Genomic DNA, 217,401 nt, shown 5'->3' with positions numbered 1-217,401 from the left:
GGCGAGATCTACAGCGCAGTGGTGGTCCGCACCGCCAAGGGCATCCGTCGCGCCGACGGTTCGCTCGTGAAGTTCGACGGCAACGCTGCAGTGTTGCTCAACGCCAAGCTGGAGCCCATCGGCACCCGCATCTTCGGACCGGTCACGCGCGAACTGCGCACCGAGAAGTTCATGAAGATCGTGTCGCTGGCACCCGAAGTTCTCTAAGGACACAACGCCATGAACAAGATTCGCAAGGGCGACCAGGTCATCGTGTTGGCCGGCCGCGACAAGGGCAAGCGGGGCACTGTCTCGCTGCGCAAGGATGACTCGCACGTGGTCATCGAAGGCATCAATCTCGTCAAGAAGCACACCAAGCCGAACCCCCTGAAGGGTACGACCGGTGGCATCGTCGAGAAGGCCATGCCGATTCACCAATCCAACGTGGCGATCTTCAACGCCGCGACCGGCAAGGCCGATCGCGTGGGCGTCAAGGTCACCCAGGATGCTGACGGCAAGCGCGTGGCTGTTCGCGTGTTCAAGTCGAGCGGCGAAGAAATCAAGTTCGCCTAAGAGGTACTCACATGGCACGTCTCCAACAACACTATCGCGAAAAGATCGCGAAAGACCTGACGGAAAAGTTCGGCTACACGTCGCCGATGCAGGTCCCGCGCCTCACCAAGATCACGCTCAACATGGGTGTGGGTGAAGCTGTCGCCGACAAGAAGGTCCTCGACAACGCCGTTGCCGACCTGACCAAGATCGCCGGCCAGAAGCCCGTGGTCACCAAGTCCAAGAAGGCTATCGCCGGCTTCAAGATCCGCGAAAACCAGCCGATCGGCTGCATGGTCACGCTGCGTGGCGTGCACATGTACGAATTCCTGGATCGCTTCGTGACCATCGCGCTGCCGCGCGTCCGCGACTTCCGTGGTATCTCCGGCCGTGCTTTCGATGGCCGTGGCAACTACAACATCGGCGTCAAGGAACAGATCATTTTCCCCGAGATCGAGTACGACAAGGTCGATGCCCTGCGCGGTCTCAATATCAGCATCACGACGACGGCCAAGACCGACGAAGAAGCCAAGGCGCTTCTCGCTGGCTTCCGTTTCCCGTTCAAGAACTGAGGTGACCTGTGGCTAAAGCATCTTTGATCCAGCGCGAACTCAAGCGCGACAAGCTGGTTGCCAAGTTCGCCGCGAAGCACGCGGAACTGAAGGCAGCTTCCAACGACCTGAAGAAGAGCGAAGAAGAGCGCGCCGCTGCACGCCTGGCGCTGCAAAAGCTGCCGCGTAACGCGAACCCCACGCGTCAGCGCAACCGTTGCGAAATCACCGGTCGCCCGCGCGGCACCTTCCGTCAATTCGGTCTGGCCCGCGCCAAGATCCGCGAACTGGCTTTCAACGGCGACATCCCCGGTGTCACCAAGGCCAGCTGGTAAGCCAGGCAGGAGCAAACAACATGAGCATGAGTGATCCCATTGCCGACCTGCTGACGCGTATCCGCAACGCGCAGATGGTGGCGAAGCCCACCGTGTCGGTCCCGTCTTCCAAGGTGAAGATCGCGATCGCACAAGTCCTGAAGGACGAGGGCTACATCGACGGTTTCCAGGTCAAGACCGAAGCCGGCAAGAGCGAACTTGAAATCTCGCTGAAGTACTACGCTGGTCGTCCGGTCATCGAGCGCATCGAGCGCGTGAGCCGCCCCGGCCTGCGCGTCTACAAGGCCAGCGCTTCGATTCCGCAAGTCCAGAACGGCCTCGGCGTTGCGATCGTCACGACCCCCAAGGGCGTGATGACCGACCGCAAGGCCCGCGCCTCCGGTGTCGGCGGCGAAGTCCTGTGCTACGTCGCCTAACCGAGACATCGAGGAGTAACTGAAATGTCCCGAGTAGGAAAAATGCCGATCACCATCCCCGCAGGCGTGGATGTGTCGATCAAGGAAGACCAGATCAGCGTCAAGGGCACGGGCGGCACGCTCGCCCTCGCGCGCAATGCACTGGTCAACGTCGTCAGCAAGGACGGCAAGCTGAGCTTCGAGCCCGCCAACGATTCGCGTGAAGCCAACGCGATGAGCGGCACGGTTCGCCAGCTCGTGAACAACATGGTGGTCGGTGTGACCAAGGGCTTCGAGAAGAAGCTCAGCCTGATCGGCGTCGGCTACAAGGCCGCAGCCCAGGGAACGAAGCTGAACCTCCAGGTCGGCTATTCGCACCCGGTCAACATCGACATGCCGCAAGGCATCACGGTGGCTACCGCGACCCCGACTGAAATCGTGATCAAGGGTGCTGACCGTCAGCGCGTTGGTCAAATCGCCGCTGAGATCCGCGCCGTTCGTCCGCCAGAGCCCTACAAGGGCAAGGGCATCCGCTATGCGGACGAGAAGATCGTGATCAAAGAGACCAAGAAGAAGTAAGGGGCAGCAAAATGATGTTGACCAAAAAAGCACAGCGTCTTCGCCGCTCGCGCCAGACCCGCATCCGCATCGCGACGCAGGGTGTGGCTCGTCTGACGGTGAACCGCACCAACCTGCACATCTACGCCACCGTCATCTCCGGCGACGGCGCCAAGGTGATTGCAACCGCATCGACGGCAGAAGCCGAAGTGCGTACCTCGCTCGGCGGTTCGGGCAAGGGCGGCAATGCTGCCGCCGCCACCGCCGTCGGCAAGCGCATCGCTGAAAAGGCGAAGGCTGCCGGCGTCGAGAAGGTCGCCTTCGACCGCGCAGGTTTCGCATACCACGGCCGCGTCAAGGCGCTGGCCGAGGCTGCCCGCGAAGCCGGCCTGCAGTTCTAACCGGACACGAGATTCAAAATGGCAAAGATTCAGGCAAGAACGCAGAACGAAGGCCCCGAGGACGGTTTGCGCGAGAAGATGATCGCGATCAACCGCGTCACCAAGGTGGTGAAGGGTGGTCGTATCCTCGGTTTCGCAGCACTCACCGTGGTCGGTGACGGCGATGGCCGCGTCGGCATGGGCAAGGGCAAGTCGAAGGAAGTGCCCGCTGCAGTGCAGAAGGCAATGGAAGAAGCGCGTCGCAACCTGCTGAAGGTTTCGATCAAGAACGGCACGCTGCACCACCAGGTGCAAGGCCACCATGGCGCTTCGACGGTCGTGATGTACCCGGCCCCCAAGGGTACCGGCATCATCGCCGGCGGCCCGATGCGCGCCGTGTTCGAAGTGATGGGTATCACCGACATCGTGGCCAAGAGCCATGGTTCGTCGAACCCCTACAACATGGTTCGCGCCACGCTCGACGGGTTGAAGAACTCGACGACCGCCAGCGAAGTGGCTGCCAAGCGCGGCCTGACCGTCGAAGAAATCTTCGCCTGAGCGCAGGCCGTCGCAAGCCTCAAGGAAGCATTCAAATGACGCAACAACAAACCCTCAAGGTGCAGCTGGTCAAGAGCCCGATCGGCACCAAGGAATCGCATCGCGCGACCGTGCGCGGCCTCGGCCTGCGCAAGCTCAACAGCGTGAGCGAGCTGCAAGACACGCCCGCTGTGCGCGGCATGATCAACAAGATCAGTTATCTGGTCAAAGTCCTGTAAGAGAGACTGATATGGAACTCAATGGCATCAAGCCGGCGGATGGCGCCAAGCACGCCAAGCGTCGTGTCGGCCGCGGTATCGGTTCCGGCCTGGGCAAGACCTCGGGTCGCGGCCACAAGGGCCAGAAGTCGCGCGCAGGTGGTTTCCACAAGGTCGGCTTCGAAGGCGGTCAAATGCCGCTGCAGCGTCGCCTGCCGAAGCGTGGCTTCAAGTCGCATCTGCTGAAGTTCAACGCCGAAGTCACGCTGACCGCTCTCGAGCAGCTCGGCCTGGCCGAAGTGGACATCCTGGCGCTGAAGCAAGCCGGCCTCGTCGGTCAGCTGGCCAAGGTCGTCAAGGTCGTGAAGACCGGTGAGCTCACCAAGGCCGTCAAGCTGACGGGCGTGGGCGCAACGGCTGGCGCCAAGGCTGCGATCGAAGCGGCCGGCGGCAGCATCGCCTGATCATCATCGGACTGAAAGAAGTTCTTCGTGGCAACTAACGCGGCAACGATCGCAAAAACAGGCAAGTTCGGCGACCTCCGTCGTCGGCTCGTCTTTTTGCTGCTCGCGCTCGTGGTCTACCGGATTGGCGCGCATATCCCTGTGCCGGGCATCAACCCGGACCAGCTGGCTGCGCTGTTCCAGGGCCAGCAGGGCGGCATTCTGAGCCTGTTCAACATGTTCTCGGGCGGTGCGCTGTCGCGCTTCACCGTGTTCGCGTTGGGGATCATGCCGTACATCTCGGCGTCGATCATCATGCAGCTGATGACCTACGTGCTTCCTACCTTCGAGCAATTGAAGAAGGAAGGCGAGGCCGGCCGCCGCAAGATCACGCAGTACACGCGCTATGGCGCGCTGGGTCTGGCACTGTTCCAGTCGTTCAGCATCGCGGTGGCTCTCGAGTCGTCGGCCGGCCTGGTGATCTCGCCCGGCTTCGGCTTCCGCATCACCGCCATGGTGAGCCTGACGGCAGGTTCGATGTTCCTGATGTGGCTCGGCGAGCAGATCACCGAGCGCGGCCTGGGCAACGGCATCTCGATCCTGATCTTCGCGGGTATCGCGGCCGGTCTGCCCAACGCCATCGGCGGCCTGCTGGAGCTGGTTCGTACCGGCGCCATGAACGTGATCGTCGCGCTCTTCATCGTCGCCGTGGTGGTGCTGGTCACCTACTTCGTGGTGTTCGTGGAACGCGGCCAGCGCAAGATCCTCGTGAACTATGCGCGGCGCCAGGTCGGCAACAAGGTGTACGGCGGCCAGTCGTCGCACCTGCCGCTGAAGCTGAACATGGCCGGCGTGATCCCGCCGATCTTCGCCTCGTCGATCATCCTGCTGCCGGCAACGGTGGTCGGCTGGTTCAGCACCGGCGAAGGCGGTTTCCGCTGGATCAAGGACGTTGCCAGCGCACTGCGCCCCGGAGAGCCGATCTACGTGCTGCTGTATGCCGCTGCGATCGTTTTCTTCTGCTTCTTCTACACGGCGCTCGTGTTCAACAGCAAGGAAACGGCCGACAACCTGAAGAAGAGTGGTGCATTCATTCCTGGCATTCGTCCGGGTGACCAGACCGCTCGCTACATCGACAAGATTCTGGTTCGCCTGACGCTGGCTGGCGCGGTGTACATCACCTTCGTCTGCCTGCTGCCAGAGTTCCTGATCCTGAAGTACAACGTGCCGTTCTACTTCGGTGGTACCTCCCTGCTGATCATCGTGGTCGTCACGATGGACTTCATGGCCCAGGTGCAAAACTACATGATGTCCCAGCAGTACGAATCGCTGCTGAAGAAGGCTAACTTCAAGACATCGTAGGGCTGTGTTTCAGTATTGAGTCCGGGCGGTAGACCGCCACGTTAAACAGTTTTAGGAGAGTGAAATGAGAGTTTCGGCTTCGGTCAAAACCATCTGCCGTAATTGCAAGGTCATCCGCCGCAAGGGTGTGGTGCGTGTGATCTGCACCGACCCGCGCCACAAGCAGCGCCAGGGTTGATTGAAGAGTATTAGAGGACGCACATGGCACGTATTGCTGGCATCAACATCCCGCCGCACAAGCACGCTGAAATCGGCCTGACCGCCATCTTCGGCATCGGTCGCACCCGCGCCCGTCAGATCTGCGAAGCGAGCGGCATCGAGTATTCGAAGAAGATCAAGGATCTGACCGACGCCGATCTCGAGAAGATCCGCGACCAGATCGCGCTGTTCACGATCGAAGGCGACCTGCGTCGCGAGACGACGATGAACATTAAGCGCCTGATGGACATTGGCTGCTACCGCGGCTTCCGTCACCGTCGCGGCCTGCCGATGCGCGGCCAGCGCACGCGCACCAACGCCCGCACCCGCAAGGGTCCGCGCAAGGCTGCGCAGTCCCTGAAGAAATAAGGATAGAACAGCATGGCTAAAGCACCTGCAAACAACGCCGCACAGCGCGTTCGCAAGAAGGTTCGCAAGAACGTCGCGGACGGTATCGCTCACGTGCACGCTTCGTTCAACAACACCATCATCACGATCACCGATCGCCAGGGCAACGCCCTGTCGTGGGCTTCGTCGGGTGGCCAGGGCTTCAAGGGCTCGCGCAAGTCGACCCCGTTCGCTGCGCAGGTCGCTTCGGAAGTTGCCGGCCGTGCTGCTGTCGAACAAGGCATCAAGAACCTCGACGTCGAGATCAAGGGCCCCGGCCCCGGTCGCGAATCGTCGGTGCGCGCACTGGCTGCGCTCGGCATCCGGATCAACTCGATCGCCGACGTGACGCCCGTTCCGCACAACGGCTGCCGTCCCCAGAAGCGTCGCCGCATCTGATCGTCAGTCCGCAAGGCGCAGCCGGCTTTGAATAGCGGCTGCGCATTTGTTTTTTAACTAAGCCCACCGCCATCAGCATCTTGCCGATGGCTCCCGCAGGCAACTGCGGCAGATGACACAAAGGAAAAATCGTGGCACGTTACCTCGGCCCCAAGGCCAAACTTTCCCGCCGTGAAGGCACCGACCTGTTCCTGAAGAGCGCCCGCCGCTCGATCCAGGACAAGGCCAAGTTCGACTCCAAGCCCGGCCAGCACGGCCGCACCTCGGGTCAGCGCACCTCCGACTACGGCCTGCAGCTGCGCGAGAAGCAGAAGGTCAAGCGCATGTACGGCGTGCTCGAGAAGCAATTCCGCCGCTACTTCGAAGAAGCCGACCGCCGCCGTGGCAACACCGGCGCCAACCTGCTGTTCATTCTCGAATCGCGTCTGGACAACGTCGTCTACCGCATGGGCTTCGGCTCGACCCGCGCCGAAGCGCGCCAGCTCGTGTCGCACAAGGCGATCACGGTGAACGGTCAGTCGGTCAACATCCCGTCGTACCTGGTCAAGACCGGCGACGTGATCGCCGTGCGCGACAAGTCGAAGAAGCAGACCCGCGTTGTCGAAGCGCTGCAACTCGCCCAGCAAGTCGGTATTCCGGCATGGGTCGACGTGAATGCCGACAAGGCCGAAGGCACGTTCAAGAAGGTGCCCGATCGCGACGAATTCGCAGCCGACATCAACGAATCGCTGATCGTCGAACTGTATTCGCGTTGATTTCTTCTACCCGCACCCGCCATTCGGCGCGTGCGGGAGATTGTTTTTGTTGTTCACGTTCCTGTTCCGCGCTTCGTCGCGGCTCAGGTGCTTCACCAGCCTTACCGGTGTAACGAGCCGGGGGTATTGAGAGGAAGTCTGCATGCAAACCACCCTGCTGAAACCCAAGACCATCCAGGTCGAGCAACTTGCCGCCAACAAGGCCAAGGTGACGCTCGAGCCTTTCGAGCGCGGCTACGGCCACACGCTCGGCAACGCGCTGCGTCGCGTTCTGCTGTCGTCCATGGTGGGCTACTCGGCCACCGAAGTCACGATCGCTGGCGTTCTGCATGAGTACTCGTCGATCGACGGCGTGCAGGAAGATGTCGTCAACATCCTGCTGAATCTCAAGGGCGTGGTGTTCAAGCTCCACAACCGCGACGAAGTCACGCTGAGCCTGCGCAAGGACGGCGAAGGCCCGGTGCTGGCCTCGGACATCCAGACCCCGCACGACGTCGAGATCATCAATCCCGACCACGTGATCGCCCACCTGTCGCAAGGCGGCAAGCTCGACATGCAGATCAAGGTCGAGAAAGGCCGCGGCTACGTGCCCGGCACGATGCGCCGCTATGCGGACGAGCCGACCAAGTCGATCGGCCGCATCGTCCTCGACGCCTCGTTCTCGCCCGTCAAGCGCGTGAGCTACACCGTCGAAAGCGCCCGCGTGGAGCAGCGCACCGACCTCGACAAGCTGCTGGTCGAAATCGAGACCAACGGTGCGATCACCGCCGAGGACGCAGTGCGCGCATCGGCTAAAATCCTGGTCGAGCAGCTCGCCGTGTTCGCGCAGCTCGAAGGCGGCGAACTCGCTGCGTTCGATGCTCCGGCTCCGCGCAGCGCACAGCAGTTCGATCCGATCCTGCTGCGCCCTGTCGACGAACTCGAACTGACGGTGCGTTCGGCCAACTGCCTGAAGGCCGAAAACATCTACTACATCGGTGACCTGATCCAGCGCACCGAGAACGAGCTGCTCAAGACCCCGAATCTGGGTCGCAAGTCGCTCAACGAAATCAAGGAAGTGCTCGCCTCCCGCGGCCTGACCTTGGGCATGAAGCTCGAAAGCTGGCCGCCGGCCGGCCTCGACAAGCGTTGATTATTTGAATTTTTGAAATAGGCCCCCTGAAAAGGGCCAGTGCACCGGGCAGTACCTGACACGGCTGCCTGTTTTATAAAGTAAAGGAAAGCACCATGCGTCACGGACACGGACTCCGCAAACTCAACCGCACCAGCTCGCACCGCCTCGCGATGCTGCAGAACATGATGAATTCGCTCATCGAGCACGAAGTCATCAAGACCACGGTCCCCAAGGCCAAGGAACTGCGCCGCGTCATCGAGCCGATGATCACGCTTGCCAAGAAGCCCACCGTCGCCAACAAGCGCCTGGCCTTCGACCGCCTGCGCAACCGCGACAGCGTCGTGAAGCTCTTCGGTGACCTCGGCCCGCGTTTCGCAGCGCGTCCGGGCGGCTACACCCGCATCCTGAAGATGGGTTTCCGCGTGGGTGACAACGCCCCGATGGCGCTCGTCGAACTGGTTGATCGTCCTGAAATTAAAGAAGACGCAGCCGAGCAAAACGCTGCTGAATAAGCTATAATCTAAGTCTGCCGCGCGATGGAGCAGCCTGGTAGCTCGTTGGGCTCATAACCCAAAGGTCGCAAGTTCAAATCTTGCTCGCGCAACCAAATTGAAAAGGCCCTTTGAGAAATCAAAGGGCCTTTTTCTTTTTCGATCTTTTACCCATCAATTGCCGGTGAATGGCAAAAAGAAATGCCCTCGCAATGAGGGCATTCTTTATTTTTGGCCAGCGTGGCAACTCAGTCAGGAATGACTGCCGTCACCTCGATCTCGACCTTCGCCCGATGCTCCACCAGCGCAGCCACCTGCACGCAGGTCATGGCCGGGAAGTTGCGGCCCATCGCGTCGCGATAGACGGGGCCGAGCTCGGCGAGCCGGCGGCTGTATTCGTCGCGGTCCGTCACGTACCAGGTCATGCGCACCATGTGCTCCGGGCCCGCGCCGCCCGCGCGCAGCACCTCGACGATGTTGCGCAGCGCCAGGCCGCATTGGTCGATGAAGTCGTCCGATTCGAATTGCTGCTGGGCATTCCAGCCGATCTGGCCGCCGACGAACAGCATCGTTCCACGAGCGGCGACGCCGTTCGCATAGCCCTTGGGAGGCAGCCAGCCTTCGGGTTGCAGGAGTTTGTTGATCATGATGTCGTGTTGAGTTGTCTCAGTTTGAATCGTTGGAGCTTGCCGGTTTCCGTGCGCGGCAGCGCCGGTACGAACTCGATCTCCCGTGGGTATTTGAACGGCGCGATGGTCGCCTTCACGTGGTCCTGCAGTGTCTTCACGAGGGCGGCGTTGCCCTCGTTCCCCGGCTTGAGGACGCAGAACGCTTTCACGATCATGCCCCGCTCGGCATCCGGCTTGCCGATCACGCCGCACTCGGCCACGGCCGGGTGCTTGAGCAGCGCATCCTCCACCTCCGGGCCGCCGACGTTGTAGCCGGCCGTGATGATCATGTCGTCGGCGCGCGCCTGGTAGAAGAAGTAGCCGTCGTCGTCCTGCACGAACGAATCGCCGGGGTAGTTCCAGCCGTTCTTCACGTAGTCTGCCTGGCGCGGGTCGTCGAGGTATCTGCAGCCCACCGGCCCCTGCAGCGCGAGCTTGCCGACCGTGCCGCGCGGCACTTCCTTGCCCTGGTTGTCCACCACCTTCGCGGTGAAGCCCGGCACGGCCTTGCCGACGGCACCACGGCGTACGTCGGAGCCCGCGGCCGAGATGTAGATATGGAACACCTCGGTGCCGCCGATGCCGTCGAGCATCTCGATGCCGGAAGCCTCCTTCCACAGCTGCCGCGTGGCGTCAGGCAGGGCCTCGCCCGCGCTCACGCTGATGCGCAGGCTGGGCATGCCGTGCTGCTTCACGAACGGCGCCATCTGGCGGTAGAACGTGGGCGCCGTGTAGCAGATGGTCGCGCCGACCTCGTTGATGAGCTTCACCAGCCCCTCGGGCGTGAACGGCGCATCGGGAAAGTAGACCGAAGCCCCGGCCCACATCGGAAACACCAGCAGCCCGCCGAGCCCGAAAGTGAAGGCCAGCGGGGGCGATCCCACCACGATGTCGTCGCTGCGCGCGCGCAGCACGTGGCGCGGCCATGTCTCGCACATCGCGAGCACGTCGCGGTGCGTGGTGACGGGCGCCTTCGGCTTGCCGGTGGTGCCCGAGGTGAAAGCCAGTAGCGCGATGTCGTCGGAAGCCGTGGGGCAGGCCGTGAATACGCCGCTCTTCTTCGCCGCGCGCGCGGAGAGCGAGTCTTCCGCGTCGGGCTTGTTGAATGCGATCACCGCGGCAAGCACCGGATGTTCCCGCTGCGCGATCGCCAGCTCGTCGAGCAGCCGTCCGTCGCACAGAGCGGCCACGGGCTGCGCCTTCTCGATGATGTCGCCCAGTTCCTTCGCGCGCAGCAGCGGCATCGTCGCCACTGCAATGAGCCCGGCCTTCACCACCGCGAGCCAGGCCAGCGCCATCGCCACGGAATTGCCGCCGCGCAGCAGCACGCGATTGCCCGGCACCAGACCGAGATCTTCGACCAGCACCTGGGCGATGCGATTGACCTCGACGGCCGCCTGCGCATAGGTCAGCGTGCCCTGCGGCGAACGCAGCATCGGCTTGTCGCCGAACCCCTTCGCCGCAGCCTTGTCGAGCAGTTCCTCGACCAGGTTGAGCTGGTCGGGCAGCCGTAGCTCGGGCAGGTCGTAGCGAAAGACGGGCAGCTGTGCCGCGGGCGGCAAGCGGTCGTGAACGAAGCGGTCGACTTGGGCAGACACGGTGTTTATCCCCGCAGAACGGATTTGCCGATGATCAGTTGTTGAACTTCCGTCGCGCCTTCGTAGATGCGCAGCGAGCGGATGTCGCGATAGAGGCTTTCAACCTTCGTGCCAACCTTCACGCCGAGGCCGCCGTGCATCTGCAGCGCCATGTCGATCACGCGGCTCGCGTTCTCGGTGGCGCACATCTTGGCCATGGCCGCTGCGGCCGACACGTCGCCCACCGCCGGCGCGCCGCGTCGTTCGGCGTCGTCACGCATCCATGCCGCGCGATAGGTGAGCAGGGCAGCGCTGTCGATCAGCGCTGCCATTTCGCCGAGCTTGGCCTGCGTGAGCTGGAAGTCCGCCAGCGTCTGGCCGAACATGCGGCGTTTCTTCGAATGCGAAATCGCCTCCGCCAGTGCGCGGCGTCCCATGCCGAGGGCGGCCGCGGCCACCGAGGCGCGGAAGATGTCGAGCGTGCGCATCGCGAGCTTGAAGCCGCCGTTGAGCTCGCCGAGCTGCGCGGTGCGCGGCACCACGCAGTTCTCGAAGCGCAGCGTGGCCAGCGGATGCGGCGCCATCACGTCGATGTGCGCGGAGGTGTCGAGACCGGGCGTCTTCGCATCGACGATGAAGGCCGTGATGCCGCGCGTGCCGCCCGCCGGGTCGGTCTTCGCGAACACGCAGTAGAAGTCGGCGATGCCGCCGTTGCTGATCCAGGTCTTCTCGCCGTTGAGCTTCCAGCCGTCGGAGGTCTCCTCCGCGCGCATCGCCATCGCGCCCACGTCGGAGCCGGCTTCGGGCTCGCTGAGTGCGAAGGCCGCGATCTTGCTGCCCTTGGCAACGGCGGTCAGGTAGTCGGCGTGTTGCTGCGGCGTGCCAGCCAGCGTGATCGAGCCGCTGCCCAGACCCTGCATCGCGAACGCGAAGTCGGCGAGCGGCGAATGGTAGGCGAGCGTCTCGCGCAGCAGCACGAGCGCGCGCGAGTCGAGCCGCTCCAGCGCGCCGCCGGAACTGCCCGGCACGCAGTAGCGCAGCCAGCCGCCGGCGCCGAGCCGCTGGACCCAGTCGCGGCAGGCGGCACGGTCGTCGTCTTCGTCGACCTGCTGCGCATCGGCCCAGGGCAGCAGGCCGTCGGCGAGCGCACGGTGCGCGTCGTCGAAGAAGGGCAGCGCGAGATGCGCTGTCGATGGAGGTGCGGGGGCCTTGGTCATCATCGTTTCAGTCTCCGCCGAACACCGGCTTGCGCTTGGCCGCGAAGGCCTCGTAGGCGCGCCTGAAGTCTTCGGTCTGCATGCAGATGGCCTGCGCCTGCGCTTCGGCCTCGATGGCCTGGTCGATGGTCATCGACCATTCCTGAGACAGCATCGTCTTCGTCATCCCGTGCGCGAAGGTCGGACCTTCGGCCAGGTCGCGCGCAACCTTCGTCGCGGCCTCGAGCAATGCATCGCTTTCGTGCAGCGCGTTGAAGAAGCCCCAGGCATGGCCTTCCTGCGCCGTCATTGCGCGGCCGGTGAACAGTAGCTCCGACGCACGGCCCTGGCCGATCACGCGCGGCAGCAGCGCGCAGGCGCCCATGTCCGCACCGGCGAGGCCCACGCGCGTGAAGAGGAAAGCGGTGCGCGTGGCCGGCGAGCCGTAGCGCAGGTCGCAGGCCAGCGCGATCATCGCGCCGGCGCCGGCGCACACGCCGTCGATCGCGCCGACGATGGGCTGCGGGCACGCACGCATCGCCTTCACGAGGTCGCCCGTCATGCGCGTGAACTCCAGCAGCTCGGGCATGCGCATGCCGGTCAGCGGGCCGATGATCTCGTGCACGTCGCCGCCCGAGCAGAAGTTGCCGCCCGCGCCGGTCACGACGATCGTCTTCACGTCGGTGGCGTAGACCAGCGCGCGGAACAGGTCGCGCAGCTCGCCGTACGAGTCGAAGGTCAGCGGGTTCTTGCGGTCCGGCCGGTTCAGCGTGATGGTGCCCACGCCCGCTTCGTAGCTCCATGCGAAGTGCTCGGCCTTGTAGGCTGCCTTGGGTTCGAATTGCGCGCGCATGGGATTGCCCGCGCCGACGTAGTGCTTCATTCGGTCTCCGCCATCAGTAGTTGGTTGTGCGAGTGCTGCTTGACCTTGCCGAGCAGCTTGTGCAGTTGCGCGATCTCCTTGGCGCTGAGGCCGGAGAAGGCCTCGACGATCCAGTCTTCGTGCTGCTGCGCCATTTCGTTGAAGAGCTTGCGCCCGCGCGGCGTGAGGCGCACGCGCCATGCGCGGCGGTCGCCCTCGACGTTGATGCGCTCCACCAGCCCTTCGGACACGAGCTGGTCGGTGATGCCCGTCACGTTGCCGCCCGTCACCATCATCCGGCGCGAGAGCTCGTTCATCTTGAGCCCCTCGGGCGAACGCTCGAGCTGCGACATCAGGTCGAAGCGCGGCAGCGTGGTGGCGAACTGCGAGCGCAGCTCGTTGCGCACCTGCTTCTCGATCAGCTGGGTGCAGGTGAGAAGCCGCAGCCAGAGCCGCAAGGCTTCGGGATGTTCGCTGTGCGCGCGCGCTTCGAGGTCCATGTCAGTGCGTCTCCTCGCTGTTCTGCGCGGCCATCGCGGCATTGGCGGCGGCCGCGAGCTGCTGTTGCTTGGCTATCTCGCGGTACATCTGGTCGCGCCCGCTCAGGTACTGCACGGGCCATTCGACGTCGCGGCTCTGCAGCTTGGCCGCCTCGTGCAGCGTCCATGCCGGATCGGCGAGATGCGGGCGCGCGATCGCGCACAGGTCGGCGCGGCCGGCCGCGATGATGCTGTTGGCCTGGTCGGCGTCGGTGATGGCGCCCACCGCGATGGTCGAGATGCCGACCTCGTTGCGGATGCGGTCGGAGAACGGCGTCTGGTACATGCGCCCGTACACCGGCTTTGCGGCGCGCGTGGTCTGGCCGGAGGACACGTCGATGAAGTCGGCGCCGGCTTCCTTGAAGAGGCGGGCCACCACGATGGCGTCGGCATCCGTGTTACCGCCGGGCGCCCAGTCGTGGGCAGAGATGCGCACGCTCATCGGCTTGTCGGCGGGCCACACGGCGCGCATGGCGCGGAAAACTTCGAGCGGATAGCGGCAGCGCGCCTCGATGTCGCCGCCGTACTCGTCGGTGCGCAGGTTGGTGAGCGGGCTGATGAAAGCCGACAGCAGGTAGCCGTGCGCGCAGTGCAGTTCGAGCCAGTCGAAGCCGCATTCGGCCGCGCGGCGGGTCGAGTCGACGAACTGGTCGCGCAGCGTGTCCATCTCGGCGCGGGTGATGGCCGCGGGCAGCTGGTTCTGTTCGCCATACGGCAGCGCACTCGCGCCCAGCAGGGGCCAGTTGCCGCTCTCGAGCGGCTCGTCGGTGCCTTCCCAGCCCACGCGGGTCGATCCCTTGGGGCCGCTGTGGCCGAGCTGCATCGCGATCTTCGCGCTCGACTGCGTGTGCACGAAATCGACGATGCGCTTGAAGGCCGCCTGCTGCGCGTCGTTGTAGAGGCCCGTGCAGCCGGGGGTGATGCGGCCTTCGGGCGTCGGGCTCGTCATCTCGACGAACACCATCGCGGCACCACCGAGTGCGCGTGCGCCCAGGTGCACCAGCAGGAAGTCTTGCGGAACGCCGTCGACCGCGCTGTAGGTGGCCATCGGCGAAACGAGGATGCGGTTCTTCAGCGTGAGCCCACGCACCTTGTAGGGCATGAGCATCGGCGGCAGCGCCTTGCCGCCGGCCAGCCACTGTTCATAGCCGCTCAGCCATTGCGTGTCGCGCAGGCGCAGGTTCTCGTGGCTGATGCGCTGCGAGCGCGTGAGCAGCGAGTACGCGAACTGCTCGATCTGCATGCCCGTGTAGCGCGGCACGTTCTCGAACCATTCGGTGGAATTGCGTGCGGCGTTCTGGATCTTCAGCACTTCGACGCTGCGGCGTGCCTCGTAGCCTTCGAGCACGTGGTCGACGGTGCCGCCCTGGGCGAACTCGTTGGCCAGGTCGATCGCGTCTTCCAGTGCCAGCTTGGTACCCGAGCCGATCGAGAAGTGCGCCGTGTGCGCCGCGTCGCCCATCAGCACCACGGGCACGGAGCGGCCTTCGACGTCGATGCGGTGCGTCCAGCGTTCGCACACCACGCGCGGAAAGCGGATCCAGTTGGCGGAGCCGCGCAGGTGCGTGGCATTGCTGATCAGCGAGTGGCCGCCGAGGTACTTGGCGAAGAGCTTCTCGCAGAAGGCGATGGCCTCTGGCTGCTCCATCTGGTCGAGGCCGTGAGCCTTCCACACTGCCTCGGGCGTCTCGACGATGAAGGTCGAGGTCTTGTCGTCGAACTGGTAGGCGTGCGCCTGAAACCAGCCGTGCTCGGTCTGCTCGAAGGCGAAGGTGAAGGCGTCGAAGGTCTGGTGCGTGCCCAGCCAGACGAAGCGGCAGTTGCGCAGGTCGATGTCGGGCCTGAAGACGTCGGCGTAGCGCTGGCGAATGCGGCTGTTGAGGCCGTCGCTGGCGATCACCAGATCGGCCTCGTACTTGGCGGCAATCGCCTGGTCGTCGGCGACGTCGGTCTCGAACACCAGCTCGACGCCCAGCTCGAGACAGCGCTCCTGCAGGATGTTCAGCAGCCGCTTGCGGCCGATGCCGCAGAAGCCGTGGCCGCCCGAGCGCACCTGGCGGCCCTTGAAGAAGACCTGGATGTCGTCCCAGTGATGGAACTCGTTGCCGATGAGCGCCGCGGTCGGCGCATCGGCAGCGCGCAAGTTGGCGAGCGTCTGGTCGCTCAGCACCACGCCCCAGCCGAAGGTGTCGAAGGGGCGGTTGCGTTCCACCACGGTGATCTGCAGCGCGGGGTTGCGCGCCTTCATCAGCAGGGCGAAGTACAGGCCTGCCGGCCCGCCGCCGATGCAAAGGATGCGTTGGAGGTCCGAGGCGGGAGCGGACTTGGACGGGTCGAGGCTGTTCATGGCTAAATAGTTTAGACATAAACAATCTGTTGTCAATCGGGATTCCTGCAGGCCCGCCCCGGAGCGCATCTCGCGGCCTGCGCCGACACGGGAAGTCATGCAAAAGCTTGGAAAAATCAATACCATGCGCCCATGCAACACTTGATACCAAAAATCGAGTCGCAGCTGGCTTCGCTGCCTGTCCCCATCGCGCTGGAGCTGCCGGATGGCCGGCGCGTAGCCCAGGCGGGAGCCCGCGTCACCCTGGCCTTCAAGGAATGGGCGGTGCTCGCCAAGCTGGCGGCACGACAGGTGGGAGCCATCGGCGAGGCATACGTCGAAGGCAAGGTGCAGATCGAAGGCGCCATGCGCGACCTGATCGACGCCACGGTCGGCATGCTCCCGGGCAACCCGGCGCAGACCGACACCGGCTGGTGGAGCCGCCTGCAGCGCCGGGCCAAGTCGCACGGCTCGCATTCGCTGCGCAAGGACGCGGCCCAGATCGAGTTCCACTACGACGTTTCCGACGACTTCTACGCGCTGTGGCTCGACCCGCGCCGCGTGTATTCATGCGCCTACTTCCGCACGCCCGACCTCACGCTGGCGCAGGCGCAGGAAGCCAAGCTCGACCACATCTGCCGCAAGCTCATGCTGCAGCCCGGCGAGCGCTACCTCGACATCGGCTCCGGCTGGGGCGCGCTGCTGCTGTGGGCGGCCGAGCACTACGGCGTGGACGCCACCGGCATCACGCTGTCGAAGAACCAGCACGCGCACGTGCAGCGGCTCATCGAAGAGAAAGGCCTGCAGGGCCGCGTGCGAGTCGAGCTGCGCGACTACCGCGAAGTGCCCACCGACAAGCCCTTCGACAAGATCTCCTCCGTCGGCATGTTCGAGCACGTGGGCGCGGCCAACATGCCGACCTACTTCCGCAAGATCCATTCGCTGCTGAGGCCCGGCGGCCTGGTGCTGAACCACGGCATCACCTCGGGCGAGCTCAACTATCGCCAGCTCGGCGCCGGCATGGGCGACTTCATCGAGAAATACATCTTCCCCGGCGGCGAGCTGCTGCACGTGACGCACGTGCTGCGCGAGACTGCCGCAGCCGGCCTGGAGATGGTCGACACCGAGAGCCTGCGCCCGCACTACGCACGCACGCTGTGGGCCTGGTCGGACGCGCTCGAGGCGCAGCTCGACACCGCGCGCGAAGTCTTGCAACGAAGCGGCGGCCGCCAGGGCGACAACGCCGAGCGCATCCTGCGGGCCTATCGCCTGTACCTCGCCGGTTCCGCCATGAGCTTCGAGCAGGGCTGGATCTCTCTGCACCAGATGCTTTCCACCAAGCCCGACGGCAAGGTCGAACACGGTGTCCTGCGCGGCGCGCAATCGGTGTACCCTTTTGCACGTGACTACATCTACAAGTGAGTGAGAACACCATGCTCTATCGATTCCAGTCCCGTGCCTCTCCCGATTTCGTGATGCTCGAAGTGCATGCCCGCCAGCTGCTCGAGATCGTCGGCAAGTCGGCCGCCCCGCAGGGCATCATCACCGTCGAGCAGATCCCGGGTGCCATCGCGGCCATCGAGGCAGCGCTGGCGCGCGAGGCCTCCAACGCCCACAACAACGACGACTACGCCGTCGAAGGCCACGCCAACGAGGCCGAGAAGCAGCACGTAGGCCTGCACCAGCGCGCGATCCCCCTGCTGCACATGCTCAAGGACTCGCTGGCCGAAAAGAAAGACGTGACCTGGAAGACCTGATCAATCTGGATCAGCCTTCCCTGGATCTTTTCGAGGAACACCACGGATCCGGCTTTGCCGGTCCGTCGGTGTTGCCCCCTGCAAGGGGGTTGGCGAAGCGCACGAAGTGCGCGCAGCCTGGGGGTTAGTCGACTTTCGCGCCGGAGTCCTTGACCACCTTCGCCCATTTCACGTGTTCGCTCGCAATGAGCTTCGTGAAGTCCGCTGGCGAATTCCCGCTCGGGATCGCGCCCTGAGCCAGCATCTTCTCCTTCATGGCCGGCATGCCCAGCGCCTTGGCCACTTCCTGCTGGATGCGGTTCACGATCTCCGGCGACGTGCCCGCCGGCGCCAGCAGTCCGAACCACGAACTCGCCTCGAAACCCTTGAGCGAAGGTCCGCCCACTTCCTCCACCGTCGGAATGTCCGGCAGCGCGGGCGAACGCTGCGCGCTCGTCACCGCCAGCGCCGTGAGCTTGCCGGCCTTGATCTGCGCCATCGACGACGGCAGGTTGTCGAACATCACGTCGGCGTTGCCGCCCACCATGTCCAGCAGCGCCGGGCCGGAGCCCTTGTACGGGATGTGGGCCATGAAGGTGCCCGTCATGCTCTTGAACAGTTCGCCCGCCAGGTGGATCGAGGTGCCGCTGCCGCTGGAGGCCATGTTCAGCTTGCCCGGGTTGGCCTTGGCGTACTTGATGAAGTCCTGCACGTTGTGGATGTTCAGCGACTTCGCTTTCTCGGCGTTCATCTCCATCACGTTAGGCACGGCGGCCACCAGCGTGATCGGCGCGAAGTCCTTGATCGGGTCGAAGGGCAGCTTGGGGTACAGCGCGCGGTTGATGCCGTGCGTGCCCACCGTGCCCATCAGCAGCGTATAGCCGTCGTTCGGCGCGCGCGCCACGATCTCGGCGCCCACGTTGCCGCCAGCGCCGGCGCGGTTGTCCACGATGAACTGCTGGCCGAAGGCCTTCGAAAGCTCGGGCGCCACGGCGCGCGCGAGGATGTCGGTGGTGCCGCCGGCCGCGAAGGGCACGACGATGCGCACGGGCTTGGTAGGCCAGGTGCCCTGGGCCCACGAGGGGGCGGTCATCAGGGTCAGCGCGGCAGCGACCGACGCGGCCAGCGCGGTGCGGCGGTTCGGGGAAGAGGAGGAGAAGGAGAAGAAAGTCGGATTGGTCATGCGCGCGTTTGTACAGGTGCGCGCTGCGACCGTCGCGGGTGAAAACCCCGTGAGCTCCTTGAACCCGTGAGGGAGTTCTCGGTCAGGCCACCTGCATCCGCTGCGCGAATCGCTCGCTGCGCAAGCGCTCCAGCACGAAATCGACGAACACCCGCGTCTTCGGCGGCAGCAGCTTCTTGCTCGGGTAATAGAGCCACACCGCGCCTGCGTCCTGGTACCAGTCGGGCAGCAGCCGCAGCAGCTCGCCGCTGCGCAGCCCGCGCTCCACGAAGGGCAGCGGCAGCATCGCCACGCCCAGCCCCATCAGCGCGGCATGCGCGATCGCCTCGGGGTCGTTGAAGATCGCGCGCGGCCGGGGCAGCTCGACGCTGATCTCCCCCTCGCCGGAGCCCGCACGCACGCGCCGCAGCGTCCAGCTGCGCACCCGGCCCGTGGGTGAGGAGCGGCGCATCAGCGTGTCGAGTGCCGCCAGCTCCGACGGGTGCCTTGGCAGCGTGCGCCCTTCCATGTACGCCGGCGATGCCACCGCCACCACGTGGATGCGCGCCAGCTCCCGCGCCACCAGCCCGGCCGGCAGCTCGATGCCGCCGCCGATGGCCGCGTCGAAGCCCTCGCCCACCAGGTCGACCTGCTGGTTGTCGAAGTGCCAGTCCGGCAGGATGGCCGGGTAGCGCACGAGAAAGTCGCCCAGCATCGGCAGCACGTGCTCGCGTCCGAAGGCCTGGCCCATGCTCACCTTCAGCGTGCCGGAGGGCTGGCCGTCGTCGGTGTCGACGCCGGCCACGGCCTCCTGCAGCGTGGCCAGCGCGGGGGCGACCTGCGCCAGGAAGCGTTCGCCGCCCTCGGTCAGCGTCAGCCGGCGCGTGCTGCGCTGGAACAGCCGCACGCCCAGCCGGGCCTCCAGCCGTGCCACGTTCTTGCTGACCGCGGCCGGCGTCAGGCCCAGGCGCCGGGCGGCCTCGGAAAAGCTGCCGCCCTCCGCGCTCTGCACGAAGGATTCCAGGTGATTGAGCGGTTCCATGGCCGCATTGTCTCGCTCATCTTCAACTTCTGGTTGAATTTGATTGGGTGGATTGATGGCTACCGGAGAAGGAATGAAACGCCCACACTGAGGCCTTCTTCCTCCACCTCAACGGAAAAAAATCATGGCCTCCAACACTGCTTCTTCCTCTTCCTCTTCTTCGTCTTCCCCCGTCCTGGCCGGCAAGGTCGCCTTCGTCACCGGCGGCTCGCGCGGCATCGGCGCGGCCATCGTGCGCCGGCTGGTGCGCGACGGTGCCGCCGTCGCCTTCAGCTACGCCAGCTCGGCCGCCCCGGCCGACGAGCTGGTGCGCAGCATCCAGTCCGAAGGCGGCCGCGCGCTCGCGCTGAAGATCGACAGCGCCGATGCCGCGGCCCTCACCGCCGGCATCGACGAAGCCGCCCGCACCTTCGGCAAGATCGACATCCTCGTGAACAACGCCGGCGTGTTCCTCGGCGGCACCCTCGACGAGTTCTCGCTGGAAGACTTCGACAAGACGCTGGACATCAACGTGCGCGCCGTGTTCGTCGCCGCCAAGGCGGCCTCGCGCCACATGGGCGAAGGCGGCCGCATCATCAACATCGGCAGCACGAATGCCGAACGCATGCCCTGGCCCGGCGGCAGCGCCTACGCCATGAGCAAGTCGGCGCTGGTCGGTCTGGTGCAGGGCCTGTCGCGCGACCTCGGCCCGCGCGGCATCACGGTCAACAACGTGCAGCCCGGCCCGGTCAACACCGACATGAACCCGGTGGACGGCCCGAACGCCGCCGCCATGCACGGACTGATGGCGCTGGCCCGCCACGCCCGTCCGGAGGAAATCGCCGGCATGGTCGGCTACCTGGCCAGCCCCGAAGCCGGGTTCGTGACGGGCGCGAGCCTCAACATCGACGGCGGCTTCGCGGCCTGAGCCCGGACGCCATGACGACGACGCACCTGGCTCCCCAGCCTGCCCTGGCCGGCAAGGCTGCCTTCGTCACCGGCGGCTCGCGCGGCATCGGCGCGGCCATCGTGCGCCGGCTGGCGCGCGACGGCGCCGCCGTGGCCTTCACCTTCGTGAGCGCGCAGGCCAAGGCCGACGCGCTGGCCGGCGAGATCCGTGCCGCCGGCGGCCGCGCTCTCGCCCTTCGCGCCGATGCGGGCGACGCCGCGACGCTCACCGCCGCCGTCGAGCAGGCCGCGCAGGCCTTCGGGCGGCTCGACATCCTGGTGAACAACGCCGGCGTCTACCTGCGCGGCGAGCTCGACAGCTTCACGCTCGAGGACTTCGACCGCACCGTGGGCGTCAACGTGCGCGCCGTCTTCGTCGCAGCCAAGGCGGCAGCGCGCCGCATGGGCGAGGGCGGGCGGATCGTCAACATCGGCAGCATCAACGCCGAGCGCGTGCCGGCCGCGGGCGCCAGCGTCTATGCGATGAGCAAGGCCGCGATCGTCGGCCTCACGCGCGGCCTGGCGCGCGACCTCGGCCCGCGAGGCATCACGGTCAACAACGTGCAGCCGGGCCCGACCGACACCGAGATGAACCCCGCCGCCGGACCGCGCGCCGGCTTCATGCACGGCCTCATGGCGCTGCCGCGCCACGGCCGCGCCGACGAGATCGCCGGCATGGTCGCGTACCTCGCCGGGCCCGAGGGCGGCTTCGTCACCGGCGCCAGCCTGAGCGTGGACGGCGGCTACACGGCCTGAGCGTCCGGCGCGGACGCACCGTCAATGCCGCCCGACACGGCAAGGATCAGCTTGTCGAGCGTGGCTTCCAGGCGCGCCAGTTCGCCGGCCTCGACGCCGGCGAAGAGCTCGGCCTCGCGCTGCCGGCCGAGCGCGCCCACCGTTTCATGCAGTGCCTTGCCGGCGGCGGTGAGGTAGAGCCGGCTGCTGCGCCGGTCGGTCGGATCGTCGTGGCGCTGCAGGCGCTTGTGGCGGCGCAGGCCGGCTAGCGCGCGGCTCACCGCCATCTTGTCGAGGCCGGTCTGGTCGGCCACCTGCGTGGCGTTGAGCCCCGGCTGCGCGGCGAGCACGGCCATCGTGCGCCATTCGTTCAGCGTGAGCCGGTGCTCGCTGCCCACGCGCTCGTGAAAGGGCCGCGCCGTGAGATTCACGACCCGCACCAGCTTGAAGAAGAGCGGGTCCATCGCCGGTCGTGCGTCAGTCGGCGAGCCTTTTCGCCGCGGCCACGATGGCTTGCGTGCCGACGCGCGATTGCGCTTCCAGCACCGGCGCATAGCCCACCGGAATGCGCGGCGCGCCCAGCCGCGCCACGCGGCAGCCCGTGGCCTCCGCCGCGCTGGCCGCGATCTCCGCGCCGAAGCCCGCCGCCTGCACCGCCTCGTGCACCACCAGCAGCCGGCCGGTGCGCGCGCACGACGAAAGCACCGTCTCGCGGTCCCAGGGCCACAGCGTGCGCAGGTCGATCAGGTCCACCGCGATGCCATCGGCCGCCAGGGCATCGCAGGCTGCCGCGCAGGCCTGCATCTGCCGGCTCCAGCTCACCAGCGTGAGCGCATTGCCTTCGCGCACGCGCGCCGCCTTGCCCAGCGGCACGGCGACGCTCTCGTCGACCTCGCCGGTCGTGCCCCAGAGCGTCTTGTGCTCGATATAGACCACGGGGTCGCCGCATTGCAGCGCGGCACGCAGCAGGCCGTGGTTGTCCTGCGGCGTGGAGGGGCACACCACCACCACGCCCGGCAAATGCGCGAACCAGGCTTCGAGCGATTGCGAATGCTGCGCCGCCGAGGCGTCCCAGATGCCGCCCGGCATGCGCGCCACCAGCGGCACGCGGCCCTGGCCGCCGAACATGAAGCGGTTCTTGGCGGCCTGGTTCACCAGCTCGTCCATGCCGCACAGCGCGAAGTCGACCACCCGCATCTCGACCACAGGCCTCAGGCCCGCGAGCGCCATGCCCACGCCGGCGCCCATGATCGCGGCCTCGCTGATCGGCGTGTCGATCACGCGCCCGTCGCCGAAGTGCTGCTGCAGCCCCTTGTACTGCCCGAAGATGCCGCCGCGGCCCACGTCCTCGCCGAGCACCACCACGCGCGGGTCGGCTTCCATCTCGCGCCGCAGGGCCAGCAGGGCGGCTTCCGAATAGCTCAGTTGCTGCTTCATCGCCACTGGCCCTCCCCGACGGTCTGCACATCGGTGAAGGCGGCGCCTGGCTCGGGCCAGGGCGCCGCGTCGGCCACCGCGAGTGCGGTGTCGACCTCGTCGCGCGCGGCGTTCTCGATGGCGTCGAGCGCCGCTGCGGCAACGCCGTTCGAAAGAAGATGGCCGCGCGCCCGCGCGATCGGATCGGTCTCCAGCGCCGCCGCCAGCTCGGCCGGATCGCGGTATGCCGCGACGTCCACCGACACGTGCCCCTTCACGCGGTAGGTCAGCGCATGCAGCAGGCGCGGCCCGCTGCCGGCGCGCACTTCGGCCACCAGCTTCGCGGCCGCCGCGTGCACAGCGAACACGTCGTTGCCGTCGACCTGCGTGGCCGCGATGCCGAGCGCCTCGGCGCGCGCCGAGGCGCCTTCGCCCGCCGTCATCGGCCCGCTCGCGGTGGTCGCGCTCCAGCGGTTGTCCTCGCAGACGAAGAGCACCGGCAGGTCGTACACGCGCGCCCAGTTCAGCGCTTCGAGAAAGGGCCCGCGGTTGATCGCGCCGTCGCCGAAGAAGCAGACCGTGATGTCGTCGGCCTTCTTCAACAGCTTCTGCGCGTGCGCCGCGCCCACCGCGATAGGCAGCCCCGCCGCCACCACGCCGTTGGCGCCCAGCATGCCGACCGAGAAGTCAGCGATGTGCATCGAGCCGCCCTTGCCGCCGTTGAAGCCGGTGGCCTTGCCGAACAGCTCGCACATCATCCGGGTGAGGTCCGCGCCCTTGGCCAGCGTGTGGCCGTGGCCGCGGTGGGTGGAGGTGAGGTAGTCGCTGGCGCGCAGGTGGGCGCAGACGCCGGCCGGCACCGCCTCCTGCCCGGTCGACAGGTGCAGCGGGCCGCGCACCTTCGCGGCGCCCGCTGCCTGCTGGCCGTATGCGCTCACGCCGCCCTGGCTGGCGGTTTCCGCCGCGTTCTCGAAGGCCCTTGTCCGCACCATGGTGCGGTACAGAGCTTCGCCGACGGCATGGCTGCCGCCGCTGGAAATGCTCGAGTCCATCTTGTCTCCGGCGCCCTCGGGATGGGCGTTCCGGAAAAAATCGTATCAAGCGAGACGGAATCGCGGCACCGGGCTTACCCGCCGCCGAGCTGCGCATCGCGCATCAGCGTCAGGCCTTTCCCGGTGGCGCCGGTACGCATCGTTTGCCGCAGCTCTTCATACGAGCACGAGCAGAGCAGCGTGTCGTTGTTCAGCATTCAAAGGCCGATTTGCGATCGACGGCAGAAGCCTGCGCGACCGAGTCCGCGATCAACAGCCTCATGGGAAAGTGAACCGGCATCACCCTGTTCCAGCTCCTCGAGAGAATGAGGCGTTTCAACGAGTTATCGTGTCGGCTCGAGGGAGTCACGCCAGTTCAAGAGCTTGAAGTAACCCGGCATCCAGCAGATGGGAAAGGCAGCATGGACCGTATCGAGGCAATGCAGATATTTGTGCAGGTCGTGGAGAAGGGAAGCTTCACGGCCGCGGCCGAGCAACTGCAGCTTCACCGGCCGGTTGCTACCCGGGCGATCCAGGCGCTGGAGCAGGAGCTCGGGGTTCGATTGCTCAATCGCACGACCCGCAAACTGAGCGTGACCGATGAAGGGGAGGACTTCTACCAGCGCACCGTGCAGCTGCTCTCTGGCATCGAGGACACCTTCGCGAGTTACTCGGATCGCAGGCGCAGTGCCAAAGGACGGCTGAAGGTGAATCTGGCCGCCACCATAGCCAAGGCCATCGTGATTCCTGCGCTGCCGGATTTCCAGCGTGCCCACGCTCAAATCGAGATTCACCTGGGCGTTACCGACCAGCCGGTCGACATAGTCGACGAAGGGATCGATTGCGTGGTCCGATTGGGTGACTTGCACGATTCGAGTGCTGTCGCGAAGCGCATTGGCGAGGTTCGAATGACCACGTGCGCTTCGCGAACCTATATCGAGCGCCACGGGATGCCTTCGTCCATCGAAGAGTTGCGAGCACATAAGGCAATCAACTTTGCCAGTGGCCGGAACCGTCGATTGGTCGACTGGACATTCAATGAAAACAACGAAGAAGTCAGGCTGAAGCTCTCCAGTTCAATCGTTACGGACAACTCAGACGCTCTGCTGACCTGCGCGCTGTCTGGAATGGGGGTGATCCAGGGCGTCCGTCCGGCCCTGTTGCCGTATCTGGAGTCGGGACGGCTGGTTGAAGTCTTGCCGGATCTGCCTGCCTCCCCCAAAGCCATCTCCGTCCTTTATCCCCATCGCGCCCATCTTCCCAGCAAGACCAAGGTGTTCGTGGATTGGCTTGCAGGGGTAGTGAAAGAGTCGTGCAGCCGGTGATTGTTATTTTGGGGATAACAGTTAGTTGTTGCCAACCGGCTTCTTGAAGGCTGCATCACCTCCTAGAGTTCAGTTGTCGCTTCGATGCGATTTCCAACTTTTCCGAGGTGTTCATGTCGAGAGTTATTCATTTCAACCGCGTTGGTGGCGCGGAGGTGCTGGAGTTCGTGGACGTCGAAGTAGCGGCGCCCTTGGCAGATGAGGTCCAAATCAGCGTGAAGGCCCTGGGCATCAATCGCGCTGAAATCATGTACCGCAACGGGCAGTACGTCATCGATCCCGTGTTCCCCGCGAAGATGGGCTACGAAGCAGCTGGCGATGTGACGGCGGTGGGTTCCAACGTCACTGATTTCAAGGTCGGCGACCGGGTGAGCGTTATCCCCGCATTCTCGTTTGCGAACTACGGTATGTATGGCGAGCTGGTCAACGCACCTGTCCATGCGGTGGTCAAAATCCCCGATGGCATCTCCTACGAAGAATCCGCTGCGACCTGGATGAAGTTCGTCACGGTGTTCGGCGCTCTCGTGCTGATGGGGGGCATGAAGGCTGGTGGCACTGTGGTGTTGGGCGCTTCGTCCAGCAGCCTGGGCTTGGCAGCCATCCAGATGGCGAATATGGTTGGTGCAACCCCTGTCGCGTTGACCCGTTCACTGGACATCGAGAAGCAGCTCAAGGCTGCGGGAGCCGCTCATGTGTTCACCGGCGACGATCCGGAGCTGACCGACAAGATTCGCGCACTGACAGGCGGGAAGGGTGCCCGGCTGGTGTTCGACCCGGTCGGCGGTCCTGGTGCACGTGCGCTGTTCCGCGCGATGGCCTATGAAGGCATCTACTACCAGTACGGCGCCCTGAGCCCTGGGGACCTGCCCGTGCCCGTGATGGACGTACTGTCCCAGCATCTGACTTTGCGCGGCTACGAACTCTTCGAGATCACCGAAGTACCCGAGCGCCTCGCTGCCGCCAAGAAATTCATCACCGAAGGTCTCTCCTCCGGCGCTCTGAAGCCGGTCATCGACAAGGTCTTCGACTTCGCCGACATCGCGGACGCTCACCGCTACATGGAGGCTGGCAGCCAGATCGGCAAGATCGTGGTCAAGGTCTGACCCTGTCCCCAGCGCAAGCTCCCTCGAGGGCGTTTGCTTTCGGTACGGAAAACGGATTGATGATGCTCCATTCTTCTCCACGGATTGGCGCCCACCCCGGCTTTGCGCGGGCGTTTGCACCTGGCCGGCTCACCCTGGGGTTCATCCTCCCCTTGGAGGCGTACCCGAGTTCTCCTGCACCTTTGATGGAGCAACACGCCGAGTTGACCAGGATGGCCGACGAGCTTGGCTTTGCGACTCTGTGGGCGCGGGATGTCCCGGCCTACGATCCGTCGTTCGGGGACGTCGGGCAGATGTTCGACCCCTTCACCTACCTCGGCTTCCTGGCAGCCAACACGAGGCGGATCGGGCTGGCCACCGGTGCCGCCGTGATTACGCTGAGGCACCCCGTTCACGTGGCCAAGCAGGCCGCATCGATCGATGTGATGTCCGGAGGCCGGATGCTGCTTGGCGTGGCGTCTGGAGACCGACCTTCGGAATACCCGCTCTTCAACATCCCGCAGGATTACGAATCGCGGGGAGATCGCTTCCAGGAGGCACTCGCCAGCATTCGCATGGCCAGCGAAAACAGTTTTCCGGTTGGAGGCAGTCGGCGATTCGGCCAGTTCCTGGGCAACCTCGACGTCCTGCCCAAGCCGAGGGAGGGGCGCTTGCCGATTGTCGTCGTGGGCCGCAGTCGGCAAGACCTGGACTGGATTGCGCGAAACGCCGACGCCTGGCTCTACTACTTTGTAGATGCCCGTCGCACGGAGCTCATTGCCGCGACCTGGAGGCAGGCTGTGAGGGATGCGTGCGGAGAGGTTTTCAAGCCCTTCGCGCAAGGGCTGTTCTTCGACTTGCTGGCGGACCCCGATGCTCCGGTGCAGCCAATCCACTCCGGCATGGCGGCTGGCCGCCATGCACTGATTGCCTATCTGGAGCAGTTGCGCCACGTCGGTGTCAACCACGTCGCTTTCAACCTGAAGGCGTCGCGACGTCCCGCGCGCGAAGTCCTGCAAGAGCTCGGCGAGTTTGTGCTCCCGCTGTTCGCGTCGGGCCCGGTACAAGCGCAGTGATGCTGCTGGCTGACGGCAACCATGAACGGCTTCAGCTCCATCGCGTCAATGGCTCAAGGCCCTGGCAGTTCCAGTGGAGACATCAGGGTTCTCGTAGAACGCCTGTTGGAACTGGTGCGCAGCAGCCATCCGCTTCCATGCGATTGCCTGCGTGCCGTTGAAGCGCAACGCGTTCGCAACTATGAGCTGGAGAGTGGCCTTCTCGCGATACCGCTGCTGGGGAAGAGTCGTATCACGGATGGTCTGCGGACCATCGAGGTGGAGCCAGGACAGATACTGATAGTCCCCAACGCCCGGTCGATTGATTGGGAGCAGTTTCCCGACCGGGAGATCGGCGAGTATGTGGCCATTGGAATTCACCTCCAGCAGAGCCTTTTGGAATCGGCACAAAAGCTCCTGCCGGAGACGGTCGCCGCGGACCCTGGCCAGATCAGCGCCGAGCCGCTCGCGTTGCTTATCGATCCCTTCCTGCGATGGACCGAGGTGATGCAGGAAGGGCGGCGATCGCTTGCGCTGCATGCCATCGTCGAAGTGATCGTTCGACTGCATGAGATTGGACATCTGGGCCTCCTTCGCATCCCTCGCCCAAGCTTGGCGTCGCAGATTCGAAAACTGGTGGCGGGCGACCCATCTCGCGACTGGCATTCCGAAGAGTTCGAGGAGCGCCTGGGCATCAGCGGACCAACTCTGCGCCGGAAGTTGGCAGCAGAGGGAACAAGCTTCCGGTCGGTGCTTCTGGATGCCCGCGTCGGGCAGGCGCTTCACCTGCTGCTCACCTCTCGGTTGCCGGTCAAGACAATCGCCGCGAAGGTCGGCTACGACTCCGTCACGACCTTCTCGAAGCGGTTCACAGAGAGGTATGGCCTCGGGCCGGCGCAGGTCGGCCGCCGGTGAGCGATTGATCGGATGAGCGTTTCGCGCGGGTTGTTGAACGGACGCGAGCACGCTGAATTTCTACGATCGAGTCAGACAGTTTTCGGCTGTTGCTGCTCATCTTCCTGAGGAATTCAGATGTCAAAGTTGACTACTTATCAAGCCCCCGCCATCAATCGAAAGAAGGTCGGAGACATGACCGTCACGATGCTGAGTGACGGCTTCCTGGACGTGTCCTTCGAACTTCTTTCCGGCATCACCGGTGCGAAGGCAGAGGCGCTGCTGGAGAAGCGCGGTGCTCCTCCCATTCCGCGCATGAACATCAACGTCTACGTCATCGAAACCGGAGACCGCACGATTCTTGTCGACGGTGGTGCAGGTGGCATCAATGGGTGGGGAGGTCGCCTTCAGGTCGGCCTTGCGGCCGCGGGAATCGACCCGCTGCAAATCGACACGATCCTGCTGACGCATGCCCATCCGGACCATATCGGCGGCCTGGCTGCACCGCTGAAGACACCCGTTTTCCGCAATGTCGAGCGGCTCTTCGTGAACGAGAAGGAGCTCGCCTTCTGGCGTGACGAAACCATCTATTCCAACGCGCCCGATGGTTTCCGCCCCTTCTTCGAAGTCGCAAGGAACGCGTTCTCCGCGTACGACAGCAAGCTCGTGCCGTTCCGCGGCGAGTCGGTGCTTCCGGGAATCCAGGCAGTCGAGCTGTTCGGCCATACCCCCGGCCACACCGGCTACCTTGTTGGAGAAGGCAAGGAGTCGTTGCTGATCTGGGGCGATATCGTCCACTTCCCTCATGTGCAGATCGCCCAACCGGAGGTCACGATCGCCTTCGATAGCGACCCGACACAGGCCAGCAAGACGCGCAAGCGGCTGCTTGAACAAATCGTCAGCGACAAGTTGCTCGTGACCGGGATGCACTTCAATGCCCCGACGGCTGGAACCGTCTCGAAAGACGGTGACACCTTCGCGCTGAACTACGACCTCTGGTCGCCCGCTGTCTGAGGCGAGCGCTGAAGTCGTGGTCGCGCGTCACTTGCGCCGGAATCCGTGAACAAGCACCGTGAACGCTAAGACATCGCACAACAACGCATTGGTGTCGGCAGCGCCGTGGCTGTTCGTCGTCTTGTGGAGCACCGGCTTTGTCGCCGCCAAGTTCACCATACAGAACGCACCTCCTTTCAAGCTCCTGTTCTTGAGAGGCGTGTTTTCTTGCCTGGTGTTTTTCGCCATCAGCGTTGCGATGGGAGTGAAGTTCCCGTCATCGAGAGGAGCCTGGACGCAGGTCAAGGTCGGGCTGCTGCTGCAGGGGGCCTTCCTGGCGGGCTGCTTCTTTGCAATCAGTCACGGCATGCCCGCAGGGCTGGTTGCGCTCGTCACCGGTACCCAGCCGCTGCTGACTGCGGTGTACGCGTCCTTGCTCCAGAGAAAACCGCTCTCGGGAACCAAGTGGGCGGGCATCGGATTGGGATTTGCAGGCGTGTTCCTGGTGCTGTCTCCCACCAGCCATGAGTTGACTTTCGGCGCTGTTGCATTCTCCGGCGCATTGATTGCCTTGCTCGGAGTCACTGTCGGGACCATTGTCCAGAACCAGGTGAAATCGGACGGCCATCTTCTGACGTCGACACTCTTCCAGTATGTGGCACTGACCGTGTTTGCGGGCCTGGTCGCGATCACGACCGAAGAGCAAGAGGTCATGTGGAGCGTCAAGTTCGCTTTCGGCTTGCTGTGGCTCGTCGTTGGTGTCTCCACCGCGGCGATGCTTCTGTTGCTGTTCATGCTGCAGAAAGGAGAGGCAACCACGGTAGCCACATACTTCTATCTGGTTCCGGTTGCGACCTCGCTGGAGGCATGGGCGCTCTTCGGAGAACCGCTGACGCCGGCAATCCTTTCCGGAATGGCTGTGACGGTTGTGGGCATGTTGCTGGTGCTGAGGAAGGGATCGAGCTCCAGCTCCAGCTGAAGAGGCCGTAAGTGCCCCGGACTGCATCCGCCCGGCTCAGAGCCTGCGCGCGCTGAACACCTGCCGCAGCACCATCGGTGCGATCGCGATCGGCAGCGACATATGGTCTTCTCCCGGCTGGAGCTGGAAGGCAGTGCGCAGCCCGTATGCGGACAGCGGCGCGAGGCGCTGCGCGAGCGCCTGCGCGTCCTGGATCTCCTGCGGGGTCTCGCGGTCTCCGATCACCAGCAGCAGGCTCTGGTGTACGGGCGCGATCTCGCCCGCGGTCACGCGCGCGGCGAAGCGGCGCTCCTGCGGCAGCAGGTAGTCGTCGCGCCACCACAGCGAAGGGCTGGCCGATACGTAGTGGGTGAAGAGCATCGGACGCGTGAACAACGCGTGCACCGCGAACATGCCGCCGAACGAGTGGCCGAAGAGCGAGAGCCTGTCTCGGTCCAGCGGATAGTGGCGCGCGATTTCCGGAATCACCACCTGCTCGAGCGTGTCGAGGAATTCATCGTCGCCTCCCTGCGGTGGCTTCTCGCCGGCCGGCGCGGGCGGCGAATAGTCGTACGACCGGCGCAGGAAGTCGTGCGTGCCGTCGGTCGGGTAGCCGACGCTGACCACCATCGTCTCGGCGAAGGCCGAGCTGGCGCGCCGTGCGTCGTGGAAGGCGCCGAAGTGCGCGTTGCCGTCGAGCACGAACAGCGTGGGATGCCCGCCGCGGGGCACTGCCTTGCCGGCAGGCGGGCTGACGAGCAGCCTGTATTCGCGGTCGCGCGCGGGGCCGCCGCGCACGCTCAGGGCATGCGTGCCAGGCAGCACGGCCGGTTGTCGTGAAGGCATTGCGGTGCTTGGGGCCTGCGCGCGCACCTGCAGAGGCGCGGTGGAAAGAGCGGCCAGGGCGGTGAGGGGCAAGGATGCGAAGAGTCGGCGTTGCATGGCGGGCCGGTTCCTGTCAGAAGGTGTAGCGGGCGCTGGCCACGACGGTGCGCAGTGCGCCGCGGTAGCAATAGCCGCTGGCGCAGGTGGTGTAGTCGCGGTTGGCCAGGTTGTTGACCTTGAGCGACAGCAGCCACTTCGGCGTGGGCTCATAGTGCAGTGCCACGTCGAGCAGCGTGACGCTGCCGTTGCGCCGGACCGCGGTGTTCGCGGCGTCGCCGAAGCTCGATCCGATGTAGCGCACGCCCGCGCCGGCCCGCAGGCCCGAGGCGGCGCCCGAGAAGCGGTACTCGGCCCAGGTCGACACGCTGTGGCGCGGCTGGGCGGAGACCTGCTTTCCGACGTTGTCGCCGCGCGCGACCTTCGCATCGAGGAAGGTGTAGGCCGCGGTGAGCGAGAGCGCGCGCGACACGTCCGAGCGCGCCTCCAGTTCGAGCCCGCGCGAGCGCACCTGTCCGGTCTGCACCTGGTAGTTGAGATGCGCGGGGTCGGCGGTCGCCACGTTGTCCTGCGTGATCTGGAACACCGCGCCCGTGAGCAGCGTGCGGCTGCCCGCCGGCTGGTACTTCACGCCGGCTTCCCACTGCTTGCCCTGCGTGGGCTTGAAGAGTTCGCCCTCGAAGGTGCGGCCGGCCAGCGGCGCGAAAGAGGTGGCGTAGCTGAGGTAGGGCGCCACGCCGCTGTCGAAGAGATAGGTCAGGCCGACGCGGCCGCTGGTGTGCGAGACGCCGGTGTCCTGCGCCGTCGATGCGAGCAGGTCTTCGTCGGTTGTGCGCACGCGGTCGCGGCGCAGGCCCAGCGTCAGCAGCCACTGGTCCCAGCGCACCTGGTCCTGCGCATAGAGGCCCGTCTGGCGGATGCGCAGCCGCGTGTTGCCGGCGGTGAGCTCGGGCGAGACGATGGGCTGCAAGCCGTAGTTGAGCGTGAGCAGGTCCAGGTCGGGCGCTGAACCGAAGCCGCGCTGGTCGGCGGCGCGCGACTGGTTCCAGTCCAGCCCCACCAGCAGCGTGTGCCGCAACGGGCCCGTGGCGAATTCGCCCTGCAGCTGGTTGTCGATGGCGCGGCTGTCCAGCTGCTGCACGATGCGGCCCGCATAGCGGCTGGCGCGCAGGCCGTCGTCGGAAATCGCCGTGGTGGTCACGTAGCGCATGTCCGAGCGGATGCGGCCCGAGCGGAGGTTCTGCCGGACCGTCCAGCCGTTGGAGAAGCGGTGCTCGAAGAGATAGCCGATCTGGCTTTGCTCCTGGCCGTAGTTCTGGAACGCCGGGTCGCCGGAGAAATAGCGCCTGTCCATGCCCGTGCCTGTCTGGTGATACACGGCATTGCCGACCGTCAGATCCTTCTGGTAGTGGCCCAGCAGAGTGAAGGAGGTGTTGGCGTCGGGTTGCCAGCGCAGCGCGGGCGCCACGAAAGTGCGGTTGTCCGGCGCCCACGGGATCTGCGAATCGCTGTCGCGCTTCAGGCCCGTGAGGCGCCAGCTCAGCGTGCCTGCGTCGTCGAGTGGCCCGCCGAGATCGGTGCGCACCTCGCGGCGCCCGAAGCTGCCCGCCAGCAACTCCACCTGGCGCAGTGCATCGGGCGTGGGGCGCTTGGAAACCAGATTGACGATGCCACCGGGGCTCGACTGTCCGTAGAGTCCCGCGCTCGGGCCCTTGAGCACGTCGATGCGCTCCGCGCCGTAGGGCTCTTCGCGGAAGATCGAGAAGCTGCCGTTGAGCTGGCGCAGGCCGTCGCGGTACACGCCGGTGTAGGTCACGTCGTAGCCGCGCAGCGAGAAAGCGTCGAAGCGCGGGTCGTAGCCGGCCTCGCCCACACGCACGCCCGACGTGTAGCCGAGGCCGGAAGACAAGCTCTGCACGTCGCGCGCGTCGAGTGCGTCGCGGGTGATGACGGAGACGGATTGCGGCACCTCCAGCAGCGGCGTGTCGGTCTTGGTGCCGCTGGCGCTGCGGCGGGCCACGAAGCCGGCCACCGGGCCGAAGGCGTTCTCCTGCTCGGCGCTCGCGGCCACGTCGATGGTCGGCAGCGTCGAGACGCTCGAGGCCTGCCTTTGCACCGTGATGGCCGATGTGCCGGCGACGGCGGCGAGGTCGCTGCCCGCCAGCACGCGGTCGAGCGCCTGCCGCAACGTCAGCGTTCCTTGCAGCGCCGGCGCGGAACGTCCTTCCGTCAGGGCCGAGTCGACCGAGATGGCGACACCCCATTCACGCGCCAGGCTGTTGATGGCACGCCCCAGCGGCTGGGCCGGCAGGGAAACCGTGCGCTGAACCGCCAGCACCGAGCCGGCAGGCGTTTCGGCCATCGCCGGTGCGACGCCGGCAAGCGAAGCCAGCGCGAGCGCGCAGGCAAGTACCGTGCTGCGAAGGTGGCCGTTGCCGCGAGTGGCGGCGGGCCGGGGGAAGAAGGGGCCGGATGAAGAGGGAAGAAGAGAAGAAGGAAGAGGAAGGTCGGCCTGGCCGGTGTGGTGACGGGTCATGGATGCGTGTCCTTTGATGGGTTTCAAAGTGAAGACGCAGGACCTCGCCGGCACCGGACATTTATTTTTCGCAACCTGCTTTCCCCTCGCCTTTCCTCGCGGTTCCCGTCATTCAGCGCCGCGGCAGAATGCGCGCCCCGCCGTCCGGCAGGCGCACCACGCGCACGGGCAGCACGCCAGGCAGGCTGTCGAGGAAGGCGCCGGGGTCCCGAACGCGGAAGCTTCCCGTCAGGCGCAGCGACCGCAGTGCGGTTTCGTCGCTCGTCGTCAGCGGTTGGGGCAGGTAGTCGTTCCAGCGCGCGATCGCCTCGGGCAGCGGCGTGCGGTCGAAGACCAGCCAGCCCTGCCGCCATGCACCCACGTCGGCGGACTGGATGTCGCCGATGGCGCCCATGGCGTGGTGCTCGATGCGCACGGTCTGCCCCGACACCAGTTCGGCATCGGGCGGGCGCGCGACATCGCTGCTCTTGCCATCGCCGTCACGGGCCGACCAGACGGCGACACGGCCTTCCGCCACCGCCACGACCATGGACTGAGCACGCACGGCGACGGTGAAGACGGTGCCGAGCACGCGCACGCGCCCCCACTCGGTGATCACGGTGAAGGGGCGCGTCGCGTCCGGGCGCACCTCGACGTGGATCTCGCCCGCGGACAGGCGCACCTCGCGCCGGTCGCGGTAGATCGTCGCCCCGACATCGGTGCGCGGTCCCAGGGCGAGCAGGCTGCCGTCCTGCAGCCGGCGCGGCAGCATCTGGCCGCGGCCGGTGTGCAGGGCCAATTGCTCCAGCGGCTGCAGCCAGTACCAGCGGCCGGTCGCGCCCAGGGCTGCGGCAAGGCCGGCGAGGCCGAGCGCCGAAATGACGCGACGGCGCGAACCCGCTTCGCGGGCTCCCTGCATCGGCGGTAGCGGCACGGCATCGCGCAGCTCGCTGGCATCGGTGGACTCCCAGCCGCGCCGTGCGGCCTCGGCGGCGGCTTCGTGCATCGGCGATTCGCGTCGCCAGCGGGCCAGTTCCGCGCGCGCGGCCTGCGCCGTGGCGGCGTCGCCGCCGTGCTCGCGTGCGATCAGCAGCAGCGCATGCGAAAGCAGGCTGCCGGGGACTGCGTCGGCTCGGCCCCCTGCGGGCAACGAGGGTGTCGTGCGCGGCATTCAGCAGCGCCCCGCCGCAAGGCCCATGCAGTCGCAGACCGCGCGCACGACGTGCTTCTCGATGGCCGCGACCGTGACCTGCATGTGCGCGGCGGCCTCGGCGTGGCTGAAGCCATAGATCCGTACCAGCACGAAGGCCTCCCGGCGCTTGCGCGGCATCGCGTCCAGGCGTGCGGCGAGGCGCCGAAGCTGCTGGCGCGCCATCGCATCGCGCTCGGCCGAGGGGGCATCGTCGGCGCAGATCAGCGCCAGTGTGCCCAGCATCCGGGCCTCCGCCGCCTTGCGCCGGGCGCCGTCGATCACGATGTTCTTGCCGATGCGAAAGAGCAGGGCCCGCAGATCGCGCACCGCAACGGCGGAGGCGCTCATGGAGAAGACGCGTGCGTAGCTTTCCTGCACGACATCGGTCGCGACGTCGCGGTCGCCCAGCGATCGGGCAAAGAAACTGACGAGTTCGGTGTAGTAGTGCGCGGCCACAAGGAGATCTCGAACATGGAGACGGAAACCCGTCGAGCAGTGCTGAGATGTGGCGGCGGCTGGATCTGAAGCAGAAAGTAGTCAGCGGGCGGAAGGCAGATTATAGATTTCGCCGCGCGGCGGTGGCCTTGCTCCTACATCGCCGAAAGCCGTATCGGCATTCGGTTGCAGGACAAGTGCCCGACCCGCTTGCGAGCGCCCCGATCCGCGGATGCATGTGGCATCGTGACGCACTCCTTCCGCTTGCCCGAATGCCGACGCCGTCGGCCATTCCATCCATTCGCTCGCGGCCCATCCACAGACCAGGAGGCACATAACCATGATCAAGATCGGCATCGTCGACGACCACGCAGTCGTCCGCACAGGCCTGAAGTCATTCTTCTCCACCTTCGTCGACTTCCGCGTCGCGGGCGAGGCCGGCTCCGGCCGCGAAGCCATCGACCTGGTGCGCACCACCGACATCGACGTGCTGGTGATGGACCTGTCCATGCCCGGCCAGAGCGGCATCGACGCGCTTGCCATGGTGCGCGCCAAGGCTCCGGACCTGGGCGTGCTCATCCTCAGCGGCTACCCCGAGGAGCACTACGCGGTGAACCTGATACGCCAGGGCGCATCGGGCTACCTCAACAAGGAATGCGATCCCGAGGAGATCGCCAAGGCCATCCGCACCATCGCGCTGGGCCGCCGCTATATCTCGCCCTCGGTGGCCGAGCTGCTCGCGGGCCAGCTGGAGCGCAAGGACGGCAGCGCGCCGCCGCACGAGCACCTGTCGGAGCGCGAGTTCCAGGTGTTCCTCAAGCTCGCGAAGGGCGAGACCGTGGGCGCCATCGGCGAGGCGCTTTCGCTGTCGGTGAAGACCATCAGCACCTATCGCACGCGGCTGATGGAGAAGATGAACCTCTCCACCAACAGCGACCTGACCTACTACGCCATCAAGACGCAGCTCATCGACTGAGCCGCGGGTCGAATCGCGAACGGGCGGGTCATCCTCCGCCTACGCCGTGTCGCCCGATGGGCCGACGCGGCGGTGCCGTCGATCTTTCCAACATGGGTCTTGGACCAGCCGCCAGAGCGCCAGAGCAATCCAACACAGAGGCGACAGGAGGGCTGGACTTCGCAGACCCGGCCTGCCGCAAGGCAGGCAACGAAAGGACCACGACATGGCATACACCGAAGCAACCGCGGACACCCTGACCACCGGCCCCACGCTGGGCAACGACGAAGTGGTGGACGTGCTCAACGACCTGCTCGAGAACGCGCGCGACGGCGAATACGGCTTCCGCGCCTGTGCCGAGGAGGTGAAGGACCCCGCGACGAAGCAGCTGTTCGCGAGCCGCGCCGAGCAATGCAGGCAGGCCGGAGTCGAGCTGATCGCCCTCATCGCAACCTACGGCGGCACTCCTGCTTCAGGCGGCACCGCCAGCGGCGCGCTGCATCGCGGCTGGGTGCACGTGAAGGGATCGCTGGGCGCGAACAGCGAACTGTCGATCCTCGAGTCGTGCGAGCGCGGCGAAGACACGGCGGTCGCACGCTACCGCAAGGCGCTGAAGCAGAACCTGCCGCTCGAAGTGCGCAGGGTGATCTCGATGCAGGCCGACGGCACGCAGCGCAACCACGACCAGATCCGCGACCTGCGCGACGCCGCGCGTACGCGCAAGTGAGCGAATGACGTGACGCGCGGACCGCGCCTCAGGAAAGGGCCAGGGCTTCCTGGCCCTTTTTCTCGTGGGCGCCTTCGCCCGGATAGCGCACGCACTGCAGGGCCTCGAAGCCCTTCTGCGTGACGGCGAGCACCTGCACCACGCGCAGGCCTGGCATCTTCGCGATGTCGGCGGCCGAGGGCACCAGCGCGAGCACCAGTCCCGCGGCGCGCAGCTTCAGCACTTCATCGATGTCCTTGGGCGAGGACATCACCATCGGCAGCCGCGTGGCGGCAATCTGCCTGAGCATGTCGGTGGACATTTCGTTGTCTCCTTGTGGGTCGGAGCGCCTGGGGCGTCCGGGGCAATGCGGGCCCCGCCGGGGGCGGGGGATGCGAAAGATACCCGGCCGCGCGGGCGCTCGGCGTAGGACCTCATCTCGCAAAAGGGGGCGCGCAATGCGCTTCGGGAATTCCCGGATGCCGGGAGTCCCGTCCCGATGGGATAGTTAGTTCGCCCTTCAAACTAACTAATTTCTTACTGGCCTCATCGGCCATGCGCCGATCGACGGGCGAACCAACAGGAGAGACACCGATGCAACTGAAACACACCCTGGCCGCCATGGCCTTCGGTCTCACGGCCGTGGGCGCGATGGCGCAGACCGTGGTCGGCGTGAGCTGGTCCAACTTCCAGGAAGAACGCTGGAAGACCGACGAGGCCGCCATCAAGGCCGAGCTCGAGAAGCTCGGCGCCAAGTACATCAGTGCCGATGCGGGCGGCTCGCCCGAGAAGCAGCTGGGCGACATCGAGGGCCTGATGTCGAAGGGCGCCAAGGCGCTCATCGTGCTGGCGATGGACAAGGACGCCATCCTGCCCGCCGTCACCAAGGCCACGCGCCAGAAGGTGCCCGTGATCGCATACGACCGGCTGATCGAGGCGCCCGGCGTCTTCTACATCACCTTCGACAACGTCGAGGTCGGCCGCATGGAGGCGCGCGAAGTCTTCAAGGTCAAGCCCAAGGGCAACTACGTGATCATCAAGGGCTCGCCCAGCGACCCGAACGCCGACTTCCTGCGCGCCGGCCAGCAGGAAGTGCTCGATGCCGCCGTGAAGAAGGGCGACATCAAGATCGTCGGTGACGAATACACCGAAGGCTGGAAGCCTGAGGTCGCCCAGAAGAACATGGAGCAGATCCTCACCAAGAACGGCAACAAGGTCGACGCGGTGGTGGCCGCCAACGACGGCACGGCCGGCGGCGCGGTGGCCGCGCTCACGGCCAAGGGCATCCGCGGCATTCCGGTGTCGGGCCAGGACGCCGACTTCGCGGCGCTCAACCGCATCGCGCTGGGCACGCAGACCGCCACCATCTTCAAGGACTCGCGCGAGCTCGGCCGCGAAGCCGCCAGCGCAGCTATCGCGCTGTCGCAGGGCAAGCCGGTCGACAAGGCCGCGACCTGGAACTCGGGCCCGAAGAAGGTCTCGCTGCAGTCGCGCCTGCTGACACCGGTGGCCGTGACGCGCGACAACCTCGACCTCGTGGTCAAGGCCGGCTGGATCAAGAAGGACGAGCTCTGCAAGGGCGTGTCGGGCGCGAGCGCGCCCGCGGCCTGCAAGTAACGCGGCACGACAGACGAGCAACCCGCCGGCGCCATCCGCGGAAAGCGCGCCGGCCTTTTCTCCTTCCCATGCAACGCACCAGCTGCCGGCCTCCACGGGCCAGGCCGGCGGGGGCTTGCGCATCTCTCCGTAGTCCCAAGGGGGTCTGAAACATGAGCAACCCATCGTCATCAACACCGGGCTGGTGGCGCCGCACCGGCGTCGACCTGCGGCTCATCCTGATGTGCGTGCTGCTGGTCATCATGGCCGTGGCGTTCAGCGTCATGTCCGGCGGCGTGTTCCTCTCGCCCGAGAACCTCTACAACGTCGCGCAGCAGACCGCGGTGGTGGGCATCGTCTCCACCGTGATGGTGCTCATCATCGTGGCGCGCCACATCGACCTGTCGGTGGGCTCGGTGATGGGCTTCGTCGGCGTGCTCATCGCCTACCTGCAATACACCTCGGGCTGGTCGTGGCCCACGGCCTGCCTCGCGGGGCTCGCGGTGGCGCTGCTGGTGTCCATCTACCAGGGCTGGCTCACGGCGGTGCTGGGCGTGCCTTCCTTCGTGGTCACCCTGGGCGGCCTCATGTCCTTCCGCGGCGCGGCCTTCCTGGTGGCCGACGGCAAGACGCAGCCGGTGAACGACGAATTCTTCCAGCGCCTGGGCGGCGGCTACGACGGCGGCATCGGCGTCACCGCGAGCTGGGTGCTCGCCACGCTGGTGGCGGTGGTGCTGTTCGCGCGCATGGTGCAGAAGCGCCGCGCGCGCCAGCGCTACGACATGCCGACCGAGGCACTGTGGCTCGACGTGCTCATCACCGCCGTGCCGGTGGCCGTGGTGTTCGGCTTCGCATGGATCATGAACAGCTACCAGATCTCGTCGAAGAGCGAGCCGCAGGGCATTCCGATCCCGGTGCTGATCTGGGCCGTGGTGGCCATCGTGCTGTCGTTCATCGTGCACCGCACGCGCTTCGGGCGCTACGTGTTCGCGATGGGTGGCAACCCCGACGCGGCGGCGCTGGTGGGCATTCCGGTCAAGCGCGTCACGCTGATGCTGTTCGCGCTGCTGGCGGTGCTGGTCACCATCGCGGCCATCGTGTCGATCGCACGCCTCAACGCGGGCACCAACTCGCTGGGCACGGGCATGGAGCTGTACGTGATCGCCGCGGCCGTCATCGGCGGCACCGCGCTCGCGGGCGGCAGCGGCTCCATCTTCGGCTCGGTGCTGGGCGCGCTCATCATGCAGTCGCTCGACAGCGGCATGCTGCTGCTCGACGTGCCCATCGGCAAGCGCATGGTCATCATCGGCCAGGTGCTGATCGTGGCGGTCGTCTTTGACGTGCTGTATCGCCGCAAGTTCGGGGAGAACTGACATGGACACGAACATCGACACCTCCAAACCCCTCGTCGAACTGCGCGAGATCCGCAAGGCCTTCGGCGGCGTGAAGGCCGTGGACGGCGTGAGCGTGAACCTCTATCCCGGCGAAGTGGTCGCGCTGCTGGGCCACAACGGCGCGGGCAAGTCCACGCTGATGAAGATGCTGGCGGGCGCCTACCCCATCGACTCGGGCGACACGCTGATCGCGGGCGAGAAGGTCCACATCCGCACGCCAGCCGAGGCGCAGGCGCAGGGCATCGAGACCATCTACCAGACGCTCGCGCTGGCCGACAACCTCGACTCGGTGGCCAACCTCTTCCTCGGCCGCGAGAAGATGACGCCCTGGAACACGCTCGACGACCACTTCATGGAAGTGCAGGCGCGCAAGGTGTTCCAGCGCCTGAACAGAAACTTCACCAACATCCGCGTGCCGGTGCGCCGGCTCTCGGGCGGGCAGCGGCAGGTGGTGGCGATCTCGCGCGCGCTGTACTTCAATGCGCGCATCCTCATCATGGACGAGCCCTGCGCCGCGCTCGGCCCCGAAGAGACCGCGATGGTCGGCGGCCTGGTGAAGCAGCTCAAGGCCGACGGCGTGGGCATCTTCCTCATCACGCACGACATGCCCGACGTGTTTTCGCTGAGCGACCGCCTCGCGGTGATGAAGAACGGCAAGCTGGTCGGCACCTACCGCACGGCCGACGTGACCGAGGACGAAGTGCTCGGAATGATCATTGCCGGCAAGCGTCCCGAAGGCAAGGAGCAGGCCCACCACGCCGATACGGCCGCGGCACCTGCCTGACCAGAGACCTCAAGTGACCACCACGGCCGACCAGCAGCTCGTCAAGCGCATGAACCGCAGCGTGCTGCTGCGGCTGCTGCGCGCGCAGCCGGGCCTCTCTCGCGCGCGGCTGGCCGGCGAGAGCGGCCTCACCAAGTCGACCGTGAGCCTTCTGGTGCGCGAGCTGATCGACGAGGGCTGGCTCAGCGAGGCCGGCGCGACCGTGGCCGACGGGCTGGGCCGGCCTTCCACGCCGCTTCAGATCAACGTCGGCGTGCGCGCGCTGATGGGCGTGGAGATCGCGGTGGAAACAGTGCGCCTCGTGTGCATGTCGCTGCAGGGCGAGGTGCTGCATTCGCAGAGCCATGACCTGACCGACGGATCGCCGGCCGGCGTATGCGCGCTGGTCGCGCGCATGGCCGCGGCCGCGCACGAGAGGCTGAAGCAGCTCGGCCTGCGCCTGTCGAGCATCGGCGTGTGCGTGCCCGGCGCGGTGGACGACTGCACCGGCGTGGTCCGCTTCGCGCCCAACCTCGGCTGGCGCAACGTGAGCCTGCTGCCTGCGCTCGAGAAAGCCTTCGCCGCCGTCGGCCTGCCAGGCGTCACCGTGCAGCTGCAGAACGACGCCGACGCCGCCGTGCTCGGCGAGTACGAGTTCGCCGCCAGCGTCGGCCAGGAGGGCGAAGACCCGCTGATCTTCGTGAACTGCGACGTGGGCGTGGGCGCCGGCGTGGTGCTGAACGACCGGCTCTTCACCGGCGGCCAGGGCATGGCCGGCGAAATCGGCCACACCATCCTCGAACTCGACGGCCCCTTGTGCTCCTGCGGCCGCCGCGGCTGCGCCGAAGCCTTCTTCGGCTCGCGCGTGCTGGAGCGCGAAGGAGTCGACACCCGCCGTGCGGCCGCCTTCTTCGGCGTGCTGCTGCAGAACCTGTGGGTCACCTTCAATCCGCGCGCCATCGTGCTCGGCGGCAAGGCCTGCACCGACCATCGCGGCTTCGTTCAGACCGCCTTCGAATGCGTGAAGCGCCACGCCGACGGCGCCGGCATGCCCGCGCCCGACCTGCGCACCGCGCGCTACGAGGAGCTTGCGCCGGCAGTGGGCGCCGCGGCGCTCGCGCTGCACGAATACCTGCGGCCGCTGCAGCCCGACGCGAAGGCGCGGCGCGCGCGTGCGCTGGCCCGCGCGGCGGCCTGAGCGATCAGTCCGCCGGGCCCGTTCCTTCCGCGTCGTCGCGCCAGCCGCGCAGCCGGCGATAGAGCGTGCCGCGCGACACGCGCAGCTGCCGCGCCGCCTGCGACACGTTGCCGCCGTGCGCGGCGAGCGTTTCCTCTATCAGCTTGCGGCTGTGCTCGCGCAGCGTCGTCGTTGATTCCGCATGAGGATCGCCGTGATCCGCGTGCCCGCATGCGTCGCCGGCGGGCTCCTGCGCATCGCGCTCGATGGCGAGCTGCGCCGGCTCCCCGGGCATCGCCACCGCATGGCGGAAGTCCGCGCCGTCCTTGCCTTTCAGCCGCGCCTGCACCCACACGCCCAGTCCGCTCGCCAGCCGCAGCGGCTGCGCGGCCTCGCGCCGTCCCAGCCGCAGCAGGCTCGCGAGGTCGTGTCCCAGCAGGCATTCGACATCGCGTTCGTCCTCCGCCTCGGGCAGCCGGCCGAGCAGCCGCGCGCCCGCGTTGTTGAGCCAGGTGATGGTGCCGTCGGGCGCGATGCCGGCCAGCGCTTCCAGCGGCGTGCCCAGCAGCGTCGGGCTGGCCTGGAAGCGCAGGATCAGGTGGTCGCGCGACTGCGCCTGCAGCAGCCGGTTCTCGATGGTGGTGGCGTAGAGCGAGACCATAGAGGCCGCGTCGAAGCCGAAGCGGCGCGCCTCCACCGTGAGGTCGAGCACGCCCGCGAGCCGGCCCGTCACGTCGCGTATCGGCGCGGCCGCGCACTGCATGTGGCACAGCACGTCGAAGTAGTGCTCGGCGCCGTCGACAGTGCAGGCCTGCCCGGTGCTCGCCACGATGCCCGGTGCCGTGGTGCCGACGATGTGCTCGGCAATGTTCACGCCCACGCGCGCGGTCTTGCGCAGCACCGGCTGGTGCACGGCGGCAGGCTGCTGCGTGACGTGCACCACCACACCCTCGCTGTCGGTGAGGATCATGCGGCAGTCGGTGCCCGCGAGCGCGTGCTCCATCTGCACCAGTTCCTGCCGCGCCACTTCGAGCAGCTCGCGGTTGCGCGCGAGCGTGGCGTGCAGGCGGCTGGGAGTGACCGCGTCAAAGGGCACGATGCGCTGGCGGTCGGTGTGGGTGCGGCTGCAGCGCATCCACGACTGGATCACCGCCTCGTCGACCAGGCCCGAGGGGCGCACGCCTTCCTCGAAGAACTGCCGCCGCGCGAGCGCCACGCGTTGCGCGGGCGTGCTGGCGAAGAGCTGGCGCGGGGCGTCGGGCGTGCCGATTCTTCTTGCGTCGAGGGCCATGGATTCATTGCCTCCCTGCGTGGGGTCGGGGACCGGGACCAGCATCGAATGTGTTCCGCAATGGAACAGCGCCGGACTGGGGAAATCCCGAAGATGAACGCGAGGCCCGTCCCGACGATTCTTGAGGCACAAAGGAGACCTGCGATGAAAAAAACACACTCCGGGCTGCTCGTGCTCGCCGGCGCATTGCTGTGCCTGGGCGCGACAACGGCGGCCACGGCCCAGAACGCACAGGACCGCGCGGCAGCCGCGACCAAACGGGTGGACGGCGGCTTCATCCGCGCCAACGCCGCCCAGAAGAAGACGCCCGACTGGCCCAGCGTGGGCCTGGACTATTCGGAGTCGCGCTTCAGCCAGCTCGACCAGGTGAACGCCGGCAACGTCAAGCAGCTGGGGCTGGTCTGGTCGTACAACCTCGAGTCCACGCGCGGGGTGGAGGCCACGCCGCTGGTGGTGGACGGCATCATGTACGTCACCGCCTCGTGGAGCGTGGTGCATGCCATCGACACGCGCACCGGGCAGAAGCTGTGGACCTTCGATCCGCAGGTCGATAAGTCCAAAGGCTTCAGGGGCTGCTGCGACGTGGTGAACCGGGGCGTCGCGATCTACGAGGGCAGGGTCTACGTGGCGGCCTACGACGGACGCCTCATCGCGCTCGACGCGGCCACCGGCCAGAAGGTGTGGGAGAAGAACACCATCGAGGGCCAGAAGGGCAGCTACACCATCACCGGCGCGCCGCGCGTGTTCAAGGGCAAGGTCATCATCGGCAACGGCGGCGCCGAGTACGGCGTGCGCGGCTTCGTCACCGCCTACGACGCGAAGACGGGCGACCAGAAGTGGCGCTGGTTCGTGGTGCCTGGCGACCCGAGCAAACCCTTCGAGGACGAGTCGATGGCGCGCGCCGCCAAGACCTGGGACCCCAGCGGCAAGTACTGGGAGGCCGGCGGCGGCGGCACCGCGTGGGACAGCTTCGCCTTCGACCCCGAGCTCAACCTGATGTACGTGGGCACCGGCAACGGCTCGCCCTGGTCGCACAAGGCGCGCAGCCCCAAGGGCGGCGACAACCTCTACCTGGGCTCGGTGGTGGCGCTCAACCCCGACACCGGCAAGTACGTGTGGCACTACCAGGAGACGCCCGGCGACAACTGGGACTACACCTCCACGCAGTCGATGATCCTGGCCAACGTGAAGATCGCCGGCAAGTCGCGCAAGGTGCTGCTGCATGCGCCGAAGAACGGCTTCTTCTTCGTCATCGACCGCACCAACGGCAGGTTCATCTCGGCGAAGAACTTCGTCGAGGTCAACTGGGCCACGGGCTACGACAAGAACGGCCGCCCCATCGAGATCGCCGCCGCGCGCGACGGCACCAAGCCCGGCGACAGCATCCCCGGCCCCTTCGGCGCGCACAACTGGCACCCGATGTCGTTCAACCCGCAGACCGGCTTCGCCTACCTGCCCGCGCAGCACGTGCCGATCAACCTCATGGACGACAAGGACTGGAAGTTCAACGAGGACGTGCCCGGCCGCCCGCATGCGGGCCTGGGCTGGAACCTCGCCAAGTTCGCCAACGCCGAGCCGCCCAAGAGCAAACCCTTCGGCCGGCTCGTGGCCTGGGACCCGGTGGCGCAGAAGGAAGCCTGGGGCGTTGACTACGCATCGCCCTGGAACGGCGGCACCCTCACCACCGCCGGCAACCTCGTGTTCCAGGGCACGGCCGACGGACGCCTGCTGGCCTACAACGCGAAGACCGGCGAGAAGCTGTGGGAAACGCCCACCGGCACCGGCGTTGTCGCGGCTCCGTCGACCTACATGGTCGACGGCAAGCAATACGTGTCGGTCGCGGTGGGCTGGGGCGGCGTGTACGGCCTCGCGCAGCGCGCCACCGAGCGGCAGGGCCCCGGCACGGTCTACACCTTCGCGGTGGGCGGCACCGCCAAGATGCCCGACTTCGTTCAGTACCGCATGGACAAGCTCGTGCAGGGCGTGAAGTACGACCCCGCCAAGGTCCAGGCCGGCACCATGCTCTACGTGAGCAACTGCGTCTTCTGCCACGGCGTGCCGGGCGTGGACCGCGGCGGCAACATTCCCAACCTCGGCTACATGGACCCGGCCTACATCGAGAACCTCGACAAGTTCGTGCTCAAGGGCCCGGCCATGTCGCGCGGCATGCCCGACTTCACGGGCAAGCTCTCCAACGACGACATCGAGAGCATCAAGGCCTTCATCCAGGGAACGGCCGACGCGATACGTCCGAAGTGACTTGCAAAGCGACGGCGGCCTGCCTCAGCGGCCGCCGTACCAGTACGGGGTGGAGGCGGTCCACGGCGACTTCGGATAGTTCGTGCGCAGGGCCTGCAGCCCCTTGCGCGACCAGTCGCCCGCCGCCTTGTCCTGGCAGGTGTAGCGCGCCATCTTCACGGCGACCGACAGTGCTTGCGGCACCAGCGGATCGGCGCGGTCGCGTTGCATCAGCGCCAGGCTTTCCTGCGTGAAGTAGATCGAGTCCTGCGGAATGGCGCGCAGCTTCTCGACCAGCGCGGCCTGCCGCGTGCGTTCTTCCTGCGGCAGGAAGGCGGGCATCTCGAAGTCGGCCGCCGTGGCCGCCTGCGGCCCGGAGATCGCAACGCCCAGCGGGCGGCACCACTTGCCGTAGCTGCCGACCGCCATGCCGCGGTCGTAGTACTCGGAGCTTGCGCCGAGCTTGAGCGGCGTGGGCCGGATGCCCTCGGAGCCGGGCCAGTGCGGCGGCAGCAGCACTTCGGTGGTGCTCGCCATGCGCTCCAGCAGCAGGTGCCGCCAGGCGGCGCCGTCGGTGTCGGGCAGCCCCGCCGAGCGGCGGATGCCGGCGATCGCGTCCGCACCCTTGGCGGTGCCTGCCTGAGGCGGCGAGGCGATGCGCATCTGCGCCGCGCGTCGGGCCGTGGCGTAGTCCTCGGCGAGCACGGCGCGGGTCCATGCGGTCTCGAGCAGGCTGTCGCGCAGCGCGGGCGACAGGGCCGGATCGGCGGCGAGACGCAGCCACATCGGCAGCGGCGCGCGCGTGTTGAGGAAGCGCACCACGTCCTCGTCGAAGGCACTGGCCAGCGGCACCGCGGTCGGCTTCGCTTCCATCGCCTCGGGATCGCGGCGCGCGACCACGGGGCGGATCGCGAGGCGGCGCCATTCATCTTCCGATGCGGCGGTCGGCAGCAGCAATGCCTTCACGAGGTTCTGGCCCGAGAGGCTGCGTGCGATCAGCGGCGAATCGGCCGTGGCGGCCATGAGCTCGCGCACCTCCTGGTAGCGCCCCTGCGCGAACATGCGCTGCGCGCGCAGCTGCGTGGCGGCGAAACGCGCCGGATGGTCTTCGGGCACGGCCGCCAATGCGGCCTGCAGTTCGGCCTCTCGCTTGTCGTCGTTCGTGGCGGCCACCGGCACGAGGCTCGCGGCGGCCATCAGCCAGGCGAGGTCGTGCGTGCGCTGGTAGCGGCTCCAGCTCAGCGTTTCGCGCCACTTGCCGTTGGGCTCACCGCCGCCGCCGGGGCCGTCGAAGCCGCGCACGGTGCTGATCCACTGCACGAGGTCGGAGGTCTGTGCCGGGCCGATGTAGCTGCAGCCTCCGAAGAAACCGCAGGCACGGAACTCGTGGTTCAGGAGCAGCAGCTTCGCGGCGGCCGCGTCGGGCTGGCCCATGGTCTTCAGGCCGTCCGCCAGCCGCTGCATGCGCGTGGCGGGCAGCAGGTAGCGGATGCGCAGCGCCTCGGCCAGCCGGTGCACCGAGGGATGCAGCGCCTTCAGGCGCGGGTTCTTCAGCAGCGGCAGCGCGATGGCGTCGACCTGCTTCGTGAGCTCGGCCTGCTGCTTGAGGGCCTCGGCGCTTTCCTTCTTGTTCTCCGGGCCGTCCGAAGGCGCATCGCCCGGGTTCTGCCGCGCCAGCACGCGCAGCCGCATGTAGGCCGCGAGATCGCGCCAGGAGCTGGACTTGTCGGCCGCGATGGCGGTGAACGCGGTGTCGGCCTCGTCGAAGTCGCCGGCATAGAAGCGCTGCGCGGCCAGCTGGTAGGCGTGGTCGGCCTGCAGCCAGGCGGGCGCTCCCGGCGGCAGTTCGGGAACGGCGCCGGGCTCCTTGTTGCAGGTGTCGAACACCGCGTCCTGCGCCTTCAGCCAGTGCAGCACGAAGGGGCCGGCCGACTTGTCTCCGGCCGCGCGCGTCATGCGCTGCGCCAGCGTCTTCGTGGCGTTGCGGAAGGCGTCGCCGTAGAAGCAGTTCGGGTCGGCCTGCAGGGTGCCGGTGTTCCAGTTCGGCGGCTGCTGCGACGGGGGCGGCATGTTGGGCCTGTCGCGGGGCGATTTCGGATCGAGCTTCGCCATGGCGTCGTCGCGCGCCTTGCGCCATTCGATCCAGGCGTCGTCGGTTTCGGCCATGCCGTTGTCCTCGCGCGGCAGCTTCTCCAGCAGGTCGGTGAAGGCGCGCACCGCGTCGGGAGAAAAGGCCTGGCCGTGCAGGCGCCAGTACCAGAGCACCTGGTAGGGCACGAGGTAGCCGGTGTAGTAGCCCGCGGGCCGCTCGACGAATTCGCGCACCGGCTGGTCGGGCCGGGTGCTGGCGAAGAACAGGTCCTCGGGCTCGCCGCCGCCGCTGGCGTGCGTCGCCGTTGCGCCGAGCAGGGTGGCGCCGGCCAATGCGGCGATGGCGAGCAGCCTCGCGCCTCCCATTTTCGAAAGAGTCATTTGTACGCTTCCCTGTTTCCGGTCTGCAGTTTTTCGAAGTCTTCTTTCTTCCACGAGCCCGCATGGAACACGTAGCGCCGCTTCACGTCGCGCAGCGCGGGCCAGTCTTCTCCGAGCATCAGGCCGGCTGCGTCGCGGCAGGCCGACACCGTGGCCGCACCCGTCGCGCCGAGCCGCTGGCGGATGCGCGCGGATTCCGCTCCCATGCGGAAGTACATCGGCACGATCTCGTCGAGCAGGCCGGCCGGCAGCCACGGATCGCCCATGCACCACGACGCGAGCGCCGTGGCTGAGATCCGCGTGCCGCCTTCACGCAGCGGCTGCAGCCGGCGCAGCAGCGTGACGTAGGCATCGCGCTGGCTGCGCCGCGACTCGAAGTCGAGCTGCACCCAGCCCGAGCGGTTGCCTTGCTTCGCGGCATGCTCGACGGCGGCGGCGATCGCCTGCTGCTGCGCATCGTCGAGCGGTGAGGGCGAGAGATTGTCGAGCGCGACGTGGACCACCGGCACCACCGTGGCGCCCGGCGCGATGCGCAGCGGCCACTGGCGCCAGCTCGTGCGGCTCTCGGTGCCGCTCAGGCGCACCGTGGCATGCAGGTAGGCCACGCCCGTGGCTTCGGGCAGAGCGGAAAAGAGCTGGGGCCGGTCCCACACCCAGAGCAGCGTCCGGGCTTCCTGCATACGTGTCTGCGCCTGGGCCATGCCCTCCCGCGCCAGCAGGGCCACGAAGACCAGAAGGGCCGCGCTGCGAAGACGCATGGAGGAGAAGAAGGAGCGGGATGTGGATGGAAGAAATCCCGCGCAGCATAACGAAAAAGCCGCCTGGCCCAGGGGGCTCAGGCGGCCTTGCGGCTGCTCGTGGTTGCAGTGAATCTATCAGTCGGCGTACACGCCAGCGGCCTTGATGATCGGGCCCCACTTCGCGATCTCGGCCGAGACGAACTTCTTGTGCTCGGCAGGCTCGGTGCGCTTGTCGGTGGTGATCACCGCGCCCAGCGCTTCCTCGCGCTGGATGAAGCCCGGGTCCTTCATCGCCGCCTTGATGGCTTCGTTGAGCTTCTTCAGCACCGGCGCGGGCGTGCCCTTGGGTGCGTACACGCCGTGCCAGATCGTCACTTCGAAGCCCTTGAGGCCCGATTCGTCCAGCGTGGGCAGGTCCTTCAGCGCGGGCGTGGTCAGGCGCTTGCTCGTGGTCACGGCATAGGCCTTGACCTTCTTGGCCTCGATCTGCGACGTGGTGTTGGTCGTCTGGTCGCACAGCAGGTCGATCTGGCCGCCCAGCAGGTCGGCGATGGCCGGGGCGGTGCCCTTGTAGGGGACCGGCGTCATCTCGACCTTCAGCGCGCTCTGGAACAGCAGGCCGCACAGGTGCGATGCCGCGCCCAGGCCGGCGTTGCCGAGGTTGATCTTGCCCTTGTTGGCGGAGATCCAGGTCGTCAGTTCCTTGTAGTTGTTGGCGGGCAGGCCGGGCTTGCCGATCAGCGTCATCGGCACTTCGTTGACCATGCCGAGGTATTCGAAGTCGGTCTCGACGTTGAAGGGCAGCTTGCGGTAGAGCGCCGGCATCGTCGACATGCCGATGTGGTTCAGCAGCAGCGTGTAGCCGTCGGGGTTGGCGCGCGCCACCTTGGCGGTGCCGATGGAACTGCCCGCGCCCGCGGTGTTGTCCACCACGATCGTGGTGCCCAGCGTCTTCTGCATGGCTTCGGCCAGGTCGCGCGCGACACGGTCGGTCGGGCCGCCGGCCGCGAAAGGCACCACCAGCGTCACGGTCTTGCCCGCGGGAAAGTCCTGGGCGTGCGCGCCGACGGCAGCAGCGGCAATCGCCGCGAGGGCGAACAGTTTCTTCATGTCGTCTCCGAAAGGGGGGGATAAAAACGCCGCGATCTTAAGGGCTGACTGCTGCCTGACCTATAGCGAATAGCCCTTAGGGTTGCGTCGTCATCCGCACCTTCCCGGGGCGCGCGGCGGCGCCTTCTCAGCCAGGCTGCGCGACCCCTGGTCCGGTGTAGCGCGCACGAGGGCGTATCAGCTGCCCGGTGGCCTGCTGCTCGAGCACGTGCGCCGTCCAGCCGACGGTGCGCGCGAGAGCGAACAGCGTGAGCGGCGCGCCGGCCGGCAGCCTGTGCACGGCAGCGAGGGCTGCGAGCGCGAAGTCGATGTTCACCGCATCGCCCAGCAGCTTCTCGCCGATGTCGCGGAGTTCACCGAAGGCCGGCGGCAGCTCGATGTTCGCGAGCAGTGCGCGGCAGCGCGCATCGCCTTGCGGATAGAGCGGGTGCCCGAAGGCCGCCAGCGGCCGGTCGTGCGCGAGCCATTCGCGCACCGCCGCTTCGGCGCCGATGGCCGCAGCGCTGCGCATCAGTGCCTGCACCGCCGCGGAGGCGCCGCCATGCAGCGGCCCTGTCAATGTCGAGAGGCCGGTGAGCAGGCACGCCGACACCGAGGCACCGGTCGATGCCGTCACGCGCGCGGCGAAGGTCGATGCGTTGAGCTCGTGGTCGGCCAGGAGCACCAGCGCGCGGCGCAGATCGTCGGCGGCGCGGGGCCTGCGCCATGCGGAGGCCAGCCGCATGTGCAGCGGCACATCGCGCGCCGGCGCGGCGCCGAGCAATGCATCGGCCAGCGCGCCGATCGCGTCCGCCGCCTCGGCCTGCAGCACGCTGCGCGAACGGCCGCGCGAGGGCAGGTCGGTGGCTGCGCGCGACGCGAGCGCGAGCAGGCCGGCCTGAAGGGGTGCTGCCTGGGTGCCGGGCAGTGCCACGGCAGACGAGGCCGCGAAGCGCGGCGACGGGCTTTCCCACAGCAGCCCCGCGACCTCCTCGAGCGTGGCGTGCCCGGCCAGCACGCAGGCGTCCTGCCCGCGGTACAGCAGCCGCCCTTCGGCCACCGTCGAGACCGCCGAGGCCAGCACCGGCTCGCCCCACTGGATCGCCTCGCTCGCCACCGTCTCGCTGCTGCGGCGGCCGCGTGCGCGCGCCGCGATGCGCTGCACGTCGTCTCGGTGGTAGAGGCTGCGGCGCGGGTCCGCGGCATCGGGCTTGGCGCGGATGCGGCCGCGGCTCACGCTCGCGTAGAGCGTCTGCGGGCGCACCTGCATCAGTTCGAGGGCTTCGGCGGCAGGGAGCCACAGCTGCGCGGTTCTCTTCGTGGTCATGTTGACAGAATAGATCAAGATTGACGTCAATATTCATCGGAACAGAATCAATGTCATCGTGACAACCCAGGAGCAAAGAGCGATGAACAACGACGATGGCAGCCTCGAAGGCGTGGTGGCCGCGCATACCGTGCTGTCCGAGGTGGACGGCGAGGCCGGCCGGCTGGTGATCCGCGGCCACGAGCTCGACGAGATCGCGCAGCGCTGGCGCTATGAAGACGTGGTGGGCCTGCTGTTCGAAGGCTTCTTCGACACGCTGCCTGCCGCCGCCGCCCTGCGTGCCGCCATCGGCCGCGCGCGCCGCGAGGCCTTCGAGCGCCTGCAACCCAACGACGGCGCGATGCTGCGCCGGCTGCCGCCCATCGAGGCGGTGCGCGCGCTGCTGGCGCGGTTGCCTGATGGCGACGACCTGCCGACCGCGCTGCGCCTCGTGGCCGCGCCGGCCGTCTACACCGCCGCCGTGATGCGCTGGCGCCTGGGCGTGCCGGCGCTCGCGCCCGACGAGGCATTGCCGCACGCCGCCGACATGCTTCGGATGCTGCATGGCCGCGCGCCCACGCCGGCGCAAAGCGCCGCGCTCGACACGTACCTCGTCACCGTGTGCGACCACGGCCTGAACGCCTCGACCTTCGCGGCGCGCGTGGTCGCATCCACCGGCGCTGGCCTGGCCTCGGCCGTGCTCGCCGGCATCAGCGCACTCAAGGGGCCGCTGCACGGCGGCGCGCCCGGGCCGGTGCTCGATGCGCTCGACGCCATCGGCAGCGCCGCCAACGCCCGTGCGTGGCTGGAGGAGGCCGTGGCCAGCGGCCAGCGCCTGATGGGCTTCGGCCATCGCATCTACCGCGTGCGCGATCCGCGCGCCGATGCGCTCAAGCGTGCGCTCGGCCGGCTCGGCGAGGAAGGCAGCGTCAACGCCGCGCGCTTCGCTCTGGCCGAGGCCGCGGAGCAGGCGGCGCTGGCCATCCTGCGCGAGAAGAAGCCGGGCCGCGCGCTCGAGACCAACGTGGAGTTCTATACCGCGCTGCTGTTGGAGGCCCTGGGCTTCGGTCGCGAGAGCTTCACCTGCGTGTTCGCGGCCGGCCGCGTGGGCGGCTGGGTGGCGCATGCGCGCGAGCAGGTGCGGAAGGGGCGGCTGATCCGTCCGCAGTCGGTGTACGTCGGGCCCGCGCCCGAAGAGGAGCAGGGCGAGACCGCACTCGCGCACTGAGCCTACACGGCCTGCCGGCCGTCATCCGATACGCTCGCCTTCTCCGCATGCCGAGGCATGCGCCATGCAAGGCGAAGAGATTTCATGACGGCAAACCTTTCCAACGAGCGCGCGCGACGCCTGCCGCGCGATCTCGCGCTCATCACCGTGGCCATCGACATCGCGATGGTGGCCGCCAACATGGTCATGCAGCTCTGGCCCGACTCGCCCCACAGCGAGCAGCTGCGCAGCGCCTATGCGCTGCCGGGCGTGTGGATACCGATGGTGTTCAGCATTGCCATGGCGTGGGTGCTGGCGGCGGCGCTGGCATGGAGCCACGGGCGCAACGCGCTCGAGAAGCGCGGCACGCAGAGCGTGGCGGCGCTGCCCCAGCCGCGCATCCGCTACGCGCTGGCGTACTTCATGGTGCTGGTGCTGAACTTCTATGTGCTGAGCCCGCTGTTCTACGAACTGCAATTGCTCTTCATGCCGGGCGGCCGGCTGCACGAGTTCTTCGGATCGCCGTCCATGCGTGCCGTGATGCCGTTGTTCATGTTCCTGCAGTCCATCGCCCAGCTGGTCGTGCTGGTGCTGGGCGTGTGGGTCGCGGCGTGGTTCGCGCTGCGGGCGCGTGGCGCGGCGGTTCCGGAGATGCAGCATGGCGAGAGCTTCGGCTCCCCGCCGCGCCGCGCGGTGGCGCTGGTGGGAGCCTCGGTGTTCGCGTCGCTGCAGATGTGGATCGGTGCGGCGCTGAGTCGCTGGACATCCGTGGCGCGCGACCTGGACGGCCCCGAGCTGCTGGTCGCCTGGGCGGTCCCGCCCCTGGTCGCCTTCGCGCTGGCGTTCTGGGGCGGCTGGCTCGGCGCCGCGCCCGTGCTGTCGCGCGTGCGGCCCTTCAGGGCGGTGGGGGCTGCGGTGCTGGCCTTCGCGCTGGTGCAGGTGGGCTGCATCGCCATCGCGCTGCTGTGGCTGATGCTGGCGGTGTGGCTGCACGGCTTCAACAGCGCGGGCAGCCTCGTCGGCTTCGCGCTGGCGCTCGTGCTGGTCTACTCGGTGCTCGTGGTGGTGCTCACGCGCGTCATCACGCGGGTGCTGTATCGCCGCTACTTGTAGCTGCGCGCGTCCTCGATCACCTTGCCGTCGTTGGGCAGTTCGCCCGCGCCCACGACGACGACCTCGCCGCGCAGCTTGGTCACTTCGCGGATCACCGCGCTCACGCGTGCCTCGATGCCTTCGGGCGCCGTGCCGGCGCATTCGAGCCGCAGCGTCATCTTGTCGTCGCCCATCTCGCCGGAGACGACCAGCCGCGCGCGCTGCACTTCGGGAAAGCGCCGCACGATCTCGGCGACCTGCGAGGGATGCACGAACATGCCGCGCACCTTGGTGGTCTGGTCGGCGCGGCCGAGCCAGCCCTTGATGCGCTTGTTGGTGCGGCCCGTGGGGCAGGTGCCCGCGAGCACGGCCGAGAGGTCGCCGGTGCCGAAGCGCACCAGCGGGTAGTCGGGGTTGAAGGTGGTGACGACGATCTCGCCGACCTCGCCGTCGGGCACCGGGTCGCCGGTGCCGGGCCGCACGATCTCGACCAGCACGCCCTCGTCGAGCACCAGGCCTTCGCGCGCGCTGGTCTCGTAGGCGATGAGGCCCAGGTCGGCGGTGGCATAGCACTGCGTGCCCTTCACGCCGCGCGTGGCGATCCAGTCGCGCAGGCTCGGCGGAAAGGCTTCGCCGGAGACGAGCGCCTTGGTGAGCCAGGGCAGCTTCTGTCCCTTTTCCTCGGCCTTCTCCAGCAGTATCTTGAGGAAGCTCGGCGTGCCCGCATAGCCTTCTGGCTTGAGGTCGACCATGGCCTCGAGCTGCTGCTCGGTCTGGCCGGTGCCGCCCGCGAACACGGTGCAGCCCATGGCGCGCGCGCCGCTTTCCATGATCGAGCCCGCGGGCGTCATGTGGTAGCTGAAGCTGTTGTGGATGAGCTCGCCGCTGCGAAAGCCTGCCGCGTGCAGGGCCCGCGCGGTGCGCCAGTAGTCGCGCGCCTCGCCCTCGGGTTCGTAGATGGTGCCGGGGCTCGCGAACACGCGCGGCATGCGCGGGCCGCGCACGATCGAAGAAAAGCCGCCGAAGGGATCGTCCGCGCGGCGCGCCTTCTGCAGGTCGAGCAATTCCGATTTGCGCGTGACCGGTAGTTTCGCGAGCGCCTCGCGCGTGGTGACGTCGGCGGGCTTCACGCCGTCCAGGATCTTCGCGAACGCGGGGGCCGCCGTCTGCGCCTGCGCGATCTGCTTCGGCAGCGCGGCCAGCAGGTCGCGTTCACGTTCGGCGGGGTCTCGGATCTCGAGCTTGTCGTAGTGGTCGGTCATGTCCGTACCCTTCATCTTTCAGTTCTGTTCAAGGCGCTCAACTTGCTCATTCAGGAATACCGCGGAACCGGCTTTGCCGGGCCGCTGGTATTGCCCCCGGCGAGGGGGGCGAAGCGACACGAAGTGCGCGAAGACTGGGGGAGAGTCAAGCCAGCCAGCGCTTGCGACGCTTGTAGCTCTTCACGTCGCGGAAGCTCTTGCGGTCCGCGCCGCCCACGCCCAGGTAGAACTCCTTCACGTCCTCGTTCTCGCGCAGGCTCTTCGCCTCGCCGTCCATCACGATGCGGCCGTTCTCCAGGATGTAGCCGTAGTCGGCGTAGCGCAAAGCCATGTTGGTGTTCTGCTCCGCCAGCAGGAAGGTCACGCGCTCCTTGGCGTTGAGGTCCTTCACGATCTCGAACACCTCCTCGACGATCTGCGGCGCGAGGCCCATCGAGGGTTCGTCCAGCAGCACCATCGTCGGGTTGGCCATCAGCGCGCGGCCGATGGCGCACATCTGCTGCTCGCCGCCCGATGTGTAGGCCGCCTGCGAGGTACGCCGCGTCTTCAGGCGCGGGAAGTAGGCATAGACCTTCTCCAGCGTCTGCTGCACCGCGGCCTTGCCGTCGGTGCGCGTGTAGGCGCCGGTCATCAGGTTCTCCTCGATGGTCAGGTGGGCGAAGCAGTGTCGGCCTTCCATCACCTGGATCAGCCCGCGCTTGACCAGCTCGGCCGGCGACAGCGCCTCGATGCGCTCGCCGCGCAACTCGATGGTGCCTTTGGTGACTGCGCCGCGCTCGCCCGCGAGCAGGTTGCTCACCGCGCGCAGCGTGGTCGTCTTGCCCGCGCCGTTGCCGCCGAGCAGCGCCACGATGCCGCCGTCGGGCACCGTCAGCGACACGCCCTTGAGCACCAGGATCACGTGGTTGTAGATGACCTCGATGCCGTTGACGTCGAGGAGGATTTTGGATTCGCTCATGGTGTGGTCCGAAGCATTCGCAAGAACGGCACGCGCGGTGCCCGCCGTTCTTGCGAATGGCGGCTCTCGCGAGCCGCCACGGAACGCTCGCTCAGCGCATCACGACTGGCAGTCGGCTGCTTCGCGACGGGTCAGCTTCTTCTCGCCCGCGTACTTGTCAGCGGCGGTCTTCACCATCGGCTTGATGATCTGTTCGTCGGCCTGATACCAGTCGGACATGTCGCCCCACTTCGCGCCGTCCCAGGTATGCACGCGCGCCCAGGTCGAGCCCATGTGGTCCTGGCACGAGGTGCTCACCGGGCGCATCACGCCCGAGAAGCCCAGCGCGTCCAGCTTCTTCTGGTCGAGCGCGAGGTTCTCCATGCCCCAGCGCACCTGCTCGCCGGTCATGACCTTGCCCTTGCCGAAGCGCTCCTGCGCACGCTTCACGGCCTCGATGGTCAGCATCTGGATGATCACGCCGCGCGTGTAGAGCACCGAGCCCACTTCGTCCTTTGGACCCGTGCCCTGGCCCTTGTCGTGCACCTGCTTCAGGATGTCCTGGATCACCTTGGGCTGCGTGCCCGAGGTGTTCAGCGCCAGCGCGTGGTAACCCTTGGCATTGGCGCCCACGTCCTTCACGTCGGGCTCGGCGCCGGCCCACCACACGCCGTACATCTTCTCGCGCGGGTAGCCCGTGGCCACGGCTTCCTTCAGGGCGGTGGAGTTCATCACGCCCCAGCCCCACAGCAGCACGAAATCAGGGCGCTGCTGGCGCACCTGCAGCCAGGCCGACTTCTGCTCCACGCCCGGCGCGGTCACCGGAATCAGCGAGAGCTCGAAGCCGTTCTGCTTGGCACGTTCCTGCAGCAGCGGGATCGGCTCCTTGCCGAAGGGCGAGTCGTGGTAGACGAGGGCGATCTTCTTGCCCTTGAGCTTGTCCATGCCGCCTTCCTTCTTCCCGATGTGCTGGATCAGGATGTCGGCCGCGGTCCAGTAGGAGCCCATCAGCGGGAAGTTCCACTTGAAGACGCCGCCGTCCTGCGAGGCGGCCAGGCCGTAGCCCAGCGTGATCAGCGGGATCTTGTCGGTGGGCACCTTGTCGGTCAGCGCGAAGGTGATGCCGGTGGCCTGCGGATCGAAGAGCGCGACGCCCGGGCGGCCCTTCAGGCGTTCGTAGCACTCCACGCCCTTGTCGGTGGCGTAGCCGGTCTCGCACTCCTCGTACGAGATCTTCACGCCGTTGATGCCGCCGGTCGCGTTGACCAGCTTGATGTAGTCCTGCTTGCCGTTGGCCCAGGGCGTACCGTTCGGCGCATAGGGACCGGTGCGATAAACCAGCAGCGGGAAGAACTGCTCCTTGGCCTGCGCGCTGGCCATCGACGGCGCAAGCGCCGCGCCGAGGGTGCCGGCCACCAGGGCGGCGGTCAGAGCGAGCGATTTCAGTTTCATGCCTGTCTCCTTTGTGGGCACCTCGGTGCCGGGTTTTCTACGAACGGGAACTCATCAATGAGGGAAGGGCCACAGCCGCAGCTTCTCCTTGGCCGTGGACCACAGCCGCGCGAGGCCGTGCGGCTCGACGATCAGGAAGAACACGATCAGCGCGCCGAAGATCATGGTCTCCAGATGTGAGGCCAGCGCGGTGGAAATGGAGAAACCCAGCCACGCGGGCAGCTGGTTCAGGAACAGCGGCAGCAGCACGATGAAGGCGGCGCCGAAGAAGCTGCCCATGATCGAGCCGAGCCCGCCGATGATCACCATGAACAGCAGCTGGAACGAACGGTCGATGCTGAAGGCCGCCGGCTCCCACGCGCCCAGGTGCACGAAGCCCCACAGCGCGCCGGCCACGCCGACGATGAAGCTGCTCACCGCGAAGGCCGTGAGCTTGGCGTACACCGGGCGGATGCCGATCACCGCGGCCGCCACGTCCATGTCGCGCATCGCCATCCATTCGCGGCCGATGGCGCTGCGCACCAGGTTCTTCGCCAGCAGCGCGAACACCGAAACGAAGATCAGGCAGAACAGGTACTTCTGCGCCGGCGATTCGATGGGCACGCCGAACACGTTGAGGCCCGCCACGCTCACCGAGCCGGAAGAGGAGTTGTTGGTGAACCACTGGATGCGCAGGAAGGCCCAGTCGGTGAAGAACTGCGCCGCCAGCGTGGCCACCGCGAGGTACAGCCCCTTGATGCGCAGGCTCGGAATGCCGAACAGCACGCCGATCACCGTGGCGCACAGGCCGCCCAGCAGCAGCGATGCGATCAGCGGCATGCCGTCGATGCGCACCTGGAAGTTGTAGGCCGCATAGGCACCCACCGCCATGAAGGCGCCGGTGCCCAGCGAGATCTGGCCGCAGTAGCCCACCAGGATGTTGAGGCCCAGCGCCGCGAGCGACAGGATCAGGAAGGGCGTGAGGATGGCGCGCATCCAGTAGTCGGACACGCCCAGCGGCACCACCACGAAAGCCACCAGCAGGAGCACGAGGATCGCGAGGCGGTCCTGCGCGATCGGGAAGATCTGCTGGTCGGCGCGGTAGCTCGACTTGAATTGGCCGTTTTCTCTGTAGAACATTTTCAGACCCGATCGATGATCTTTTGGCTCCGGCCCGCTTCGCTTAACTTGCTTCGCAAGTTAGCCTGCACCGAAAAATTGTTGATCTCGTATTTCATACGCGATCAATAATTTTTTCGCCGAAGAGGCCTTGCGGACGGACCAGCAGGAACACCAGCGCGAGAACGTAGGCGAACCAGATCTCGATGCCGCCGCCGAACATGGGCCCGAGATAGATTTCGGAGAGCTTCTCGCCCACGCCGATCAAGAGGCCGCCGATGATGGCGCCCGGAATCGAGGTGAGCCCGCCGAGGATCACCACCGGCAGCGCCTTCAGTGCCACCAGCGACAGCGAGAACTGCACGCCCAGCTTCGATCCCCAGATGATCCCGGCCACCAGCGCGGAGAAGCCGGCCACCGACCACACGATCACCCAGATGCGCTTGAGCGGAATGCCGATGGACTGTGCGGCCTGGTGGTCGTCGGCCACAGCGCGCAGGGCGCGGCCGGTGGCCGTCTTCTGGAAGAAGACCGCGAGCACCACCACGAGGCCCGCCGCCACCAGCGCGGCGATCAGGTCTTCCTGGCTCAGCAGCAGGCCGCCCTGGAAGGTGTTCTCCAGCACCATCAGCGGTTCCTTGGGCATGCCCACGTCGATCTTGTAGATGTCGTTGCCGAAGATGGTCTGGCCCACGCCGTCGAGGAAGTAGGCGATGCCCAGCGTGGCCATCAGCAGCGTGATGCCTTCCTGGTTCACCAGCTTGCTCAACGCGAGCCGCTCGATGAGCCAGGCCACGAGGACCATCACCGCCATGGCCGCAATGAAGGCCAGGATGTTCGCGAGGATCTGGCTTTCGAAGCCGAACCACTGCGGGAACCACTCGGCGAAGCGCGCCATCGCCAGCGCGGCGAACAGCACCATCGCGCCCTGCGCGAAGTTGAAGACGCCGGAGGCCTTGTAGATCAGCACGAAGCCGATGGCGATCAGCGAATAGAGCATGCCCACCATGAGGCCGCCGAAGAGGGTTTCGAGGAAAAAGCCCATGATCAATGTTCCACGCCGAGGTATGCCCGGATCACGTCTTCGTTGTTGCGCACCTCGTCGGGCGTGCCGTCGCCGATCTTCTTGCCGTAGTCCAGCACCACCACGCGGTCGGAGATGTCCATCACCACGCCCATGTCGTGCTCGATCAGCACGATGGTCGCGCCGAACTCGTCGTTCACGTCGAGGATGAAGCGGCTCATGTCCTGCTTCTCTTCCACATTCATGCCGGCCATGGGCTCGTCCAGCAGCAGCACCTGCGGCTCCATCGCGAGCGCGCGGCCGAGGTCGACGCGCTTCTGCAGGCCGTAGGGCAGGCGGCCCACGGGCGTCTTGCGGTGCGCCTGGATCTCGAGGAAGTCGATGATGTGCTCGACGAACTCGCGGTGCGCGAGCTCCTCGCGTTCGGCCGGGCCCCAGCGCAGCGCCTGCGCGAACAGGCCGCTCTTCATCTTGAGGTTGCGCCCCGTCATGATGTTGTCGAGCACGCTCATGCCCTTGAAGAGGGCCAGGTTCTGGAAGGTGCGCGCCACGCCCATCTCGGCCACCTGGCGCGAGTTCATGTGCTTGAAGGTCTGGCCGCGGAAGGTGATGGAGCCCTGCTGCGGCCAGTACACGCCGTTGATGCAGTTCAGCATCGAGCTCTTGCCCGCGCCGTTCGGCCCGATGATGGCCCGCACCTCGTGCTCGCGCACGTTGAAGCTGATGTCCGTCAGTGCCTTCACGCCGCCGAAGCTCAAACTGATGTTCTGCACATCGAGGATGACCTCGCCATCTTTGCGGCCGCCTCGGGTCGTTGTTGCAAGCATGGATGCCTCGGTGAGGTTGTGCGCGTTCATGCGGCCGCCTTGATCAACGGAAAGCGCTTCGCGTCGACGATCTTCAGCGTGGCACTCACCGAGCCCGTGCGCCCGTCCTCGAACTTGACCTGGGTCTCGATGAACTGCTCGGCCTTGCCGCCGTACAGCGCGTCGACCAGCACCGCGTACTTGTCCGCGATGAAGCCGCGGCGCACCTTGCGCGTGCGGGTGAGCTCGTCGTCGTCGGGGTCGAGTTCCTTGTGCAGCACGAGGAAGCGCGCGATCTGCGTCTCGCCCATGCCGTCTTCCGCGGCGAGGTCGGCGTTCACCTTGGCGATGCACTCGGCCACCAGCGCCAGCACGTCGGGCTTGCCGGCCAGGTCCACGTAGCCGCCGTAGGCCAGGCCGCGGCGCTCGGCCCAGTTGCCCACGGCCTCGTAGTCGATGTTGATGGCTGCGCAGACCTCGTCGCGGCCGTTGCCGAAGCACACGGCTTCCTTGATCTGCGGGAAGAACTTGAGCTTGTTCTCGATGTAGTTGGGCGCGAAGATCGCGCCGCCCACGAGCCGGCCCACGTCCTTGGCGCGGTCGATGATGCGCAGGTGGCCCTCGCTGTCGAGCACGCCGGCGTCGCCGGTGTGGAAGTAGCCGTTCGCGTCCAGCACCTCGGCGGTGGCGTCGGGGCGCTTGTAGTACTCCTTGAGCACCGAGACGCCACGCACCAGCACCTCGCCGTCGTCGGCGATCTTCAGCTCGATGCCCGGCGCGGCCGTGCCCACGGTCTGCAGCTTGACCTTGCCGTCCTGCTGCAGGCACACGTAGGCGCAGGTCTCGGTCTGACCGTAGAACTGCTTCAGGTTGACGCCGATGGAGCGGTAGAAGCGAAACAGGTCGGGCCCGATGGCGGCGCCCGCGGTGTAGGCCACGCGGATGCGGCTCATGCCCAGCACGTTGCGCAGCGGGCCGTAGATCAGCAGGTCGCCCAGGCGGTACATCAGGCGGTCGCGCGCGCCCACCGGCGCACCGTTGAGGATGTCCGCGCCCACGCGCTGCGCCAGCGCCATGAACTTCGCATAGAGCCAGCGCTTCGGCGCGGCCGCGTCTTCCATGCGGATCGACACGGCCGTGAGCAGTCCCTCGAAGGTGCGCGGCGGGCCGAAGTAGTAGCTCGGGCCGATCTCGCGCATGTCGTTCATCACCGTCTCGCTCGACTCGGGGCAGTTGAGCGTGAAGCCGCCCACCAGCCATTGCGCCACCGAGAACAGGTGGTCGCCCACCCACGCCATCGGCAGGTAGCTCATGATGTTGTCGCCGGGGCCGAGCCTGTCGGTCTCCACGCCGCCGCGGCCCGCCGCGATGAAGCTCGCATGCGTCTGGCACACGCCCTTGGGGCGGCCGGTGGTGCCGGAGGTGTAGAGGATCACGCCCACGTCGGCGGCCTCGCCGCTGGCCACCGCGCGGTCGTAGTGACCCACGTTGGCCTTGTCGAACTCGCGGCCCAGCGCGCGCAGCTGCTCGTAGCTCATGAGCCCCGGCTGGTCGTAGTGGCGCAGGCCCTTGGGGTCGTCGTAGATGATGTAGCGGATGCCCGGCTGCTTGCCCTGCTGTATCTCGCGGCACTCGAGCAGCTTGTCGACCTGCTCCTGGTCCTCGACGATCACGAACTCGATGCCGGCGTCCTGCAGCATGAAGACCATCTCGCCGGCCACCGCGTCCTGGTACAGCGGCACCGGCACGCCGCGCAGGCTCTGCGCCGCGACCACCGACATGTAGAGGTGCGGCCGGTTGGCGCCGACGATCGCCAGGTTGTCGAATGGCCTGAAGCCGAGGCTCGCGAGGCCGCAGGCGATCTCGCGAACTTCCTGCGCCACGGCGCTCCAGCTCCAGGTTTGCCAGATGCCGAGGTCCTTCTCGCGCATGGCGGGCGCCTCGGGTCGGGCCTCGGCATGCGCGAGCAGCAGACGGGGAAAGGTGGGGGCGGTTGTTTGCACAGTGGGCGGATCGTAGGTCTCACTTTGACGCCCGGTTGTCGTTCCAACGACAATCCTAGGGACACTACTCCCCGGAGTTTCCCGATGCCTCACGGCAATCCCAACCACAACAGCGCGCTCGGCGGTTCGACCATCAGGGACCGCGTGCGCCCCGCCAATGACGCGGAGCTCGAAAGCATTCCATGGCTGTCGAAGCTCACGCCCGCCGAGCGCCGCCGCGCCGAGGCGGCGCTGGTGATCGGCGAGGCCGAGCCCGGCGACCTGGTCTGCCGCGTCGGGCGCTCGCCCACCTACTGGTTCGGCGTGGTGGAAGGGCTGCTGAAGATGAGCAACGACAACGCCGACGGCGGCTCCGTCACCTACACCGGCGTGCCGCCCGGCGGCTGGTTCGGCGAGGGCACGGTGATGAAGCGCGAGCCCTACCGATACAACATCCAGGCGCTGCGGCGCAGCCTGATCGCGGGCCTGCCGACCGAGAGCTTCCACTGGCTGCTCGACCACTCCATCGGCTTCAACCGCTTCGTGATGAACCAGCTCAACGAGCGGCTGGGCCAGTTCATCGCGGCGCTGGAGATCGACCGGCTCAACAACCCCGACGCGCGGGTGGCGCGCAACCTGGTGTCGCTGTTCAACCCGGTGCTGTATCCGGGCGTGGGCGAAGTCCTGCGCATCACGCAGCAGGAGCTGGCCTACCTGGTCGGCCTCTCGCGCCAGCGGGTGAACGAGGCGCTCAACGGCCTTTCGGCGCAAGGGCTGATCCGCGTGGAGTACGGCGGGCTGCGCGTGCTCGACCTGCCCGGCCTGCGCGCGACCGCGATGTCGAACAACAAGAAGAACGCTCCGGCGGAAAAGGAAAGAACATGACCCTCAAAGACCAGCTCCTGGTGGTACCCGCAAATGCGGAAGCAGCCTTCGTCCCTCCGCCGGCCGAGGCTCCTTCGAAGGCGAAGGCCGAAGACACCGGCCCGACGCTCGAAGAAGCCATCGAGCGCAACGAGGCGCTGACGGAAAAGCTCGATGCGCTCAACGAAGTGCTGGCCAAGCCGCTCAACGAGATCCTTGCCGACCGCGAGAAGGCCGAGGAGGCCGCGCTCGCGTGGGACCGCTTCGGCGCGATGTGGATGCTCTCGCAGCGCGCGATGCGGCGCGTGGCGCTCGACCTCGCGGCGCAGCTCGGCGTGAGCGAGGAAGAAGTCGTCGCGCGTGCGATGGCGAATGCCAACGCGGTGCTCAACGGCGCGGACGAGGTCGACCTGGGCGGCAGCATCGCGCCGGCGCAGATGCAGCACATTGCGCGGCATCGCAACTTCCTGCGCAAGCAGTTCCGCTAGAGGCTGGAGGTCTTGTCCGCGAACCACTGACTGGCGACAGCGGCTTTCGGTGTTCGAACGGACGAGCCCGATGCATCCGGAGATCTACCGCGCCTTGGCGTAGATCATTCCGTCGGTCCACGTGTCCCGCATCTTCTCCAGCAGATCTTTCGGGATTCGCTGGTCGCGGCCCGCCTGATCCAGCGTCTTGCGCATCCCCTCGGCGATTCGCGCGAGAGCGAGCGCGGGCTTTGCGACCCCGCATACTTTGCTGCCGAACAGCAGCAGTTCCTCGGTGGTCGGATAGGCTTTCGTGTGGCCCTTGCCGGCGAAGAGCTTGAGCGCCAGCGTGCGGTCTTCCAATTCGGGGCCGCCTTCATAGCGCGTGTACCTGTAGATCGCGGTGGTCACCACATCGAACATCGGTGCCAGGCGGCAGTCAGCCGCAGAGGAGTAGAGCAAGCCGTAGTTCTTGAGGTGGCCGTCGCCGTTGCGCACCATGATGCTGAATGCCACCTGCTCGAAGAAGCGCTCGAGGTTCTCGCTGGGCAGCTGAAGGTATTGCATCAGCTCGGCGATGCGCTGGTAGCTTCCGTGGTACTTCCGATCTGATTGGATGTCGCGCACCCGAAGATTCATCAACGCCGCGATGTCCTCGAAACCGATGCGAGAGCCGTCCGCCGCAATGTCGAACCGGTCGACCAGCAGCAGTTGCCCGTCGTCCGAGAGGTCGAACGTGGGCGTCTCGATGCCGGCGTGGCCGGCGGCCGTCAGGCACATGAACTCGTTGGCCGACAGGCCCGGATAGGACGGTGCGGCCGCCTTCACGATGATCGTGGGCACAGGGAGGGTGACCCGATCCGGCACCATGATCTTCGGCTGCATGCCCGCAATGCCGGCGCCCGTGCTCAGGTACGCCCGAACCAGGTCGTCGAACACCTCGGGTGTGTAGCGGGTTCCGAGCAAGGTCTTGCGGTCGATGATCCGAGGCGCCGCGAGTGGCTGCGCCCCCGGCAGCCGGAAGCCCAGCCGCCCGATACCGTTGGCCCCGACCACTGCGAGCAAATGCATCGGCGTGAGCTGCTGCTTGGGGAACATCGCCCGCAGGCGCAGGTACAGGTCGCCTTCGGGCAGGTTCTGATCCATGACTGCGAAGAGGTCGCCGTCCTGGTACGTCGGACGCGTCGGCGGCATGAGCAGTGCGACCGAGGGCTGATCCGTACGGCCGTCGAGATACCGGAACTCGTAGACCGAGTGCCTGAGCAACTGGCCGGCCGACGCGCCGGCGATCTCGACATCGAGCTGCTTGATCTTTTCAGGAAGCATCGTCGTCATCCTGTCCGAAGCGCTCCGTGACTTCCTCCAGCGTCGGCATGCCCAGGCGTTCCAGGCGGATCGTGAGATCCATGGCGCGCAGGATGTCGAAAAGCGAGGCGAGGGTGATGTCTTCCCCTCGTTCCAGGCGGTAGAGGACGTTACGCGCGCGGCCTGACCGCGAGGCGATGTCGGTCGCCTTCAGGCGGCCTTCTTTTCGCGCGCGCTGGATGGCCTGCCCGAGCTCGATGGGCAGTCTGATTTTGTCCTTCATACGCCACATTTTGGATGTGAAAGGGGGATTTGTCCATTTCCAAGGACACCCTTCTACGTCCTTCAGCTCCCGCTGCCGGGTTCCTTGCGGCAGCGGCTGGTTCAACCGCGGGTTCCACCGACCCTCTGTACATCGCCTAAGCTCACGGTCTTTCTTTCTGTCCCCACCACGATCTTCATGTCCACCTCCCACCTCACCCTCATCACCGGCGCCTCGCGCGGCCTGGGCCAGGCCATGGCCGAACAGCTGCTGCAGGCCGGCCACACGGTGATCGGCATTTCGCGCAAGCAGTCGCCCGCGCTGGCCGAAGCGGCCAAGGCCGGCGGTGCCGAGCTCACGCAATGGGAGCAGGACCTGTCCGATCCCGTGGCCGCAGCCGAGCGCCTGTCTGCCTGGCTCGAGACCGTCGACGCGCAGCGCTTCGACAGCGTCACGCTCGTCAACAACGCCGGCACCGTCGGCAACCCGGCGCCGCTGTCGCGCGCCGTGGAGTCCGAGCTGTCGCTGGCCCTGCGCATCGGCCTGGAAGCGCCGATGCTGCTGACGGCGGCCTTCCTAGGCGCCACGCGCGAATGGCGCGGCGCGCGCAAGGTGCTGAACATCTCCTCGGGCCTGGGCCGCAACGCCATGGGCAGCCAGGCGCCCTACTGCGCGGCCAAGGCCGGCATGGACCACTTCTCGCGCTCCGTGGCGCTGGAGGAGGCGAATGCGCCGAACGGCGCGCGCATCGTCTCGCTCGCGCCCGGCGTGATCGACACCGACATGCAGGTGCAGCTGCGCGGCGCATCGGCCGAGAAGTTTCCGGACCGCACGCGCTTCGAGAAGATGAAGAACGAAGGCATGCTCGACAGCCCCGCCTCGGCAGCCGCCAAGGTGCTGAAGTACCTGGCGCGCGCGGACTTCGGCGCGAAGCCCGTGGCCGACGTGCGCGATCCGGATTGATCGGAAAGCGAGCATTCCCATGGCAACCGCACAGGCCATCGACACCGGCGAGTACAAGCTCTTTCCCTCGCCGCGCAACGTGCACCGCATCGTGTTCGAGCACCAGGTGTTCGTGCCGTACCCTTACGCGCTGATCGTGATGGACGAGTTCGGCTTCAAGGGGCGCTACAGCCTGTTCTCTGCCTGCCGCATGAGCGACGGGAAGATGGGGCAGGTGGCGACATTCGAGCTGGAGCCCGACGTCGCCATCTTCAACGCGAAGTTCACGCCGGACTGAGCCCGGCGCCCGCTCACTGCATCGCGAACCTGTCGCGCTGCGCCTGCGCGCATTCGCCCATCACGTTCAGCGCACGCTCCACAGTGGGCGTGCCCATCACGAAGGGGTTCGCTGCGCCAGCGGGCTGCTGGCGCAGCGCGGCCATCTTGGCCTGCGAGCTGTCGACGTTCGAATGGTTGGACAGCATCACGTCGATGTTCTGCGTCTTCACCAGCGAGTCCATGCGCTTCGTGGATGCGATGTAGCTGTCCAGCCGCGGCACGTCCTTGCCGAAGTTGAAGCCCGTGCCGCCCCAGAGCATGGCGCGGTGCTTCCTGCCGTTCTCGCTCACGTCGAACACCGGCGAGAGCGTGCCCATGGTGTGGCCCGGCGTGAGGTAGAGCGTGACGGTGGTGTCGCCGAGCGTGACGCGGTCGCCATCCTTCACCGAGATGTCTCGCTTCGGAGGCGCACCCCAGACGGGCGTGGCGAACTCCAGCTTGGTCTCGGTCATGGTCCAGTCGAGATCGCTCATCACCACGCGCGCGCGGTACTTCTGCGCGAGATAGGGTGCCCCGCCGTAGTGATCGCCATGGCCGTGCGTGACGATCACGTACTTGATCTGCGCCGGGTCGAGGCCCAGCTTGCGCATGCCGCCTTCGATGAGCGCGGCGGCTTCCACCTGGTTGTTGAGCGCATCGATGAGGATGATGCCGTCCGATGTCTTGATGGCCCAGGCGCTGACCCAGTCGGCGCCCACGAAGTAGAGGTTGTCGAAGGCCCTGGCCGGCGGCGGCGCGGGCTTGTTGATGAGCAGGGGCAGGCCCTTGTCGAGCTCTTCCTGCGGCGGGCGCGTGGCGGGGGCGGGCTTGCACAGCGAGAGCAGCGGCCCGAGGTCGGTGCCCGCGGCCTTCGTGGCTGCCGCCACGTGGGCGGCGACGGTGGCGTCTGAAGGTTTCTGCGCGGGAGTCTGGGCGCAGCCCTGGAAGAGGGCGACAGCCGCCGCGAGGGCGGCCGTCTTCAGGGGAAGGGAAGGAACCATCGGTGTCTCCGTGCCGTTGCGGCCTGTTCTGGAGACACCATTCTGCGGCGCGCGGCCTTATTCGATTGTCGCGCCCGAGGCTTGCACGATGCCCTTCCACTTCTCGTAGTCGGTCTTCAGCAGCGTGCCGAACTGCTCGGGCGTCATGCTCTGCGGCTCCGCGCCCTGGGCGATGATGGCCGCCTTCATCTCGGGTGTGGCCAGCAGCTTGTTGACTTCGGTATTCAGTGCCGTCACCACGTCCTTCGGCGTGCCGGCCGGCACGAAGAGGCCGTACCAGGTGCTCACGTCGAAGTCCTTGTAGCCCAGCTCGGCCACGGTGGGCGTGTCGGGCAGCGAGGTGCTGCGCTTGGCCGAGGTGACGGCCAGCGGACGCAGCTTGCCGGCCTTGATCTGCGCCATGGCCGAGGGCACGGAGGACACCATCAGGTCGACGTTGCCCGCGAGCACGTCCATCATGGCTGCGTTGGAGCCCTTGTAGGGCACGTGGCGCATCTTGATCTTGGCGGCGCCGTTGAAGATCTCGCCGGCCAGGTGGATGGTGGTGCCGTTGCCGGGCGAGCCGTAGGTGACGGTGTCGGGCGCGGCGCGCGCGGCCTTCACCACGTCGTCGAGCGTCTTGAACTTGGAGTTGACCTGCGTGACGATCACCACCGGCGTGTAGGCCACGTGGGCCACGGCCGTGAGGTCCTTCACCGGGTTGTAGCTCAGGTTCTTGTAGAGCCAGGGCGCGACGACCATGTTGTCCTTCTGGCCCATCACGATGTCGTAGCCCGTGGGGGCGGCCCGCGCGGCTTCGGCGATGCCGATGGTGCCGCCGGCGCCCGCGCGGTTGTCGGGCACCACGGTCCAGTGCTTCGCCTCGGTGAGCTTCTGGGCCACCAGGCGCGCCAGGATGTCGGTGCCGCCGCCGGGCGGGAAGGGCACGACCATGCGGATGGGCTTGGCGGGGTAGGACGCGGTCTGCGCGTGGGCGGTGGCGGTGAGGGCCAGCGGGAGTGCCAGCGAAAAGGCCAGCGAGGTGGCCAGCTTGCCGAGGTGTCTGCGGATCATGGGTTTGTCTCTTTGTCGGAGTCGATTCGGGGTTGCAGTCGTTGCCGTCGTCACTGCACCGGGGGTGCAGTGTGCCGGAAGCTGCGTAAGAAGGATTTCTTCATTCGCGATGGGGCACGTATCGACTTGCGGGGGCCCATTTTCCGATGCCTTGACAGCGCCCCGTCCGACGCAAATACTGCACCGCATGGTTGAGTATTTTTGGCAAGCCCGACGCCCTTCCGCGGCGCACCGGGCCTGGAAGGAGACTCGCATGCTCGGAAACATCAACGCGGTGGCCAACCTGGCGGTGAAAGACCTCGCCACGGCCCGCCGCTTCTACGAAGACACGCTGGGCCTGTCGCAGGTCGATGCGGAGGGAGACGAGGTCATCGTCTATCGCAGCGGCAGCACCCGCATCAACGTGTACCGCTCGCAGTTCGCGGGCACCAACCAGGCGACGGCCGTGACATGGTCGGTCGACGGAGACATCGAGCGCATCGTGGAGGCCCTGAAGACCAGGGGCGTGCGCTTCGAGCACTACGACATGCCCGACACCAAGCTGGTCGGCGACCTCCATGTCATGGGCGACATGAAGGTCGCGTGGTTCAAGGACCCGGACGGGAACATCCTGAACCTGATCAACAACTGAGCGGCGTCAGCCGATCAGCCGAAGTTCTTGGCGACGAAGTCCCAGTTGACCAGCTTGGCCAGGAAGGTCTCGACGAACTTCGGGCGCAGGTTGCGGTAGTCGATGTAGTAGGCATGCTCCCAGACGTCCACCGTCAGCAGCGCGGTGTCGGCGGTCGTCAGCGGCGTGCCGGCGGCGCCCGTGTTCACGATGTCCACCGAGCCGTCGGCCTTCTTCACCAGCCAGGTCCAGCCCGAGCCGAAGTTGCCCACGGCCGACTTCACGAACGCTTCCTTGAAGGCGTCGTAGCTGCCCCACTTGGCTTCGATGGCCTTGGCCAGCGCGCCGGTGGGAGCGCCGCCGCCTTGCGGCTTCATGCAGTTCCAGAAGAAGGTGTGGTTCCAGATCTGCGCGGCGTTGTTGTAGATGCCGCCGCTGGACTTCTTGACGATCTCCTCGAGCGTCATCGATTCGAATTCGGTGCCCTTCTGCAGGTTGTTGAGGTTCACCACGTAGGCGTTGTGGTGCTTGCCGTAGTGGTACTCGAGGGTTTCCTTCGAATACTCGGGTGCCAGCGCGTCCAGTGCGTACGGCAGGGGTGGGAGCTTGTGTTCCATCGTGATTTCCTCGTGGGTGGTTGTGAAAAAAGAAAAGGGATTCAGGCGTTCGCCTTGGGTTCGACCCGGTAGGCGCATCGTCGCGCGCCCGCCAGCACATGCTCGACGCGGCTGACGCTCACGTCGGGCCCCAGCACTTCGTCGAAGAGCTGCAGTTCGCTGCGGCAGAAGCCCGTGCAGGCCTGTGCCGCGGTGCAGATGGGACAGTGGTTCTCGATGAAGAGAAAGCCGTTGCCCTGCTCGTCGGGCCGGAACTCGGCCATGTAGCCCTCGCGGCTGCGGATCTCGGCCAGCCGCTCCAGCCGCGTCTTGAGGCTGCGCGCGCCGCGCATGGCCTCGGTGTAGTTGGCGCGCATGGTGGCTTCGCGCGCGCCGATGAGCTGGTCCATGCCCTTCTGCCCGAACACGCTGATGACGGCGCTGATCATCTGCACCGTCATCTCGGCGTGCGTGTCGGGAAAGCGCTTGTGGCCTTCCCCGGTGAGTCGCCAGATCTGCGTGGGCCGGCCCCGGCCGCTGGAGCGGCTCTCGGAGTCGACCAGGCCCTCGGCCTCCAGCTTGGCCATCTGCTGGCGCACCGCCTCCACCGTGACGTTGAGCACCTTGGCGATGTCGGGAATGCCGAGCGCGCCGCGGGTCTTGAGCGTCGAGAGGATGCGGTCTGCCGGCTGGTGCGGCATCCAGGTTGGCTTTGCATCGGGGGTGGACATGGCGGCTTCGGACATGGAAAACAGCACCATTGTCAGGTGGTTGGCGCTCCCCCTGCCACCGCGGGTGCTTGCCAGCCGCCACCCAGTGCCTTGTAAAGCGCGACGAGGCTGGTGTACGAGGCGGTCTCGGCCTGTGCCACCGCGTCCTGCGCGCGCAGCAGGGTGCGCTGGGCGTCGAGCACGCTCAGGTAGGGCGCTGCGCCCTCGCGGTAGCGCACCTCGGCCAGTTCGGCGGCGCGGCTGCTGCGGGCCGAGGCCTCCACCAGCCGCTGCAGGCGCAGCTGGTTCTGGCCGTAGCCGGTGAGGGCGCCTTCCACGTCCTCGATGGCGCGCAGCACGGTCTGCTCGTAGAGCGCCCGGTCGCCCTGCGCGCGGGCTTCGGCGCCGCGCACGCGGGCCTTCACCGAGCCCAGCCGCAGGGCCGGCCAGCTCACGCCCGGCGTCACGCTGAATGCGCGGCTCGACGAACTGCCGAGGTCGGAGCCCCGCAGCGCGACGAAGCCCAGGAAGCCGCCGATGTCGAAGCGCGGATACAGCTCGGCCGTGACCGCGCCCACGTCGGCCGTGCTGGCCGCGAGGCCGCGCTCGGCGCGCAGCACGTCGGGGCGGCGGCGCAGCAGCTCGGCCAGGTTGCCGACGGGCAGGCGCTTGTCGAGCACGCGCAGCTGGCGCGGTTGCAGCATGGGCTCCAGCTCGCCGGGGCGAAGGCCGGCCAGCACCGCGACGCGGTAGGCGGCCTGCCGGCGCGTGGTTTCGAGCGTTGGCAGATCGCCTTCGGTGGCCGCGAGGTTGGCCTGCGCGCTCGCGAGGTCGCCTTCGAGGCCGCGGCCGGTCTGCACCTGCGCCTCGGTCACGCGCAGGCTCTGGCGCAGGCTGTCGAGGGTTCGGCGCGTCACGGCGATGCGCTGCTCGGCGCCGCGCATCTCGTAGTAGTTGCGCGCCAGTTCGGCCACCGCGACGATGCGCACCTGTTCGAGATCGGCCGCGCTGGCCTCGGCGCGCGCGGTGGCGGCCTCGTCGAGCCGCTTCAGGCGGCCGAACAGGTCGATCTCCCACGAGGCGTCGAAGCCGGCACGGCTGCTCTGCGAGAGCGAACGCACATCGGGCTGCGCACCGCTGTTGCCCTGCGCGATGCTGCGCGTCTTGCTCGCGCTCGCGGTGACGACCGGCAGGCGGTCGAGTTCGGCTTCGGTCTGCACGGCGCGCGCCTCCAGCAGCCGCGCTTGCGCGATGCGGATGTCGTGGTTCTCGGCCAGGGCGCGGTCGACCAGCGCATCGAGCTGCGGATCGTCGAGCTGGCGCCACCAGTCGCGCTGCACCGCGTCGTTCGCGAAAAGCGAACGCTCGGGCGCCCGGATGGCCACCGGCGCGTCGGCCGGTGCCTTGTAGTCGGGCCCGACGGCGCAGCCGGCCAGCATCAGCAGGCTCAAGGCGAAGGGGGCCGTACAGGAAAAGAGTCGTTTCATGGTCATGCTCCTTCGGCCAGCGCCTCGAGCTCGGCCGCGCGCTGCGAGCGGCCCTCCGCGCGGTGGTCGCGCGCCAGCAGCGTGTACATGGTGGGCAGCACGAACAGCGTGAACAGCGTTCCCACCAGCATGCCGACCACGATCACCAGGCCGATGCTGAAGCGGCTGTTGGCGCCGGCGCCGCTTGCGAACAGCAGCGGCACCAGGCCCACCACCATCGCGGCCGTGGTCATCAGGATCGGGCGCAGCCGGATGCGCGCGGCCTCCTCGATCGATGCGCGCCGGTCGAGGCCCTTGTGCATCTGGATCTCGTTGGCGAACTCCACCATCAGGATGCCGTGCTTGCTGATGAGCCCGATGAGCGTCACCAGCCCGATCTGCGTGTAGATGTTGATGGTGCCGAAGCCCAGTGCCAGCGGCACCAGCGCGCCGCAGATCGACATCGGCACGCTGATCAAAATGATCAGCGGGTCGCGCAGGCTCTCGTACTGCGCCGCCAGCACCAGGTAGATGACGACGATGGCGAACACGAAGGCCATCACCAGCGCCGAGCCTTCCTGCGTGAACTGCCGCGCGTCCGACTGCCAGTCGTAGCTGAAGCCGGCCGGCAGCTTCTTCGCCTCCTCGCTGAGGAAGGCCACCGCGTCGCCCATGGTCACGCCCGGTGCCGGAATGGCCTGGAAGGTGGACGCGTTGAGCTGGTTGAACTGCGTGAGCTTGTTGGGCCCCACGCTGGTCGACAGCTGCACCAGGTTGGCCAGCGGCACGGGCTGGCCGCTCGCGCTCTTCACGAAGTAGCGCGAGAGCGCCTCGGCCGTCAGCCGCTGCTCGCGCGGCGACTGCGGGATCACGTCGTACGAGCGGCCGTCCATGCCGAAGCGGTTGACGTAGTTCTCGCCCACCAGCACCGCCAGCGTGTCGCCGATGGACTTCATCGTCACGCCCATGCTGTTGGCCTTGGCGCGGTCCACGCGGATCTCGACCGTGGGGTTGTTGAACTCCAGGTCGCTGTCGACCACGATGAACTTGCCGCTGTCGCGCGCCGACTTCTTCAGCGCCTCCATGGCCTCGAACACGGTGCGGTGGTCGCCCGCGCTGCGGATCACCATCTGCACCGGCAGCCCGCCGGTCGAGCCCGGCAGCGAGGGCAGCTGGAAGGCGAAGACGCTGCTGCCTTCCACCTCGTTCATGCGGCCCTGCGTGTCGCCCTGGATCTGGTCGGCATTGCGCTTGCGGTCCTTCCAGTCGGAAAGCTGCACGCCGCCGATGCTGTTGGAGACGCCGTCCGAGCCGTTGATGAGCCAGCGGCCGGTGTTCTCGGGCAGCGAGGCGAACACGTCGTCCCACTTCTTTCCGAACTTCTCGACGTAGTCGATGTTGGCGTGCTGCGGCGACTTGATGGCGGTGAGCACCATGGCCTGGTCCTCGCCGGGCGCCAGCTCGCGCTGCGCCGCGTTGTAGAGGAAGGGCAGGCTCGCCAGCACCAGCGCCGCGAAGATGCCGGTCGCCCAACGGTGGTGCAGCGACACGTCGAGCAGCTTGCCGTAGCCCGTGGCCAGGCGGTGGAAGAAGCTCTCGGCGGCGCGCGCCATGCGGCTGCCCGTTGCGTCCTGCGGCAGCAGGAACGAGCTCATCACCGGCGACAGCGTGAGCGCGATCACGCCCGACACCACCACCGCGCCCGCCAGCGTGAAGGCGAACTCCTTGAATAGCGAGCCCGTGAGCCCGCCCATGAGGCCGATGGGTGCATACACGGCTGCCAGCGTGAGCGTCATCGCGATCACCGGGCCGGCCACCTCGCGCGCGCCGATCAATGCGGCCTGCACGCGCGATTTGCCTTCCTCGATGTGGCGGTGCACGTTCTCCACCACCACGATGGCGTCGTCCACCACCAGCCCGATGGCCAGCACCATCGCCAGCAGCGTCAGCAGGTTGATGCTGAAGCCGAACAGCAGCATCAGCGCGGCGGCGCCCAGCATCGACAGCGGAATGGTCACCACCGGAATCAGCACCGCGCGCACCGAACCCAGGCACAGGAAGATCACGATCACCACGATGGCGATGGCCTCCAGCAGCGTGTGGCGCACCTCGTCGATGGACGCCTCGATGAAGCGGGCCAGCTCGAAGGGCAACTGCACCTCCACGCCCGGCGGCAGGTTCTGCTTGATGCCGGGCAGCAGTTCGCGGATGCGCTTCACGATCACCAGCGGGTTGCCGTTGGGCGCCGCCTGCAGGCCGAGGTAGATGGCGGGCACGCCGTCCATGGTCGCGCTGCTGTCGGCGCTGGCCGCGCCGAGTTCCACGGTGGCCACGTCGCCCAGGCGAACGATGGCGTCACCCTCGCGCTTGACGACCATGTCGCGGAATTCGGCAACATTCACCAGGTCGGTGTTCACGCGGATGTTCGACACCACGTACAGGCCCTTCACCTGCCCGGGCGCGGCCTGCACGTTGTTCTGGCGCAGCGCGTCGGCCAGCTCGCCGGCCGAGATGCCGCGCGCGGCCATGCGGTTGGGGTCGAGCCACACGCGCATCGCCAGCGTCTGCCCGCCCGACACTTCCACGCCCGACACGCCGGTGATGGAGGCGAACTGCGGCTGCACCACGCGCGAGAGATAGTCGGTGAGCGCGGGCATCGGCATCGTCTTGCTGGAGAAGCCGACGTAGGCCACGGCCGTGGCCTCGCCCGACGACTTCAGGATCACCGGGTCGAAGGCCTCGGCCGGCAGCCGGTACTTCACCTGGCTGACCTGCGCCATCGCCTGCGTGAGCGCCTGGTTGGCGTCGGCGTTGAGCTTCATGCGCACGCTGATCACGCTGCGGCCCAGCGTGGACGACGACGAGAGGTAGTCGACGTTCTCGATGGTCGCTACCGCCTGCGCGATCGGCTGCGTGACGAAGCCCTGCATCAGCTCCGGCGAGGCGCCGGGGTACTGCGTGGTGATGGTGAGCGTGGTGCTTTCGGTCAGCGGGTACTGCCGCACCGGCAGGTCGCCCAGGGCGCGCGCGCCCAGCAGCAGGATGAGCGTGCTCACCACCAGCGCCAGCACGGGCCGGCGCACGAAGAGGTCGGTGAACTTCATGACTTGGCTTCCTGCGCGAGGGCCAGCGTGTCCTTCGCCGTCGGCATCACGGGCGCGCCGGTGTAGAGGCGAAGCTGACCGGAGGTGACGACCCTGTCGCCGGGCGAGAGGCCCTTCTCGATCACGACCAGGCCGTCTTGCCGCTCGCCGGCCTTCACGAACACCTGCTGCGCGGTGAAGCCGTCGCCCTTCTCGGCGGGCCGCACCACGAAGACCGAGTCGCCGTGCGTGCTGTAGGTGATGGCGGTCTCGGGCACCGTGATGGCGTCGGCCCGTGCAGGCAGCGCGACCTTGCCGTTGACGAACATGCCCGGCGTGAGCGCGCCGTCGGCGTTGTCGATGGTGGCCTGCAGGCGCACGGTGCGCGTGTCGCTGCCGATCTGCGGCTCGATGGTGCTCAGCCTGGCCTGGAACACGCGGCCCGGATACGCATCGACCGAAAGCGCCACCTGCTGGTTGCGCTTGAGCACGGGCAGGGCGGTTTCGGGCAGCGTGAGGTTGGCGAACAGCGTGCGGCTGTCGGTGAGCGAGACCAGCGCGTCGCCGGCCCGCACGAACTGGCCGAGATTGACGCGGCGGATGCCGAGCACGCCGTCGAAGGGCGCCTTGATGCGCTTCTGGTCGAGCAGCGCCTGCACGCGGCGCAGCTCGCCGCTGGCCTGGTCGAACGCGGCCTGCGCCTGCTCGAGCTGCTCCTGCGTGGCGGCCTGCTGCGGCACCAGCCGGCGGGTGCGCTCCAGCAGCGCCTTCGCATTGGCGCGCTGGGCCGTCAGGCGTTCCAGGTCGCCCTGCTCGGGCGCGTCGTTGAGTTGCACCAGCACCTGCCCGGCCCGCACCTCGGCGCCGGGTGTGAAGAGGATCTTCGCGATGCGCCCCTCCACTTCGGCCGGCACCTCCACCTGCCGGTTGGCCTCCAGCGTGCCGATGCCGCCGAGAAAGCGCGCCACTTCCGTCTTCTGCGCGGCGGCCACAGCCACCTTGGCGGGCGGCATGCCGCCTCCACCCTCCGCATGTGCCGGCCTGAGCTTCGTGGCGAGCCCGAAGCCGGCGCCTCCCAATACCAATGTCGCGAGGCCGGCACCCAGCCAGGCCCTTGATTGCTTGTTCATACGACGTCCATTATTAATCAAAGAAAATACTTTGATTATTTGTTGATACCGGTTGCCTGTCGATGAAGGCATCGCAATGGCCGTCATAGGCCGGGGCTATTTGCGCAAGGCAGTGCATGTCTGGGTCTCCAGGAGTCGAGCGGGAAATACCGCAGACCACAGACGTGCGAGGCAGCCGGGTTGTGACAGTCCTCTCATCCCGTCGTGCCGATCAGATGCCGTGAAAAAAGTCGCTCCGCCGGCAATTGCCCGCGGCGATTGGTGGCGGCGTAACCCGGGCTCTCTACAAGTTGCTGTCCTCAACCTGGAGATTCACGGAAATGATGCGGAAGGTGATCGTGGTGGGTGATCCACCGGCGCCGGGCGGCGCAGTGCTGCCCTATGACGGCCACATGTCGGATGTCTTCGAAAGCCGCTTCGCGCTCGTCGGCGGGCGGGCCTACTGCGAGGGCTGCAACAGCGTCGGCATCATTGCCAAGGCCGGCGGGCCTCGCAGGGGATGTTTCCACGGCGCGGAGATAGCTCTCGAGGGTGACGTGGTGGTGTGCCACTGCCCGGTGCCGCCGCCGCTTGTTTCCAGGCTGCCGTATGCGCCGGTCTACGACGATGAAATGGCCTGGGCTGCGAATGAATTCGAGCCTGGTTTCACGGCGTTGCCGGGATGGTTCACGAGGGATTCAGCAGTCATCGAGGCGAGCAGAAAAGTGGTCGACGCCTTGGTGACGCATCCGCCAGAGGCCGAGCAGACAGAAAACATCTGCCCGAACATGACGAACAAGGAGTTCTGCACGCTGATGCTGAAGCTCCGTGACCGCGCGGTGACGCTCTTGACAAGAAGGCGACTGCCCGAGCTGGAGCGCTGGGATCAGGAGGCGCAGGATCGGGTGAAGGAGTGGTTCGGAGTCGCAGATCAACCGATGCGGCAATACCTGCAAAGAGGTTTCACAGCCTGTGTCGGTGTGCTTCGCGGACTGGATTGCAGCAACTTCGTCAGATACTCCGAATTGACCAGGAAGAACATCAATTGCGTGCTTCCCAAAGACACAGGCGGCGTCGTTGCGGGGGTCTGCAGGGCGGACATCGCGAATCGCACCATCGGGATTCACATCGACTTTTGTGACTTGCGGGAGTTCTCTGCGGAGTCCGATTCGAAGTTCCTGAGCCTGATTCACGAAGTGACCCACTTCGATGACTGCTTCGGCAGTCTCGACGACGTCTACAAGATGAAGGACTCGCTGAAAGCCGTTGCAGGCGGGAGAAAGAACCTGAAAGCGAATGCCGACAACCTTGCCGGCTATGTTGTCTGGGGTGAGCGCTATGTGGACTAGATCGATCGCGATCTTGCTCGCTGTTGCCGCTCCTGCCGCCATCGCCTGCAGTCCCGGGAAAAGCATCGACGTGTTCTTCGAGCGGAATTCGTCCAGGGTCTCGGCCGAACAGGTGTCGAGGCTGGCCAACTGGACCGCGATGCTTCGCGAGAGGTATCCGAATCGCCAGTCGATAAGCATGGGAGCCAACGCCGAGCAGGGAGAGCAGGAACCGCGGAGCCTGGCAATGGAGCGGGCCAGGAATGTCGCTCGCATCCTCGATGAGAGCCTGCGTTTCAGCGCACCGACGGTCACTCTTCCGATGAAAGGTCATGTCTATCCTGCAGGCGCCTTGGGCAGGGAAGACGTCAAGCGGGTGGAGATCGACTTCCTTCCCGCCTGTCCGCATGAATGTCCATGCCAGATGGTGGAGGGAGGCCGTCGGAGATGAGGGCAAGAAAACGCGCCGGCCTCGTCCTGCTTGTCCTCGGCGGCTTGAACATCTGCGCAACGGCGCAGGAATGCAGACATTGGGCTTCGACCGTCGTCGTCTTCGCCGAAGGCTCCGCAGTCCTGGAGCGCGACCAGATCGCGCTGATCGCCAATCGGCTGGATCATTTCCGTCGCCTGTACCCAAACCTGGACTCGGTCGACCTCGAGGGCGTGGCGCGCGATACCGCACCCGATGCAAGGCAACTGGCACAGCGACGCGCGGCCGTGACGGCGCATGCGGTGCGGACTCTTTTCGATGGCGTGAAGCTGCACGTCTCTTCGAACGTCCATCCGCCTGACTGGACCGATCACGACGGCAATTACGCCGCCTTCGACGCGGTCCCTCCCATGCAGGACCTAACCGTCTGCCCCCGAGTTTCAAGCTCTGAATAGCCCTGGAGCCCCGCGTTTTTACGCTTTCTTTACGCCCACCCCACCACTCTTTCCCCCGTTTTGACGCCCGACTGCCGAGACTGAAGCCCATCTTTTCTCGTTTGCAGGAGTGATGTATGGACATCGTCTGGATGGGCGCCTTGCTGGCGCTATGGGCCGTGGTGGGAGCCATGGTGATCGGGCTGAACAGGCTCGATGCGCCTAAGCCGTCGAACAAGGCGTCGAACGTCGCCGCCGATGGAGCGTCATCGTGATCAGCCTCCAGGTTCTCTACGGCTTCGGCGCGTTGATCGCCGTGGTTCTTTTTGCCTACCTCGTGTTCGCGCTGATCTGCGCGGAGGAATTCTGAAATGAGCACCTCCGCCTGGGGCCTGCTGGCCCTTTTCCTGGTCCTGCTGGGACTGCTCGCATGGCCGGTCGGCAAGTTCCTTGCCGCGCTGTGTAACGAGCGCGTGCCGCGCTGGATGCAGCGCGTCGAGGCGCCGCTCTACAAGCTCGCGGGCACGAAGCCCGAGCAGTCGATGCACTGGCTGCGCTATGCCTTCGCGCTGCTGGCCTTCAATGCCATCGGCGCGATCTTCGTCTACGCCCTGCAGCGGCTGCAGGGCTGGCTGCCGCTCAACCCCGCCGGCATGGCGGCCGTGTCGCCCGACTCGGCCTTCAACACCGCGGTGAGCTTCGTGGCCAACACCAACTGGCAGGGCTATGCCGGTGAATCCACCATGAGCTATCTCACGCAGATGCTCGGCCTCACGGTGCAGAACTTCCTGTCGGCCGCCACCGGCATCGCCGTGGCTTTCGCGCTGGTGCGCGGCTTCGCGCGGCGCGGCGACGGCAAGGGCCTGGTCGGCAACTTCTGGGCCGACATCACGCGCGTCACGCTGTGGGTGCTGGTGCCGATCTCGTTCGTGCTCGCCGTCGTCTTCGCCGGCCAGGGCGTGATCCAGAACTTCGACGCCTACAAGGAAGTGAGCACGCTCGAGACCACTGCCTTCCAGCAGCCGAAGAACGGCGCCGACGGCCAGCCGCTGAAGGACGAAAAGGGCCAGCCGGTGATGGAAGACGCCACCACCAAGACGCAGACGCTCGCCATGGGCCCGGTCGCTTCGCAGGAAGCCATCAAGATGCTCGGCACGAACGGCGGCGGCTTCTTCAACGCCAACTCGGCGCATCCGTACGAGAACCCGACGGCGCTGGTGAACCTGCTGCAGATGCTCGCGATCTTCCTGATCCCGGCTGCGCTGTGCTTCACCTTCGGCCATGTGGTCGGCGACATGCGCCAGGGCTGGGCCGTGCTCGCGGCGATGACGGTCATGTTCGTGGTCGCCGTGATGGTCATCACGCCCGCGGAGCAGGCCGGCAATCCGCTGCTGGCCTCGCTGGGTGTCGACCAGGTGCAGGGCGCGCTGCAGGCCGGCGGCAACATGGAGGGCAAGGAGGTGCGCTTCGGCATCGATGCCTCCTCGCTCTTCGCGGCCATCACCACGGCCGCCTCGTGCGGCGCGGTCAACGGCATGCACGACTCGCTCACCCCGATGGGCGGCATGGTGCCGCTGGTGCTGATGCAGCTCGGCGAAGTGGTCTTCGGCGGCGTGGGCTCGGGCCTCTACGGCATGCTGATCTTCGCGATGCTCGCGGTGTTCATCGCCGGCCTGATGATCGGCCGCACGCCCGAGTACCTCGGCAAGAAGATCGAGGTGCGCGAGATGAAGCTGATCTCCATCGCCATCCTGGTCACGCCTATCCTGGTGCTGGCCGGCACCGCGGTGGCGGTGATCGCGGACGCCGGCAAGGCCGGCATCGCCAACCCCGGCGCGCACGGCTTCTCCGAAATCCTGTACGCGTTGACCTCGGCCGCCAACAACAACGGCAGCGCCTTCGCGGGCCTGTCGGCCAACACGCCCTTCTACAACGGCCTGCTCGCGCTCGCCATGTGGCTCGGCCGCTTCGCGATGATCGTGCCGGTGCTCGCCGTGGCCGGCGCTCTTGCCGCCAAGAAGCGCCTGCCCGTCACCAGCGGCACGCTGCCCACGCACGGCCCGCTGTTCGTCTCCCTGCTGATCGGCACCGTGCTGCTGGTCGGCCTGCTCAACTACGTGCCGGCGCTGGCCCTGGGCCCGATCGTCGAACACCTCGTGCTCTGGAAATGAGAAGGAGCGCACCATGACTGCCAAGACAACAAAAACTTCCCTCTCGCTGTTCGATGCGGCGCTGGTCAAGCCCGCGCTGTGGGCCGCCTTCGCCAAGCTCAACCCGCGCACGCAGTGGCGCAACCCGGTGATGTTCATCGTCTACATCGGGAGCATCCTCACGACGGTGCTCTGGGTGCATGCGCTGAGCTTCCCGGGCGACACTGGCATGAAGCCCGCCTTCGTGCTGGCCGTGACCATCTGGCTATGGTTCACCGTGCTGTTCGCCAATTTCGCCGAAGCGCTGGCCGAGGGCCGCAGCAAGGCGCAGGCCGCCTCGCTGCGCGGCCTGCGCAAGGACACCTGGGCCAAGAAGCTGCACGAGCCGCACCACGGCGCGCAGTGGCTTCCCGAACAGGCGCCCAACCTGCGCAAGGGCGACGTGGTGCTGGTCGAGACCGGCGACGTGATCCCGCTCGATGGCGAAGTGATCGAAGGCGTGGCCTCGGTCGACGAGAGCGCCATCACCGGCGAATCGGCACCCGTGGTGCGCGAATCGGGCGGCGACTTCTCGGCGGTGACGGGCGGCACCCGCGTGCTGTCCGACTGGCTGGTGGTGCGCATCTCGGTGAACCCGGGCGAATCGTTCCTCGACCGCATGATCGGCATGGTCGAGGCCGCCAAGCGCCAGAAGACGCCCAACGAGATCGCACTGACCATCCTGCTGGTGGCGCTGACCATCGTGTTCCTGGTGGTCACCGTCACGCTGCTGCCGTTCTCGGTCTTCAGCGTGGAAGCCGCGGGCGCCGGCACGGTGGTGTCGCTCACCGCGCTGGTCGCGCTGCTGGTGTGCCTGATCCCGACCACCATCGGCGGCCTGCTGTCGGCCGTGGGCGTGGCCGGCATGAGCCGCATGATGCAGGCCAACGTGATCGCAACCTCGGGCCGCGCCGTGGAAGCCGCCGGCGACGTCGACGTGCTGCTGCTCGACAAGACCGGCACCATCACGCACGGCAACCGCCAGGCCACTTCGTTCCTGCCGGCACCGGGCATCCCGAAGGCCCGCCTCGCGCGCGCCGCGATGTTCGCCTCGCTGGCCGACGAGACGCCCGAGGGCCGCAGCATCGTCGAGCTGGCCCGTCGCGACGGCCTGGACACCACGCCCGTCGACGGTGCGCGCTTCGTACCCTTCACCGCGCAGACCCGCATGAGCGGCGTCGACCTGCCGGCCGCGCCGAACAGCCTGGACACCGACGACGTGCTGCTGCGCAAGGGCGCGGTCGACGCGGTGCGCCGCCACGTGGAAGCGCTCGGCGGCGTGATGGCGCCCGAGGTGCTGCGCGCGGCCGAGGAAGCCGCCCGCCGCGGCAGCACGCCGCTGGCAGTGGCCGAGGGCAACCGCGTGCTCGGCATGGTCGAGCTCAAGGACATCGTCAAGACCGACATCAAGGAGCGCTTCGCCGAGCTGCGCCGCATGGGCATCAAGACCGTGATGATCACCGGCGACAACAAGCTCACGGCCGCGGCCATCGCCGCCGAAGCCGGCGTGGACGACTTCCTGGCCGAGGCCACGCCAGAGGACAAGCTCGCGCTGATCCGCCAGTACCAGTCCGAGGGCCGCCTGGTGGCCATGACCGGCGACGGCACCAACGATGCCCCCGCGCTCGCGCAGGCCGACGTGGCCGTGGCCATGGGCAGCGGCACGCAAGCCGCGAAGGAGGCCGGCAACATGGTCGACCTCGATTCCAACCCGACCAAGCTGCTCGAGGTGGTGGAAACCGGCAAGGCGCTGCTGATGACGCGCGGCTCGCTCACCACCTTCTCGATCGCGAACGACGTGGCGAAGTACTTCGCCATCATCCCGGCGATCTTCATCTCGACCTACCCGCAGCTGGGCGCGCTCAACGTGATGCGGCTCGCGAGCCCGTCGTCGGCGATCCTGAGCGCGGTGATCTTCAACGCGCTGGTGATCGTGTTCCTGATTCCGCTGGCGCTCAAGGGCGTGCGCTACCGGCCGGTGGGCGCCGCCGCGCTGCTGCGCCGCAACCTCGCCATCTACGGCCTGGGCGGCCTGCTGGTGCCCTTCATCGGCATCAAGCTGATCGACTGGCTGCTGGTGGCCGTCCATCTCGTCTGAGGAGTATTCCGTCATGAACAACAACATCGTCAATGGCAACAGCAATGGCAGCGAGGGCGGCATCGTCCGCCCCGCGCTCGTGCTCTTCGTGCTGCTGAGCGCGCTCACCGGCCTGATCTATCCGATGGCCGTCACCGGCGTCGCGAAGACGGCATTCCCCGCGCAGGCGGACGGCAGCCTGATCGTGCTCGACGGCACCACGGTGGGCTCGAAGCTCATCGGCCAGAACTTCAGCGACCCGAAGCACTTCTGGGGCCGTCCGTCGGCCACCGCGCCGCAGCCTTACAACGCGAGCGCCTCGGGCGGCTCGAACCAGGGGCCGCTCAACCCCGCGCTGGCCGATGCGGTGAAGGCGCGCGTGGAAGCGCTGCGTGCGGCCGATCCGGACAACACCGCGCCGGTGCCCGTCGACCTGGTCACGGCCTCGGCCAGCGGGCTCGACCCCGACATCAGCCCGGCCGCCGCGCAATACCAGGCGGCGCGCGTGGCGCGCGTGCGCGGCATGCCGCTCGCGCAGGTCCAGTCGCTGATCGACAGGAACACGCAGAAGCCCCTGCTGGGCTTCCTGGGCGAGACGCGCGTCAACGTGCTGGCGCTGAACATCGCGCTCGACGCCGCCTCCGGTTCATTCAGTCCTTCGACACCGCGTTGAGGAGAAACAAGCCATGGCCTATGCCGCCTACCGAGAACACCCCGGCGTGCCGAGAACGCACGCTCCCATGAACACCGGCAGCAGCCCGTTCTACGTGCTCGACGTCACCGTGTGCTGCGCCGACGCCCTGCGCGTGCGCCGCAGCATCGCCGGCTGCCCCGAGGCCGGCGTGGTGCGCTGCGAGCCGCTGCTGCATGCCTGCAGCTCTCAGGAGAGCGACGCGCCCTGTGTGCGCCTGATGATCCGCCTGCCGCTCGGCCGCTATGCCGACGTGCTGCACCGGCTGATCGAGTGCGTGCCATCGGGTGAGATCGGCCGGCTCGTGAGCTGGCGCGAGCACCTCGCGCGCTGCGGCCTGCGCCATGGTCACTGACCTGCTTCTTGCGCTGCTGGCCATGGCGGCGCTGTTCGTGCCGCTGGGCTTCGCCTGGTGGGTGCTGTCGCGCACGGCGCGGCGCCACGCAGGTCGCCACGCGGGCCGCCGCAAGGACCGTCCGATGCGCTAACCTCCTTCCGCCGATGAACGAAGTGCTCCGCCCCGACCCCGACGCGCTGCTCGCGCAGCTGCGCAGCGACGAGGCGCGTGCCCAGCGCGGCAAGCTGCGCATCTACTTCGGCGCCAGCGCGGGCGTCGGCAAGACCTGGGCCATGCTCAGCGCCGCGCAGCGCGAACGCGCAGCCGGGCGCGACGTGCTGATCGGCGTGGTCGAGACCCACGGCCGAAGCGAGACCGCCGCGCTGCTCGCGGGGCTCGAGGCGCTGCCGCTGCGCGAGCTGGACCATCGCGGCCGCACCCTGGCCGAGTTCGACCTCGACGCCGCGCTGGCCCGCAAGCCCGCCGTGCTGCTGGTCGACGAACTGGCCCACACCAACGCTCCCGGTTCGCGTCATGCCAAGCGCTGGCAGGACGTGCAGGAGCTTCTGGCCGCGGGCATCGAGGTGTGGTCGGCGCTCAACGTCCAGCATCTTGAAAGCCTCAACGGCACGGTCGGCGCGATCACCGGCGTGCGCGTGCACGAGACCGTGCCCGACACCGTGCTCGACGAGGCCGACGAGGTGGTGCTGGTCGACGTCACGCCCGACGAGCTCACCGCGCGGCTCGCGGCCGGCAAGGTCTACCTGCCGCAGCAGGCCGAGCGCGCGGCGCAGAACTTCTTCCGCAAGGGCAACCTGATCGCGTTGCGCGAGATCGCGCTGCGCCGCACCGCCGAGCACGTGGAAGACGACGTGCGCGGCTGGCGCGTCGAGCAGTCGGGCGCGGGCGGCAACGGCCGGGGCCTGCAGGCCTGGAACACCTCGGGCGCGATCCTCGCTTGCGTCGGCCCGCACGAAGGCGCGGCGCAGACCGTGCGCACCGCGGCTCGCCTGGCCGGGCAGCTCAACGTGCGCTGGCATGCGGTGTACGTCGAGACGCCCCGGCTTCAGCGACTGGCCGCCGCGGAACGCGACCGCATCCTCGCGGTGCTCAAGCTGGCGGAAGAGCTGGGCGCGGCCACCGCCGTGCTCACCGGCTCCGACGTGGCGGAGCAACTGGCCGAGCAGGCGAGGCGGCTCAATTGCGCGACGCTGGTGCTGGGCCGCTCGCAGCCCGAGACCGGCTGGCGCCGCTGGTGGCCTGCGGGGGCGCAGCCGTTGTCGCGCGCGCTGGCACAACGCGCGCCGACGCTCGACATCATGGAGGTCGCGCCCGCCGACAGCTCGCGCCGCCTGTCGCGCGCGTCGCTGCAAGGGGCGCGCATCGACAGCGACGACCACGAGAAGGCGCCCATCCACTGGCCGGCCTACGCATGGGCCACGGCCACGAGCGTCGCGCTCACGCTGGTGTGCACGCCGCTGGCCAGCGTGCTGGAGCTGTCGAACATCGTCATGCTGTTCCTGCTCGGCGTGGTGGGCGTGGCGCTGCGCTTCGGGCGCGGGCCTTCGGCGCTTGCGGCCTTGCTCAACGTCGCGGCCTTCGACTACTTCTTCGTGCCGCCGCGCCTGTCGTTCGCGGTGAGCGACGTGCAGTACGTGCTGACCTTCGCGATCATGCTCGGCGTCGGCCTGCTGGTGGGGCAGCTCACGGCCGGCCTGCGCTTCGCGGCGGGCGTGTCGACCAGTCGCGAGCGGCGCGCGCGATCGCTGTTCGAGCTCACGCGCGAGCTGTCGGCGGCGCTCGAGGCTTCGCAGGTGGTCACGCTCGGCACCGCCGCCGTGCGGGGCCACTTCGGCGGCGATGCGCTGGTGCTGGTGACCGACGCCTCCGACCAGCTGGTGATGCCTGCCGATCCGCCGCAAGGCTTCGATCCCCAGGTTGCCGATTGGGCCTTCCGCCACGGCCAGAGCGCCGGCCTCGCGACCGCCACGCTGGCGGCCCAGCCCTGGCACTACGTGCCGCTGCAGGCGCCGATGCGCGTGCGCGGCGTGCTGGCGCTGTCGCCCGCGCAGCCGCGCTGGCTGCTCATTCCTGAACAGGCGCAGCAGCTCGACACGCTGGCGCGGCAGATCGCCATCGCGCTGGAGCGGGTGCACTATGTCGAAGTGGCGCAGCAGGCGGTGGTCGAGATGGAGTCGGAACGGCTGCGCAACGCGTTGCTGGGCGCCATCTCGCACGACGTGCGCACGCCGCTCACGGCGCTCATCGCGCTGGCCGAATCGCTGCAGACATTGCCGCCCGGGGAGCACGCCAACGCCGCGCGTGCCATCGTGGCGCAGGCGCACGAGCTGCATGCGCTGGTGAGCAACCTGCTCGACATGGCGCGGCTCGAGAGCGGCATCGCCGGCGGCGCGGTGAACCTGCGGCGTGACTGGCAGTCGGTGGAGGAGGTGGTGGGCTCGGCCATCCGCGCGGCGCGTACTTCGCTGGGCAGCACAGTGGTGCAGACCGCGCTCGACCCCGAGCTGCCGCTCGTCGAGTTCGACGCGGTGCTCATCGAGCGCGTGCTGGTCAACCTGCTGGAGAACGCCACCAAGTACGGCGCACCGCCCATCGTGGTCGGCGCGCGTGCGGAGCCCGGCGCGCTGGTGCTGACTGTGCGCGACCACGGCCCAGGTCTCCCGGCAGCGCTGCTCGGGCACGAGCAGAAGCTCTTCGACAAGTTCACGCGCGGCGAGGCCGAGTCCGCCACGCCGGGCGTGGGCCTGGGCCTTGCGATCTGCAAGGCCGTGGTGAGCGCGCACGGCGGCGAGATCACTGCGGAAAATGCGCGCGACGGCGGTGCAGAATTCACGGTCACGCTGCCGCGCCGCGAGCCGCCCGAACCCGCCGAAGCCCAGATCTGACCCCATGCCATCGCCTACCGCCATCGTGATCGAAGACGAGCCGCAGATCCGTCGCTTCGTGCGCGGCGCGCTCGAGGCCGAGGGCTGGACGGTGCACGAGGCCGGCACGCTGCGCGACGGACTCGCGGCTGCGGGCACGCGCCAGCCCGACCTGCTCGTGCTCGACCTCGGGCTGCCCGACGGCGACGGCGTTTCGCTGATTCGTGACGTGCGCGGCTGGTCGGCCGTGCCGATCATCGTGCTGTCGGCACGCACCGACGAGGCCGACAAGATCGCCGCGCTCGACGCCGGCGCCGACGACTACCTCACCAAGCCCTTCGGCACCGGCGAACTGCTGGCCCGTGTGCGCGCCAACCTGCGCCGCCCGCGCGCCACGGGCGGCACCGTCGACGAAGCGCCCGAGGCGCTGTTCCGCTTCGGTGAGATCGAACTCGACCGCGCAGCGCGCCTCGTGCGCCGCGCAGGCGTCGAGGTGCACCTCACACCGACCGAGTACCGGCTGCTGTCGGTGCTGGTCGCGAACGCGGGGCGCGTGCTGACGCAACGACAGCTGCTGCGCGAGGTGTGGGGTCCGTCGTATACCGACCAGAGCCACTACCTGCGGATCTACATGGGGCACCTGAGGCAGAAGCTGGAGGCCGATCCGGCGCAGCCGAGGCACCTGCTCACGGAAACGGCCGTGGGGTATCGGCTGGTGGTCTAGGGCTTGCAGGACTTGATGCAGGCCGCATATTGATTACCGTGACTTCCGGCCAACACCGCGCATCGCGGTGCTTGCGTTTGTTAACAGAGATCCCCACAATCCCGCCCACCATGAAATTCACTCAAGCCATCGAGGCGTTCATCGCCACCTGACATCGCCCTCGATCGCGTTCGGAAGGCGGTGTGCCTTCCGGTATTGAAGAAAACCCCGGCAGGCTCGTCCCTCCGGGGTTTTGTTTTTTGCTCTTTCATCCTCAAGACGCCATGCGTACCTACGACAAGCTGATCGCCACGATTCGCCTCCGCCGGAGCGTGGACACCGTGCGCCCGGGCTCCGGCCGCCGCATCGCTACCCAGCACGACACCGTTCGTCGCTAGCCCCCTTCAGGGGAATTTTTCCTGCCTGGGGCTGGCGCATGCCAACCAGGCCTTCGAAGCACAGCGTCGCAATGCGTGCTTCGACAAGAAGACAAGAAAGATTCGTCATGAACCCGAAACCCAGAAACCTCCGCAACATCGGCATCATTGCCCACGTCGACGCGGGCAAGACCACGACCACCGAGCGCATCCTGTTCTATGCCGGCGAGAGCCATCGCATCGGCGACGTCAGCCAGGGCACGGCCCGCATGGACTTCGATCCGCAGGAACAGAAGCGCGGCATCACCATCAGCAGCGCGGCCATCACGGTCCACTGGAACGCGGTGCAGATCAACCTGATCGACACGCCCGGCCACATCGACTTCAACATCGAGGTGAACCGCTCGTTGCGTGTGCTCGACGGTGCGGTCGTCGTGTTCGACGGCGTGGCCGGCGTGGAGCCGCAGACCGAGACGAACTGGCGCCTCGCGGACAGGTACCGCGTGCCGCGCATCGCCTTCGTGAACAAGCTCGACCGACTCGGTGCGGATTTCCTGCGCGTCGTCGCGATGATGGAAGAACGCCTGGGCGTGAAGGCCCTGCCCGTGCAGCTGCCCATCGGCTCGGAAGGCGACTTCCGCGGCGTGATCGACCTGGTCGGCATGCGTGCGCTCGTCTGGGACAAGGACGATGCGAGACAACCGTATCGCATGGCCGACGTGCCGGCCGGGATGCTCGCTTCGGCGCAGCGTCATCGCGCGCGGCTCGTGGAGATCGCGGTCGAACAGGACGAGGCGGCGATGGTCGCCTATCTGAACGGTGAGGAACCGTCGGCCGAGGTGCTGCGTGCGTGCATCCGCAAGGGTGTGCTGGCCAGTGCCTTCGTGCCCGTGCTGGCCGGCTCGGCGTACCGCAACCGTGGCGTGGAACCGCTGCTCGACGCGATCGTCGACTGGCTGCCAAGGCCGGGCGAAGTGGCGATGACCTGCGATCCGCAGGCACCGTTCGCGGCGCTCGCGTTCAAGGTCGCCAGCGACGACCACGGCTCGATGGTGTTCGTGCGTGTCTACAGCGGCAAGCTCGAGCGTGGCGACACGATGCTGAATGCCGCGACGGGCCGCACCGAACGCGCGGCACGGCTGTACGAGGTGCATGCGGACGACCGCATCGAGCGCGACGAGCTCGTGGCCGGCGACATCGCGGCCATCGTCGGATTGAAGGACACGCTGACCGGCCACACGCTGTGCGACCGGAATCATCCGGTGCATCTGGAGGAGATCAGCGTGCCCGAGCCGGTGATCCACGTCGCGATCGAGCCGAAGGCGCAAGCCGACCAGCAGGCTCTGTCGAAGGCGCTGCAGGCCATGCTTCGGGAAGACCCGAGCCTGCAGCTGCGGCAGGACGCCGAATCGGGCCAGACGATCCTGTCGGGCATGGGCGAGCTGCAGCTCGACGTTTCCATCGAGAAGCTGCGCGCGAAGTACGGCGTCGAAGTGTCGGTGGGCCGGCCCCAGGTCGCCTATCGAGAAACGGTATCGAGAGAAACGGAGGTGCACCATGTGCACAGGAAGCAGACCGGCGGTCCCGGTCAGTTCGCCGAGCTGAGGCTGTGCCTTGCGCCGCTGGCGCGAGGTGAAGGCATCGTGTTCGAGAGTCAGGTGGTGGGTGGCGCCATTCCGCGTGAATTCATTCCCGCGGTCGAGGCCGGCATCCGCCGTGCCGCGCAATCGGGTGTGGTGGCAGGTTTCCCCTGCGTGGACTTCATGGCCACGCTGGTGGACGGCAGCCACCATGAGCGCGATTCGTCGGCGATGGCGTTCGAACTGGCCGCAGCCGCGGCGTTCCGTGAGGCGGCCGCGAAAGCCGCGCCGCAGATGCTGGAGCCGGTGATGGCTGTGGAAGTCATCACGCCCGCCGACTACCTCGGCGATTGCATCGGCGACCTGAACCGGCGGCGCGGCATGGTTCGCGGCCAATCGATGCGCGGCAATGCCGCGGTCATCGACGCGCATGTGCCGCTGAAGGAAATGTTCGGCTACATCGGCAACCTGCGCGCGCTGTCTTCGGGCCGTGCGCAGTACACGATGCAGTTCGACCACTATGCAGTGGCACCTGCGAGTGAAATGGCCATGCTCGTGAAGAGCTGATGGCCCTGGAAGGGCGGTCCGCGAGGGCCGCCCTTTTTTTCAGGCCGCGACGCCCTTGCTCGGATTCAGCAAGAACTTCTCCCCCGTAGCCTGCTTGCCATACACCCCGATCGCATCGAGCTGCAGCATCTCCACCAGCGACACCTCGCGCGTGTAGTGGCTCGCGAAGGTCGTCTTCAGCTCGGCGACGACGCGCGCCCTCAGGCGCTGCGTGCCCGCGTCGCCCAGCTTCTGCAGGAACGGGAACAGCAGCCATCCGCCCATGCCCCAGGCCATGCCGAAGTTGCGCACGAACTCGGTGGGAGAGCGGTCGAGGCCGCCGTAGATGTAGACCTGCTTGTGCGTGGTCGAGCCGTAGCGGCTGTATTCCTTGGCGGTGCGGTTGAGGGCCGCTTCCATGCAGCCGAGGATCTGCCCCGCGAGCTTGCCGCCGCCGGTGGCGTCGAAGGCCAGCGTGGCGCCGGTCTCGACCAGGGCCTGCGTCAGGTCCTCGAGGAAGGTGGGCGAGGTCGCGTTGCACACGTACTTGGCGCCCAGGCCGCGCAGCAGGTCTTCCTGCTCCTGCTTGCGCACGATGTTGACGAGGGCGATGCCGTCCTTCTGGCAGATCTTGTTGAGCATCTGGCCGAGGTTGGACGCGGCGGCCGTGTGCACCAGCGCCTTGTGGCCTTCCATGCGCATGGTCTCGACCATGCTGAGGGAGGTGAGCGGGTTGACGAAGCACGACGCGCCCTCGGCTGCCGTCGTGCCCGCCGGCAGCTCCAGGCACTGGGCCGCGGCGAGGCAGCGGTACTGTGAATACATCGCGCCGCCGATGGCCGCCACGGTCTTGCCGAGCAGCGCCTGGGCGGCCGGCGACGAGCCGGCCTTCACCACCACGCCCGCGCCTTCGTTGCCCACCGGCATCGACTGGTCGAGCCGCGCCTTCATGGCGGGAAGCGCGCGCTCGGGCACGGTGGCTGTGACGACGGGGCGCTCGGCGGTGCCGGATGCCTTGGCCGTGCTCATGTCGGCCGCGCCGAACAGCAGGCCCAGGTCCGACGGATTGAGCGGCGAGGCCTCGACGCGGATCACCACCTCGTGGGCCTGCGGTTCGGGAATGGGGTCGTCATGCAGCGAGAGTTCGAGTTCGCCGCTGGAACGGATGAGGGAGCGGATCTGCAGTGCCATGGAAGTACCTCTTGATGAAGGTTCGGGGATGGCCCGTGGCCACGGGGCGGCCAGTATAGGAGCGAGGTCCGCCGGCTGCTGGCGCCTTCAGGACACCTGCGGCGGCGGCGTGGAATGGTCCGCAGCCAGCGCGTGCCGCATCTTCGCCGGGTCGAGCCGCTCGATGTAGCGCGGGATGTTGCGCCACAGCGTGTGATAGCCGTAGCCGCCGCGCAGCATCTCGTGGCGCGCGCTCTCCTTGTCCCATTCCTGCATCGCCATGCGGTACACCGCCGCGACCACGCCGGTGCGGTCGGCGCCGTGCATGCAGTGGATGAGCACCGGGCCCTGCCTCTCGGCCGCGCGGATGGCGTGCAGCGCGCGCAGCACCTTGGCGTCGTCGATGGACCAGGTGTTGATCGGCACGCGCACCAGCCGGATGCCGCTGCCGGCGAACACCTCGCGGTCGTCGTTGAACGAGCGCAGGCTCACCACGGTGCGGATGCCCAGCGATTGCAGCGCGGCGAGGTTGGCGCGCCGGGGCTGCGCGCTGCGGTACAGCGTGGGCGTGATGCGGTGCAGGTTCTCGACGCCGAGCGCGTCCAGCGGATCGGCCCAGTGGCCGGGGCGCGGTGCCTCGGCGATGTGCTCCTGCCGGCCTTCCTTGCGTCTTCTGCTGCTGCTCATCGGCTGTCCTTGCGCCGCCAGTGCCGCGTCACCAGGATGATCGCCGCCACTGCGAGCCCGCCCCAGTAGTCGACGGGCGCGCCCCAGATCCAGTGCTTGTGCCAGAACGCGTCCACCGGGTTGAAGCGCTCCCAGCCGAAGGCCGGGTTGATGAGGAACCAGGTGAAGTCCTCGCACACCCAGAACACGATGAGGCCCGCCACGGCCAACCCCACGTCGCGCCAGGTCCAACGCCCGTTGAAGGCCAGCGGCGAGAAGAACACCAGCGCCATGAAGGTGAACACCCAGGCGTGGTAGCCCGTCATTGCGCGGCCGCCCCAGAAGATGTCGAGCCAGATGCTGTTCTCGATGCGCCAGGTCGGCAGCGACGTGGCCCAGCCGGCGCCGCCCTCGATCTGGATCTCGGCATTGGCGAAGAAGAAGGCCATGACGATGACCCAGGCGAGGTACCCGAGCGTGCGCGCCACGCTCGTCTTTTCGACTGCGCCGCTCATGCCGCGGTACCCAGTACGTGTCGAAGCACGGAGCGTGCAGCCTGTGGCTTGCCCAGCGCGCGGCTGCGCGTGGCCATGCTCGCGAGCTTGGCGGGGTCGGCCATCAGGCGCGCCACCTTGTAGTCGAGCCCGATGGCGTCGTAGGCGAGCCAGGCCGCGCCTTCCTCCATCAGGAAGCCGGCGTTGTGCTCTTCCTGCCCCGGAATGGGCGAGATCAGCAGCATCGGCTTGCCCAGCGCCAGGCACTCCGACACCGTGAGGCCGCCGGGCTTGGTCACCACCAGGTCGGACGCGGCCATCATCCTGTGCATCTCGTTGGTGAAGCCGATGGCGGCCACGCGGCCCAGGTGCCGCTTGGCCAGCGCTTCCAGCTTGCCGTGCGCCTCCGCATTGCGGCCTGCGACGGCGATCACCTGGAAGTCGTTCGGCTTGCCGTCGGGCCCGCCCATGCCGAGCACGCGCTCGACCATGCTCGGCAGGTCACCGACGCCGGCGCCGCCCGACACCATCAGCAGCACCGGGCGCGAAGGATCGAGGCCGAGGCCCGCCACGCAGGCATCGCGCGCCAGCGCGGGCGCATCGGGCTCGGAGAACGCGGGCATCACCGGAATGCCGGTGACGTGGATGCGCTCGGGCGGAATGCCGCGCGCCCGCAGGCGGAAGGCGACTTCTTCCGTCGCCGCGAGGTAGCCCGTCATGCCCGGCACCAGCCACATGTTGTGCAGGTCGTAGTCGGTTATCTGCAGCCACACGGGGTAGTCGATGCGGCCGCGGTTGCGCTCGCGCATCAGCAGCTCGGCCGGCAGGAAGTGGGTGCAGATCACGGCGTCGGGCTTCTCGCGGCGGATCTCGCGCAACAGCGCGCCGGTGCTCAGCCGCTCGATGCCGCGGCGCAGGCGCTGCGAGGGCGCGTGGTGCGGCGTGACGTCGGTGCGCTGGTGCAGGTACGACCACAGCTCGGGCGCGCGGTTGACGAGCTGGATGTACCAGTCGGTGTAGACCTTGCGGAAGCCGGCGGCCACGTGGGCCATCGCGTCGATGTGGACCGCCGTGCAGGGCGGGGCGAGGGACTGGGCGGTGGCGGCAAGCGCCTGTGCTGCACGCACGTGGCCGTTGCCGGCGCTCACGCTGAGGATCAGGAGTTTGGTCATGGGTTCGGCGGTCTGGGCGGATTATGGCGATGGCATGTGGCAGTACCGTCCGCGCACGAAAGCGCCCATGGCCCGGGGCGGCCGGGCGCCCCGGGAGGCCGCCCGCGCCTCAGAGCGGCGCGCGCGCCATCACCAACTGGCCCACGCCCGCCGCCGCGCGTTCGCGGACAGCATCGAAGGTGGTGCTCTCGACGATGCGCCCGTTCTCGAACACGGTGCGCAGCAGGTCGAGCTGCCCGTCGGCCAGGGCGTCTTCGCGCAGGCTGCTCACTTCCCCGCGCGCGTCGCGCACCAGCGCGAGCCGCCCCTTCTTGGAGGCCTTGCCCGCGTCGCCCACCGGCGACTTGTACACGTCGCGCCACTGGCCGTTCACCTGCATGGCCGAGCACTTCATCGCCCACTGCATGGTGTCGCGATTGACCTGCTGCAGCAGACCGCCGCCCATGCCGAAGGAGATGTTCTCCGTCGAGAAGCCGTTGTGGAAGAAGTTCGACAGGCACAGCCGCAACGAATCGAGGTTCACGCCGTCGCCCTGGATGATGCGCACGTTGTTCAGCACGCGGAATCCCTTGGCGTTGGTCGTGGTGCCGAAGCGGCTGGCCAGTATCTGCGCCACCTTCAGCGTGGTCTCGGCTGGGTCGCCCGAGTCGGGCCGCACCACCAGCGTGGCGCCCGAGGCCACCACCTTCGCCTTCAGCTCCTCGCCCCAGATGCGGGCGCAGGCATTGAAGATGTCGTAGCTGTCGCTCACCACGGCGAAGGTCGCGCCGGGCTTGCCGAACTGGTCGACCATGTTGCCGTAGGCATCGGCCTCGTGGTCGCGGCCCCAGCCGGTGATGGTGCTGTGCTCGGCCGCGGGAATCGAGAAGCCCGCCACGTCGCAGTCGTAGTACCGCCGCGCGGCCACCAGCGCGGCCAGCGTGTCGGTGCCCATGAAGTTCACCAGGTGCGCCATGCCGCCGAGCGCGGCCGATTCGAGGCTCGACACGCCGCGCGCGCCGAAGTCGTGCAGCCTGAAGGCGATCTGCCCCTGTGGATCGTCGCAGGTCGCTTCCAGGTAGCGCAGCAGCGTGGTGCGCGCGGCGGCCGAGAGCGTGGCGACCGTGGTGGGGTACCAGACGGCGCGCAGCAGCTCGGTCTCGAGGAAGCTCGTGACCCAGAAGAACTCGGGGTCGGTGTTCTCGATGGTCGCGAGCACGTTGTGCACCGGCGTCACGCTGCCCTCGGGCACGGCGCGGATGCGCACCGGCATCAGCCCGCCGTGCTTCTCGACCAGCCGCAGCCAGCCCTCGCGGTTGAAGGGCTCGCCGTGCACGGCCATGAGCGCGGCGGCCTCTTCCACGTCGTCGCGCGTCACCGGCGTCTGCAGGTACTCGCGCAGGTAGGCCTGCAGCCCGAAGAAGAGGGAATGACTGAAGATGCCGCCGCGAGACTCGATGTAGCTGTACACCGTCTGCGTGCCGGGCGGGTACTGCATCCAGTGCGACACCTTGTAGGAGTCGGTGCGCAGCAGCAGGTTGTTGCCCAGGGGCGTGGAGGCGAGATTGCGGTTCATGTGAAAGCTCCTTTCACGTTGGCCCCGTCAACCGGGGCCGTTCTTGCTGACAAAGCCTGGTTCAGTTCTTGCCCAGGCCACCCAAAAAATGATTCGCGATGAAGAAGTGGTCTTCGTAGATGCGTTCCTGCATGTCGAGGAACTCGGCGATCGGCACCCAGCGCACCTCGGCCGCATCGTCGTCGGCGCGCACCTCCGACAGGCCCGTCCACTGGTTGTGCGCCAGCTCGAAGAAGAAGCCGTGCGTGATGGTGCGGCCGCGCTGCGAGCGGTCGGGCGCGTCGAACACGTGGCTGGCCTTCATGCTGCCGTTGAGCACGGGCACCGGCACCTTCAGGCGCGTTTCTTCCTTCAGCTCGCGGATGGCCGCGTCCTGCAGCCGCTCGTGCTGGCCGACGAAGCCGCCGGGCAGCGCCCACGTGCCCTTGCCGGGATGGAACTTGCGCTGCACCAGCAGGATGTGGCCGGCCTCGACGACCACGGCATCGACCGTGGTGTAGATCGGCGGAAACTCGCTGCCGGCATAGCGGTACTTGTCGCGGTAGTCGGCGAGGAAGGCGCGCTCCTCGCAGAGCTCGGCGTAGTCGGCCGTGCGGGTGAACTGGTCGAGAAAGGCCGCGGTGCCGTCGGGCAGGTCGGCGCGCGCGAGCTGGCCGCGGTTCTCGGCGTCGAAGTAGAGGCTGCGCACGTCGGTGGCGTTGAGGCTTTCCACGCTGTTCTGGCCGACGAACTCCCAGTGCGGGAAGAGCTTGAGGTAGTAGCTCGACGAGTCCTTCAGGTGCCCCACCAGCGCCACCTTTGCCTTGGCGGGCGCATGGCCGTCCTGTTGAATGAGCCGCTCGACCGCCGACTGGATCGACGCGATCCAGATCTGGTCGTTGTAGGGCGAGTCGCCCACGCCGACCACGCTCACGCGCATCTGCTCGGTGCCGCGCAGGCAGGCGCGCACCATGCGTTCGCGTTCGTCGAAGGTGAAGGGGTTCTTGACGCTGCGTGGCTGCCGGTCGGAGCCGACCACGACGATGACCCTCTCGGCGGCGCGGAGGCCTTCCTCGATGAGTCGTTGATGTCCGAAATGAACGGGCTGGAAACGCCCGATGACGATGGCGTACTGGTACTTGCGTGTGCTCACTTGGGAATCCCCCAAAAAGGACGCGATCAACTCGCGTCTGGGTTCAGGATAGCATCGGTGCCGCCCATTGATCAAGCCCGAGATGACAGAGCCCTCCACTTCCCCCACCGATGCCGTGCGCCTGAACAAGCGCATGGCCGAGCTCAAGCTGTGCTCGCGCCGCGAAGCCGACGAATGGATCGCCAACGGCTGGGTGAAGGTCAACGGCAAGCCGGCGGAGATGGGCGTGAAGGTCACGCCCTCCGACCGCATCGAGGTCGACAAGGCCGCCAAGGGGCAGCAGGCGAACCAGGTCACCATCCTCATCAACAAGCCCATCGGCTACGTGAGCGGGCAGGCCGAGGACGGGCACGATCCGGCGGTCAAGCTCTTCACGCCGCAGAACCGCTGGGCCGACGACAACGCGCGCTTCTTCTTCAGCCCGGGGCAGCTTCGTGGTCTCGCGCCGTGCGGACGACTCGACATCGACTCCACCGGCCTGCTGGTGATGACGCAGGACGGCCGCATCGCGCGCCAGCTCATCGGCGAGGACTCGACGATGGAGAAGGAATACCTGGTGCGCGTCGCCTACCACGGCCTGGGCCAGCCCGCGCCCACCGGCCAGCTGGTGCGCCTGGACGACGACGATCCCGTCACCACCAACGTGCAGGCGGTCTTTCCGAAGGCCATGCTCGCGAAGCTGCGCCACGGCCTGAGCCTCGACGGCCAGGCGCTGAAGCCGGCGCGCGTCGACTGGCAGAACCCCGAGCAGCTGCGCTTCGTGCTCACCGAAGGCAAGAAGCGCCAGATCCGCCGCATGTGCGAGCTGGTCGGCCTGAAGGTGGTCGGCCTGAAGCGCGTGCGCATCGGCCGCGTGATGCTCGGCAACCTGCCCGTGGGCCAATGGCGATACCTGGCGCCGCACGAGAAGTTCTGAGCCTGCGCGCGCTGAACCGCGCCACGCTGGCGCGGCAGATGCTGCTGGAGAGGCGCAGGCTCACTGCGACGCAGGCCGTCGAGCGGCTGGCGGGGTTGCAGGCGCAGGCGCCCAATCCGCCCTACGTCGGCCTCTGGAGCCGCATCGAAGGCTTCCGGCGCGAACAGCTCACCGAGGCCCTGCGCAAGCGCCGCATCGTGCGAATGTCGACCCTGCGCGCCACCCTGCACCTGATGACCGCGCAGGACGCGCTGGCCTGGCGTCCGCTGCTGGAGCCCGTGCATCAGCGAGGGCTGCTGAGCAGCAACCACAAGAAGGAACTCGAGGGGCTCGATCGCGCAGCGGTAGTCGCGGCGGGGCGTGCGCTGCTCGACGAGAAGCCGCGCACCGGCGCGGAGCTCGGACAGGCGCTGGGCCTACAGTGGACGGGCAGGGAGCCCGCTTCGCTCGCCGCACTGATCCGCAACAACCTGCCGCTCGTGCACCTGCCGCCTGCCGGTACCTGGAACTCGCATCAGAACGCGGTGCTGCAGCCTTTGGGCGACTGGCTCGGGGAAGCCGCGGACGCTCCCCCGGCCACGCAGGACGACCTGCTTCTGCGCTACCTCGCCGCCTTCGGACCCGCAACGCTGGCCGATGCCGGCGCATGGTCGGGCCTCACCGGCTGGAAGGCGGTTGCCGAGCGCCTGCGGCCCCGGTTGCGCGTGTTCGCGGGTGAAGACGGCCAGGAGTTCTTCGACCTGCCCCGGGCGCCGCGCCCCAATCCCGACACGCCCGCGCCGCCGCGCCTGGTGGCCGAGTGGGACAACCTGCTGCTCTCCCACGCCGACCGCAGCCGTGTGCTGAGCGAGTCGCACCGCGCCCGCGTGTTCACCGTCAACGGCATCGTGCGCGGCACGGTGCTGCTCGACGGCTTCGTGGCGGGCGTCTGGAAGATCGAGCGCGCGAAGAACGGCGCCGCCACCGTGGTGCTGGAGGCGTTCACGCGCTGGTCGAAGGCGGATCGCGCCGGCGTGGAGAAGGAGGCCCTCGACCTGCTCGCCTTCTGCTCGGACGGCGAGGGCGAGCGCCATGCCGTGCGCATGGCCTGACCGACCCCGCCATGCCCCTTCGGCACGCCCGCCGCCTAAGCGTGCGCTAAGTATTCGTACCTACTCTGCGCCACGGCGCAGGCTCTTCCGATCATCCCGGTCGCGTGCTACCTTGCGGCCGAAGGAGTGCCGCGATGCGCGTGCTGTTGGTGGAAGACGATGAAATGATCGGGCGCAGCCTGAAGCAGGCGCTCGAGGGCGCGGGCTGGTCCGCGGACTGGGTGCGCGACGGCGAGCTGGCGCAGAGCGCGCTGGGCGACGGCGGCTATACCTGCGTGCTGCTCGACCTGGGCCTGCCCAAGCAGGACGGCACCGAAGTGCTGCGCCGCGCCCGCGAACGCGGCGACGCCACCCCGGTGCTGGTGCTCACCGCGCGCGACGGCCTCGACGACCGCATCCACAGCCTCGACCTCGGCGCCGACGACTACCTGCTCAAGCCCTTCGAATTCCGCGAGCTGCTCGCGCGCATGCGCGCCGTGGTGCGCCGCCGCGACGGCGCGGCGCATTCGCTGGTGGGCAGCGGCGCGCTGCAGCTCGACCTCACCACGCGCGAGGTGGTGGTCAACGGCGCGCGCGAGGCGCTCACCGCGCGCGAGTTCGCGCTGCTGCACGCGCTGCTGGAGCGGCCCGGCGCCATTCTTTCGCGCGAGCAGCTCGAGAACCGCATCTACGGCTGGGGCGAGGAAGTCACCAGCAACGCGATCGACGTGCTGATCCACGGCATGCGCCGCAAGCTCGGCGCCGACGCGATCCGCAACGTGCGCGGGCTTGGGTGGCGCGTAGCCGCATGATGATGCCCGCCCCCAGTCTTCGCGCACTTCGTGTCGCTTCGCCAACCCCCTGCCGGGGGCAACACCGGTGGCCCGGCAAAGCCGGCTCCGCGGTGTTCCGCGAACAGGCTGCCGGACTGAACTGCCAATGAACGGGACTTCGCGCGGCACGGGCCGCTGGTGGCGGCCGCGCTCGCTGCGCACGCAGCTGCTGTTCTGGCTCATCACGCTGCATCTGGGCGCGGCCGTGCTCACGGCGTGGTTCTCTTTCGTGGCGTACGGCAACCTGGTGCACAACGCGCTGGACGACCAGATGCGCCTCGTGGCCGAGTCGTACGCGGGCAGCGACCCGCAGAAGCTGCCGCATCCGATGGACGGCGAGGCCGCCTTCTCGCGCGGCGCCTTCATCGTGCAGATATGGAGCCCCGACGGCGCCACGCTGCGCGCCACCTCGTGGCCGGTGCTCACGGTGCCCCTGCAGGCCCGGCCCGGCTTCAGCGACGTGAACACCGGCACGCATTCGGGCTCCGCCTGGCGCGTGTTCACCGCCGAGCCAGGCACGCGCGCCGACCAGCCGCGCGTGCAGGTGCTGCAGAACGAGGACTACCGCCGCCGCCGCGCCCTGCGCCGCGCATTGCTCGAAGGCCTGCCGATCACGCTGCTGCTGCCGCTGGCGCTGCTGATCCTGTGGATCATCGTGTCGGCCGCCTCGCGCTCGCTGCGCGCGGTAGCGCGCGACGTGGCCTCGCAGGACGAGCGCAGCCCCACCGAACTCTCGCTCGCGCGCGTGCCCGACGAGATCGCGCCTCTGGTGGGCGCCTTCAACAACCTGCTGTCGCGCGTGCGCAGCGCCTTCGCCACGCAGCGGCGCTTCGTGCAGGACGCGGCCCACGAGCTGCGCACTCCGATGGCCGCCATCGGTCTGCAGATCGAGAACCTGCGCGCGCACGTGCCGGCCGGCGAGGCCACCGAGCGCTTCAACCAGCTCGAGGCTGGCGTGACCCGCGCGCAGCACCTCATCGAGCAGCTGCTGCATCTCTCCAGGCAGGACGCGCCGCGCGTGGGCAACGCGAGCGAGCGCGTCGACATCGAGGTGCTGCTGCGCGACAGCGTGAGCCAGCTGATGGTGCTGGCCGACGCGCGGCGCGTGGACATCGGCTTCGAAGGCGGCATCGCCGCCGTGGTGTTCGCGCCGGCGGCGGAGCTGCGCAGCGTGTTCGACAACCTCATCGACAACGCGCTGCGCTATGCGCCCGAAGGCGGCGTGGTCGACGTGAGGCTGCACGAGTTCGAGGGCCACGCGGTGGTCGACGTGCTCGACAACGGCCCCGGCATTCCGCAGGCCGCCATCGGCCGCGTGTTCGACCGCTTCTTCCGCGTGCCCGGTGCGGCTGCAGGCGGCAGCGGGCTGGGGCTCGCGATCGCGCGCACGGCGGCGGAGCGGCACGGCCTGCGCATCGAGCTGCGCAATCGCACCGACGGGCCGGGGCTGATGGCGCGGGTGCATCTGCCTGCGGTGCCTGCTGCCTAGCTGGAGCGAGCGCATCGGCGCATGAGGCAGGTGCGGTCCAAAGTTTCAGGAAAAAGCGCGCCGCTCACTCGCGCCTAACTCTTCGCTCACATCCAACTCAGTCTGCGTGCCTAGAGTGCACTCAGGTCCTGCCACGCGCAGTTCGCTCGATGGCTCGAGACCGGGGACAACCTGCAATCAGGAGAACACACCATGCGCACTTCCTTCAAGCTTCTCGCCGTCGGTTCCTTTGCTGCGCTGGCAGCCATGGGCGCCGTCAATGCATCGGCTGAAACCACCGATGGCTCGGACTTCCACCCGCTGCAGATGAACTCGCCCGAAAAGCCTGAAGTGCAGGCCGGCGCGATGGCTGCCGCACGCCCGACGACCACCGAAGCCATCGGCCAGTCGACGAGCGCGCCCGCGATGAATTCGACGACGCCGGTGTCCGACATCCAGGCCGGCGCCTATGCGGCCTCGCACCCGAGCGGCACCGAGGCGATCGGGCAATCGACTTCGCTGCCGATGGTGAAGTCGGGCAGCGGCAGCTGAGGCCGCTGCGTTTCGGTTCCCGCCGTCAGTGAATGCGACGGCGGCGGCGAGGCTCAGTCGTCGCTGCCGTTGCTCAGCAGCGCGCGGTAGATCACCGCGCCGATGATCGCGCCCGCGATGGGCGCCACCCAGAAGAGCCACAGTTCCGACACCGCATAGGACGGCCCGAACAGGGCCGGGCCCGTGCTGCGCGCCGGGTTGACCGAGGTGTTGGTCACCGGGATCGAGATCAGGTGGATCAGCGTGAGGCACAGGCCGATCGCGAGGCCCGCGAAGCCGCCGGCCGCGCGCTTGGCGGTGGTGCCGAGGATCACGATCAGGAACACGGCCGTCATCACCACTTCGCACAGCAGCGCGGCCGTCATGCCGTACTTGCCGGGCGAGTGCTCGCCATAGCCATTGGTGGCGAAGCCGCCGATGTCCGCGCCCGGCTTGCCGGTGGCGATGAGATAGAGAATGCCCGCCGCGGCGATGGCGCCGAGCACCTGGGCCACGATGTAGCCCGCGAGCTGCGAGGCCTTGAAGCGGCCCGCGGCCGCGAGGCCGATGGACACTGCCGGATTGAAGTGCCCGCCCGAGATCGGGCCCAGTGCATACGCCCCCGTCACCACCGTGAGACCGAAGGCCAGCGAGACGCCGAGCAGGCCGATGCCGACATTTGGAAAGGCCGCCGCCAGGACTGCGCTTCCGCAGCCTCCGAGCGTGAGCCAGAAAGTACCAATGAACTCGGCAGACCACTTTTTATAGGTACTGTGTTCCATAACGCTCCATCCTGAAGTTGAGAAGGCGCGCAGGCCGCGAAGCGATGCGCGGCCGGATTCTAGGAACGCAAATAGAGGGCGTCGAGCAAGTCGTTGGCACTAACGGAACCTGTTCACGGATGGCGCGGCTTTTGTGCATTGCCGCAACTGCGTTGCATCTGCGGCACCAGCGCGTTTCGTGATCTTTTACAGGGTCACGACGATCTTTCCGAACGCGCCGCGCTCCAGGTGGTCGAGCGCATCGGGCAGCGCGTCGAAGTCGTATCGCGCGGCGATCACCGGCTTGAGCGCATTCGCATCGACGGCGCGCACGAGGTCTTCCAGCGCGCGGCGATGTCCCACGCCGATGCCCTGTACCGTCACGCGGCCCAGCACCATCGCGTAGAACGACGCGCTCAGCGTCTCGCCCTCGAGCATGCCGATGATCGACACGCGTCCGCCCTGCTTCACGGCCTGAAGCGAGCGGTCGAGGTTGGGGCCGCTCGCGAGTTCGAGCACGTGGTCGGCGCCGCGTCCCTGCGTGAGGCGCCGCACTTCGGCGGGCCAGTCGCCGTCGCGCGAGAGCACGTGCGTGGCGCCGAGCGCAAGAGCCCGCGCGCGCTTGGCCTCGTCGCCGCCCGTGACCACGATGACCCGCGCGCCGTGCAGCCGCGCGATCTGCAGGCCGAAGAGCGCGACACCGCCGGTGCCGTGGATCAGCACCGTCTCGCCCGCGCGCAGCGCGCCGGTCTCGGCCAGCGCGAACCACGCGGTGAGGCCCGCGCACGGCAGCGTGCTGGCTTCGGCCAGGCTCAGCGTCGCTGGCGCCGCCACGGCCCAGTCGGCATCGATCAGCACGTGCGAGGCCAGCATGCCGGGCCCTGGGCCGCCGAGCAGCGTGGTGCCGGCGTGCCAGTGGCTGTCGATCCAGCCACCCCAGAAGGTGTTGACGACGCGATCGCCCACGGCGAAGCGCGTCACGCCGGGGCCTGCGGCCGCCACGGTGCCGGCCATGTCGGAGCCGGGCACGAAGGGCAGTTCGAGCGCCATGCCCATGCCGTCGCGCGTCATCAGCAGGTCGCGGTAGTTGAGCGACACCGCGCCGACCTTCACGAGGATCTGGTTCGCGCCCGGCACGGGCAAGGGGGCTTCGGCCTGTTCGAGATGAGCGCGGCCCAGCCTGGGAAGCTGCCAGCGGCGCAGCGTTCGGGCTTCTGCTTCTGTTTCTTCTTGCATGAGAGAACTCCAGGGAAAGACAAGGAGCCGTCATGCTATTGACGATGAAAGCTATCCGGTGATGGATAATTTTCTTCCAAATGGTGCCTGAAAGTATCCAATGAGCCAGCGCCTTCAAGGCATAGAGGAATTCGTCGCCGCAGTGGAGGCGGGCAGCTTCGCGCTGGCCGCGCAGCGCCTGCACGTCACTCGCTCGGCCGTCGCCAAGAGCATCGCGCGGCTCGAGGCGCGGCTGGACACGCGGCTCTTCCTGCGCACCACGCGCAGCCAGAGCCTCACGGAGGAAGGCCACGGCTACTACGAGCGCTGCCGCCGCGCGCTGGCCGAGCTCGACGCTGCCGAGGCCGTGGCCGACGTGGCGCGCAGCACCGCCTCGGGCCTCGTGCGGCTGAGCATGCCGGCGATGCTGGGCCGGCTGAAGGTCGGGCCGCTGCTGCTGGCGCTGGCGCGCAGGCATCCGCAGCTGTCGCTCGAACTCTCGTTCAACGACCGGCGCGTCGATCTCGTCGAGGAGGGGCTCGACCTCGCCATCCGCAGCGGCGAACTCGCCGACAGCGCGGAGCTGGTCGCGCGGCCGGTCGGCATGCAGTGGATGGCGCTGTGCGCCTCGCCCGGCTACCTTGCGGCCCACGGGCATCCTTCGGGCGTCGACGAACTGAAGGAACACGAGGCCGTGCTCTACGCGCGCGACGGCCAGGTTTCGTCCTGGCGCTTCCATGACGCGGAAGGCCGCCTCGTCGAACTGACGCCGCCGTCTCGGTTGCGCTGCGACAGCGCCGAGGTGCTGCTCGAAGCCGCCGTCGGCGGCATGGGCCTCGCCCGCCTGCCGGCATGGCTCGCGGCTGATGCGCTCGCCGCCGGCACGCTGGTGCGCGTGTTCGACGAGCCCCGGCCCTTCGGCTTCGCGCTCAACGTGATCCGTTTGCGCAGCCGATACCTTCCGCTGAAGACGCGCGTGGTGAGCGACTGGCTTGCCGAGCACCTGCCGCCGCTGCTGGCCGCGCGCTGAAGAGCGGCGCTATCCTGCGTCTTCCAACAACGACAACGAGGAGATCCGCCCATGCGCCAATTCGCCATCCGGCACATCGCCGCCGCCGCAGGCATTGCCACGGCATTCCTTCTTGTGGCGCCGAACGCATCGGCGCAAGGCACCGTCAACGCGCTGTGCAGCACCGACGCCGGCTGGTGCGAGGCGGCGGCCGCGGCCTTCACGCGCGAGACCGGCATCAAGGTGCAGCAGGCCCACAAGGGCACCGGCGAGATCGGCGCCCAGCTGCGCGCCGAGGCCGCCAACCCCAAGACCGACATCTGGTGGGGCGGCACCGGCGACCCGTTCCTGCAGGCGGCCGAGCAGGGCCTGCTCGAGCCCTACCGCCCGGCCTACATCAACGACCTGCACGACTGGGCCGTGCGCCAGTACGCGCTGTCGCAGAACATGGTGGGCGGCTTCTACACCAGCGCCATCGGCTTCGGCTTCAACACCGACGTGCTGAAAAAGAAGAAGCTGCACGAGCCGAAGTGCTGGGCCGACCTCGTCAAGCCCGAATACAAGGGCGAGATCGAGATCTCGCACCCCGCCACCAGCGGCACGGCCTACACCATCATCGCGGGCCTGGTGCAGCAGATGGGCGAGGAGGAGGCCTTCGAGTACCTGAAGAAGCTGCACCGCAACGTCACCAGCTACACCCGCAGCGGCCAGGCGCAGGCGCCCAACGTGGCCAAGGGCGAGGTCGCCATCGGCGTGAGCTTCATCTTCGGCTTCGAGCGCTGGCGCTACGACAAATTTCCGGTGAAGACCGCCGCGCCCTGCGAGGGCACGGGCTACGAGATCGGCGGCATCGCGCTCGTGAAGGGCGCGCGCAACAAGGAGAACGCGAAGCGCTACTACGACTGGCTGATGAGCCCCGCGGGGCAGGCCATCGGCGGCAAGTCGGGCAGCCTGCAGTCGCCGGCCAACAAGACCTTCAAGCCCGACCCGCGCATCCCGTCGATGGCCGACGTGAAGCTCATCAAGTACGACTTCGAGAAGTACGGCAAGGCGGCCGAGCGCAAGCGCATCATCGACCGCTGGACCCGCGAGGTGGAGTCGCTTCCGAGATAGGGCTCGCCCCCAGGCTTTGCGCACTTCGTGTCGCTGCGCCGACCCCCTACCGGGGGCAACACCTGCGGCCCGGCAAAGCCGGTTCCGCGGTGTTTCTGGAAGAAGTCCTCCAGGGGGCGATGCCGTGACTTGCCTGCGCGGGGGCAGGGTCAGGGCGAGCTGGCGGTGAAGGTGACCTGGCCTGTATAGGTGCCGGCGGTGCGGCTCGCCAGGTTGGCGTAGGAAAAGGTCCAGGTCGCGCTGCGCTGCGTGACCAGGTTGGCGAAGCTGGTTCCCACGACGTTGACCGCCGTGCCGGTGCCTGTGTTCGGGATCTGCGGCGCGGGCAGGTTGGTGTCGCTGCTGGCGATGGTGATCTCCGACAGCGGAATGGTGTTCGCTCCGCTCGCCAGGGGCGTCGTCGCCGTCGCCCGCAGGGTGATCTGCCCCCCGTTGCTGCGCACCTCGACGGGCAGGGCGTTGTTGCTGGGCGTGACGCTGAAGTTCGGCGCCGCGCCGCTCCAGTTCACCGGCGTGTTGTTGCCGGCGACCGGCGTGGTCGGCCCGCCCGGGATCGAGGGCGTCAGCACGAAGCTCACCGTGCTCGTGGTGCCTCCGGGCGTGGGCCAGGCGCCGTCGCCGATGCGGAAGAAGATGAACTTGTCGATGGCGATCGTGAAGTCGAGGTTCACGCCCGTGCTCAGCGGCACCGAGGCGCTGGGGCCGACAGTGCTGGACGCGGCCTGCGCGATGCCCGTGCCCAGCACGCCGGCGACCGCGCCTGCCAGTGCGAAGCGACACGAAGCGCGCGGAGCCTGGGGCCGTTTCATTTCAGTTCCACGTCGACCTTGAAGCTGCCCTTGTCCCAGTCCAGCCTGCCGCTGGCCTTGACCGGGTAGACGGGCTGCGGCGCCGGCTGGCCGTTCTCGGCCTTGGGAACGAGCGCCAGCGTGCGCGTCTGGCCCGGCAGGATCGGCGTGCCTTCGGGCACCAGCTCGAACGCGCGGCCCTTGCTGTCGGTGGCGTCGAGGCTGCCTTCGAGCCGGCCGTGCGCGTCGCCGGTGTTGGCCACGGTCACGACCGCGCGGCGCGCGCCGCCGGTTTCTCCGCTGGCGATCTGCCTGATCTCGAGCCTGGGCTCGGCGCCGTCGAGCATGACGTACACCGCCACCGCGATGCGGCCCGTGACCGGCAGGCTCAGGCTGGCGCCGCCGCTGCGGATGACGGTCTGCTGCGCCGGCTCGGTGCCCTCGATGGCGATCATGAAGCGGCACTCGCCGCGCGGCGCGTCGGCCGGCGGATCGACCTGGAAGCGGAACGACCTCTTGCCGCGCGCCGGCACCGACACGCTGCGCCGCTCCAGCACCACCCACGGCCTGCAGCTGCCGGGCAGCAGCTCGTCGTGATAGCCGATGTTGCCCTCGGCCGAGTAGCTCCAGTCGATGGTGCGCATCGAGACCTCGGTGGCGGTCGATGCCAGGTTGTGGATGTCGAGCGACTGCCCGAGGCGCGTGCCGGGCTTGCCCGCGAGCTCGAAGCGCGACGGCGTGACGGCCAGCTCGAAGGGCGAGGCCGCCATCGCGCCGCCGGCGGTTGCCAGCAGCAGCGCAAGGAAGGAAGAAGAGCGGAAAGCGTTCATGGCAGCGTCTCGATTTCGAAGAACGACTCGAAGCTCAGCGCCGAACCCGCGGGCATGCGCAGCTCGCGGGGATCGATGCGCAGCGTGAGATCGAAGGTCTCGTTCATCCATGGAGCCTGGACCACGCCGTTCCACACCTGCACCCGGTCGCCGGGCCGGCCGCTGCCGCTCGCGAACGCGCCGCTGCCGCGCCACTGCACCTGCATTCCCGCCGGCGAACGCAGCCCTGCGACGTTGGCGGGAATCACGTAGAAGATGCGCGCGCGCCGGCCCATGTGGGGCGTCATGGCCAGCCGGTACTCGATGCGCCCGAGGGGCAGCACGACCACGTGGCCGTCCATCGCCTGAGCATTGCTGAAATCGCTGCGCACATGCGCGCGAGGCGAGGTCGAGTCGTCGAGCCGGGCGATGTTCGCCCACGCGGGAGCGACGAGAGCCGCGCCACACAGCAGCGCGGCGGCGGCAGTCGAGCGGCGAAGGCATGACGGCTTCATTCCATCGAGGCCGTGAAGCGCACGGTGCCCTTGTAGTTGCCGCCTGGGTAGATGACGTCGTTGTCGTAGCTGAACTGCAGCCGCGTGGCCGTCAGGTTGCGCGAAAGATAGGTCCAGGTGCCGACGCCCAGCACGCAGGGCAGGCCGAGCGGGCCGACGCAGAAGGTGGCGTTCGCGTCGTAGCTCGCGATCGACTGGTTGGCGGTGGCGTCGAAGCGGCCGTTCTGGATGTCGCCCGAGGCCGCGTTGCTGTTGCCCGTGGCCACCCAGCTGATCTTGCTGAAGGGTATGGCCGTGGTGCCGCAGCCGCCCGACTGGCAGGTCAGGGCGACGGACGAGTCGACGCGCAGCGTCACCGGACGGGCCACGGTGGTGTTGGCCACGGGGCGCACCGGTATAACCCAGACGTCGATGGTCGGCGTGCCGGTCACGGCCGTGGGGGTCAGCCCGGCGTTGGCGCCGGTGACGCTGAAGGCCACGGTGTCGACGGTCGCGCCGGCCGAGCCCACGCGAAGCGTCAGGAGGTAGGAGCTGCCGGTGTCGGTGACCGTGGTGATGACGGCGCGCGCGGGCGTGGAGGCGAGCAAAGCCGCCGCCGCTGCGAGCGCCGTCGCGCTCGCCATTGCCGTTGCCGTTGCCATCCCCGCTCGCGCCGGCATCGTCAGATGCCCTGGGCGGTGTACGTGATGGTGTTCGTGTACGTGTTCGCGACCCAGCCGGCGGGCGTGCCGCCCAGCGTGTAGGCCCAGGTGCCGGTGGCGACCGCGTTCGAGGGGAACGAGGTCGAGGCGCAGGCGCCGAGGTTGGCCCCCGGGTGCGGCAGCGTGCCCGTGGTGGTGACGGTGAAGTCCGCGTTGGCTGGGCCGCCCGTGAGGGGCGCCCATGCGCCCATGGCGCAGTTGATGGTGCCGGCGCCGGCATTGGTCCAGGCGTACACGGTGAGCGTGTTCGCGGCGGTCGAGGTCGTGACGGTGGGCGCCGCGCCGCTCCAGTCGACGTTGGTGTTGTTGCCGGTGATCGGCGTGGTGGGAACGCCCGGGATGCTGAGCGCGGAGGTCCATGTCACCGTGTCGACCGTGGTGTTGGTCGAGCCCACGCGCAGCAGGATCAGCTTGGGCACCGTCACGCTCAGGTTCACCTTGGCCTGCGCGGTGATGGTGCCAGTGCCGGAACCGTACTGGCTCTCGGCCAGGGCCTGCCCGCCGGCCAGCGCGAGGCCGGCGAGCGAAAGGATCTGCATGCTGCGCACGAGGGGTGTTCGGATCATGGGAACTCCTTCTGGTTGGATGCGGCGGTGTGGAAAAGCGGGAGGTCGGCGCGGCTCATTCGCCCACCTTGACGACGGGTATCTCCGCGCTGGCGCGGCCTCGCAGCGGAACGTTCACGCTCACCCCCGTCTCGCCGGCCGAGCCCCAGGGCAGCGGCACGCTTTCGAGCGTGAGCGTCAGTTGGTGGCGGCCGGTGGTCACGAGCGGGAACTCGAATCGGCCGTCGCGGTCGGTGATGGCGCGGTAGCGGCCGTCGAGCAGCACCTCGACGCCGGCCACGCCGCCTTCGCCCGACTGCTGCTCGCCGTCGCGGTTGGCGTCGTAGAACACCCGCCCCGACACGCTGCCGCCGCCCGCGCCTTCGCCGCGCGCGCCCGCCGGGCGGAAGGCGGTGCCGGCGCTGCCCTCCCAGCGCAGGTAGACGTAGGCGGTTTTCTCGTTGCTGCGATAGAGGTTGGGAGACGAGTACGAGGTCGGCAGCAGCGATGCGCGCGCCTGGTTGAAGTTGGCCATGAGGCCCACGCGCCAGCCCATGCCCAGCTCCTTCTCGGCCGTGAGCGAGCCCGACAGGCCGCGGCTGGTGTAGAGGCCGCCGCTTTGCGAGGTGTAGCGCAGGTTGCCGCCGACGTGGAAGCCGTTGTCGATCCAGTAGCGGAACTGCAGGCCCGCCGTCGGGTAGTTGCGCGAGGTGCCGCCGCTGCGGTCGCGCGCGTAGCCGACGGTGGTGGTGAGCTCGGGGCGCATCGTCTCGCGGCGCCCGCCGATCCAGTCCTGCTCCCACTGCAGCTCCTGGCCGGTGGCTGCCGAGTCGCCGAGCACGATCAGCTCGTTGCGGCGCACCGTCAGCGAGAAGCGGCTGCGCGGCCAGTCGAAGAAGCGGGTCTGGTAGAAGGCGCTCCCGTAGAGGCTGCGGCCGTCGCCGCTGCTGCCCGTGGTGCTTCCGTCGGGGAGCCCGTCGTAGCGCGTGCGGTAGGCGCTCAGGCTGCCGCCGACGGAGTTGTCGCGGTCGAACAGGTACTGGAAGTTGCCGCTTGCGCCGAAGCGGCGGTAGCCCGCGAGATTGAAGTTCGTATCCCGCTGCGAGCGCTCGTAGTCCAGGCCGACGCCCCAGCTCAGGCGGCTGGTGTTGCGGTCCACCCGCCAGTACGCGCCGCGCGTGCCGGTCGCCAGCGCGTAGTCGCCGAAGTACAGGTTGGGCCGCGCGGTGTATGCGCCGAACTCGTGGCGGTACAGGCCCGTGCGCGCGCTCGCCTCGACGAACAGCCCGCGCGAATCGCCGGTGGCCACGCCCGGCGTGGACGAGCTCACGCGGCTGCCAACCAGCGTGGCGCGGGCCTTGAAGTCGCCGTCGCGCGCCACCTCGCGGCCCCAGCCCACCGAGCTCGCCCAGCTGGTGACGTCCTTGCGGCCGTAGCCCTGGGCGGTGAGCGGGTCGTAGTAGTAGGCGGGCACGTTGCGCGCCCGGTCGAGCTGGAACGATGCGAACCACGGCTCGCCCAGGCGCAGCGTGGCCCCGAGCCAGCCGAGCGTGCCCTGGCCCTTCTCGAAGCCGGGGTACGGTCCGCCGGTCAGGTTGCCGCGCTGGCCGAAGCCGGCGCGCAGGTCGAAGTCGTTGCTGAAGACGCGCGTGGACGCGCCGCGCACCGTGGTCGAGCCCAGCGAGAGCCTGTAGTTGCGCGCCAGGCCGTCGGTGAGTTCGCTCTGGATGTCGCCCACGGCGGTGTCGGCGAAGGTCTGCGTGGTCAGCGGAAAGCCGAGGTTGCGCAGCGTGAAGCGGCCGCTGGTGGCTTCGCGCGCATAGCCCAGCGAGCCGATGCCCAGGCCGCTCGCGCTGTTGTCGCCACCCAGGTGGCGGCCGTCGGCCTGCAGCACGAACTCGCCGTAGTTGAGGGTTTCGCGACGGTATTCGAAGCGCTGGCCGAACTCGGTCGCGCGCTGGCGGCCGTAGCCGGTGGTGGTGGCGTCGCCGAATCCGATGCGGCTTTCGACCAGCCAGGCCCGGTAGCCCTCGGGCTGCTCGGGCTCGGGCGTCGCGTCGGCCGCGCGGGCGTCGGCGTCGGAGGTCATGAAGCGGTCTTCGTAGGCCTTGGGCGCGGAATCGGCGAGCGCTTTCAGCCGCGCCTGCTCCGCCTGCGCGCGATCGAGGGTTTCGATGCGTGCGTCAGCCACGACAGCCTGGGATTTCTGGGGCTCGGCCTGTGCCTGCGCACAGGACAGCCATGCCAGGGCGGTCGTGCACTCGAGCCAGCCGAGCGCGGTGGTCGGACGCCGCAGGCCTCCAGCGGGACCGGATACGGCCCACAGCGTCAGTCGAATCATCTGGTGACATCCCTGTGCTGTTCCTCAGGCGTCGCTGCCCTGTTCCGTGTCAGGCGCAGGATATTTCAGAACTGTTAACCAAGGTCAATTTTTCGGGGCTTCGAGGTGGGCTCCGAGGGTTTCCACAGAGGAGAGCGCGGCCCCCGGGCCTTCAGGAATGCCCAAAATCAAACGTTGGGCTTCATTTGCCCTTGATGAGGACTAAAGACAACCCAATTGAAGACGTTGGCGCGGCGGCGCCCCCTGGCGCCGCGCCCGACTTAGAATTTTTCGGCTTCGACATTTCTCTTTCCATGGCTGATTCCTCCAAAACCAAACTCCCCTTCCAGGCTGAAGTCGCGCAGCTGCTGCACCTCGTCACGCATGCGCTCTACTCGAACAAGGAAATCTTCCTGCGCGAGCTGATCTCGAATGCATCGGACGCGTGCGACAAGCTGCGCTTCGAGGCGCTCGACCATCCCGAGCTCTACGAAGGCCAGTCCGACCTCGACGTGCGCCTGAGCTTCGACAAGACCGCGCGCACCATCACCATCACCGACAAGGGCATCGGCCTGTCGCGCCAGGAGGCCATCGACAACCTCGGCACCATCGCCAAGAGCGGCACCAAGGACTTCATGAGCAAGTTGAGCGGCGACCAGAAGGCCGACGCGCAGCTCATCGGCCAGTTCGGCGTGGGCTTCTACTCGGGCTTCATCGTGGCCGACAAGATCACGGTCGAGTCGCGCCGCGCGGGCCTTCCGGCCGACCAGGGCGTGCGCTGGGTGAGCGGCGGCGCCGGCGACTTCGAGGTGACCGACATCACGCGCGCCGAGCGCGGCACCAGCATCACGCTGCACCTGCGCGAAGATGCTGACGAGTTCCTCAACGCCTGGAAGCTCAAGCAGATCGTCGGCAAGTACTCCGACCACATCTCCCTGCCCATCCTCATGGAAAAGGAAGAGTGGAAGGACGGCGAGAACGACCAGCCCGGCGACATGGTGAAGACCGGCGAGTGGGAAGCCGTCAACAAGGCCAACGCCCTGTGGAGCCGCCCCAAGAAGGACATCACCGCCGAGCAGTACGAGGAGTTCTACAAGAGCATCAGCCACGACTACGAGGCCCCGCTCGCCTGGAGCCACAACCGCGTGGAAGGCAGCACCGAGTACACGCAACTGCTCTTCATTCCGGCCAAGGCGCCCTTCGACCTCTGGAACCGTGAGAAGAGCGCGGGCGTGAAGCTCTACGTGAAGCGCGTCTTCATCATGGACGACGCCGAGGCGCTGATGCCCAGCTACCTGCGCTTCGTCAAGGGCGTGATCGACTCGGCCGACCTGCCGCTGAACGTGAGCCGCGAGCTGCTGCAGGAAAGCCGCGACGTGAAGGCGATCCGCGAAGGCAGCACCAAGCGCGTGCTCGGCATGCTGGAAGACCTGGCGAAGAAGCAGAAGACCGCGCCCGAGAGCGGCGAGGGCCGAATCGACGTGGGCTCGGGCGAATCGGTGCCGGCTCCGGAGCCGACCGAAGGCGTGACGGACGTGGTCGACAAGAACGCGCCCACCGCCGCCGAGACCGCCGCTGCCGCAGCCGACGAATCGGGCAAGTACGCCAAGTTCTACGCCGAGTTCGGCGCGGTGCTCAAGGAAGGCCTGGGCGAGGACTTCGGCAACCGCGAGCGCATCGCCAAACTGCTGCGCTACGCCTCCACCACCACCGACTCGGTGAGCGTGAGCTTCGCGGACTACAAGGCCCGCATGAAGGAAGGCCAGGACGCGATCTACTACATCACGGCCGACACGCTCGCCGCCGCGAAGAACAGCCCGCAGCTCGAAGTCTTCAAGAAGAAGGGCATCGAGGTGCTGCTCATGACCGACCGCGTCGACGAGTGGGCGCTGAACTACCTCAACGAGTTCGACGGCACGCCGCTGCAGAGCGTGGCCAAGGGCGCCGTCGACCTGGGCAAGCTGCAGGACGAGGCCGAGAAGAAGGCCGCCGAGGAAGCCGCCGAGTCGTTCAAGCCCCTGCTCGAGAAGCTCAAGGAAGCGCTCAAGGACAAGGCGGAAGACGTGCGCGTGACCACGCGTCTCGTCGATTCGCCCGCCTGCCTCGTGGTGCAGGACGGCGGCATGAGCACGCAGCTCGCGCGCATGCTCAAGCAGGCCGGCCAGCCCGCGCCCGAGCTGAAGCCGGTGCTCGAAGTCAACGCCGAGCATCCGCTGGTGAAGAAGCTCGAGGGCTCTTCGCACTTCGACGACCTCGCCAACATCCTGTTCGACCAGGCGCTGCTGGCCGAAGGCGGCCTGCCGGCGGACCCGGCCGCCTACGTGAGGCGCGTCAACGCGCTGCTGGTGTGAACGACCGGCCGCGCGTCACTCGTGCAGCAGCCGTCGTTCCGGCGGCGCTGCTGTTGCTCCTGACGGGCGGCTGTTCCCACTATCACGTCGGCATTCCGCTGGTGCCCGGGCTCTCGCTGGGGCTGGGCGCCACGAAGGACGGCAATTTCTCCGTGGGGCTCAACACCGGCTTCGGCCCGCTCGGCGCGGGCGTGGCCGTGAACAACGGCGGGCAGGTGTCGGGCTCGGCCGGCGTGGGCGTCGGCGTGGGGCCGGTGCGCACGGGCGTGAGCAAGAGCACCATGCTCTACGACCCCAACGCCGCGCCAACTGCTCCAGTGGCTCCCGTGGCGCCTGCCACGGCCACGGCGGCCGGCGTACCCGCGGCAGGCGGCGCGGTGGCCTCTGCCGCGCCTTCGGCTTCCCCCGGAACGGCCGCCGCGCCGGCCCCGGTGCAGTACTACTCGACGCCCGCGGCCCCGTTCACGCCCGTGGGCCCGGTTCCCCCGCCCGCCCCGGTGGCCGCGGCACCCGCCAGCGCCGCGCCGGCGGCAACCGTCAGGCGGGCGCCCCTGGTCAAGATCACCCGGCCGCCGCCCGAGCCCGCGGCGCCCGTCGCGCCCGCGGTGAACGTCACCTACCGCGCACCGGCGGCGACCGCGACGGCTGCCGCCGCCGCCGCGATTTCGACCCGCGATGCCGGCACGCCTGGCAATCCCGTCGCGCCCTGATGCGCCTATAGGCGCGCCTCTCACGCGGACACGCGGTGCGGCCTAACATGGCGGCCGGTATCTCCCCCGGAGACAGTCGCCCGTGATGCCCCGCCGATCGCTCCTGCTGCAGCTCGCGTCCATGGCCGCCCTCGCGGCCCTGGGAGTCCATCGCGCGGCGAGGGCGCAGTTCGCATACCCCGCCAAGGCCATCCGCTGGATCGTGCCGTACCCGGCGGGGGCCGGCGCCGACATCGTCGCGCGCACCATCTCCGCCCAGCTCGCCATCGACGCGGGCCAGTCCGTCGTCATCGAGAACCGCGCGGGCGGCAACACGGCGCTCGGCGCCATGGAAGCCGCGCGCGCCCCGGCCGACGGCTACACGGTGCTGTCGGCCGACAGCGGCACGCTGGTGTTCAACCCGGCGCTCTACCGCAACCTCAGCTACAACCCCTCGCGCGACTTCGCGCCCGTCACCCTGCTCGGCCGGCTGCCGATGGTGCTGCTGGTCGGCCCGGCCAGCGGCGTGAAGGACGCGCGGGCCTTCATCGACGACGCGCGCGCCTTCCCCGGCAAGGTCAGCTACGCATCGGCCGGCACGGGCAGCCCGCAGCACCTGGCGATGGAGCTGCTGGAGCGCGAGGCCCGCCTCGAGATGGTCCACGTGCCCTACCGCAGCGCCGCGCCCGCGGTGGCCGACGTGGCCGGCGGCCAGGTGCCGGTGATGATGTGCGACCTGGCCGCCTCGCGCCGCTTCATCCAGAGCGGCAGGCTGCGTCCGCTCGCGGTGGCGCACCCGGTGCGGCTGGCACAGCTGCCCCGCGTGCCCACCTTCGCCGAGCTCGGCCTTCCGCGCGTGGAGGCCGCCGCGCTCATGGGCCTGGTGGTGCCCGCCGGCACGCCGGGCGAGATCGTGTCGCGGCTGCAGCAGTCGGTGGCCAGCGCCATCCACAACCCGGCCGTGCTGCGCAGGCTCGCCGAGTACGGCGTGGAGCCCGCGGGCGACGCGCCGTCGCAGTTCGCGGCGCTGCTGCGGGGCGAATCGGCGCGCTGGCATCCGCTGATCCGCGACCTCAATCTTTCGCTGGACTGAAGACCGGAGGGCGCCGCGCCCTTTACGGCAACTTTGCGAAGGCGTGGCTCCTTGCTCACGCCGGGCTAAGAGTGGCTGCCTAGATTGGCGCATCGCTCACAAGAAAGGTCGGCGGGGCGGCTTGCGGCAGCGCAGAAGAGCGCCGCCTCCCGAGGCCATGATGACTCGCCGGTTCCACAACGTCGTCTTCGCCGACGATTTCTTCCGCTCTCCCGCCAACGGGCTCCAGTACCACGTCGCCAACCGGCGCTTCCTGCGCGGCTTCTTCGACTCCGCGCTGGGCCGGCTGGGCCTGCCGGCCAGCGAGGCGGCGCCGCTGGCCGAGGGCGGCCGCATCGACGTCGCGCGCCTCATGGACCGGCTGGATCTGCCCCCCACGCCCGCAGGCTGGGCGCGTGCCTGCATCGCCGACCTCTCGCCGCTGGCCGGTCGCGACGGCATGCCGGCCTTCGGCCCCGGATGCATGGTGATCGGCTGGGGCCTCACGCCCGCGCAGCAGCACTGCATCGACCGCTCGGGCGCCAGCTATCTCGACATCGAGATCGACCCGCGCCGCTTCACGGAGCACCTGCATTTCTGCGCGCGCACCAACGACCCCGCCATCGAGGCCGCGCTGCTCGCGCGCTGCGTGGACGAAGAACTCTTCTGGAACCACGCGAGTGCGCTCAAGGGCCGCTTCGCACGCCACGGCGCGGCCGCGCTGTTCGACCCGAGGCTGCGCGTTGGCCTCTTCTTCGGCCAGAGCCTGGTCGACCTGTCGCTCATCAGCGGCGGCCGCACCATGCATCCGGCCAGCGTGATCGCGCCGCTGCGCGAGCTGGCGCAGGGCGTGGACCTGCTGGTCGTCAAGCCGCATCCCTACGAGAGCGCGCTGCACGACCTCGCGCCCATCGCGCGCGCCATTCCCAACGTGGCGTGGACGAGCGAGAACAGCTATGCGCTTCTGTCGGCGGCCAACGTGCACTTCGCCGCCAGCCTGTCGTCGAGCGTGCTGACCGAGGCACGCTACTTCCGCAAGCCCGCGCACGCGCTGATCCGCGCCGACCGCAACGCGCCGGAGCAATTGCCGACGGCCTGCTCGGGCTGGATACCCGTGGGCGCCGAGCTGGGCTCGATGGACTTCATGGCCGAGGCCTGCGGCCTGGATGATGGACAGGGCAGTGGCGGCGGCGCACGGAGCTTTCCGGCCTGGCCCACGGCGGCCATCGACCGCGCCTTCCTCACGCGCTGGGGCCTCGACGATCAGACCCGGGGCCTGGCCGAAATGGCCGAGCTGCAGCTGGAGCGCCCCTACCTGTTCCACCCCGGCAGCCCCGCGATGAGCTGGCTGAGCCACGGCTGGGCCGGCTTCGACGGCGAGGGCGCGCGCAGCGAGGGCGAGCTCGCCTGCCTCGTGGTGCCGCTGCCGGCGCTGTCTTCGCGATCGCTGCCGCTGTCGCAGATGCAGCCGCATCGCGTCGAGGTGCGCATCGACTACCGCAGCAACGCCAAGGCCACGAGCGTGCACGCGATGCTCGACGGCGCGGTGCTGCCCGGCCAGCGCGTCACCGGAGCGCGCCGGCGCAGTCTTGTGTTCGAGGTCGAGCCGGCGGCCGGGCGCAAGTGCCTGGTGATCCAGTTCGTCGTGGCGGACACAGCGCGCGGCCTCGGCCTCGGGCTGCGCCGCAAGGCGGCGCGGCCGGGCTTCACGCTCAGGAGGCTGCATGTGTCGCTGCGCATGGGCCGGGGCCTGATCTCGGCGCCGCCGAAGGCTAAGGCAGCGGCGAAATGGTCGGAAATGTCGCCGGTGCGCGCGATGGCGCGGGTCTTTCGCGCGGTGGTCGATTCGGCGCGCGGCTCGGCGGGCAGCCACTGAAGAAGCCGTGCGGCAGCATCACGAGCTACGCACAGTCTCCGCCAGCCCCGACAGCAACCCGGTCCAGTGCCGCAGCCGATCGATGGCGGCCTGCCGCCCCTCGGATGCATTCGCCTCGCCGTCCGGCAAGTCGAGCAGCTCGCCCGCCGCGGCGGTCACGGCCCTCGCGAACTTCCGTGCATCGCCGCGCCACACCACCACGCGATGCGCCAGCCCCAGCTGCGCCGCGCGGCCCGCGTTGATCGCCTGCTCGGGCTGGTCCGTGAGCAACAGCAGGATCGGCTTGCGATAGACCGCCGCGATCGACAGCGCCGCCATGCCGGGCGCGGAAACGATGAACGCGCTGCGCGCCGCCGCCTCGATCCAGTGCTCGTCCCGCGCATGCCAGTGCGCCCGATGCGCATAGCCTTCGCCGACCAGGTGCGCAGGCACGCCTGCGTCGGCCAGGCCCTGTTCCAGCCCGTCGGCCAGTGCCGGCTCCTGGAAATGCGGATTGAGATACACGGCCGCCACCTGCTGCGATGCATCGCAGTGGCCGGCCGCGTCCACCATCGCCACCGGCGTGGCGAGCCGGTGGCGGCCGTGCCCGTCGTGCCGGGGCTCGCCGTAGGCGAAGTCGTGCTCGATGCGCGCGAGGCTGCGGTCGATCTGCCAGGCCACGATGCCGCTGAACAGCCTGGCGACGAAGCCCGGCATGCGTCCGCTGAAGTTCGTCTCCAGCGCGTGCCGCAGGCTCGCGCCGTACACGTGCACCACCTTGCGCCGCCAGAAGGGCAGCCAGCCCATCAGAAGCAGCGCGGGGTGGAAGGAGTCGTTCACCACCAGGTCGGCATCGCGGAAGTGCGCGCGCAGCCGCCACACGTCGCGCAGCATGCGTTCGGGCCTGAACATGTACAGCGCCACGTTGCGGTCGGTCTCGCGGCGCAGCATGTTCTGCTGGGTGTCGAACTGCACTGCGTAGTGGCGCGAGAGCACCGGCGCCTCGATGCCGAAGCCGGCGAGAAAGCGCGCGCCTTCGTCCGAGGTGGTGAGCACGCGAACCTGCGCGCCGGCCGCGCGCAATGCATGCGTGAGCAGCTGCGCGCGCATCAGGTGGCCGCGCGCGTCCGCGGTCGCGAGGTAGAGGATGCGCGGCGGCATCGCTCAGGCGTGGTGCCGCACCGGCCGCTCGGCGCCGGGGCGCAGCCGCAGCGCCGCGCCGGCCAGCCACATGCCGAGCGCGCCGGTCACGCCGAAGCCGCGCTCGGTGTCGCGCACCTCGCGCATCAGCTGCGCGAGCCGCGCCTCTTCGTGCGGCGCCACGCAGCGCTGCAGCGTGCGGGTGCACAGGCGGATGTGGCGGTCCTCGTCGGCCAGCACGCGCGACAGCAGCGGATGCAGCTCGTGCTGCGGCCCGATCAGCGCGCAGTGGCGCTGCAGGATGCGCGAGGCCATCTGCTCGGCCGAAAGGCCGATGGCGTAGGCCGGCACCAGCCCGCCGTGCGCGAAGTGCGGCGCATGGCGGCGGATGAGCGCCTGCCAGCGCGCCAGCTTGCGACGGCTGAACCAGTCGGGCTGCGGCGCCTCCTCGGGCGATGCGGCGGCCTGCGCATTGCCGCCGCGCTCGACGATGGCCTGCGCGAACAGGCGCGCGTGCAGCTGCTCGTCGGCCAGGTGCTGGTCGAGTTGGCGCGCAAGCCACTCGGGCGGCGCGATGCGCAGTTCGCGCTGCAGCGCCTGCTCGGAGGATTCCTCTCCCACCAGATAGAAGCGCAGCAGCAGCATCTCGCCCGCATTGCTCGCATGCAGCTGGCGCAGCGCGGCGCGCTTGACGCGATGCACCAGCCAGGCCTGCAGCGCGGGCCAGCCGCGCAGCCGGGGCGGCGAGAGGCAGTCGAAGCCGGTCGAAACGCCGGCTGGCGAGTCAGCGGGCATCCGTCTTGGTCTTCACGGGCGTGTGCTGTTGCTGCCAGCCCAGCACCAGGCCGATGAAGCTGTCCTGCAGGAATGCGCGCGCGGCCGCGTCGGCGCCCGCGAACTCGCGCTGCTGACCGTCGTAGCGCACGTAGCCCTTGCCGTTGGCGGCGCCGAGCACCAGCTTCTCGTTCTTGCGGAAGCCGCGCTGCAGCAGCGGCTGCAGGAGCGACTGCGATTCGAGCCCGTACAGGAACAGGTCGCGCTGCACCACCTGGCGCGGGATCTGGCCGCTCAGCGCCTGCAGCTCCAGCGTCCAGTTGCCCTGCTGCATGGCCTCGGCCAGGTCGCGGCCCTTGGCGCCCGGCGCATGGAAACGCGCGCGCGCCACCGACTTCGAGGCCCTGCTCAGGCCGAGGCCGATGGTGATGTCGGCATCCTTCGCGCCCTCGGCGCGGTTGTCGTCCACCTGCACGAACACGTTGGCCAGCCGCGCGGTCAGCGAGGGCCGGGCCAGCGCCTCGACGATCTGGTCGGCGGTGAGCAGCACATGGTCGGTGGTCGACTCGTTCACCACCACGATCTGGTACGGGTCGATGCGGATGTCGCTGAACTCGCCGCCGATGGGCGTGTGTGCATGGCTGCTGATCGACCACTCGTTGCCCGAGCGGCTCAGCAGCGCATGGAAGGTCAGCGGCACGCGCTGGCTGCTGCCGCGCGCCTGGCCGGAGCCCTGCAGCAGCACGTCGCCGACGATGGTCTTCTCGCCGTAGCTGCGCGTGTTGACGAAGCGGATGGTGTGCGCGCCGATGTCGAGTGCGGCGCGGGTGTCCGGGTCGTCGAGCGCGAGGCGGTTGCAGTCGTTGCCCTGGCCCGCGAGCGCGGCGAAGGGGCAGCCGGTGTCGGACCTGAAATTGAAGACGCCGCGGCCGGTGAAGTCGGCCGCGCCGGCCAGCGTGAAGGCGCCCGCGAGCGCGATGCCGAGCGCCAGCCGGCGGGCGGTGAACGAAGAGCGGATGGACATGGTTCCTGTCTTTTTGTTTTTCTGGAGAAGAGAGCGGAGCGTCGTTCAGGGTCGGTGGTACGACAGCGCCTGCGCATCGGCATTGGTGCGGCCCGTGGTGTGCCAGCCGATGCCGCGCGCGAACGCACCCAGCATGTCGACGGCCGAGAAGCCGAGGATGAGCGCCACGCCCGCGAGCCAGCGCAGTCCGCGCAGCGGCGGCAGATCCTGGTGGTTCAGCGCCTTCATGCTGAAGCCCAGCCGCGTGAACAGCACCGCCAGCGGTCCGATCGGCCCGCTCTTCGCAAGCCATTGCCAGCGCGGCGACACATAGCTGCGCAGCAGGTGCGGGGTGAGCGAATAGGTGTCCTGTCCGCGCATCCAGCGCAGCTTGAGAGCCTCGGCGCGCGTGTCGGGCAGGCGGTGCTCGGTGTGGGCTGCGGCCGCATAGTGGATCGGCACGCCCGCCGCCTTCAGGCGCATGCCCAGCACCTGGCAGTGCGCGCGGTACACGCCGTCGAGCGCCTGGTAGCTGTGCTGCTCGAACACTTCGCGGCGGAAGGCCACGTTGTTCGCGTAGAAGTTGCTCGTGGCGCCGGCATGGTCGGCGTTGGGGAAGTACATGAAGTCGATGGTGGTGAGCGCGGTGCCCACCACGTTGGCGGCGTAGCTGGTGCGGCCGGCCACCACGGCGGGCGCGTCGGCGCCCTTGGTGAAGGGCAGCAGCATCTGCTGCAGCCAGTCGTCGTCGGGCAGGCAGTCGGCGTCGGCGAACACCACGTGCGTGCAGCGCTGAGCGTCGGTGGCTGCGAAGCCGACGTTCTTGGCGTCGTAATAGCCGGTGGCGGCGTCGATGCGCACGAAGTCGACGGGGCGCCCCGCGAGCGCGCTCACGGCCTCGCAGGTGGCGGCGCTCAGCCCGTCGTGCGTGATGACCACCTGCGCGAGCGAGCTCAGCGGCAGCTTCTGCCTGGCCAGCAGGGCGACCAGGCGCTGCAGGCTGGCACCCGCCCTGGCTTCGGCATCGGCTCCGCCGCGCAGGTTGTTGGTCTCCAGGACCAGCGCGCAACGCGCGGCAACTTGATCGGGCATCATCGAATTTTCCTGTCCGGACATCGTTTTGAAGGCTTGCATCCTGCTTTTATCGCACAACCGCGCCCACCACCAGTGCCGCACGCCATGGGGCCGCCCATGAAAGTGACCATCTTCGGCGCGGGCTACGTGGGCCTGAGCTTCGCCGCCTGCCTGGCCGAGGCCGGCCACGAGGTGCTGTGCGCGGACGCGGACCTGGCGCGCATCGAGGGGCTGCAGCGCGGCCTGATGCCGCTGCACGAGCCGGACCTGGAGGCGCTGGTCGCCGCCGGACTCGCCTCCGGAACGCTGCAATTCACCGCCGACGAGCGCACCGCCTGCCTGCATGGCGACCTGCTCTTCATCGTGGTGAACACGCCGGCCGATGCGCAAGGCCGGGTCGACCTGCGGCACGTGATCGCCGTGGCAGCCGGCATCGGGCGGCACCGCGACCGCGATGCGCTGGTGGTGTGCAAGTCGACTGCGCCTGTGGGCACGGCCGCACAGGTCGAGGCAGTGCTCGGCGGCGAGCTTTCGCAGCGTGGCGCGCGGCACCGCATCGCGGTGGCGGTGAACCCCGAATTCCTGCGCGAAGGCTCGGCCGTGCGCGACTGCCGCCATCCCGATCGCGTGGTGATCGGCAGCGAGGACCCGTGGGCCATCGACCTGTTGACGCGGCTCTACGAACCCTTCATCCAGGACCCGAAGCAGTTGCTGTTGATGGACCGCCGTTCGGCCGAGCTCGCCAAGTACGCGGCCAACGCCATGCTCGCCACCCGCATCAGCTTCATGAACGAGATGGCGCGCGTGGCCGAGCATGCGGGCGCCGACATCGAGATGGTGCGGCGCGCCATCGGTGCGGACCGTCGCATCGGGCCCGACTTTCTACAGGCCGGCGCAGGCTACGGCGGTTCCTGCCTTGCGAAGGACGTGCGGGCGCTGACGCATGCGGCGCAGCGCGACGGCCATGCGCTTCGCATCCTCTCCGCCGTCGAGGCCACGAACCACGAGCAGAAGGGCCGGCTCTTCGACCTGATGACGCACCACTTCGGCGGCCGCATCGCGGGCAAGACCATCGCGGTGTGGGGCCTGGCCTTCAAGCCCGACACCGACGACATGCGCGATGCGCCGAGCCTGGTGCTGCTGGAGCGGTTGTGGGCGGCGGGCGCGCGCGTGCAGGTCTACGACCCGGCGGCGATGCCGAATGCACGAGATCTCATCGGCGAGCGCGGGGATGTGCGCTGGTGTGCCACGGCGGAAGAAGCGCTGCAGGACGCCGATGCGCTGGCGCTCGTCACGGAGTGGGATGAGTTCAGGCGCCCCGACTTCGCGCACATTGCGAAGGAGTTGTGCACGCCGGTCATCTTCGACGGCCGCAACGTCTACGACGCCGCGGAGGTCGAGTCGGCGGGCATCGCCTACTACGGCATCGGCCGCGGCCGGTCGTCACTGCTGCTGCGCTGAGCTTCCGTCCTGCGGAAGGAAGGCCTCGCCGGGCGTGAGCGGCGCGTGCCGGTAGCTTGCCGGCGTGCGGCTGAGCTTCACCGGCGCGCCGATGCCGCGATAGCCACCGGGCATTTCCACCACCATCTCGCGGTGCAGCGTGTGCGGATGCTGCAGCGCGGCATCGACCGGCAGTACGGGCGCGGCGGGTACGCCGGCGGCCATCAATTGCTCGACCAGTTCACGACCATCGAAAGCGGCCATCGCCGCTTCGAGTTGCTGCTTGAGTCCGTCGCGGTGCACCGAGCGCGCGCCGGCCGTGCGGTAGAGCGGGTCGTCAGCCAGATCGGGCAATCCGATGCACCGGCACAGGCTGGCGAACTGCCGGTCGTTGCCCACCGCCACGAACACCGGGTCGGTGCCGGTCGCGAGCGCGTCGTACGGGTAGATGTTCGGATGCGCATTGCCGGTGCGGCGCGGCTCGGTGCCGTCCATGAACCAGTTGGCGGCGTGCGGATGCAGCAGCGAGAGGCCGCTGTCGTACAGCGCCGCTTCCACGAACTGCCCGCGTCCGCTGCGGTTGCGTTCCTGCAGCGCGAGCAGCACGCCGATCACCGCGTTGAGGCCGGTCACCATGTCGACCACCGGCAGGCCCACGCGCAGTGGGCCGCCGTCGGCTTCGCCGTTGATGCTCATGATGCCGGTCATGGCCTGCACGGCGGCGTCGTAGCCCGGTAGCGCGCCCAGCGGGCCGTCGGCGCCGAAGCCCGAGACGCGGCACCACACCAGGCGCGGGAAGCGCTTCGACAGTTCTTCATAGCCGATGCCCCAGCGTTCCATGGTGCCGGTCTTGAAGTTCTCGATCAGCACGTCGGCCTCGGCCACCAGCGCGAGCAGCGCTTCGCGGCCTTCTTCGGTCGAGAAGTCCAGGTGCTGCACGCGCTTGTTGCGGTTGAGTCCGTGGTAGTACGAGGCGACGCCTTCCCTGAAGGGCGGGCCCCAGGTGCGCGTGTCGTCGCCCTGCGGCGGCTCGACCTTGAGCACGTCGGCACCGTGGTCACCGAGGATCTGGCCGCAGTAGGGGCCGCCAAGGATGCGGGAGATGTCGAGGACGCGGATGCCTGCGAGGGCGCCTTGTGGGGCTTGTGTCATTTCTTGTTCCTGTGTTTTGCTTTTCGGGGCGCGTGCACAGGCCGCCGGGTACTCCCCTCCGCGAATGTCCCCCGTCGGCGTGATCGCGCCCCGGATGACTCCATCAATCGAGCTGCGCTCCCGATTTCTTCACGACGTCCTTCCACTTCACGGACTCGCCGGCAATGAACTGCCCGAGCTTCTGCGGCGAAGTGTCGGCAGGCACCTCGAGGCCTTGCGCCGCGAACATCTGCTTCACCTTGGGCGAATTCAGCACTTCAGTGAACGCATGGTTGAGCTTGTTCACGCGATCGGCAGGCGTGCCGGCCGGCGCGACGATGCCGAAGAACACGCTCACGTCGTAGCCCTTGTAGCCCTGCTCCGAGATCGTCGGCACATCGGGCAGCGCCTGCGAGCGCGCGACCGTGGCCACGCCGAGAGCGCGCAGCTTGCCGGCCTTGACGTAGGGCAGCGCGGTGAGGATGTCGGTGAAGGTCATGCTGACCTGGTTGCCCAGCAGGTCGTTGAGCGCGGGGCCCGTGCCCTTGTAGGGAATGTGCTGCAGGTCGGTGCCCGCCACCGAGTTGAAGAGCACGCCCGCGAGGTGCGACGAGGCGCCGTTGCCCGACGAGGCATAGCTGAGCTTGCCGGGGTTGGCCTTGGCGTAGGCCACCAGCTCCTGCACGTTCTTCACGGGCAGCGCGGGGTTCACCACCAGGATGTTCGGCAGGTAGCCCACCTGGATGACCGGCGCGAAGCTCTTCACCGGGTCGTAGTTGATCTTGCGGTACAGGCTCGAATTGATGGCCAGCGGGCCCGAGGTGCCGAACAGCAGCGTGTGACCGTCGGCCTCGGCGCGCGCCACGTACTCGGCACCGATGTTGCCGCCGGCGCCTGCGCGGTTCTCCACGATCATGGGCTGGCCGAGGCGGTCCTTCATCTCGGCGGCGAGCGTGCGCGCCATGGCGTCGGTGGGGCCGCCGGGCGGGAAGGGAACGACCAGCATCAGGGGCTTGGAGGGGAAAGCGTCGGCGGCTTGCGCGGCGGGCATGGCCGTCATCAGCGTGGCACAGGCGGCCAGCAGGAAGGTGAAGCGTTTCAAGGGATGTCTCCGTCTTTTTGAATGAAAGGAAAGGCTCAGGCGGGCACGGCCGTGGACGAGGTGCTCGTGGCGTTCCAGTCCGCCGGCATCGCGTCGGGCGAGAGCGGATCGCGCGGCAGCACGCGGTGCAGCAGCACCAGCTGCGCCCAGCGCAGGCGCGCGTGGGAGCCACCGCGCGAGGCCTCCCATGCCATCGCGATGGCGCTGGTGCAGTGGTAAAGGGCAGAGGCGGCCTGGCGCGCAAGAACATCACCGCCTTCGCGCGCGGCGGTCTCCGTCAGCGCGGCGGCGCGGTCCAGCGCGTTACGCAAGGCCCTGTCGAACCCGGGAGCGAGCGCCGCGTCGTCGAGCAGCTTCGCGCAGTGCGCACGCAGCACCGGCAGCGAGCCTTCGCGCTTCACCGCGCGGATCACGTCCAGCGCCACGATGTTGCTCGTGCCTTCCCAGATCGAGCCCAGGTGCGCGTCGCGCACGAGGCGCGCGTCGCTCCATTCCTCGATGTAGCCGCAGCCGCCGCGCACTTCCATCGCGTCGCCCGTGACCTTGCGCGCATCGCGGCAGGCGCGGAACTTGATGAGCGGCGTGAGGACGCGCAGCAGCGCATAGGCATCGGGCTCGCCGGCGTCGGAACGCGCGAGCGCGAGGGCCGTCTGGCACACCATGGTGCGGGCCTGCTCGGCCGGCAGGCGCAGCTTGTCGAGCTGGCGCTGCATCAGCGGCATCTGCTCCAGCGTGCGACCGAAGGCGCGGCGCTCGGAAGCGATGAACTCGGCCTCAGCCACCGCGCGGCGCATCAGGCCGGCGGCGCGCACGCCGTTCGACAGGCGCGAGTTGTTGACCATGTCGGCCATCTGCACGAAGCCGCGGCCTTCCTCGCCTACCAGCCAGGCGGTGGCGCCTTCGAGGCGGATCTCGCCGCTGGCCATCGAGCGCGTGCCCAGCTTGTCCTTCAGCCGGATGATTCGATAGCTGTTGAGGCTGCCGTCGTCGAGCCGGCGCGGCAGCAGGAACAGCGACACGCCCTTCATGCCGGCCGCACCATCGTCGGCGCGCGCGAGCACCATCGCAAAGTCGGCGTCGGGGTTGGAGCAGAACCACTTGTCGCCCGTGAGGCGCCAGCTGCCGTCTGCCTCGCGGTGCGCCAGCGTGGCGGTGGCGGCGATGTCGGATCCGGCGGCCTGCTCGGTCATGAACATCGCGCCTTGGGCGAGCTCGTCGAAGTCCAGCGAGGTGAGGCGCGGCAGGTACTTCGCGACCAGCTCGGGGCTGCCGAACTTCTTCAGCGTGCGCGTGAGCGAGTCGGTCATCGACACCGGGCAGCACAGGCCGAACTCCGCCTGCACGAACAGATAGGTCAGCACGTACTTGACCAGCGGCGGCATCTTCCCCTTCCAGCCCAGCGTGTCGTCGCGGTGCGAGATGGCGGCGAGGCCGAACTCGGCGAGCGCGAGGCGTTCCATCTCCACGTAGGCGGGGTGCTTGACGATCTTCTGCTCGTCGAGGCCGGTGCGCGTGCGCTGCTTCAGCACGGGCGGGTTGCGGTCGGCCGTGCCGGCCAGCTCGTCGATCAGGCCACCGGCGAGGCCGCCCAGGCGCTCGAAGTGCGGCTGCATGTGGCGGCGCAGGTCTTCGGGCAGGTAGAGCGCGAGCAGGGCGTGGAGCTCGGCGTCGGTGGTGAAGAGGTTCTGGCCGTGGCGGTCGGGAATCGGATGGGCGTGGTCTGCGGACATGCGCGTTGTCTCCTTGGGTCCTTGAATCCTTTGTTTGGCGCATTGTTGAAGCCGCGACGATCCGTGTCTAATATCGATTTGGTCTTGTTCGATTCGATCTGGCTATCCATGGAACTGCGGCACCTGCGCTACTTCTCCGTGCTCGCCGAGGAGCTGCACTTCGGGCGCGCGGCGCGGCGGCTGTCGATCTCGCAGCCGCCGCTGTCGGTGGCGATACGGCAGCTCGAGGACAACGTGGGCGCGCGCCTCTTCGAGCGCAACAGCAAGGAGGTGCGGCTCACGCCTGCCGGCGAGGCACTGCGCATTTCGGCGCGGCGCGTGCTGCTGCAGGCGGAAGAAGCCGCAATCGAAGCGCGCGACGTGGCGCTGGGCTCGGCCGGACGGCTGCGCATCGGCTTCGTGGGCGCGATGCTCTACCGGGGCCTGCCGCAGGCGCTGCGCGCCTTCCAGGCGAAGCACCCGGCGGTGCGCATCACGCTGAGCGAGCTGAATTCGGGCATGCAGATCGCCGAGCTGATGAACGACCGGCTCGACCTGGGCTTCGCCCACACGCACCGCGTGCCGCCCGAGTTGCAGCACCGGCTGTTGCTATCCGAACCCTTCGTGGCCTGCCTGCCCTCCGGCCATGCGCTGGCGCGCAAGCGCGTGCTGGCGCCGGCCGACCTGCGCGAGCAGCCTTTCGTGCTGTTCTCGCGCGAGGTTTCTCCCGACTACCACGAGCGCATCCTGACCATCTGCGCCGACGCGGGCTTCCTGCCCGAGGTGCGGCACGAGGTGCGCCACTGGCTGGCGGTGGTCTCGTGGGTGTCGCAGGGCCTGGGCGTGGCGCTGGTGCCGCAGGCGATGCGGCATTCGGCCCTGCGCGGCGCGGTGTTCAGGCCGCTCGACAGGGCGGTGGCGCAGTCGGAGGCCTACGGCATCTGGCGCAACGGGCCGGCCAACGTGCTGGTCGAGCGGCTGCTGCAGGGCGTGGCGGACAGCCTTGCAGCGGCGCAGGAAGACCAGGCTCAGGCGTAGAGCGGCTCTTCCGCCATCTGCTCGCACTGCTCCTCGAGCATGAGGATCTGTCCCTTCCAGTAGTCGCTGGAGCCGAACCACGGGAAGTTGATCGGGAAGATCGGGTCTTCCCAGCGCCGAGCGAGCCACGCGCTGTAGTGGATGAGCCGCAGCGTGCGCAGCGGCTCGATCAGCGCCAGCTCGCGCCGGTCGAACTCTCGGAACTGCTCGTAGCCGTCCAGCAGGCCCGACAGCTGCGCGGTGCGCTGCGCGCGGTCGCCCGACAGCAGCATCCACAGGTCCTGCACCGCGAAGCCGGTGCGCGCGTCGTCGAGGTCGACGAAGTGCGGCCCGCCGCCGGGGCGGTCGGTGGGCGTCCACAGGATGTTGCCGGGGTGCACGTCGCCGTGTAGGCGCAGCTTGCGGGGCTGGAAGTCGCTCGAAGGCGGGTTGGCTGCCAACGCCGTCGCGCCGATCATGTCGAGCGCCTCGTTACAGGTCTTTTCCCAGTCGCGCTGCACGTCGAGCGGGATCTTGTCGTTGGCGAGCAGCCAGTCGCGCGACGCGATGCCGAAGGTCTGCAGGTCGAGCGCGGGCCGCGCCTCGAAAGGCTTCGCGCTGCCGACCGTGTGGATGCGCGCCAGGAAGCGGCCCACCCATTCGAGCACTTCGAAGTCGTCGAGCTCAGGTGCGCGGCCGCCGCGGTAGGGGCTCACGCTGAAGGCGAAGCCCGCGTGGTGGTGCAGCGTCTTGCCGTCGAAGGCCAGGGGCGGCACGGCAGGCACTTCGCCGGCCGCCAGTTCGAGCGAGAAGCCGTGCTCTTCGAGGATCTCGGCCTCGCTCCAGCGGCCGGGGCGGTAGAACTTGACCACCACGGCACTGCGATCCTCCAGGTGGACCTGGTAGACGCGGTTCTCGTAGGAATTCAGGCCGGTGAGCCGGCCGTCGCCGTGCAGGCCGAGCGTCGCGAGCGCGTCGAGCACCACGTCGGGCGTGAGGCTCTCGTAGGGATGTGTGTTCGCGGGCGCCGCGGAAGATTGGGTCATGCGGCGATTGTCGTCGCCGCCGGGCGCCCGACCGTCTCAGGACGTGACGGGTTGCCTGGAAAGGGAAAGGATGTGGCCCGTGCGCGGATCGCCCTTGCCTGCGAGCACCTGCGCGTAGGCCGTCTGCACCGCCTCGCCGCCGTCGTGGTGCTCAGCGTGCAGCCAGGGCGCCTTCGCGTCGGTGACCACGGCCATGAAGTCGTGCCAGGCCGCGACCATGCGGCGACCGAACTCCTCGGGGCCCCATTCGGTGGTGCGTTTCTTGATCTGCGCCGGCGCGAAGAACAGCGTGGCGCGCGGGCCCGGGAGGCTCTTGCCCGCGCCCTTGCTTGCGAGCTGCTCGACGTGCGTGCCGCCGATGGAGCTGCTGTACTTCAGGCTGGCGAAGCGCTCGTGGATGGCGTTGCGCAGCTCGCCGTTGCCGGCGAAGTCGATGTACACGCAGGGCGTGTCGGCCGCGATGATGTCGAGCGCGTCGTAGGTCACCACGCGGTCGTAGCAGCCGAGGCTTTCGCAGAAGGCCACGTTCGCGGGCGAGGTCAGGCCGATCACTTCGATGCCTTCGCGCTTGTGCAGCTGGAAGGCGGTGCCGTAGGCCGTCTTGCTGGACGCGCTCGACAGCAGCATGGTGTTGGCGCCGAAGAAGTCGTTGTCGGCCATGAAGTCGTCGATCAGCCACGAGGTGATGAACAGCGGGCGCAGCAGGGCCTGGATGTCCTCGGTGTCGGCCGTGTAGAGCGGGTCGCTCGCGCAGCGGAAGTACTGGTTGTAGACGGCGGGCAGTTCGGCGCGGTGCGGCGCCACGTCGGTGAAGCGTTCGGGAGAGAGCCGACCGGGGCTCAGCACCGCGCCGGAGGCCATCGGCCAGTAGCCGTAGAGCCGTTCGCCCACCGGTACGCCGGGGTGCAGCGACTGCACCACGCTCGCGAAACCCCACACGGGGATGCTGCCCCAGCCTTCCTCGCCGCTCGGGAAGAACTGCCAGTAGCTCATCGCGTCGCCGAAGGCGGCATACGTGATGTTGTTGGAGGTGAGCGCGAAGCTGTCGATGCGCACGCGCACCTGGCCGTCGGCGAGCGCTTCGTCGGTGGCGGTGTGAAGGCGCGTGGTGGCGAGCTGGTCTTTGCGGATGAGGAGGCTGGTGGTGCTCATGAGCGTGGCTCCTGGCGGTTGTGAGGTTCGCCAACGTTAGCCAAGCTTGATGAAAGGCGCCATCGCGCGGCGGCTTTCTGCGTCACCCGTGAGACATCGGCGGGCATGAAAAAAGCGGCCCGGCTTGTGGCCGGACCGCTTGTTCTGCGTATGCGCCGTGGGGCTCAGGCGATCGTGAGTTCCACGTCGATGTTGCCGCGCGTGGCGTTCGAGTACGGGCAGACCTGGTGAGCCGTGTCGACCAGCTTCTGCTTGGCATCGGCATCCAGGCCGGGCAGCGTGATCGCCAGCTTCACGGCGATGCCGTAGGCGGCGCCGCCGTTCGTCGGGCCGAGGGAAACGCTGGAGTCGATAGCGACGTCTTCCGGCACCTTCACGCCGATCTTCGGGCCGATGGCCTTCATCGCGCCGATGAAGCAGGCGGCATAGCCGACCGCGAACAGCTGCTCGGGGTTGGTACCGGGCTTGCCGGAACCGGGCGAGCTCAGCTTGACGTCGATGGCGCCGTCGCTGGACTTGCCTGCGCCGTCACGGCCGCCGACCGTGTGGGCTTCTGCGGTGTAGAGCACTTTGTCGAGCTTGGTGGTCATGGTGATTCCTTTGGTGATGATGAAACGGAGGGAGGGTGGTGAAAAGGCTTCGTTCTCTCTTGATTTGATGGGATCGATCGAAGCGGGAGAAAAATGGTGCGATGCGTCAGGCTGCCTTCTTGATGCGGTCGCGCAACGTCTGGATCTGCTGGGTGAGCGAAATCAGCTCGGGCACCGAACACTCGGCGGCGGCCATCAGGCAGGCCGGCACGTTCGATGCACGGCTCTTGAGCCTGCGGCCGGTGGTCGTCAGCGTGATGTGCACGCGGCGCTCGTCGGCCACGTCTCGCACGCGGGCCACGTAGCCGTTGGCTTCGAGGCGCTTGAGCAGCGGCGTGAGCGTGCCCGAGTCGAGCGAGAGGCGCTCGCCGAGTTCGGAGACCATGAGCCCGTCTTGTTCCCAGAGGGCGAGCATCACGAGGTATTGGGGGTAGGTGAGCTGCAGCTTTTCCAGCACCGGCTTGTAGAGCCGCGTCATGGCCAGCGAGGCCGAATACACGGCAAAGCACAGCTGGTTGTCCAGCTTGAGCATTTCGTCGGCGGAGACTTTGGTGGAGCGCATGGGGCGAATTGTAGCGAGCAATTAGATTGTGTGCAATCTAATTTGCAAGCGTCGGTTTCTGCAAGGGCTACAGTCGGCCGCGAACGGGCATTCTGAACCCGCAAGGCTCATGGGCCAAATCTTTCGGCTCCACCTGTTGACCCGGCCCCAGGGGCAGCCCCTAAAAAGAGAAAACTGTCGAAAAAGGTTCTCTTCATGCCATCCACCACCCGCTTTCTCAGCCCATCGGAAGCCGCGAAGCGGCTCGGCGTTTCCGCCAAGGCCTTGCGGCTCTACGAGCAGCGCGGACTCGTGGCGCCCGGCCGGACCGAAGCGGGCTGGCGCACCTATGGCCAAAAGGAGCTCGACCGCGCCGCGGAGATCGTCGCGTTGCGCGCGCTCGGCTTCAGCCTCGCGCAGGTCGAACGCGTGCTGGACGGCAATTCCAGCGGGCTGGAGCCGACGCTTGCGGCACACCAGGCAGCGCTGGAGTCGCAGCTTCGCCAGCTCGCCAACACAGTCGAGAAGGTCCGCGGACTGCGAAGCGATCTGATGCAAGGCCGTGCACCGACCATCGACGAGTTGATGGACCTGCAGGCACCGTCGAGCGAAGTCCGCGTCGCATTCGAACTCCCGTGGCCATGGGGCGGAGAGCTCTTCGAGCTGCGCGACATCCGCTCGCTGAACTACATCATCGGCCCGCTCGGCAGCGGCAAGACCCGACTGGCGCACAGCCTTGCCGAGGCACTGCCCGATGCGGTCATGCTGGGGCTGGAGAGACTTGAGGACGGCGGGATTGCCGCGGCGAAATCGCTGCTGGAAAGCGACCCTCGCCTGAAGTCCCGCGTCGACGAGGCGATGGCCTGGCTCGTGGAAGACGGGGCCGGCACATCGGATGCCCTGATCGCATTGCTCGTCGGGCTGGAAGCCGAAGGGCCCGACGCTTTGGTCGTGGACATGATCGAACAGGGCCTCGACCACGCAACCCAGGAAGCGCTGATCGCCTGGCTGCGCCGCCGGGGCCCCGATGCGCGCGCCCTCTTCATGCTCACCCGCTCCTGCGCCATCCTCGACCTGTCCGCCGTCGGGCCGGACGAGACCATCATCCTCTGCCCCGCGAACCACAGCCCGCCGACGCAGGTGGCTCCGTATCCCGGTGCTCCGGGCTACGAGGCGGTCGCCACCTGTCTTGCTTCGCCCGAGGTGCGGGCACGAACCTCGGGGCGCATGCAACTGCGCGCGATGGAAAGCCCGGGCCTCATCACGCCCTGAACCGCTTCCGCGTCAACGACAGCGCAGTCCAGAACGACGCCACTGCATACACCGCCAGCACCACCGCGTGCACCCACCAGCCGGCTGGCCACTGGTCCATGAAGAGCGGTCTCACCAGTGCCACCGCGTTCGTCAGCGGCAGCCACGCCGCCACGGCCTGCACGGCCGTGGGCAGTTGCTCCAGCGGAAAGAACACGCCGCTCAGGAACATCATCGGCGTCATGAACAGCGTGAAGTAGTAGGTGAAGAAGTCGTAGCCCTTCGCCAGCGCGTTGAAGATCAGCGCGATCGAAGAGAAGGTGATGCCCGCGCCGATCAGCACCATCCATGCGACGACGAGCTTCGGGCTGTGGCTGATGCCCAGCCCGAGCATCACGAACAGGATCGCCGTCACGGTGAAGATCGACTTGAACGCCGCCCACAGCATCTCTGCCAGCACGATGTCGTCGAGGCCGACGGGCGCGTTCATGATGCCGTCCCAGGTCTTCTGCACATGCATGCGCGAGAAGGCCGAGTACAGCGCCTCGAAGCTCGCCGCGTTCATCGCGCTCATGCAGATCGAGCCGCTCGCGAGGAACAGGATGTACGGCACCTTCACGCCGTCGACCGACACCTGCCCCACCAGCGCGCCCATGCCGTAGCCGAAGGCCACGAGCCAGATCAGCGGCTCGGCGATGTTGCCGATCAGGCTCGGCAGAGCGAGCTTGCGCCACACCAGCAGGTTGCGCAGGAACACGGGCCACCAGCGCAGCGAGAGTTCGGGCGGGCGCCATGGCGAAGGCGAGGGAGGCGTGAGTGCCGGTGCCGCACTCGAGACGTTGTTCATGGTTGCTGCTCCATTTCAGAAATACCGCGGAACCGGCTTTGCCGGGCCGCAGGTATTGCCCCCGGCGAGGGGGTTGGCGGCCACACGAAGTGGGCAAGCCTGGGGGTGAACCTCATTTCAGCCGTCCTCGCGGATTTGCCGGCCCGTGAGCTTCAGGAAAAGGTCTTCGAGATTCGCGGGCCGATGGAATGTGCGCAGTCCGCTGTGCCGCGTCAGCGCATCGAGCAGCCTGCGCGCGTCCTGCGTGTAGAAGAACACCGTCTCGCCGCTGACCTCCACGCGCGCGGCCATCGCCTTCAGCTCGGCCGATTCCGCCAGCGACAGCGCGCCGTTGCCGTACACCTCGACCACGTCGGGCTCCAGGTGCTCGGCGATCAGGTCGCGCGGGCGGCCCTCGGCGATCTTGCGGCCGTGGTCCAGCACCAGCAGGCGCGAGCACAGGCGCTCGGCCTCGTCCATGAAGTGCGTGGTCAGCAGGATCGACTTGCCCTGCTGCAGCAGCACCTGCAGCCGCTCCCACATCAGGTGGCGTGCCTGCGGGTCGAGCCCGGTGGTGGGCTCGTCGAGCAGCAGCAGCTTCGGATCGTTGACCAGCGCACGCGCCAGCGAGAGCCGCCGCCGCATGCCGCCCGAGAGTTCGCCCGGCTTCGCGTCGGCCTTGTGCGACAGCGCCGCGAATTCCAGAAGCTGCGGTACGCGCGCACGCACATGCGCCTTGCTGAAGCCGAAGTAGCGGCCGTACACCACGAGGTTCTCGGCGCAGCTGAAGTCTGGGTCGAGCGTGTCGAACTGCGACACCACGCCGAGCTGAGCCTTGATGGCCAGCGCGTCGTGCGGCATCCGCAGGCCCAGCGCGGAGATGTCGCCGCCGTCGGGTGCGGTGAGGCCCAGGCACATGCGGATGGTGGTGGTCTTGCCCGCGCCGTTCGGGCCGATCACGCCCAGGCATTCGCCGGGCGCGATCTCGAACGACAGGTCGTTCACGACCGTCGTGTCTCCATATCGCTTGTGCAGGTGGCTGGCGTGGAAGAGGGGAGGCTGGGCGGAGGAGGGTGTAGGCGGCACGCGGCCATTCTGACGCAGCCGCGCGGCGGGCGTCCCATCGCTTCAATCGATGGACAATTCGCCGATGTCCAGAGCAACTTCATGGTGGTGCGTGGCCTGCCTGGCCGTCGCCGCGGTGCAGCAGGCCGTGGCGGCGACGGCGGCGCCGGCCGATCCGAAACAGTGCGAGCAGCTCCATGCCGTCGCGAATGCGAGCCCTGGCTTCGTTCCACGCTACGGCGCGGTCGTGGTCGGCACCGGCCGGGCGCGCCTGTACACGGCACCTGACGCCGCCTGCGACAGCGGCAGGTTCCTGATTCCCAAGGACCGCGTCACCGTCTACACCCCCTACAAGGAGTGGGTTCAGGTGCTGTTCATCCATCCGAAGACGGGCGAGGACACTATGGGCTGGATGCTCGACAGCCGCCTGAAGACGACAGGCACCATGGGCCCTCGATAACCCGGGGCGGATCGCGTGTCCGGCGGCTGCAAAATCGCCGCACCGATCGATTGATCGATCAATGGATGGCATTGCACCGGGGGGAGGCCCAAAGATGCTGCGTTTCTGGCTCGCGCTGACGGCCTTGCTGCTGCTCGGTGCCTGCGCGCCTTTTCACAGGCCCCTGGCTGCCGCGGACCGCAACAAGGTCCAGGAGGTCGACTTGCGTGTCGTCGTCGCGCAGGAGAGCTTCATGTTTTCCGCCCAGCCCCCGGGCGTGAGCGCGGCCACCGGCGGCGGGCTGATCGGCGCGCTCATCGATTCGTCGGTGCAGCAGTCGCGCCAGAAGGAAATGAGCGCCGAGGTGCAGGCCATCGTCGGCCCGCTGCTCGACTACGACTACCGCACCGAGGCGGGCCGGGTGCTCGAGGCGCAGCTGACGGAGCCGAGTTCGTTTCCGCTGAAGATCCGCTCCTCGGAGCTGCTTCCCGCCATGCCGGTCAAGGCCGAGCACGAGGCCCGCATCGCCGCCACGAAGAACGGCCCCGCGTACATGGTGCTGTTGCTGCAGTACGCGCTGGAACCCGGGCTGGGCGCATTCACCACGCGCACATCGGCTCTTCTCTGGCAGGACGGCAAAAGCGAGCCCTCCTATCGCGCCGCCGTCATCTTCCAGACGCCGGTGGGCGGCGTCGCGCGTGGCACCGTCATCCGCCGCCTCACGGCCGACGACGGGCAGGTGCTGCGCGGCGTGATGCGCGATTCGATGGCCCAGACCTTGCATGCGGTGGCGCTCGATGTCGCGGGCGTCCGTTCCGGTGCGGTGAAGACCGCACGCTTCAACGTCAACGGCTCCTGGGTGACGCTGGCCGGCCCGAGCTTCGACGAGCGGCCGGGACGCGTGCTGTTCCGCGACCAGGACGGTGCCCTTTACTCGGTCAGGAGCGCAGCCCCATGACGCCACGCCACGTATCGCGGGCCGCGGCCGCCCTCGGTGCCTTTTCCGCGCTTCTCGGCGCGCCCGGCCTGTCGCATGCGCTGACGGAGACCGAGCCGCTTCCCATGGTGTACGAGCCGGCGCCGGAACCTGCGGAGCGGCCCAACAGCACGCCGGTCGCGCAGCTGCGCGTGGCGAGCGGTTGCACGCTGTACCTGCCGAAGATCGACGACGTGCGCCTCCACAAGGCCAGCGTCGGCAACCTGACCGTCATGATGCCCACGCTGCACGCCACGCCCCTCGCGGTGCAATCCATCCAGGGCGGCAGCGACGCCGGCGCCTGGACGCGCGGCGCGCTGCAGTCGGCGAGCCGCTACGGCCTGCGGGTCGTGACCGCCGCGCTGCCCGCATCGGGCAATGCGCGGCAGGTGACGGCCGACGTGGCTCTGCGCCTGGCGCATTCGTGGTCGGCCGGCCTGAACCTGGTCTCGCACGTCGTGCTGCAGGCCACCTACCGCATGCCCGGCACCGAAGCCGTCGTGCGCCAGTACCACGGCATGGGCACGCGCACCAACTGGGCCAATGGCAACGGCGAATTCATGTCGGTGCTGAACCTCGGCATGGAAGAGGCGGTGCGCGGCATGGTCAGCGACGCGGCCGCGCTGTGCGACGGCAAGCCCCTGCCCTCGAGGGTGGCCGCGCCATGAAGACGATTCCGCGGCTACGCAAAGGCCGGCTCGAACTCCACCTGACCTGCGGTGCGATGGAGGCGGCACGGATTCCTTCCTTCGTCGAGGTGTGCGAGCAGGTGGGGCTCAAGCCGCTGCTGATCGACCTCGCCCACGGCGAGCAGAAGCAGCAGCCCATGGCCACCACCTGGTTGCGCGGCGACCTGGCCGAGGCGAAGGCCGAAGCGGTGGCGCTCGCGCAGTGGCTGGCTCGCGCGGGCATGGCCGTGCTGCGCGTGAAGGTGGAGGCCCCCATCCAGGGCCACGAATGCCTGAGCCGGCCCGACGAGTACTTCGAATGGCACGGCAAGCTGCGGGTGCACGACGCCTCCGCGTTGCAGCACCTGTGCGAGACGCACGGGGCGCGCCTGTCGCGCAACAGCCTGAAGGGCGAGACGGACGCGCGCTTCGTCACGCTGCGCAGCCGCGAAGCGCTGGACGGCTTCAAGGCCCGCGTCGCGGCATTGGCCGACCAGCTGGAGCGCCAGGGCTGGCCGCTGCTGAAGCAGGAAACGGAGATCTGCCTGCTCGACAGCCGGGAGTCGCTCGACGCAGGGTGGCTGGAAGCCTCTGCATGACCCTGCTGGCAACGCTGGCGGGCATCGAGAACGAAGCCCGGCGCACCGGGGCGTCGGTCGAGCAGGTGAGGGAACTCGTCCTGCTCGAAGGTTTCATGCGCCGTGCCGCATGGGTCGGCGGCCCCTTCATGCTCAAGGGCAGCCTCATCACGCGCCAGTACCTGAGCGGGCCGGAGCAGGACAACGAACGCCTGTCGCGCGACATCGACTGGGTGTGCACCGAGCCCTTCGACCGCGAGCGCAGCGCCCGGCAGCTGAATACATGGGCGCAGTCCGTGACCACGGTGTGCCTCGACGACGGCCTGCATTTCCGTCCGTTCACCGAGAACGCGTTCTGGCGAATGATCGACTACGCGATGGACGACGACTTTCCCACCGTCAGCACCGACATCGACGGCTGCGTGCTCGACGGCGATTCGCAGACCCCGCTGCACCGCTTCAGGCTGGACGTGAGCTTCAACCTGAAGCTCGACCCTCCGCCCGTGCCGCTGCACTACCGGCCCTGCCTCGGCGAGGCGTTCCATCTGCCGAGTACCTGCGCGCTCGACCTGCAGATCGCGTGGAAGCTGCACCAGTGCCTGGTGCGGCCGCGCTTCAAGGACCTGCTCGACCTGATGTGGCTGGTGCCGCACAACCCTGTCGATGCCGACGCGGTGGGCCGCGCACTGCGCGCCGAGTGTGCTCAGGACAAGGCCGACATGGGGCGGCTGCGCTACCTGTTGAACGGCGACATGCCGCGGCACCCCGAGTTTCCCGGCCAGCGTGCCGTGAAGACGACGGCACAGGCCTGGGAGTACTGGCGCCACGGACGCATGGCCAACAAGATGGGGCAATGGCAGGTCGCGGTCCACATCGGCGAGCCGGCCAGCGTCTGCGTGTCGCGAGTCGATGCCCTGCCCGGGCAGCTCGAGGAATTTCTCGCGCAGCTGCACGAGGCCTTGCACGGCCTGGTTACGGCGCTGTTGCCCAAGGCATCGCCGCGACGAGACGTCTTCCTCAAAGCCTGAGCCCGCAGAACTCCGCCTTCATCCATTCGATGAACGCCCGCGTGCGCGCCGGCAGCAGCCGTGCGTTCGGATAGATCACGCTCACCGGCCGGGGCGGCGGCTCGAAGTCTTCGAGAACCAGCTTCAGCCTTCCCTGCGCCACGTGCGGCATGACCTGGTACGAGAAGAAAGTGCCGAAGCCCATGCCTGCCGCGCACGACTCGATGGCGGGCGCGAGGTGGTTGAACTCCAGCCGGTTGTCGGGCATCACGCTGATCGCCTTCCCGGCCTCGTAGAACTGCCATTGCGCGGGCGCGTCCACCCGTCCGCGCACGCAGGGCGCGCCGTTCAGCTCGCGCGGATGCGTCGGCGTGCCGTGCCGTTCCAGGAAATCGGGGCTCGCGACCAGCACCCGGCGGATGGTGCCCATGGTCTGCGCCACGAGCGAGGAGTCTTCCAGCGGGCTGATGCGGATGCCCACGTCGATGCCCTCGTCGAGCAGGTTCACCGTGCGGTCGTACAGCCGCACGCTGCAGCGCACCTTCTCGTAGCGCTTCATGAAGCGCACGATGGCCGGCGCCACGTACATGTGGCCGAAGAGCACTGGCGCGGTGATGGTGAGCTGGCCCGCCGGCTCGCGCGCCTCGGCCTTCAGCGCGAGGTCGGCGGCGTCGGCCGCGAGCAGCACCTCGCGCGCGCTCGGCAGGTAGCTGCGGCCTTCCTCGGTGAGCGAGAGGCGGCGCGTGGTGCGGTGGAAGAGGCGCACGCCAAGGTGGGCCTCCAGCGCGGCGAGGGCGCGCACCACCGCCGGCAGCGAGGTGCCGAGCGCCTCGGCGGCGCGGGTCAGGCTGCCCTGGTCGGCAATCTGCACGAAGGTCTGCATGGCCTTGAAGCGATCCATGGGGCGATTAAACCGGAAAACGCAGCAGTCAAATACAGGAATGGCTATTCATTCATCTGGTGCAAGAGAGAAGAATCGCATTCATGCCTCGGACCCCCGAGAAAAGGAATTGCCCATGACCGCCACCCGCCCCGCCCAGCCCATCAAGCTCTACGGCTCCGCCATCTCGGGCCACGTGCATCGCGTGCGCCTGTTCCTCACGATGCTCGGGCTGCCCTTCGAGGCAGTCGAGATCGACATGCGCAAGCGCGAGAACCGCACGCCGGAGTTCCTGGCGCGCAATCCCTTCGGCCAGGTGCCGGTGATCGAGGACGGCGAGGTCACGCTGGCCGACTCCAACGCCATCCTGGTCTACCTCAACGAACGCTATGCGCCCGACCCCTCGCGCTGGATGCCGCGCGATGCCGTCGGCGCGGCGCGCGTGCAGCGCTGGTTCTCGGTGGCCGCCGGTCCGCTGGCCTACGGCCCGGCGGCCGCGCGGATCATCGCGCTGTTCGGCCATTCGTCCGATCCGACGGAGATCGTCAAGCGTTCGCACGCGCTGCTGTCGGTGATGGAAATGCACCTGGAGCAGCAGCCCTTTCTCGCCGGCCCGTCGGCCACGCTGGCCGACATCGCGAACTATGCGTACGTGGCGCGCGCGCCCGAGGGCAGCGTGTCGCTCGACGGCTATCCGAAGGTGCGCGAATGGCTCGGGCGCGTGGAAGCCCTGCCGGGCTTCGTGCCGATGGTGCGCACGCCGGTAAACCCTGCGGTGGGAGCAGGCTCATGATCGCCGCCCCCTTCCATGCGGGCGAGCGCGCGCTGCAGGCCCTGGCGGGCTCGCGCGAGCAGATGGAGGTCGCCGGGCCGCGCGTGATCCGCGACTACATGCCAGACCAGCATCGCGATTTCTTCGAGCTGCTGCCGTTCATCGTGGCGGGCAGCATCGACGGGAACCTGCAGCCCTGGGCCAGCGTGCTCGCCGCGCCCGTCGGGTTCGTGCACTCGCCCGATCCCACGCACCTGCGCATCGATGCATTGCCGGCGGCGGGCGATCCGCTCGTCGGCCAGCTGAAGCAGGGTGCCACGCTGGGCCTGCTCGGCATCCAGCCGCACACGCGGCGGCGCAATCGCATGAACGGCACGGTGGAGTCGCTCGACGATGCGGGCTTCATGGTCGCGGTGCAGCAGAGCTTCGGCAATTGCCCGCGCTACATCCAGGCGCGCGAGCCGGTGTTCGTGCCGCCGCGCGCCGACGCGACGCCGCAGGCGCAGTGGCTCGACAGGCTCGACCTCGCTGCGCACCGCCTCATCGGCAGCGCCGACACGCTGTTCATCGCCACCGCCTATCCCGACGAGGCAGCGACCGGCGACGCGGCCGACGCGAGCTCGCACGGCGTCGACGTGTCGCATCGCGGCGGCCGTCCGGGCTTCGTGCGCATCGACGGCGACGACGTGCTCACGCTGCCGGACTTCAACGGCAACCGCTTCTTCAACACGCTGGGCAACCTGGCGGCGCATCCGCGCGCGGGGCTGCTGTTCGTCGACTTCGACAGTGGCGACCTGCTGCACGTGGCGGTCACTGCCGAGATCGTGTGGGACGGCCCCGAGGTGGCCGCGTTCGAAGGCGCGGAGCGGCTGGTGCGCTTCCATGTCGAGCACGCCCTGCGCCGTCCGGCGGCGCTGCCTCTGCGCTGGGGCGACGCGCAGCTGTCGCCGCACCTCGCGGGCACCGGTCAGTGGAACACCGGGATGCGCCCGTTGACCGACGGCCGATAGCTCCAGCCGCGCAGCCGCTGCGCATCGAGATCGTGCGCGTGGTGTGACAGCAGCAGCGCGCGCAGGCTGGCCGCCGCCAGCGTGCATGCCAGCGCCTGTCCGGGACAGGCATGCATGCCGTGGCCGAAGCCGAGCATGCGGCGCCGGGCTCGCACCGGCATGAAGCGGTCGGGCTCCGGGTTGAAGGCCGGGTCGCGGTTGGCCGATGCCAGCAGCACCAGCACCGCGTCGCCCGCGGCCAAGTCGGTGCCGGCGATGGTGACTGCCTCGGCCGCGAAGCGCCGCGTGTTGTGCACCGCCGGATCGTGCCGCGCGGTTTCCTCGACGATGGCCTGCAGGCCATCGCGCGTGCGGGTCGAGGGCAGCAGCGAAGGCTCGCGCATCAGTGCGATCAGGCTGTTGCCGACCAGCCCCGCCGTGGCGTCGCAGGTCTGCGAAAGCAGGCCGGCGAGGTTCGCGAGCAGCGAGCGCGAAAGCGGCGCGTCGCCCGCGCTCTCGGCCAGTACCGCTGCCAGCAGCGTGCCATGCCTGGGCGGCGTGCCGGCTGCCATGATCTCGAAGCGGGTCATCAGCTCCGAGGCGGCGGTGCTGGCGCGCTGCAGCTGATCGGACGTGGACAGCGGCGACAGGCAGGCCACGAAGTCGCGCATCCACCTGTCCACCTGCGGCAGCGCATCGTCGGTAAAGCCGAGCAGGTGCGCGACGGACTGCACGGGCATCGAGAACAGCGTGTCGGACAGCGCCTGCTCGCGTGGCACGCGCTGCGCCACCTGCAGGGCGGCCGCATGCACCGCGTCCAGGTCGAGCCCGGCGAGCGCGCGCTGCAGCGCGGGCCGGTGCGCCTGGTGCGCCGCGCCGTCGTTCATGCGCACGAGGTGGCCGAACACCTCGCCGGCAGGGCTGCCTGCAATGGCGCGCGGCACCGGCTCGGCGGCAGGCCGCACGCGCAGCGCGCCGTGGGCCTGCAGCACCTGCTCGATCACGTCGGCACGGCTCGCGACCCACAGGCGCAGTTTCTCGTTCCACGCGAGCGGCGGTCCGTCGCGAAGGGTTGCGTAGTACGGATACGGGTCGGCATGGGTGGCGGCCGCGACCGGATCTGCGGGCATGTCGAAGAGCGTGGGGCTTGGGTTCATGGGCGCCAGTGTGCGATCGAGCCGGCCGCCACACTTCGCTCGCGAACGAAGTGTGGTGTGCGTCGCCGTCTTAGGATGGGCGCATGGACGACACCCTTTCCTCCTCCGCCGACTTTCAACTGGCCCGCCTCGCCGGCGCCATCGCCGAACCGGCGCGCGCCCGCATGCTGAGCTGCCTGATGGACGGCCATGCGCGTACCGCCACCGAGCTCGCCACCGTCGCGGAGGTGGCTGCGTCCACCGCCAGCGCGCATCTCGCGCGCCTCAAGGAGGAGCGGCTGGTCGACGTGCTGGTGCAGGGCAAGCACCGCTACTTCCGCCTCGCCAACGACGACGTCGCCTCCGCGCTCGAGAGCCTGATGGTGGTGGCCGGCACGCCCCGTACGCCGCCCGCGCCCGAGTTCAAGCCCAACACGCCCAGCCGCCTGCGCAGCGCCCGCACCTGCTACGACCACATGGCGGGCACGGCCGGCGTCGCGCTGCACGACCGGCTGCACGCCCAAGGCTGGCTCAGCGGCCTGCAGAGCGGCTCGTACGAGCTCACGCCCGAAGGCGCGATCGCGCTGGAGAGCCTGGGCGTGGAGATCGACGCCGTGCGCCGCTCGCGCCGCCGCTTCGCCTGCGCCTGCCTCGACTGGAGCGAGCGCCGCCCGCACCTGGGCGGCGCGCTGGGCGCGGCGTGGCTGCAGCTGTCGCTGAAGCGCGGATGGGTGCGGCAGGAACTCGACGGACGCGCGCTCACGCTGACGCCGAAGGCGCAGCGGGAGATGCCGGAGCTCTTCGCCTGAACGAGCAGGACGACGGTCAGGCTTTGAGCTTGAGCAGGTAGATCAAGGGGCCGGCCATCGCCGTATCGAGATCGAGGAAGCTCTCGAAGTCCTTGCCCGCCATCCAGTACGGGTCCCAGTTGTTGCGCTTGATGGTCTTCTGCCAGACCTCGGCCATGGTGGCGCGGCGCACCGCCTCGAGCAGCACGGCGCGGCGCTCGGCCGTGACCTTCTTGCCGGTGAGCACGCCGCGCCAGTTGGCGAGGTCGGCGTCCACGCCCTGTTCGCGCACCGACGGAATGCCCAGGAACGGGCGCTTGGCCGACACGCCGATGGCGCGCAGCTTGCCGCTGGCCAGGTGGTCGCTGAATTCGCTGTAGCCCGAGATGCCGGCGGCGGCCTTGCCCGATTCGAGCGCCTCGACCACCTGCGCGCCGCCCGGATGCGGCTGGTAGACCAGCGCGCCGGCATTGCCGGCCACGCGCGCCAGCATGCCGGCGTACATGTGGTCCACGCCACCGGCCGAGCCGCCCGCGATGACGGTCTTCGCGGCATCGGCGCGAAGCTGCGCGATCAGGTCCTTCGGCGTCTTGATGGGGGAGTCGGCCTTCACGGCCACCACTTCGTAGTCGCTGGTGAGGCGTGCCACCGGAGCGACCTGCGCGAGGGTGACGGCGGGCTTCTGCAGCGCGACCGCGCCGACCATGACCATGCCGCTCATCAGCAGCGTGTCGGCATCGGCGTCGTACTTCTCGACGTACTTCGCCAGGCCGATGGTGCCGCCCTTGCCGCCGAGGTTCTCGTACACCACGTCGCCCACCGCGCCGGAGGCGACCATGGCGGCGCCGAGGGCGCGGCCTGTCTGGTCCCAGCCGCCGCCTTCATTGGCGGGAATGAAGATGCGCAGCTTCGGAATCAGCTGCGGCTCGGCCGCCCGGGACACCGCGGGCCAGAGCGAGGCGGGCACGGCGCCCACCGCCGCGGCCGATGCAACCAGGGTGGCAAAACCGCGACGAGAGAGGTCGGTTGGCATGGAATGCGTCATTTTGTTTCAATCTCCCCGTAAAAGTAACGAGATGATGGACGAAAACCATGTCAGACATTAGTGTCAATTCATCGGGGAAAACCCGAATAAATGACCAGGCGGCCCGGTCCTGCCGGGCCTTCGGCGCTCAGGCCTTCAGCTTCAGCAGGTAGATCAGCGGGCCGGCCATCGCGGTGTCTGTCTCGAGGAAGTTCTCGAACTCCTTGCCCTCGAGCCAGAACGGGTCCCAGTTGTTCTGCTTGACGGATTTCTGCCAGAGGTCGGTGGCGGTGGCGCGCCGCACCACCGTCAGCAGCGCCGCCTTGCGGTAGGGCGGCACCTTGCGGCCGGTGAGAACGCCGCGCCAGTTGGCGAGGTCGGCCTCCACGCCCTGTTCGCGCACCGAGGCGATGCCCTGGAACGGCCGCTTCGACGAGACGCCGATGGCCCGCAGCTTGCCGTTGGCCAGGCTCTCCGCGAATTCGCTGTAGCCGGAGATGCCCGCGGCGGCCTTGCCGCTTTCCAGCGCCTCGACCACTTCCGCGCCGCCGGGATGCGCCTGGTAGACCAGCGACTGCGAGGCCTCGGCCACGCGCGCCAGCATGCCGGCGTACATGTGATCCACGCCGCCGGCAGAGCCGCCCGCGATGACGGTGTTGGCCGCGTCGGAACGCAGCTGCGCGATCAGGTCTTTCGGCGTCTTGAGGGGAGAGTCGGCCTTCACCGCGATCACCTCGTAGTCGCTGGTGAGGCGGGCGATGGGCGCCATGTTGGCCATGGTGACCGTGGGCTTCTGCAGTGCCACCGCGCCGACCATGACCATGCCGCTCATCAGCAGCGTGTCGGGGTCGGCGTCGTATTTCTCGACGTACCGCGCGAGGCCGACCGTGCCGCCCTTGCCGCCGACGTTCTCGTACACCACGTTGCCGACCGCGCCCGATGCCAGCATCGCGGCGCCGAGCGCGCGGCCCGTCTGGTCCCAGCCTCCGCCCTCGTTGGCGGGAATCACGATGCGCAGCCTGTTGCTCAGCGGCGCATCGGCCGCGTGGGCCGCGCGCGGCCACAGGGCGGCCTGCCCCCCGCCGACTGCTGCGGCCGAGGCCGCGATCCATGCAGAAAAACTGCGACGGGAGATGGAGGAAACGGAGCGCGACTGGGTCATCTTCTTTCCGGTTGTCGTGGGATAGACCGGATGATGTCCGCGAAACACGCCATTCCCGCGCGGCCGCGGGCAGGACAAACCCTGAGGCCCGTGCCCTCGCCGGCCCCTGCTGGAGCCCTTCTTCTTAGGGGAATGCCATTACTACTGGAACGCCACTTCGGCGAAGCTGCGCAGCTTGCGGCTGTGCAGTCGCGACGAGCCTTCCTCGCGCAGGATGTCGATGGCCCGCATGCCGATGCGCAGGTGCTGCTCCACGCGCTCGCGGTAGAAGTGGTTGGCCATGCCGGGCAGCTTGATCTCGCCGTGCAGCGGCTTGTCGCTCACGCACAGCAGGGTGCCGTAGGGCACGCGGAAGCGGAAGCCGTTGGCCGCGATGGTCGCGCTTTCCATGTCCAGCGCCACCGCGCGGCTCTGGCTGAAGCGGCGCTGCGGCTGGTTGCCCGGCAGCAGCTCCCAGTTGCGGTTGTCAGTGCTGGCCACGGTGCCGGTGCGCATGATCTTCTTCAGGTCGGGGCCCTCGTAGCGCGTGACGTCGGCCACGGCTTTTTCCAGCGCGAGCTGGATCTCCGACAGCGCCGGGATCGGCACCCACAGCGGCAGCTCTTCGTCGAGCACGTGGTCCTCGCGCACGTAGGCGTGGGCCAGCACGTAGTCGCCGAGCTGCTGGGTGTTGCGCAGGCCGGCGCAGTGGCCCAGCATCATCCACGCATGCGGGCGCAGCACCGCGATGTGGTCGGTGATGGTCTTGGCGTTGGCCGGGCCGACGCCGATGTTGACCATGGTGGTGCCGCTGCAGTCCTCGCGCACCAGGTGGTAGGCCGGCATCTGCGGCAGCCGCGGCGGCGCGGTGCCCTGGCTGCCGTCGAGCAGGTGGCCGTAGGTGGCGCTCGAGCCCGCTGGCAGCCCGCGCCGGCGCGTGACCACGTTGCCGGGCTCGATGAAGGCGACGTACTCGCTGTTCTCGTCGGCCATGGCCTCATGGCCGAGGCGCACGAACTCGTCGATGTAGAACTGGTAGTTGGTGAAGAGCACGAAGTTCTGGAACCAGTCGGGCGCCGTGCCCGAGTAGTGGCGCAGGCGGTGCAGCGAGTAGTCCACGCGCGCGGCCGTGAAGAGCGACAGCGGCTGCGCCTCGCCGTCGCGCGCCTCGAAGGTGCCGTTGGCGATGCCGTCGTCCATCACGCCCAGGTCGGGCAGGTCGAACACGTCGCGCATCAGCGCGCGGCGCTCGGTGCTCATGGTGCCTTCGATGTGGTCGTTCTCGGCGAAGGAGAAGTGGATCGGGATCGGCTGCGTGCTGGTGCCCACCTCGAGCTCGACCTGGTGGTTCTCGAGCAGCAGGCGGAACTGGTCGAGGTAGTAGCGCGCGAACAGGTCGGGGCGCGTCAGCGTGGTCTCGTAGCGGCCGGGGCCGGCCACGAAGCCGTAGCTCAGGCCGGCGTTGGCCGGCGGCGTGTGGCGCGAGACGGTGTGGGTGTGCACCCGTACGAAGGGGTAGCAGGCCCGCACCCGCCCCGGCAGTTCCTCGCCGGCGACGAAGCGCAGCATCGATTCGCGCAGGTGCGTGAGGCCGGCCTGGTAGATGGCCTTGACCTGTTCGAGTGCGGCGGCGGCATCGGTGAAGCGGGCGGGAGCGACGAAAGTTGGCATGTAGGGCATGCCGGCATTGTGCAATGCGGCCGTGGCAGCCGCTCTGTTGCCAGGCTCGGCTAGGCCAGGAGGCAGGCCAGCACCTTCGCCAGCATGTCGTTCACGTCCGTGGCCTGCACCGCGCCGGGCAGCGCCACGTCGCCGTGCATCACGAACACCGGCTTGCCCCACTTGAGCCCCAGCGCCATTTCCGACAGCGTGCCCATGTTGCCGCCGATGGCGACCAGGCACACGCCGCTGCGCGCGACGATGCCGTTGCGCATCTCGCCCATGCCGGTCGGGATGGCCACGCTGAGCCATTCGTTGGCGTTGCGGTCGTCGTCCTCGGGCAGGATGCCCACGGCAATGCCGCCAGCCTCCACGGCCCCGCGCGAGGCCGCGGCCATCACGCCGCCGCGCCCGCCGCAGACCACCGACATGCCCGCGCCGGCCAGCGCATGCGCCACCGCGTGCGCGGCCTCGCATTCGGCCGGGCCGCCGTCGCCGGGGCCGATGATGGCCACCGGCTGCCGGTGGCGCTGCGGCCCCCGCTGCTTCTGCGCGAGGCGCGCGAGCGCCTCAGTGACCTGCGCCGGCAGCGCCACCGCGCTCGCGCCTTCGCGTAAAGACATCGCCCACTCCCATCACGATCACACACACAACCATCAGCACCAGCGACAGGGCCGCCGCCACCGCGAAATCGGAACCGCCGTCGCCCACCTGCGCCAGCAGCATCAGCGGCAGGATGTTGAGCTGCGTACCCACCAGCGCCAGCGCCGTGCCGTAGGTGCCCATCGCAATGGCAGCCACCATGCAGGCATTCGACAGCACGGAGGGCAGCACCTCGGGCACCACCGTGTCCCAGAAGGCGCGCGAGCGCGAGGCACCCAGCGTGCGCGCTGCCTGCGCCGGGCGCAGGTCGAGGTTCGCGAACACCGGGTAGAGCGACAGCGCCACGCGCGGAATCAGGTAGTAGGCATACGCAAAACCCAGGCCCGACACGCTGTAGATCCAGCTGCCGATGACGGCCGGGTCGGCGCCCAGGCCCGCAAGCAGCTGCGTCACGAAGCCCGCGCGTCCGAAGGCCAGGATGAAGCCGTAGGCGATCACCAGACCCGAGAAAGCCAGCGGCAGGCCCAGCAGGGTCATCAGCCATTGGCGCCGGCCTTCGGGCTGGCGCGCGAGCTCGATCGCGATGCAGGTGCCCACCAGCGCCGACATCACGCCCGCCGCCAGCCCGAGCGCGAGCGTGTTGCGCAGCGCCCCGAAGAACAGCGGGTTGCCGAACAGCCGGCCGAAGGCGCTGCCGCCCTCGCCGAAGGCCTCGGGCAGCAGCGCCGCCAGCGGCACCGCGAAGAACAGCGCCATGAAGGCCCATGCGGGCCAGGCGCCAAAGCGTCGCATCACGTTCCTTCGGGCTTTCTTGTTACTTGCCCAGCGCCGCCTGCGCCCAGAGCTTGTCGACCTCGGCCTTGCGCTCCGAGGCCTTCACCACGTCGAGCGGCTTGATCTGCGGCGCGGCCGGCATCTTGGCGGCCACGTCGGCTGCCAGCGGCGTGCCCGGCACGGCGGGGCGCACGAAGCCCTGGGCGAAGAGCGACTGGCCGGCCTCGCTCATGATGAAGTTGAGCCAAAGCTTGCCGGCGTTCGGGTTCGGGCCGTTCTTCACGAGGCTGATGGCGTAGGGCGCGGCCACGCTGGCTTCCTTCGGGATCACGACTTCCACCGCGTCGCCCATGCCGTCGACGTGCTTGGCCTTCAGGCCGTCGTTCTCGTAGCTGATCCACACCGGGATCTCGCCCTTCAGGAACTTGGCATAGGGCGTGGTGCCTTCCACGCGCAGCACGTTGCCGGCCGCATGCAGCTTGCCAAGGTAGTCGGTGCCGGGCTGCACGTTGTCGACGCTGCCGCCGTTGGCATACGCCGCCGCGAAGGTCAGAACCTGGCCGATGCCGGTGGAGCGCGGGTCGAGGTACACCACCGTGTTCTTGAACTCGGGCTTGAGCAGGTCGGCCCAGCCGGTGGGTACGTTCTTCACCAGCTTCTTGTTGACCAGGAAGGCGATGTTGAGCGTGTGGATGGTGAACCAGCGGCCCTCGGCTTCGCGGAACACCGCGGGCAGCTTGTCGAAGTTGACGGGCTTGAAGGGGGCGACCACGTCCTTCTTGGCGGCGTCGACGGCCGATGCGGCGAAGTAGTAGGCGGTGTCGGCCTGCGGGCGGCGCTTGGTTTTTTCCAGCGCGACCACGGTGGCGGCGGAGCCGATGTCGTTGTAGGTCAGCTCGATCTCGGGGTAGCGCTTCTTGAAGTCGCGGAACAGCGACTTCCAGTTGGCCCACTCGGGGCCGGTGTCGAAGGAGACGCACAGGCCTTCCTTCTGCGCCTCGGCGTACAGCGCCTTCTCGCCCGCGTAGAGCTCGGGGCCGTCGAAGGCGAATGCGGTGCGTGCCGCGAGGGTGGCCAGCGGCAGTGCGCCGGCGGCCTGGATCAGATGTCTGCGTTGCATGGTGGCTCCTTGGAGAAAGGTTTCAGTGGTCGATTCAGTTGTCGCTTCAGTCGTCGAGCAGGCGCAGGTGCTCGGGCGCGATGGCGATCGCTTCGGTGGCCGGCTTCGCCGATTCGGCGAGAAATGGCTTGCCGGCGCCCTGCACCTCGAAGTCGTAGCGCGTGAGCGCGCCCAGGTAGCGCTGCGCGCCGGTGCGGCCCGCGAGGCGGTTCACGGCGTCGGTCGCCGGGTCGGGTCGGATGTGTTCGGGCCGCACCAGCACGTGCACCGCGGTGCCGAAGGCGCGCTGCCCGGTGTCGGCGAAGAGTTCTGCGAAGCCCATGTCCAGCCGGCCCGGCGCGGCCACCTTCGCGGGCAGGATCGTCGAGAGCCCGACGAACTCCGCCACCGCGCGGCTCGCGGGGTTCTCGTAGATGTCGCGCGGCGTGGCGATCTGCAGCAGCCGGCCGTCCTTGAGCATGGCGACGCGGTCGGCCATGGCCAGCGCCTCTTCCTGGTCGTGCGTGACCAGCAGCGTGGTGGCGTTGAAGCGCTGCTGGATGGCGCGGATCTGGTCACGCAGGTGGCCGCGCACGCTGGCGTCGAGGGCCGACAGCGGCTCGTCGAGCAGCAGGGCGCGCGGGTCGATGGCCAGCGCCCGGGCCAGCGCCACGCGCTGCTGCTGCCCGCCCGAAAGCTGCGCCACGGCGCGCTGCGAGAACTCGCCCAGCCCCACGATGTCGAGCAGCTCCTGTGCGCGCTGGCGCCGCCCGGCGGTCGCTACCTTGCGCAGCTTGAGGCCGTAGGCCACGTTGTCGAGCACGCTCAGGTGCGGAAAGAGCGCGTAGCTCTGGAACACCATGCCGATGTGGCGCTGGTGCACCGGCGTGCGCGACATGTCTTCGCCGTCGAGCGCGATGCGGCCGGTGTGGCCCGTCTCCAGGCCCGACACCAGCTTCAGCAGCGTCGACTTGCCCGAGCCGCTGGGCCCGATCACCGCGACCAGTTCGCCGGTGCGCACGTCGAGCGACACCTCGTGCAGGCCGTGCGTGCTGCCGGGGTAGTTGTAGCTGACCTTGTCGAGGAGGAGGCTCATGGCGTATCGGTTGTGCCGCTTATGCGCGTTGCTTCACGAGGGAAGAGGAAAGAAGCGCCGACGCGCTCGCCAGCACCAGCAGGATCACCGTGGCCGCGCAGGCGAAGCCCGTCGCACCGTAGAAGGCCTGCAGAAGCACCACCGGGTAGGTGCGGTTCTGGAAGCTCGTGAGCAGGTTCGACACGCCGAACTCGCCCACCGAGATGGCCGCCACCATCACCAGCCCGCTGATCAGGCTCTGGCGCAGGCTGGGCAGCACGATGCCGGTGAACTGCTGCCAGCCCGAGGCGCCGAGCGTGGCGGCGGCCTGCTCGAGCCGCCCGAGGTCGAGGTGGCGCAGGTCGGTGAGCAGCGTGTTGGTGAGGTAGGGCAGCGTGAGGATCGCGTGCGCCGCGATCAGCAGCGGCATCGAGCCCAGCCAGGGCGCGAGGTCGGTGTTGAACACGATCATGTAGCCGAAGGCCAGCGTGATCGCGGGCACCGCCACCGGCGTGGCGCTCACGATGCGCGCCGCCAGGCTGCCGCCGCGTCGCGCGCCGTGATAGAGCGCATAGGCCAGCGGCAGCGCCAGCACCGTGTTGATGGCGCAGGCCGCCAGCGCCACCACGAGGCTGCTCACGAAGGCCTTGCGGAAGGAGGTGTCGAGCCAGAGGTCGAGGTACCACTGGCCGGTGACGCCCGTGGGCAGCAGCGTGTTGGTCCAGTTGCCGCCCACGCTGCCGACCAGCAGCAGCGCGATGGGCAGCAGCAGGTACAGGCCGTAGATGAGCGAGATGACGCGAACCAAGCTTGCCTCCGTATGTCATTGGCGCCCGGCATACTTTCCGGATGCGCTACTGTTCGCGCCGGACATGCCGCCGCGTTGCCTCGAATTCTAGGAACCGCGTGCGTACTTATGGGTGAAAGTTGGATGACGACACTTGAGCAATCGGAAAGCGTTTTTCATGCGGCTTTCATGAAGCGGAGCCATGCATGAAGCGCGACTGCCCGACCATCCAGGAGCTGCTGGCCTTCGATGCCGTGGCGCGCCACCAGAGCATCACGCTCGCGGCCGGGGCGTTGTGCATCACCGTGAGCGCGGTCAGCAAGCAGATCGCGGGGCTCGAGGCCTTCCTGGGCCGCGAGCTGCTGCAGAAGAACGGACGCGGCGTGCAGCTCACGCCGCAGGGCCGCGTGTACTGGCAGAAGATCTCCGGCGGCCTGCGCGCCATCGAGACCGCGACCTTCGAGGCGCGATCGGGCGACGCCGGCGCCGGCCTGCTCACGCTGGCGAGCGTGCCCACCTTCCTCACCAAGTGGCTGATTCCGCGCCTGCCCGCCTTCAGCCAGAAGAGCCGCCACGTGATGCTGAGCTTCAGCCGCCACCTGGAGCCCAGCGACGGCATCCCGGCCGGCGTGGACGCCGCCATCCGCTACGGGCCCGACGGCTGGCCCGGCGTGGTGTCCGAATACATCGCGGGGCGCGAGTTCGTGCTGATCGTCGCGCGCTCGCTGGTGGAAGGGCGGCACCGCATCGCGCAGCCCGCCGACATCGTCGGCCACACGCTGCTGCACCACGAGGGCGCGCCCACCGCGTGGCGCCTGTGGGCCGTGCAGCACGGCGTGCCCGAGGTGCAGATCGTGGCCGGGCCTCGCTTCGCCCAGTATTCGGCGCTGATCCAGGCGGCGCTCAACGGCCTGGGCATCGGCCTTGTGCCCAAGCTGCTGGTGCAGGAAGAACTCGCCGAAGGCGCGCTGCTGAGCCCCTGCGGCACACCGGTCAGCGTGAACCAGGGACACTATCTCTGCTATCGGCCCGACCGCCTCGACCTGCCGGCCTTCGCGGCGTTCCGCGAATGGCTGCTGGACGAGGGGCTGAAGTCGCGAGGCGTGGAGACCGAGGCATGAAGCGAGGCATGAAGCGAGGCATGAAGCCGCCGTCCTGGTCAGGCTCTTCCTCCAAACGGACAAGCAAGGAAACGAATCGATGAAAGTCGCAGTGATGGGCGCCGGCGCGGTCGGCTGCTACTACGGGGCGATGCTGGCGCGCGCCGGGCACGAGGTGGTGCTGATCGGGCGCCCCTCGCATGTGGAAGCCGTCGATGCCAGGGGACTCCGGCTGGAGACCAAGGCCTTCGACGAGCACGTGCGCGTTGCCGCGAGCACCGAGGCTTCGGCCGTGCAGGGCGCCGACCTAGTGCTGTTCTGCGTGAAATCCACCGACACCGAATCGGCCGCCGGACAGATCAGGCCGCATCTCGCACCCGGCGCGCTGGTGCTCACGCTGCAGAACGGCGTGGACAACGACGAGCGCGTGCGCTCCGTGCTGCCACCGTCGAATGAAGTCGCCGCGGCCGTCGTCTACGTGGCGACCGAAATGGCCGGCCCCGGCCATGTGAAGCATCACGGTCGCGGCGAACTGGTGATCGCGCCCTCGGGCCGCAGCGAGGAAGTTGCGCGGCACCTCGAGGCCGCCGGCGTGCCCACGCAGATATCCGCCAACGTGCGCGGATCGCTGTGGGCCAAGCTGATCCTCAACTGCGCCTACAACGCGCTCTCCGCCGTCACGCAACTGCCCTACGGCGTGCTCGTGAAAGGCACCGGCGTGACCGACATGATCCGTGACGTGGTGGCCGAGTGCCTCGCGGTCGCGAAGGCAGAGGGCGTGGAAGTGGTGGGCGACACCGACGCCGCGGTGCGAGCCATCGCGCAGACCATGCCCTCTCAATACTCCTCGACCGCGCAGGACCTCGCGCGCGGCAAGCCCACCGAGATCGACCACCTCAACGGCCTCATCGTGCGGCGTGGCGAGGCGCTGGGAGTGCCGACCCCGGCGAATCGGGTGCTGTTCGTGATGGTGAAACTAATTGAAGGAAAGCAGAAACAAGGAGCCCACTCTTAGCCTTTGGCTGACGCGCGACTTCTCGTATCATTTTGAAACGCGCCTGAAGGGCGCCATGAACGGGATATATCGCCCAGTTTCACAAGAAAAGCTCTGGAGGAGTTCATGTTCGAATGGATGCAGCAGGCCAGCAAGTGGCCATGGGGAGCGTTTTGCCTGCTTGCCGCTTTGGCCGGCGCGACGGTGGCGCAGGCCGCCGAGCCTCAGCAGGCCCACGTTATTTCAAAGCAGTGGTATGCGGACTACGAGGTGGCGCCCGACGGTCGATCCACAACTACCTATACATCGGCGACCCAGATTGTTCATGCGAGTGCGCTGGAGGACATGAAGTCCTCGACTTTCTCGTACAGCACGAGCATCCAGAAGGGCGAGATTCTGGAGGCCTATACATTGAAGGCCGATGGACGGCGCATCGTGGCGCCTCCGACCAACTACCAGACCGAGGTCAACAACGGGCGCGACGGAGCGAAGCCACTCTTCTCCGACTACACGCGTCTCTCCGTGGTGTTTCCAGACGTGGCCGTGGGCGACACGGTCGGCGTGAAATACCGGATTGCCGACAAAGAGCCGATCTTTCCGGGCGCTTTCTCGGTCGTTCAAGCCTTCTCACCGTACAGCGTCTATGAGGATGCCCGGATCACGGTCCGTTTCTCCAAGTCACTCGACCTGAAGTTCGAAGGCCACAACCTGAAGGAGGAAGTTGCCGGCGAAGACGGAGGTCTCCAGGTGCGGACGTGGAGCTATCGCAATCCTTCGCCGCGGACATACGACGAAACCGACCAAGGGATATGGCGCCTGGAAGAATTCCCTGTGCTGATGGTGAGCACCTTCCCGAGTTACGAGTCGATCGCCAAGGCTTATGGCGATCGTGCATTGCCCAAAGCCGAGCCCAATGACCGGGTGACTGCGCTGGCGAAGTCCATCGTGGGCGATCAGGCGGATCCCCTCGTGCGAGCCCGCCTGCTTTACGAATGGGTGTCCCGCAACATCACCTACGGCGGCAATTGCATCGGCGTGGGCGCGGTCGTACCACGAGACACTGATACGGTGCTCGACAACAAGATGGGTGACTGCAAGGATCACGCGACGTTGCTGCAGGCGCTGTGGCGCGCGGCCGGCATCCGGGGTGAGCAAGTGCTGATCAATGCGGGTAACCAGCTCGATCTGCCGGCCACGCCTGTCGTGTCGATGGTCAACCACGTCATCAACTACTTGCCCGATTGGAAGATTTACCTGGACGCCACGGCCAAGGACATTCCCTTTGGCTACCTGCCGAGTGGCTCGCATGGCAAGCCCGTCCTTCATGTGGGCGCGACCACGGTGCTGGCGACGATTCCCCCCTTGCCCGCCGACCGGAAGCAGCAGCATGTGCGAACCAGACTGCGTATCGGCGCCGACGGCAGCGCGACAGGTGATATGCAGGTCAACCTAAAGGGAACACAAGCTGCGCAATGGCGCGCCTACATGGGTGATCTCAAGGCGACCGCGGTGCGCGACTTCGTACGGCGCATGCTGTCGGCCTCCGGCTTCAAAGGCAAGGGCGAACTCGATCGCGGCGATCTGTCCGACGAGAAGACCCTGGCGGACGAGTATTCGTTCGGCTTCACCTTCGAGATAGACAACTACCTGCAAGCCGGAACCTCCGGCGCCTTCCGGCTGAGCCCCGTTGCCAGCCTGCCACTGTCTGTTTCTCGTTTTGCATTCAAGGGAGATCAGGCTTCGGTCACGCGCCGCAACTACTGCACAGGATTCAAGACCGGAGAAAGCTACGACATCGAACTGGCTCCGGGCGTGAGCTTCGTCCAACTTCCGGAGTCGCTGACGAAGCGCGGCCGGTATCTCGAGTTTGCGAGCAGCTACAAGCGAACGAAGACCGGTGTGCGCGTTGTGCGCGAACTGTTCGACAAGACGCCGGAGGGCGTCTGCACTGCAGACTTCATGAACGGCTGGCAGGCTGAGGTCGAGCCGATTGCGCAGAACCTGAAGTCGCAGGTCTTCTACAAGCGCAAGTCGCGCTGAGCTTTCGCTGGGAGGCTTACCCCGGCATCGGCTCGCGCATCGTCACGAACTCCTCGGCGGCGGTGGGATGGATCCCCACCGTGCCGTCGAAGATCGCCTTCGTCGCGCCCGCGCGCATCGCCACCGCGAAGCCCTGCACGATCTCGCCCGCGTCGGCGCCCACCATGTGCAGGCCCAACACGCGGTCGGTCGTCTTCTCGACCACCAGTTTCATGAAGGTGCGCTCGCTGCTGCCCGAGAGCGTGTGGCGCAGCGACTTGAATTCGCTCGAGAACACCGTGACCTCGCCGAACTTCGCGCGCGCTTCGAGCTCGGTGTAGCCGCAGGTGCCGATGTTCGGGTGCGTGAACACGGCGGTGGGAATGAATTCGTAGTCGAGCCGGCGCTTTCCCTTGCCGAAGAGCTCGTCGACCACCACCATCGCCTCGGCCAGCGCCACCGGCGTGAGCTGCACGCGCGTGGACACGTCGCCCACAGCGTAGATCGACGGCACCGAGCTGCGGTAGTGCGCATCGACCGCGATCGCGCCGCGCTCGTCGAGCTTCACTCCCGCCGCCTCGAGGCCCAGCCCCTGCGTGTTGGGCACGCGGCCGGTGGCGAAGAGCACGGTGTCGGCCTCGATCTGCTGGCCGCGCGCGAGCGTGACGGTGAGGCCGTCGGGGCCTCGCGTGACCGAGGTGGCCTCGCAGTTCAGCCGCACGTCGACGCCGGCCTTGCCCATCTCGTTCGCGAGGAACTGCCGCACGTCGTCGTCGAAGCCGGTGAGCAGGTGCGCGCGGCGGTGCAGCTGCGTGACCTTGGAGCCCAGCCCGTTGAAGATCGACGCGAACTCGCAGGCGATGTAGCCGCCGCCCACCACCAGCAGGCGCTTGGGGAACGGGTCTAGGTCGAACATCGCGTCGGAGGTCACGACGTGCTCGCGGCCCTGGATGTCGGGCACGAAGGGCGTGCCGCCGGTGGCCACGAGCAGGTGGCGCGCGGTGTGGCGCTTGCCGCCGATTTCCACCGTGTGCGGGCCGACCAGTTGGGCCCATCCGGTGACGAGCGTGACGCCCGCGTTCTTCAGCAGCGAGGCGTAGATGCCGTTGAGCCGCGTGATCTCCTTCGCGCGCTGCGCCTTCAGGTGCGCCCAGTCGAACTGCGGCGCCTCGGGCAGCTTCCAGCCGTAGCCCGCGGCTTCCTCGAAGGATTCGGCATAGCCGGCCGCGTAGCTGTAGAGCTTCTTGGGAATGCAGCCCACGTTGACGCAGGTGCCGCCGAGCTCGGCGGCCTCGGCGAGGGCGACGCGGGCGCCGGTCTGCGCCGCCATGCGCGCGGCGCGAACGCCACCGCTGCCGCCGCCGATGACGAAGAGATCGAAGTCGAATGTGGGCATGAAAGGCTTGCTCCTTGGCCGCCGACTGTAGCGGCGGGGGCGAAGCCGGCGCTTCCGTCGGGGCTTGCTTGACCCTGGAGCTGCTTCAGGGATTCCACTGTGTCCAGGCCCCGCGGGAGTTCATCGCCGTCGGCGACGCTTCCGCGGGCAGCCTGTTTCCAGGGAGATGCACATGGGCATGCTTGAAAGACTTTTCGGAGGCCACGGCGGCGGTGGAGGCCACCACGGCTCGCACGGCGGATACGGCTATGGCAACGGCGCGCCGCCGGCGGGCGGTGGCGGCAGCGGCAGCGCGTGCCCCGCATGCCGCACGGTCAACGCGCCGGGCGCGCGCTTCTGCCAGCAATGCGGCGGTTCGATGCAGCCGGCGGCCTGCAGGCAGTGCGGCACTGCGATGCAGGCCGGCGCGAAGTTCTGCGCGCAGTGCGGCCAGCCTTCGGAAGCCGCGCCGCGCGGCTGAAGCGCTACTGGCGCGAGTCCGGCGAGGTCCAGAGCCGGCGCGGATCGTCACCGCCGCGCTGGCCGGGTTGCGGCTGGGGCTGCGGCGCCACGGGCGGCTGGATGCCGCGCTGCTGCTGCAGCGCGCGCAGCTGGGCCTGCTGCAAGGCCTGCTGTTGAGCCTGCGCCTGCTGTTGCATCTGCGCGGCGCGTTGCTGCATCTCCTGTTGCTGGCGAAGCTGCTGTTGCTGCGCCAATGCCTGCTGCTGGGCCGCGCGCATCTGCTGGAGCTGCATCTGCTGCGCCTGCTGCTGCTGGAGCAGCTGTTGCTGCTGCAGGGCCTGTGCCTGGGCGGCGCGCTGCTGCATTTCCTGCTGCTGGCGCAGCGCCTGTTGCTGCTGGAGTTGCAGTTGTTGTTGCTGCATCTGCTGTTGTTGCTGGTGCTGCCAGCGCTCCTGCTCGCCGCGCTGACGCCATTCCTGCTGCGCCCGCCAGTCCTGCTGCTGGCGCCAATCCTGCTGTTGCCTCGAGCCTTGCTGGCGCTGCCATTCCATCTGCTGCTGTTGCGGCATCAGCTGTTGCTGCTGGGCCTGCTGCGCCTGCTGGAGCTGGATCTGCTGCTGTCGCGCCATCAGCACCGCGGCCGGCGGCACCACCGCGGCGGGCCGGCCGAAGCCGCCGAAGGCATTGACGGCGATGCCGGGGGCGGGCGCCACCGGTCCGCGCGCGAAGCGGTCGTCCGGCAGCCGCATCAGGTCGCGCCGTCCGAAGGGGCCGCGGCCGAAGCGGTCGGCGGGCAGCACCGTCACGGCGCCGGGCATCTGCTGGTTGGCATAGAAATCGTTGCGCGGCGCCTGGCGGTTGTAGATGGCCATGCGGTTGACCTGGTCCAGGTAGCGCTGGCTTGCCCGGTAGCCGGGGCGCCACTGTTCGCCCGGGGCCAGCGGGAACCAGCCCACGCCGTTGCCGCCCGCGCTGCCGCCGCCGTTCACGAAGCCCACCAGTGCCGGCGAATACACGGGCCGCCCGTTCGGCCGCCCGGGCACCCAGCCCCAGCGCGGACCCACGCGCGCCCAGCGGCCGTAGTGGGAGGGCGCGAAGCCCCATGGCGCGGCGTCGATCCAGGTCAGTCCCCAGGGCGCGACGTTGACCCACTGGCCGTCGCGGTAGGGCGCCCAGTCGGCATCGACATTGCGCGGGAACCAGACGTCGCCGTAGGTCGGATCGCTCTGCCAGTCGCCGTATGCATCGAGCTGTTGGTAGCCGACCACTTCGCGCGACACGTAGCGCGCGGAAACCGACTGCTCCTCGATGCGGTTGCGCTCGGCCACCCAGGCGTCGAAGCCGCTGCCCTGGGCCGGCGTTCCGCCGATGGCGGCAAGATCGCGTCCGGACACGGTGAGCTGCTGGCGCGCGCCCAGCGACTGCGACTGGCCGTTCTCGCCGTAGAGCGTGACGCGGCCCGAAGCCACCGCCACCCAGGTGGTGCCGGCGGCCGGATCGGCGGCGATGCGGTATTCGCCCGGCTCGTCGATCACCACCGCGAGGTTGCCGGTATCGACCTCGAAGCGCTGGCCCGAGAGTTCGTCGCGCACGCGCAGCTGCAGGTTGCCCTGGTTCGAGGTGATGCGGGCCGTGTCGTCGTCGAGCTCGGTGAATTCGACGTGGGTCTGGCCATCGAGCCGCAGCGCCGCCGAGCCGACGTGCAGCTCGGCGCGTGCATTGTGGTCGGTCCAGAGCCGGTCGCCGGTGGTGAGGGGGCGGTTGGGTTGCGCGTCGTACCAGCTGTCGGCGCCGGCGGGCGCGAAGCTCACCGTGCCCTGCTGGTAGTTGAGCCGCGCGATGCGGCCCGGCGGGTCCTGCTGCGCGCTGGCCGCGAGGCCCACGCAAAGGAGTGCCGCGCCGAGCAGCCATCGGCGCGCGGCGGAAAGCGTGAAGAGGGACGCGGTCTGGTTCATGGCGTTGTTCTCTGATCCTCGGGAGGGTGCGGAAGCTCTGGAGTTGTAACGCGCGAGAATCCGCTGCCGCTGTCACCGCGCGACCCCTGCTTGGTGAAGCGCGCGTGCAATCGGCAACCGGCTGTAAGGAGGGACGCCACATGAAAAACCAGAACAGCGCATGGCCCACGGGCATGCTGCGCTCCAAAAACAATAGCGCGATCGTTTTCTGCATGGCCACGGCCGCGATGCTGGCGGCCCTGCCGGCCTCCGCCCAGCTCGCGCGCAAGCCGTCGTATTACCAGCAACAGAACCAGCCGCAGCCCGAAGGTCCGGCCGCGCAGCTCGTGCCCCGCCCGTCGGTTCCGTCGTCGCTGCCCGCGCTGCGCAGCCAGGGCGACTTCGACCAGCTCGCCCGCGTCTACGACGCCGGCACGCCGATGCAGCTCGCCCACGTGCTGTTCGCCGTCGACCGGCAGGCGAAGCCGCCGCGCATGTACTACATCGACACGCCGCGCTACCAGTTGCACGTGCGCTTCCTGCGCGACACCCGGCTCGTGCCCAACACCATCAAGCGCGAGATCGACCGCAACTACCTCGTGCCCGACCGCCGATTCCTGTTCGGCACACTGAGCTGGCAGCAGAACATCGGCAGCTTCACCTACGAATTCTGGGAAGGCGACAAGCTCACCGCGCCGCTGCTGCGGCAGGCCGACCAGCAGGTCAAGGCCAGCTTCTTCGCGCCGGTGAAGTTCAAGACCAACTCCACGCTGCACGAGCGCGTGGCCAAGGAAACCGGCATCGACTTCGTGAGTCAGGAAGCGCTGATCCGCGAGCAGCCCTTCTTGCCGATGAACCTCGGCACCGCCACCGGCCGCGTGCGCATCGTGGACGACGAATCTGGCATCAACGCGCTGCTGCCCGACGACATCGCCGTGCTGCGGCAGGTGCCCATCGGCCTGCCGCCGGTGGCGGCCGTGCTGACCGAGCGGCCATCGACGGCGCTCTCGCACGTCAACCTGCTGGCCAAGGGCTGGGGCATTCCCAACGCCTATGTGCGCGACGCCGCCGCCGTGCTGAAGGAGCACGCCGGCCAATGGGTGGCGCTGAAGGTGGCGGCGTCGGGCTACCAGGTGCGACGGCTCACGCCGGAGGAGATCGCCGCGCTGCCGCCGCGCGCGGTGCGCACCGCCGCCACGGGGGTCGTACCGGGCAGCTCGCGCGCCATCAAGCCCGACCTGCGCGAAAGCCGGCTGCTGCCGCTGGCCTCGCTGCGCGCACGCAACAGCGCCCAGTGCGGCGTCAAGGCCGCGAACCTCGGCACCATGCAGGCCGCGCACATTCCGGGCACCTCGGTGCCCGATGGCTTCTGCGTTCCCTTCGCGCACTACGACCGCTTCATGCGCGCCAACGGCCTGGCCGACCGCATCGCGCGCATGCAGCAGCAGCCGGGCTTCGCGAGCGATCCCAAGGTGCGCCAGAAGGCTCTGGCGCAGCTGCGCGACGAAATCGTGCAATGGCCGGTCGATGCCGCCACCGCGGCCGGCTGGCGCGCGGCATGGCAATCGCAGCTCGGCGGCGGCGGCGTGTTCGTGCGCAGCTCGTCCAACTCGGAAGACCTGCCCGGCTTCAGCGGCGCGGGGCTCTACACCACCGTGCCCAACGTCAAGACCGGCGACGCGCTCGAGGTGGCCGTGAAGAAGGTCTGGGCCTCGGTGTTCAACCCCGAGGCCTGGGAGGCCCGCACGGCTGCGGGCTTCGGCGCCGAGTCGGTGCTCATGGGCGTGTTCGTGCAGACCGCCATCGACTCGACCAACGCCGGCGTGATGATCACCCGCGACCCCTTCGACGCGGGGCACCCGCACATCACCTACATCTCGGCCAAGCGCGGCATCGGCATCCGCGTGGTCGAGGGTCGGCGCGTGGCCGAGCAGGTGATGTACTCGAGCTGGTCCAAGGCCATCCAGGTGCTGAGCCGCTCGGCCGAAGACACGGCGCTGCAGCTCGACAAGGACGGCGGCGTGAAGGAAGTGCCGGTGGAAGCCGGCCGCAACGTGCTGACCGACGAGCTGGTGGTGCGCCTGGCCAACGTGGGCGCGGCGGTGAAGCGCACGTTCAACGCCGTCGACCAGGACATCGAATGGGCGACGGTGGGCGACAGGATCGTGCTGCTGCAGGCGCGGCCGTACGTGGAGCGTCGGCGCTAGCGCCTGCGGTTTTCATTCCGGGGCAGGGCGTTGAGCGGAATGCGCAGGTAGGCCACCCCGTTGTCGTCGGGTGGCGGCAGCCGGCCGGCGCGCACGTTGACCTGCATCGACGGCAGGATCAGCGTCGGCACGTCGAGCGTGGCGTCGCGCGCGGTGCGCATGCGCACGAATTCGTCTTCGCCGATGCCGTCGTGCACGTGGATGTTGTGGGCGCGCTGCTCCGCGACGCTGCTTTGCCAGCGGGGCTCGCGCGTGGCGGGCGGGTAGTCGTGGCAGACATACACGGCAGTTTCGGGCGGCAGGGCGAGCAGGCGGCGCATCGAGCGATATAGCTGGCGCGCGTCGCCGCCCGGGAAGTCGGCGCGCGCGCTGCCCAGGTCGGGCATGAAGAGCGTGTCGCCGACGAAGACCGCGCCGTCCACCAGGTACGCCATGTCGGCCGGCGTGTGGCCGGGCACCAGCAGCGCGGTCGCCTCGGTGTCGCCGATGCGGAAGGATTCGCCGTCCTCGAAGAGATGATCGAACTGGCTGCCGTCGGGCAGGAAGTCGCGCTCGAGGTTGTAGAGGTTGCGGAAGGTGGCCTGCACCGTACGGATGTGCTCGCCGATGGCGATGCGTCCGCCCGCCTGCGACTGCACGTGGCGCGCGCCCGAGAGGTGATCGGCATGCGCGTGGGTCTCGAGGATCCAGTCGACCTGCAGCGACTGGGCGCGCACGTAGGCCAGCAGTCGGTCGGCCGAGGCGGTGCCGGTGTGGCCGGACCTGAAGTCGTAGTCGAGCACCGGGTCGATGACGGCTGCGCGCCTCGTGGCGTGGTCCCGGATCACATAGGACACCGTGCCCGTCGCGGGGTCGAAAAATGCCTGGGTGGTGGTGCGGGGCGCGGTCGTCGTCATGGCAATCCTTCCGTGATGCAGGGTGCATCGGCTTCATTCAAGGCATCTATATTATATTGATTGATATAATGTTTGTTGGCTAACTGTCATTGCCCATGAAGAACTCCACCCTCGTCATCGATCCCGAAGCGCTGCGCGGCGCCGCCGGCCGGGCGGTCGGCGTGCTCAAGCTGCTGGCCAACGAAGACCGGCTGCTGCTGCTGTGCCAGCTCTCGCAAGGCGAGATGTGCGTGAGCGACCTTGAAAGCGTGCTGGGCATCCGCCAGCCCACCCTGTCGCAGCAGCTCTCGGTGCTGCGCGCCGAAGGCGTGGTCAACACCCGGCGCGACGGCAAGAACATCTACTACAGCGTCGCCGATGCCGCGCTGCTCGAGATCCTCGCGGTGCTCTACCGCCTCTACTGCCCGAAGGAGAGCTGAAGATGCCCGCCATCGACTGGCCTCATTTCACGCCGTGGGCCGCGCTGGCCGGTGGCGTCCTCATCGGCATCGCCGCGGCGATGTTCGTGCTGCTCAACGGACGCATCGCGGGCATCAGCGGCGTGCTGGGCGGGCTGCTGCGCCCCGCGAAGGGCGACATCGCCTGGCGCGCGGCCTTCGTGCTCGGCCTGGTCGGCGCGCCCCTCGTCTACGGCCTGTTCGCCGTGCTGCCCGCGGCGCGGATCGATGCGGGCTACGGCACGCTCGCGCTGGCCGGCCTGCTGGTGGGCGTGGGCACGCGCTATGGCGCGGGTTGCACGAGCGGTCACGGTGTGTGCGGACTGGCGCGGCTGTCTCCGCGTTCGCTGGCCGCCACCGGGGTTTTCATGGCCGCAGGGTTCGCCACGGTGTTCGTGGCGCGCCATCTGCTGAAGCTGTGAGCAGGGAGCGATCCGCCATGCCGCTCGTCATTGCTTCCCTGCTCTCCGGCCTGGTCTTCGGGCTCGGCCTCATCGTGTCCGGCATGGCCAATCCGGCCAAGGTACTCGGCTTTCTCGACCTGGCCGGGCCGTGGGACCCGTCGCTCGCGTTCGTGATGGGCGGTGCCGTCGGTGTGAGCGCCTTCGCCTTCATGTTCGCGCGCCGGCGCAAGCTGTCGCTGCTTGGCGCGCCGGTCGCGCTGCCCACCGCGCGGCGGCTCGACCGCCGACTGATCGGCGGCAGCCTGCTGTTCGGCATCGGCTGGGGCATTGCGGGCTTCTGTCCCGGTCCCGGGCTGGTTTCGCTCGGCACGGGCGAGTTCAAGGCCGCCGTCTTCGTGGGCGCCATGCTGCTGGGCATGGGCCTGTTCGAACTGCTAGAGCGTCGCCGTGCCCGGCGCCTTGCCTTGGCCGTTGCCTGAGCGCACCCTCAGCCGTACAGGTACTGCGGCAGCCACAGCGTCAGCCCCGGCCAGATGTACATGAACACCATGCACAGGATGACGATCAGCATGTACGGCATCATCCCCGCGAAGATCTGGTTGATCGTCACGTGCGGGGGCGACACCCCCTTCAGGTAGAAGGCCGACATCGCCACCGGCGGCGAGAGGAACGCCGCCTGCAGGTTCACGAACACCAGCACGCCGAACAGCAGCGGGTCGATCTGGAAGTGCGCGAGCAGCGGCAGGAAGATGGGTACGAAGATCACGATGATCTCGGTCCACTCCAGCGGCCAGCCCAGGATGAAGATGATCGCCTGCGACAGCAGCAGGAACTGCAGCGGCGTGAGGTTCATGCCCAGCACCCATTCCTCGACGATGCGCTGGCCGCCCAAGAGCGCGAACACCGCCGAGAACAGCGCCGAGCCCACGAAGAGCCAGCAGACCATCGACGTGGTCTTCAGCGTGAGGAACACCGCTTCCTTGATTTTCTTGAAGTTCAGCGTGCCGGCTTGCCACGCCATCAGGAAGGCGCCGGCCGCGCCCACCGCGGCCGACTCGGTGGCGGTGGTGATGCCGAACAGGATCACGCCCAGCACCACCAGCGTGAGCGTGGCCAGCGGCATCACCGACGACACCAGCATGCGCAGGATCTCGAACTGCTCGGCGTCCATGCGCCAGTAGTACCAGGCCAGCAACGCGAGCGTGAAGAGGCTGCACAGCAGGAAGCCGGTGTAGAAGGCCTCGGGCACGGCCGCGATCTTCGGTGCGTCGACGGCCTCGCCGAGCTGCTGCAGGCCGCCTTCGGCGGCAGCCGGGGGCGGGGCTGCTTCGCTGCCCGGAGGTTCTTCCACGCCGCCGGGGGGCTCCTGCAGGCTGCCTTCGGATGCGGGCTCCTTGGGCTCGTCGGAGGTGGGCGGTTCGGCGAGGCCGGTTTCGGATGCGTGCGACGTTTCGGGCAGCGCCGCGGCCTCCTTCTGAGTCGCCTGCTGTTCCGCCACGGGCGTGCTGCTGTTGTTGTCCTTCTGCGAGTAGATCGTCACGTACCACCACACCGAACCCAGCGTCACTGCCGCGAGCGCGAGCGGCACCAGCGCATTCAGCAGGTTGCGCAGCAGCAGCCACCAGGTGATGCGTACGCCCTCTACCGCGCCGCGCAGCGCACGGCCGGGCGAGACCACGGCCGCGAGCAGCGCCGGCAGCATGCGCGTCGAATAGCTCGCGGCAACGTGCGCGACCCATGGCGTGACTGGCGCGCGCTGCTGTTCGCGCGGCAGCTTCGGCGCCACCTTCGGCTGCAGCAGCGCCCAGCCGATCACGTAGAGCAGGTAGAGGAATGCGAGGAAGAAGCCCGGGAACATCGCGGCCGCATAGAGCTTCACCACCGACTGCCCGGCCACCGCCGCGTACACGATGATCATCACCGAGGGCGGAATGAGAATGCCCAGCGTGCCGCCGGCGGTGATCACGCCGGCCGCGAGCCGCGTGTCGTAGCCCGCGTTGAGCATCGGCCGCATCGCGATCACGCCCATCAGCACCACCACCGCGCCGACGAGGCCGCTCGCGATGCCCCAGAAGGTGCAGACGATCAGCGTCGTCACCGCGAGCGAGCCCGGCACGCGCCGGAACGCGAGCTGCACGCTGTGGAACATCTTGTCGACGAGCGCGCCGCGCTCCATCACGTAGCCCATCAGCACGAACAGCGGTATCGACAGCAGCGTCTCGTTGGTCATGGCCCCGAAGGCGCGCTGCACCATCAGGTCGAAGACCTTGTTGTCGAGCCAGGGCATCGACGGGTCGTAGAAGGCGATGAAGCCGAAGAACATGCCCAGGCCCATCAGCGTGAACGCCGTGGGAAAGCCGAGCATGATCACGACCACGATCAGGCCCAGCATCAGCAGGCCGAGTGCGGGCTCGCTCATGCTGCACCTCCCGTGCCGTTGTTGCTGCTTTCGCTCTTGCGCTGCTGCGCGGCCTGCTCGATGGCGTGGGCTTTTTCCATCACCTCGCGCTTGTCGGCTTCATCGACGTAGCTGCTGCCGGCGAGCTGCTCGCCCACCACGTCCATTTCTTCGGCGTCCTTCAGGCGCGGCGTCCATGCGCCGGTCTTCAGGCACAGCACGCAGCGCACCATCTCGGCGAAGCCCTGCAGCAGCAGCACGGCGCCGGCCACGGGGATCACGAACTTGAAGGGGTACACCGGAATCGGGTCGGCGTTGAAGGTCTGCTCGCGCATCGCCAGCGACTCGCCGAAGTAGGTCCAGCCCGACCAGGTGAGCGCCACCACGCCGGGCAGGAAGAAGAGCGCGTACAGCACGAGGTCGAGCGCCGCCTGCGTGCGCGGCTTCATGCTGCCGTAGAAGAAGTCGCCGCGCACGTGCCCGGCCTGCGCCAGCGTGTAGGCGCCGCCCATCATGAAGAGCGTGCCGTAGAGCATGTTGTTGGCATCGAAGATCCAGGCGGTGGGCGCGTTCAGCGCATAGCGCTTGAACACCTCGCCGCACACCAGCAGCATCAGCGCCACGATGAGCCACGAGAAGGTCTTGCCGATGACCATGCTGAACCGGTCGACGGCGTGGAGGAAGCGTTGGATGGTCATGAAGGCATGGCGGGACAGGAGAGCACGCATCGGAAAGCCAGCCACCCGGGACGCCCCGGATGGCTGGCGCGAACGAAAGACCGGCGAAAGGCGCTTTCTCAGGCCTTCTTTTTCCCGAAGTAGTGGGCGTAGGCCATCTTGAAGTCCACCCCGTAGTCGTTCTGCCACTGCAGCGCACGCTCGGCGAACACGCGCTGCGACTCCAGCACCTTCTTGAAGAGCGGGTTCTCCTCGGACTTCTTCGCCACCGTCTTGTCCCAGGCAGCGAGCTGCGCGCGCAGCACCGCGTCGGGCGTCTTGTAGAACTTGATGCCGGCCTTCTTCATGTCGGCGTAGTCCTGCGAGTTGCGCTGCACTGCCTTCCAGCTCATGTCGGCGCTCGCGGCCTGCACGGCGTAGTCGATGATCGAGCGCAGCTCCTGCGGCATCGCCGCGTACTTGGCCTTGTTGAACAGCACCTCGAACTGCTCGCCCGACTGGTGGAAGCTCTGCAGCATGCAGTTCTTCACCACGTCGGGAAAGCCGAGCACGCGGTCGCTCGAAGCGTTGTTGAACTCGGCCGCGTCGATCAGGCCGCGGTCCAGCGCCGGCACGATCTCGCCGCCGGGCAGCGGGTTCACCGCCGTGCCCATCTCGGTGAACATGTCGACCGCCAGGCCGACGGTGCGGAACTTCAGGCCCTTCATGTCCTCGACCTTGGCCACCGGCTTCTTGAACCAGCCCAGCGGCTGCGTGGGCATGGGGCCGTAGAGGTACGACACCACGTCCATGTTCAGGCTCTTGTAGATCTCGTCGAGCAGCGCCTTGCCGCCGCCGTAGTTGTGCCAGGCCAGCACGGTGTTGGCGTCCATGCCGAAGCCGGGGCCCGAGCCCCACAGCGCGAGCGCCGAGTTCTTGCCGTAGTGGTAGGCCACCACGCCGTGGCCGCCGTCGAGCGTGCCCTTGTTCACCGCCTCCAGCAGCTGGAACGCGGGCACCACGGCGCCCGAGGGCAGCACCTCGATCTTGAGGCGGCCGCCCGCCATGTCGTTGACCTTCTTGGCGAAGTCGTTGGCGTACTCGTGGAAGATGTCCTTGGCCGGCCAGGTGCTCTGGAAGCGCAGGGAAGTGGTCTGGGCCATGCTGACCATCGGCACCGACATGGCGCCTGCGGCCACGGCCGCGCCCTTGAGAAGGCTGCGGCGGCGGGGTGATTTGCTGTCTGTCATGTTGTCTCTCTCCAAACAAGTTCTGATGACGAAGAAAACCTGCCCGCCCCTTGGAGTTATGTTCGGCAGGCCCAAGCCGCATCTTTGGCGCGCAGGAATACGCGACAAACAGGGTTTTCACGAACTGGTGAAAAATTCCATCATCCGGCGGGGGCGCGAGGCGGTGCAAAGACGGCCGCCGCCTCTGAAGTAACCCTATTCACTGGAAGGACGCAGAGAGATGACTGAACCCGTTGGGGAAAAAGGCTATGCCGGCGACATCACGCCCGAGCAGGCCGCGCAGTGGGTGGCCAGCGGCGAGGCCGTGCTGGTCGACGTGCGCACCGACGCCGAGCGCGAATGGGTCGGCTACGTGCCGGGGGCTGTGCCGCTGGCCTGGAAGCAGTGGCCCGGCATGGCGATGAACCCGGCCTTCGACGACGGCGTGCGCCTCGCCGCCGAGGGCGGAAAGAAGCTGGTGCTGCTGTGCCGCAGCGGCGTGCGCTCGATCGCCGCGGCGAAGCGCGCGACCGAGCTGGGCGCGCAGGCCTACAACATCCTCGAAGGCTTCGAGGGCAACCCGGACGAGAACGGCCACCGCGGGCTGATCGGCGGCTGGCGCAAGCGCGGGCTGCCCTGGCGGCAGAACTAGAGAAGGAAAGCCGCCCGCCTCACTCGGCCGTGGCCGGGTCGATGACGCTGTACACCCGGTCCACGCGGTTGGCCGGGAAGCCGCCGAGCTCCGCGTGTCGTCGCACCAGGGCCTCGTCGGTGGCCTGGTAGACGCAGTAGACCCGGTCGTCGGTCACGTAGCTGTGGATCCACTGGATGTCCGTGCCCATGCTGCTGAGCACGCCGCAGGATTTCTGCGAGATGGCTTTCAGGTCCGCAGGGGTGAACTTGCCGGCGCCGGGAATGTCTCGCTCGATGACGAATTTGGGCATGGTGGTACTCCTGTCTGGCTGTCAGAATCGGTCGAAGGCGACCAGGATCTATGGTGCCGAGGCGAAGCCGCCGCGTCTTGTCCGCTTCGCCGGACTTGTTGACCGAAACCCCGCCCTCGCTTGCCCGGGAGGTGACCATGGATGTCTTGTCGGACGTGCTGCGGACCATCCGCCTGGAAGGCGCGCTGTTCCTGAACGGGGACATGTATGCGCCCTGGTGTTTCAAGGTACCCAAGGGGACGGACATCGCGCAGCTGCTCAGGCCCGGCGCGCAGCGGCTGGCCATCTGCCACCTGGTGCTGCAGGGCGAATGCTGGGCCCAGGTCGACGGCGGGGAGCCGATCCGGGCGCGTGAGGGCGAGGTGATCGCCGCGCCGCATGGCGACTCCCACGTGCTGGGCAGCGGCCTGCAAAACGCAGCCGTGGACATGACATACGTGGTGAGTCCGCGCGCGCCCGAGCTGGAGCGCGTCCGCTACGGCGGCAATGGCGACCGCACGGTGCTCGTGTGCAGCTGGTTCGCTTACGAGGGCGACGCGCCCAATCCCGTCATGGCGAACATTCCGCGCCTGTTCACCACGCCGCTGCGCAGCAGGCCGGCGGGCCCGTGGATCGAGCAGTCGGTCAACTTCGTGCTGGGCGATGCGGCTTCGCGCTCGCCGGGTTCGGAGATGGTCGCCGCCAAGGTGGCCGAAGTGCTGTTCGCCGAAGTGCTGCGCGGCTACATCGAATCCATGCCCGCCAACAACCCGGGCTGGCTGGCGGGCCTGCGCGATCCCCACGTGAGTCGCTGCCTGGCGCTGATGCATGCCGAGCCCGCGCGCAACTGGACGGTCGACGAACTGGCGCACGAGGCCCACATCTCGCGCAGCGTGCTGGCGGACCGCTTCGCCGAACTGGTGGGCGTGCCGCCCATGCACTACCTGGCGCGCTGGCGCATGATCCTGGCCGCCGGCATGCTGCGCAGGGACCAATGCAACCTGGCGCGCATTGCCGAAGGCGTGGGCTACGAGTCGGAGGCCGCCTTCAACCGCGCGTTCAAGCGCGAGTACGGCGTATCGCCGGGGGCCTGGCGGCACAACGGCGCGTAGCCGCGTGCCGCAGAGAGTTCAGAGCGCCGGAATGCGCAGCTTCTGCCCCGGATAGATCTTGTCCGGGTGCGACAGCATCGGCTTGTTGGCCTCGAAGATCACGTTGTACTTGTTGGCGTCGCCGTAGTACTTCTTCGAGATGGCCGAGAGCGTGTCGCCGCGCACCACGTCGTGGTACTGCGCGGGCGGCGCGGCCGGTGCCACGAGGTTGTTCTCCACGCTGGTCACGTTCGCCACGTTGCCCGCGGCGAGCGACGCCTTCTCGCTGGCCTCCTGCGACGGTGCCTGGCCCGCGAGGGTGACCACGCCGGTGCTGGCGGTGTAGGTCACTTCCAGTCCCGTGAGGCCGAGGTTCTGCGTCTCGATGTAGGTCTTGATGGCGGCCGCGGCCGCCTGGTTGGCGTCGGGCGTGGCGGCCTGCGCCGACGAGCCGCCGAACAGCTTCTCACCAGCCTCCTTGATGAAACTGAGCAATCCCATGGTTCTCTCCTTGTGCGGTGGTGAATGGAACTGGCGAATGTAGCGGCGGAACTTCGGGAGCCGGCGTAGGCCCATGCCGCGTGTGTCAACGACGTGCCAGCGGAAATAACCACAAAGTCGCAATAATCCCGCGCATGTCATCCCCCTTCCTCGCCATCGACATCGGCAACACCCGCCTCAAGTGGGCGCTCTACGACTCGGCCCGCCCCGGTGCCGCGTTGCAGGCGCAGGGCGCCGAATTCCTCGACCACATCGAACGGCTGGCAGACGGCCCGTGGGCCGAGTTGCCTTCCCCCGGTTCCATGCTGGGCTGCGTGGTGGCCGGCGACGCGGTGCGCCGCCGCGCCGAGGAGCAGATCGTCGAGCGCTTCGACTGCACGCCGCGCTGGGTGATGTCGAGTGCGGGCGAGGCCGGCATCGTCAACGGCTACGACCATCCCACGCGCCTGGGCGCCGACCGCTTCGTGGCGATGATCGGCGCGCGCCACCGCATGCTGGCTGCCGCGAAGCCGGGGCAGGCGCCGCGGCCGATGGTGGTGGTGCTGATCGGCACGGCCGTGACCGTCGAGGCCATCGATGCCGACGGCAAGTTCCTCGGCGGCCTGATCCTGCCGGGCCACGGCATCATGCTGCGCGCGCTCGAATCGGGCACTGCGGGCCTGCACGTGCCCACCGGCGAGGTGCGCGAATTCCCGACCAACACCAGCGACGCGCTGACCAGCGGCGGCACCTACGCCATCGCCGGCGCGGTGGAGCGCATGGTGCAGCACGTGCGCTCGCACTGCGGCGTGGAGCCGGCCTGCTACATGACCGGCGGCGCGGGCTGGAAGATGGCGCCCGTGATGAACGGGCACTTCGAGCTGGTCGAGAGCCTGATCATGGACGGGCTCCTGGTGATTGCCCGCGAGCGGGCTTCGATATGAGAAGACTCGGTCAGGGGCGCATCAGCGCTTCTGCCATCGCCTGGAAGGCCGGCAGCGTGAGCGGATCGTTCGCGCCGTTGGCCGCCACCGGGTGCGCCGCGTAGCGCACGATCACCATCTCGGCCTTCGGGTCCACGTAGATGCTCTGGCCGTGGATGCCGCGCGCCATGTATGCACCGTGCGGGTTGTGCGACACCCACCACATGTCGCGGTACGACCAGCCCTTGAGCAGCGGGTAGCCGGCCTTCACGAACTTGGCCGGGTCGCCGCCGCGCTGGATGTCTTCCACCACCGCCTTCGGAATGGCCTGCTGCCCGTTGGAGGCACGCCCGCCGTTGCGCATGGTCTCGCCGAAGCGGGCGAGGTCGCGCAGCACGGTGTTCAGGCCGCCGCCGCCCGACTCGGTGCCGATGCGGTCGACCATGAAGTAGGCATCCTGTTCGGCGCCGATGCGGCGCCAGATCTTCTCGCTCAGCAGGTCGGCCAGCGACTGGTTGCTGGCGCGGCGCACGATCCAGGCCAGCACTTCGGCGTTGACGGTCTTGTAGGCGAAGCCTTCGCCGTGCTCGCCTTCCTTCTTCAGCGTGACGAGGAATTCGTAGAACGACTTCGGGCCGGTGTAGTTCGCACCCTGCGTGAGCATGCCGCCGGCGCGGGCGTAGTCCCAGATCTCGGCCTTGGGATCGGCATAGTTTTCCGAATAGCGCACGCCGATGGTCATGTCCATCACCTGGCGCACCGTGGCGTCGCCGTAGGCGCTGTCCTTGAGCTCGGGGATGTACTTGGTGACGGGCGCCGCAGGGTCGAGCTTGCCCTCGTCCGCAAGGATGGCCGCCAGCGTTCCCACGAAGGACTTGGTGACCGACATCGCGATGTGCGGGCGCTCGGGCGTGAGCGCGCCGAAGTACTTCTCGTAGACCACCTTGCCTCGGTGCATCACCAGGATGCCGTCGGTGTAGGTGCCCGAGATCATCTGGGCGAAGTTCAGCGTCTGGTCGCTGCCCAGCGGTTTGAACGTCACGGCTTCGATCTGCACCGGCGAAGTGCCCGAAGGCAGCGGGCTGGCCGCGCCGGCGCCGCGCCACACGTTGGCCGTGGGCACCGTCTCGCGCACGTGCGAGAAGCTCCAGCGCGTGCGCGGAAACACGCCGCCGGCCGGGTTGTCGAAGGTGATGAGCTTGTCGGGCGGGGGCGGGAAGCCCTTCATCCAGCCCATGGCGTCGACCGAAGTGGCCGCGGGGTCGGGCAGCGCGGGAGGCGTGGGCGTCTGTGCGGAAGTGGTGTTCACGGCGAGCAGGGTGAATGCGGCGGCGAGCGCCGTGCGGATGAAAAGAGGCATGTTCGTCGGCTCGTTGTTCTTGGTGGAAGAAGCGGTCAGCGACCGCTGAAGCGCGCCGGACGGCGTTCGATGAAGGAGCGCACGCCCTCGGCGGCGTCCTCGCTGTTCGACAGGCGCTTCTGCGTCTCGATGAATTCCGACACCGCGGCCAGCGGCCCCTGCTCCACGGCCTTGATCACGTTCAGCCGCGTGGCCACCACCGCCAGCGGAGCCTGCGCGGCGATGCGCTGCGCGATGGCCAGCGCCGCGTCGAGCTCCTGGCCGGCGGGCACCACCTTCTGAACGAAGTTGAGGCGGTAGGCCTCGGCGCTGTCGAACTCGTCGGCCGTGAGCAGGTGCAGCATCGCGTTGCCCACGCCCGCGCGCTCGGCCATGCGCAGCGTGGCGCCGCCCGTGGCCATGATGCCGCGCTGCACTTCCATCTGCGAGAAGCGGCAGTTGTCGGCCGCCACCACGATGTCGGCGCCCAGCATCAGCTCGATGCCTACGGTGAAGCAGATGCCCTTGACGGCCACCACCATCGGCTTGGTGCGGCGGCGGTAGTCGGGCAGGCCGAAGTCGTGCGGCTCCACCAGCCCGGCGGGAATCGCCTTCTCGCCGCGCTTCATGTATTCGGTGACCGCCGGCAGGTCGAGGCCCGCCGTGAAGTGGTCGCCGAAGGCATGCAGCACGCCCACGCGCAGGTTCGGATCGTCGTCGAGCCGGGTGTAGGCCTCGGCCAGCTGTTTGAACATCGGCGGCGTCCAGCCGTTGCGCTTGGCGGGGCGGTTGATGCCGATCAGCAGCACGTGGTCGAGCACCTGGGTGTCGATGCAGCCTTCTGCCGGTGGGGTGGTGGGGGTCGCAGTCATCGGTCTTGTCTCCGTGTTGTTGTTATGGCTGCGCGGCTCAGTAGGTGTAGACGCCGCGGCCCGTCTTGCGGCCCAGCTGGCCGGCGGCGACCATTTCCTTCAGGAGCGGGCAGGGGCGGTACTTGGAGTCGCCGAACTGCTCGAGGTAGACCTCCATCACGGCCAGGCACACGTCCAGGCCGATCATGTCGGCCAGCGCCAGCGGGCCGATGGGCTGGTTGCAGCCCAGCTTCATGCCGGCGTCGATGTCTTCCGCCGTGGCGATGCCCTCGGACAGCACGAAGAAGGCCTCGTTGATCATCGGCACCAGGATGCGGTTGACCACGAAGCCCGGGGCGTTCTTCACGGTGATCGGCGACTTGCCCAGGCGCTCGGCCAGTTCCTTCACCGTGTCGTGCGTGGCGTCGCTCGTGAGGTAGCCGCGAATCAGCTCCACCAGCGCCATCATCGGCACCGGATTGAAGAAGTGCATGCCGATGAAGCGGTCGGCGCGCGAGGTGGCCGCGGCCAGCTGGGTGATCGAGATCGACGAGGTGTTCGACGCGATGATGACCTCGGGCGCCAGCATGTCGTCGACCTGCTTCAGGATCTTGAGCTTGAGCGCGTGGTTCTCGGTGGCCGCCTCGATGACCAGCTGGGCGCTCTTCAGGTCTTCGTAGTTCGTCGAGCCCTTGATGAGCGCCAGCGCGGCGGTCTTCTGCTCGGCCGTGAGCTTTTCCTTCTTGATCAGGCGATCGAGGCTGCCCGACACCGTGGCCAGGCCCTTGTCGACCGCTGCCTGGGCGATGTCGACCATCACCACCTTCACGCCGGCCACCGCGCAGGCCTGCGCGATGCCGTTGCCCATCGTTCCGGCGCCGATGATGCCTACAGTCTGGATAGCCATGAGAGAACTCCTTGAGAAAGCGAAAAAAGAATGGGGGAGCGCGGCTGGCGCCGCGGCAGGACATCGATTGTGAAGCAGCCCCGCGGCCCGGCCGTTGCCGTGTGCGACACCGCCGGCCGCCGGTGGCTTACAGTGCTGCGGTTGCTTTTTTCCGCTCTTTTCGACTTCCGACCATGACCACCCTCGGCACCCCCCTTTCCCCCTCCGCAACCCGCGTGATGCTCCTGGGCTCCGGCGAACTCGGCAAGGAGGTGCTGATCGCCCTGCAGCGCCTCGGCGTCGAGACCATCGCCGTCGACCGCTACGAGAACGCCCCCGGCCAGCAGGTGGCGCACCATGCCCGCACCATCACCATGAGCGACCCGGCGCAGCTGAAGGCGCTGATCGAGGCCGAGAAGCCCGCGCTGGTGGTGCCCGAGATCGAGGCCATCGCCACGCCCATGCTGCAGGAGCTGGAAGAAGCCGGCACCGTGCGCGTGATCCCCACGGCTCGCGCCGCCCGCCTGACCATGGACCGCGAGGGCATCCGCCGCCTGGCCGCCGAGACGCTGGGCGTGCCGACCAGCCCCTACAAGTTCTGCGACTCGCTGGCCGAGCTGCAGGCGGCGATCGACGGGGGCATTGGTTACCCCTGCATCGTGAAGCCCGTCATGAGCAGCTCCGGCAAGGGCCAGAGCAAGATCGACGGCCCCGCCGACGTGCAGAAGGCCTGGGACTACGCCATGGCCGGTGGGCGGGTCAGTCATGGCCGCGTGATCGTCGAAGGCTTCATCGACTTCGACTACGAGATCACCCTGCTGACCGTGCGTGCCAAGGACGCGAGCGGCTCCGTGCAGACCCAGTTCTGCGACCCCATCGGCCACGTGCAGGTGAGCGGCGACTACGTGGAAAGCTGGCAGCCGCACCCCATGGCGCCCGCCGCGCTGGCCAAGGCGCAGCAGATCGCGCAGGCCGTCACGGCCGACCTGGGCGGCCAGGGCCTCTTCGGCGTCGAGCTCTTCGTGAAGGGCGACGAGGTCTGGTTCAGCGAAGTCAGCCCGCGCCCGCACGACACCGGCATGGTCACCATGGCCACGCAGTGGCAGAACGAGTTCGAGCTGCATGCGCGCGCCATCCTCGGCCTGCCGGTCGACACCTCGCTCAAGAGCCCGGGCGCCAGCGCGGTGATCTACGGCGGCGTTGACGCCACCGGCATCGCCTTCGACGGCGTGGCCGAGGCGCTGCAGGTGCCCGGTAGCGAAGTGCGCCTGTTCGGCAAGCCCGAGAGCTTCACCAAGCGCCGCATGGGCGTGGCGCTGGTGCACGCCGCCGACACCGAGACCGCCCGCAAGCTGGCCAAGGAAGCCGCCTCGCGCGTGAAGCCCCGCAAGGCTTGATGGGCGCATAGCCAGTTTCCGCAAGCCGCGCCGCAAGGGCGCAGGCATGGTGCTGGGGTGAATCGACATTCAAACGTGGCCGCGTTTGAATGTCGATTCACCCTAGGCTTGCCGGGCCCGGTCGGGTGCGGGTGCGTGCGGATACCGCGCGGCCCCGTTGCCTTCCACACTGGAAGCTCGCAACGATCCACCGGAGACACCATGCTGCATCCCCAGGCGCGCGCCCTGCTGGACTTCATCGAGGCGCGCGGCATTCCGCCGACGCACACCCTGTCGCCCGCCGACGCGCGGGCCTTCTACCGCGAGCGCCGCACCGCCACGCAGCCGCTGCCGCCCGAAGTGGCCGAGGTGCGCGACCTCGCCGCCGACGGGCCGCACGGCACCATCCCGGTGCGCCTGTACCGGCCGGCAGGCTCCGGCGTGGGCCCGCTGCCTGTGCTCGTTTACTACCACGGCGGCGGCTGGGTCATCGGCGACCTCGACACGCACGACGTGCTGTGCCGCGAACTGGCCAACGGCGCGGGCTGCGCGGTGGTCGCGGTCGACTACCGCATGGGCCCGGAGCACCGCTTTCCCGCCGCCGTCGACGACGTGCTGGCCGCCACCCGCTGGGTGCGCCGCGAGGCCGCCGCGCTGGGGCTCGATGCGAACCGCCTGGCCGTGGGCGGCGACAGCGCGGGCGGCAACCTCGCGGCGGTGGTGTCGATCGCGGCGCGCGATGCGGGCGACCTGCCCATCGTCTACCAGCTGCTGATCTACCCGGCCACCGACATGCGGCGCGGCCACGCATCGCACCAGGCCAACGGGCAGGGCTATCTGCTGACGGCGGACACCATCCGCTACTTCCACGACCACTACATCACCGACCCGAAACACGACCTCGACTGGCGCGCCTCGCCGCTGCTGCATCCGGATCTTTCGAAGCTGCCGCCGGCGCTGGTGCTCACCGCCGGCTACGACCCGCTGCGCGACGAAGGCGCCGCGTATGCCGAGGCGCTCACCGCCGCCGGCAACAGCGCCGTCTACGTGTGCTTCGAGCGGCAGATCCACGGCTTCGTGCCCATGGGCAAGGTGCTCGACGAGGCCAACGCGGCGGTCGCGCTGTGCGCCGCCGAGCTGCGCCGGGCCTTCGCCAGAGCCTAGGGAAAGTCCCCGCGCAAATCGATACCGCCCGGGCGGCGCCCGCCGCTACGATCCAGCCAACAAAGACGCCACCACGCAGTGGCAGTCCACCGATGCAGGAGACAAACACCATGCAGCGAACGAGGACGACGCCGCCCGGCCGCGGCGCCGAGAGGCAAGGGGAACGCCTGATGTGGCTCACGCCGCATCGCGTGTTCTACGCCGGCCTGCTCGGTGCCGCCGCCGAGCGCACGATGGGCGGACACGGCGTGTGCGTGTCGCCCGCCGGCGCGCCGCCTATCCGCATCCGCATCGGTGGCGGTGCGTGGCAAAGCGGTGAGCTCATCGTCGTGCCGCCGCATGTGCCGCACCAGGTCGAGAGCGCGCACCCGCTGATCCTCAGCCTGATCATCGAATCTGAATCGGTCGACCCCGCGCGCATGCCGGCGTTCCTGCAGCACTGCGGCCCGGTCGACGCGCCGGCCTTCGTGCAACGCGTGCGCGATGCCCATGCACATCTGCTCGCGGCTTCGGCGCGCGGCACGGACTTCGAGGGCTTCGACTTCGACGCGACGTTCTTCGGCGAAGCGCTCGCGCCGCGCGCGCTCGACCCGCGCATCCGCAAGGTGGCCGAGGCCATCAACGCCGACCCCGCCGCGCCGATGTCGGCCGAGGAGTGCGCGGCCTCGGTGCACCTGTCGTTCTCGCGCTTCCTGCACCTGTTCAAGCAGGAGACCGGCATGGCCTTCCGCGCCTTCAGGGCCTGGAAGCGCGCGCGCAGCCTGCTGCGCTACGTGCGCCAGAGCTGCACGCTGACCGACATCGCGCTCGACACCGGCTATCCCGACTCGACGCACTTCAGCCATTCGATCCGGCAGGTCTACGGCCTCAAGCCCAGCGACATCGTGGCCGGTTCGCGCCGCCTCGCGCTGCATGACGCGGCCGGCGGCTTCCGGCAGTAATCGCGGCAGAGGGCGCCCATGCAGATCCTCCAACTCCTGCTGTCGGGCATCGCGCAAGGTTGCATCTACGGCCTGATCGCGCTGGGCTTCGTGCTCATCTACAAGGCCACAGAGACGGTGAGCTTCGCGCAGGGCGACCTGATGATGCTCGGGGCTTTCGGCGCGTTCGCGGGCATGTCGCTGTTCGGCATGCCGTTCTGGTTCGCGGCCATCCTCGCGGTGGTGGCGATGGCGGCCTTCGGCGTGCTGCTGGAACTGGTGGTGATCCGGCCCATCCTCGGGCAGCCGCAGTTCTCCATCGTGATGCTGACCATCGGCATCGCCTACGTGGCGCGCGGGCTCGTCACCATGGTGCCGGGCATAGGCACCGACACGCACACGCTGGCCGTGCCCTACAAGGACCAGATCTGGAAGCTGGGCGAGCTTGTCGTGAACCTGGAGCAGTTCGTCATCATCGTGGCCACGGCCATCCTGTGCGGCCTGCTGTTCGCGATGTTCCGCTACAGCAAGCTGGGCATCGCGATGCAAGCCTCGTCGCAGAACCAGCTCGCGGCCTACTACATGGGCATTCCGGTGAAGCGGCTCAACGGGCTGGTGTGGGGCCTCGCGGCAGCGGTGGCGGCCATCGCGGGCATGCTGCTCGCGCCCATCACCTTCGTGCACGCCAACATGGGCTTCATCGGGCTCAAGGCCTTTCCGGCTGCTGTGGTGGGCGGCTTCGGCAGCCTGCCGGGGGCGATCGTCGGCGGGCTGGTGATCGGCATCGTCGAATCGTTCGCGGGCTTCTACCTGCCCGACGGGTTCAAGGACACGGCGCCGTACATCGTGGTGCTGCTGATGTTGATGATCAAGCCGAACGGCCTGTTCGGCGAAAAGCTGCGCAAGAAGGTGTAAGTCTCGTATGCGCTTCATCTTCAAGACAAGCTACGACCAGGACGTCCGCCTCGCCAAGCACGGCGGGCACGTGTTCTGGTACGGCCTGCTGGTGGCCTTCCTGCTGGCGGCGCCGTGGATCATCGACGAGTACTGGCTCGCTCAGCTGACCTTCGTGCTGATCTACGGCATCGTCGGGCTGGGGCTGATGCTGCTGGCAGGCTTCACGGGGCAGTTCTCCATCGGGCATGCGGCCTTCCTCGGCGCGGGGGCGTACACGCAGGGCGTGCTGACGAATCTTGGCGTGCCGTTTCCGATCGCGTTGATTGCGGCGGCTGCGTTGTCGGCGGCCGTCGGCGTGGTGGTCGCGTTGCCGGCGCTGCGCGTGAAGGGCATCTACCTCGGCATCGCGACGCTGTCGTTCGGCTTCATCGTCGAGGAAGTGTTCGCGCGCTGGGAGAGCATGACGGGCGGCAACGCCGGGCTGCACGTGAAGTCGCCGCAGCTCTTCGGCTGGTCGCTGGGCTCGGGCGAGGGCTTCTACTTTCTTTGCCTCGTGGTGGCGGTGCTCGCGACGCTGGGCATCCTGAACCTGCTGCGGTCGCCGACGGGGCGGGCCTTCGTCGCCATCCGCGATTCGGAGATCTCGGCGCAGAGCATGGGCATCCATCTCGCGCGCTACAAGACGATGTCGTTCGCGATCTCGGCCGCGCTGGCGGGGATGGGCGGGGCGCTGTATGCGCACAAGCTGAGCTTCATCTCGCCGGACCAGTTCAGCATCCTGCAGTCGATCGACCTGCTGCTGATGGTGGTGATCGGCGGGCTGGGCTCGGTGCACGGAGCGTTCCTGGGCGCGATCTTCCTGATCGCGATGCCGCAGCTGATTTCCATCGGCAAGGACTGGCTGCCGGCGGCCATCGGGCAGGCGCCGGGGCTGCAGGGGCTCGTGTACGGCCTGGTGCTGATCGCGTTCGTGCTGTTCGAGCCGCTGGGCCTGTACGGCCGCTGGCTGAAGATCCGCACCTGGCTGCAACTCTTCCCGTTCTACCGCAAGGGCCTGTTCAAGCGGCAGAAGTCCTTCACCAAATCGGACCGACTGAGATGAGCAGCGGCGACATCCTTCTTTCCGCACGGGATCTGAGCGTTCGCTTCGGCGGCGTGCTCGCGGTCAACAAGGTGAGCTTCGACGTGCGCCGCGGCGAAGTGTTCACGCTCATCGGCCCGAACGGCGCTGGCAAGACGACGGTGTTCAACCTGATCAGCCGCATCTACACGCCGACCACGGGCACGATCGAGTGGCATGGCGAAGCGGGCGGGCCGATCGCGCTGACGCAGCAGGCACCGCATTCGATCGCGGCCCTGGGCATCGCGCGCACCTTCCAGAACATCGAGCTGTTCGAGCATGCGACGGTGCTGCACAACCTGCTGATCGGCCGGCACACGCATCGGCAGACGGGCTTCTGGAGCGAGGTGTTCTTCACGCCCGCCACGCGACGCGCGGAGATCGCGGCGCGCGAGAAGGCGGAGCAGGTGATCGAGCTGCTCGATCTTCAGCACCATCGCGATTCGATGGTGGCTGGGCTGCCCTACGGCGTTCGCAAGGTGGTGGAGCTGGCGCGGGCTCTGTGCACCGAGCCGAAGCTGCTGCTGCTCGACGAGCCTTCGTCCGGCCTCAACGTGGAGGAGACGGCCGACATGGCCTTCTGGATCCAGGACATCCAGCACGAGCTGGGCGTGTCGGTGCTGATGGTCGAGCACGACATGTCGCTCGTCTCCAAGGTATCGGACCGGGTGCTCGCGATGAACCAGGGCGAGGTGCTGGCGACCGGTTCTCCCGGAGAGGTGCAGGCCGACCCTCGCGTCATCGAGGCCTACCTCGGGACCGTGGACGACGTGAGCAGCCTGAGGAGGGTGGCGGCATGAGTGCTTCGTTCGCTACCTCTTCGGGAGCGCCCGGCATGCGGTACGGCGCGGTCGCCCCCACTATGCCGGCCGCTTCGCGGCTCCCCTGCGGTGCTCGCGTTTCGGCGGCACAGAGGGGGCGACCGCACCGCACCGCATGCCGGGCCTGGCTGGGTGTTGGAGGACGGATATGAGCGACGCAGTCCTCCAGCTCATGAACGTCGAGAGCGCCTACGGCCCCATCAAGGCCATCAGGGGCGTGAGCCTGCGGGTGAGGCAGGGCGAGATCGTGACCGTGCTCGGCTCCAACGGCGCGGGCAAGACGACCATTCTCAAGACCATCTCCGGGATCATCGACCCGCGCAAGGGCAGCATCGAGTTCCAGGGCAAGGACATCACCGCCAAGGACCCGGCCTTCATCGTGCAGCAGGGACTGAGCCACGTGCCCGAGGGGCGCGAGGTGTTCCCGCTGCTGTCGGTGAAGGACAACCTGCTGATGGGCGCCTACACCCGCAAGGACCGCGACGGCGTGGCGCGCGACATCGAGACGGTCTACGGCTACTTCCCGATCCTGCGCGAGCGGGCCGCGCAGGACGCGGGGCTTCTTTCGGGCGGTCAGCAGCAGATGCTGGCGATCTCGCGCGCGATCATGGCGGCGCCGCATCTGATCCTGTTGGACGAGCCCAGCCTCGGCCTGAGCCCGAAGCTGACGAAGGAGATCTTCGAGATCGTGGTGCGCATCAACCGCGAGCGCGGCACCACGATCCTGCTGGTGGAGCAGAACGCCAACATGGCGCTCAACGCGGCCGACCACGGCTACGTGCTGGAGAACGGCCGCATCGTGATGGAAGACTCCTGCGAACGCCTGAGGGAGAAGGAAGACATCAAGGAGTTCTACCTCGGCATGAAGGACGACGGCGTGCGCGGCGAGCGGCGCTGGAAAAAGAAGAAGACCTGGAGGTAGCAGCCATGCAGCAAGGACTCTGGGACCTGAACACCTTCGAACCCGGGCGCGACATCGTCGTGCCCGGCGAGACCATCCCCGCCATGTTCTGGAACGCCGTGAAGCAGCGCGGCGACAACATCTGGATGCGGCAGAAGAAACTGGGCATCTGGCGCAGCTGGAGCTGGCACCAGACGGCCGACGCGGTGCGCGAGATCGCGGCGGGGCTGCAGGCCATCGGCTTCGCGCCGGGCGAGTGCGCGTCGATCCTGTCGAACACCGTCATCGAATGGGTGCTCGCCGACCTCGCGGTGCTCAGCTGCGGCGGCGTGTCCAACGGCATCTATCCGACCGACGCGGCTTCGCAGGTGCACTACCTCTGCGAGGACTCGCGCACCACCGTGCTCTTCGTGGAGGACGACGAACAGCTCGACAAGGCGCTCGAGGTGCGCGCCGGCCTGCCGGGGCTGCGCCGCGTGATCGTGTTCGACATGGAAGGCCTGCGCGAGCTCGACGACGCGGGCGTGATGAGCCTCGACGCGCTGCGCGCCCTTGGCCGCGAGCGCCTGGCGGCCGACCCGCAAACGGTGGAGCGCACGGTCGCGGCCTGCCGTCCGGAAGACCTGGCCATCCTCGTCTACACATCGGGCACCACCGGCAAGCCCAAGGGTGCGATGCACAGCCATGCGGGGCTCGTGTACACCGCGCGCGGCTACAACACGCTCGTGGCGCAGGACGACAAGGACGAGCGCATGTGCTTCCTGCCGCTGTGCCACATCGCCGAGCGCATGGGCGGCGAGTACTTCGCGATGTACACCGGCTCCATCCTCAACTTCGTCGAGAACCCGGAGACGGTGCCCGAGAACGTGCGCGAGATCGCACCCACCGTGTTCACCGCGGTGCCGCGCGTGTGGGAGAAGTTCTATTCGGGCGTGATGATCGCGCTGAAGGAAGCGAGCCCGCTGCAGCAGGCGGCCTACAAGTGGAGCATCGGCGTGGGCGGGCAGATCGCCGACCGCGTGCTGGCGGGCGAGGCCGTGGGCACGGGGTTGAAGCTCAAGTTCAGGCTGGCGCGCGCGCTCGCGCTGGACAACGCGCGCAAGCTCATCGGCATCCACCGTTCGCGCTTCCTGGTGACGGGCGCGGCGCCCATTTCGCCCGAGCTGGTGAAGTGGTACCTGGCGCTGGGCGTGCCGATGCTGGAGGTGTGGGGCATGACGGAGTCGTGCGGTGCTTCCACCGCCGTGCCGGCCGCGCGAATCAAGCCGGGATCCATCGGGCCAGCCACCAGCTACAACGAGGTGCGCATCGACCCCGCCACCGGCGAGATCCTGGTGCGCGGCCCCAATGTCTTCATGGGTTACCTCAACCTGCCGGAGAAGACGGCGGAGACCATCGACGCCGACGGCTGGCTGCACACCGGCGACGTGGGCGTGATGGACGAGGACGGGTATTTCCGCATCACCGACCGGATGAAAGACATCATCATCACGGCGGGTGGGAAGAACGTGACGCCGAGTGAGCTGGAGAACGAGCTCAAGTTCAGCCTCTACATCACCGATGCCGTGGTCATCGGCGACAGGAAGCCCTACCTCACGGTGATCGTCATGATCGACCAGGAGAACGTCGAGAAGTTTGCGCAGGACAACGACGTGCCGTTCAGCAACTACGAGAGCCTGACGCGCGCCAAGGAAGTGCAGGATTTGATCCAGGGCGAGATCGATCGCGTCAACGCCAAGTTCGCTCGCGTCGAGCAGATCAAGAAGTTCTTTCTGCTCGAGACGCAGCTCAGCGCGGAGGACGAGGAGCTCACGCCCACGATGAAGCTCAAGCGCAAGCTGGTGCAGGCCAAGTACGCCGAGCGCATAGAAGCCATGTATCGGTGATTCGTTTTTTTCGTCAACCCGAGGAGACAACCGCATGAAGCTCAAGACACTGACGACGCTGGCCGTGCTGGGACTGATCGCGACGTTCGCGTCGGCGCAGCAGCAGGGCGTGACCAAGGACGAGATCCGCATCGGCACCATCCAGGATTTGTCGGGTCCGCTCGCGGGCTTCGGCAAGCAGGCGCGCAACGGCATGCAGCTGCGCGTGGACGAACTCAACGAGCAGGGCAACCTCAACGGACGCAAGCTCAAGCTGTTCGTGGAGGACTCGGGCTACGACCCTAAGAAGGCCGTGCTGGCGGCGCAGAAGCTGGTGAACCAGGAAAAGATCTTCATCATGGCCGGCCACATCGGCACGGCGCAGAACATGGCGGCGATGCCGGTGCAGTTCGACAAGAACATCGTCAACTACATGCCCATCACGGCGGCGCGCGAAATGTACGAGCCGCTGAACCGGCTGAAGTATTCGTTCGCGGCCACCTACTACGACCAGATCAGGCTGGCGCTGCCGAAGATGATCAAGGACAAGGGCGCCAAGAAGGTCTGCACCATCTACCAGGACGACGAGTTCGGCCTGGAGGTGCAGCGCGGCGCCGAGGCGGGCCTGAAGGCCGCGGGCATGGAGCTGGCCGAGAAGACTTCGTTCAAGCGCGGTGCCACCGACTTCAGCTCGCAGGTCGCGAAGATGAAGGCCGCCAATTGCGACCTCGTGGTGCTCGGCACCATCATCCGCGAGACCATCGGCACCGTGGGCGAGGCGCGCAAGACCGGCTTCAACCCGACCTTCCTGGGCTCGAGCGCGGCCTACACCGACCTCATCCACAAGCTCGGCGGCAAGGCGATGGACGGTGTCTACGCCACCATGACGGTGCAGAACCCCTACACCGACGAACAGTCGCAGCCGCTGCGCTTCTGGGCCAACAAGTACAAGACCAAGTTCAACGAGGACCCGACCGTGTTCTCGGTGTACGGCTACGTGATCATCGACTCGTTCATCAAGGCCGCGACCAAGGCCGGCCCGAACCTCACGACCGACAGCTTCATCAAGGCCATGGACAGCATGACCTTCGAGCCCGACATGTTCGGCAGCCCGAAGAGCAGCTACACGGCCACGAAGCGCCTGGGGAACGACCAGTCCCGTTTGTCGCAGATCAAGGACGGGAAATGGGTCGTCGTGTCTGACTATGTGACACCATAACGGGCACCATGCCCAATTACTGGTTGATGAAATCCGAGCCCGACGAGGTCTCGATCGACGATGCGCTCGCCGCGCCCGACGCCACCGTGGCGTGGACCGGCGTGCGCAACTATCAGGCACGCAACTTCATGCGCGACGGCATGAAGGTCGGCGACGGCGTGCTGTTCTATCACTCGAGCTGCCCGGAGCCGGGCATCGCCGGCATCGCGCGGGTGGCCTCGGGCATCAAGCCCGATCCGACGCAGTTCGACGCGAAGTCGCCCTACTACGACGCGGCCTCGAAGAAGGACGATCCGCGCTGGCTGCTGGTAGACGTGCAGGCGCTGCGCAAGACGCGCCTGCTGGCGCTGCCCGAGCTGCGCGCGAAGCCCGAGCTGGCCGATCTGGTGGTGCTGCGCAAGGGCAACCGGCTGTCGATCACGCCGGTCGAACCCGCGCACTGGAAGGTCATCGAGAAGATGCTGGCCTGAACTGCCCGGCCTTTCAGCCGAGCTTGTTCAGTATGGGGAACAGCTTGCCGAGCCCGTCGGCCATCACCTCGACCGCCAGCGCGGCGAGGATCAGCCCCATCAGCCGCGTCATGATGTTGATGCCGGTCTTGCCCAGCACGCGCGCGATCGGCTGCGCGAGCGAGAAGGCCAGGGCGGTGGCCAGCGCCACCACCACGCCGTAGCCGACCAGGATCGCGAGCTCCCACAGGTGCTGCGCCTTGTCGGCGTAGATCACCACCGTGGAGATGGTGGCCGGCCCGGTGAGCAGCGGAATGGTGAGCGGCACCACCGCGATCGACGCGCCCATCGACGCTTTCACCTCGGTGGCGCGAAGCTCTTCCACGTTGGTCTTGCTCTCGGCCGGCTTCGCGTTGAGCATCGACAGCGAACTCATGAGCAGCAGCAGACCGCCGCCGACCTGGAAGCTCGCGATGGAAATGCCGAAGAAGGACAGCAGCTGCAGCCCCAGCAGCGCGCTGACGGCGATGACCACGAAGGCGCTGAAGGCCGACATGCGCACCGTGTGGCGGCGCTGCGCGTCGCTGTAGCCCTGCGTGTAGTGGATGAAGAAGGGCACGATGGCCAGCGGATTCACGATGGCCACCAGCGTCACCAGCGGCTTGATCAGGTCCATCGAGGTGCTCATGGGTCAGCGGCCTCCGGTGACGTCGAGCAGGGCGGTGGTGGTGTAGCTGGCCTCGGGCGAGAGCAGCCACATGATGGCGCCGGCGATCTCCTCTGCGGTGCCGGTGCGCTTCATGGGCACGGTGGGCGCGAGTTCGAAGGCGCGGTCGGGCAGGCCGCCGGAGGCGTGGATCTCGGTGTCGATCAGGCCGGGGCGCACCGCGTTGACGCGGATGCCTTCCTCGGCCACTTCCTTGGCCAGGCCGATGGTGAAAGTGTCGATGGCGCCCTTGCTGGCGGCGTAGTCGACGTACTGGCCCGGCGATCCCAGCCGCGCGGCGCCGCTGGAGATGTTGACGATGGCGCCGCCCGAGCCGCCGTAGCGGGTGCTCATGCGCCGCACGGCCTCGCGCGCGCAGACGAAGCTGCCGATCACGTTGATGCGGAACATGCGCTCCAGCCGTGCCACGCTCATTTCGTCGACGCGCGCCGTCACGTCGACCACGCCGGCGTTGTTGACCAGGGCCGTGAGGCGGCCGAACCGGGCGTCGACCTTGCGGAACATGGCCGTGACCTGCGCCTCGTCGCCCACGTCGGCCTGCACGGCCATGGCGTTGCCGCCGCCGTCGCGGATGGTGCGCACCACCTCGTCGGCGGCCAGCGAGTTGGTGGCGTAGTTGACGGCCACCGCGTAGCCGCGGCTGGCCGCGAGCAGGGCGGTGGCGGCGCCGATGCCGCGGCCGCCGCCCGTGATCAATAGCACCTGGTCCAAAACCTACCTCCTGCAGAGAAACTGCGTGTCAGTTAAAACGGCCGGCTTGGATTACATCACCGGGGGCATGCGCATGAGCACCAAGACGATCGACTATTACTTTGCGCCACAGAGCCCGTGGACCTATCTGGGGCATTCCCGCTTTGCGGCGATTGCCGCGGCCGCCGGCGCCACGGTGCGCGTGCGGCCCATCGACATGGGCAGCGTGTTTCCGGTGTCCGGCGGGCTGCCGCTGGGCAAGCGCGCGCCGCAGCGCCAGGCCTACCGGCTGGTCGACCTGGCGCGCTGCTCGAGCCATCTGGGCCTGCCGCTGAACGTCAAGCCGAAGTTCTTTCCCGTGGCCAGCGACGACGCGGCCCGGATCATCATCGCGGTCGACATGCACGACGGCACCGAGGCCGCGATGCGCATGTGCGCGGCGGTGTTCCAGGCCGTGTGGGTGCAGGAGCGCAACATCGGCGACCCGAAGGTGCTCGACTCGCTGGTGATCGAATGCGGGCTGTCGCCCAAGCGCGGCGAGCAGTCGCAGAGCCAGGCAGTGCAGGAGCGCTACGAGGCCTACACGCAGGAAGCCATCGACACGCAGGTGTTCGGCGCGCCGAGCTACGTGATCGACGGCGAAATCTTCTGGGGGCAGGACCGCCTCGACTTCGTCGAGCGGGCGCTGCGCCCGTAAACCCGGCATCTATTCATCTATTTGCCATTCAGGAGCAAGACACATGGGTCAATTCATCGATCTCAAGGCCAAGGACGGCCTCACCTTTCCCGCCTACGTGGCCGAGCCCGCGGGCAAGCCGCGCGGTGCCGTCGTCGTGGTGCAGGAAATCTTCGGTGTGAACTCGCACATCCGCTCGGTGGCCGACGGCTATGCGGCCGAAGGCTACCTGGCCGTGGCGCCGTCGACCTTCCAGCGCGTCAAGCCGGGCGTGGAACTGGGCTACTCGGAAGACGACATGAAGAACGGCTTCGGCCTGAAGACGGCGGTCGAGGCGCTGCCGGCGCCGGGCGTGCTGCAGGACATCGAGGCTGCCATCGCCTATGCCTCGAAGGCCGGCAAGGTGGGCATCGTCGGCTACTGCTGGGGCGGCCTGCTGACGTGGCGCGCTGCTGCGCTGCTGCCCGGCCTGTCCGCGGCGGCGCCCTATTACGGCGGCGGCATGACCTCGCCGGAAGAAACGGCGCGCCAGCCCAAGGTGCCGGTGCTCGCGCACTTCGGCAACCAGGACCACTGGATTCCGCTGGACTCCGTCGAGGCCTTCAAGAAGGTGCATCCGGAAGTGGAAGTGCACGTGTACCCGGTGGGCCACGGCTTCAACTGCGACCAGCGCGGCTCGTACGACGCCGAGGCCGCCAGGCTGGCGCGCGAGCGCACGCTGGCGTTCTTCGCGAAGCACGTCGGCTGACGCTTCTCGGCAAGCAGAAGAAAAGCCCGGCATGCCGGGCTTTTTTCATGGCGCCTGTCTTTGCTGTCTCTACTGTCTCTATCTACTTCCGCTTGAGGCCGGGGCCTTCGCCCACGCGCGTCTGCAGGAAGTCGAGCAGCGCCCGCAGCGCGGCGCTGTTGTGCCGCCGCTGGAGGTACGCGGCCGAGAGCCACATGTCCTTGCGCGTGTAGTCCTGCAGCACCGGCACCAGTTCGCCATGCTCGATGTGCGACTGCACCAGGATCGACGGCAGGTAGATCACGCCGAATCCGCGCATCGCGACGCGGATCAGCGGCGCGCCCTCGGTGCAGTCCATGCGGCTCTTGACGTGCACGTCCAGGGGCTGGCCGTCGTCGTCGAAGCGCCATACCGGCTGCGCGCCAAGCAGGGAGTGGGTGAGGGCGTCGTGCGCGGCCAAGTCGCGCGGATGCTCGGGCTTGCCGTGCTTCTTCCAGTAGATGGGCGAGGCGCAGACCACCATTTCCATGCGCCGGAGCTTGCGCACGATGAGGTTGGCGTCTTCCACCGGTCCGCTGCGGATGTCGACGTCGATGCCTTCTTCCGCGAGGTCGACCGTGCGGTTCGTCAGCTGCAGGCTGATGCTCACGTCCGGGTAGTAGCGCATGAAGTCGGCCAGCAGGTTGGGGAACTCGCCGTTGCCCATGCCGTGCGGCGCCGAGATCCGCAGCCGCCCGCCGGGCTGGCTGGCGCGCTCCTGCAGCTCGGCCTGGGTGAGCTCGACCATCTCCAGCACCGGCGTGCTGCGCTCCAGCAGCAGCTGGCCGGCGTCGGTGAGGCTCACGGAGCGCGTGGAACGATTGAGAAGACGCACGCCGAAGCGGGTTTCCAGCTCGGCCACATACTTGCTGACGGTGGCCTTCGACATGTCCAGCCTCTTGGCTGCCTGGGAGAAGCTGCCGTGCGAGGCGACTTCCCGGAAGGTTCTGATCAGATCGAGGCTGTCCATGGGGATGGGTCCATTGTTTCCGTTTTGGGAACGCGATGGTTCGATTCTCCCGGGTTTTTCCTAGCCGGCTTGGGCGACACTTCGGTTACACGCCAGCGTCGCCAGCCCGGCCGGGCCGCTGGAAGGAACTGAAATGAAGACCTCGAACCTCATTACTGCTGCCGTCCTGTCGCTGCTTGCCGCCTCCGGCGCGCAGGCGCAGGGCGCGCAACAGGGCTTCGAGCCGGTGCAGCCGCTCAAGGCCGTCACCAGCCGGACCGACGTGGTGGCCGGCGCGGATGCGGCGGCGCGCGAAGGCAATGTCTACGGCGACGTCGTGGCGGCGCCCCTGGTTTCGCGGCCGAGTTCGCGCGATCGGGCTTCGGTCCGTGCCGAGGCGGTGTCCGCGGCCCACGCGCCGAACCAGAACCTGGATCGCCGCGCCTTCGTCAACAGCGAAGTGCCGTCGCAGTTCCAGGCAGCGCCCCGGCCATAGGCCGGAAGTCCTCTCCTCTCGAAAAGACCGGGCCGGTGCGAATCGGCCCGGTTTTTTGCTTTGCATGCCTTGATGTCGGCATTGTTTCAATAGAGGAAACACGGTGTCTCTGAACCGAGTGTTCCGGCAGCGCCGTTCGCCCGGAAACTCGCCGCACAGGCAAGCCAACCAGCAAGCCTGGTGGACGAACCATCCGAACACCCTCCCTAGGAGAACTGAATATGAAGACCTCGCAAATCCTCGCCGCTGCTGCCCTGACCCTGCTGGCCGTTACCGGCGCTCAAGCTGAAACGTACCAAGGCGTGAACACCGCCGTCTCGACCAAGAGCCGCGACGAAGTCAACGCCGAAGCCGTGCGCACCGCATCGGCTCCCAACCAGAACGTGACCCGCGGTTCGCGCGGCCCGGAAACGGTCGCCGTGTCGAAGGACCGTTCGATCGTCGAAGCCGAAGCCGTTCGCACCGCCTACGCTCCCGACCAGAACGTGACCAGCGGTTCGCGCGTGAACAGCAAGGTCATCTCGACCATGCCCCACCCGATGGACGCTCGCGTTCAGGCCCAGCAAGGTTCGGGCGCCGTTGCCAAGTAATCGAAGCAATTGAAGCGGTCCTCCGGGACTGCCGAAATGCAAAAGGGCCACGCGAAAGCGTGGCCCTTTTTCTTTGGCGCGGAGGCTGTTGCTGCGGTCAGCGCGTGCGGGCGAGGTAGCGCTTGCGCCAGAAGATCACGACCAGCAGCACGGCGATGACCAGCATCGACGTCATCGCGATCCAGAAACCGTCGGCCTTGTGCACCAGCGGGATGAACTCGAAGTTCATGCCGAAGATGCCCGCGATGAGGTTCAGCGGCAGGAACACGGCGGTGAGCACCGTCAGCACCCGCATGATGTCGTTGGCGCGGTGGCCCTGGACGCTGAAATGCATCTGCACGGCGGTCTCGGCGTTCTGCTCCAGCCGGTGCACGTGGTGCACCACGCGCTCGATGTGCTCGAGCACGTCGCGGCTGCGGATCATGATGAGCTCCCGCTCGCGCTGCTCCGTCTCGCCCTTGGGCACGGGGAGCGTCTCCAGCGAGTCGATCCAGTCCTGCATGGCGGCGCGCTGGTCCTCGCAGATCTCGTCCAGGTGGTGCAGCGACTGCCGCGCCTCCATCAGCGCGCCCCAATTGGTGAAGCGGCTGCGCGGGTCGATCAGCTCCGTCTGCCAGTGGTCGAGCTGCTTGGTGAGCTCGCGCCGCAGGTCGAGATATCCGTCGACGATCTGGTTGATGACGCGCAGCATCAGGTCCGAAGGGCTGGTCGGCAGGCGGGCCGAGGTGGCGCGCACGTCGAGCGCCGGGGCGCCGCGGTCGTCGCTCGAGGCGGCCGCCAGCAGCCTGGCGGCGAAGGCGTCGCGCACCGCGCCGTCCTCCGGGTGTACCGACAGCAGCACGCGGTCGAACACCGCGAAGCCGACCGGCCGCGTGTCGACCCGGCGCAGCACGGGCGGGCCGCTGCGGGGCTGGCGCGGCGCGGCGGCAGGAGCGGGGGGCGGCGCCTCGTTGGTACTGCCCTTGCCGTTGCCCAGCGCCGCCTGGCCCTGGCCATTGGCCAGCCGCCGGAACACCAGCACGTCGTACAGCGAGGTGTAGTCGTAGTGCGAGGGCAGCTGGTCGTTGAGCAGGTCGGCCACGTGCAGGTCGACCAGCTGCGTCATGCACAGCGTCTGCAGGATCTGCTGCACCTCGGCCAGCGAGGCGCGGAATTCCTCCCGCGTGAGCGAGATCCAGAGATAGCCGCTGGCGCCGCAGGCGCCCGGCACGGTCAGCGGCGCCAGTGCGGCGTGTTCGCTGACCTGCGAACGGTTGATTTCGAAGATGCGCATGCCCGGTTGCCGGCGCGCCGTTACTTCTGCAGCAGGCGCGCGGCGTCGAGCGCGAAATAGGTCAGCACGCCGTCGGCGCCGGCGCGCTTGAAGGCCAGCAGGCTTTCGAGCACCACGGCGTCGTGGTCGAGCCAGCCGTTCTGGGCGGCGGCCTTGAGCATGGCGTATTCGCCGCTCACCTGGTAGGCGAAGGTGGGCACGCGGAACTGGTCCTTCACGCGGCGCACGATGTCCAGGTAGGGCATGCCGGGCTTCACCATCACCATGTCGGCGCCCTCAGCGATGTCGATGGCGACTTCGCGCAGAGCCTCGTCGCTGTTGCCGGGGTCCATCTGGTAGACCTTCTTGTTGCTCTTGCCGAGCGTGGCGGCCGAGCCCACGGCGTCGCGGAAGGGGCCGTAGAAGGCGCTGGCGTACTTGGCGCTGTAGGCCATGATGCGCGTGTGGATGTCGCCGCGGGCTTCCAGCGCGTTGCGGATGGCGCCGATGCGGCCGTCCATCATGTCGCTGGGGGCGACGATGTCCACGCCGGCCTGCGACTGTGCGAGCGCCTGCTTCACCAGCACCTCCACGGTCGCGTCGTTGAGGATGTAGCCGGTGTCGTCTAGCAGGCCGTCCTGGCCGTGGCTGGTGTAGGGGTCGAGGGCGACGTCGGTCATCACGCCCAGCTCGGGAAAGCGCGCCTTGAGGGCGGCCACCACGCGGGGAATCAGCCCGTCGGGGTTGAAGGCCTCGCGGCCGTCGGGCGTCTTGAGGCTGGCGTCGATCACCGGGAACAGCGCCATCACCGGGATGCCGGCCGTCACGCACTGCTCGGCCACGGGCAGGAGCAGGTCGAGGCTCAGGCGGTCCACGCCCGGCATCGAGGGCACGGCATCGCGGCGTTTTTCGCCTTCCTGGACGAACACCGGGTAGATCAGGTCGTTGACCGTCAGTGCGTGCTCGCGCACCAGGTTGCGGGTGAAAGCGTCGCGGCGCAGGCGTCGCGGCCGCCCGGCGGGGAACATGGCCAGGGGGGAAGATGATGACGTCATATACCCAAAATTGTGCCCGAAGCGGTTGTTTACAGCCTCTTGGCACGGGCGTTCGGTTGTCGGACAACTACGGAAATTCGTAGAACCAAGGTTCTCAGCTTTTTGCTTTAAACGTCAAAGAAAGTGCCTCAGTCGCTTGAAACCTTGTTTCGTCTTTGTTAAATTCTGAAGCGGGCGGCTTGCCGCTCCCCGCTTTTCCTCCCTGAGCGGGTGCCTTGATGTGTGACAGCAAAAGGGCTTCCCAGCCCGACGTGAAGACGTCGGGCTTTTTTTTGCCTGTCATACAAGCGGCCCAAGGGGAAACGGGCCGTGGCAGAGAGGGTGCGCCACTAAACTGCCGCCATGCTCTGGGTCAAATCTCTACACATCGTCTTCATTGCAAGCTGGTTCGCGGGGCTGTTCTACCTGCCCCGGATCTTCGTCAATCTGGCGATGGTTCCACCCGAGTCGGTGGCCGAGCGCGAGCGCCTGCTGCTGATGGCGCGCAAGCTCCTGCGGTTCACGACTTTCCTGGCGGTTCCCGCGATCGGCTTCGGCCTGTGGCTCTGGCTGGGCTACGGCATCGGGCGCGGCCCGGGCAACGGGTGGATGCACGCCAAGCTGGCGCTGGTGCTGGTGGTGATCGGCTATCACCATGGCTGCGCCGTGCTGCTGCGCCGCTTCGCGGCCGGCGAGAACCGGCGCAACGACCGCTGGTTTCGCTGGTTCAACGAGCTGCCGGTGCTGCTGCTGCTGGCCATCGTGATCCTGGTGGTCGTCAAGCCGTTCTGAGCGGCCGGTGCAAACGGTGGATCGACCGCACAAGTCCGCCGCGCTCCCCCTGGCGCTGGCGTACGCGGCGCTGATCGTCTACGCCAGCCTCTACCCGTTCGCCGACTGGCGCGACCAGGGAATCGCGCCCTGGGCGTACCTTTCGGCGCCCTGGCCCAAGTACTGGACGGGCTTCGACTTCGCGGTCAACGTGGCGGGCTACGTGCCCTTCGGCTTCCTGTGCGCGCTGGCGGTGCTGCGCACGGGGCGCGCCGCCGGCGTCTGGCGTGCGGTGCTGCGTGCCACGGTGGCGGGAGCGGCGGTTTCGTTCGCCATGGAGACGCTGCAGAGCTACCTGCCCGCGCGCATTCCTTCCAACGTGGACCTGGGGCTCAATACCCTGGGGGCGGTCGTCGGCGCGGTGCTGGCGGCGGGCCTCGAGCGGCTGGGCGCGGTCGCGCACTGGAGCCGCGCGCGCTCGCAGTGGTTCGCCGAAGACTCGCGCGGTGCGCTGGTGCTGCTCGCGCTGTGGCCGTTCGCGCTGCTTTTCCCGGCGGCGGTAACCTTCGGGCTCGGGCAGGTGTTCGAGCGGCTCGAGGCGACGATCTCCGAGTGGCTGCTCGACACACCCTTCATCGACTGGCTGCCGGTGCGCCAGTTCGAGCTCGAGCCGCTGGTGCCGGCGGTAGAGCTGCTGTGCGTGATGCTGGGCGCGCTGGTGCCGTGCCTGCTGGGATATCTCGTGGCGCGCTCGGTGGTCCAGCGGGCGGTGCTCCTGCCTCTGACGCTGCTGGCTGGCGTCGCGGCCTCGGCGCTGTCCGCGGCGTTGAGCTACGGGCCCGAGCACGCCTGGGCCTGGCTCGGGCTGCCGGCGCAGGTCGGCATGGCCGCGGCCTTCTTCGCCGGCGTGCTGCTGCTGTTCGCGCCGCGCCGCCTGTGCGCGGCATTGCTGCTGATGGGGCTCGTACTGCAGCTGAGCCTGCTGAACCAGGCGCCCGAGAGCGCGTACTTCGCGCAGACGCTGGCCACCTGGGAGCAGGGGCGCTTCATCCGCTTCCATGGGCTGGCGCAGTGGCTGGGCTGGGTATGGCCCTATGCCGTGCTGGTCTATGTGGTCGTCGCCCTCTCGCGCCGAGGGCGCTCCGGCGCTGTCCCGGCGGCTTGAGCGGGCGAGCCGCGGGGCATGCGGCTATGAATGAAGAGGTCGTTCACTAAAATCCGCCGATGCCCAGCTCCACCCCAGCCGCTCCGTCCGGCTACTACGGCCGCCACATCTTCTTCTGCCTGAACGAGCGCAAGAACGGCGAGGACTCCTGCGCCATGCACAACGCTCAGGAAGGCTTCGACCGCTGCAAGGCGAAGGTCAAGGAAGAGGGGCTATCGGGGCCCGGCAAGGTGCGCGTCAACAAGGCCGGCTGCCTCGACCGCTGCGCGGGCGGGCCGGTGGCCGTGGTGTACCCCGAGGCCGTCTGGTACACCTTCGTCGACAGCGAGGACATCGACGAGATCGTCGAGTCGCACCTGAAGAACGGCCAGGTCGTCGAACGGCTCCTGCTGCCCCCGAACGTGGGACGCTGAACTTTTCCGACGACCCTCTGCTCGTACCTGCGCCAATGAATTCCCAGACAGAAAAGATCAGCCTCCAGGGCGCCGCCGGCGCGATCGAGGTTCAGCGCGACCAGCCTGCGGGCGCCGCGCGCGGCGTCGCAGTCATCGCCCATCCGCATCCGCTCTTCGGCGGCACCATGGACAACAAGGTGGTGCAGACGCTGGCGCGCGCCTTCATCGCCACCGGCTGGACCACGGTGCGCTTCAACTTCCGCGGCGTGGGCGCCAGCGAAGGCGTGCACGACGAGGGGCGCGGCGAGCTGGAAGACATGCTGAGCGTCGTAGGGCAGCTCGCGCCCGAGGGGCCTCTGGCGATCGCAGGCTTTTCCTTCGGTGCCTTCGTCGCGAGCGGCGCCGTCTCCAGGCTCTGGGCCGAACGCGAGATCCGGCAGATCGTGCTGGTCGGCACGGCCGCGGCGCGCAACAACGTCGCGACGCTGCCCGTCGAGGCGCACGAGCGCGCGCTGGTGGTCCATGGCGAAGCCGACGACACCGTGGCCTTGTCCGCCGTGATGGATTGGGCGCGGCCGCAGTCACTTCCTGTCACAGTCATCCCCGGGGGCGGTCATTTCTTTCACGGACAATTGCCGCTGCTCAAGGGTCTGGTCGTCCGCCATCTGCGCGCGGACATCGCTTGAAAGCCTCTCCGGCTTGTTTTCGTCTCTTTCCGAACTCCCAATGAATCGTTTTCTTGGCGCGCTCCGCGCGCTGGTCTTTACCGCCGCCGCTTCCTTCAGCCTGCTCGCCGCCGCCCAGATGCCGGCGCCGCCTGAAATTGCCGCGCGCAGCTATCTGCTGCTGGACGTGACCGCGAACCAGATCCTGGCCCAGAAGGACATCGACAGCCCGGTGGAGCCGGCTTCGCTCACCAAGCTGATGTCCGCCTACCTGGTGTTCGATGCTCTGCGCGCCAAGAAGATCACGCTGACCCAGACCCTGCCGGTCAGCCCGCGCGCCTGGAAGATGCCCGGCTCGCGCATGTTCATCGACCCCAAGATGCAAGTGCCGGTTGAAGACCTGATCAAGGGCCTGATCGTGCAGTCGGGCAACGACGCCACCATCGCGCTGGCCGAAGGCGTGGGCGGCACGGTCGAGCACTTCGTCGAGATGATGAACGCCCAGGCCAAGGTGCTGGGCATGAAGAACACGACCTACAAGAATCCCGAGGGCCTGACCGCGCCCGGCCACACCACCACGGCTCGCGACCTGAGCATCCTGGCGACCCGCCTGGTGCGCGACTTCCCCGAGGAGGCAAAGTACTACGCGATCAAGAAGTACCGCTACCCGGGCACCCCGTCGACCAACGACACCAATCGCAACCTGCTGCTGTTCCGCGACCCGACCGTCGACGGCCTGAAGACCGGCCATACCGATGCCGCCGGCTACTGCATGATCGCCACCGCCAAGCGCGACTTCCCGAACCTGACTGGCGGGCGCCGCCTGCTGTCGATCGTTCTGGGCACCACGGGCGAGACCGTACGGGCCAACGAATCGCAGAAGCTCCTGAACTGGGGCTACACGGCCTACGACGCCGTCCGCCTGTTCGACGGCGGCCAGCCGGCGGCCACCCCGGCCGTCTGGAAGGGCAAGGCCAACATCCTGAAGCTGGGTCGTCCAGAGCCCATCGTGGTGGCGGTTCCGACCGGCACGGCCAACAAGATCAAGACCCAGGTGTCGCGCCCCGACCCGCTGGTGGCGCCGTTCACCAAGTACCAGGCGGTCGGTTCGCTCAAGGTCACGCTGGACGACCAGCCTCTGGCCGACGTGCCGCTCGTCGCCCTGGAACCGGTCGAACAGGCCGGCGTTTTCGGCCGCGCCTGGGACGCCCTGCGTCTCTGGATCAAGTAAGCCGGAGGAGCGGAAAAGAGGCATAAAGGGCCGCTGGCGGGCATCCGCGGCGGCTGACCTTGCCGTTTCAGACTCGTTTGCTATACTCGTGGGCTTTTCGGAATTTTCCGAAGGGTTTCACGTTTTCGTCATTCCCGGCCTCCTTGAGTCACGACAAGGGCGGTTTCACAGCCAGGGCCGGGGCGTTTCTCGTTTTGGGGACTTTTTAATTCATGCCAACCATCAATCAACTGGTGCGTCAGGGTCGAACGGTCGAAAAGATCAATTCGAAGAGCCCTGCCATGCAGAACTCGCCGCAACGTCGCGGTGTCTGCACCCGCGTCTACACCACGACGCCGAAGAAGCCGAACTCGGCGCTTCGTAAAGTTGCCAAGGTCCGCCTGACCAACGGCTTCGAAGTCATTTCCTACATCGGCGGCGAAGGCCACAACCTCCAGGAACACAGCGTCGTGCTGGTCCGCGGCGGTCGTGTCAAGGACTTGCCCGGTGTGCGTTACCACATCGTTCGCGGTTCGCTCGACCTGCAAGGCGTGAAAGACCGCAAGCAGTCGCGTTCCAAGTACGGCGCGAAGCGTCCCAAGAAGGCCTGATAGGTCTTCCTGTCGTAAAAAACAAACGGTGTTCGGTTACCTTGGCGGGTACATCGAACGAAGTGACCCACTGTCGGGTCGAGTAAGTGAGAGTCCTGACTGGCTCTCGCGGCCCCGGAAACGGTGCCAACTGAAGCAAAGAGGTTAGAAAAATGCCACGTCGTCGCGAAGTCCCCAAACGTGAAATCCTGCCGGATCCCAAGTACGGCAATGTCGAGCTGTCCAAATTCATGAACGTGATCATGGAAGGCGGCAAGAAGGCTGTTGCCGAGCGCATCATCTACGGTGCCCTCGACTTCATCGAGAAGAAGAACCCGGACAAGGACCCCCTCGAGGCGTTCACCGTTGCCATCAACAACGTGAAGCCGATGGTCGAAGTGAAGTCGCGTCGCGTCGGCGGTGCGAACTACCAGGTGCCGGTCGAAGTCCGTCCCGTCCGCCGCCTCGCCCTGTCGATGCGCTGGATCAAGGAAGCCGCCCGCAAGCGCGGCGAGAAGTCGATGGCCCTGCGTCTGGCCAACGAACTGATGGAAGCCACCGAAGGCCGTGGCGGCGCGATGAAGAAGCGCGACGAAGTGCACCGCATGGCAGAAGCCAACCGCGCCTTCAGCCACTTCCGCTTCTAAAAATCAAACTTCGCTTGGGCGTTGGGTGTCGAGTGACGGGTGCGAAGCCCGTTCTCGAGGCCCAGCGCTCAACGCATTTAACCCGAAAGTAAATCATGTCCCGCAAGACCCCCATCGAGCGCTACCGCAACATCGGCATCTCCGCGCACATCGACGCCGGCAAGACCACGACGACCGAACGTATCCTGTTCTACACCGGTGTGAACCACAAGATCGGTGAAGTGCACGACGGTGCCGCCACGATGGACTGGATGGAGCAAGAGCAAGAGCGCGGTATCACGATCACCTCGGCTGCCACCACCTGCTTCTGGAAGGGCATGGCCCAGAATTTCCCCGAGCACCGCATCAACATCATCGACACCCCCGGCCACGTGGACTTCACCATCGAGGTGGAGCGTTCCATGCGCGTGCTGGACGGTGCCGTGATGGTCTATGACGCCGTCGGCGGTGTGCAGCCCCAGTCGGAAACCGTCTGGCGCCAGGCCAACAAGTACAAGGTGCCCCGTCTCGCGTTCGTCAACAAGATGGACCGTACCGGCGCGAACTTCCTGCGCGTTCGCCAGATGATGATCGACCGCCTGAAGGCCAACCCGGTCGTGATCCAGATCCCGATCGGTGCCGAGGACAAGTTCCAGGGCATCGTCGACCTTGTGAAGATGAAGGCCATCATCTGGGACGAAGACAAGGGCGTGACCTTCACCTACGGCGAGATCCCGGCCGACCTAGTCGATGTCTGCAACGAATACCACGAGAAGCTGGTCGAGGCCGCCGCCGAATCGAGCGAAGACCTCATGAACAAGTACCTCGAAGGCGAAAAGCTCTCCGAAGAGGAAATCAAGAAGGCCCTGCGCCAGCGCACCATCGCCGGCGAAATCCAGCCGATGCTTTGCGGCTCGGCCTTCAAGAACAAGGGCGTGCAGGCCATGCTCGACGCCGTGATCGAGTACATGCCCGCTCCGACGGACATCCCCCCGGTGGCTGGTACCGACGAAAGCGAAGCACCGGTGGTGCGTCAGGCCGACGACGAGGAGAAGTTCTCGGCGCTCGCGTTCAAGCTGATGACCGACCCCTTCGTCGGCCAGCTGACCTTCGTGCGCGTGTACTCGGGCGTGCTCTCCAAGGGTGACAGCGTCTACAACCCGGTGCGCGGCAAGAAGGAACGCATCGGCCGTATCGTGCAGATGCACGCCAACAATCGCGAAGAAGTCAGCGAAATCCGCGCCGGCGACATCGCCGCTTGCGTGGGTCTGAAGGAAGTGACCACGGGCGAAACCCTGTGCGATCCGGATTCCGTCGTGACGCTGGAGCGCATGGTGTTCCCCGAGTCGGTGATCTCGCAGGCCGTCGAGCCCAAGACCAAGGCCGACCAGGAAAAGATGGGCATCGCCCTGCAGCGCCTGGCACAGGAAGACCCGTCGTTCCGCGTCAAGACCGACGAGGAATCGGGCCAGACCATCATCTCGGGCATGGGCGAGCTCCACCTCGAAATCATCGTGGACCGCATGAAGCGCGAGTTCGGCGTGGAAGCCAACGTGGGCAAGCCGCAGGTGGCCTACCGCGAAACGATCCGCAAGACCGTCGAAGAAGCCGAAGGCAAGTTCGTTCGCCAGTCGGGCGGCAAGGGCCAGTACGGTCACGTGGTGCTCAAGATCGAACCCCAGGAAGCCGGCAAGGGCTTCGAGTTCGTCGACGCCATCAAGGGCGGTGTGGTTCCTCGCGAATACATTCCCGCAGTGGAAAAGGGCGTCGTGGAAGCGCTGACGCAAGGCGTGCTGGCGGGCTACCCCGTCGTGGACGTCAAGGTCACGCTGCACTTCGGTTCGTACCACGACGTGGACTCGAACGAAATGGCGTTCAAGATGGCCGCGATCTTCGGCTTCAAGGAAGGTGCCCGCAAGGCCAACCCCGTGATCCTCGAGCCGATGATGGCCGTGGAAGTCGAGACGCCTGAAGACTACGCCGGCAACGTGATGGGCGACCTGTCGTCCCGCCGCGGCATGGTGCAGGGCATGGACGACATGGTCGGTGGCGGCAAGGCCATCAAGGCAGAAGTGCCGCTGTCGGAAATGTTCGGCTACTCGACCACGCTGCGTTCGATGTCGCAAGGCCGCGCCACGTACACGATGGAGTTCAAGCACTACGCCGAAGCTCCCCGCAACGTCGCCGAAGCCATCGTGGCCGCTCGCGCCAAGTAAGCTTTTTACGAATCAGGGCCGCGCAGTGCGCGGCCCTTCCTGTCTGCGATCCGGTGCCGCCCTGTTCCCGTGCGGGGCGAACCAGCAACCGGATGCAGACATAAAACCAATACACGGGACTGCTCTTTCAAGGATTGAAAAATGGCAAAAGGTAAATTCACCCGCACCAAGCCGCACGTGAACGTGGGCACGATCGGTCACGTCGACCACGGCAAGACCACGCTGACGGCTGCGATCGCGACCGTGCTGTCGTCGAAGTTCGGCGGCGAAGCCAAGGCCTACGACCAGATCGACGCTGCGCCTGAAGAAAAGGCCCGCGGCATCACGATCAACACCGCGCACGTCGAATACGAAACGGCCAACCGCCACTACGCACACGTCGACTGCCCCGGCCACGCCGACTACGTGAAGAACATGATCACCGGCGCTGCCCAGATGGACGGCGCCATCCTGGTGTGCTCGGCCGCCGACGGCCCGATGCCCCAGACCCGTGAGCACATCCTGCTGGCTCGCCAGGTGGGCGTGGGCTACATCATCGTGTTCCTGAACAAGTGCGACATGGTCGACGACAAGGAGCTGCTCGAACTGGTCGAAATGGAAGTCCGCGAACTCCTCGACAAGTACGAATTCCCCGGCGACGACACCCCCATCATCCACGGCTCGGCCAAGCTGGCCCTGGAAGGCGACAAGGGCGAACTCGGCGAAGGCTCGATCATGAAGCTGGCCGAAGCCCTGGACACGTACATCCCGACGCCCGAGCGCGCCGTGGACGGCACGTTCCTGATGCCCGTGGAAGACGTGTTCTCGATCTCGGGTCGCGGCACGGTGGTGACCGGCGCCGTCGAGCGCGGCGTGATCAAGGTCGGTGAAGAAATCGAAATCGTGGGCATCCGCCCGACGGTCAAGACCACCTGCACCGGCGTGGAAATGTTCCGCAAGCTGCTGGACCAGGGTCAAGCCGGCGACAACGTGGGCGTGCTGCTGCGCGGCACGAAGCGCGAAGAAGTCGAGCGCGGCCAGGTGCTGTGCAAGCCCGGCTCGATCAAGCCGCACACGCACTTCACCGCCGAGGTGTACGTTCTGTCGAAGGACGAAGGCGGCCGTCACACGCCGTTCTTCAACAACTACCGTCCGCAGTTCTACTTCCGCACGACGGACGTGACCGGCGCGATCGAGCTGCCCAAGGACAAGGAAATGGTCATGCCCGGCGACAACGTGTCGATCACGGTCAAGCTGATCGCTCCGATCGCCATGGAAGAAGGCCTGCGCTTCGCTATCCGCGAAGGCGGCCGTACCGTGGGTTCGGGCGTCGTGGCGAAGATCCTCGACCTGTAAGAAGACGGGAGCAAAGGAATCACCATGGCTACCAAGCAAAAGATCCGCATCCGCCTGAAGGCATTCGACTACAAGCTGATCGACCAGTCGGCCGCTGAAATCGTGGACACCGCCAAGCGCACCGGCGCGATCGTCAAGGGCCCCGTGCCCCTGCCGACCCGCATGAAGCGCTTCGACATCCTGCGTTCGCCGCACGTCAACAAGACCTCGCGCGACCAGCTGGAAATCCGCACGCACCAGCGCCTGATGGACATCGTCGACCCGACCGACAAGACCGTGGACGCGCTGATGAAGCTCGACCTGCCGGCTGGCGTGGACGTCGAGATCAAGCTGCAGTAATCCATTCGGCTTCGCGCCGCGATTGCTAGAAAACCCGCCTGCAGAAATGCAGGCGGGTTTTGTGCTTTATGTCACGCGGATGTGGCATCCTCCCGTGCCGGCCGCCGTCAATCATCGAGGCGCCGGGTAGCTGAAACGAGGGCAGCACAACCATGAGACACCGCATCTCCTTTGCTTCGAGCCTTGTGGCTTGCATCGCAGCAGTGCTGCTGACCGCCTGCGGTGGCGGCGGAGGGGGAGGCGGCGGTGGGATTCCCTTGTTGCCCATAGTTCCGACGGCGCCGGTCGCGTTGAGCGGCACGGCCACCTACGAGTCGGTGCCCAATCCCAGCGGCCGCCTCGTGTATGCCAACACCACGGTCAAGCCGGTGCGCGCAGCCTTCGTCGAGGTGCTCGACGCCACCAGCGGCAGCCAGCTGGCTACCACTTCCACCGACGACAACGGCGCCTATTCGGCGAGCGTTCCGGGAAACACGAACGTCATCGTCCGCGTGCGGGCCCAGATGACCCGCACCGGGGCGTTCCCGAGCTGGGACGTCACCGTGCGCGACAACACGCAATCGAGCGCCATCTATTCCATGCAGTCGTCGGCGTTCTCCACCGGCAGCGCGGCGCTCACCCGCGACCTGCGTGCCGCCAGCGGTTGGGGCGGTTCGAGCTACACCAGCCAGCGCGTGTCCGGGCCGTTCGCCATCATGGATACGGTCTACACGGCGATGCAGAAAGTGATGTCGGCGGCGCCTGCGACGGCCTTCCCGTCGCTGAAGGTGTTCTGGAGCGTCAACAACACGAACGCCAGCGGCAGCATCGCGCAGGGGCAGATCGGCACCACGTTCTTCATCGGCAGGAGTTCGGGCGCCGAAATCTACGTGCTCGGCAAGGAAGACGTGGATACCGACGAATTCGATGCTCCGGTCATTGCGCATGAATGGGGGCACTACTACCAGGCCTCGTTCAGCCGTGACGACTCGACGGGCGGCGCGCACTCCACGAGCGAGCGCGTCGACCGCCGCCTCGCCTTCTCCGAGGGTTGGGGCAACGGCTGGTCGGGCATCGCGCTGGGGCGCAGCAACTATGTCGACTCGGGCGGACCCGGCCAGGCCAGTGGCGGAAGCCTCGATCTCACGAGAGGGCCGACGGCCACCAATGCGGGCTGGTTCAGCGAATCCTCGATCCAGTCGATCTTCTGGAATCTGAACCAGCAGGTGGGCTTCAAGCCCATCCATGACACGCTGACGAGCGCGTTGTTCCGGAGCGGAGCGCCGGTGACCTCGATTCATCCGTTCACGGCGGCATTCAATTCGGTCGCCTCGGGCAATGCGTCGGCGTTGGCAACGTTGCTCGCGGGCCAGAACATCAGCGCCGCCTCGAACGATCCCTACGGTGCGCAGGAAAGCAATAACGGCGGCGCTCCGGCCGTGAGCTACGTGTTGCCGATGTACACGACGGCGGCGGTCGGAGGCTCGGTCACGCAGGCCTGCGTGACGAATGCCGCGGATCCTCAGCGCCAGGGGAACAAGCTCGGAAGCTTCGCCTACCTGCGCTTCACGGCGCCGGCCAGCCGCAACTACCTGTTCACGGTCAGCCCGCCGGCGGGCGCCAGCCCGAACTTCGTGATCTACCAGGGCGGGGTGGTGAGCCGGAACACGAATACGGTCAGCCTGTCGGCTGGCGACTATGTGCTGGTCGTCAACGATGTCAATAACGCCGCCGCAAGCACCTGCTTCAACGTTTCGATTCAATAAATAGACAGCAGCGAGGAAGGCCGCCATGAACCTCCGTTCCAGCTCGATGATCGCCGCCGCATGCTTGGCGCTTGTTGCCGCATCAGCATGTGCGGACAGCACGTCGACGCCGCGCACCGCCAAGGGCTCGGCTTCTTTCGGCCAGGCTGCGCCCATGACGGCTGCGGTGCGCAAGCCCAACGATTCCGGTGTCGCGATCCAGTATCGGGTCGAGGGCACGGCCAGGGTCGGCCGGGCGATTTCGGTCGTATTGCAGTTCGACGGCGTGAGCGACCCGGCTGGCGCCACTGCGCGCCTGACGACCGACGCCGGGCTGACCCTGACGACGAGCAGCACCCTCGCGCTTCCCGCCGGCCAGAGCACGACCGCCACCGCCACGGTGACCAGCGACCGCGAAGGCCTGGCCTACCTGAACGTCTTCGTCACGCAGAACGGCGCCATGAGCATCGTCGCCATTCCTGTCCAGACCGGCTCGAGCGCGCCGACCATGAAGGCCGCGGGCGAGCTGAAATCGTCCCCGGAAGGCGAAAAAATCATTTCGATGCCGGCCAAAGAGCCGAAATAGGCCGAAAAACGCCCCATGAAGGGGCGCCGAGGCCCGAAAGCGCCGCAATGACGGTGCTTGCGTCAAGCCCGCACCGCGGGCTATAATCGCTGGCTCTGCCCTTGTTGCGCCCGCATGGGCGCTATGCGAGCAGAGATTTATCAACCTTCTTCCGCTGTTCGGGGAAACCCGGCAAACGCTGTCGCCAATTGAAGTGGCAGCGGCGAAGGAAGCTTCCATTTTTGGAGAAAACAAATGAGTCTGAGCAACTCCCTCGGGTTGCTGGGCCGCAAGGTGGGGATGATGCGTCTCTTCACCGATGACGGGGACGCAGTTCCTGTCACGGTGGTGGATGTGTCCAACAACCGCGTGACCCAGATCAAGTCCCAAGAGACCGATGGCTACGTCGCCCTGCAGGTGACGTTCGGTTCGCGCAAGGCATCGCGCGTGACCAAGCCCGAAGCCGGCCACCTCGCCAAGGCGGGTGTCGAAGCTGGTGAAATCATCCAGGAATTCCGCGTTACCGCCGATACCGCAGGTCAGCACAAGGCTGGCGGCGTGATCCCGGTGGCAAGCGTCTTCTCCGTGGGCCAGAAGGTGGACGTGCAGGGCACTTCCATCGGCAAGGGCTACGCTGGCACGATCAAGCGTCACAACATGAGCTCGCAGCGCGCGTCGCACGGTAACAGCCGTTCGCACAACGTGCCCGGCTCGATCGGTATGGCGCAGGATCCCGGTCGCGTGTTCCCCGGCAAGCGCATGACGGGCCACCTCGGCGACGTCACCCGCACCACGCAAAACCTCGACGTGATCCGCATCGACGAAGCACGTCAACTGCTGCTCATCAAGGGCGCGATTCCGGGTTCGAAGGGTGGCTTCGTCACCGTGCGTCCCGCCATCAAGGCCAAGCCGCAGGCCCAAGGAGCGAAGTAATGGAACTCGAACTCCTGAACGAACAAGGCCAGGCCGCGTCGAAGTACGACGCACCCGAGACCGTGTTCGGCCGTGACTACAACGAAGACCTAGTCCACCAGATCGTCGTTGCTTTCCAGGCCAACGCACGCCAAGGCACTCGCGCCCAGAAGGACCGCGAGCAGGTCAAGCACTCGACCAAGAAGCCTTTCAAGCAAAAGGGAACGGGCCGCGCCCGTGCCGGTATGACTTCCTCGCCGCTGTGGCGCGGGGGCGGCCGGATCTTCCCGAACATGCCTGACGAAAACTTCTCGCAGAAGATCAACAAGAAGATGTACCGCGCCGGCATGGCGTCCATCTTCTCGCAGCTCGCTCGCGAAGGCCGTCTGGCCGTGGTCGACTCGATCAAGGTCGACTCGCCCAAGACCAAGCCGCTGGCAGCCCGTTTCAAGGCGATGAATCTCGAGTCCGTGCTCGTGATCGCCGAAGAAGTCGACGAAAACCTGTACCTTGCCTCGCGCAATCTGGTCAACGTTCTCGTGGTCGAACCCCGCTACGCCGATCCGGTGTCGCTGGTTCACTACAAGAAGGTGCTGGTCACCAAGGGTGCCGTCGACAAGCTCAAGGAGATGTTCGCATGAGCCGCGTGAACCCTACCGCCGCTGAACGTACGTTCGAAGAAGGCCGCCTGATGGCGGTGCTGGTCGCCCCGATCGTGTCCGAAAAGGCAACGATGGTCGGCGAGAAGTCGAACGCTGTCACTTTCAAGGTGCTGCAAGACGCCACCAAGCCCGAGATCAAGGCCGCTGTCGAACTGATGTTCAAGGTCGAAGTCAAGGGCGTGTCGGTGCTCAACACCAAGGGCAAGACCAAGCGCTTCGGCAAGTCCGTCGGCCGCCGCGACAACGTTCGCAAGGCCTATGTGACGCTGAAGGCCGGTCAAGAGCTCAACCTCGTCGGGGAAGGCGCTTAATCATGGCCGTCATCAAGATGAAACCCACTTCGCCGGGCCAACGCGGCGCGGTGAAGATCTCGCGTGACCACCTGTTCAAGGGTGCTCCTCACGCCCCCCTGCTGGAACCCCAGTTCCAGAAGGCCGGCCGCAACAACAACGGCCACATCACGATCCGCCATCGTGGCGGCGGTGCCAAGCACCACTACCGCGTTGTCGACTTCGTGCGCAACAAGGACGGCATCCCGGCCAAGGTCGAACGCATCGAATACGACCCGAACCGTACCGCCCACATCGCTCTGGTCTGCTACGCCGACGGCGAGCGCCGCTACATCATCGCCCCGCGCGGTCTGGAAGCTGGTGCAACGCTGCTGTCGGGCGCCGAAGCCCCGATCCGCGCCGGCAACACCCTGCCGATCCGCAACATCCCGGTGGGTTCGACGATCCACTGCATCGAACTGCAGCCCGGCAAGGGCGCGCAGATCGCCCGTTCGGCCGGTACCTCGGCCACGCTGCTGGCCCGTGAAGGCGTCTACGCCCAGGTCCGCATGCGCTCGGGCGAAGTTCGCCGCATTCACATCGAATGCCGCGCGACCATCGGTGAAGTTGCCAACGAAGAGCACAGCCTGCGCCAGCTCGGCAAGGCCGGTGTGAAGCGTCACATGGGTATTCGCCCGACCGTTCGCGGCGTGGTGATGAACCCGGTCGACCACCCGCACGGTGGTGGCGAAGGCAAGACTGGCGAAGGCCGCCATCCTGTCGACCCGTGGGGCAATCTGACCAAGGGCTATCGCACCCGTAACAACAAGCGCACGCAGGTCTTCATCGTGTCGCGTCGCAAGAAGTAAGGGATAGCCAATGACTCGCTCTCTCAAGAAGGGTCCGTTCGTCGACCACCACCTCGTGGCCAAGGCCGACAAGGCCGTGACGACCAAGGACAAGAAGCCGATCAAGACCTGGTCGCGTCGCTCGATGGTTCTGCCCGAGTTCATCGGCCTGACCATCGCTGTGCACAACGGCAAGCAACACGTGCCTGTGTACATCACCGACCAGATGGTCGGCCACAAGCTCGGCGAATTTGCGCTCACGCGCACGTTCAAGGGGCACCCCGCGGACAAGAAAGTCCAGAAGAAGTAAGGAACGACCATGTCTGAAACACGTGCAGTCCTCCGCGGTGTCCGCCTGTCGGTCGACAAGGGCCGTCTGGTCGCTGACCTGATCCGCGGCAAGAAGGTCGATCAAGCGCTCAACATCCTGCAATTCACGCAGAAGAAGGCCGCTGTGATCGTCAAGAAGGTGCTCGAATCGGCTATCGCCAACGCCGAGCACAACGACGGTGCCGACATCGACGAACTGAAGGTCAAGACCATCTACGTCGAGCAAGGCGCCACGCTCAAGCGCTTCACCGCGCGGGCCAAGGGTCGCGGCAATCGCATCAGCAAGCCCACGTGCCATGTGTACGTGACGGTTGGCAACTAAGAAGGCCTGGAAGAAATATGGGACAGAAAATCCACCCAACCGGGTTCCGCCTTGCGGTCACCCGTAACTGGTCCAGCCGTTGGTACGCAAGCGACCGCGATTTCGCGGGCATGCTGGCCGAAGACATCAAGGTTCGCGAATACCTGAAGAAGAAGCTGAAGAACGCTTCGGTGTCGCGCGTCATGATCGAGCGTCCCGCCAAGAACGCGCGCATCACGATCTACTCGGCACGTCCGGGCGTCGTGATCGGCAAGAAGGGCGAAGACATCGAGAACCTCAAGCGCGAACTGGGCAAGCAGCTCGGCGTGCCGGTTGCAGTCAACATCGAAGAAGTGCGCAAGCCCGAAATCGATGCGCAGCTGATCGCCGACAGCATCACGCAGCAGCTCGAGAAGCGGATCATGTTCCGCCGTGCCATGAAGCGCGCCATGCAGAACGCCATGCGTCTGGGTGCCCTGGGCATCAAGATCATGTCGGCTGGCCGCCTGAACGGCATCGAAATCGCACGTACCGAGTGGTACCGCGAAGGCCGCGTGCCGCTGCACACCCTGCGCGCCGACATCGACTACGGCACCTCGGAAGCCAAGACCACCTACGGCGTCATCGGCGTCAAGGTCTGGGTCTACAAGGGCGACACGCTGGGTCGTAACGACCTGCCCGCCGTCGAGACGCCGCGTCCTGAAGAAGAACGTCGTCCGCGCGGTCCGCGCCGTGATGGCCGCCCCGGTGGCGACCGTCCGGGCAGCGACCGCCGTGGCCCCGGCCCCCGCGCCGGTGCCCGCGGTCCGATCGGTGGCAACACCGCTCCGGCCGATGGCAGCGACAAGCCCGCAGAAGCAACCGGCGGTGCCGGTGCAGACTCGAAACCCGCCGTTAAGCGCGTCCGCAAAGCCGCGCCCGCTGCAGCAGCGGACGGTGCCAAGACCGAGTAATCGGTCGCTCCCGGGCACGCAAGTGCCCGGGGCCCTCACGGAGTAACAAAACATGCTGCAACCTGCACGCAGAAAGTTCCGCAAGGAACAAAAGGGCCGCAACACCGGCATCGCGACCACGGGTAACTCGGTCGCGTTCGGTGACTTCGGTCTCAAATGCACCGACCGCGGCCGCCTGACGGCGCGCCAGATCGAAGCCGCTCGTCGCGCGATTTCGCGTCACGTGAAGCGCGGTGGCCGTATCTGGATCCGCGTGTTCCCGGACAAGCCGATCTCGACCAAGCCCGCCGAAGTGCGGATGGGTAACGGTAAGGGCAACCCCGAGTACTACGTCGCCGAAATCCAGCCCGGCAAGATCGTGTTCGAGATCGTCGGCGTGCCCGAAGAACTCGCTCGCGAAGCGTTCCGCCTGGCCGCCGCCAAGCTGCCGCTGCGCACGACGTTCGTCGCTCGCCAGCTCGGCGCCTGAGAGGAGAACATCCATGGCAACACGTAAGAAGACCGCCGCGGCTCCGGCCAAGGTGACGAAGGCCGCAACCCTGCGCACGAAGGACGTCGCAGGCCTGCAAGCCGAGATCAAGGACCTGCAGAAGGCCCATTTCGGCCTGCGCATGCAGAAGGCCACGCAACAGCTGTCGAACACCTCGACGCTGCGCGTGACCCGCCGCGACATCGCGCGCGCCAAGACCATTCTTGCTCAGAAGCAGCAAGAAACCCAAGCCGCCAAGTAAGGAGTGAACATGACGGAAGCTAAAAAATCCCTCAAGCGCACCTTGATCGGCAAGGTGGTCAGCGACAAGCGCGCCAAGACCGTGACCGTGCTGGTCGAGCGTCGTGTGAAGCACGAGCTCTACGGCAAGATCGTGGCCAAGACGAGCAAGTACCACGCCCACGACGAAAAGGGCGAGTACAAGCTGGGCGACACCATCGAGATCACGGAAAGCCGTCCGATCTCGAAGACCAAGAACTGGGTCGTGACCCGTCTGGTCGAGAAGGCCGTCCTGGTCTGATCAATCATTGGAGCCCCTCAGGGGCATCCGATCCGGAAACGGCCCACAATGTGGGCCGTTTTTCTTTTTCAGGAGCACATTCAATGATCAAAGTCGGCGACACCATTCCCTCGGCCACCCTGCAGGAATACTCCGAAGTCGAGGGCGAAGGCTGCAGCATCGGCCCGAACCCGGTGGACGTGACCAAGGCAACGGCTGGCAAGACCATCGCGCTGTTCGCGCTGCCCGGCGCCTTCACCCCCACCTGCTCGGCCAAGCACGTGCCGGGCTACGTGCAGCACTTCGACGACTTCAAGGCAGCCGGCGTGGACGAGATCTGGTGCGTGAGCGTGAACGACGCCTTCGTGATGGGCGCCTGGGCTCGCGACCAGAAGACGGGCGCCAAGGTGCGCATGCTGGCCGACGGCAGCGCTGACTTCGCCAAGGCCACCGGCCTTACGCTCGACCTGACCGGCCGCGGCATGGGCCTGCGCAGCAACCGCTACTCGATGCTCGTGAAGGACGGCAAGGTCGCCACCCTCAACGTCGAGGCGCCCGGCAAGTTCGAAGTCAGCGACGCCGGCACGCTGCTGGCCCAGGCTCGCGGCTGATCCGATCGACGGCTCAGCCGTTCAGAGATCCACCTTGAGGTAGTGGGCCCCGGCAACGGGGTTGTGATAGTAGGGCGGCACTTCCACGAAGCCCAGGTCTTCGTAGAGTGCCCGCGCCGACTCCATGTCGTCGAGGGTGTCGAGCAGCACGCAGCCATATCCGGCGCTGCGTGCTGCATCCAGGATCGCCTCCGCCAACTGGCGGCCGAGCCCCAGGCCGCGGAAGCCGGGGCGCACGTACAGGCGCTTCATCTCCGCCGCATTCACATAGTCCGCGTTGTCGAGCGGACGCAGCGCGCAGCATCCCGCGACGTGCGCGAGCGTGCCGTCGGCGCGCTTCAGCGTCGGAGCCTGGCGCCCGGCGTCTTCCTTCACATTGGCCGGATCGACCAGCGCGAGCAGCAGCGTGCCGCGCGGCTCGGCATATTCGCCGGGCAGCTGGGCCAGTTCGCCGTCGAAATCCTGGAAATCCAGGTCGATGCCCAGCGAGCCCGCGTAGTCGCGGAAGATCGTGCGCACCGCCTCGATCTCGTGCGCTTCTTCGGGCGTGAGCAGCACCACGGCGGGTACCGCCGACAGCGGCAGGGGGCGTGACACGGAGAAGCTCATACGCGCAGCGAGGAAATCCACCAGGCCACGCCCGCGCACAGCGCGAACAGAACCAGCGCCAGCCAGCGCGAAGCCGCGTCGTCGCGGCTCGGCGCCACCTGGCCGCTTTCCGAGGAAACCAGCTTGTCGCCCGTCACCATCGGCCGCACCAGGCGGTGCCGCTTGATCAGCACGTAGAACAGCACCGCCAGCACGTGCAGGCTGACGAGCGCGATCACGGCCCATTTGCCCTGCGCCTTGTGCCAGCCGGTGGCCAGGCTCACGACTTCGCTCGAGACAAAGCGGGTGAGCGGCCCCGAGGCGGAGATCTCGTCGTCGGCCATCAGCCCGGTGGAGACCTGCACCGCCAGGATGACCAGTACCGCGAACACCGACAGCGCGCCCAGCGGCGTGTGCCCGATCAGGTGGTCCGGATGCGCCCGCCCGCGCAGATAGGCCGCGAGCGAGCCCGGTCCGTAGACGAAGGCGCCGAAGCGCGACCAGCGCCCGCCGACAAAGCCCCAGAGCACGCGAAACAGCAGCAGCGCGAGCACCGTGTACCCCAGGCGGAAGTGCCATTCCATGGCCCCGTTCAGGCCGGTGCCGATCATGCCGATGACGGCGACGGCCAGCGCCCAGTGGAAAAGGCGCGTCGGCAAGTCCCAGACGCGGGTGCGGGCGCCGGGGCCGGAGGCCGCGCGAAGGGCGGCCACGGAGGAGTCGGTCATCGAGGAAGGCGCCGGGGGCGCAATGCTGCGGAAGGCGCAGATTAGCAAAGTCCGGGCCCCGGACCGCTTCGGGTTGTTGCTATGCGCCGGACACGGCCCGCCCCTACACTCGCTCGCAGCGCTGCGTTCGACGGCGTTTTTCTCCCACAACGAGGATCCACGATGACCCGAATTGCTTCGTTAGCCCTTGCAGCCGCCTGCGCTGCCATGTCCCTTCCCGCGGCGGCCCAGTTCGCCAAGCCCGAGGACTCCATCAAGTACCGCCAGAGCGCGTTGTTCGTGATGGGCCAGCATTTCAGCCGCCTCGGCGCCATGGCCAACGGCCGCGCGCCCTACGATGCAGCTGCCGCCGCGGCCAATGCCGAAGTGGTCGCCGACATGGCGAAGCTGCCCTGGGCGGGCTTCGGTCCCGGCGCCGAGGGCGGCAAGGCCAAGCCCGAGATCTGGAAGGAAGACGCCAAGTTCAAGGAACGCCAGCAGAAGCTGATCGAGGAAACCGGCAAGCTGGTGACCGCCGCCAAGGCGGGCAACCTCGACGCGCTCAAGGCCCAGTTCGGCCCGACCGCTGCGAGCTGCAAGGCCTGCCACGACAGCTTCCGCAACCAGTAAGCAGCGGATCGCAGCAGGACAAAAGCAAAAGGCGCCCTTTCGGGGCGCCTTTTCTTTTGGGGGATCGATTGGGGATCAGGCTTCAGCCAGCAGCTTCTCGATCAGCTTGTGGAGCTCGGCGAAGTCCGGCTCGCCCACATAACGCTTCACGATCTCCCCGCGCTTGTTGACCAGGTAGGTGGTCGGCGTGAGCTTCACGTCGCCCCACGCCTGCGCCACGCTGCCGGTGTTGTCGATCGCCACCTTGAACGGCAGCTTGCGCGTCTCGGCGAAGTTGACGACGTAGCTCGGCGGGTCGTAGCTCATTGCCACGGCCAGGGTGTCGTAGCCCTGCGCCTTGTACTTGTCGTAGGTGGCGATGACCTTGGGCATCTCGCCCACGCAGGTCACGCAGCTGGTCGCCCAGAAATTGACCAGGGTGACCTTGCCTTTCAGGTCCGCCGTGCTCTTCTGCGTGCCGTCGAGCAGCACGAAGGTGGAGGCGGGAGCGGCGGTGGCACCGGAGCCGAGGTACACGCCCACGCCGGTGGCCAATGCGACGACGACGGCGGCTGCAGCGAGGTATTTCTTCATGGCTTGGTGCAAGAGAAGGGCGGCGCGATTTTAGTTCCGCATGCCGGATCCTGCTGGCGACATCCCGCTGGCCCGGCGCCGCTCGATAATCGCTGCCCCATGCCGCCTGCTGTCGTCCTTTCTTCCCGGCTCGTGCTGGCCGCGGCTGCCCTGCTCGCAGCCTGCAGCCCCGCCTTCAACTGGCGCGAGGTGCCGATCGCCGGAGCCGGCCTGGTTGCGATGCTGCCCTGCAAGGCAGACCGCGCCACCCGCGCGTTGCCGTTGGGCTCCGAATCGGTGCAGGTCGACATGACGGGCTGCGAGGCCGGCGGCGCGACCTTCGCCATCGCACATGCCTCCGCCGGCAGTCCCGCGCAGGCCGAAGCCTGGCTTCATGCCTGGCAGGCCGCCACGCGCAGCCAGCTGGGCGCGGCGCAGGTTGCGGAGTCGCGCCCCAGCGTGCAGCGCGCGACCGCCGTGCCCGCTCCGCTGCAGCTCGACGCGCTGCCACAGCCTCAACAGCAGCCGCAGGGCGCCGCCACGCAGCTGCAGGTGCTCTGGTTCGCCCAGTCGCAGAAGGACGGCACCGTCGCGCTCTACCAGGCCACCGTGCTCGGCCATCCTTCCTCGGCCGAGGCGTCGAAGACCTTCTTCGAGGGCCTGAGGCTGCCATGACCGGCGGCATGTTCGCCGCGGCGGCGCTGCCTGCTATGGTTCTGATAGCTGTCTCGACTGGCGGCGTGTCCGCAACGGCCGGCCCGATTCGTGCGGCACTGTCCGTTTTTCGCGGCTGTCGCGTTATGTCGCATATCTACTTCCCCTGGACGGCCCCGCATAATCGACGCGTCGTCCTCCGTCCCGCATGAACAGCATCCTCATCATCGCCCACTCACCGTTCGCGCACGCGATGCGGCAGTGCGCGCTGCATGTGTTTCCCGATTGCGAGCAGGCCATCGTCGCGCTCGACGTACTGCCCAACGTGTCGCCCGAAGAAACGCTGGCTGCCGCGCGCATCACGCTCGCGCAGCAGCTGCACACGCCGCGCTCGCAGGTGCTGGTGCTGGCGGACGTATTCGGCGCCACGCCCTGCAACGTGGCGCAGAAGCTGGTGGACGGCGTGCGGTCGCGGCTGGTGGCGGGGGTCAACCTCCCGATGCTGCTGCGTGCCGTCACCTACCGGCACGAACCCCTGGAGACGCTGGTGCAGCGCGCCCTCGCGGGCGGCACTGCGGGCGTCATGCAGGTGGCGGTGGCGGCTCCCCAGAACCAGGCGAAAAGAAAGCACAGTGATCAAGAAATCCGTGACCATCAGCAATAAGCTGGGCCTGCACGCACGCGCATCGGCCAAGCTGACCAAGCTCGCAGGCAGCTTTCCCTGCGAGGTGTGGCTCTCCCGCGGCGACCGCCGCATCAATGCCAAGAGCATCATGGGCGTGATGATGCTGGCCGCCGGCATCGGCACCACCGTCGAGCTGGAAACCAACGGCCCCCAGGAAGAAGAAGCGATGAACGCCATCGTCCAGCTCATGGACGACAAGTTCGGCGAAGGCGAATAAGGACAGCCCCATGACTTTCGCAGTCCACGGCCTCCCCGTCGCCCGTGGCATTGCCATCGGGCGCGCCGTGCTGGTGGTGTCGAGCCGCATCGACGTGGCCCACTACTTCATCAAGCCCGAAGAGATCGAGACCGAGATCGATCGCGTGCGCACCGCGCGCAACGCGGTGGCCGACGAGCTGGCGAAGCTGCAGGCCAACGTCGCGCAGATGGGGCCGAACGATGCGCCGCACGAGCTCGCGGCGCTGCTCGAGGTGCACCAGATGCTGCTGCAGGACGAGGCCCTGAGCGGCGGCGTCAAGCACTGGATCAGCGAGCGGCTCTACAACGCCGAATGGGCGCTGACCACACAGCTCGAGATCATCGCGCGCCAGTTCGACGAGATGGAGGACCCATACCTGCGCGAGCGCAAGGCCGACCTCGAGCAGGTGGTCGAGCGCCTGCTGCACCGCATGAAGGGCACGGCCGCCGTGCTGGCGCCGAGCCCGCCGCGCCGCAAGCGCGCCGCCTCCGCTGACGATGACAACGACGACCCCACCGCGGGCGACGGCATCGACGTGCCGCTGGTGCTGATCGCGCACGATCTCTCGCCGGCCGACATGCTGCAGTTCAAGAAAAGCGTGTTCGCCGGCTTCGTCACCGACGTGGGCGGGCGCACCTCGCATACGGCCATCGTGGCGCGCAGCATGGACATCCCGGCCGTGGTCGGCGCGCGCACCGCGAGCCAGCTGGTGCGGCAGGACGACTGGGTCATCATCGATGGCGACGCGGGCGTGGTGATCGTCGACCCCTCGCCGATCATCCTGGCCGAGTACGGCTTCAAGCAGCGCCAGGGCGACCTCGAGCGCGGCCGGCTCGCGCGGCTGCGGCACAAGCCGGCGATCACGCTCGACGGCCAGCGCGTGGAGCTGCTCGCCAATATCGAGATGCCCGAAGACACCGTGGGCGCGGTCAAGGCCGGCGCGGTGGGCGTGGGCCTGTTCCGAAGCGAGTTCCTCTTCATGGGCCGCGACACGGGCACGCGCCAGACCCGCCTGCCCGACGAGGAAGAGCAGTACCAGGCCTACAAGCGCGCGGTCGAGGGCATGCAGGGCATGCCGGTCACCATCCGCACCATCGACGTGGGCGCCGACAAGCCGCTGGACAGCATTTCGGCCAACAAGCAGGAGCACCTGAATCCCGCGCTCGGCCTGCGCGCCATCCGCTGGAGCCTGGCCGATCCGGCGATGTTCCTCACGCAGCTGCGTGCCATCCTGCGCGCGGCGGCGCACGGCGAGATCCACCTGCTCATTCCCATGCTCGCGCACGCGAGCGAGATCCGCCAGACGCTCTCGCTGATCGACTTCGCGCGTGCCGAGCTCGACAACCGCGGCGCGGTGTACGGCCACGTGAAGCTCGGCGCCATGATCGAGATTCCCGCCGCCGCGCTCACGCTGCGCATCTTCCTCAAGCACTTCGACTTCCTGTCGATCGGCACCAACGACCTGATCCAGTACACGCTGGCCATCGACCGTGCAGACGAATCGGTGGCGCATCTCTACGACCCCGCGCACCCGGCCGTGCTGCGCCTGGTGGCCGACACCATTGCCGAGTGCCGTCGCCAGGGCAAGGGCGTGGCCGTGTGCGGCGAGATGGCGGGCGACGTCGCCTTCACGCGCCTGCTGCTGGGGCTGGGCCTGCGCAGCTTCTCGATGCATCCCTCGCGCATCCTCGCGGTCAAGCAGGAAGTGCTGCGCGCCGACACCGGCAAGCTCGAGGCCTGGGCCAAGGGCGTGCTCGAATCCGACGATCCTGCCGCCGCAATGGCTGGCTGACACCATGAACTGAGCGTACTTTTCACTCACCCTCACGGGTGAGTGAAAAGAAACGAAACACGCCGAAACTGCGGCGAAAGGACTTGCGCAAACCCCGCAAGCACGATCAGGCCTTCTCTTCAACCACTGCAAGAAAGGCCTGAAATGAAGTCCGTCTCCTTCACCCAGATCGTCGCCGTCGCATCCTTCGCCATGCTCGCCGCAGCCGGCGCGAAGGCCGAGAGCTACGAGGGCGTGCAGCCCGTCGTGTCGGCCAAGAGCCGCGCCGATGTCAACGCCGAAGCCATGCGCACCGCATCGGCACCCGACCAGAACGTGGTGCGCGGCTCGCGCGGCGCCGAGACCATGGCCGTGTCGACCGAGCGCGCGCGCATCGTCGCCGAAGCCGTGCGCGCAACTGCCGCGCCCGACCAGAACGTATCGGCCAGTTCGCGCGTGAACAGCCAGGTCATCTCGACCATGCAGAACCCCGTCGACGCGCGCGCCGCTGCGGCCAACGCCAAGAGCAGCCGCCTGTAAGCAGCAGTCCGGCTTGCCGCCACGCCTGTCGCAATAAAACGAAACACGCCGCAACCGCAGCGAGAGGACTTGGCCCGGTGCAGATCGCACCATGGAGCTTCCTCCTCAACACAACATCAGGAACACAAGGAATCACCATGAAACACTGGATCAAGCGCACTCTCTTCGGTTTTGCGGGAGCTGCCATGGTCGCGGGCAGCATCGCCGGCTGCAGCAGCTATCGCCACGGCTGGGGCGGCGACAGCGCCGAGTTCCGCGCGAAGATGGTCGAGCGCGTGGGCAGCAAGCTCGAGCTCGATGCCAACCAGAAACAGAAGCTCACGGTGCTGGCCGAGAAGCTGCAGGCGCAGCGCGAAGCCATGCGCGGTGCCGGCGGCTCGGGCGATCCGCGCTCGCAGTTCAAGGCGCTGTTCGCGGGCAACAAGCTCGACCAGGCCGGCGCCGCCCGCCTGATCGACGAGAAGACGGCCGCCGTGCGCAGCGGCAGCCCCGAGATCATCGCCGCCGCCGCCGACTTCTACGACAACCTGAACGCCGCGCAGCAGCAGAAGGTGCGCGACTTCATGGAGCGTGGCGGCCGCCGCTGGAGCCATCGTGGTTGAGCTCCCGTCGTTCCGCCTGCCGCTTCTGCGCGGGCGAGACCCGTGGGCCGGCAAGGCCGGATCCACGGTGTCTCCGGCGGAGGCCGCGACGGCGGTCACGGGCGGGGTGCGCGCGCTGCTTCAACTCGAAGGCGCCGTGGTGCTGGGCGTGGCGCTCGCCGCCTACGCCCAGTTCGGCGCGGGCTGGGGCGTGTTCGCGCTCTGGCTGCTCGTGCCCGATCTCTCGCTGCTGGGCTACCTCGCGGGCCCCCGCACAGGGGCGGCGCTCTACAACGCGGCGCATTCGTACGTCGGTCCGGTGCTGCTGCTGGCGCTCGGCGTGTTCGCTGCCATGCCCTGGGCGGTGGCCGGCAGCCTGATCTGGCTGGCCCACATCGGCGTCGACCACGCGCTCGGCTACGGGCTCAAGTACGCGACGGGTTTTGCCGCCACGCACCTGGGCCGCATCGGCAAGGCAGATCCATGGTGAGCGACGAGTACATGAGCAGCGACGACACCGCGTCCCATGCCGTGCACGCGCCGGCCGCGCGCGCATGGATGCTGACGGAGGCGCTCACGCTGGGCATCGCGTCGATGGTGCACGCGGGGCTCCTCGTGCCCGGCTACGCGCACGCGGCGGCCCGAACCGCCGAGGCGGTGATCGCCACCGTGCTCGTGCTGGCCTCGGTCGAGACCTGGCTGCGTCCGCACCACGCGCGCCGCGCCGCCATCTTCGGCCAGGGCTTCGCGCTGCTGGGTACGCTGGTCGGGCTCGGCACCATCATCGCGGGCATCGGCCCGCGTACCGTGCCCGACGTGGTCTACCACGCGCTGCTGCTTTCCACCCTCGTGACGGGCCTGACCTGGGCGGTGCGATGCCGGCGGGTCTGATGGTCAGCGAAGTCATCCGCCACTTTCTCGTCCGGAGGCACAATCCCGCCATGCCGCGCATCCTGCTGATCGACGACGACGAACATCTCGCCGCGCCGCTGACCACCTACTTCGCGCGCTTCGGCTGCACGCTCGAGAGCGCCGTGCGCCCGAGCGAAGGGCTGGCCAAGCTGCGCGCGGGCACTTACGACGCGGCCATCCTCGACGTGATGCTGCCCGAGATGGACGGCTTCGCGCTGTGCCGCGAGATCCGCAAGGAAAGCGACATTCCCATCGTGATGCTCACAGCCCGCGGCGAAGTGATGGACCGCGTGGTCGGCCTCGAGCTCGGCGCCGACGACTACGTGCCCAAGCCCTTCGAGCCGCGCGAGCTGGTGGCGCGCGTGCAGACCATCCTGCGCCGCCAGCGCAGCACGCCGCAGGCGGCAGCCAACGGCACGCAGTACCGAGTGTTCGACGGGCTTTCAATCGACCTCGACCGGCGCCAGGTGCTGCGCCACGGCGAGCGCGTGGAACTCACCGGCACCGAGTTCGAGCTGCTCGCGCTGCTGGCCGCGGAACCGGGCAAGGTGTTCAGCCGCGACGACATCCTCAACCGCCTGCGCGGCCACGAGGCCGAGCTCTACACGCGTGCCGTCGACATCGTCGTGAGCCGGCTGCGCAAGAAGCTGGAGCCGCTGGACTGCATCAAGACGCTGCGCAACGCCGGCTATGCGCTGGCGGTTGCCCGTAGCGAGCCTGCATGAATTTCGGCCGAAGCAGGGAGTCCCGCAGGATGCGGTGGCGCGGCGAGGAATGCCGCGACGAGATGACGCGCGGCGACTGGCACGCCAAGTGGCACGCGCGCTGGAACGAGAAAGTGCAGGGCAAGCGCCGCTGGCGCCGCTCGCTGCGCGTGCGGCTGGTGCTGATGTTCGTGATGCTCGCGCTGGTGATGGCGGCGGTCTTCATGGGCGGCATGAAGAAGTCGTTCTCCACCGGCTGGGCCGAGGCCGCCAAGCCGATGCTGACCGACTACGCCGACCGGCTGGTCGCCGAGATCGGTGCGCCGCCCGATGTCTCGCGCGCGCAGGCGCTGGTGGCGCGATTGCCGATCACCATCCGCATCGTCGGACCCAAGGTCAACTGGGATTCCAACCCCGGCGGCGCGAACAGCCCCGGCGGCTGGATGCACGACCGCGAGGACGTGTTCGGCGGCGACAAGTGGTTCATCCGCCCCACGGCCGACGGCCACCGCGTGATCTTCGGCTGGTCGCCCAAGCTCTGGCAGCTGGCGCCGCGCGTCATCGGCTGGGCCACGCTCGGCCTGCTGCTGTCGTGCGTGCTGCTGGCGTACGCCTACGTGAGCCGGCTGCTGCGTCCGCTGATCGACATCCGCGAGGGCGCGCAGCGCTTCGGCCGCGGCGAGTTCACGCAGCCGATTCCGATCCGCCGCAACGACGACCTCGGCGACCTGGCCGAGCGCATCAACACCATGGCCGAGGACATCCAGGCCATGCTCGACGCCAAGCGCGGGCTGCTGCTGGCGCTGAGCCATGAGCTGCGCTCGCCGCTCACGCGCGCCCGGCTCAACGCCGAGCTGCTGCCGACCACGCCCGAGGGGCAGGCCGAGCGCGATGCGCTCCTGCGCGACCTCAACGAGATGCGCGATCTCATCAGCGACCTGCTCGAGAGCGAGCGCCTGGCGAGCCCGCACGTGGCGCTGCAGCGCGAGCCGGTCGACCTGGCGACGCTGATCCGCGAGATCGTGGCCGAGATGCCCGGCGCGCAGCACGTGCACCTCGACCTGGCCGAGGGCCTGCCGCCGCACGCGGTGGATCGCATGCGCATCCGCCTGCTGGTGCGCAACCTGCTGGACAACGCGCTGCGCTACAGCGCCGACGCGCCGCGGCCGCCGTGCGTGTCGCTGCGCGCGGTGCTCGACGGCAGCAGCCAGGGCGTGGAGATCGAGGTGCGCGACCACGGCCCCGGCGTGGACGACGAGCAGCTCGAGCGGCTGACCGAGCCCTTCTACCGCACCGACGGCGCCCGGGCGCGCGCCACCGGCGGCGTCGGCCTCGGCATGTACCTGTGCCGGTTGATCGCCGAGGCGCACGGCGGCAAGCTCACGTTGCGCAACGCTCAGCCGGGGCTGCAGATCGTCGTCAGGCTGACCTGAGGCGAGGGGCCGGCGCCGCCGCCGGCCCGCCTGTCACCTGCGCTACCAGCCCGGCCCGGGCCCGCGACTACGATGCAGGCGCCCGCGCACGAGCGCCCGTCAAGCCCCTCATTCAAGGTCAAGGAGACAGACACCATGAGCACCCCACTCACCAACCACCAGGTCCGCCTCGCCAAGCGCCCCGAGGGCACTGCCACGCGCGAGAACTGGAAGTTCACCACCGAGCCCGTCGGCGAGCCGGCCGAGGGCGGCGTGC

At 67.7% G+C, this 217,401-nt stretch carries 230 protein-coding genes and 1 tRNA gene (2 of these 231 cut by a window edge); 137 read left to right on the top strand and 94 right to left on the bottom strand.

The window, feature by feature from the left end; all coding sequences use genetic code 11:
* The 18 genes from rplN to ABL840_RS36930 all read left to right on the top strand — a co-directional run.
* Positions 1–207: the 3' portion of a 50S ribosomal protein L14 gene (gene rplN, locus ABL840_RS37015; RefSeq protein WP_009124801.1), read on the top strand. The gene continues 162 nt to the left of window position 1, outside the view; only the last 207 of its 369 coding nucleotides appear in the window; its start codon lies off the left edge, out of view; it ends in the stop codon at positions 205–207.
* A gap of 12 nt (positions 208–219) precedes the next feature.
* The gene (gene rplX / locus ABL840_RS37010) at positions 220–552 is read left to right on the top strand and encodes a 50S ribosomal protein L24 (protein ID WP_093196099.1); all 333 of its coding nucleotides are present in this window, start codon (positions 220–222) and stop codon (positions 550–552) included.
* 11 nt (positions 553–563) lie between these two features.
* Positions 564–1,103 (top strand): 50S ribosomal protein L5, encoded by a 540-nt coding sequence (gene rplE / locus ABL840_RS37005; RefSeq protein WP_093196100.1) that lies wholly within the window; start codon positions 564–566, stop codon positions 1,101–1,103.
* Between the two features lie 8 nt (positions 1,104–1,111).
* Positions 1,112–1,417, top strand: coding sequence for a 30S ribosomal protein S14 (gene rpsN / locus ABL840_RS37000; RefSeq protein ID WP_093196101.1), 306 nt, complete (start codon positions 1,112–1,114; stop codon positions 1,415–1,417).
* Between the two features lie 20 nt (positions 1,418–1,437).
* On the top strand, positions 1,438–1,833 hold the full coding sequence (gene rpsH / locus ABL840_RS36995) for a 30S ribosomal protein S8 (protein ID WP_081267428.1): 396 nt from the start codon (positions 1,438–1,440) through the stop codon (positions 1,831–1,833).
* A 24-nt stretch (positions 1,834–1,857) separates the two neighbouring features.
* Positions 1,858–2,391, top strand: coding sequence for a 50S ribosomal protein L6 (rplF, locus tag ABL840_RS36990; protein ID WP_093307524.1), 534 nt, complete (start codon positions 1,858–1,860; stop codon positions 2,389–2,391).
* Positions 2,392–2,405: 14 nt separating this feature from the next.
* Positions 2,406–2,771: a 50S ribosomal protein L18 gene (gene rplR, locus ABL840_RS36985; RefSeq protein WP_093196193.1), complete on the top strand. Its 366-nt coding sequence runs from the start codon at positions 2,406–2,408 to the stop codon at positions 2,769–2,771.
* Between the two features lie 18 nt (positions 2,772–2,789).
* Positions 2,790–3,308, top strand: a complete 519-nt coding sequence (gene rpsE / locus ABL840_RS36980; protein WP_019653973.1) for a 30S ribosomal protein S5 — start codon at positions 2,790–2,792, stop codon at positions 3,306–3,308.
* A 35-nt stretch (positions 3,309–3,343) separates the two neighbouring features.
* The gene (rpmD, locus tag ABL840_RS36975) at positions 3,344–3,526 is read left to right on the top strand and encodes a 50S ribosomal protein L30 (RefSeq protein WP_019653974.1); all 183 of its coding nucleotides are present in this window, start codon (positions 3,344–3,346) and stop codon (positions 3,524–3,526) included.
* Between the two features lie 11 nt (positions 3,527–3,537).
* Positions 3,538–3,969, top strand: a complete 432-nt coding sequence (rplO, locus tag ABL840_RS36970) for a 50S ribosomal protein L15 (RefSeq protein WP_019653975.1) — start codon at positions 3,538–3,540, stop codon at positions 3,967–3,969.
* A gap of 27 nt (positions 3,970–3,996) precedes the next feature.
* A complete protein-coding gene (gene secY, locus ABL840_RS36965) occupies positions 3,997–5,310 on the top strand; it encodes a preprotein translocase subunit SecY (RefSeq protein WP_093196103.1) in 1,314 nt (437 codons plus the stop codon).
* 64 nt (positions 5,311–5,374) lie between these two features.
* Complete coding sequence (gene rpmJ, locus ABL840_RS36960; RefSeq protein WP_013544106.1) at positions 5,375–5,488, top strand: 50S ribosomal protein L36; 114 nt, start codon at positions 5,375–5,377, stop codon at positions 5,486–5,488.
* Between the two features lie 23 nt (positions 5,489–5,511).
* A complete protein-coding gene (rpsM, locus tag ABL840_RS36955) occupies positions 5,512–5,877 on the top strand; it encodes a 30S ribosomal protein S13 (protein WP_013544105.1) in 366 nt (121 codons plus the stop codon).
* Between the two features lie 12 nt (positions 5,878–5,889).
* On the top strand, positions 5,890–6,294 hold the full coding sequence (rpsK, locus tag ABL840_RS36950) for a 30S ribosomal protein S11 (protein WP_009124825.1): 405 nt from the start codon (positions 5,890–5,892) through the stop codon (positions 6,292–6,294).
* A gap of 131 nt (positions 6,295–6,425) precedes the next feature.
* Entirely contained in the window at positions 6,426–7,049 is a 624-nt protein-coding gene (rpsD, locus tag ABL840_RS36945; RefSeq protein WP_093196104.1) for a 30S ribosomal protein S4, read from the top strand.
* A 142-nt stretch (positions 7,050–7,191) separates the two neighbouring features.
* Positions 7,192–8,181 (top strand): DNA-directed RNA polymerase subunit alpha, encoded by a 990-nt coding sequence (locus tag ABL840_RS36940; protein ID WP_009124827.1) that lies wholly within the window; start codon positions 7,192–7,194, stop codon positions 8,179–8,181.
* Between the two features lie 95 nt (positions 8,182–8,276).
* Positions 8,277–8,675, top strand: a complete 399-nt coding sequence (rplQ, locus tag ABL840_RS36935; RefSeq protein ID WP_093196105.1) for a 50S ribosomal protein L17 — start codon at positions 8,277–8,279, stop codon at positions 8,673–8,675.
* An 18-nt stretch (positions 8,676–8,693) separates the two neighbouring features.
* A tRNA-Met gene (locus tag ABL840_RS36930) sits at positions 8,694–8,770 on the top strand.
* A 132-nt stretch (positions 8,771–8,902) separates the two neighbouring features.
* Here ABL840_RS36930 and ABL840_RS36925 read toward each other — a convergent pair.
* The 6 genes from ABL840_RS36925 to ABL840_RS36900 are packed head-to-tail and all read right to left on the bottom strand — an operon-like array spanning position 8,903 to position 15,843.
* Positions 8,903–9,301 carry a RidA family protein gene (locus ABL840_RS36925; RefSeq protein ID WP_093196106.1) on the bottom strand — a complete coding sequence of 133 codons (399 nt, stop codon included), beginning with the start codon at positions 9,299–9,301 and terminating at the stop codon, positions 8,903–8,905.
* On the bottom strand, positions 9,298–10,920 hold the full coding sequence (locus ABL840_RS36920) for an AMP-binding protein (protein ID WP_093307525.1): 1,623 nt from the start codon (positions 10,918–10,920) through the stop codon (positions 9,298–9,300). Before ABL840_RS36920 ends, ABL840_RS36925 begins: the two co-directional genes overlap by 4 nt.
* Positions 10,921–10,925: 5 nt before the next feature.
* Positions 10,926–12,119 carry an acyl-CoA dehydrogenase family protein gene (locus ABL840_RS36915; protein ID WP_093307526.1) on the bottom strand — a complete coding sequence of 398 codons (1,194 nt, stop codon included), beginning with the start codon at positions 12,117–12,119 and terminating at the stop codon, positions 10,926–10,928.
* A 4-nt stretch (positions 12,120–12,123) separates the two neighbouring features.
* The gene (locus ABL840_RS36910) at positions 12,124–12,978 is read right to left on the bottom strand and encodes an enoyl-CoA hydratase family protein (RefSeq protein ID WP_093307527.1); all 855 of its coding nucleotides are present in this window, start codon (positions 12,976–12,978) and stop codon (positions 12,124–12,126) included.
* A complete protein-coding gene (locus ABL840_RS36905; protein ID WP_093196110.1) occupies positions 12,975–13,457 on the bottom strand; it encodes a MarR family winged helix-turn-helix transcriptional regulator in 483 nt (160 codons plus the stop codon). The genes ABL840_RS36910 and ABL840_RS36905 overlap by 4 nt, the downstream gene beginning before the upstream one ends.
* A gap of 1 nt (position 13,458) precedes the next feature.
* Positions 13,459–15,843 (bottom strand): bifunctional salicylyl-CoA 5-hydroxylase/oxidoreductase, encoded by a 2,385-nt coding sequence (locus ABL840_RS36900; protein WP_093307528.1) that lies wholly within the window; start codon positions 15,841–15,843, stop codon positions 13,459–13,461.
* Positions 15,844–15,975: 132 nt separating this feature from the next.
* Between ABL840_RS36900 and ABL840_RS36895 the strand changes: the two genes are divergently transcribed.
* Both ABL840_RS36895 and ABL840_RS36890 read left to right on the top strand, forming a co-directional pair.
* Entirely contained in the window at positions 15,976–17,244 is a 1,269-nt protein-coding gene (locus ABL840_RS36895) for an SAM-dependent methyltransferase (RefSeq protein ID WP_093307529.1), read from the top strand.
* Between the two features lie 11 nt (positions 17,245–17,255).
* Positions 17,256–17,579, top strand: a complete 324-nt coding sequence (locus tag ABL840_RS36890) for a DUF1840 domain-containing protein (protein ID WP_093196113.1) — start codon at positions 17,256–17,258, stop codon at positions 17,577–17,579.
* A gap of 124 nt (positions 17,580–17,703) precedes the next feature.
* Here ABL840_RS36890 and ABL840_RS36885 read toward each other — a convergent pair whose 3' ends face one another.
* Together ABL840_RS36885 and ABL840_RS36880 are read right to left on the bottom strand one after the other, a co-directional pair.
* Positions 17,704–18,741: a Bug family tripartite tricarboxylate transporter substrate binding protein gene (locus ABL840_RS36885; RefSeq protein ID WP_093307530.1), complete on the bottom strand. Its 1,038-nt coding sequence runs from the start codon at positions 18,739–18,741 to the stop codon at positions 17,704–17,706.
* 82 nt (positions 18,742–18,823) lie between these two features.
* On the bottom strand, positions 18,824–19,762 hold the full coding sequence (locus ABL840_RS36880) for a LysR family transcriptional regulator (RefSeq protein ID WP_093307531.1): 939 nt from the start codon (positions 19,760–19,762) through the stop codon (positions 18,824–18,826).
* Between the two features lie 124 nt (positions 19,763–19,886).
* On the opposite strand from ABL840_RS36880, the gene ABL840_RS36875 reads away from it, so the two are divergent.
* Both ABL840_RS36875 and ABL840_RS36870 read left to right on the top strand, forming a co-directional pair.
* On the top strand, positions 19,887–20,669 hold the full coding sequence (locus ABL840_RS36875; protein ID WP_093307532.1) for an SDR family oxidoreductase: 783 nt from the start codon (positions 19,887–19,889) through the stop codon (positions 20,667–20,669).
* A gap of 11 nt (positions 20,670–20,680) precedes the next feature.
* Positions 20,681–21,445, top strand: coding sequence for an SDR family oxidoreductase (locus ABL840_RS36870; protein ID WP_093307533.1), 765 nt, complete (start codon positions 20,681–20,683; stop codon positions 21,443–21,445).
* On the opposite strand, the gene ABL840_RS36865 is transcribed toward ABL840_RS36870, so the two are convergent.
* From ABL840_RS36865 to ABL840_RS36850, 4 genes are all read right to left on the bottom strand, one after another.
* Entirely contained in the window at positions 21,433–21,888 is a 456-nt protein-coding gene (locus ABL840_RS36865) for a MarR family winged helix-turn-helix transcriptional regulator (RefSeq protein WP_093307534.1), read from the bottom strand. The two genes, ABL840_RS36870 and ABL840_RS36865, sit on opposite strands and share 13 nt — an antisense overlap.
* Before the next feature lie 13 nt (positions 21,889–21,901).
* Entirely contained in the window at positions 21,902–22,861 is a 960-nt protein-coding gene (locus tag ABL840_RS36860; RefSeq protein WP_093307535.1) for an alpha-ketoacid dehydrogenase subunit beta, read from the bottom strand.
* Positions 22,858–23,892 carry a thiamine pyrophosphate-dependent dehydrogenase E1 component subunit alpha gene (locus tag ABL840_RS36855; RefSeq protein WP_093307536.1) on the bottom strand — a complete coding sequence of 345 codons (1,035 nt, stop codon included), beginning with the start codon at positions 23,890–23,892 and terminating at the stop codon, positions 22,858–22,860. Before ABL840_RS36855 ends, ABL840_RS36860 begins: the two co-directional genes overlap by 4 nt.
* Positions 23,893–23,966: 74 nt before the next feature.
* Positions 23,967–24,089, bottom strand: a complete 123-nt coding sequence (locus tag ABL840_RS36850) for a hypothetical protein (RefSeq protein ID WP_418116130.1) — start codon at positions 24,087–24,089, stop codon at positions 23,967–23,969.
* Positions 24,090–24,293: 204 nt separating this feature from the next.
* On the opposite strand from ABL840_RS36850, the gene ABL840_RS36845 reads away from it, so the two are divergent.
* The 6 genes from ABL840_RS36845 to ABL840_RS36820 all read left to right on the top strand — a co-directional run bounded on the left by ABL840_RS36845 (position 24,294) and on the right by ABL840_RS36820 (position 30,199).
* Positions 24,294–25,196: a LysR family transcriptional regulator gene (locus tag ABL840_RS36845; RefSeq protein WP_093307537.1), complete on the top strand. Its 903-nt coding sequence runs from the start codon at positions 24,294–24,296 to the stop codon at positions 25,194–25,196.
* A 113-nt stretch (positions 25,197–25,309) separates the two neighbouring features.
* Positions 25,310–26,299 carry a zinc-dependent alcohol dehydrogenase family protein gene (locus ABL840_RS36840; protein WP_093307538.1) on the top strand — a complete coding sequence of 330 codons (990 nt, stop codon included), beginning with the start codon at positions 25,310–25,312 and terminating at the stop codon, positions 26,297–26,299.
* 59 nt (positions 26,300–26,358) lie between these two features.
* Complete coding sequence (locus tag ABL840_RS36835) at positions 26,359–27,354, top strand: LLM class oxidoreductase (RefSeq protein ID WP_418116129.1); 996 nt, start codon at positions 26,359–26,361, stop codon at positions 27,352–27,354.
* 21 nt (positions 27,355–27,375) lie between these two features.
* Entirely contained in the window at positions 27,376–28,248 is an 873-nt protein-coding gene (locus tag ABL840_RS36830) for a helix-turn-helix transcriptional regulator (RefSeq protein ID WP_093307539.1), read from the top strand.
* Positions 28,249–28,422: 174 nt separating this feature from the next.
* Complete coding sequence (locus ABL840_RS36825; protein ID WP_418116128.1) at positions 28,423–29,241, top strand: MBL fold metallo-hydrolase; 819 nt, start codon at positions 28,423–28,425, stop codon at positions 29,239–29,241.
* Positions 29,242–29,299: 58 nt separating this feature from the next.
* Positions 29,300–30,199, top strand: a complete 900-nt coding sequence (locus tag ABL840_RS36820; protein ID WP_418116127.1) for a DMT family transporter — start codon at positions 29,300–29,302, stop codon at positions 30,197–30,199.
* A gap of 36 nt (positions 30,200–30,235) precedes the next feature.
* Here ABL840_RS36820 and ABL840_RS36815 read toward each other — a convergent pair whose 3' ends face one another.
* The 4 genes from ABL840_RS36815 to ABL840_RS36800 all read right to left on the bottom strand — a co-directional run bounded on the left by ABL840_RS36815 (position 30,236) and on the right by ABL840_RS36800 (position 35,223).
* Positions 30,236–31,120, bottom strand: coding sequence for an alpha/beta hydrolase (locus tag ABL840_RS36815; protein ID WP_093307542.1), 885 nt, complete (start codon positions 31,118–31,120; stop codon positions 30,236–30,238).
* Positions 31,121–31,136: 16 nt separating this feature from the next.
* Entirely contained in the window at positions 31,137–33,596 is a 2,460-nt protein-coding gene (locus tag ABL840_RS36810) for a TonB-dependent siderophore receptor (RefSeq protein WP_418116126.1), read from the bottom strand.
* Between the two features lie 112 nt (positions 33,597–33,708).
* Positions 33,709–34,746: a FecR family protein gene (locus ABL840_RS36805; protein ID WP_093307544.1), complete on the bottom strand. Its 1,038-nt coding sequence runs from the start codon at positions 34,744–34,746 to the stop codon at positions 33,709–33,711.
* The gene (locus ABL840_RS36800; RefSeq protein WP_093307545.1) at positions 34,747–35,223 is read right to left on the bottom strand and encodes a sigma-70 family RNA polymerase sigma factor; all 477 of its coding nucleotides are present in this window, start codon (positions 35,221–35,223) and stop codon (positions 34,747–34,749) included.
* A 319-nt stretch (positions 35,224–35,542) separates the two neighbouring features.
* On the opposite strand from ABL840_RS36800, the gene ABL840_RS36795 reads away from it, so the two are divergent.
* Together ABL840_RS36795 and ABL840_RS36790 are read left to right on the top strand one after the other, a co-directional pair.
* Positions 35,543–36,178: a response regulator transcription factor gene (locus tag ABL840_RS36795; RefSeq protein WP_093196127.1), complete on the top strand. Its 636-nt coding sequence runs from the start codon at positions 35,543–35,545 to the stop codon at positions 36,176–36,178.
* A 205-nt stretch (positions 36,179–36,383) separates the two neighbouring features.
* Positions 36,384–36,884: a ferritin-like domain-containing protein gene (locus ABL840_RS36790; protein WP_093307546.1), complete on the top strand. Its 501-nt coding sequence runs from the start codon at positions 36,384–36,386 to the stop codon at positions 36,882–36,884.
* 28 nt (positions 36,885–36,912) lie between these two features.
* Here the strand turns inward: ABL840_RS36790 and ABL840_RS36785 are convergent, their stop codons facing one another.
* Positions 36,913–37,185 carry a hypothetical protein gene (locus ABL840_RS36785; RefSeq protein ID WP_093196129.1) on the bottom strand — a complete coding sequence of 91 codons (273 nt, stop codon included), beginning with the start codon at positions 37,183–37,185 and terminating at the stop codon, positions 36,913–36,915.
* A gap of 272 nt (positions 37,186–37,457) precedes the next feature.
* Here ABL840_RS36785 and xylF point away from each other — a divergent pair, with 272 nt between their 5' ends.
* The 4 genes from xylF to ABL840_RS36765 all read left to right on the top strand — a co-directional run bounded on the left by xylF (position 37,458) and on the right by ABL840_RS36765 (position 41,814).
* Positions 37,458–38,480 carry a D-xylose ABC transporter substrate-binding protein gene (gene xylF / locus ABL840_RS36780; RefSeq protein ID WP_093307547.1) on the top strand — a complete coding sequence of 341 codons (1,023 nt, stop codon included), beginning with the start codon at positions 37,458–37,460 and terminating at the stop codon, positions 38,478–38,480.
* A 152-nt stretch (positions 38,481–38,632) separates the two neighbouring features.
* Positions 38,633–39,832 (top strand): sugar ABC transporter permease, encoded by a 1,200-nt coding sequence (locus tag ABL840_RS36775; RefSeq protein WP_093307548.1) that lies wholly within the window; start codon positions 38,633–38,635, stop codon positions 39,830–39,832.
* Position 39,833: 1 nt separating this feature from the next.
* Positions 39,834–40,637, top strand: coding sequence for an ATP-binding cassette domain-containing protein (locus tag ABL840_RS36770; protein ID WP_093307549.1), 804 nt, complete (start codon positions 39,834–39,836; stop codon positions 40,635–40,637).
* Between the two features lie 13 nt (positions 40,638–40,650).
* Positions 40,651–41,814: an ROK family transcriptional regulator gene (locus ABL840_RS36765; protein WP_093196133.1), complete on the top strand. Its 1,164-nt coding sequence runs from the start codon at positions 40,651–40,653 to the stop codon at positions 41,812–41,814.
* Positions 41,815–41,818: 4 nt separating this feature from the next.
* Here ABL840_RS36765 and ABL840_RS36760 read toward each other — a convergent pair whose 3' ends face one another.
* Positions 41,819–43,084, bottom strand: a complete 1,266-nt coding sequence (locus tag ABL840_RS36760; protein ID WP_093307569.1) for a helix-turn-helix domain-containing protein — start codon at positions 43,082–43,084, stop codon at positions 41,819–41,821.
* Positions 43,085–43,228: 144 nt separating this feature from the next.
* On the opposite strand from ABL840_RS36760, the gene ABL840_RS36755 reads away from it, so the two are divergent.
* The gene (locus tag ABL840_RS36755; protein WP_093307550.1) at positions 43,229–45,343 is read left to right on the top strand and encodes a PQQ-dependent dehydrogenase, methanol/ethanol family; all 2,115 of its coding nucleotides are present in this window, start codon (positions 43,229–43,231) and stop codon (positions 45,341–45,343) included.
* 24 nt (positions 45,344–45,367) lie between these two features.
* Here the strand turns inward: ABL840_RS36755 and ABL840_RS36750 are convergent, their stop codons facing one another.
* The 4 genes from ABL840_RS36750 to ABL840_RS36735 form a co-directional block, all read right to left on the bottom strand.
* Entirely contained in the window at positions 45,368–47,794 is a 2,427-nt protein-coding gene (locus ABL840_RS36750; RefSeq protein ID WP_143043029.1) for a hypothetical protein, read from the bottom strand.
* Positions 47,791–48,552 carry a hypothetical protein gene (locus ABL840_RS36745; protein ID WP_093429405.1) on the bottom strand — a complete coding sequence of 254 codons (762 nt, stop codon included), beginning with the start codon at positions 48,550–48,552 and terminating at the stop codon, positions 47,791–47,793. The genes ABL840_RS36750 and ABL840_RS36745 overlap by 4 nt, the downstream gene beginning before the upstream one ends.
* 117 nt (positions 48,553–48,669) lie before the next feature.
* Positions 48,670–49,644: a tripartite tricarboxylate transporter substrate-binding protein gene (locus tag ABL840_RS36740; protein ID WP_093196138.1), complete on the bottom strand. Its 975-nt coding sequence runs from the start codon at positions 49,642–49,644 to the stop codon at positions 48,670–48,672.
* 127 nt (positions 49,645–49,771) lie between these two features.
* On the bottom strand, positions 49,772–50,950 hold the full coding sequence (locus tag ABL840_RS36735) for a citrate synthase (protein ID WP_093307553.1): 1,179 nt from the start codon (positions 50,948–50,950) through the stop codon (positions 49,772–49,774).
* A gap of 82 nt (positions 50,951–51,032) precedes the next feature.
* Between ABL840_RS36735 and ABL840_RS36730 the strand changes: the two genes are divergently transcribed.
* Entirely contained in the window at positions 51,033–52,157 is a 1,125-nt protein-coding gene (locus tag ABL840_RS36730; protein WP_093307554.1) for a citrate synthase/methylcitrate synthase, read from the top strand.
* Positions 52,158–52,241: 84 nt separating this feature from the next.
* Complete coding sequence (locus ABL840_RS36725; protein ID WP_093307555.1) at positions 52,242–53,249, top strand: hypothetical protein; 1,008 nt, start codon at positions 52,242–52,244, stop codon at positions 53,247–53,249.
* Here ABL840_RS36725 and ABL840_RS36720 read toward each other — a convergent pair.
* The 7 genes from ABL840_RS36720 to ABL840_RS36690 all read right to left on the bottom strand — a co-directional run bounded on the left by ABL840_RS36720 (position 53,240) and on the right by ABL840_RS36690 (position 61,810).
* Entirely contained in the window at positions 53,240–54,490 is a 1,251-nt protein-coding gene (locus ABL840_RS36720; protein WP_093307556.1) for a phenylacetate--CoA ligase family protein, read from the bottom strand. The genes ABL840_RS36725 and ABL840_RS36720 overlap by 10 nt on opposite strands.
* A gap of 145 nt (positions 54,491–54,635) precedes the next feature.
* Complete coding sequence (locus ABL840_RS36715) at positions 54,636–55,448, bottom strand: ABC transporter ATP-binding protein (protein WP_093196142.1); 813 nt, start codon at positions 55,446–55,448, stop codon at positions 54,636–54,638.
* 99 nt (positions 55,449–55,547) lie between these two features.
* The gene (locus tag ABL840_RS36710) at positions 55,548–56,879 is read right to left on the bottom strand and encodes an ABC transporter substrate-binding protein (protein WP_093196143.1); all 1,332 of its coding nucleotides are present in this window, start codon (positions 56,877–56,879) and stop codon (positions 55,548–55,550) included.
* A gap of 54 nt (positions 56,880–56,933) precedes the next feature.
* Positions 56,934–57,998 (bottom strand): branched-chain amino acid ABC transporter permease, encoded by a 1,065-nt coding sequence (locus ABL840_RS36705; protein WP_093196144.1) that lies wholly within the window; start codon positions 57,996–57,998, stop codon positions 56,934–56,936.
* A gap of 94 nt (positions 57,999–58,092) precedes the next feature.
* Complete coding sequence (locus ABL840_RS36700; protein WP_093196145.1) at positions 58,093–59,022, bottom strand: branched-chain amino acid ABC transporter permease; 930 nt, start codon at positions 59,020–59,022, stop codon at positions 58,093–58,095.
* 2 nt (positions 59,023–59,024) lie between these two features.
* Positions 59,025–59,858 (bottom strand): ABC transporter ATP-binding protein, encoded by an 834-nt coding sequence (locus ABL840_RS36695; RefSeq protein WP_093196146.1) that lies wholly within the window; start codon positions 59,856–59,858, stop codon positions 59,025–59,027.
* Positions 59,855–61,810, bottom strand: coding sequence for an AMP-dependent synthetase/ligase (locus ABL840_RS36690; protein ID WP_093196147.1), 1,956 nt, complete (start codon positions 61,808–61,810; stop codon positions 59,855–59,857). The genes ABL840_RS36695 and ABL840_RS36690 overlap by 4 nt, the downstream gene beginning before the upstream one ends.
* 84 nt (positions 61,811–61,894) lie before the next feature.
* Here ABL840_RS36690 and ABL840_RS36685 point away from each other — a divergent pair, with 84 nt between their 5' ends.
* Positions 61,895–62,674, top strand: a complete 780-nt coding sequence (locus ABL840_RS36685; RefSeq protein WP_093307557.1) for a Crp/Fnr family transcriptional regulator — start codon at positions 61,895–61,897, stop codon at positions 62,672–62,674.
* Positions 62,671–63,141: a hypothetical protein gene (locus ABL840_RS36680; RefSeq protein WP_093307558.1), complete on the top strand. Its 471-nt coding sequence runs from the start codon at positions 62,671–62,673 to the stop codon at positions 63,139–63,141. Before ABL840_RS36685 ends, ABL840_RS36680 begins: the two co-directional genes overlap by 4 nt.
* Positions 63,142–63,225: 84 nt before the next feature.
* On the opposite strand, the gene ABL840_RS36675 is transcribed toward ABL840_RS36680, so the two are convergent.
* Together ABL840_RS36675 and ABL840_RS36670 are read right to left on the bottom strand one after the other, a co-directional pair.
* Positions 63,226–64,446, bottom strand: coding sequence for a type II toxin-antitoxin system HipA family toxin (locus tag ABL840_RS36675; protein WP_093307559.1), 1,221 nt, complete (start codon positions 64,444–64,446; stop codon positions 63,226–63,228).
* Complete coding sequence (locus ABL840_RS36670) at positions 64,436–64,708, bottom strand: helix-turn-helix domain-containing protein (RefSeq protein WP_256228248.1); 273 nt, start codon at positions 64,706–64,708, stop codon at positions 64,436–64,438. The genes ABL840_RS36675 and ABL840_RS36670 overlap by 11 nt, the downstream gene beginning before the upstream one ends.
* 177 nt (positions 64,709–64,885) lie before the next feature.
* Between ABL840_RS36670 and ABL840_RS36665 the strand changes: the two genes are divergently transcribed.
* Together ABL840_RS36665 and ABL840_RS36660 are read left to right on the top strand one after the other, a co-directional pair.
* Positions 64,886–65,650 carry an SDR family NAD(P)-dependent oxidoreductase gene (locus ABL840_RS36665; protein WP_093307560.1) on the top strand — a complete coding sequence of 255 codons (765 nt, stop codon included), beginning with the start codon at positions 64,886–64,888 and terminating at the stop codon, positions 65,648–65,650.
* A 19-nt stretch (positions 65,651–65,669) separates the two neighbouring features.
* Positions 65,670–65,927, top strand: coding sequence for a hypothetical protein (locus ABL840_RS36660; RefSeq protein ID WP_093307561.1), 258 nt, complete (start codon positions 65,670–65,672; stop codon positions 65,925–65,927).
* A 13-nt stretch (positions 65,928–65,940) separates the two neighbouring features.
* On the opposite strand, the gene ABL840_RS36655 is transcribed toward ABL840_RS36660, so the two are convergent.
* Positions 65,941–66,948, bottom strand: coding sequence for an MBL fold metallo-hydrolase (locus tag ABL840_RS36655; RefSeq protein WP_093307562.1), 1,008 nt, complete (start codon positions 66,946–66,948; stop codon positions 65,941–65,943).
* Positions 66,949–67,005: 57 nt separating this feature from the next.
* On the bottom strand, positions 67,006–68,001 hold the full coding sequence (locus ABL840_RS36650; RefSeq protein WP_093307563.1) for a Bug family tripartite tricarboxylate transporter substrate binding protein: 996 nt from the start codon (positions 67,999–68,001) through the stop codon (positions 67,006–67,008).
* Positions 68,002–68,254: 253 nt separating this feature from the next.
* On the opposite strand from ABL840_RS36650, the gene ABL840_RS36645 reads away from it, so the two are divergent.
* On the top strand, positions 68,255–68,632 hold the full coding sequence (locus tag ABL840_RS36645) for a VOC family protein (RefSeq protein WP_093307564.1): 378 nt from the start codon (positions 68,255–68,257) through the stop codon (positions 68,630–68,632).
* Between the two features lie 14 nt (positions 68,633–68,646).
* On the opposite strand, the gene ABL840_RS36640 is transcribed toward ABL840_RS36645, so the two are convergent.
* From ABL840_RS36640 to ABL840_RS36620, 5 genes are read right to left on the bottom strand one after another with little or no spacing between them, the layout of a single operon-like run.
* A complete protein-coding gene (locus ABL840_RS36640) occupies positions 68,647–69,228 on the bottom strand; it encodes a superoxide dismutase (protein WP_418116123.1) in 582 nt (193 codons plus the stop codon).
* Between the two features lie 41 nt (positions 69,229–69,269).
* A complete protein-coding gene (locus ABL840_RS36635; RefSeq protein ID WP_093307366.1) occupies positions 69,270–69,938 on the bottom strand; it encodes a helix-turn-helix transcriptional regulator in 669 nt (222 codons plus the stop codon).
* Between the two features lie 32 nt (positions 69,939–69,970).
* A complete protein-coding gene (locus ABL840_RS36630; RefSeq protein WP_093307361.1) occupies positions 69,971–71,410 on the bottom strand; it encodes an efflux transporter outer membrane subunit in 1,440 nt (479 codons plus the stop codon).
* The gene (locus ABL840_RS36625) at positions 71,407–74,487 is read right to left on the bottom strand and encodes a MexW/MexI family multidrug efflux RND transporter permease subunit (protein ID WP_093307360.1); all 3,081 of its coding nucleotides are present in this window, start codon (positions 74,485–74,487) and stop codon (positions 71,407–71,409) included. The genes ABL840_RS36630 and ABL840_RS36625 overlap by 4 nt, the downstream gene beginning before the upstream one ends.
* Positions 74,484–75,596, bottom strand: coding sequence for an efflux RND transporter periplasmic adaptor subunit (locus ABL840_RS36620; RefSeq protein ID WP_093307359.1), 1,113 nt, complete (start codon positions 75,594–75,596; stop codon positions 74,484–74,486). The genes ABL840_RS36625 and ABL840_RS36620 overlap by 4 nt, the downstream gene beginning before the upstream one ends.
* A 320-nt stretch (positions 75,597–75,916) precedes the next feature.
* On the opposite strand from ABL840_RS36620, the gene ABL840_RS36615 reads away from it, so the two are divergent.
* The 13 genes from ABL840_RS36615 to fusA (ABL840_RS36555) all read left to right on the top strand — a co-directional run bounded on the left by ABL840_RS36615 (position 75,917) and on the right by fusA (ABL840_RS36555) (position 89,173).
* Positions 75,917–76,924, top strand: a complete 1,008-nt coding sequence (locus ABL840_RS36615) for a hypothetical protein (RefSeq protein ID WP_093307358.1) — start codon at positions 75,917–75,919, stop codon at positions 76,922–76,924.
* 13 nt (positions 76,925–76,937) lie between these two features.
* Entirely contained in the window at positions 76,938–77,354 is a 417-nt protein-coding gene (locus tag ABL840_RS36610; RefSeq protein WP_143043019.1) for an OmpA family protein, read from the top strand.
* Positions 77,351–77,788 carry a hypothetical protein gene (locus ABL840_RS36605; RefSeq protein WP_093307356.1) on the top strand — a complete coding sequence of 146 codons (438 nt, stop codon included), beginning with the start codon at positions 77,351–77,353 and terminating at the stop codon, positions 77,786–77,788. Before ABL840_RS36610 ends, ABL840_RS36605 begins: the two co-directional genes overlap by 4 nt.
* A gap of 116 nt (positions 77,789–77,904) precedes the next feature.
* The gene (locus ABL840_RS36600) at positions 77,905–78,042 is read left to right on the top strand and encodes a hypothetical protein (protein WP_176947648.1); all 138 of its coding nucleotides are present in this window, start codon (positions 77,905–77,907) and stop codon (positions 78,040–78,042) included.
* Positions 78,039–78,137, top strand: coding sequence for a K(+)-transporting ATPase subunit F (kdpF, locus tag ABL840_RS36595; RefSeq protein WP_093208253.1), 99 nt, complete (start codon positions 78,039–78,041; stop codon positions 78,135–78,137). Before ABL840_RS36600 ends, kdpF begins: the two co-directional genes overlap by 4 nt.
* 1 nt (position 78,138) lies before the next feature.
* The gene (gene kdpA, locus ABL840_RS36590) at positions 78,139–79,938 is read left to right on the top strand and encodes a potassium-transporting ATPase subunit KdpA (protein ID WP_093307355.1); all 1,800 of its coding nucleotides are present in this window, start codon (positions 78,139–78,141) and stop codon (positions 79,936–79,938) included.
* A gap of 13 nt (positions 79,939–79,951) precedes the next feature.
* A complete protein-coding gene (kdpB, locus tag ABL840_RS36585; protein WP_093307354.1) occupies positions 79,952–82,054 on the top strand; it encodes a potassium-transporting ATPase subunit KdpB in 2,103 nt (700 codons plus the stop codon).
* Between the two features lie 13 nt (positions 82,055–82,067).
* The gene (kdpC, locus tag ABL840_RS36580; protein ID WP_093208259.1) at positions 82,068–82,706 is read left to right on the top strand and encodes a potassium-transporting ATPase subunit KdpC; all 639 of its coding nucleotides are present in this window, start codon (positions 82,068–82,070) and stop codon (positions 82,704–82,706) included.
* Positions 82,707–82,719: 13 nt separating this feature from the next.
* Entirely contained in the window at positions 82,720–83,079 is a 360-nt protein-coding gene (locus tag ABL840_RS36575; RefSeq protein WP_093307353.1) for a hypothetical protein, read from the top strand.
* A complete protein-coding gene (locus tag ABL840_RS36570) occupies positions 83,069–83,212 on the top strand; it encodes a hypothetical protein (protein ID WP_176947647.1) in 144 nt (47 codons plus the stop codon). The genes ABL840_RS36575 and ABL840_RS36570 overlap by 11 nt, the downstream gene beginning before the upstream one ends.
* Before the next feature lie 13 nt (positions 83,213–83,225).
* Complete coding sequence (locus ABL840_RS36565) at positions 83,226–85,967, top strand: DUF4118 domain-containing protein (protein WP_093307352.1); 2,742 nt, start codon at positions 83,226–83,228, stop codon at positions 85,965–85,967.
* A 4-nt stretch (positions 85,968–85,971) separates the two neighbouring features.
* Positions 85,972–86,670, top strand: a complete 699-nt coding sequence (gene kdpE / locus ABL840_RS36560) for a two-component system response regulator KdpE (protein WP_093208265.1) — start codon at positions 85,972–85,974, stop codon at positions 86,668–86,670.
* Positions 86,671–87,154: 484 nt separating this feature from the next.
* Entirely contained in the window at positions 87,155–89,173 is a 2,019-nt protein-coding gene (fusA, locus tag ABL840_RS36555) for an elongation factor G (RefSeq protein WP_093307351.1), read from the top strand.
* A 39-nt stretch (positions 89,174–89,212) separates the two neighbouring features.
* Here fusA (ABL840_RS36555) and ABL840_RS36550 read toward each other — a convergent pair whose 3' ends face one another.
* From ABL840_RS36550 to ABL840_RS36525, 6 genes are all read right to left on the bottom strand, one after another.
* Complete coding sequence (locus ABL840_RS36550) at positions 89,213–90,343, bottom strand: zinc-binding dehydrogenase (RefSeq protein ID WP_093307350.1); 1,131 nt, start codon at positions 90,341–90,343, stop codon at positions 89,213–89,215.
* 87 nt (positions 90,344–90,430) lie between these two features.
* Positions 90,431–91,009 carry a dual specificity protein phosphatase family protein gene (locus ABL840_RS36545; RefSeq protein ID WP_093208273.1) on the bottom strand — a complete coding sequence of 193 codons (579 nt, stop codon included), beginning with the start codon at positions 91,007–91,009 and terminating at the stop codon, positions 90,431–90,433.
* The gene (locus ABL840_RS36540; protein WP_093307349.1) at positions 91,006–91,503 is read right to left on the bottom strand and encodes a hypothetical protein; all 498 of its coding nucleotides are present in this window, start codon (positions 91,501–91,503) and stop codon (positions 91,006–91,008) included. Before ABL840_RS36540 ends, ABL840_RS36545 begins: the two co-directional genes overlap by 4 nt.
* Positions 91,500–92,654: an MGDG synthase family glycosyltransferase gene (locus ABL840_RS36535; RefSeq protein WP_093307348.1), complete on the bottom strand. Its 1,155-nt coding sequence runs from the start codon at positions 92,652–92,654 to the stop codon at positions 91,500–91,502. The genes ABL840_RS36540 and ABL840_RS36535 overlap by 4 nt, the downstream gene beginning before the upstream one ends.
* A gap of 109 nt (positions 92,655–92,763) precedes the next feature.
* Complete coding sequence (locus ABL840_RS36530; protein WP_093307347.1) at positions 92,764–94,209, bottom strand: nicotinate phosphoribosyltransferase; 1,446 nt, start codon at positions 94,207–94,209, stop codon at positions 92,764–92,766.
* Between the two features lie 61 nt (positions 94,210–94,270).
* Positions 94,271–95,341: a bifunctional nicotinamide-nucleotide adenylyltransferase/Nudix hydroxylase gene (locus ABL840_RS36525; RefSeq protein ID WP_093307346.1), complete on the bottom strand. Its 1,071-nt coding sequence runs from the start codon at positions 95,339–95,341 to the stop codon at positions 94,271–94,273.
* Between the two features lie 82 nt (positions 95,342–95,423).
* Between ABL840_RS36525 and ABL840_RS36520 the strand changes: the two genes are divergently transcribed.
* From ABL840_RS36520 to ABL840_RS36500, 5 genes are all read left to right on the top strand, one after another.
* Positions 95,424–96,257, top strand: coding sequence for a pseudouridine synthase (locus ABL840_RS36520; RefSeq protein ID WP_093208515.1), 834 nt, complete (start codon positions 95,424–95,426; stop codon positions 96,255–96,257).
* Complete coding sequence (locus ABL840_RS36515; protein ID WP_093307345.1) at positions 96,224–97,348, top strand: winged helix DNA-binding domain-containing protein; 1,125 nt, start codon at positions 96,224–96,226, stop codon at positions 97,346–97,348. Before ABL840_RS36520 ends, ABL840_RS36515 begins: the two co-directional genes overlap by 34 nt.
* Before the next feature lie 134 nt (positions 97,349–97,482).
* The gene (locus ABL840_RS36510) at positions 97,483–98,139 is read left to right on the top strand and encodes a response regulator transcription factor (RefSeq protein WP_019657727.1); all 657 of its coding nucleotides are present in this window, start codon (positions 97,483–97,485) and stop codon (positions 98,137–98,139) included.
* Positions 98,140–98,266: 127 nt separating this feature from the next.
* Positions 98,267–99,649 (top strand): sensor histidine kinase, encoded by a 1,383-nt coding sequence (locus ABL840_RS36505; protein ID WP_093307344.1) that lies wholly within the window; start codon positions 98,267–98,269, stop codon positions 99,647–99,649.
* Between the two features lie 192 nt (positions 99,650–99,841).
* Entirely contained in the window at positions 99,842–100,180 is a 339-nt protein-coding gene (locus ABL840_RS36500) for a hypothetical protein (protein ID WP_093307343.1), read from the top strand.
* Positions 100,181–100,233: 53 nt separating this feature from the next.
* On the opposite strand, the gene aqpZ is transcribed toward ABL840_RS36500, so the two are convergent.
* Positions 100,234–100,941: an aquaporin Z gene (aqpZ, locus tag ABL840_RS36495; RefSeq protein WP_093307342.1), complete on the bottom strand. Its 708-nt coding sequence runs from the start codon at positions 100,939–100,941 to the stop codon at positions 100,234–100,236.
* Positions 100,942–101,127: 186 nt separating this feature from the next.
* Complete coding sequence (locus ABL840_RS36490; protein WP_093307341.1) at positions 101,128–102,156, bottom strand: zinc-dependent alcohol dehydrogenase family protein; 1,029 nt, start codon at positions 102,154–102,156, stop codon at positions 101,128–101,130.
* A 100-nt stretch (positions 102,157–102,256) separates the two neighbouring features.
* On the opposite strand from ABL840_RS36490, the gene ABL840_RS36485 reads away from it, so the two are divergent.
* Positions 102,257–103,165 (top strand): LysR family transcriptional regulator, encoded by a 909-nt coding sequence (locus tag ABL840_RS36485; protein ID WP_093307340.1) that lies wholly within the window; start codon positions 102,257–102,259, stop codon positions 103,163–103,165.
* Positions 103,166–103,216: 51 nt separating this feature from the next.
* Positions 103,217–104,257 carry an ABC transporter substrate-binding protein gene (locus tag ABL840_RS36480; protein WP_093307339.1) on the top strand — a complete coding sequence of 347 codons (1,041 nt, stop codon included), beginning with the start codon at positions 103,217–103,219 and terminating at the stop codon, positions 104,255–104,257.
* A 149-nt stretch (positions 104,258–104,406) separates the two neighbouring features.
* Here the strand turns inward: ABL840_RS36480 and ABL840_RS36475 are convergent, their stop codons facing one another.
* The 6 genes from ABL840_RS36475 to ABL840_RS36450 are packed head-to-tail and all read right to left on the bottom strand — an operon-like array spanning position 104,407 to position 109,956.
* Positions 104,407–105,066 carry a hypothetical protein gene (locus tag ABL840_RS36475; RefSeq protein WP_093208304.1) on the bottom strand — a complete coding sequence of 220 codons (660 nt, stop codon included), beginning with the start codon at positions 105,064–105,066 and terminating at the stop codon, positions 104,407–104,409.
* A complete protein-coding gene (locus tag ABL840_RS36470) occupies positions 105,063–105,875 on the bottom strand; it encodes a hypothetical protein (protein ID WP_093307338.1) in 813 nt (270 codons plus the stop codon). Before ABL840_RS36470 ends, ABL840_RS36475 begins: the two co-directional genes overlap by 4 nt.
* Positions 105,872–106,369, bottom strand: a complete 498-nt coding sequence (locus ABL840_RS36465; RefSeq protein ID WP_093208309.1) for a hypothetical protein — start codon at positions 106,367–106,369, stop codon at positions 105,872–105,874. Before ABL840_RS36465 ends, ABL840_RS36470 begins: the two co-directional genes overlap by 4 nt.
* A complete protein-coding gene (locus ABL840_RS36460) occupies positions 106,366–106,992 on the bottom strand; it encodes a hypothetical protein (protein ID WP_093307337.1) in 627 nt (208 codons plus the stop codon). The genes ABL840_RS36465 and ABL840_RS36460 overlap by 4 nt, the downstream gene beginning before the upstream one ends.
* Before the next feature lie 38 nt (positions 106,993–107,030).
* A complete protein-coding gene (locus tag ABL840_RS36455) occupies positions 107,031–107,636 on the bottom strand; it encodes a hypothetical protein (protein WP_093307336.1) in 606 nt (201 codons plus the stop codon).
* Positions 107,637–107,691: 55 nt separating this feature from the next.
* Positions 107,692–109,956, bottom strand: a complete 2,265-nt coding sequence (locus ABL840_RS36450; RefSeq protein WP_093307335.1) for an SdrD B-like domain-containing protein — start codon at positions 109,954–109,956, stop codon at positions 107,692–107,694.
* 293 nt (positions 109,957–110,249) lie between these two features.
* Here ABL840_RS36450 and htpG point away from each other — a divergent pair, with 293 nt between their 5' ends.
* From htpG to ABL840_RS36430, 4 genes are all read left to right on the top strand, one after another.
* A complete protein-coding gene (gene htpG / locus ABL840_RS36445; protein WP_093307334.1) occupies positions 110,250–112,286 on the top strand; it encodes a molecular chaperone HtpG in 2,037 nt (678 codons plus the stop codon).
* Positions 112,283–112,996: a hypothetical protein gene (locus tag ABL840_RS36440; protein WP_093307333.1), complete on the top strand. Its 714-nt coding sequence runs from the start codon at positions 112,283–112,285 to the stop codon at positions 112,994–112,996. The genes htpG and ABL840_RS36440 overlap by 4 nt, the downstream gene beginning before the upstream one ends.
* An 85-nt stretch (positions 112,997–113,081) precedes the next feature.
* Positions 113,082–114,068 (top strand): Bug family tripartite tricarboxylate transporter substrate binding protein, encoded by a 987-nt coding sequence (locus ABL840_RS36435; protein ID WP_093307332.1) that lies wholly within the window; start codon positions 113,082–113,084, stop codon positions 114,066–114,068.
* A 157-nt stretch (positions 114,069–114,225) separates the two neighbouring features.
* Positions 114,226–115,923 carry a hypothetical protein gene (locus ABL840_RS36430; RefSeq protein ID WP_093307331.1) on the top strand — a complete coding sequence of 566 codons (1,698 nt, stop codon included), beginning with the start codon at positions 114,226–114,228 and terminating at the stop codon, positions 115,921–115,923.
* Between the two features lie 18 nt (positions 115,924–115,941).
* On the opposite strand, the gene ABL840_RS36425 is transcribed toward ABL840_RS36430, so the two are convergent.
* From ABL840_RS36425 to ABL840_RS36410, 4 genes are read right to left on the bottom strand one after another with little or no spacing between them, the layout of a single operon-like run.
* Complete coding sequence (locus tag ABL840_RS36425; RefSeq protein WP_093307330.1) at positions 115,942–117,063, bottom strand: hypothetical protein; 1,122 nt, start codon at positions 117,061–117,063, stop codon at positions 115,942–115,944.
* 3 nt (positions 117,064–117,066) lie between these two features.
* Positions 117,067–117,837: a hypothetical protein gene (locus tag ABL840_RS36420; RefSeq protein WP_093307329.1), complete on the bottom strand. Its 771-nt coding sequence runs from the start codon at positions 117,835–117,837 to the stop codon at positions 117,067–117,069.
* The gene (locus tag ABL840_RS36415; RefSeq protein WP_093307328.1) at positions 117,827–118,840 is read right to left on the bottom strand and encodes a hypothetical protein; all 1,014 of its coding nucleotides are present in this window, start codon (positions 118,838–118,840) and stop codon (positions 117,827–117,829) included. Before ABL840_RS36415 ends, ABL840_RS36420 begins: the two co-directional genes overlap by 11 nt.
* A gap of 45 nt (positions 118,841–118,885) precedes the next feature.
* Positions 118,886–119,914 carry a glycosyltransferase gene (locus ABL840_RS36410; protein ID WP_093307327.1) on the bottom strand — a complete coding sequence of 343 codons (1,029 nt, stop codon included), beginning with the start codon at positions 119,912–119,914 and terminating at the stop codon, positions 118,886–118,888.
* Positions 119,915–120,010: 96 nt separating this feature from the next.
* On the opposite strand from ABL840_RS36410, the gene ABL840_RS36405 reads away from it, so the two are divergent.
* Complete coding sequence (locus ABL840_RS36405) at positions 120,011–121,354, top strand: UDP-glucose dehydrogenase family protein (protein WP_093307365.1); 1,344 nt, start codon at positions 120,011–120,013, stop codon at positions 121,352–121,354.
* Here the strand turns inward: ABL840_RS36405 and ABL840_RS36400 are convergent.
* From ABL840_RS36400 to ABL840_RS36390, 3 genes are all read right to left on the bottom strand, one after another.
* Positions 121,337–122,485 carry a CaiB/BaiF CoA transferase family protein gene (locus ABL840_RS36400; protein WP_093307326.1) on the bottom strand — a complete coding sequence of 383 codons (1,149 nt, stop codon included), beginning with the start codon at positions 122,483–122,485 and terminating at the stop codon, positions 121,337–121,339. The two genes, ABL840_RS36405 and ABL840_RS36400, sit on opposite strands and share 18 nt — an antisense overlap.
* 103 nt (positions 122,486–122,588) lie before the next feature.
* The gene (locus ABL840_RS36395; protein ID WP_093307325.1) at positions 122,589–123,566 is read right to left on the bottom strand and encodes a Bug family tripartite tricarboxylate transporter substrate binding protein; all 978 of its coding nucleotides are present in this window, start codon (positions 123,564–123,566) and stop codon (positions 122,589–122,591) included.
* 35 nt (positions 123,567–123,601) lie between these two features.
* Complete coding sequence (locus ABL840_RS36390; RefSeq protein ID WP_093307324.1) at positions 123,602–125,296, bottom strand: acyl-CoA dehydrogenase family protein; 1,695 nt, start codon at positions 125,294–125,296, stop codon at positions 123,602–123,604.
* 108 nt (positions 125,297–125,404) lie between these two features.
* Here ABL840_RS36390 and ABL840_RS36385 point away from each other — a divergent pair, with 108 nt between their 5' ends.
* Positions 125,405–126,313, top strand: a complete 909-nt coding sequence (locus tag ABL840_RS36385) for a LysR family transcriptional regulator (RefSeq protein WP_093208520.1) — start codon at positions 125,405–125,407, stop codon at positions 126,311–126,313.
* Here ABL840_RS36385 and ABL840_RS36380 read toward each other — a convergent pair.
* The 4 genes from ABL840_RS36380 to ABL840_RS36365 form a co-directional block, all read right to left on the bottom strand.
* Positions 126,304–127,338, bottom strand: a complete 1,035-nt coding sequence (locus ABL840_RS36380; RefSeq protein ID WP_093307323.1) for a serine/threonine protein kinase — start codon at positions 127,336–127,338, stop codon at positions 126,304–126,306. The two genes, ABL840_RS36385 and ABL840_RS36380, sit on opposite strands and share 10 nt — an antisense overlap.
* A 36-nt stretch (positions 127,339–127,374) precedes the next feature.
* A complete protein-coding gene (locus tag ABL840_RS36375; RefSeq protein WP_093307322.1) occupies positions 127,375–128,490 on the bottom strand; it encodes a DUF2855 family protein in 1,116 nt (371 codons plus the stop codon).
* A 164-nt stretch (positions 128,491–128,654) separates the two neighbouring features.
* The gene (locus tag ABL840_RS36370; protein ID WP_093307321.1) at positions 128,655–129,080 is read right to left on the bottom strand and encodes an organic hydroperoxide resistance protein; all 426 of its coding nucleotides are present in this window, start codon (positions 129,078–129,080) and stop codon (positions 128,655–128,657) included.
* A 106-nt stretch (positions 129,081–129,186) separates the two neighbouring features.
* Positions 129,187–129,642: a MarR family winged helix-turn-helix transcriptional regulator gene (locus tag ABL840_RS36365; RefSeq protein ID WP_093307320.1), complete on the bottom strand. Its 456-nt coding sequence runs from the start codon at positions 129,640–129,642 to the stop codon at positions 129,187–129,189.
* A gap of 195 nt (positions 129,643–129,837) precedes the next feature.
* Between ABL840_RS36365 and ABL840_RS36360 the strand changes: the two genes are divergently transcribed.
* Positions 129,838–130,893 carry a MerR family transcriptional regulator gene (locus tag ABL840_RS36360; RefSeq protein ID WP_093307319.1) on the top strand — a complete coding sequence of 352 codons (1,056 nt, stop codon included), beginning with the start codon at positions 129,838–129,840 and terminating at the stop codon, positions 130,891–130,893.
* On the opposite strand, the gene ABL840_RS36355 is transcribed toward ABL840_RS36360, so the two are convergent.
* Both ABL840_RS36355 and ABL840_RS36350 read right to left on the bottom strand, forming a co-directional pair.
* Positions 130,883–131,719: an ABC transporter permease gene (locus tag ABL840_RS36355; RefSeq protein ID WP_093307318.1), complete on the bottom strand. Its 837-nt coding sequence runs from the start codon at positions 131,717–131,719 to the stop codon at positions 130,883–130,885. The two genes, ABL840_RS36360 and ABL840_RS36355, sit on opposite strands and share 11 nt — an antisense overlap.
* Before the next feature lie 117 nt (positions 131,720–131,836).
* Positions 131,837–132,784: an ATP-binding cassette domain-containing protein gene (locus ABL840_RS36350; RefSeq protein WP_093307317.1), complete on the bottom strand. Its 948-nt coding sequence runs from the start codon at positions 132,782–132,784 to the stop codon at positions 131,837–131,839.
* Between the two features lie 64 nt (positions 132,785–132,848).
* Between ABL840_RS36350 and ABL840_RS36345 the strand changes: the two genes are divergently transcribed.
* The 5 genes from ABL840_RS36345 to ABL840_RS36325 all read left to right on the top strand — a co-directional run bounded on the left by ABL840_RS36345 (position 132,849) and on the right by ABL840_RS36325 (position 136,452).
* Positions 132,849–133,223, top strand: coding sequence for a hypothetical protein (locus ABL840_RS36345; RefSeq protein WP_143043018.1), 375 nt, complete (start codon positions 132,849–132,851; stop codon positions 133,221–133,223).
* 94 nt (positions 133,224–133,317) lie between these two features.
* Complete coding sequence (locus ABL840_RS36340; RefSeq protein WP_093307316.1) at positions 133,318–134,160, top strand: hypothetical protein; 843 nt, start codon at positions 133,318–133,320, stop codon at positions 134,158–134,160.
* Positions 134,157–134,846: a hypothetical protein gene (locus ABL840_RS36335; RefSeq protein WP_093307315.1), complete on the top strand. Its 690-nt coding sequence runs from the start codon at positions 134,157–134,159 to the stop codon at positions 134,844–134,846. Before ABL840_RS36340 ends, ABL840_RS36335 begins: the two co-directional genes overlap by 4 nt.
* A complete protein-coding gene (locus tag ABL840_RS36330) occupies positions 134,843–135,445 on the top strand; it encodes a hypothetical protein (RefSeq protein WP_418116121.1) in 603 nt (200 codons plus the stop codon). Before ABL840_RS36335 ends, ABL840_RS36330 begins: the two co-directional genes overlap by 4 nt.
* Positions 135,442–136,452, top strand: coding sequence for a nucleotidyl transferase AbiEii/AbiGii toxin family protein (locus ABL840_RS36325; protein ID WP_093208372.1), 1,011 nt, complete (start codon positions 135,442–135,444; stop codon positions 136,450–136,452). The genes ABL840_RS36330 and ABL840_RS36325 overlap by 4 nt, the downstream gene beginning before the upstream one ends.
* On the opposite strand, the gene ABL840_RS36320 is transcribed toward ABL840_RS36325, so the two are convergent.
* Positions 136,442–137,332, bottom strand: a complete 891-nt coding sequence (locus ABL840_RS36320; protein WP_093208375.1) for a LysR family transcriptional regulator — start codon at positions 137,330–137,332, stop codon at positions 136,442–136,444. The genes ABL840_RS36325 and ABL840_RS36320 overlap by 11 nt on opposite strands.
* Before the next feature lie 115 nt (positions 137,333–137,447).
* On the opposite strand from ABL840_RS36320, the gene ABL840_RS36315 reads away from it, so the two are divergent.
* Both ABL840_RS36315 and ABL840_RS36310 read left to right on the top strand, forming a co-directional pair.
* Positions 137,448–138,104 (top strand): glutathione S-transferase family protein, encoded by a 657-nt coding sequence (locus ABL840_RS36315; RefSeq protein WP_093307314.1) that lies wholly within the window; start codon positions 137,448–137,450, stop codon positions 138,102–138,104.
* The gene (locus tag ABL840_RS36310; RefSeq protein WP_093307313.1) at positions 138,101–139,093 is read left to right on the top strand and encodes a pyridoxamine 5'-phosphate oxidase family protein; all 993 of its coding nucleotides are present in this window, start codon (positions 138,101–138,103) and stop codon (positions 139,091–139,093) included. The genes ABL840_RS36315 and ABL840_RS36310 overlap by 4 nt, the downstream gene beginning before the upstream one ends.
* On the opposite strand, the gene ABL840_RS36305 is transcribed toward ABL840_RS36310, so the two are convergent.
* Positions 139,051–140,202, bottom strand: coding sequence for a cytochrome P450 (locus ABL840_RS36305; protein WP_093307363.1), 1,152 nt, complete (start codon positions 140,200–140,202; stop codon positions 139,051–139,053). The genes ABL840_RS36310 and ABL840_RS36305 overlap by 43 nt on opposite strands.
* A gap of 110 nt (positions 140,203–140,312) precedes the next feature.
* On the opposite strand from ABL840_RS36305, the gene ABL840_RS36300 reads away from it, so the two are divergent.
* A complete protein-coding gene (locus ABL840_RS36300) occupies positions 140,313–141,017 on the top strand; it encodes an ArsR/SmtB family transcription factor (protein WP_093307312.1) in 705 nt (234 codons plus the stop codon).
* A 16-nt stretch (positions 141,018–141,033) separates the two neighbouring features.
* Here the strand turns inward: ABL840_RS36300 and ABL840_RS36295 are convergent, their stop codons facing one another.
* From ABL840_RS36295 to ABL840_RS36260, 8 genes are all read right to left on the bottom strand, one after another.
* Positions 141,034–142,029 (bottom strand): Bug family tripartite tricarboxylate transporter substrate binding protein, encoded by a 996-nt coding sequence (locus ABL840_RS36295; RefSeq protein ID WP_371287221.1) that lies wholly within the window; start codon positions 142,027–142,029, stop codon positions 141,034–141,036.
* Positions 142,030–142,168: 139 nt separating this feature from the next.
* A complete protein-coding gene (locus ABL840_RS36290) occupies positions 142,169–143,182 on the bottom strand; it encodes a Bug family tripartite tricarboxylate transporter substrate binding protein (RefSeq protein WP_176947644.1) in 1,014 nt (337 codons plus the stop codon).
* Between the two features lie 141 nt (positions 143,183–143,323).
* Positions 143,324–144,841: an AMP nucleosidase gene (locus ABL840_RS36285; protein ID WP_093208535.1), complete on the bottom strand. Its 1,518-nt coding sequence runs from the start codon at positions 144,839–144,841 to the stop codon at positions 143,324–143,326.
* A gap of 50 nt (positions 144,842–144,891) precedes the next feature.
* Positions 144,892–145,443, bottom strand: coding sequence for a TIGR00725 family protein (locus tag ABL840_RS36280; RefSeq protein WP_093307311.1), 552 nt, complete (start codon positions 145,441–145,443; stop codon positions 144,892–144,894).
* The gene (locus tag ABL840_RS36275) at positions 145,391–146,215 is read right to left on the bottom strand and encodes an ABC transporter permease (RefSeq protein ID WP_093307310.1); all 825 of its coding nucleotides are present in this window, start codon (positions 146,213–146,215) and stop codon (positions 145,391–145,393) included. The genes ABL840_RS36280 and ABL840_RS36275 overlap by 53 nt, the downstream gene beginning before the upstream one ends.
* Before the next feature lie 22 nt (positions 146,216–146,237).
* The gene (locus tag ABL840_RS36270; RefSeq protein ID WP_093307309.1) at positions 146,238–147,317 is read right to left on the bottom strand and encodes an extracellular solute-binding protein; all 1,080 of its coding nucleotides are present in this window, start codon (positions 147,315–147,317) and stop codon (positions 146,238–146,240) included.
* Positions 147,318–147,363: 46 nt separating this feature from the next.
* Positions 147,364–148,392: an ABC transporter ATP-binding protein gene (locus tag ABL840_RS36265; protein WP_093307308.1), complete on the bottom strand. Its 1,029-nt coding sequence runs from the start codon at positions 148,390–148,392 to the stop codon at positions 147,364–147,366.
* Positions 148,393–148,411: 19 nt separating this feature from the next.
* Positions 148,412–149,179 (bottom strand): ABC transporter permease, encoded by a 768-nt coding sequence (locus ABL840_RS36260; protein ID WP_093208398.1) that lies wholly within the window; start codon positions 149,177–149,179, stop codon positions 148,412–148,414.
* A gap of 185 nt (positions 149,180–149,364) precedes the next feature.
* On the opposite strand from ABL840_RS36260, the gene ABL840_RS36255 reads away from it, so the two are divergent.
* The 3 genes from ABL840_RS36255 (at position 149,365) to ABL840_RS36245 (ending at position 153,292) form a co-directional block, all read left to right on the top strand.
* Positions 149,365–150,279: a LysR substrate-binding domain-containing protein gene (locus ABL840_RS36255; protein WP_093307307.1), complete on the top strand. Its 915-nt coding sequence runs from the start codon at positions 149,365–149,367 to the stop codon at positions 150,277–150,279.
* A 79-nt stretch (positions 150,280–150,358) separates the two neighbouring features.
* The gene (locus ABL840_RS36250; protein WP_093307306.1) at positions 150,359–151,273 is read left to right on the top strand and encodes a ketopantoate reductase family protein; all 915 of its coding nucleotides are present in this window, start codon (positions 150,359–150,361) and stop codon (positions 151,271–151,273) included.
* A 105-nt stretch (positions 151,274–151,378) separates the two neighbouring features.
* On the top strand, positions 151,379–153,292 hold the full coding sequence (locus tag ABL840_RS36245; RefSeq protein ID WP_093307305.1) for a DUF3857 domain-containing transglutaminase family protein: 1,914 nt from the start codon (positions 151,379–151,381) through the stop codon (positions 153,290–153,292).
* 16 nt (positions 153,293–153,308) lie between these two features.
* Here the strand turns inward: ABL840_RS36245 and gorA are convergent, their stop codons facing one another.
* A complete protein-coding gene (gene gorA / locus ABL840_RS36240) occupies positions 153,309–154,667 on the bottom strand; it encodes a glutathione-disulfide reductase (RefSeq protein ID WP_093307304.1) in 1,359 nt (452 codons plus the stop codon).
* A 178-nt stretch (positions 154,668–154,845) separates the two neighbouring features.
* Here gorA and ABL840_RS36235 point away from each other — a divergent pair, with 178 nt between their 5' ends.
* A complete protein-coding gene (locus tag ABL840_RS36235; RefSeq protein ID WP_418116119.1) occupies positions 154,846–155,127 on the top strand; it encodes a double zinc ribbon domain-containing protein in 282 nt (93 codons plus the stop codon).
* A 4-nt stretch (positions 155,128–155,131) separates the two neighbouring features.
* Here ABL840_RS36235 and ABL840_RS36230 read toward each other — a convergent pair whose 3' ends face one another.
* A complete protein-coding gene (locus ABL840_RS36230) occupies positions 155,132–157,063 on the bottom strand; it encodes a DUF6600 domain-containing protein (protein ID WP_093307302.1) in 1,932 nt (643 codons plus the stop codon).
* A gap of 140 nt (positions 157,064–157,203) precedes the next feature.
* On the opposite strand from ABL840_RS36230, the gene ABL840_RS36225 reads away from it, so the two are divergent.
* The gene (locus ABL840_RS36225) at positions 157,204–159,249 is read left to right on the top strand and encodes a PEP/pyruvate-binding domain-containing protein (RefSeq protein ID WP_093307301.1); all 2,046 of its coding nucleotides are present in this window, start codon (positions 157,204–157,206) and stop codon (positions 159,247–159,249) included.
* Here the strand turns inward: ABL840_RS36225 and ABL840_RS36220 are convergent.
* Positions 159,246–160,145, bottom strand: coding sequence for an MBL fold metallo-hydrolase (locus tag ABL840_RS36220; protein WP_093307300.1), 900 nt, complete (start codon positions 160,143–160,145; stop codon positions 159,246–159,248). The genes ABL840_RS36225 and ABL840_RS36220 overlap by 4 nt on opposite strands.
* Positions 160,146–160,240: 95 nt before the next feature.
* Here ABL840_RS36220 and ABL840_RS36215 point away from each other — a divergent pair, with 95 nt between their 5' ends.
* The 3 genes from ABL840_RS36215 to ABL840_RS36205 are packed head-to-tail and all read left to right on the top strand — an operon-like array spanning position 160,241 to position 161,465.
* Positions 160,241–160,564, top strand: a complete 324-nt coding sequence (locus ABL840_RS36215; RefSeq protein WP_093208422.1) for an ArsR/SmtB family transcription factor — start codon at positions 160,241–160,243, stop codon at positions 160,562–160,564.
* Positions 160,565–160,566: 2 nt separating this feature from the next.
* Positions 160,567–161,004, top strand: a complete 438-nt coding sequence (locus ABL840_RS36210) for a YeeE/YedE family protein (RefSeq protein ID WP_093208425.1) — start codon at positions 160,567–160,569, stop codon at positions 161,002–161,004.
* 17 nt (positions 161,005–161,021) lie between these two features.
* Entirely contained in the window at positions 161,022–161,465 is a 444-nt protein-coding gene (locus ABL840_RS36205) for a DUF6691 family protein (protein ID WP_093307299.1), read from the top strand.
* Positions 161,466–161,473: 8 nt separating this feature from the next.
* Here the strand turns inward: ABL840_RS36205 and ABL840_RS36200 are convergent, their stop codons facing one another.
* The 3 genes from ABL840_RS36200 to ABL840_RS36190 all read right to left on the bottom strand — a co-directional run bounded on the left by ABL840_RS36200 (position 161,474) and on the right by ABL840_RS36190 (position 165,290).
* Positions 161,474–163,405, bottom strand: coding sequence for a TRAP transporter large permease (locus ABL840_RS36200; protein ID WP_093307298.1), 1,932 nt, complete (start codon positions 163,403–163,405; stop codon positions 161,474–161,476).
* On the bottom strand, positions 163,402–164,082 hold the full coding sequence (locus tag ABL840_RS36195) for a TRAP transporter small permease subunit (RefSeq protein ID WP_093208434.1): 681 nt from the start codon (positions 164,080–164,082) through the stop codon (positions 163,402–163,404). Before ABL840_RS36195 ends, ABL840_RS36200 begins: the two co-directional genes overlap by 4 nt.
* A gap of 98 nt (positions 164,083–164,180) precedes the next feature.
* On the bottom strand, positions 164,181–165,290 hold the full coding sequence (locus tag ABL840_RS36190; protein WP_093208437.1) for a TRAP transporter substrate-binding protein: 1,110 nt from the start codon (positions 165,288–165,290) through the stop codon (positions 164,181–164,183).
* 220 nt (positions 165,291–165,510) lie between these two features.
* Here ABL840_RS36190 and ABL840_RS36185 point away from each other — a divergent pair, with 220 nt between their 5' ends.
* Positions 165,511–165,921, top strand: a complete 411-nt coding sequence (locus tag ABL840_RS36185; protein ID WP_093307297.1) for a rhodanese-like domain-containing protein — start codon at positions 165,511–165,513, stop codon at positions 165,919–165,921.
* A gap of 19 nt (positions 165,922–165,940) precedes the next feature.
* On the opposite strand, the gene ABL840_RS36180 is transcribed toward ABL840_RS36185, so the two are convergent.
* Complete coding sequence (locus ABL840_RS36180; RefSeq protein ID WP_093208442.1) at positions 165,941–166,213, bottom strand: DUF4242 domain-containing protein; 273 nt, start codon at positions 166,211–166,213, stop codon at positions 165,941–165,943.
* Between the two features lie 137 nt (positions 166,214–166,350).
* Between ABL840_RS36180 and ABL840_RS36175 the strand changes: the two genes are divergently transcribed.
* Positions 166,351–167,304, top strand: a complete 954-nt coding sequence (locus ABL840_RS36175) for an AraC family transcriptional regulator (RefSeq protein ID WP_093208444.1) — start codon at positions 166,351–166,353, stop codon at positions 167,302–167,304.
* An 18-nt stretch (positions 167,305–167,322) separates the two neighbouring features.
* Here ABL840_RS36175 and lysM read toward each other — a convergent pair whose 3' ends face one another.
* A complete protein-coding gene (lysM, locus tag ABL840_RS36170) occupies positions 167,323–167,784 on the bottom strand; it encodes a peptidoglycan-binding protein LysM (protein ID WP_093307296.1) in 462 nt (153 codons plus the stop codon).
* A gap of 134 nt (positions 167,785–167,918) precedes the next feature.
* Between lysM and ABL840_RS36165 the strand changes: the two genes are divergently transcribed.
* Entirely contained in the window at positions 167,919–168,707 is a 789-nt protein-coding gene (locus ABL840_RS36165; RefSeq protein ID WP_093307295.1) for a type III pantothenate kinase, read from the top strand.
* Positions 168,708–168,717: 10 nt separating this feature from the next.
* Here ABL840_RS36165 and ABL840_RS36160 read toward each other — a convergent pair whose 3' ends face one another.
* Genes ABL840_RS36160 through ABL840_RS36150 form a run of 3 tightly spaced genes read right to left on the bottom strand, consistent with a single transcriptional unit; the run spans position 168,718 to position 171,783 of the window.
* On the bottom strand, positions 168,718–170,046 hold the full coding sequence (locus tag ABL840_RS36160) for a serine hydrolase domain-containing protein (protein WP_093307294.1): 1,329 nt from the start codon (positions 170,044–170,046) through the stop codon (positions 168,718–168,720).
* Positions 170,047–170,081: 35 nt separating this feature from the next.
* The gene (locus tag ABL840_RS36155; protein WP_093208455.1) at positions 170,082–170,897 is read right to left on the bottom strand and encodes a crotonase/enoyl-CoA hydratase family protein; all 816 of its coding nucleotides are present in this window, start codon (positions 170,895–170,897) and stop codon (positions 170,082–170,084) included.
* A 37-nt stretch (positions 170,898–170,934) separates the two neighbouring features.
* Positions 170,935–171,783 carry a 3-hydroxybutyryl-CoA dehydrogenase gene (locus ABL840_RS36150; protein WP_093208457.1) on the bottom strand — a complete coding sequence of 283 codons (849 nt, stop codon included), beginning with the start codon at positions 171,781–171,783 and terminating at the stop codon, positions 170,935–170,937.
* Between the two features lie 173 nt (positions 171,784–171,956).
* Between ABL840_RS36150 and purT the strand changes: the two genes are divergently transcribed.
* The 10 genes from purT (at position 171,957) to ABL840_RS36100 (ending at position 182,515) form a co-directional block, all read left to right on the top strand.
* Positions 171,957–173,159: a formate-dependent phosphoribosylglycinamide formyltransferase gene (gene purT, locus ABL840_RS36145; RefSeq protein WP_093307293.1), complete on the top strand. Its 1,203-nt coding sequence runs from the start codon at positions 171,957–171,959 to the stop codon at positions 173,157–173,159.
* Positions 173,160–173,360: 201 nt separating this feature from the next.
* Complete coding sequence (locus tag ABL840_RS36140; protein ID WP_093307292.1) at positions 173,361–174,302, top strand: alpha/beta hydrolase; 942 nt, start codon at positions 173,361–173,363, stop codon at positions 174,300–174,302.
* A 110-nt stretch (positions 174,303–174,412) separates the two neighbouring features.
* Complete coding sequence (locus tag ABL840_RS36135; protein ID WP_093208465.1) at positions 174,413–175,243, top strand: helix-turn-helix domain-containing protein; 831 nt, start codon at positions 174,413–174,415, stop codon at positions 175,241–175,243.
* 18 nt (positions 175,244–175,261) lie between these two features.
* Positions 175,262–176,137, top strand: coding sequence for a branched-chain amino acid ABC transporter permease (locus tag ABL840_RS36130; RefSeq protein ID WP_093307291.1), 876 nt, complete (start codon positions 175,262–175,264; stop codon positions 176,135–176,137).
* Between the two features lie 7 nt (positions 176,138–176,144).
* Positions 176,145–177,221 carry a branched-chain amino acid ABC transporter permease gene (locus ABL840_RS36125; protein ID WP_093307290.1) on the top strand — a complete coding sequence of 359 codons (1,077 nt, stop codon included), beginning with the start codon at positions 176,145–176,147 and terminating at the stop codon, positions 177,219–177,221.
* On the top strand, positions 177,218–178,039 hold the full coding sequence (locus tag ABL840_RS36120; RefSeq protein ID WP_093208473.1) for an ABC transporter ATP-binding protein: 822 nt from the start codon (positions 177,218–177,220) through the stop codon (positions 178,037–178,039). Before ABL840_RS36125 ends, ABL840_RS36120 begins: the two co-directional genes overlap by 4 nt.
* 169 nt (positions 178,040–178,208) lie before the next feature.
* Positions 178,209–178,982: an ABC transporter ATP-binding protein gene (locus ABL840_RS36115; protein ID WP_093307289.1), complete on the top strand. Its 774-nt coding sequence runs from the start codon at positions 178,209–178,211 to the stop codon at positions 178,980–178,982.
* 5 nt (positions 178,983–178,987) lie between these two features.
* Positions 178,988–180,847: an AMP-dependent synthetase/ligase gene (locus ABL840_RS36110; RefSeq protein WP_093307288.1), complete on the top strand. Its 1,860-nt coding sequence runs from the start codon at positions 178,988–178,990 to the stop codon at positions 180,845–180,847.
* Positions 180,848–180,881: 34 nt separating this feature from the next.
* Positions 180,882–182,045, top strand: a complete 1,164-nt coding sequence (locus tag ABL840_RS36105; protein ID WP_093208479.1) for an ABC transporter substrate-binding protein — start codon at positions 180,882–180,884, stop codon at positions 182,043–182,045.
* Positions 182,046–182,053: 8 nt separating this feature from the next.
* The gene (locus ABL840_RS36100) at positions 182,054–182,515 is read left to right on the top strand and encodes an EVE domain-containing protein (protein ID WP_093208482.1); all 462 of its coding nucleotides are present in this window, start codon (positions 182,054–182,056) and stop codon (positions 182,513–182,515) included.
* A 13-nt stretch (positions 182,516–182,528) separates the two neighbouring features.
* Here ABL840_RS36100 and ABL840_RS36095 read toward each other — a convergent pair whose 3' ends face one another.
* Together ABL840_RS36095 and ABL840_RS36090 are read right to left on the bottom strand one after the other, a co-directional pair.
* On the bottom strand, positions 182,529–183,182 hold the full coding sequence (locus ABL840_RS36095; RefSeq protein WP_019657800.1) for a MarC family protein: 654 nt from the start codon (positions 183,180–183,182) through the stop codon (positions 182,529–182,531).
* Positions 183,183–183,185: 3 nt separating this feature from the next.
* A complete protein-coding gene (locus ABL840_RS36090; RefSeq protein ID WP_093208484.1) occupies positions 183,186–183,932 on the bottom strand; it encodes an SDR family oxidoreductase in 747 nt (248 codons plus the stop codon).
* A 73-nt stretch (positions 183,933–184,005) separates the two neighbouring features.
* Here ABL840_RS36090 and ABL840_RS36085 point away from each other — a divergent pair, with 73 nt between their 5' ends.
* Together ABL840_RS36085 and ABL840_RS36080 are read left to right on the top strand one after the other, a co-directional pair.
* The gene (locus tag ABL840_RS36085) at positions 184,006–184,608 is read left to right on the top strand and encodes a 2-hydroxychromene-2-carboxylate isomerase (protein ID WP_093307362.1); all 603 of its coding nucleotides are present in this window, start codon (positions 184,006–184,008) and stop codon (positions 184,606–184,608) included.
* 43 nt (positions 184,609–184,651) lie between these two features.
* The gene (locus tag ABL840_RS36080; protein ID WP_093307287.1) at positions 184,652–185,335 is read left to right on the top strand and encodes a dienelactone hydrolase family protein; all 684 of its coding nucleotides are present in this window, start codon (positions 184,652–184,654) and stop codon (positions 185,333–185,335) included.
* Positions 185,336–185,417: 82 nt separating this feature from the next.
* Here ABL840_RS36080 and ABL840_RS36075 read toward each other — a convergent pair whose 3' ends face one another.
* On the bottom strand, positions 185,418–186,323 hold the full coding sequence (locus tag ABL840_RS36075) for a LysR family transcriptional regulator (RefSeq protein ID WP_093208489.1): 906 nt from the start codon (positions 186,321–186,323) through the stop codon (positions 185,418–185,420).
* Between the two features lie 133 nt (positions 186,324–186,456).
* Between ABL840_RS36075 and ABL840_RS36070 the strand changes: the two genes are divergently transcribed.
* Both ABL840_RS36070 and ABL840_RS36065 read left to right on the top strand, forming a co-directional pair.
* Entirely contained in the window at positions 186,457–186,798 is a 342-nt protein-coding gene (locus tag ABL840_RS36070) for an alpha/beta hydrolase (protein WP_093307286.1), read from the top strand.
* 221 nt (positions 186,799–187,019) lie between these two features.
* A complete protein-coding gene (locus tag ABL840_RS36065) occupies positions 187,020–187,388 on the top strand; it encodes a DUF4148 domain-containing protein (protein WP_093307285.1) in 369 nt (122 codons plus the stop codon).
* A 97-nt stretch (positions 187,389–187,485) separates the two neighbouring features.
* Here ABL840_RS36065 and ABL840_RS36060 read toward each other — a convergent pair whose 3' ends face one another.
* Both ABL840_RS36060 and hemB read right to left on the bottom strand, forming a co-directional pair.
* Positions 187,486–188,661, bottom strand: a complete 1,176-nt coding sequence (locus ABL840_RS36060) for a magnesium transporter CorA family protein (RefSeq protein ID WP_093307284.1) — start codon at positions 188,659–188,661, stop codon at positions 187,486–187,488.
* A 20-nt stretch (positions 188,662–188,681) separates the two neighbouring features.
* Positions 188,682–189,695, bottom strand: a complete 1,014-nt coding sequence (gene hemB / locus ABL840_RS36055; protein WP_418116118.1) for a porphobilinogen synthase — start codon at positions 189,693–189,695, stop codon at positions 188,682–188,684.
* Positions 189,696–190,037: 342 nt separating this feature from the next.
* On the opposite strand from hemB, the gene ABL840_RS36050 reads away from it, so the two are divergent.
* The 23 genes from ABL840_RS36050 to ABL840_RS35940 all read left to right on the top strand — a co-directional run bounded on the left by ABL840_RS36050 (position 190,038) and on the right by ABL840_RS35940 (position 207,150).
* Positions 190,038–190,466, top strand: coding sequence for a CopD family protein (locus tag ABL840_RS36050; protein ID WP_093208501.1), 429 nt, complete (start codon positions 190,038–190,040; stop codon positions 190,464–190,466).
* 16 nt (positions 190,467–190,482) lie between these two features.
* A complete protein-coding gene (locus ABL840_RS36045) occupies positions 190,483–191,610 on the top strand; it encodes a VanZ family protein (RefSeq protein WP_093208541.1) in 1,128 nt (375 codons plus the stop codon).
* A gap of 59 nt (positions 191,611–191,669) precedes the next feature.
* Positions 191,670–192,023, top strand: coding sequence for a (2Fe-2S) ferredoxin domain-containing protein (locus ABL840_RS36040; protein ID WP_093208502.1), 354 nt, complete (start codon positions 191,670–191,672; stop codon positions 192,021–192,023).
* A 35-nt stretch (positions 192,024–192,058) separates the two neighbouring features.
* Complete coding sequence (locus tag ABL840_RS36035; protein WP_093307282.1) at positions 192,059–192,691, top strand: alpha/beta hydrolase; 633 nt, start codon at positions 192,059–192,061, stop codon at positions 192,689–192,691.
* 40 nt (positions 192,692–192,731) lie between these two features.
* Positions 192,732–193,901: a D-alanyl-D-alanine carboxypeptidase family protein gene (locus ABL840_RS36030; RefSeq protein WP_093307281.1), complete on the top strand. Its 1,170-nt coding sequence runs from the start codon at positions 192,732–192,734 to the stop codon at positions 193,899–193,901.
* A 212-nt stretch (positions 193,902–194,113) separates the two neighbouring features.
* Positions 194,114–194,491 carry a 30S ribosomal protein S12 gene (gene rpsL / locus ABL840_RS36025; protein ID WP_013543948.1) on the top strand — a complete coding sequence of 126 codons (378 nt, stop codon included), beginning with the start codon at positions 194,114–194,116 and terminating at the stop codon, positions 194,489–194,491.
* A gap of 152 nt (positions 194,492–194,643) precedes the next feature.
* A complete protein-coding gene (rpsG, locus tag ABL840_RS36020) occupies positions 194,644–195,117 on the top strand; it encodes a 30S ribosomal protein S7 (RefSeq protein WP_007829591.1) in 474 nt (157 codons plus the stop codon).
* A gap of 95 nt (positions 195,118–195,212) precedes the next feature.
* The gene (gene fusA, locus ABL840_RS36015) at positions 195,213–197,312 is read left to right on the top strand and encodes an elongation factor G (protein WP_093208510.1); all 2,100 of its coding nucleotides are present in this window, start codon (positions 195,213–195,215) and stop codon (positions 197,310–197,312) included.
* 141 nt (positions 197,313–197,453) lie between these two features.
* On the top strand, positions 197,454–198,647 hold the full coding sequence (tuf, locus tag ABL840_RS36010) for an elongation factor Tu (protein ID WP_093210122.1): 1,194 nt from the start codon (positions 197,454–197,456) through the stop codon (positions 198,645–198,647).
* A 24-nt stretch (positions 198,648–198,671) separates the two neighbouring features.
* Complete coding sequence (gene rpsJ, locus ABL840_RS36005; protein ID WP_007838118.1) at positions 198,672–198,986, top strand: 30S ribosomal protein S10; 315 nt, start codon at positions 198,672–198,674, stop codon at positions 198,984–198,986.
* A 152-nt stretch (positions 198,987–199,138) separates the two neighbouring features.
* Positions 199,139–200,731 (top strand): hypothetical protein, encoded by a 1,593-nt coding sequence (locus ABL840_RS36000; RefSeq protein WP_093306893.1) that lies wholly within the window; start codon positions 199,139–199,141, stop codon positions 200,729–200,731.
* A gap of 25 nt (positions 200,732–200,756) precedes the next feature.
* Positions 200,757–201,296 (top strand): hypothetical protein, encoded by a 540-nt coding sequence (locus tag ABL840_RS35995; protein WP_093306894.1) that lies wholly within the window; start codon positions 200,757–200,759, stop codon positions 201,294–201,296.
* Positions 201,297–201,530: 234 nt separating this feature from the next.
* Positions 201,531–202,208 (top strand): 50S ribosomal protein L3, encoded by a 678-nt coding sequence (gene rplC / locus ABL840_RS35990; RefSeq protein WP_093206292.1) that lies wholly within the window; start codon positions 201,531–201,533, stop codon positions 202,206–202,208.
* Positions 202,208–202,828: a 50S ribosomal protein L4 gene (rplD, locus tag ABL840_RS35985; RefSeq protein WP_019657681.1), complete on the top strand. Its 621-nt coding sequence runs from the start codon at positions 202,208–202,210 to the stop codon at positions 202,826–202,828. Before rplC ends, rplD begins: the two co-directional genes overlap by 1 nt.
* Positions 202,825–203,160, top strand: coding sequence for a 50S ribosomal protein L23 (rplW, locus tag ABL840_RS35980; RefSeq protein ID WP_093206293.1), 336 nt, complete (start codon positions 202,825–202,827; stop codon positions 203,158–203,160). Before rplD ends, rplW begins: the two co-directional genes overlap by 4 nt.
* 2 nt (positions 203,161–203,162) lie before the next feature.
* A complete protein-coding gene (gene rplB, locus ABL840_RS35975) occupies positions 203,163–203,987 on the top strand; it encodes a 50S ribosomal protein L2 (protein ID WP_007838130.1) in 825 nt (274 codons plus the stop codon).
* Between the two features lie 10 nt (positions 203,988–203,997).
* Entirely contained in the window at positions 203,998–204,276 is a 279-nt protein-coding gene (rpsS, locus tag ABL840_RS35970; RefSeq protein ID WP_007838132.1) for a 30S ribosomal protein S19, read from the top strand.
* Between the two features lie 9 nt (positions 204,277–204,285).
* On the top strand, positions 204,286–204,618 hold the full coding sequence (rplV, locus tag ABL840_RS35965) for a 50S ribosomal protein L22 (RefSeq protein ID WP_019657678.1): 333 nt from the start codon (positions 204,286–204,288) through the stop codon (positions 204,616–204,618).
* A 17-nt stretch (positions 204,619–204,635) separates the two neighbouring features.
* The gene (gene rpsC, locus ABL840_RS35960) at positions 204,636–205,550 is read left to right on the top strand and encodes a 30S ribosomal protein S3 (protein WP_093057771.1); all 915 of its coding nucleotides are present in this window, start codon (positions 204,636–204,638) and stop codon (positions 205,548–205,550) included.
* 52 nt (positions 205,551–205,602) lie between these two features.
* On the top strand, positions 205,603–206,019 hold the full coding sequence (rplP, locus tag ABL840_RS35955; RefSeq protein ID WP_007838137.1) for a 50S ribosomal protein L16: 417 nt from the start codon (positions 205,603–205,605) through the stop codon (positions 206,017–206,019).
* A gap of 52 nt (positions 206,020–206,071) precedes the next feature.
* Positions 206,072–206,281, top strand: coding sequence for a 50S ribosomal protein L29 (gene rpmC / locus ABL840_RS35950; protein ID WP_026284221.1), 210 nt, complete (start codon positions 206,072–206,074; stop codon positions 206,279–206,281).
* Positions 206,282–206,290: 9 nt separating this feature from the next.
* A complete protein-coding gene (gene rpsQ, locus ABL840_RS35945; protein ID WP_015867662.1) occupies positions 206,291–206,560 on the top strand; it encodes a 30S ribosomal protein S17 in 270 nt (89 codons plus the stop codon).
* Between the two features lie 83 nt (positions 206,561–206,643).
* Complete coding sequence (locus ABL840_RS35940) at positions 206,644–207,150, top strand: peroxiredoxin (RefSeq protein ID WP_093306895.1); 507 nt, start codon at positions 206,644–206,646, stop codon at positions 207,148–207,150.
* A 21-nt stretch (positions 207,151–207,171) separates the two neighbouring features.
* Here ABL840_RS35940 and ABL840_RS35935 read toward each other — a convergent pair whose 3' ends face one another.
* A complete protein-coding gene (locus tag ABL840_RS35935) occupies positions 207,172–207,759 on the bottom strand; it encodes a GNAT family N-acetyltransferase (protein ID WP_093306896.1) in 588 nt (195 codons plus the stop codon).
* Positions 207,756–208,466, bottom strand: a complete 711-nt coding sequence (locus tag ABL840_RS35930; RefSeq protein ID WP_093306897.1) for a cytochrome b/b6 domain-containing protein — start codon at positions 208,464–208,466, stop codon at positions 207,756–207,758. Before ABL840_RS35930 ends, ABL840_RS35935 begins: the two co-directional genes overlap by 4 nt.
* A gap of 162 nt (positions 208,467–208,628) precedes the next feature.
* Here ABL840_RS35930 and ABL840_RS35925 point away from each other — a divergent pair, with 162 nt between their 5' ends.
* Positions 208,629–209,075, top strand: a complete 447-nt coding sequence (locus tag ABL840_RS35925) for a c-type cytochrome (protein WP_093206297.1) — start codon at positions 208,629–208,631, stop codon at positions 209,073–209,075.
* Positions 209,076–209,150: 75 nt separating this feature from the next.
* Here ABL840_RS35925 and ABL840_RS35920 read toward each other — a convergent pair whose 3' ends face one another.
* The gene (locus ABL840_RS35920; RefSeq protein WP_093206298.1) at positions 209,151–209,648 is read right to left on the bottom strand and encodes a TlpA disulfide reductase family protein; all 498 of its coding nucleotides are present in this window, start codon (positions 209,646–209,648) and stop codon (positions 209,151–209,153) included.
* A gap of 99 nt (positions 209,649–209,747) precedes the next feature.
* On the opposite strand from ABL840_RS35920, the gene ABL840_RS35915 reads away from it, so the two are divergent.
* From ABL840_RS35915 to ABL840_RS35865, 11 genes are all read left to right on the top strand, one after another.
* Complete coding sequence (locus ABL840_RS35915; protein WP_093306898.1) at positions 209,748–210,302, top strand: hypothetical protein; 555 nt, start codon at positions 209,748–209,750, stop codon at positions 210,300–210,302.
* A gap of 187 nt (positions 210,303–210,489) precedes the next feature.
* Complete coding sequence (locus tag ABL840_RS35910; RefSeq protein WP_093206300.1) at positions 210,490–210,945, top strand: PTS sugar transporter subunit IIA; 456 nt, start codon at positions 210,490–210,492, stop codon at positions 210,943–210,945.
* Positions 210,914–211,183 carry an HPr family phosphocarrier protein gene (locus ABL840_RS35905; protein WP_019657667.1) on the top strand — a complete coding sequence of 90 codons (270 nt, stop codon included), beginning with the start codon at positions 210,914–210,916 and terminating at the stop codon, positions 211,181–211,183. Before ABL840_RS35910 ends, ABL840_RS35905 begins: the two co-directional genes overlap by 32 nt.
* 10 nt (positions 211,184–211,193) lie before the next feature.
* Positions 211,194–212,996: a phosphoenolpyruvate--protein phosphotransferase gene (gene ptsP, locus ABL840_RS35900; protein ID WP_093206301.1), complete on the top strand. Its 1,803-nt coding sequence runs from the start codon at positions 211,194–211,196 to the stop codon at positions 212,994–212,996.
* Positions 212,997–213,140: 144 nt separating this feature from the next.
* A complete protein-coding gene (locus ABL840_RS35895; protein WP_093306899.1) occupies positions 213,141–213,515 on the top strand; it encodes a DUF4148 domain-containing protein in 375 nt (124 codons plus the stop codon).
* 137 nt (positions 213,516–213,652) lie between these two features.
* Positions 213,653–214,117, top strand: a complete 465-nt coding sequence (locus tag ABL840_RS35890; RefSeq protein ID WP_093206303.1) for a Spy/CpxP family protein refolding chaperone — start codon at positions 213,653–213,655, stop codon at positions 214,115–214,117.
* Entirely contained in the window at positions 214,110–214,586 is a 477-nt protein-coding gene (locus tag ABL840_RS35885; RefSeq protein ID WP_418116117.1) for a DUF4260 domain-containing protein, read from the top strand. The genes ABL840_RS35890 and ABL840_RS35885 overlap by 8 nt, the downstream gene beginning before the upstream one ends.
* Complete coding sequence (locus ABL840_RS35880; RefSeq protein WP_093306901.1) at positions 214,580–214,987, top strand: hypothetical protein; 408 nt, start codon at positions 214,580–214,582, stop codon at positions 214,985–214,987. The genes ABL840_RS35885 and ABL840_RS35880 overlap by 7 nt, the downstream gene beginning before the upstream one ends.
* Positions 214,988–215,037: 50 nt before the next feature.
* Positions 215,038–215,733 carry a response regulator transcription factor gene (locus tag ABL840_RS35875; RefSeq protein ID WP_170217247.1) on the top strand — a complete coding sequence of 232 codons (696 nt, stop codon included), beginning with the start codon at positions 215,038–215,040 and terminating at the stop codon, positions 215,731–215,733.
* 29 nt (positions 215,734–215,762) lie between these two features.
* Entirely contained in the window at positions 215,763–217,145 is a 1,383-nt protein-coding gene (locus ABL840_RS35870) for a HAMP domain-containing sensor histidine kinase (RefSeq protein ID WP_093206307.1), read from the top strand.
* A 135-nt stretch (positions 217,146–217,280) separates the two neighbouring features.
* Positions 217,281–217,401 carry the beginning of an NADP-dependent oxidoreductase gene (locus ABL840_RS35865; RefSeq protein ID WP_093306903.1) on the top strand. It continues 923 nt past the right edge of the window, so only the first 121 of its 1,044 coding nucleotides appear in the window; its start codon is at positions 217,281–217,283; its stop codon lies beyond the right edge, outside the window.

The sequence above is a fragment of the Variovorax sp. NFACC27 genome, assembly GCF_048301545.1.
GTDB lineage: Bacteria > Pseudomonadota > Gammaproteobacteria > Burkholderiales > Burkholderiaceae_C > Variovorax > Variovorax gossypii.
Note: the sequence above shows the minus strand (reverse complement) of the source record. Positions and strands in the feature narration are given on the sequence as shown.

What these genes read in the sequence shown, in the direction of transcription:
- ABL840_RS36190 (WP_093208437.1), bottom strand. Translation starts at nt 165,290, where the DNA reads ATGACAGACAGCAAATCACCCCGCCGCCGCAGCCTTCTCAAGGGCGCG.
- ABL840_RS36770 (WP_093307549.1), top strand. Translation starts at nt 39,834, where the DNA reads ATGGACACGAACATCGACACCTCCAAACCCCTCGTCGAACTGCGCGAG.
- ABL840_RS36355 (WP_093307318.1), bottom strand. Translation starts at nt 131,719, where the DNA reads ATGAACAACGTCTCGAGTGCGGCACCGGCACTCACGCCTCCCTCGCCT.
- ABL840_RS36160 (WP_093307294.1), bottom strand. Translation starts at nt 170,046, where the DNA reads ATGCCTCTTTTCATCCGCACGGCGCTCGCCGCCGCATTCACCCTGCTC.
- rpmJ (WP_013544106.1), top strand. Translation starts at nt 5,375, where the DNA reads ATGAGAGTTTCGGCTTCGGTCAAAACCATCTGCCGTAATTGCAAGGTC.
- ABL840_RS36225 (WP_093307301.1), top strand. Translation starts at nt 157,204, where the DNA reads ATGAAAAACCAGAACAGCGCATGGCCCACGGGCATGCTGCGCTCCAAA.
- ABL840_RS36895 (WP_093307529.1), top strand. Translation starts at nt 15,976, where the DNA reads ATGCAACACTTGATACCAAAAATCGAGTCGCAGCTGGCTTCGCTGCCT.
- ABL840_RS36915 (WP_093307526.1), bottom strand. Translation starts at nt 12,119, where the DNA reads ATGATGACCAAGGCCCCCGCACCTCCATCGACAGCGCATCTCGCGCTG.
- ABL840_RS36485 (WP_093307340.1), top strand. Translation starts at nt 102,257, where the DNA reads ATGAGCCAGCGCCTTCAAGGCATAGAGGAATTCGTCGCCGCAGTGGAG.
- ABL840_RS35940 (WP_093306895.1), top strand. Translation starts at nt 206,644, where the DNA reads ATGATCAAAGTCGGCGACACCATTCCCTCGGCCACCCTGCAGGAATAC.
- ABL840_RS36740 (WP_093196138.1), bottom strand. Translation starts at nt 49,644, where the DNA reads ATGAAGAAACTGTTCGCCCTCGCGGCGATTGCCGCTGCTGCCGTCGGC.
- ABL840_RS36625 (WP_093307360.1), bottom strand. Translation starts at nt 74,487, where the DNA reads ATGAAGTTCACCGACCTCTTCGTGCGCCGGCCCGTGCTGGCGCTGGTG.
- ABL840_RS36570 (WP_176947647.1), top strand. Translation starts at nt 83,069, where the DNA reads ATGGTCACTGACCTGCTTCTTGCGCTGCTGGCCATGGCGGCGCTGTTC.
- ABL840_RS36175 (WP_093208444.1), top strand. Translation starts at nt 166,351, where the DNA reads ATGGATGTCTTGTCGGACGTGCTGCGGACCATCCGCCTGGAAGGCGCG.
- ABL840_RS36785 (WP_093196129.1), bottom strand. Translation starts at nt 37,185, where the DNA reads ATGTCCACCGACATGCTCAGGCAGATTGCCGCCACGCGGCTGCCGATG.
- ABL840_RS36060 (WP_093307284.1), bottom strand. Translation starts at nt 188,661, where the DNA reads ATGCGCATCTTCGAAATCAACCGTTCGCAGGTCAGCGAACACGCCGCA.
- ABL840_RS36165 (WP_093307295.1), top strand. Translation starts at nt 167,919, where the DNA reads ATGTCATCCCCCTTCCTCGCCATCGACATCGGCAACACCCGCCTCAAG.
- ABL840_RS36825 (WP_418116128.1), top strand. Translation starts at nt 28,423, where the DNA reads ATGACCGTCACGATGCTGAGTGACGGCTTCCTGGACGTGTCCTTCGAA.
- ABL840_RS36675 (WP_093307559.1), bottom strand. Translation starts at nt 64,446, where the DNA reads ATGCTTCCTGAAAAGATCAAGCAGCTCGATGTCGAGATCGCCGGCGCG.
- ABL840_RS36620 (WP_093307359.1), bottom strand. Translation starts at nt 75,596, where the DNA reads ATGAACAAGCAATCAAGGGCCTGGCTGGGTGCCGGCCTCGCGACATTG.
- rplR (WP_093196193.1), top strand. Translation starts at nt 2,406, where the DNA reads ATGTTGACCAAAAAAGCACAGCGTCTTCGCCGCTCGCGCCAGACCCGC.
- ABL840_RS36715 (WP_093196142.1), bottom strand. Translation starts at nt 55,448, where the DNA reads ATGAGCGAATCCAAAATCCTCCTCGACGTCAACGGCATCGAGGTCATC.
- fusA (WP_093208510.1), top strand. Translation starts at nt 195,213, where the DNA reads ATGTCCCGCAAGACCCCCATCGAGCGCTACCGCAACATCGGCATCTCC.
- lysM (WP_093307296.1), bottom strand. Translation starts at nt 167,784, where the DNA reads ATGGGATTGCTCAGTTTCATCAAGGAGGCTGGTGAGAAGCTGTTCGGC.
- ABL840_RS36210 (WP_093208425.1), top strand. Translation starts at nt 160,567, where the DNA reads ATGCCCGCCATCGACTGGCCTCATTTCACGCCGTGGGCCGCGCTGGCC.
- ABL840_RS35895 (WP_093306899.1), top strand. Translation starts at nt 213,141, where the DNA reads ATGAAGTCCGTCTCCTTCACCCAGATCGTCGCCGTCGCATCCTTCGCC.
- ABL840_RS36425 (WP_093307330.1), bottom strand. Translation starts at nt 117,063, where the DNA reads ATGCCGCCGCGCATCCTCTACCTCGCGACCGCGGACGCGCGCGGCCAC.
- rpsM (WP_013544105.1), top strand. Translation starts at nt 5,512, where the DNA reads ATGGCACGTATTGCTGGCATCAACATCCCGCCGCACAAGCACGCTGAA.
- ABL840_RS36255 (WP_093307307.1), top strand. Translation starts at nt 149,365, where the DNA reads ATGAAGCGCGACTGCCCGACCATCCAGGAGCTGCTGGCCTTCGATGCC.
- purT (WP_093307293.1), top strand. Translation starts at nt 171,957, where the DNA reads ATGACCACCCTCGGCACCCCCCTTTCCCCCTCCGCAACCCGCGTGATG.
- ABL840_RS36870 (WP_093307533.1), top strand. Translation starts at nt 20,681, where the DNA reads ATGACGACGACGCACCTGGCTCCCCAGCCTGCCCTGGCCGGCAAGGCT.
- ABL840_RS36810 (WP_418116126.1), bottom strand. Translation starts at nt 33,596, where the DNA reads ATGACCCGTCACCACACCGGCCAGGCCGACCTTCCTCTTCCTTCTTCT.
- rpsG (WP_007829591.1), top strand. Translation starts at nt 194,644, where the DNA reads ATGCCACGTCGTCGCGAAGTCCCCAAACGTGAAATCCTGCCGGATCCC.
- ABL840_RS36415 (WP_093307328.1), bottom strand. Translation starts at nt 118,840, where the DNA reads ATGTCCATCCGCTCTTCGTTCACCGCCCGCCGGCTGGCGCTCGGCATC.
- rplC (WP_093206292.1), top strand. Translation starts at nt 201,531, where the DNA reads ATGAGTCTGAGCAACTCCCTCGGGTTGCTGGGCCGCAAGGTGGGGATG.
- ABL840_RS36705 (WP_093196144.1), bottom strand. Translation starts at nt 57,998, where the DNA reads ATGTTCTACAGAGAAAACGGCCAATTCAAGTCGAGCTACCGCGCCGAC.
- ABL840_RS36220 (WP_093307300.1), bottom strand. Translation starts at nt 160,145, where the DNA reads ATGACGACGACCGCGCCCCGCACCACCACCCAGGCATTTTTCGACCCC.
- rpsJ (WP_007838118.1), top strand. Translation starts at nt 198,672, where the DNA reads ATGGCTACCAAGCAAAAGATCCGCATCCGCCTGAAGGCATTCGACTAC.
- ABL840_RS36360 (WP_093307319.1), top strand. Translation starts at nt 129,838, where the DNA reads ATGCCATCCACCACCCGCTTTCTCAGCCCATCGGAAGCCGCGAAGCGG.
- ABL840_RS36655 (WP_093307562.1), bottom strand. Translation starts at nt 66,948, where the DNA reads ATGGTTCCTTCCCTTCCCCTGAAGACGGCCGCCCTCGCGGCGGCTGTC.
- ABL840_RS36660 (WP_093307561.1), top strand. Translation starts at nt 65,670, where the DNA reads ATGGCAACCGCACAGGCCATCGACACCGGCGAGTACAAGCTCTTTCCC.
- ABL840_RS36305 (WP_093307363.1), bottom strand. Translation starts at nt 140,202, where the DNA reads ATGCCCGCAGATCCGGTCGCGGCCGCCACCCATGCCGACCCGTATCCG.
- ABL840_RS36680 (WP_093307558.1), top strand. Translation starts at nt 62,671, where the DNA reads ATGACCCTCAAAGACCAGCTCCTGGTGGTACCCGCAAATGCGGAAGCA.
- ABL840_RS36030 (WP_093307281.1), top strand. Translation starts at nt 192,732, where the DNA reads ATGAATCGTTTTCTTGGCGCGCTCCGCGCGCTGGTCTTTACCGCCGCC.
- ABL840_RS36215 (WP_093208422.1), top strand. Translation starts at nt 160,241, where the DNA reads ATGAAGAACTCCACCCTCGTCATCGATCCCGAAGCGCTGCGCGGCGCC.
- ABL840_RS36430 (WP_093307331.1), top strand. Translation starts at nt 114,226, where the DNA reads ATGATGACTCGCCGGTTCCACAACGTCGTCTTCGCCGACGATTTCTTC.
- rplF (WP_093307524.1), top strand. Translation starts at nt 1,858, where the DNA reads ATGTCCCGAGTAGGAAAAATGCCGATCACCATCCCCGCAGGCGTGGAT.
- ABL840_RS36330 (WP_418116121.1), top strand. Translation starts at nt 134,843, where the DNA reads ATGAAGACGATTCCGCGGCTACGCAAAGGCCGGCTCGAACTCCACCTG.
- ABL840_RS36230 (WP_093307302.1), bottom strand. Translation starts at nt 157,063, where the DNA reads ATGAACCAGACCGCGTCCCTCTTCACGCTTTCCGCCGCGCGCCGATGG.
- ABL840_RS36650 (WP_093307563.1), bottom strand. Translation starts at nt 68,001, where the DNA reads ATGATCCGCAGACACCTCGGCAAGCTGGCCACCTCGCTGGCCTTTTCG.
- ABL840_RS36725 (WP_093307555.1), top strand. Translation starts at nt 52,242, where the DNA reads ATGACGGCAAACCTTTCCAACGAGCGCGCGCGACGCCTGCCGCGCGAT.
- ABL840_RS36280 (WP_093307311.1), bottom strand. Translation starts at nt 145,443, where the DNA reads ATGTCTTTACGCGAAGGCGCGAGCGCGGTGGCGCTGCCGGCGCAGGTC.
- ABL840_RS36490 (WP_093307341.1), bottom strand. Translation starts at nt 102,156, where the DNA reads ATGCAAGAAGAAACAGAAGCAGAAGCCCGAACGCTGCGCCGCTGGCAG.
- ABL840_RS35925 (WP_093206297.1), top strand. Translation starts at nt 208,629, where the DNA reads ATGACCCGAATTGCTTCGTTAGCCCTTGCAGCCGCCTGCGCTGCCATG.
- ABL840_RS36100 (WP_093208482.1), top strand. Translation starts at nt 182,054, where the DNA reads ATGCCCAATTACTGGTTGATGAAATCCGAGCCCGACGAGGTCTCGATC.
- rplD (WP_019657681.1), top strand. Translation starts at nt 202,208, where the DNA reads ATGGAACTCGAACTCCTGAACGAACAAGGCCAGGCCGCGTCGAAGTAC.
- ABL840_RS36310 (WP_093307313.1), top strand. Translation starts at nt 138,101, where the DNA reads ATGATCGCCGCCCCCTTCCATGCGGGCGAGCGCGCGCTGCAGGCCCTG.
- kdpE (WP_093208265.1), top strand. Translation starts at nt 85,972, where the DNA reads ATGCCATCGCCTACCGCCATCGTGATCGAAGACGAGCCGCAGATCCGT.
- ABL840_RS36460 (WP_093307337.1), bottom strand. Translation starts at nt 106,992, where the DNA reads ATGGCGAGCGCGACGGCGCTCGCAGCGGCGGCGGCTTTGCTCGCCTCC.
- ABL840_RS36900 (WP_093307528.1), bottom strand. Translation starts at nt 15,843, where the DNA reads ATGAACAGCCTCGACCCGTCCAAGTCCGCTCCCGCCTCGGACCTCCAA.
- ABL840_RS36720 (WP_093307556.1), bottom strand. Translation starts at nt 54,490, where the DNA reads ATGACCGACCACTACGACAAGCTCGAGATCCGAGACCCCGCCGAACGT.
- ABL840_RS36080 (WP_093307287.1), top strand. Translation starts at nt 184,652, where the DNA reads ATGGGTCAATTCATCGATCTCAAGGCCAAGGACGGCCTCACCTTTCCC.
- rplX (WP_093196099.1), top strand. Translation starts at nt 220, where the DNA reads ATGAACAAGATTCGCAAGGGCGACCAGGTCATCGTGTTGGCCGGCCGC.
- ABL840_RS36475 (WP_093208304.1), bottom strand. Translation starts at nt 105,066, where the DNA reads ATGAAACGGCCCCAGGCTCCGCGCGCTTCGTGTCGCTTCGCACTGGCA.
- ABL840_RS36110 (WP_093307288.1), top strand. Translation starts at nt 178,988, where the DNA reads ATGCAGCAAGGACTCTGGGACCTGAACACCTTCGAACCCGGGCGCGAC.
- rplB (WP_007838130.1), top strand. Translation starts at nt 203,163, where the DNA reads ATGGCCGTCATCAAGATGAAACCCACTTCGCCGGGCCAACGCGGCGCG.
- ABL840_RS36670 (WP_256228248.1), bottom strand. Translation starts at nt 64,708, where the DNA reads ATGAAGGACAAAATCAGACTGCCCATCGAGCTCGGGCAGGCCATCCAG.
- ABL840_RS36880 (WP_093307531.1), bottom strand. Translation starts at nt 19,762, where the DNA reads ATGGAACCGCTCAATCACCTGGAATCCTTCGTGCAGAGCGCGGAGGGC.
- ABL840_RS36700 (WP_093196145.1), bottom strand. Translation starts at nt 59,022, where the DNA reads ATGGGCTTTTTCCTCGAAACCCTCTTCGGCGGCCTCATGGTGGGCATG.
- ABL840_RS36550 (WP_093307350.1), bottom strand. Translation starts at nt 90,343, where the DNA reads ATGGCACTGCAGATCCGCTCCCTCATCCGTTCCAGCGGCGAACTCGAA.
- ABL840_RS36205 (WP_093307299.1), top strand. Translation starts at nt 161,022, where the DNA reads ATGCCGCTCGTCATTGCTTCCCTGCTCTCCGGCCTGGTCTTCGGGCTC.
- ABL840_RS36285 (WP_093208535.1), bottom strand. Translation starts at nt 144,841, where the DNA reads ATGCCCTACATGCCAACTTTCGTCGCTCCCGCCCGCTTCACCGATGCC.
- ABL840_RS36155 (WP_093208455.1), bottom strand. Translation starts at nt 170,897, where the DNA reads ATGACTGCGACCCCCACCACCCCACCGGCAGAAGGCTGCATCGACACC.
- ABL840_RS36380 (WP_093307323.1), bottom strand. Translation starts at nt 127,338, where the DNA reads ATGACCCAATCTTCCGCGGCGCCCGCGAACACACATCCCTACGAGAGC.
- ABL840_RS36530 (WP_093307347.1), bottom strand. Translation starts at nt 94,209, where the DNA reads ATGAACCGCAATCTCGCCTCCACGCCCCTGGGCAACAACCTGCTGCTG.
- ABL840_RS36270 (WP_093307309.1), bottom strand. Translation starts at nt 147,317, where the DNA reads ATGCAACGCAGACATCTGATCCAGGCCGCCGGCGCACTGCCGCTGGCC.
- ABL840_RS36120 (WP_093208473.1), top strand. Translation starts at nt 177,218, where the DNA reads ATGAGCAGCGGCGACATCCTTCTTTCCGCACGGGATCTGAGCGTTCGC.
- ABL840_RS36600 (WP_176947648.1), top strand. Translation starts at nt 77,905, where the DNA reads ATGGACATCGTCTGGATGGGCGCCTTGCTGGCGCTATGGGCCGTGGTG.
- ABL840_RS36575 (WP_093307353.1), top strand. Translation starts at nt 82,720, where the DNA reads ATGGCCTATGCCGCCTACCGAGAACACCCCGGCGTGCCGAGAACGCAC.
- ABL840_RS35995 (WP_093306894.1), top strand. Translation starts at nt 200,757, where the DNA reads ATGAACCTCCGTTCCAGCTCGATGATCGCCGCCGCATGCTTGGCGCTT.
- ABL840_RS36685 (WP_093307557.1), top strand. Translation starts at nt 61,895, where the DNA reads ATGCCTCACGGCAATCCCAACCACAACAGCGCGCTCGGCGGTTCGACC.
- ABL840_RS36040 (WP_093208502.1), top strand. Translation starts at nt 191,670, where the DNA reads ATGCCCAGCTCCACCCCAGCCGCTCCGTCCGGCTACTACGGCCGCCAC.
- rplV (WP_019657678.1), top strand. Translation starts at nt 204,286, where the DNA reads ATGTCTGAAACACGTGCAGTCCTCCGCGGTGTCCGCCTGTCGGTCGAC.
- ABL840_RS35880 (WP_093306901.1), top strand. Translation starts at nt 214,580, where the DNA reads ATGGTGAGCGACGAGTACATGAGCAGCGACGACACCGCGTCCCATGCC.
- ABL840_RS36865 (WP_093307534.1), bottom strand. Translation starts at nt 21,888, where the DNA reads ATGGACCCGCTCTTCTTCAAGCTGGTGCGGGTCGTGAATCTCACGGCG.
- ABL840_RS36000 (WP_093306893.1), top strand. Translation starts at nt 199,139, where the DNA reads ATGAGACACCGCATCTCCTTTGCTTCGAGCCTTGTGGCTTGCATCGCA.
- ABL840_RS36470 (WP_093307338.1), bottom strand. Translation starts at nt 105,875, where the DNA reads ATGAACGCTTTCCGCTCTTCTTCCTTCCTTGCGCTGCTGCTGGCAACC.
- ABL840_RS35915 (WP_093306898.1), top strand. Translation starts at nt 209,748, where the DNA reads ATGCCGCCTGCTGTCGTCCTTTCTTCCCGGCTCGTGCTGGCCGCGGCT.
- ABL840_RS36875 (WP_093307532.1), top strand. Translation starts at nt 19,887, where the DNA reads ATGGCCTCCAACACTGCTTCTTCCTCTTCCTCTTCTTCGTCTTCCCCC.
- ABL840_RS36435 (WP_093307332.1), top strand. Translation starts at nt 113,082, where the DNA reads ATGCCCCGCCGATCGCTCCTGCTGCAGCTCGCGTCCATGGCCGCCCTC.
- ABL840_RS35920 (WP_093206298.1), bottom strand. Translation starts at nt 209,648, where the DNA reads ATGAAGAAATACCTCGCTGCAGCCGCCGTCGTCGTCGCATTGGCCACC.
- ABL840_RS36665 (WP_093307560.1), top strand. Translation starts at nt 64,886, where the DNA reads ATGTCCACCTCCCACCTCACCCTCATCACCGGCGCCTCGCGCGGCCTG.
- ABL840_RS36905 (WP_093196110.1), bottom strand. Translation starts at nt 13,457, where the DNA reads ATGGACCTCGAAGCGCGCGCGCACAGCGAACATCCCGAAGCCTTGCGG.
- ABL840_RS36505 (WP_093307344.1), top strand. Translation starts at nt 98,267, where the DNA reads ATGAACGGGACTTCGCGCGGCACGGGCCGCTGGTGGCGGCCGCGCTCG.
- ABL840_RS36830 (WP_093307539.1), top strand. Translation starts at nt 27,376, where the DNA reads ATGAACGGCTTCAGCTCCATCGCGTCAATGGCTCAAGGCCCTGGCAGT.
- ABL840_RS36050 (WP_093208501.1), top strand. Translation starts at nt 190,038, where the DNA reads ATGCTCTGGGTCAAATCTCTACACATCGTCTTCATTGCAAGCTGGTTC.
- ABL840_RS36075 (WP_093208489.1), bottom strand. Translation starts at nt 186,323, where the DNA reads ATGGACAGCCTCGATCTGATCAGAACCTTCCGGGAAGTCGCCTCGCAC.
- rplQ (WP_093196105.1), top strand. Translation starts at nt 8,277, where the DNA reads ATGCGTCACGGACACGGACTCCGCAAACTCAACCGCACCAGCTCGCAC.
- rpsK (WP_009124825.1), top strand. Translation starts at nt 5,890, where the DNA reads ATGGCTAAAGCACCTGCAAACAACGCCGCACAGCGCGTTCGCAAGAAG.
- ABL840_RS35910 (WP_093206300.1), top strand. Translation starts at nt 210,490, where the DNA reads ATGAACAGCATCCTCATCATCGCCCACTCACCGTTCGCGCACGCGATG.
- ABL840_RS36115 (WP_093307289.1), top strand. Translation starts at nt 178,209, where the DNA reads ATGAGCGACGCAGTCCTCCAGCTCATGAACGTCGAGAGCGCCTACGGC.
- ABL840_RS36640 (WP_418116123.1), bottom strand. Translation starts at nt 69,228, where the DNA reads ATGGAACACAAGCTCCCACCCCTGCCGTACGCACTGGACGCGCTGGCA.
- ABL840_RS36325 (WP_093208372.1), top strand. Translation starts at nt 135,442, where the DNA reads ATGACCCTGCTGGCAACGCTGGCGGGCATCGAGAACGAAGCCCGGCGC.
- ABL840_RS36185 (WP_093307297.1), top strand. Translation starts at nt 165,511, where the DNA reads ATGACTGAACCCGTTGGGGAAAAAGGCTATGCCGGCGACATCACGCCC.
- ABL840_RS36335 (WP_093307315.1), top strand. Translation starts at nt 134,157, where the DNA reads ATGACGCCACGCCACGTATCGCGGGCCGCGGCCGCCCTCGGTGCCTTT.
- ABL840_RS36520 (WP_093208515.1), top strand. Translation starts at nt 95,424, where the DNA reads ATGACAGAGCCCTCCACTTCCCCCACCGATGCCGTGCGCCTGAACAAG.
- ABL840_RS36095 (WP_019657800.1), bottom strand. Translation starts at nt 183,182, where the DNA reads ATGAGCACCTCGATGGACCTGATCAAGCCGCTGGTGACGCTGGTGGCC.
- ABL840_RS35890 (WP_093206303.1), top strand. Translation starts at nt 213,653, where the DNA reads ATGAAACACTGGATCAAGCGCACTCTCTTCGGTTTTGCGGGAGCTGCC.
- hemB (WP_418116118.1), bottom strand. Translation starts at nt 189,695, where the DNA reads ATGACGTCATCATCTTCCCCCCTGGCCATGTTCCCCGCCGGGCGGCCG.
- ABL840_RS36790 (WP_093307546.1), top strand. Translation starts at nt 36,384, where the DNA reads ATGGCATACACCGAAGCAACCGCGGACACCCTGACCACCGGCCCCACG.
- ABL840_RS36535 (WP_093307348.1), bottom strand. Translation starts at nt 92,654, where the DNA reads ATGACCAAACTCCTGATCCTCAGCGTGAGCGCCGGCAACGGCCACGTG.
- ABL840_RS36370 (WP_093307321.1), bottom strand. Translation starts at nt 129,080, where the DNA reads ATGACCACCAAGCTCGACAAAGTGCTCTACACCGCAGAAGCCCACACG.
- rpsC (WP_093057771.1), top strand. Translation starts at nt 204,636, where the DNA reads ATGGGACAGAAAATCCACCCAACCGGGTTCCGCCTTGCGGTCACCCGT.
- ABL840_RS36295 (WP_371287221.1), bottom strand. Translation starts at nt 142,029, where the DNA reads ATGCCAACCGACCTCTCTCGTCGCGGTTTTGCCACCCTGGTTGCATCG.
- rplW (WP_093206293.1), top strand. Translation starts at nt 202,825, where the DNA reads ATGAGCCGCGTGAACCCTACCGCCGCTGAACGTACGTTCGAAGAAGGC.
- ABL840_RS36755 (WP_093307550.1), top strand. Translation starts at nt 43,229, where the DNA reads ATGAAAAAAACACACTCCGGGCTGCTCGTGCTCGCCGGCGCATTGCTG.
- ABL840_RS36805 (WP_093307544.1), bottom strand. Translation starts at nt 34,746, where the DNA reads ATGCCGCGCACGACACCCTCGTTGCCCGCAGGGGGCCGAGCCGACGCA.
- ABL840_RS36365 (WP_093307320.1), bottom strand. Translation starts at nt 129,642, where the DNA reads ATGCGCTCCACCAAAGTCTCCGCCGACGAAATGCTCAAGCTGGACAAC.
- ABL840_RS36855 (WP_093307536.1), bottom strand. Translation starts at nt 23,892, where the DNA reads ATGGACTCGAGCATTTCCAGCGGCGGCAGCCATGCCGTCGGCGAAGCT.
- ABL840_RS36745 (WP_093429405.1), bottom strand. Translation starts at nt 48,552, where the DNA reads ATGCGTCTTCGCAGCGCGGCCCTTCTGGTCTTCGTGGCCCTGCTGGCG.
- ABL840_RS36515 (WP_093307345.1), top strand. Translation starts at nt 96,224, where the DNA reads ATGGCGATACCTGGCGCCGCACGAGAAGTTCTGAGCCTGCGCGCGCTG.
- fusA (WP_093307351.1), top strand. Translation starts at nt 87,155, where the DNA reads ATGAACCCGAAACCCAGAAACCTCCGCAACATCGGCATCATTGCCCAC.
- xylF (WP_093307547.1), top strand. Translation starts at nt 37,458, where the DNA reads ATGCAACTGAAACACACCCTGGCCGCCATGGCCTTCGGTCTCACGGCC.
- ABL840_RS36480 (WP_093307339.1), top strand. Translation starts at nt 103,217, where the DNA reads ATGCGCCAATTCGCCATCCGGCACATCGCCGCCGCCGCAGGCATTGCC.
- ABL840_RS36180 (WP_093208442.1), bottom strand. Translation starts at nt 166,213, where the DNA reads ATGCCCAAATTCGTCATCGAGCGAGACATTCCCGGCGCCGGCAAGTTC.
- tuf (WP_093210122.1), top strand. Translation starts at nt 197,454, where the DNA reads ATGGCAAAAGGTAAATTCACCCGCACCAAGCCGCACGTGAACGTGGGC.
- ABL840_RS36710 (WP_093196143.1), bottom strand. Translation starts at nt 56,879, where the DNA reads ATGAAACTGAAATCGCTCGCTCTGACCGCCGCCCTGGTGGCCGGCACC.
- ABL840_RS36760 (WP_093307569.1), bottom strand. Translation starts at nt 43,084, where the DNA reads ATGGCCCTCGACGCAAGAAGAATCGGCACGCCCGACGCCCCGCGCCAG.
- ABL840_RS36455 (WP_093307336.1), bottom strand. Translation starts at nt 107,636, where the DNA reads ATGATCCGAACACCCCTCGTGCGCAGCATGCAGATCCTTTCGCTCGCC.
- ABL840_RS36340 (WP_093307316.1), top strand. Translation starts at nt 133,318, where the DNA reads ATGCTGCGTTTCTGGCTCGCGCTGACGGCCTTGCTGCTGCTCGGTGCC.
- ABL840_RS36200 (WP_093307298.1), bottom strand. Translation starts at nt 163,405, where the DNA reads ATGAGCGAGCCCGCACTCGGCCTGCTGATGCTGGGCCTGATCGTGGTC.
- ABL840_RS36130 (WP_093307291.1), top strand. Translation starts at nt 175,262, where the DNA reads ATGCAGATCCTCCAACTCCTGCTGTCGGGCATCGCGCAAGGTTGCATC.
- aqpZ (WP_093307342.1), bottom strand. Translation starts at nt 100,941, where the DNA reads ATGGAACACAGTACCTATAAAAAGTGGTCTGCCGAGTTCATTGGTACT.
- ABL840_RS36035 (WP_093307282.1), top strand. Translation starts at nt 192,059, where the DNA reads ATGAATTCCCAGACAGAAAAGATCAGCCTCCAGGGCGCCGCCGGCGCG.
- ABL840_RS36510 (WP_019657727.1), top strand. Translation starts at nt 97,483, where the DNA reads ATGCGCGTGCTGTTGGTGGAAGACGATGAAATGATCGGGCGCAGCCTG.
- ABL840_RS36345 (WP_143043018.1), top strand. Translation starts at nt 132,849, where the DNA reads ATGTCCAGAGCAACTTCATGGTGGTGCGTGGCCTGCCTGGCCGTCGCC.
- ABL840_RS35870 (WP_093206307.1), top strand. Translation starts at nt 215,763, where the DNA reads ATGCGGTGGCGCGGCGAGGAATGCCGCGACGAGATGACGCGCGGCGAC.
- ABL840_RS36290 (WP_176947644.1), bottom strand. Translation starts at nt 143,182, where the DNA reads ATGACCCAGTCGCGCTCCGTTTCCTCCATCTCCCGTCGCAGTTTTTCT.
- ABL840_RS36835 (WP_418116129.1), top strand. Translation starts at nt 26,359, where the DNA reads ATGATGCTCCATTCTTCTCCACGGATTGGCGCCCACCCCGGCTTTGCG.
- rpsS (WP_007838132.1), top strand. Translation starts at nt 203,998, where the DNA reads ATGACTCGCTCTCTCAAGAAGGGTCCGTTCGTCGACCACCACCTCGTG.
- ABL840_RS36635 (WP_093307366.1), bottom strand. Translation starts at nt 69,938, where the DNA reads ATGTCCACCCCCGATGCAAAGCCAACCTGGATGCCGCACCAGCCGGCA.
- ABL840_RS36250 (WP_093307306.1), top strand. Translation starts at nt 150,359, where the DNA reads ATGAAAGTCGCAGTGATGGGCGCCGGCGCGGTCGGCTGCTACTACGGG.
- ABL840_RS36265 (WP_093307308.1), bottom strand. Translation starts at nt 148,392, where the DNA reads ATGAGCCTCCTCCTCGACAAGGTCAGCTACAACTACCCCGGCAGCACG.
- ABL840_RS36615 (WP_093307358.1), top strand. Translation starts at nt 75,917, where the DNA reads ATGATGCGGAAGGTGATCGTGGTGGGTGATCCACCGGCGCCGGGCGGC.
- ABL840_RS36850 (WP_418116130.1), bottom strand. Translation starts at nt 24,089, where the DNA reads ATGCTGAACAACGACACGCTGCTCTGCTCGTGCTCGTATGAAGAGCTG.
- ABL840_RS36845 (WP_093307537.1), top strand. Translation starts at nt 24,294, where the DNA reads ATGGACCGTATCGAGGCAATGCAGATATTTGTGCAGGTCGTGGAGAAG.
- ABL840_RS36245 (WP_093307305.1), top strand. Translation starts at nt 151,379, where the DNA reads ATGTTCGAATGGATGCAGCAGGCCAGCAAGTGGCCATGGGGAGCGTTT.
- ABL840_RS36300 (WP_093307312.1), top strand. Translation starts at nt 140,313, where the DNA reads ATGGACGACACCCTTTCCTCCTCCGCCGACTTTCAACTGGCCCGCCTC.
- ABL840_RS36465 (WP_093208309.1), bottom strand. Translation starts at nt 106,369, where the DNA reads ATGAAGCCGTCATGCCTTCGCCGCTCGACTGCCGCCGCCGCGCTGCTG.
- ABL840_RS36630 (WP_093307361.1), bottom strand. Translation starts at nt 71,410, where the DNA reads ATGACCATGAAACGACTCTTTTCCTGTACGGCCCCCTTCGCCTTGAGC.
- ABL840_RS36385 (WP_093208520.1), top strand. Translation starts at nt 125,405, where the DNA reads ATGGAACTGCGGCACCTGCGCTACTTCTCCGTGCTCGCCGAGGAGCTG.
- ABL840_RS36500 (WP_093307343.1), top strand. Translation starts at nt 99,842, where the DNA reads ATGCGCACTTCCTTCAAGCTTCTCGCCGTCGGTTCCTTTGCTGCGCTG.
- ABL840_RS36420 (WP_093307329.1), bottom strand. Translation starts at nt 117,837, where the DNA reads ATGCCCGCTGACTCGCCAGCCGGCGTTTCGACCGGCTTCGACTGCCTC.
- rpsH (WP_081267428.1), top strand. Translation starts at nt 1,438, where the DNA reads ATGAGCATGAGTGATCCCATTGCCGACCTGCTGACGCGTATCCGCAAC.
- ABL840_RS36140 (WP_093307292.1), top strand. Translation starts at nt 173,361, where the DNA reads ATGCTGCATCCCCAGGCGCGCGCCCTGCTGGACTTCATCGAGGCGCGC.
- ABL840_RS36410 (WP_093307327.1), bottom strand. Translation starts at nt 119,914, where the DNA reads ATGATGCCCGATCAAGTTGCCGCGCGTTGCGCGCTGGTCCTGGAGACC.
- ABL840_RS35875 (WP_170217247.1), top strand. Translation starts at nt 215,038, where the DNA reads ATGCCGCGCATCCTGCTGATCGACGACGACGAACATCTCGCCGCGCCG.
- kdpB (WP_093307354.1), top strand. Translation starts at nt 79,952, where the DNA reads ATGACTGCCAAGACAACAAAAACTTCCCTCTCGCTGTTCGATGCGGCG.
- ABL840_RS36815 (WP_093307542.1), bottom strand. Translation starts at nt 31,120, where the DNA reads ATGCAACGCCGACTCTTCGCATCCTTGCCCCTCACCGCCCTGGCCGCT.
- ABL840_RS36860 (WP_093307535.1), bottom strand. Translation starts at nt 22,861, where the DNA reads ATGAAGCAGCAACTGAGCTATTCGGAAGCCGCCCTGCTGGCCCTGCGG.
- htpG (WP_093307334.1), top strand. Translation starts at nt 110,250, where the DNA reads ATGGCTGATTCCTCCAAAACCAAACTCCCCTTCCAGGCTGAAGTCGCG.
- ABL840_RS36390 (WP_093307324.1), bottom strand. Translation starts at nt 125,296, where the DNA reads ATGTCCGCAGACCACGCCCATCCGATTCCCGACCGCCACGGCCAGAAC.
- ABL840_RS36135 (WP_093208465.1), top strand. Translation starts at nt 174,413, where the DNA reads ATGCAGCGAACGAGGACGACGCCGCCCGGCCGCGGCGCCGAGAGGCAA.
- ABL840_RS36105 (WP_093208479.1), top strand. Translation starts at nt 180,882, where the DNA reads ATGAAGCTCAAGACACTGACGACGCTGGCCGTGCTGGGACTGATCGCG.
- ABL840_RS36125 (WP_093307290.1), top strand. Translation starts at nt 176,145, where the DNA reads ATGCGCTTCATCTTCAAGACAAGCTACGACCAGGACGTCCGCCTCGCC.
- ABL840_RS36070 (WP_093307286.1), top strand. Translation starts at nt 186,457, where the DNA reads ATGAAGACCTCGAACCTCATTACTGCTGCCGTCCTGTCGCTGCTTGCC.
- rpsL (WP_013543948.1), top strand. Translation starts at nt 194,114, where the DNA reads ATGCCAACCATCAATCAACTGGTGCGTCAGGGTCGAACGGTCGAAAAG.
- rpsE (WP_019653973.1), top strand. Translation starts at nt 2,790, where the DNA reads ATGGCAAAGATTCAGGCAAGAACGCAGAACGAAGGCCCCGAGGACGGT.
- ABL840_RS36275 (WP_093307310.1), bottom strand. Translation starts at nt 146,215, where the DNA reads ATGCGACGCTTTGGCGCCTGGCCCGCATGGGCCTTCATGGCGCTGTTC.
- rpsQ (WP_015867662.1), top strand. Translation starts at nt 206,291, where the DNA reads ATGACGGAAGCTAAAAAATCCCTCAAGCGCACCTTGATCGGCAAGGTG.
- ABL840_RS36910 (WP_093307527.1), bottom strand. Translation starts at nt 12,978, where the DNA reads ATGAAGCACTACGTCGGCGCGGGCAATCCCATGCGCGCGCAATTCGAA.
- ABL840_RS35930 (WP_093306897.1), bottom strand. Translation starts at nt 208,466, where the DNA reads ATGACCGACTCCTCCGTGGCCGCCCTTCGCGCGGCCTCCGGCCCCGGC.
- ABL840_RS36450 (WP_093307335.1), bottom strand. Translation starts at nt 109,956, where the DNA reads ATGATTCGACTGACGCTGTGGGCCGTATCCGGTCCCGCTGGAGGCCTG.
- ABL840_RS36605 (WP_093307356.1), top strand. Translation starts at nt 77,351, where the DNA reads ATGAGGGCAAGAAAACGCGCCGGCCTCGTCCTGCTTGTCCTCGGCGGC.
- ABL840_RS36545 (WP_093208273.1), bottom strand. Translation starts at nt 91,009, where the DNA reads ATGAGCAGCAGCAGAAGACGCAAGGAAGGCCGGCAGGAGCACATCGCC.
- ABL840_RS36645 (WP_093307564.1), top strand. Translation starts at nt 68,255, where the DNA reads ATGCTCGGAAACATCAACGCGGTGGCCAACCTGGCGGTGAAAGACCTC.
- rplE (WP_093196100.1), top strand. Translation starts at nt 564, where the DNA reads ATGGCACGTCTCCAACAACACTATCGCGAAAAGATCGCGAAAGACCTG.
- ptsP (WP_093206301.1), top strand. Translation starts at nt 211,194, where the DNA reads ATGACTTTCGCAGTCCACGGCCTCCCCGTCGCCCGTGGCATTGCCATC.
- ABL840_RS35935 (WP_093306896.1), bottom strand. Translation starts at nt 207,759, where the DNA reads ATGAGCTTCTCCGTGTCACGCCCCCTGCCGCTGTCGGCGGTACCCGCC.
- ABL840_RS36940 (WP_009124827.1), top strand. Translation starts at nt 7,192, where the DNA reads ATGCAAACCACCCTGCTGAAACCCAAGACCATCCAGGTCGAGCAACTT.
- ABL840_RS36235 (WP_418116119.1), top strand. Translation starts at nt 154,846, where the DNA reads ATGCTTGAAAGACTTTTCGGAGGCCACGGCGGCGGTGGAGGCCACCAC.
- ABL840_RS36775 (WP_093307548.1), top strand. Translation starts at nt 38,633, where the DNA reads ATGAGCAACCCATCGTCATCAACACCGGGCTGGTGGCGCCGCACCGGC.
- kdpA (WP_093307355.1), top strand. Translation starts at nt 78,139, where the DNA reads ATGAGCACCTCCGCCTGGGGCCTGCTGGCCCTTTTCCTGGTCCTGCTG.
- ABL840_RS36890 (WP_093196113.1), top strand. Translation starts at nt 17,256, where the DNA reads ATGCTCTATCGATTCCAGTCCCGTGCCTCTCCCGATTTCGTGATGCTC.
- ABL840_RS36315 (WP_093307314.1), top strand. Translation starts at nt 137,448, where the DNA reads ATGACCGCCACCCGCCCCGCCCAGCCCATCAAGCTCTACGGCTCCGCC.
- ABL840_RS36730 (WP_093307554.1), top strand. Translation starts at nt 51,033, where the DNA reads ATGAACAACGACGATGGCAGCCTCGAAGGCGTGGTGGCCGCGCATACC.
- ABL840_RS36375 (WP_093307322.1), bottom strand. Translation starts at nt 128,490, where the DNA reads ATGAGCACCACCAGCCTCCTCATCCGCAAAGACCAGCTCGCCACCACG.
- rplO (WP_019653975.1), top strand. Translation starts at nt 3,538, where the DNA reads ATGGAACTCAATGGCATCAAGCCGGCGGATGGCGCCAAGCACGCCAAG.
- ABL840_RS36565 (WP_093307352.1), top strand. Translation starts at nt 83,226, where the DNA reads ATGAACGAAGTGCTCCGCCCCGACCCCGACGCGCTGCTCGCGCAGCTG.
- ABL840_RS36085 (WP_093307362.1), top strand. Translation starts at nt 184,006, where the DNA reads ATGAGCACCAAGACGATCGACTATTACTTTGCGCCACAGAGCCCGTGG.
- ABL840_RS36195 (WP_093208434.1), bottom strand. Translation starts at nt 164,082, where the DNA reads ATGACCATCCAACGCTTCCTCCACGCCGTCGACCGGTTCAGCATGGTC.
- ABL840_RS36735 (WP_093307553.1), bottom strand. Translation starts at nt 50,950, where the DNA reads ATGACCACGAAGAGAACCGCGCAGCTGTGGCTCCCTGCCGCCGAAGCC.
- ABL840_RS36795 (WP_093196127.1), top strand. Translation starts at nt 35,543, where the DNA reads ATGATCAAGATCGGCATCGTCGACGACCACGCAGTCGTCCGCACAGGC.
- ABL840_RS36540 (WP_093307349.1), bottom strand. Translation starts at nt 91,503, where the DNA reads ATGAGCGGCGCAGTCGAAAAGACGAGCGTGGCGCGCACGCTCGGGTAC.
- gorA (WP_093307304.1), bottom strand. Translation starts at nt 154,667, where the DNA reads ATGCCCACATTCGACTTCGATCTCTTCGTCATCGGCGGCGGCAGCGGT.
- kdpC (WP_093208259.1), top strand. Translation starts at nt 82,068, where the DNA reads ATGAACAACAACATCGTCAATGGCAACAGCAATGGCAGCGAGGGCGGC.
- ABL840_RS36400 (WP_093307326.1), bottom strand. Translation starts at nt 122,485, where the DNA reads ATGACACAAGCCCCACAAGGCGCCCTCGCAGGCATCCGCGTCCTCGAC.
- ABL840_RS36065 (WP_093307285.1), top strand. Translation starts at nt 187,020, where the DNA reads ATGAAGACCTCGCAAATCCTCGCCGCTGCTGCCCTGACCCTGCTGGCC.
- ABL840_RS36885 (WP_093307530.1), bottom strand. Translation starts at nt 18,741, where the DNA reads ATGACCAATCCGACTTTCTTCTCCTTCTCCTCCTCTTCCCCGAACCGC.
- ABL840_RS36695 (WP_093196146.1), bottom strand. Translation starts at nt 59,858, where the DNA reads ATGAACGCGCACAACCTCACCGAGGCATCCATGCTTGCAACAACGACC.
- ABL840_RS36925 (WP_093196106.1), bottom strand. Translation starts at nt 9,301, where the DNA reads ATGATCAACAAACTCCTGCAACCCGAAGGCTGGCTGCCTCCCAAGGGC.
- ABL840_RS36840 (WP_093307538.1), top strand. Translation starts at nt 25,310, where the DNA reads ATGTCGAGAGTTATTCATTTCAACCGCGTTGGTGGCGCGGAGGTGCTG.
- ABL840_RS36405 (WP_093307365.1), top strand. Translation starts at nt 120,011, where the DNA reads ATGAAAGTGACCATCTTCGGCGCGGGCTACGTGGGCCTGAGCTTCGCC.
- ABL840_RS36150 (WP_093208457.1), bottom strand. Translation starts at nt 171,783, where the DNA reads ATGGCTATCCAGACTGTAGGCATCATCGGCGCCGGAACGATGGGCAAC.
- rpmD (WP_019653974.1), top strand. Translation starts at nt 3,344, where the DNA reads ATGACGCAACAACAAACCCTCAAGGTGCAGCTGGTCAAGAGCCCGATC.
- ABL840_RS36320 (WP_093208375.1), bottom strand. Translation starts at nt 137,332, where the DNA reads ATGGATCGCTTCAAGGCCATGCAGACCTTCGTGCAGATTGCCGACCAG.
- ABL840_RS36750 (WP_143043029.1), bottom strand. Translation starts at nt 47,794, where the DNA reads ATGACTCTTTCGAAAATGGGAGGCGCGAGGCTGCTCGCCATCGCCGCA.
- rplP (WP_007838137.1), top strand. Translation starts at nt 205,603, where the DNA reads ATGCTGCAACCTGCACGCAGAAAGTTCCGCAAGGAACAAAAGGGCCGC.